This is a genomic window from Niallia sp. FSL R7-0271 (assembly GCF_038005785.1).
Classification (GTDB): Bacteria; Bacillota; Bacilli; order Bacillales; family Cytobacillaceae; genus Niallia.
On record NZ_JBBOTZ010000002.1, the window covers coordinates 807,402 to 1,038,087 of the forward strand.

At 37.3% G+C, this 230,686-nt stretch carries 214 protein-coding genes, 18 pseudogenes and 3 riboswitches (2 of these 235 only partly in view); of the genes and pseudogenes, 125 read left to right on the top strand and 107 right to left on the bottom strand.

All coding sequences use genetic code 11. The annotated features are described in order from the left end of the window. On the bottom strand, positions 1-538 hold the 5' portion of the coding sequence (locus MKX82_RS24080) for a TrmB family transcriptional regulator (RefSeq protein ID WP_233315401.1). The gene continues 248 nt to the left of window position 1, outside the view; the window shows 538 of its 786 coding nt (coding positions 1-538); the start codon lies at positions 536-538; its stop codon lies off the left edge, out of view. Positions 539-650: 112 nt separating this feature from the next. Here MKX82_RS24080 and MKX82_RS24085 point away from each other — a divergent pair, with 112 nt between their 5' ends. The 3 genes and pseudogenes from MKX82_RS24085 to MKX82_RS24100 all read left to right on the top strand — a co-directional run bounded on the left by MKX82_RS24085 (position 651) and on the right by MKX82_RS24100 (position 6,536). Next, entirely contained in the window at positions 651-1,418 is a 768-nt protein-coding gene (locus tag MKX82_RS24085; RefSeq protein WP_233315653.1) for a TSUP family transporter, read from the top strand. Positions 1,419-1,610: 192 nt separating this feature from the next. Continuing rightward, positions 1,611-5,507 (top strand): annotated as a pseudogene (locus MKX82_RS30465) (NTTRR-F1 domain); the annotation flags it as partial. A gap of 744 nt (positions 5,508-6,251) precedes the next feature. Next, entirely contained in the window at positions 6,252-6,536 is a 285-nt protein-coding gene (locus MKX82_RS24100; RefSeq protein WP_341081672.1) for a hypothetical protein, read from the top strand. 188 nt (positions 6,537-6,724) lie between these two features. Here MKX82_RS24100 and MKX82_RS24105 read toward each other — a convergent pair whose 3' ends face one another. Beyond that, complete coding sequence (locus MKX82_RS24105; protein WP_341080692.1) at positions 6,725-7,921, bottom strand: MFS transporter; 1,197 nt, start codon at positions 7,919-7,921, stop codon at positions 6,725-6,727. A gap of 55 nt (positions 7,922-7,976) precedes the next feature. Continuing rightward, a riboswitch (purine riboswitch) is annotated at positions 7,977-8,076 on the bottom strand. 147 nt (positions 8,077-8,223) lie between these two features. On the opposite strand from MKX82_RS24105, the gene MKX82_RS24110 reads away from it, so the two are divergent. From MKX82_RS24110 to MKX82_RS24155, 10 genes are all read left to right on the top strand, one after another. Then, positions 8,224-8,721: a CBO0543 family protein gene (locus tag MKX82_RS24110; protein WP_341080693.1), complete on the top strand. Its 498-nt coding sequence runs from the start codon at positions 8,224-8,226 to the stop codon at positions 8,719-8,721. Then, complete coding sequence (locus MKX82_RS24115; RefSeq protein ID WP_341080694.1) at positions 8,711-9,175, top strand: CBO0543 family protein; 465 nt, start codon at positions 8,711-8,713, stop codon at positions 9,173-9,175. Before MKX82_RS24110 ends, MKX82_RS24115 begins: the two co-directional genes overlap by 11 nt. Before the next feature lie 241 nt (positions 9,176-9,416). Then, positions 9,417-10,733: a hemolysin family protein gene (locus MKX82_RS24120; protein ID WP_233315398.1), complete on the top strand. Its 1,317-nt coding sequence runs from the start codon at positions 9,417-9,419 to the stop codon at positions 10,731-10,733. 147 nt (positions 10,734-10,880) lie between these two features. Beyond that, positions 10,881-12,083 (top strand): diguanylate cyclase domain-containing protein, encoded by a 1,203-nt coding sequence (locus MKX82_RS24125; RefSeq protein WP_341080696.1) that lies wholly within the window; start codon positions 10,881-10,883, stop codon positions 12,081-12,083. An 81-nt stretch (positions 12,084-12,164) separates the two neighbouring features. Further along, positions 12,165-12,578 carry a GNAT family N-acetyltransferase gene (locus MKX82_RS24130; RefSeq protein ID WP_341080698.1) on the top strand — a complete coding sequence of 138 codons (414 nt, stop codon included), beginning with the start codon at positions 12,165-12,167 and terminating at the stop codon, positions 12,576-12,578. Between the two features lie 318 nt (positions 12,579-12,896). Next, entirely contained in the window at positions 12,897-14,216 is a 1,320-nt protein-coding gene (locus MKX82_RS24135; protein WP_341080700.1) for a GHKL domain-containing protein, read from the top strand. Between the two features lie 148 nt (positions 14,217-14,364). Further along, a complete protein-coding gene (locus MKX82_RS24140) occupies positions 14,365-14,577 on the top strand; it encodes a helix-turn-helix transcriptional regulator (RefSeq protein ID WP_233315394.1) in 213 nt (70 codons plus the stop codon). A 2-nt stretch (positions 14,578-14,579) separates the two neighbouring features. Continuing rightward, on the top strand, positions 14,580-14,990 hold the full coding sequence (locus MKX82_RS24145; protein WP_341080702.1) for a hypothetical protein: 411 nt from the start codon (positions 14,580-14,582) through the stop codon (positions 14,988-14,990). 24 nt (positions 14,991-15,014) lie between these two features. Continuing rightward, the gene (locus MKX82_RS24150; protein ID WP_233315392.1) at positions 15,015-15,401 is read left to right on the top strand and encodes a hypothetical protein; all 387 of its coding nucleotides are present in this window, start codon (positions 15,015-15,017) and stop codon (positions 15,399-15,401) included. Positions 15,402-15,564: 163 nt separating this feature from the next. Then, positions 15,565-16,026, top strand: coding sequence for a hypothetical protein (locus MKX82_RS24155; RefSeq protein ID WP_341080706.1), 462 nt, complete (start codon positions 15,565-15,567; stop codon positions 16,024-16,026). Between the two features lie 44 nt (positions 16,027-16,070). Here MKX82_RS24155 and MKX82_RS24160 read toward each other — a convergent pair whose 3' ends face one another. Beyond that, a complete protein-coding gene (locus MKX82_RS24160) occupies positions 16,071-16,583 on the bottom strand; it encodes a DUF3231 family protein (protein ID WP_341080708.1) in 513 nt (170 codons plus the stop codon). Positions 16,584-16,844: 261 nt separating this feature from the next. Between MKX82_RS24160 and MKX82_RS24165 the strand changes: the two genes are divergently transcribed. The 5 genes from MKX82_RS24165 to MKX82_RS24185 all read left to right on the top strand — a co-directional run bounded on the left by MKX82_RS24165 (position 16,845) and on the right by MKX82_RS24185 (position 22,153). Next, on the top strand, positions 16,845-18,089 hold the full coding sequence (locus tag MKX82_RS24165; protein WP_341080711.1) for an ATP-binding protein: 1,245 nt from the start codon (positions 16,845-16,847) through the stop codon (positions 18,087-18,089). Between the two features lie 223 nt (positions 18,090-18,312). Beyond that, on the top strand, positions 18,313-19,626 hold the full coding sequence (gene celB, locus MKX82_RS24170) for a PTS cellobiose transporter subunit IIC (RefSeq protein ID WP_233315388.1): 1,314 nt from the start codon (positions 18,313-18,315) through the stop codon (positions 19,624-19,626). A 141-nt stretch (positions 19,627-19,767) separates the two neighbouring features. Beyond that, positions 19,768-20,316, top strand: coding sequence for a hypothetical protein (locus MKX82_RS24175; RefSeq protein WP_341080715.1), 549 nt, complete (start codon positions 19,768-19,770; stop codon positions 20,314-20,316). A gap of 126 nt (positions 20,317-20,442) precedes the next feature. Continuing rightward, positions 20,443-21,807 carry a cytochrome P450 gene (locus tag MKX82_RS24180; RefSeq protein ID WP_341080718.1) on the top strand — a complete coding sequence of 455 codons (1,365 nt, stop codon included), beginning with the start codon at positions 20,443-20,445 and terminating at the stop codon, positions 21,805-21,807. A 127-nt stretch (positions 21,808-21,934) separates the two neighbouring features. After that, positions 21,935-22,153 (top strand): RNA chaperone Hfq, encoded by a 219-nt coding sequence (locus tag MKX82_RS24185; protein ID WP_233315385.1) that lies wholly within the window; start codon positions 21,935-21,937, stop codon positions 22,151-22,153. A 48-nt stretch (positions 22,154-22,201) separates the two neighbouring features. Here MKX82_RS24185 and MKX82_RS24190 read toward each other — a convergent pair whose 3' ends face one another. Beyond that, a complete protein-coding gene (locus MKX82_RS24190) occupies positions 22,202-23,200 on the bottom strand; it encodes a DUF3231 family protein (RefSeq protein ID WP_341080720.1) in 999 nt (332 codons plus the stop codon). A 326-nt stretch (positions 23,201-23,526) separates the two neighbouring features. Here MKX82_RS24190 and MKX82_RS24195 point away from each other — a divergent pair, with 326 nt between their 5' ends. The 19 genes from MKX82_RS24195 to MKX82_RS24285 all read left to right on the top strand — a co-directional run bounded on the left by MKX82_RS24195 (position 23,527) and on the right by MKX82_RS24285 (position 42,922). After that, positions 23,527-24,381, top strand: coding sequence for a YitT family protein (locus MKX82_RS24195; RefSeq protein WP_341080723.1), 855 nt, complete (start codon positions 23,527-23,529; stop codon positions 24,379-24,381). A gap of 242 nt (positions 24,382-24,623) precedes the next feature. Continuing rightward, a complete protein-coding gene (locus MKX82_RS24200; RefSeq protein ID WP_341080724.1) occupies positions 24,624-24,983 on the top strand; it encodes an ArsR/SmtB family transcription factor in 360 nt (119 codons plus the stop codon). Between the two features lie 14 nt (positions 24,984-24,997). Then, positions 24,998-26,296 (top strand): arsenic transporter, encoded by a 1,299-nt coding sequence (locus tag MKX82_RS24205; RefSeq protein ID WP_341080727.1) that lies wholly within the window; start codon positions 24,998-25,000, stop codon positions 26,294-26,296. A 27-nt stretch (positions 26,297-26,323) separates the two neighbouring features. Continuing rightward, entirely contained in the window at positions 26,324-27,970 is a 1,647-nt protein-coding gene (locus MKX82_RS24210) for an FAD-dependent oxidoreductase (RefSeq protein ID WP_341080729.1), read from the top strand. Between the two features lie 103 nt (positions 27,971-28,073). Continuing rightward, on the top strand, positions 28,074-28,496 hold the full coding sequence (locus MKX82_RS24215) for an OsmC family protein (RefSeq protein ID WP_233315379.1): 423 nt from the start codon (positions 28,074-28,076) through the stop codon (positions 28,494-28,496). A 540-nt stretch (positions 28,497-29,036) separates the two neighbouring features. Beyond that, entirely contained in the window at positions 29,037-29,240 is a 204-nt protein-coding gene (locus tag MKX82_RS24220; protein ID WP_233315378.1) for a DUF3953 domain-containing protein, read from the top strand. A 371-nt stretch (positions 29,241-29,611) separates the two neighbouring features. After that, positions 29,612-29,878: a hypothetical protein gene (locus MKX82_RS24225; protein ID WP_341080730.1), complete on the top strand. Its 267-nt coding sequence runs from the start codon at positions 29,612-29,614 to the stop codon at positions 29,876-29,878. A 570-nt stretch (positions 29,879-30,448) separates the two neighbouring features. Next, on the top strand, positions 30,449-31,990 hold the full coding sequence (locus tag MKX82_RS24230; RefSeq protein ID WP_341080731.1) for an MFS transporter: 1,542 nt from the start codon (positions 30,449-30,451) through the stop codon (positions 31,988-31,990). Positions 31,991-32,163: 173 nt separating this feature from the next. Next, positions 32,164-32,607 carry a cell wall hydrolase gene (locus MKX82_RS24235; RefSeq protein ID WP_233315375.1) on the top strand — a complete coding sequence of 148 codons (444 nt, stop codon included), beginning with the start codon at positions 32,164-32,166 and terminating at the stop codon, positions 32,605-32,607. Between the two features lie 140 nt (positions 32,608-32,747). Further along, positions 32,748-33,992, top strand: coding sequence for a HAMP domain-containing sensor histidine kinase (locus MKX82_RS24240; protein ID WP_341080732.1), 1,245 nt, complete (start codon positions 32,748-32,750; stop codon positions 33,990-33,992). Positions 33,993-34,240: 248 nt separating this feature from the next. Continuing rightward, a complete protein-coding gene (locus MKX82_RS24245) occupies positions 34,241-35,263 on the top strand; it encodes a LacI family DNA-binding transcriptional regulator (RefSeq protein WP_341080736.1) in 1,023 nt (340 codons plus the stop codon). A gap of 19 nt (positions 35,264-35,282) precedes the next feature. After that, positions 35,283-37,481, top strand: a complete 2,199-nt coding sequence (locus MKX82_RS24250; protein WP_233315372.1) for an alpha-galactosidase — start codon at positions 35,283-35,285, stop codon at positions 37,479-37,481. A 1-nt stretch (position 37,482) separates the two neighbouring features. Continuing rightward, positions 37,483-37,770 (top strand): hypothetical protein, encoded by a 288-nt coding sequence (locus tag MKX82_RS24255; RefSeq protein ID WP_341080738.1) that lies wholly within the window; start codon positions 37,483-37,485, stop codon positions 37,768-37,770. Between the two features lie 53 nt (positions 37,771-37,823). After that, positions 37,824-40,010, top strand: coding sequence for a bifunctional diguanylate cyclase/phosphodiesterase (locus tag MKX82_RS24260; RefSeq protein ID WP_341080740.1), 2,187 nt, complete (start codon positions 37,824-37,826; stop codon positions 40,008-40,010). Between the two features lie 179 nt (positions 40,011-40,189). Continuing rightward, the gene (gene rpmG, locus MKX82_RS24265; protein WP_084347913.1) at positions 40,190-40,339 is read left to right on the top strand and encodes a 50S ribosomal protein L33; all 150 of its coding nucleotides are present in this window, start codon (positions 40,190-40,192) and stop codon (positions 40,337-40,339) included. Between the two features lie 69 nt (positions 40,340-40,408). Further along, a complete protein-coding gene (rpsN, locus tag MKX82_RS24270; protein WP_341080747.1) occupies positions 40,409-40,678 on the top strand; it encodes a 30S ribosomal protein S14 in 270 nt (89 codons plus the stop codon). Between the two features lie 67 nt (positions 40,679-40,745). Next, entirely contained in the window at positions 40,746-41,105 is a 360-nt protein-coding gene (locus MKX82_RS24275; protein WP_341080749.1) for a hypothetical protein, read from the top strand. Between the two features lie 61 nt (positions 41,106-41,166). Next, entirely contained in the window at positions 41,167-42,357 is a 1,191-nt protein-coding gene (locus MKX82_RS24280; RefSeq protein WP_341080750.1) for a GTP-binding protein, read from the top strand. 118 nt (positions 42,358-42,475) lie between these two features. Further along, positions 42,476-42,922: a GNAT family N-acetyltransferase gene (locus tag MKX82_RS24285; protein ID WP_341080752.1), complete on the top strand. Its 447-nt coding sequence runs from the start codon at positions 42,476-42,478 to the stop codon at positions 42,920-42,922. Positions 42,923-42,966: 44 nt separating this feature from the next. Here MKX82_RS24285 and atzF read toward each other — a convergent pair whose 3' ends face one another. The 5 genes from atzF to MKX82_RS24310 all read right to left on the bottom strand — a co-directional run bounded on the left by atzF (position 42,967) and on the right by MKX82_RS24310 (position 51,327). Further along, positions 42,967-44,721, bottom strand: a complete 1,755-nt coding sequence (atzF, locus tag MKX82_RS24290) for an allophanate hydrolase (RefSeq protein WP_341080753.1) — start codon at positions 44,719-44,721, stop codon at positions 42,967-42,969. Further along, on the bottom strand, positions 44,681-48,334 hold the full coding sequence (gene uca, locus MKX82_RS24295) for an urea carboxylase (protein WP_341080755.1): 3,654 nt from the start codon (positions 48,332-48,334) through the stop codon (positions 44,681-44,683). The genes atzF and uca overlap by 41 nt, the downstream gene beginning before the upstream one ends. Positions 48,335-48,351: 17 nt before the next feature. Continuing rightward, the gene (locus MKX82_RS24300) at positions 48,352-49,002 is read right to left on the bottom strand and encodes an urea amidolyase associated protein UAAP2 (RefSeq protein WP_341080757.1); all 651 of its coding nucleotides are present in this window, start codon (positions 49,000-49,002) and stop codon (positions 48,352-48,354) included. Then, positions 49,002-49,730 carry an urea amidolyase associated protein UAAP1 gene (locus tag MKX82_RS24305; RefSeq protein ID WP_341080759.1) on the bottom strand — a complete coding sequence of 243 codons (729 nt, stop codon included), beginning with the start codon at positions 49,728-49,730 and terminating at the stop codon, positions 49,002-49,004. The genes MKX82_RS24300 and MKX82_RS24305 overlap by 1 nt, the downstream gene beginning before the upstream one ends. 47 nt (positions 49,731-49,777) lie before the next feature. Further along, positions 49,778-49,884, bottom strand: a riboswitch (guanidine-I (ykkC/yxkD leader). A 72-nt stretch (positions 49,885-49,956) separates the two neighbouring features. Beyond that, positions 49,957-51,327, bottom strand: a complete 1,371-nt coding sequence (locus MKX82_RS24310) for an APC family permease (protein ID WP_341080761.1) — start codon at positions 51,325-51,327, stop codon at positions 49,957-49,959. Positions 51,328-51,397: 70 nt separating this feature from the next. Beyond that, a riboswitch (guanidine-I (ykkC/yxkD leader) is annotated at positions 51,398-51,503 on the bottom strand. Between the two features lie 380 nt (positions 51,504-51,883). On the opposite strand from MKX82_RS24310, the gene MKX82_RS24315 reads away from it, so the two are divergent. The 5 genes from MKX82_RS24315 (at position 51,884) to MKX82_RS24335 (ending at position 56,809) form a co-directional block, all read left to right on the top strand. Next, a complete protein-coding gene (locus MKX82_RS24315; RefSeq protein ID WP_282581470.1) occupies positions 51,884-53,824 on the top strand; it encodes an LTA synthase family protein in 1,941 nt (646 codons plus the stop codon). 82 nt (positions 53,825-53,906) lie between these two features. After that, on the top strand, positions 53,907-54,725 hold the full coding sequence (locus tag MKX82_RS24320; RefSeq protein WP_251645947.1) for a MerR family transcriptional regulator: 819 nt from the start codon (positions 53,907-53,909) through the stop codon (positions 54,723-54,725). Positions 54,726-54,812: 87 nt separating this feature from the next. Then, a complete protein-coding gene (locus MKX82_RS24325; RefSeq protein WP_341080763.1) occupies positions 54,813-55,496 on the top strand; it encodes a DUF554 domain-containing protein in 684 nt (227 codons plus the stop codon). A 131-nt stretch (positions 55,497-55,627) separates the two neighbouring features. After that, complete coding sequence (locus tag MKX82_RS24330; protein WP_341080765.1) at positions 55,628-56,209, top strand: CBO0543 family protein; 582 nt, start codon at positions 55,628-55,630, stop codon at positions 56,207-56,209. 36 nt (positions 56,210-56,245) lie between these two features. Beyond that, a complete protein-coding gene (locus MKX82_RS24335; protein ID WP_341080766.1) occupies positions 56,246-56,809 on the top strand; it encodes a CBO0543 family protein in 564 nt (187 codons plus the stop codon). A gap of 31 nt (positions 56,810-56,840) precedes the next feature. Here MKX82_RS24335 and MKX82_RS24340 read toward each other — a convergent pair whose 3' ends face one another. Then, positions 56,841-58,118, bottom strand: coding sequence for an MFS transporter (locus tag MKX82_RS24340; protein WP_341080768.1), 1,278 nt, complete (start codon positions 58,116-58,118; stop codon positions 56,841-56,843). Between the two features lie 282 nt (positions 58,119-58,400). Here MKX82_RS24340 and MKX82_RS24345 point away from each other — a divergent pair, with 282 nt between their 5' ends. The 7 genes and pseudogenes from MKX82_RS24345 (at position 58,401) to MKX82_RS24375 (ending at position 61,481) form a co-directional block, all read left to right on the top strand. Then, entirely contained in the window at positions 58,401-58,769 is a 369-nt protein-coding gene (locus MKX82_RS24345) for a hypothetical protein (RefSeq protein WP_341080770.1), read from the top strand. Between the two features lie 100 nt (positions 58,770-58,869). Then, complete coding sequence (locus MKX82_RS24350) at positions 58,870-59,034, top strand: hypothetical protein (protein ID WP_341080772.1); 165 nt, start codon at positions 58,870-58,872, stop codon at positions 59,032-59,034. 130 nt (positions 59,035-59,164) lie between these two features. Then, a complete protein-coding gene (locus MKX82_RS30470; RefSeq protein WP_445738853.1) occupies positions 59,165-59,383 on the top strand; it encodes a hypothetical protein in 219 nt (72 codons plus the stop codon). Positions 59,384-59,626: 243 nt separating this feature from the next. Then, positions 59,627-60,169 carry a GNAT family N-acetyltransferase gene (locus MKX82_RS24360; RefSeq protein ID WP_341080774.1) on the top strand — a complete coding sequence of 181 codons (543 nt, stop codon included), beginning with the start codon at positions 59,627-59,629 and terminating at the stop codon, positions 60,167-60,169. A 41-nt stretch (positions 60,170-60,210) separates the two neighbouring features. Next, positions 60,211-60,623 (top strand): annotated as a pseudogene (locus MKX82_RS24365) (SMI1/KNR4 family protein). A 180-nt stretch (positions 60,624-60,803) separates the two neighbouring features. After that, positions 60,804-61,118, top strand: a complete 315-nt coding sequence (locus tag MKX82_RS24370) for a hypothetical protein (protein ID WP_341080775.1) — start codon at positions 60,804-60,806, stop codon at positions 61,116-61,118. A 30-nt stretch (positions 61,119-61,148) separates the two neighbouring features. Then, positions 61,149-61,481, top strand: coding sequence for a hypothetical protein (locus MKX82_RS24375; RefSeq protein WP_341080776.1), 333 nt, complete (start codon positions 61,149-61,151; stop codon positions 61,479-61,481). Here the strand turns inward: MKX82_RS24375 and MKX82_RS24380 are convergent. The 4 genes from MKX82_RS24380 to MKX82_RS24395 all read right to left on the bottom strand — a co-directional run bounded on the left by MKX82_RS24380 (position 61,478) and on the right by MKX82_RS24395 (position 63,559). Beyond that, complete coding sequence (locus MKX82_RS24380; protein WP_341080778.1) at positions 61,478-61,609, bottom strand: hypothetical protein; 132 nt, start codon at positions 61,607-61,609, stop codon at positions 61,478-61,480. The genes MKX82_RS24375 and MKX82_RS24380 overlap by 4 nt on opposite strands. A gap of 168 nt (positions 61,610-61,777) precedes the next feature. Next, complete coding sequence (locus MKX82_RS24385; protein ID WP_341080780.1) at positions 61,778-62,263, bottom strand: hypothetical protein; 486 nt, start codon at positions 62,261-62,263, stop codon at positions 61,778-61,780. Positions 62,264-62,816: 553 nt separating this feature from the next. Next, complete coding sequence (locus tag MKX82_RS24390; RefSeq protein ID WP_233315341.1) at positions 62,817-63,212, bottom strand: sporulation protein; 396 nt, start codon at positions 63,210-63,212, stop codon at positions 62,817-62,819. Positions 63,213-63,433: 221 nt separating this feature from the next. Beyond that, the gene (locus MKX82_RS24395; protein WP_233315340.1) at positions 63,434-63,559 is read right to left on the bottom strand and encodes an FbpB family small basic protein; all 126 of its coding nucleotides are present in this window, start codon (positions 63,557-63,559) and stop codon (positions 63,434-63,436) included. Positions 63,560-64,692: 1,133 nt separating this feature from the next. On the opposite strand from MKX82_RS24395, the gene nrdI reads away from it, so the two are divergent. The 4 genes and pseudogenes from nrdI (at position 64,693) to nrdF (ending at position 68,744) form a co-directional block, all read left to right on the top strand. Next, on the top strand, positions 64,693-65,094 hold the full coding sequence (gene nrdI, locus MKX82_RS24400) for a class Ib ribonucleoside-diphosphate reductase assembly flavoprotein NrdI (protein ID WP_233315339.1): 402 nt from the start codon (positions 64,693-64,695) through the stop codon (positions 65,092-65,094). Next, positions 65,054-66,187 (top strand): annotated as a pseudogene (locus MKX82_RS24405) (ribonucleotide reductase N-terminal alpha domain-containing protein); the annotation flags it as partial. The gene nrdI and the pseudogene MKX82_RS24405, both read left to right, overlap by 41 nt. Before the next feature lie 551 nt (positions 66,188-66,738). After that, positions 66,739-67,698, top strand: a pseudogene (locus tag MKX82_RS24410) (ribonucleotide-diphosphate reductase subunit alpha); the annotation flags it as partial. Between the two features lie 59 nt (positions 67,699-67,757). Then, on the top strand, positions 67,758-68,744 hold the full coding sequence (gene nrdF, locus MKX82_RS24415; protein ID WP_233315338.1) for a class 1b ribonucleoside-diphosphate reductase subunit beta: 987 nt from the start codon (positions 67,758-67,760) through the stop codon (positions 68,742-68,744). Between the two features lie 35 nt (positions 68,745-68,779). Here nrdF and MKX82_RS24420 read toward each other — a convergent pair whose 3' ends face one another. Then, a complete protein-coding gene (locus MKX82_RS24420) occupies positions 68,780-69,802 on the bottom strand; it encodes a LacI family DNA-binding transcriptional regulator (RefSeq protein ID WP_341080782.1) in 1,023 nt (340 codons plus the stop codon). A 294-nt stretch (positions 69,803-70,096) separates the two neighbouring features. On the opposite strand from MKX82_RS24420, the gene MKX82_RS24425 reads away from it, so the two are divergent. From MKX82_RS24425 to MKX82_RS24450, 6 genes are all read left to right on the top strand, one after another. Beyond that, positions 70,097-71,416, top strand: a complete 1,320-nt coding sequence (locus tag MKX82_RS24425; protein WP_341080785.1) for an ABC transporter substrate-binding protein — start codon at positions 70,097-70,099, stop codon at positions 71,414-71,416. Continuing rightward, a complete protein-coding gene (locus tag MKX82_RS24430; protein WP_233315335.1) occupies positions 71,416-72,294 on the top strand; it encodes a carbohydrate ABC transporter permease in 879 nt (292 codons plus the stop codon). Before MKX82_RS24425 ends, MKX82_RS24430 begins: the two co-directional genes overlap by 1 nt. Continuing rightward, positions 72,281-73,111, top strand: a complete 831-nt coding sequence (locus MKX82_RS24435; RefSeq protein ID WP_233315334.1) for a carbohydrate ABC transporter permease — start codon at positions 72,281-72,283, stop codon at positions 73,109-73,111. The genes MKX82_RS24430 and MKX82_RS24435 overlap by 14 nt, the downstream gene beginning before the upstream one ends. Positions 73,112-73,141: 30 nt before the next feature. Then, positions 73,142-74,086: a DUF1861 family protein gene (locus tag MKX82_RS24440; RefSeq protein ID WP_341080787.1), complete on the top strand. Its 945-nt coding sequence runs from the start codon at positions 73,142-73,144 to the stop codon at positions 74,084-74,086. Continuing rightward, positions 74,083-75,141: a BtaManbiosPhlase gene (locus MKX82_RS24445; RefSeq protein ID WP_341080790.1), complete on the top strand. Its 1,059-nt coding sequence runs from the start codon at positions 74,083-74,085 to the stop codon at positions 75,139-75,141. The genes MKX82_RS24440 and MKX82_RS24445 overlap by 4 nt, the downstream gene beginning before the upstream one ends. 134 nt (positions 75,142-75,275) lie before the next feature. Continuing rightward, positions 75,276-75,806 (top strand): dihydrofolate reductase family protein, encoded by a 531-nt coding sequence (locus tag MKX82_RS24450; protein WP_233315331.1) that lies wholly within the window; start codon positions 75,276-75,278, stop codon positions 75,804-75,806. Between the two features lie 39 nt (positions 75,807-75,845). Here MKX82_RS24450 and MKX82_RS24455 read toward each other — a convergent pair whose 3' ends face one another. After that, positions 75,846-76,394: a flavodoxin family protein gene (locus MKX82_RS24455; RefSeq protein ID WP_341080792.1), complete on the bottom strand. Its 549-nt coding sequence runs from the start codon at positions 76,392-76,394 to the stop codon at positions 75,846-75,848. A gap of 203 nt (positions 76,395-76,597) precedes the next feature. Here MKX82_RS24455 and MKX82_RS24460 point away from each other — a divergent pair, with 203 nt between their 5' ends. From MKX82_RS24460 to MKX82_RS24480, 5 genes are all read left to right on the top strand, one after another. Beyond that, positions 76,598-77,260: a serine/threonine protein kinase gene (locus MKX82_RS24460; protein WP_233315329.1), complete on the top strand. Its 663-nt coding sequence runs from the start codon at positions 76,598-76,600 to the stop codon at positions 77,258-77,260. Between the two features lie 241 nt (positions 77,261-77,501). After that, entirely contained in the window at positions 77,502-78,416 is a 915-nt protein-coding gene (locus MKX82_RS24465) for an iron-hydroxamate ABC transporter substrate-binding protein (protein ID WP_237942651.1), read from the top strand. A 100-nt stretch (positions 78,417-78,516) separates the two neighbouring features. Further along, the gene (locus tag MKX82_RS24470; protein WP_341080795.1) at positions 78,517-79,431 is read left to right on the top strand and encodes a tetratricopeptide repeat protein; all 915 of its coding nucleotides are present in this window, start codon (positions 78,517-78,519) and stop codon (positions 79,429-79,431) included. An 88-nt stretch (positions 79,432-79,519) separates the two neighbouring features. Further along, the gene (locus tag MKX82_RS24475; protein WP_233315326.1) at positions 79,520-80,050 is read left to right on the top strand and encodes an SMI1/KNR4 family protein; all 531 of its coding nucleotides are present in this window, start codon (positions 79,520-79,522) and stop codon (positions 80,048-80,050) included. 546 nt (positions 80,051-80,596) lie between these two features. Next, a complete protein-coding gene (locus tag MKX82_RS24480) occupies positions 80,597-81,514 on the top strand; it encodes a hypothetical protein (protein WP_341080798.1) in 918 nt (305 codons plus the stop codon). Positions 81,515-81,607: 93 nt separating this feature from the next. On the opposite strand, the gene MKX82_RS24485 is transcribed toward MKX82_RS24480, so the two are convergent. Continuing rightward, positions 81,608-82,090, bottom strand: coding sequence for a PH domain-containing protein (locus MKX82_RS24485; RefSeq protein WP_233315324.1), 483 nt, complete (start codon positions 82,088-82,090; stop codon positions 81,608-81,610). Between the two features lie 247 nt (positions 82,091-82,337). Between MKX82_RS24485 and MKX82_RS24490 the strand changes: the two genes are divergently transcribed. Further along, positions 82,338-83,075 (top strand): kanamycin nucleotidyltransferase C-terminal domain-containing protein, encoded by a 738-nt coding sequence (locus MKX82_RS24490; RefSeq protein WP_341080804.1) that lies wholly within the window; start codon positions 82,338-82,340, stop codon positions 83,073-83,075. On the opposite strand, the gene MKX82_RS24495 is transcribed toward MKX82_RS24490, so the two are convergent. Further along, positions 83,070-83,336, bottom strand: a complete 267-nt coding sequence (locus MKX82_RS24495) for a hypothetical protein (protein ID WP_341080807.1) — start codon at positions 83,334-83,336, stop codon at positions 83,070-83,072. The two genes, MKX82_RS24490 and MKX82_RS24495, sit on opposite strands and share 6 nt — an antisense overlap. A 278-nt stretch (positions 83,337-83,614) precedes the next feature. Here MKX82_RS24495 and MKX82_RS24500 point away from each other — a divergent pair, with 278 nt between their 5' ends. The 3 genes from MKX82_RS24500 to MKX82_RS24510 all read left to right on the top strand — a co-directional run bounded on the left by MKX82_RS24500 (position 83,615) and on the right by MKX82_RS24510 (position 86,628). After that, entirely contained in the window at positions 83,615-84,451 is an 837-nt protein-coding gene (locus MKX82_RS24500; RefSeq protein ID WP_341080810.1) for a methyl-accepting chemotaxis protein, read from the top strand. An 11-nt stretch (positions 84,452-84,462) separates the two neighbouring features. Continuing rightward, positions 84,463-85,290, top strand: a complete 828-nt coding sequence (locus tag MKX82_RS24505) for a methyl-accepting chemotaxis protein (RefSeq protein WP_341080812.1) — start codon at positions 84,463-84,465, stop codon at positions 85,288-85,290. Between the two features lie 321 nt (positions 85,291-85,611). Further along, entirely contained in the window at positions 85,612-86,628 is a 1,017-nt protein-coding gene (locus MKX82_RS24510) for a 2,3-butanediol dehydrogenase (RefSeq protein ID WP_233315320.1), read from the top strand. Between the two features lie 205 nt (positions 86,629-86,833). Here the strand turns inward: MKX82_RS24510 and MKX82_RS24515 are convergent, their stop codons facing one another. Further along, the gene (locus tag MKX82_RS24515) at positions 86,834-87,190 is read right to left on the bottom strand and encodes a hypothetical protein (protein ID WP_233315319.1); all 357 of its coding nucleotides are present in this window, start codon (positions 87,188-87,190) and stop codon (positions 86,834-86,836) included. 401 nt (positions 87,191-87,591) lie between these two features. Here MKX82_RS24515 and MKX82_RS24520 point away from each other — a divergent pair, with 401 nt between their 5' ends. The 8 genes from MKX82_RS24520 to MKX82_RS24555 all read left to right on the top strand — a co-directional run bounded on the left by MKX82_RS24520 (position 87,592) and on the right by MKX82_RS24555 (position 96,742). After that, on the top strand, positions 87,592-89,028 hold the full coding sequence (locus MKX82_RS24520; RefSeq protein WP_233315318.1) for an aryl-sulfate sulfotransferase: 1,437 nt from the start codon (positions 87,592-87,594) through the stop codon (positions 89,026-89,028). A gap of 27 nt (positions 89,029-89,055) precedes the next feature. After that, complete coding sequence (locus MKX82_RS24525) at positions 89,056-90,057, top strand: ABC transporter substrate-binding protein (protein ID WP_237942671.1); 1,002 nt, start codon at positions 89,056-89,058, stop codon at positions 90,055-90,057. 74 nt (positions 90,058-90,131) lie between these two features. Then, positions 90,132-90,902: an ABC transporter ATP-binding protein gene (locus tag MKX82_RS24530; RefSeq protein ID WP_445738854.1), complete on the top strand. Its 771-nt coding sequence runs from the start codon at positions 90,132-90,134 to the stop codon at positions 90,900-90,902. 12 nt (positions 90,903-90,914) lie between these two features. Then, on the top strand, positions 90,915-91,733 hold the full coding sequence (locus tag MKX82_RS24535) for an ABC transporter permease (protein ID WP_233315316.1): 819 nt from the start codon (positions 90,915-90,917) through the stop codon (positions 91,731-91,733). A 110-nt stretch (positions 91,734-91,843) separates the two neighbouring features. Then, positions 91,844-93,577 (top strand): DUF6044 family protein, encoded by a 1,734-nt coding sequence (locus tag MKX82_RS24540; protein ID WP_341080822.1) that lies wholly within the window; start codon positions 91,844-91,846, stop codon positions 93,575-93,577. A 207-nt stretch (positions 93,578-93,784) separates the two neighbouring features. Further along, complete coding sequence (locus MKX82_RS24545) at positions 93,785-94,843, top strand: PrsW family glutamic-type intramembrane protease (RefSeq protein WP_233315314.1); 1,059 nt, start codon at positions 93,785-93,787, stop codon at positions 94,841-94,843. Between the two features lie 198 nt (positions 94,844-95,041). Then, positions 95,042-95,803, top strand: coding sequence for an alpha/beta fold hydrolase (locus tag MKX82_RS24550; RefSeq protein WP_251645910.1), 762 nt, complete (start codon positions 95,042-95,044; stop codon positions 95,801-95,803). Between the two features lie 102 nt (positions 95,804-95,905). Next, positions 95,906-96,742, top strand: coding sequence for a Cof-type HAD-IIB family hydrolase (locus MKX82_RS24555; RefSeq protein WP_233315312.1), 837 nt, complete (start codon positions 95,906-95,908; stop codon positions 96,740-96,742). A gap of 33 nt (positions 96,743-96,775) precedes the next feature. On the opposite strand, the gene MKX82_RS24560 is transcribed toward MKX82_RS24555, so the two are convergent. Next, positions 96,776-97,246 (bottom strand): hypothetical protein, encoded by a 471-nt coding sequence (locus tag MKX82_RS24560; RefSeq protein ID WP_233315311.1) that lies wholly within the window; start codon positions 97,244-97,246, stop codon positions 96,776-96,778. Positions 97,247-97,371: 125 nt separating this feature from the next. Here MKX82_RS24560 and MKX82_RS24565 point away from each other — a divergent pair, with 125 nt between their 5' ends. From MKX82_RS24565 to MKX82_RS24590, 6 genes are all read left to right on the top strand, one after another. Then, entirely contained in the window at positions 97,372-98,262 is an 891-nt protein-coding gene (locus tag MKX82_RS24565; RefSeq protein WP_233315310.1) for a helix-turn-helix transcriptional regulator, read from the top strand. Between the two features lie 35 nt (positions 98,263-98,297). Continuing rightward, complete coding sequence (locus MKX82_RS24570; RefSeq protein ID WP_341080826.1) at positions 98,298-98,777, top strand: hypothetical protein; 480 nt, start codon at positions 98,298-98,300, stop codon at positions 98,775-98,777. A 141-nt stretch (positions 98,778-98,918) separates the two neighbouring features. Then, positions 98,919-99,398: a DUF2628 domain-containing protein gene (locus MKX82_RS24575; protein WP_341080828.1), complete on the top strand. Its 480-nt coding sequence runs from the start codon at positions 98,919-98,921 to the stop codon at positions 99,396-99,398. 200 nt (positions 99,399-99,598) lie between these two features. Further along, on the top strand, positions 99,599-101,770 hold the full coding sequence (locus MKX82_RS24580; RefSeq protein ID WP_341080829.1) for a phosphatase PAP2 family protein: 2,172 nt from the start codon (positions 99,599-99,601) through the stop codon (positions 101,768-101,770). 78 nt (positions 101,771-101,848) lie between these two features. Next, positions 101,849-102,598: a class B sortase gene (gene srtB, locus MKX82_RS24585; RefSeq protein WP_341080830.1), complete on the top strand. Its 750-nt coding sequence runs from the start codon at positions 101,849-101,851 to the stop codon at positions 102,596-102,598. Between the two features lie 23 nt (positions 102,599-102,621). Next, complete coding sequence (locus MKX82_RS24590) at positions 102,622-103,491, top strand: hypothetical protein (RefSeq protein ID WP_445738855.1); 870 nt, start codon at positions 102,622-102,624, stop codon at positions 103,489-103,491. A gap of 48 nt (positions 103,492-103,539) precedes the next feature. Here the strand turns inward: MKX82_RS24590 and MKX82_RS24595 are convergent, their stop codons facing one another. Continuing rightward, the gene (locus tag MKX82_RS24595) at positions 103,540-104,367 is read right to left on the bottom strand and encodes a GNAT family N-acetyltransferase (RefSeq protein WP_341080831.1); all 828 of its coding nucleotides are present in this window, start codon (positions 104,365-104,367) and stop codon (positions 103,540-103,542) included. A 139-nt stretch (positions 104,368-104,506) separates the two neighbouring features. On the opposite strand from MKX82_RS24595, the gene MKX82_RS24600 reads away from it, so the two are divergent. The 4 genes from MKX82_RS24600 to MKX82_RS24615 all read left to right on the top strand — a co-directional run bounded on the left by MKX82_RS24600 (position 104,507) and on the right by MKX82_RS24615 (position 108,243). After that, positions 104,507-105,067 (top strand): GNAT family N-acetyltransferase, encoded by a 561-nt coding sequence (locus MKX82_RS24600; RefSeq protein ID WP_341080832.1) that lies wholly within the window; start codon positions 104,507-104,509, stop codon positions 105,065-105,067. A 166-nt stretch (positions 105,068-105,233) separates the two neighbouring features. Beyond that, on the top strand, positions 105,234-107,339 hold the full coding sequence (locus MKX82_RS24605) for a methyl-accepting chemotaxis protein (RefSeq protein WP_341080833.1): 2,106 nt from the start codon (positions 105,234-105,236) through the stop codon (positions 107,337-107,339). Positions 107,340-107,454: 115 nt separating this feature from the next. Next, a complete protein-coding gene (locus MKX82_RS24610; RefSeq protein WP_233315302.1) occupies positions 107,455-107,718 on the top strand; it encodes a hypothetical protein in 264 nt (87 codons plus the stop codon). A gap of 111 nt (positions 107,719-107,829) precedes the next feature. Then, complete coding sequence (locus MKX82_RS24615) at positions 107,830-108,243, top strand: VOC family protein (RefSeq protein ID WP_233315301.1); 414 nt, start codon at positions 107,830-107,832, stop codon at positions 108,241-108,243. Between the two features lie 45 nt (positions 108,244-108,288). On the opposite strand, the gene MKX82_RS24620 is transcribed toward MKX82_RS24615, so the two are convergent. Further along, positions 108,289-108,828: a helix-turn-helix domain-containing protein gene (locus tag MKX82_RS24620; RefSeq protein WP_341080834.1), complete on the bottom strand. Its 540-nt coding sequence runs from the start codon at positions 108,826-108,828 to the stop codon at positions 108,289-108,291. A 166-nt stretch (positions 108,829-108,994) separates the two neighbouring features. Here MKX82_RS24620 and MKX82_RS24625 point away from each other — a divergent pair, with 166 nt between their 5' ends. The 3 genes from MKX82_RS24625 to MKX82_RS24635 are packed head-to-tail and all read left to right on the top strand — an operon-like array spanning position 108,995 to position 110,924. Continuing rightward, positions 108,995-109,234, top strand: a complete 240-nt coding sequence (locus tag MKX82_RS24625; protein WP_251645884.1) for a PLD nuclease N-terminal domain-containing protein — start codon at positions 108,995-108,997, stop codon at positions 109,232-109,234. Continuing rightward, on the top strand, positions 109,231-110,130 hold the full coding sequence (locus MKX82_RS24630; protein WP_341080838.1) for an ABC transporter ATP-binding protein: 900 nt from the start codon (positions 109,231-109,233) through the stop codon (positions 110,128-110,130). Before MKX82_RS24625 ends, MKX82_RS24630 begins: the two co-directional genes overlap by 4 nt. Before the next feature lie 2 nt (positions 110,131-110,132). Next, positions 110,133-110,924, top strand: coding sequence for an ABC transporter permease (locus MKX82_RS24635; protein WP_341081633.1), 792 nt, complete (start codon positions 110,133-110,135; stop codon positions 110,922-110,924). Positions 110,925-111,044: 120 nt separating this feature from the next. On the opposite strand, the gene MKX82_RS24640 is transcribed toward MKX82_RS24635, so the two are convergent. Then, the gene (locus tag MKX82_RS24640) at positions 111,045-112,238 is read right to left on the bottom strand and encodes a hypothetical protein (protein WP_233315297.1); all 1,194 of its coding nucleotides are present in this window, start codon (positions 112,236-112,238) and stop codon (positions 111,045-111,047) included. Between the two features lie 356 nt (positions 112,239-112,594). Here MKX82_RS24640 and MKX82_RS24645 point away from each other — a divergent pair, with 356 nt between their 5' ends. Continuing rightward, positions 112,595-113,080, top strand: coding sequence for an Lrp/AsnC family transcriptional regulator (locus MKX82_RS24645; RefSeq protein WP_396953803.1), 486 nt, complete (start codon positions 112,595-112,597; stop codon positions 113,078-113,080). A 126-nt stretch (positions 113,081-113,206) separates the two neighbouring features. Here MKX82_RS24645 and MKX82_RS24650 read toward each other — a convergent pair whose 3' ends face one another. After that, entirely contained in the window at positions 113,207-114,706 is a 1,500-nt protein-coding gene (locus MKX82_RS24650) for a nitrate/nitrite transporter (RefSeq protein WP_237942695.1), read from the bottom strand. 480 nt (positions 114,707-115,186) lie between these two features. On the opposite strand from MKX82_RS24650, the gene MKX82_RS24655 reads away from it, so the two are divergent. The 12 genes from MKX82_RS24655 to MKX82_RS24710 are packed head-to-tail and all read left to right on the top strand — an operon-like array spanning position 115,187 to position 127,697. Further along, positions 115,187-118,849, top strand: coding sequence for a nitrate reductase subunit alpha (locus MKX82_RS24655; protein ID WP_341080841.1), 3,663 nt, complete (start codon positions 115,187-115,189; stop codon positions 118,847-118,849). Continuing rightward, on the top strand, positions 118,839-120,401 hold the full coding sequence (narH, locus tag MKX82_RS24660; protein ID WP_237942699.1) for a nitrate reductase subunit beta: 1,563 nt from the start codon (positions 118,839-118,841) through the stop codon (positions 120,399-120,401). The genes MKX82_RS24655 and narH overlap by 11 nt, the downstream gene beginning before the upstream one ends. Further along, complete coding sequence (gene narJ, locus MKX82_RS24665) at positions 120,394-120,972, top strand: nitrate reductase molybdenum cofactor assembly chaperone (protein WP_251645876.1); 579 nt, start codon at positions 120,394-120,396, stop codon at positions 120,970-120,972. The genes narH and narJ overlap by 8 nt, the downstream gene beginning before the upstream one ends. Continuing rightward, positions 120,969-121,658: a respiratory nitrate reductase subunit gamma gene (narI, locus tag MKX82_RS24670; RefSeq protein ID WP_233315292.1), complete on the top strand. Its 690-nt coding sequence runs from the start codon at positions 120,969-120,971 to the stop codon at positions 121,656-121,658. The genes narJ and narI overlap by 4 nt, the downstream gene beginning before the upstream one ends. Positions 121,659-121,693: 35 nt before the next feature. Beyond that, on the top strand, positions 121,694-122,146 hold the full coding sequence (locus MKX82_RS24675; protein ID WP_233315291.1) for a GAF domain-containing protein: 453 nt from the start codon (positions 121,694-121,696) through the stop codon (positions 122,144-122,146). Positions 122,147-122,150: 4 nt separating this feature from the next. After that, positions 122,151-123,209 carry a sensor histidine kinase gene (locus tag MKX82_RS24680; RefSeq protein WP_233315290.1) on the top strand — a complete coding sequence of 353 codons (1,059 nt, stop codon included), beginning with the start codon at positions 122,151-122,153 and terminating at the stop codon, positions 123,207-123,209. Next, the gene (locus tag MKX82_RS24685) at positions 123,205-123,855 is read left to right on the top strand and encodes a response regulator (RefSeq protein WP_233315647.1); all 651 of its coding nucleotides are present in this window, start codon (positions 123,205-123,207) and stop codon (positions 123,853-123,855) included. Before MKX82_RS24680 ends, MKX82_RS24685 begins: the two co-directional genes overlap by 5 nt. Positions 123,856-123,900: 45 nt before the next feature. After that, complete coding sequence (locus tag MKX82_RS24690) at positions 123,901-125,163, top strand: molybdopterin molybdotransferase MoeA (protein WP_341080844.1); 1,263 nt, start codon at positions 123,901-123,903, stop codon at positions 125,161-125,163. Beyond that, the gene (gene mobB / locus MKX82_RS24695; RefSeq protein ID WP_251645862.1) at positions 125,160-125,642 is read left to right on the top strand and encodes a molybdopterin-guanine dinucleotide biosynthesis protein B; all 483 of its coding nucleotides are present in this window, start codon (positions 125,160-125,162) and stop codon (positions 125,640-125,642) included. The genes MKX82_RS24690 and mobB overlap by 4 nt, the downstream gene beginning before the upstream one ends. 30 nt (positions 125,643-125,672) lie before the next feature. Then, a complete protein-coding gene (locus tag MKX82_RS24700; RefSeq protein ID WP_233315287.1) occupies positions 125,673-126,362 on the top strand; it encodes a Crp/Fnr family transcriptional regulator in 690 nt (229 codons plus the stop codon). Between the two features lie 28 nt (positions 126,363-126,390). Then, entirely contained in the window at positions 126,391-127,107 is a 717-nt protein-coding gene (locus MKX82_RS24705) for a YwiC-like family protein (protein WP_237942711.1), read from the top strand. A gap of 17 nt (positions 127,108-127,124) precedes the next feature. Beyond that, the gene (locus MKX82_RS24710) at positions 127,125-127,697 is read left to right on the top strand and encodes a molybdenum cofactor guanylyltransferase (RefSeq protein ID WP_341080847.1); all 573 of its coding nucleotides are present in this window, start codon (positions 127,125-127,127) and stop codon (positions 127,695-127,697) included. A 42-nt stretch (positions 127,698-127,739) separates the two neighbouring features. Here MKX82_RS24710 and ric read toward each other — a convergent pair whose 3' ends face one another. Then, entirely contained in the window at positions 127,740-128,447 is a 708-nt protein-coding gene (ric, locus tag MKX82_RS24715; RefSeq protein WP_233315646.1) for an iron-sulfur cluster repair di-iron protein, read from the bottom strand. 117 nt (positions 128,448-128,564) lie between these two features. Here ric and moaA point away from each other — a divergent pair, with 117 nt between their 5' ends. Then, entirely contained in the window at positions 128,565-129,578 is a 1,014-nt protein-coding gene (gene moaA / locus MKX82_RS24720) for a GTP 3',8-cyclase MoaA (protein ID WP_341080848.1), read from the top strand. A 1,271-nt stretch (positions 129,579-130,849) separates the two neighbouring features. On the opposite strand, the gene MKX82_RS24725 is transcribed toward moaA, so the two are convergent. From MKX82_RS24725 to MKX82_RS24760, 8 genes are all read right to left on the bottom strand, one after another. Beyond that, positions 130,850-131,038 (bottom strand): hypothetical protein, encoded by a 189-nt coding sequence (locus tag MKX82_RS24725; protein WP_341080849.1) that lies wholly within the window; start codon positions 131,036-131,038, stop codon positions 130,850-130,852. 107 nt (positions 131,039-131,145) lie between these two features. Continuing rightward, entirely contained in the window at positions 131,146-131,703 is a 558-nt protein-coding gene (locus tag MKX82_RS24730; RefSeq protein WP_341080850.1) for a hypothetical protein, read from the bottom strand. A gap of 135 nt (positions 131,704-131,838) precedes the next feature. Then, the gene (locus MKX82_RS24735) at positions 131,839-133,878 is read right to left on the bottom strand and encodes a LuxR C-terminal-related transcriptional regulator (RefSeq protein ID WP_341080851.1); all 2,040 of its coding nucleotides are present in this window, start codon (positions 133,876-133,878) and stop codon (positions 131,839-131,841) included. 26 nt (positions 133,879-133,904) lie between these two features. After that, positions 133,905-135,242 carry a SpoIIE family protein phosphatase gene (locus MKX82_RS24740; RefSeq protein WP_341080853.1) on the bottom strand — a complete coding sequence of 446 codons (1,338 nt, stop codon included), beginning with the start codon at positions 135,240-135,242 and terminating at the stop codon, positions 133,905-133,907. A 24-nt stretch (positions 135,243-135,266) separates the two neighbouring features. Next, positions 135,267-135,611 (bottom strand): STAS domain-containing protein, encoded by a 345-nt coding sequence (locus MKX82_RS24745; RefSeq protein WP_233315279.1) that lies wholly within the window; start codon positions 135,609-135,611, stop codon positions 135,267-135,269. A gap of 31 nt (positions 135,612-135,642) precedes the next feature. Next, a complete protein-coding gene (locus MKX82_RS24750) occupies positions 135,643-136,050 on the bottom strand; it encodes an ATP-binding protein (protein WP_233315278.1) in 408 nt (135 codons plus the stop codon). Between the two features lie 208 nt (positions 136,051-136,258). Beyond that, on the bottom strand, positions 136,259-136,549 hold the full coding sequence (locus MKX82_RS24755; RefSeq protein WP_233315277.1) for a hypothetical protein: 291 nt from the start codon (positions 136,547-136,549) through the stop codon (positions 136,259-136,261). A gap of 198 nt (positions 136,550-136,747) precedes the next feature. After that, entirely contained in the window at positions 136,748-138,064 is a 1,317-nt protein-coding gene (locus MKX82_RS24760) for a PTS sugar transporter subunit IIC (protein ID WP_341080856.1), read from the bottom strand. Positions 138,065-138,486: 422 nt separating this feature from the next. Here MKX82_RS24760 and MKX82_RS24765 point away from each other — a divergent pair, with 422 nt between their 5' ends. Beyond that, complete coding sequence (locus MKX82_RS24765; protein WP_233315275.1) at positions 138,487-139,506, top strand: Gfo/Idh/MocA family oxidoreductase; 1,020 nt, start codon at positions 138,487-138,489, stop codon at positions 139,504-139,506. Next, the gene (locus tag MKX82_RS24770) at positions 139,503-140,486 is read left to right on the top strand and encodes a Gfo/Idh/MocA family protein (RefSeq protein ID WP_341080857.1); all 984 of its coding nucleotides are present in this window, start codon (positions 139,503-139,505) and stop codon (positions 140,484-140,486) included. Before MKX82_RS24765 ends, MKX82_RS24770 begins: the two co-directional genes overlap by 4 nt. Positions 140,487-140,510: 24 nt before the next feature. Here the strand turns inward: MKX82_RS24770 and MKX82_RS24775 are convergent, their stop codons facing one another. Further along, entirely contained in the window at positions 140,511-141,305 is a 795-nt protein-coding gene (locus MKX82_RS24775) for a MurR/RpiR family transcriptional regulator (RefSeq protein ID WP_341080858.1), read from the bottom strand. Positions 141,306-141,348: 43 nt separating this feature from the next. Beyond that, complete coding sequence (locus MKX82_RS24780) at positions 141,349-142,212, bottom strand: MurR/RpiR family transcriptional regulator (RefSeq protein ID WP_341080859.1); 864 nt, start codon at positions 142,210-142,212, stop codon at positions 141,349-141,351. A gap of 169 nt (positions 142,213-142,381) precedes the next feature. On the opposite strand from MKX82_RS24780, the gene MKX82_RS24785 reads away from it, so the two are divergent. Beyond that, complete coding sequence (locus MKX82_RS24785; protein ID WP_233315271.1) at positions 142,382-143,398, top strand: Gfo/Idh/MocA family oxidoreductase; 1,017 nt, start codon at positions 142,382-142,384, stop codon at positions 143,396-143,398. 50 nt (positions 143,399-143,448) lie between these two features. Here the strand turns inward: MKX82_RS24785 and MKX82_RS24790 are convergent, their stop codons facing one another. After that, positions 143,449-144,282 (bottom strand): Cof-type HAD-IIB family hydrolase, encoded by an 834-nt coding sequence (locus MKX82_RS24790; RefSeq protein ID WP_341080860.1) that lies wholly within the window; start codon positions 144,280-144,282, stop codon positions 143,449-143,451. A 360-nt stretch (positions 144,283-144,642) separates the two neighbouring features. On the opposite strand from MKX82_RS24790, the gene xerS reads away from it, so the two are divergent. Both xerS and MKX82_RS24800 read left to right on the top strand, forming a co-directional pair. Beyond that, positions 144,643-145,761, top strand: coding sequence for a tyrosine recombinase XerS (xerS, locus tag MKX82_RS24795; protein WP_233315269.1), 1,119 nt, complete (start codon positions 144,643-144,645; stop codon positions 145,759-145,761). Positions 145,762-145,871: 110 nt separating this feature from the next. Continuing rightward, positions 145,872-146,144 (top strand): hypothetical protein, encoded by a 273-nt coding sequence (locus MKX82_RS24800; protein WP_233315268.1) that lies wholly within the window; start codon positions 145,872-145,874, stop codon positions 146,142-146,144. Positions 146,145-146,191: 47 nt separating this feature from the next. On the opposite strand, the gene MKX82_RS24805 is transcribed toward MKX82_RS24800, so the two are convergent. Both MKX82_RS24805 and MKX82_RS24810 read right to left on the bottom strand, forming a co-directional pair. Beyond that, positions 146,192-147,472 carry a glycosyl hydrolase family 18 protein gene (locus MKX82_RS24805; RefSeq protein WP_341080862.1) on the bottom strand — a complete coding sequence of 427 codons (1,281 nt, stop codon included), beginning with the start codon at positions 147,470-147,472 and terminating at the stop codon, positions 146,192-146,194. Positions 147,473-147,553: 81 nt separating this feature from the next. Next, the gene (locus tag MKX82_RS24810) at positions 147,554-148,264 is read right to left on the bottom strand and encodes a GntR family transcriptional regulator (RefSeq protein ID WP_237942733.1); all 711 of its coding nucleotides are present in this window, start codon (positions 148,262-148,264) and stop codon (positions 147,554-147,556) included. A gap of 158 nt (positions 148,265-148,422) precedes the next feature. Here MKX82_RS24810 and MKX82_RS24815 point away from each other — a divergent pair, with 158 nt between their 5' ends. Next, on the top strand, positions 148,423-150,321 hold the full coding sequence (locus MKX82_RS24815; protein WP_341080863.1) for a beta-glucoside-specific PTS transporter subunit IIABC: 1,899 nt from the start codon (positions 148,423-148,425) through the stop codon (positions 150,319-150,321). A gap of 14 nt (positions 150,322-150,335) precedes the next feature. Continuing rightward, positions 150,336-151,775, top strand: coding sequence for a 6-phospho-beta-glucosidase BglA (gene bglA / locus MKX82_RS24820; protein WP_341080864.1), 1,440 nt, complete (start codon positions 150,336-150,338; stop codon positions 151,773-151,775). 202 nt (positions 151,776-151,977) lie between these two features. Here the strand turns inward: bglA and phoU are convergent, their stop codons facing one another. From phoU to MKX82_RS24850, 6 genes are all read right to left on the bottom strand, one after another. After that, complete coding sequence (gene phoU, locus MKX82_RS24825) at positions 151,978-152,637, bottom strand: phosphate signaling complex protein PhoU (RefSeq protein WP_233315264.1); 660 nt, start codon at positions 152,635-152,637, stop codon at positions 151,978-151,980. Positions 152,638-152,650: 13 nt separating this feature from the next. Then, the gene (gene pstB, locus MKX82_RS24830; protein ID WP_341080865.1) at positions 152,651-153,424 is read right to left on the bottom strand and encodes a phosphate ABC transporter ATP-binding protein PstB; all 774 of its coding nucleotides are present in this window, start codon (positions 153,422-153,424) and stop codon (positions 152,651-152,653) included. A 12-nt stretch (positions 153,425-153,436) separates the two neighbouring features. After that, positions 153,437-154,195, bottom strand: coding sequence for a phosphate ABC transporter ATP-binding protein PstB (pstB, locus tag MKX82_RS24835; protein WP_233315262.1), 759 nt, complete (start codon positions 154,193-154,195; stop codon positions 153,437-153,439). Between the two features lie 16 nt (positions 154,196-154,211). Continuing rightward, a complete protein-coding gene (gene pstA / locus MKX82_RS24840) occupies positions 154,212-155,099 on the bottom strand; it encodes a phosphate ABC transporter permease PstA (protein ID WP_341080866.1) in 888 nt (295 codons plus the stop codon). Continuing rightward, a complete protein-coding gene (pstC, locus tag MKX82_RS24845) occupies positions 155,099-156,022 on the bottom strand; it encodes a phosphate ABC transporter permease subunit PstC (RefSeq protein ID WP_233315260.1) in 924 nt (307 codons plus the stop codon). Before pstC ends, pstA begins: the two co-directional genes overlap by 1 nt. A gap of 68 nt (positions 156,023-156,090) precedes the next feature. Beyond that, positions 156,091-156,981: a phosphate ABC transporter substrate-binding protein gene (locus MKX82_RS24850; protein WP_233315259.1), complete on the bottom strand. Its 891-nt coding sequence runs from the start codon at positions 156,979-156,981 to the stop codon at positions 156,091-156,093. Positions 156,982-157,371: 390 nt separating this feature from the next. Here MKX82_RS24850 and MKX82_RS24855 point away from each other — a divergent pair, with 390 nt between their 5' ends. Next, a complete protein-coding gene (locus MKX82_RS24855) occupies positions 157,372-158,322 on the top strand; it encodes a site-specific integrase (RefSeq protein WP_341080867.1) in 951 nt (316 codons plus the stop codon). Positions 158,323-158,411: 89 nt separating this feature from the next. Here the strand turns inward: MKX82_RS24855 and MKX82_RS24860 are convergent. From MKX82_RS24860 to MKX82_RS24915, 12 genes and pseudogenes are all read right to left on the bottom strand, one after another. Then, positions 158,412-159,333, bottom strand: a pseudogene (locus tag MKX82_RS24860) (family 1 glycosylhydrolase). Positions 159,334-160,020: 687 nt separating this feature from the next. After that, positions 160,021-161,145, bottom strand: coding sequence for an o-succinylbenzoate synthase (menC, locus tag MKX82_RS24865; RefSeq protein WP_233315257.1), 1,125 nt, complete (start codon positions 161,143-161,145; stop codon positions 160,021-160,023). A gap of 13 nt (positions 161,146-161,158) precedes the next feature. Then, positions 161,159-161,785 carry a GntR family transcriptional regulator gene (locus MKX82_RS24870; RefSeq protein WP_341080869.1) on the bottom strand — a complete coding sequence of 209 codons (627 nt, stop codon included), beginning with the start codon at positions 161,783-161,785 and terminating at the stop codon, positions 161,159-161,161. Further along, the gene (locus tag MKX82_RS24875; protein WP_341080870.1) at positions 161,775-163,019 is read right to left on the bottom strand and encodes an MFS transporter; all 1,245 of its coding nucleotides are present in this window, start codon (positions 163,017-163,019) and stop codon (positions 161,775-161,777) included. The genes MKX82_RS24870 and MKX82_RS24875 overlap by 11 nt, the downstream gene beginning before the upstream one ends. Beyond that, positions 162,991-164,385 (bottom strand): M20/M25/M40 family metallo-hydrolase, encoded by a 1,395-nt coding sequence (locus tag MKX82_RS24880; RefSeq protein WP_341080871.1) that lies wholly within the window; start codon positions 164,383-164,385, stop codon positions 162,991-162,993. Before MKX82_RS24880 ends, MKX82_RS24875 begins: the two co-directional genes overlap by 29 nt. 459 nt (positions 164,386-164,844) lie before the next feature. Further along, positions 164,845-165,096 carry a ribonuclease toxin immunity protein CdiI gene (gene cdiI, locus MKX82_RS24885; protein ID WP_233315253.1) on the bottom strand — a complete coding sequence of 84 codons (252 nt, stop codon included), beginning with the start codon at positions 165,094-165,096 and terminating at the stop codon, positions 164,845-164,847. A gap of 111 nt (positions 165,097-165,207) precedes the next feature. Continuing rightward, on the bottom strand, positions 165,208-165,822 hold the full coding sequence (locus MKX82_RS24890) for a malonate decarboxylase holo-ACP synthase (protein WP_341080873.1): 615 nt from the start codon (positions 165,820-165,822) through the stop codon (positions 165,208-165,210). Then, entirely contained in the window at positions 165,816-167,489 is a 1,674-nt protein-coding gene (gene mdcD / locus MKX82_RS24895; RefSeq protein ID WP_341080875.1) for a biotin-independent malonate decarboxylase subunit beta, read from the bottom strand. Before mdcD ends, MKX82_RS24890 begins: the two co-directional genes overlap by 7 nt. After that, on the bottom strand, positions 167,479-167,778 hold the full coding sequence (locus MKX82_RS24900; protein ID WP_341080877.1) for a malonate decarboxylase subunit delta: 300 nt from the start codon (positions 167,776-167,778) through the stop codon (positions 167,479-167,481). Before MKX82_RS24900 ends, mdcD begins: the two co-directional genes overlap by 11 nt. Positions 167,779-167,796: 18 nt before the next feature. Beyond that, entirely contained in the window at positions 167,797-168,621 is an 825-nt protein-coding gene (locus MKX82_RS24905; protein WP_341080879.1) for a triphosphoribosyl-dephospho-CoA synthase, read from the bottom strand. Between the two features lies 1 nt (position 168,622). Then, positions 168,623-170,257, bottom strand: coding sequence for a malonate decarboxylase subunit alpha (mdcA, locus tag MKX82_RS24910; protein WP_445738856.1), 1,635 nt, complete (start codon positions 170,255-170,257; stop codon positions 168,623-168,625). Continuing rightward, positions 170,254-171,165, bottom strand: a complete 912-nt coding sequence (locus MKX82_RS24915) for an ACP S-malonyltransferase (RefSeq protein ID WP_233315247.1) — start codon at positions 171,163-171,165, stop codon at positions 170,254-170,256. Before MKX82_RS24915 ends, mdcA begins: the two co-directional genes overlap by 4 nt. Positions 171,166-171,289: 124 nt before the next feature. Here MKX82_RS24915 and MKX82_RS24920 point away from each other — a divergent pair, with 124 nt between their 5' ends. Both MKX82_RS24920 and MKX82_RS24925 read left to right on the top strand, forming a co-directional pair. Then, positions 171,290-172,165 carry a LysR family transcriptional regulator gene (locus MKX82_RS24920; protein ID WP_341080883.1) on the top strand — a complete coding sequence of 292 codons (876 nt, stop codon included), beginning with the start codon at positions 171,290-171,292 and terminating at the stop codon, positions 172,163-172,165. Between the two features lie 184 nt (positions 172,166-172,349). After that, positions 172,350-173,834: an aldehyde dehydrogenase family protein gene (locus MKX82_RS24925; RefSeq protein ID WP_233315245.1), complete on the top strand. Its 1,485-nt coding sequence runs from the start codon at positions 172,350-172,352 to the stop codon at positions 173,832-173,834. A 460-nt stretch (positions 173,835-174,294) separates the two neighbouring features. Here the strand turns inward: MKX82_RS24925 and MKX82_RS24930 are convergent, their stop codons facing one another. The 8 genes from MKX82_RS24930 to MKX82_RS24965 form a co-directional block, all read right to left on the bottom strand. Beyond that, positions 174,295-175,515, bottom strand: a complete 1,221-nt coding sequence (locus tag MKX82_RS24930; protein ID WP_341080887.1) for an ABC transporter permease — start codon at positions 175,513-175,515, stop codon at positions 174,295-174,297. Next, positions 175,490-176,158: an ABC transporter ATP-binding protein gene (locus MKX82_RS24935; protein WP_341080889.1), complete on the bottom strand. Its 669-nt coding sequence runs from the start codon at positions 176,156-176,158 to the stop codon at positions 175,490-175,492. Before MKX82_RS24935 ends, MKX82_RS24930 begins: the two co-directional genes overlap by 26 nt. Beyond that, positions 176,155-177,291, bottom strand: coding sequence for an efflux RND transporter periplasmic adaptor subunit (locus tag MKX82_RS24940; protein ID WP_341080891.1), 1,137 nt, complete (start codon positions 177,289-177,291; stop codon positions 176,155-176,157). The genes MKX82_RS24935 and MKX82_RS24940 overlap by 4 nt, the downstream gene beginning before the upstream one ends. Positions 177,292-177,475: 184 nt before the next feature. Then, positions 177,476-177,688, bottom strand: a complete 213-nt coding sequence (locus tag MKX82_RS24945; RefSeq protein WP_341080893.1) for an uberolysin/carnocyclin family circular bacteriocin — start codon at positions 177,686-177,688, stop codon at positions 177,476-177,478. 118 nt (positions 177,689-177,806) lie between these two features. Continuing rightward, positions 177,807-178,019: a hypothetical protein gene (locus MKX82_RS24950; RefSeq protein ID WP_341080894.1), complete on the bottom strand. Its 213-nt coding sequence runs from the start codon at positions 178,017-178,019 to the stop codon at positions 177,807-177,809. A gap of 589 nt (positions 178,020-178,608) precedes the next feature. After that, positions 178,609-180,180 (bottom strand): hypothetical protein, encoded by a 1,572-nt coding sequence (locus MKX82_RS24955; RefSeq protein ID WP_341080895.1) that lies wholly within the window; start codon positions 180,178-180,180, stop codon positions 178,609-178,611. A 2-nt stretch (positions 180,181-180,182) separates the two neighbouring features. Beyond that, positions 180,183-180,890 carry an ABC transporter ATP-binding protein gene (locus tag MKX82_RS24960; RefSeq protein ID WP_341080896.1) on the bottom strand — a complete coding sequence of 236 codons (708 nt, stop codon included), beginning with the start codon at positions 180,888-180,890 and terminating at the stop codon, positions 180,183-180,185. 8 nt (positions 180,891-180,898) lie between these two features. Beyond that, on the bottom strand, positions 180,899-181,438 hold the full coding sequence (locus MKX82_RS24965) for a stage II sporulation protein M (RefSeq protein ID WP_341080897.1): 540 nt from the start codon (positions 181,436-181,438) through the stop codon (positions 180,899-180,901). 450 nt (positions 181,439-181,888) lie between these two features. On the opposite strand from MKX82_RS24965, the pseudogene MKX82_RS24970 reads away from it, so the two are divergent. The 3 pseudogenes from MKX82_RS24970 to MKX82_RS24980 all read left to right on the top strand — a co-directional run. Continuing rightward, a pseudogene (locus tag MKX82_RS24970) lies at positions 181,889-182,092 on the top strand (helix-turn-helix domain-containing protein); the annotation flags it as partial. Positions 182,093-182,228: 136 nt separating this feature from the next. Then, positions 182,229-182,387 (top strand): annotated as a pseudogene (locus MKX82_RS24975) (IS3-like element ISBce13 family transposase); the annotation flags it as partial. Positions 182,388-182,443: 56 nt separating this feature from the next. Beyond that, positions 182,444-182,608, top strand: a pseudogene (locus MKX82_RS24980) (SDR family oxidoreductase); the annotation flags it as partial. Between the two features lie 368 nt (positions 182,609-182,976). Here the strand turns inward: MKX82_RS24980 and MKX82_RS24985 are convergent. The 4 genes from MKX82_RS24985 to bla form a co-directional block, all read right to left on the bottom strand. Continuing rightward, the gene (locus MKX82_RS24985; RefSeq protein ID WP_341080898.1) at positions 182,977-183,507 is read right to left on the bottom strand and encodes an Imm6 family immunity protein; all 531 of its coding nucleotides are present in this window, start codon (positions 183,505-183,507) and stop codon (positions 182,977-182,979) included. Positions 183,508-183,753: 246 nt separating this feature from the next. Next, positions 183,754-184,440 (bottom strand): hypothetical protein, encoded by a 687-nt coding sequence (locus MKX82_RS24990; RefSeq protein ID WP_341080900.1) that lies wholly within the window; start codon positions 184,438-184,440, stop codon positions 183,754-183,756. A 507-nt stretch (positions 184,441-184,947) separates the two neighbouring features. After that, the gene (locus MKX82_RS24995) at positions 184,948-185,325 is read right to left on the bottom strand and encodes a hypothetical protein (protein ID WP_341080902.1); all 378 of its coding nucleotides are present in this window, start codon (positions 185,323-185,325) and stop codon (positions 184,948-184,950) included. Between the two features lie 93 nt (positions 185,326-185,418). Next, a complete protein-coding gene (bla, locus tag MKX82_RS25000; protein ID WP_341080904.1) occupies positions 185,419-186,393 on the bottom strand; it encodes a class A beta-lactamase in 975 nt (324 codons plus the stop codon). 424 nt (positions 186,394-186,817) lie between these two features. On the opposite strand from bla, the gene MKX82_RS25005 reads away from it, so the two are divergent. Continuing rightward, positions 186,818-187,180 carry a hypothetical protein gene (locus MKX82_RS25005; protein ID WP_341080905.1) on the top strand — a complete coding sequence of 121 codons (363 nt, stop codon included), beginning with the start codon at positions 186,818-186,820 and terminating at the stop codon, positions 187,178-187,180. Between the two features lie 719 nt (positions 187,181-187,899). Beyond that, entirely contained in the window at positions 187,900-188,196 is a 297-nt protein-coding gene (locus MKX82_RS25010; protein ID WP_341080908.1) for a hypothetical protein, read from the top strand. A gap of 800 nt (positions 188,197-188,996) precedes the next feature. Here MKX82_RS25010 and MKX82_RS30475 read toward each other — a convergent pair. The 8 genes and pseudogenes from MKX82_RS30475 to MKX82_RS25045 all read right to left on the bottom strand — a co-directional run. After that, a pseudogene (locus tag MKX82_RS30475) lies at positions 188,997-189,119 on the bottom strand (bacteriocin immunity protein); the annotation flags it as partial. A 34-nt stretch (positions 189,120-189,153) separates the two neighbouring features. After that, a pseudogene (locus tag MKX82_RS25015) lies at positions 189,154-189,548 on the bottom strand (transposase); the annotation flags it as partial. Between the two features lie 408 nt (positions 189,549-189,956). After that, positions 189,957-190,656 (bottom strand): annotated as a pseudogene (locus tag MKX82_RS25020) (endonuclease V). Beyond that, entirely contained in the window at positions 190,649-191,101 is a 453-nt protein-coding gene (locus tag MKX82_RS25025; RefSeq protein WP_341081636.1) for a toxin-antitoxin system YwqK family antitoxin, read from the bottom strand. The pseudogene MKX82_RS25020 and the gene MKX82_RS25025 overlap by 8 nt, the downstream one beginning before the upstream one ends. Positions 191,102-191,430: 329 nt before the next feature. Then, positions 191,431-191,787: an Imm3 family immunity protein gene (locus MKX82_RS25030; protein WP_341080910.1), complete on the bottom strand. Its 357-nt coding sequence runs from the start codon at positions 191,785-191,787 to the stop codon at positions 191,431-191,433. Positions 191,788-191,814: 27 nt separating this feature from the next. Beyond that, positions 191,815-192,246 (bottom strand): deaminase domain-containing protein, encoded by a 432-nt coding sequence (locus tag MKX82_RS25035; RefSeq protein WP_341080912.1) that lies wholly within the window; start codon positions 192,244-192,246, stop codon positions 191,815-191,817. Between the two features lie 119 nt (positions 192,247-192,365). Beyond that, positions 192,366-193,604, bottom strand: a complete 1,239-nt coding sequence (locus MKX82_RS25040; RefSeq protein WP_341080914.1) for an IS110 family transposase — start codon at positions 193,602-193,604, stop codon at positions 192,366-192,368. Positions 193,605-193,752: 148 nt separating this feature from the next. Then, positions 193,753-194,535 carry a recombinase family protein gene (locus MKX82_RS25045; protein WP_341080915.1) on the bottom strand — a complete coding sequence of 261 codons (783 nt, stop codon included), beginning with the start codon at positions 194,533-194,535 and terminating at the stop codon, positions 193,753-193,755. A gap of 205 nt (positions 194,536-194,740) precedes the next feature. On the opposite strand from MKX82_RS25045, the gene MKX82_RS25050 reads away from it, so the two are divergent. Continuing rightward, complete coding sequence (locus MKX82_RS25050) at positions 194,741-194,956, top strand: helix-turn-helix domain-containing protein (protein ID WP_341080917.1); 216 nt, start codon at positions 194,741-194,743, stop codon at positions 194,954-194,956. Here the strand turns inward: MKX82_RS25050 and MKX82_RS25055 are convergent. The 17 genes and pseudogenes from MKX82_RS25055 to MKX82_RS25135 form a co-directional block, all read right to left on the bottom strand. Next, positions 194,953-195,774 (bottom strand): replication initiation protein, encoded by an 822-nt coding sequence (locus MKX82_RS25055; RefSeq protein WP_341080920.1) that lies wholly within the window; start codon positions 195,772-195,774, stop codon positions 194,953-194,955. The two genes, MKX82_RS25050 and MKX82_RS25055, sit on opposite strands and share 4 nt — an antisense overlap. A 788-nt stretch (positions 195,775-196,562) precedes the next feature. Further along, positions 196,563-197,174, bottom strand: a complete 612-nt coding sequence (locus tag MKX82_RS25060; RefSeq protein WP_341080923.1) for a pentapeptide repeat-containing protein — start codon at positions 197,172-197,174, stop codon at positions 196,563-196,565. A gap of 11 nt (positions 197,175-197,185) precedes the next feature. Beyond that, on the bottom strand, positions 197,186-197,566 hold the full coding sequence (locus MKX82_RS25065) for a hypothetical protein (RefSeq protein WP_341080924.1): 381 nt from the start codon (positions 197,564-197,566) through the stop codon (positions 197,186-197,188). Positions 197,567-197,668: 102 nt separating this feature from the next. After that, a pseudogene (locus MKX82_RS25070) lies at positions 197,669-198,448 on the bottom strand (transposase); the annotation flags it as partial. Between the two features lie 257 nt (positions 198,449-198,705). Continuing rightward, positions 198,706-199,482 (bottom strand): recombinase family protein, encoded by a 777-nt coding sequence (locus tag MKX82_RS25075; RefSeq protein WP_341080926.1) that lies wholly within the window; start codon positions 199,480-199,482, stop codon positions 198,706-198,708. Between the two features lie 27 nt (positions 199,483-199,509). After that, positions 199,510-199,899 (bottom strand): hypothetical protein, encoded by a 390-nt coding sequence (locus MKX82_RS25080; protein WP_341080927.1) that lies wholly within the window; start codon positions 199,897-199,899, stop codon positions 199,510-199,512. A gap of 17 nt (positions 199,900-199,916) precedes the next feature. Beyond that, the gene (locus MKX82_RS25085) at positions 199,917-200,114 is read right to left on the bottom strand and encodes a hypothetical protein (protein ID WP_341080929.1); all 198 of its coding nucleotides are present in this window, start codon (positions 200,112-200,114) and stop codon (positions 199,917-199,919) included. Positions 200,115-200,315: 201 nt separating this feature from the next. Beyond that, entirely contained in the window at positions 200,316-201,551 is a 1,236-nt protein-coding gene (locus MKX82_RS25090; protein ID WP_341080931.1) for an IS110 family transposase, read from the bottom strand. Between the two features lie 154 nt (positions 201,552-201,705). Then, the gene (locus tag MKX82_RS25095) at positions 201,706-202,482 is read right to left on the bottom strand and encodes a recombinase family protein (RefSeq protein ID WP_341080934.1); all 777 of its coding nucleotides are present in this window, start codon (positions 202,480-202,482) and stop codon (positions 201,706-201,708) included. Between the two features lie 475 nt (positions 202,483-202,957). Then, complete coding sequence (locus MKX82_RS25100) at positions 202,958-203,209, bottom strand: hypothetical protein (protein WP_000268085.1); 252 nt, start codon at positions 203,207-203,209, stop codon at positions 202,958-202,960. 6 nt (positions 203,210-203,215) lie between these two features. Then, positions 203,216-203,557, bottom strand: coding sequence for a hypothetical protein (locus MKX82_RS25105; RefSeq protein WP_341080936.1), 342 nt, complete (start codon positions 203,555-203,557; stop codon positions 203,216-203,218). A 130-nt stretch (positions 203,558-203,687) separates the two neighbouring features. Next, positions 203,688-203,844 (bottom strand): annotated as a pseudogene (locus tag MKX82_RS25110) (IS110 family transposase); the annotation flags it as partial. A 107-nt stretch (positions 203,845-203,951) separates the two neighbouring features. Next, positions 203,952-204,308 carry an Imm3 family immunity protein gene (locus tag MKX82_RS25115; RefSeq protein WP_172293856.1) on the bottom strand — a complete coding sequence of 119 codons (357 nt, stop codon included), beginning with the start codon at positions 204,306-204,308 and terminating at the stop codon, positions 203,952-203,954. Positions 204,309-204,334: 26 nt separating this feature from the next. Further along, positions 204,335-204,841 (bottom strand): annotated as a pseudogene (locus MKX82_RS25120) (deaminase domain-containing protein); the annotation flags it as partial. A 909-nt stretch (positions 204,842-205,750) separates the two neighbouring features. After that, a pseudogene (locus MKX82_RS25125) lies at positions 205,751-206,674 on the bottom strand (ribonuclease YeeF family protein); the annotation flags it as partial. 264 nt (positions 206,675-206,938) lie between these two features. Next, the gene (locus MKX82_RS25130; RefSeq protein WP_317012001.1) at positions 206,939-207,214 is read right to left on the bottom strand and encodes a hypothetical protein; all 276 of its coding nucleotides are present in this window, start codon (positions 207,212-207,214) and stop codon (positions 206,939-206,941) included. A 411-nt stretch (positions 207,215-207,625) separates the two neighbouring features. Then, on the bottom strand, positions 207,626-207,802 hold the full coding sequence (locus MKX82_RS25135; protein WP_341080942.1) for a hypothetical protein: 177 nt from the start codon (positions 207,800-207,802) through the stop codon (positions 207,626-207,628). Between the two features lie 1,462 nt (positions 207,803-209,264). On the opposite strand from MKX82_RS25135, the gene MKX82_RS25140 reads away from it, so the two are divergent. Next, entirely contained in the window at positions 209,265-209,432 is a 168-nt protein-coding gene (locus tag MKX82_RS25140; protein WP_341080944.1) for a hypothetical protein, read from the top strand. A 533-nt stretch (positions 209,433-209,965) separates the two neighbouring features. After that, the gene (locus MKX82_RS25145; protein WP_341080945.1) at positions 209,966-210,232 is read left to right on the top strand and encodes a hypothetical protein; all 267 of its coding nucleotides are present in this window, start codon (positions 209,966-209,968) and stop codon (positions 210,230-210,232) included. Positions 210,233-210,344: 112 nt separating this feature from the next. On the opposite strand, the gene cdiI (MKX82_RS25150) is transcribed toward MKX82_RS25145, so the two are convergent. After that, positions 210,345-210,749 carry a ribonuclease toxin immunity protein CdiI gene (gene cdiI / locus MKX82_RS25150; protein ID WP_341080948.1) on the bottom strand — a complete coding sequence of 135 codons (405 nt, stop codon included), beginning with the start codon at positions 210,747-210,749 and terminating at the stop codon, positions 210,345-210,347. A gap of 139 nt (positions 210,750-210,888) precedes the next feature. On the opposite strand from cdiI (MKX82_RS25150), the pseudogene MKX82_RS25155 reads away from it, so the two are divergent. The 3 genes and pseudogenes from MKX82_RS25155 to MKX82_RS25165 all read left to right on the top strand — a co-directional run. Next, a pseudogene (locus MKX82_RS25155) lies at positions 210,889-211,295 on the top strand (SAR2788 family putative toxin); the annotation flags it as partial. Between the two features lie 16 nt (positions 211,296-211,311). Then, positions 211,312-211,614 carry a hypothetical protein gene (locus MKX82_RS25160; RefSeq protein WP_341080949.1) on the top strand — a complete coding sequence of 101 codons (303 nt, stop codon included), beginning with the start codon at positions 211,312-211,314 and terminating at the stop codon, positions 211,612-211,614. A gap of 123 nt (positions 211,615-211,737) precedes the next feature. Beyond that, the gene (locus tag MKX82_RS25165) at positions 211,738-211,995 is read left to right on the top strand and encodes a DUF378 domain-containing protein (RefSeq protein WP_341080950.1); all 258 of its coding nucleotides are present in this window, start codon (positions 211,738-211,740) and stop codon (positions 211,993-211,995) included. A gap of 289 nt (positions 211,996-212,284) precedes the next feature. On the opposite strand, the gene MKX82_RS25170 is transcribed toward MKX82_RS25165, so the two are convergent. The 13 genes and pseudogenes from MKX82_RS25170 to MKX82_RS25240 form a co-directional block, all read right to left on the bottom strand. Beyond that, positions 212,285-212,950 (bottom strand): hypothetical protein, encoded by a 666-nt coding sequence (locus MKX82_RS25170; protein ID WP_341080951.1) that lies wholly within the window; start codon positions 212,948-212,950, stop codon positions 212,285-212,287. A 269-nt stretch (positions 212,951-213,219) separates the two neighbouring features. Further along, positions 213,220-213,828, bottom strand: a complete 609-nt coding sequence (locus MKX82_RS25175) for a DUF1672 family protein (RefSeq protein ID WP_341080953.1) — start codon at positions 213,826-213,828, stop codon at positions 213,220-213,222. 143 nt (positions 213,829-213,971) lie between these two features. Beyond that, complete coding sequence (locus MKX82_RS25180; protein ID WP_341080955.1) at positions 213,972-215,891, bottom strand: BglG family transcription antiterminator; 1,920 nt, start codon at positions 215,889-215,891, stop codon at positions 213,972-213,974. A 151-nt stretch (positions 215,892-216,042) separates the two neighbouring features. Beyond that, positions 216,043-218,676 carry a mannosylglycerate hydrolase gene (gene mngB, locus MKX82_RS25185; protein WP_341080957.1) on the bottom strand — a complete coding sequence of 878 codons (2,634 nt, stop codon included), beginning with the start codon at positions 218,674-218,676 and terminating at the stop codon, positions 216,043-216,045. 138 nt (positions 218,677-218,814) lie between these two features. Further along, on the bottom strand, positions 218,815-219,930 hold the full coding sequence (locus MKX82_RS25190) for a PTS fructose transporter subunit IIC (protein ID WP_341080959.1): 1,116 nt from the start codon (positions 219,928-219,930) through the stop codon (positions 218,815-218,817). An 18-nt stretch (positions 219,931-219,948) separates the two neighbouring features. Beyond that, positions 219,949-220,272 carry a PTS fructose transporter subunit IIB gene (locus tag MKX82_RS25195; protein WP_341080963.1) on the bottom strand — a complete coding sequence of 108 codons (324 nt, stop codon included), beginning with the start codon at positions 220,270-220,272 and terminating at the stop codon, positions 219,949-219,951. A gap of 2 nt (positions 220,273-220,274) precedes the next feature. Next, entirely contained in the window at positions 220,275-220,730 is a 456-nt protein-coding gene (locus MKX82_RS25200) for a PTS sugar transporter subunit IIA (RefSeq protein WP_341080965.1), read from the bottom strand. Positions 220,731-221,193: 463 nt separating this feature from the next. Further along, positions 221,194-221,757, bottom strand: coding sequence for a hypothetical protein (locus tag MKX82_RS25205; RefSeq protein ID WP_341080967.1), 564 nt, complete (start codon positions 221,755-221,757; stop codon positions 221,194-221,196). A 564-nt stretch (positions 221,758-222,321) separates the two neighbouring features. Next, a complete protein-coding gene (locus tag MKX82_RS25210) occupies positions 222,322-223,215 on the bottom strand; it encodes a hypothetical protein (RefSeq protein ID WP_341080969.1) in 894 nt (297 codons plus the stop codon). Between the two features lie 248 nt (positions 223,216-223,463). After that, positions 223,464-224,172: pseudogene (locus MKX82_RS25215) on the bottom strand (ATP-binding protein). Next, positions 224,165-225,677 (bottom strand): annotated as a pseudogene (gene istA, locus MKX82_RS30480) (IS21 family transposase). The pseudogenes MKX82_RS25215 and istA overlap by 8 nt, the downstream one beginning before the upstream one ends. Before the next feature lie 889 nt (positions 225,678-226,566). Continuing rightward, positions 226,567-227,928, bottom strand: a complete 1,362-nt coding sequence (locus MKX82_RS25235; RefSeq protein WP_341080979.1) for a hypothetical protein — start codon at positions 227,926-227,928, stop codon at positions 226,567-226,569. Beyond that, a complete protein-coding gene (locus MKX82_RS25240) occupies positions 227,918-229,171 on the bottom strand; it encodes a hypothetical protein (protein WP_341080980.1) in 1,254 nt (417 codons plus the stop codon). The genes MKX82_RS25235 and MKX82_RS25240 overlap by 11 nt, the downstream gene beginning before the upstream one ends. An 820-nt stretch (positions 229,172-229,991) precedes the next feature. Here MKX82_RS25240 and MKX82_RS25245 point away from each other — a divergent pair. Next, positions 229,992-230,686 (top strand): IS3 family transposase gene (locus MKX82_RS25245; RefSeq protein ID WP_341080982.1). Its coding sequence is split into 2 segments (ribosomal slippage): positions 229,992-230,634 and positions 230,634-230,686, totalling 1,575 coding nucleotides (it continues 879 nt past the right edge of the window); the frame shifts between segments, so codons are not numbered across the junction.

A 230,686-nucleotide genomic window follows, 5' to 3' on the forward strand; every position in this document is an offset into this window, starting at 1 on the left:
TAACACGATGTGTTTCTATGTTTTTAAGCGGTTTGTTAACATGTATGGTTATCCCTTTTACTGCCACTCTTTTAGCAGCAGCAGCAAGATAACCCTCCAATGCTGAATACATATCATCCCACATGGAAATAACGATACGATTTTCTGCTTTATTAATTAATGTCTGACAATAGCTAATGATTGTTTGATAATCCTTTAAAGTAATAACCCGATTGTCGACTTCCTTCGCAGACGTTTCAAGTTCTTTTAATGAATCATTAATTACTTCATAAGTTGATTGCCATTCTGACTTAGCTTTTTGCAGAAAAATCTCAACAGGAAGCGGTGAATAGCGAGCAGCCTCATTAATTTCTTCCTTTAAGACAATCCCTTTTTCCACGAGCGTAGTTAAAACATCATAAATTCTTGCCCTTGGAATACCTGATTCTTTGCTAACTTGATAGGCAGTTACAGGGCCTGATTTTACTAAAGATACATAAGCTTTAGCTTCATATTCATTAAAACCAAGTTTTTTGAGCTGCTGTACAATATCGCTCACTTTTCCACGTCCTCCAATTATACATTTTCTATAGTTTAAACGATACAATAACTGTTTACATTTATCAAATATTTAGTTACTATTTGAATAGTGACTAATAGAGGAGCTGTCGATATTGTTTGATTTAGACCCAACGGTATTAATAATTTTGATTGTGTTTGGTTTTTTGGCTGCATTCATTGATTCAGTTGTCGGCGGAGGAGGCTTGATTGCATTACCAGCCCTTTTATTTACAGGAATGAATCCAGCAGCAGCAGTAGCTACTAATAAACTAGCGTCAACAATGGGCTCCTTAACGAGTACATTGATGTTTTATCGCTCCGGCAAGCTTGATTTAAAATCAGTGTATAAATTATTTCCGCTCACCTTTATTGGTTCGATGTTAGGAGCTTGGTGTGTACACTTAATGGATCCGCAAATGCTTAAACCCTTAATGCTGATAATGCTTGCAGCAGTAGCAGTTTATACAATTTTCAAAAAGGATTGGGGCAGCGTTTCTACCCCGAAAAAATTATCATTTCGCCATTATACTATTTTTCTAGCAGCTATTTTTGCAATTGGATTCTACGATGGGTTTTTAGGCCCTGGTACAGGTTCTTTTCTGATCTTTGCTTTTCTGTTGATAGGTTTTGATTTTCTAAAGGCAGCAGGTAATGCAAAGTTTCTGAATTTTGGCAGTAATATTGCTGGCTTGCTAATGTTTATGTTTTTAGGACAAGTGAATTATACATATGGAATAATTATGGGGTTAGCACAGCTTGCAGGAGCTGTCTGCGGCTCAAAATATGCCATAAAAAAAGGCAGCAGTTTTGTTCGCGCGCTGTTTATTACAGTAACCTGTTTATTGTTGGTGAAAAATATCTATGATTATATTAAATAACATTTTGTAGACAATATTAGCTGCCGTTTGGCGGCTTTTTTTTGTGGATTTAAAAATTAAAAAATAGGAGCTTAGTAGTTTATATGATAAAAAAAGCAAGAAACATCATCAGAGTAAGGATAACAGCTTATCCATCATTTTTTCCATTTCATAGTATATACGGATAAGTATTTACTTTGGAAGGAGAGAAAAATGAGTTTACTGAATTTAATTACGAACGGTGGATTCGAAACTGGAAACCTGAATGGCTGGGTTACTGGATCTAATTCGACTACTACCAATGTTAACTCTCATTCAGGCACTTATGCAGCTTTGTTGCAGCAAGGAACAATTCCTTCTTATATTGGTCAGTTCGTGCCTGCAGCTACTGGTGACAATTTAGAGCTTATTCTTTCACTTGCGCGCCCCAATAGTCTTCAAGCGCCTGCTGTATTAATTCAAGTCTTCTTTTTTGGACAAAATTTACAGTTGTTAGGAACAGGTGCTTCAAATTTTATACCTCCAAACAGGCTTCCAAATGCTCAAATTAGCACATGGAAGGAAATATATTTAACTACCGGAACAGCCCCGGCAGGAACAACACAGGCATATTTGCTTATAAACGTAATACCTTTAGAAGGCGCTTCTGATGTTTTAGTTGATGATGTAGCATTGTTATCTGCTACTGGAATAATTGGTCCGGCGGGGCCTACTGGTCCAACGGGAGCGACAGGCCCAGCAGGAGCAACGGGTCCGACCGGAGCAACGGGACCAACAGGAGCGACAGGCCTAGCAGGAGTAGCCGGTCCAACTGGAGCAACGGGTCCAGCAGGAGTAGCCGGTCCAACGGGAGCAGTAGGTCCAACGGGAGCCACGGGCCCAGCGGGAGTAGCCGGTCCGACAGGAGAAGCGGGACCAACCGGGGCAACAGGCCCAGCGGGAGTAGCGGGTCCAACAGGAGCAACAGGTCCAGCAGGAGAAGCGGGACCAACAGGAGCCACGGGTCCAGCGGGAGTAGCCGGTCCGACAGGAGCCACGGGTCCAGCGGGAGTAGCGGGCCCAACAGGAGCAACGGGCCCAGCGGGAGCAGTAGGCCCAGCAGGTGCAACAGGTCCAGCAGGAGCAGTAGGCCCAACGGGAGCCACGGGCCCAGCAGGAGCAGTAGGCCCAACAGGTGCAACAGGTCCAGCAGGAGCAGTAGGCCCAACAGGAGCCACGGGCCCAGCAGGAGCAGTAGGCCCAACAGGTGCAACAGGTCCAGCGGGAATAGCCGGTCCAACGGGAGCAGTAGGCCCAACAGGTGCGACAGGTCCAGCAGGAGTAGCCGGTCCAACGGGAGCAGTAGGCCCAACAGGTGCGACAGGTCCAGCGGGAGTAGCGGGTCCAACAGGTGCAACAGGTCCAGCAGGAGAAGCGGGTCCGACCGGAGCCACGGGCCCAGCAGGAGCAGTAGGTCCAACAGGAGCAACAGGTCCAGCGGGAATAGCCGGTCCCAGGAGCAACAGGTCCAGCGGGAATAGCCGGTCCAACAGGAGCAACAGGTCCAGCGGGAATAGCGGGTCCAACAGGAGCGACCGGTCCCGACAGGAGCACGGGAGCAGGAGCAGTAGGCCCAACAGGAGCCAGGTCCAGCAGGAGAAGCGGTCCGACAGGAGCCACGGGCCAGCAGGAGCAGTAGGTCCAACAGGAGCCACGGGCCCAGCGGGAGCAGTAGGCCCAACAGGTGCAACCGGCCCAGCGGGAATAGCGGGCCCAACTGGAGCAAGGTCCAGGAGCCACGGGTCCAGCAGGAGCCACGGGTCCAACAGGAGCAGGGCCCAGCAGGAGCGGGCCCAACAGGAGCAGCAGGAGCAGCAGCGGGAGTAGCAACGGGAGCAACCGGCCCAGCGGGAATAGCGGGCCCAACTGGTGCAACAGGCCCAGCAGGAGCAGTAGGCCCAACGGGAGCCACGGGTCCAGCAGGAGAAGCGGGCCCAACAGGAGCAGGACAGGTCCAGCCACGGGAGGAGAAGCGGGCCCAACAGGAGCAACAGGTCCAGAGCCGGTCCGACAGGAGCCACGGGTCCAGCGGGAGTAGCGGGCCCAACAGGAGCCACGGGCGGGAGCCCCAACCGGGGCAACCGGTCCAGCAGGAGAAGCGGGTCCAACAGGAGCAGTAGGTCCAACAGGTCCAGCGGGAATAGCCGGTCCGACAGGAGCGACCGGTCCAGCGGGAGAAGCCGGTCCGACAGGAGCAACGGGACCAACCGGGGCAACGGGCCCAGCGGGAGTAGCGGGCCCAACTGGTGCAACAGGCCCAGCAGGAGCAGTAGGCCCAACGGGAGCAACGGGCCCAGCGGGAATAGCGGGCCCAACTGGAGCAACCGGCCCAGCAGGAGCAGTAGGCCCAACGGGAGCCACGGGTCCAGCAGGAGCAGTAGGTCCAACGGGAGCCACGGGCCCAGCGGGAATAGCGGGTCCAACGGGAGCAACCGGCCCAGCGGGAATAGCGGGCCCAACTGGTGCAACAGGCCCAGCAGGAGCAGTAGGTCCAACAGGAGCCACGGGCCCAGCGGGAATAGCGGGTCCAACGGGAGCAACCGGCCCAGCGGGAATAGCGGGCCCAACGGGAGCAACCGGCCCAGCAGGAGCAGTAGGCCCAACGGGAGCCACGGGTCCAGCAGGAGAAGCGGGTCCAACGGGAGCAACCGGCCCAGCGGGAGTAGCCGGTCCAACAGGAGCCACGGGTCCAGCAGGAGAAGCGGGTCCAACGGGAGCAACAGGCCCAGCGGGAGTAGCGGGTCCAACGGGAGCAACAGGTCCAGCGGGAGTAGCGGGCCCAACCGGTGCAACCGGCCCAGCGGGAATAGCTGGTCCAACGGGAGCAGTAGGCCCAACAGGAGCGACAGGTCCAGCGGGAGTAGCGGGTCCAACAGGTGCAACAGGTCCAGCAGGAGAAGCGGGCCCAACCGGAGCAACGGGCCCAGCAGGAGCAGTAGGTCCAACAGGAGCAACAGGTCCAGCGGGAATAGCCGGTCCGACAGGAGCAACAGGTCCAGCGGGAATAGCCGGTCCGACAGGAGCGACAGGTCCAGCGGGAGAAGCGGGTCCAACGGGAGCCACGGGTCCAGCAGGAGAAGCGGGCCCAACCGGTGCGACAGGTCCAGCGGGAGTAGTGGGCCCAACAGGTGCAACAGGCCCAGCAGGAGCAGTAGGCCCAACTGGTGCGACAGGCCCAGCGGGAGAAGCGGGCCCAACTGGTGCGACAGGCCCAGCAGGAGCAGTAGGTCCAACAGGCCAACAGGTAGGTCCAACAGGAGCAACAGGTCCAGCGGGAGCAGTAGGCCCAACAGGAGCGACAGGTCCAGCGGGAGAAGCGGGTCCAACAGGTGCAACAGGTCCAGCAGGAGAAGCGGGTCCGAGGAGCAACGGGCCCAGCAGGAGCAGTAGGTCCAACAGGAGCAACAGGTCCAGCGGGAATAGCCGGTCCGACAGGAGCGACAGGTCCAGCGGGAGAAGCGGGTCCGACAGGAGCCACGGGCTCAGCAGGAGCAGTAGGCCCAACAGGAGCCACGGGCCCAGCAGGAGCAGTAGGCCCAACAGGAGCGACAGGCCCAGCGGGAGCAGTAGGCCCAACAGGAGCGACAGGTCCAGCGGGAGTGGCCGGTCCGACAGGAGCCACGGGTCCAGCGGGAGAAGCGGGCCCAACCGGGGCAACAGGCCCAGCAGGAGCAGTAGGCCCAACCGGGGCAACAGGACCAGCGGGAATAGCCGGTCCAACGGGAGCAGTAGGCCCAACAGGTGCGACAGGTCCAGCAGGAGTAGCCGGTCCAACAGGAGCAACAGGTCCAGCAGGAGAAGCGGGTCCAACCGGAGCCACGGGCCCAGCAGGAGCAGTAGGTCCAACAGGAGCAACAGGTCCAGCGGGAATAGCCGGTCCGACAGGAGCAACAGGTCCAGCGGGAATAGCCGGTCCGACAGGAGCGACCGGTCCAGCGGGAGAAGCGGGTCCGACCGGAGCCACGGGCTCAGCAGGAGCAGTAGGCCCAACAGGAGCCACGGGCCCAGCAGGAGCAGGGCCCAACAGGTGCGACAGGCCCAGCAGGAGCAGTAGGTCCAACAGGAGCAACAGGTCCAGCGGGAGTAGCGGGCCCAACAGGTGCGACAGGCCCAGCGGGAATAGCGGGCCCAACAGGTGCGACAGGCCCAGCAGGAGCAGTAGGTCCAACAGGAGCAACCGGCCCAGCGGGAGTAGCGGGCCCAACAGGTGCGACAGGCCCAGCGGGAATAGCGGGCCCAACCGGTGCAACCGGCCCAGCAGGAGCAGTAGGTCCAACAGGAGCCACGGGCCCAGCGGGAGTAGCGGGTCCAACGGGAGCAACCGGCCCAGCGGGAATAGCGGGCCCAACCGGTGCAACCGGCCCAGCAGGAGCAGTAGGCCCAACAGGTGCGACAGGCCCAGCGGGAGTAGCGGGCCCAACAGGTGCGACAGGCCCAGCAGGAGCAGTAGGTCCAACAGGAGCCACGGGCCCAGCGGGAGTAGCGGGTCCAACAGGTGCGACAGGCCCAGCAGGAGCAGTAGGTCCAACGGGAGCCACGGGTCCAGCAGGAGTAGCGGGTCCAACGGGAGCGACAGGCCCAGCAGGAGTAGCGGGCCCAACAGGAGCCACGGGCCCAGCGGGAGTAGCGGGTCCAACGGGAGCAACCGGTCCAACTGGCCCAGCAGGTACAGCCGGTTTCCCATCTATAGCCGCTCTCACTTTTGATCAGCCAACTACAACGGCAGCAATTCCATTAGGTACAGAAACGACTGTAAATACAGTAACTATTGCGGTCACAGGTAATAATGAAATAAAGATTGATACTTCACAGCAATTGGCCTTTGTTATTGGCTTGAATTTATCTTACAGCATAAGTTTCAATATTATTATTCGCAGGAATGGTACAGCGATTGCGCAACAGACTGTTACAAGAGCGGGAAGTGCTGGTATTCTTGGAGCTATTGAAAGGTTTAATGATTCGTTCAGCTATGTCGATACTCCTCCTGTTACATCTGGGAATATTGTTTATACAGTGAGCATACAAACAACAACAGCAACAGCAGTAACAACCGTAACTTCTGAAGTAAGATGGCTAAATGTTACTCGCTTCATTCAATAGGATTTTTATTGAGGAATGGGTTTTCCCATTCCTCATCCTTTTTATAATAAATGGTTTATTACATAAGTGCAGATGTCTCAGCAAGTTTGATGTGTATACAATAAGAAAAAATCTTAGAAAAGTTCTAAAAATAATAAAAAACAAGTAAAACACATCTCAAGAATAGTGTCTTACTTGTATTTCTAGAACTAATTAATATTTTCTTCTTGTACGGATGAAATTACAATTGCCTTCGATCTATTTACTGTTTTTCGAGTTAGTGAGAAGATTGCACATAATAAGGCAATGATGACAATGACACCGCCAAACCAGGCTGTTTTGGAAACAGTTCCGGTTTGTGTTAGCACAATTCCGCCGAAGGCAGAGCCTAAGGAAATCCCTATTTGTAATGCTGAATTATTAAAGCTTTGCTGGATGTCAGATGTGGCTGGGTCTGTTTGAATCAAGTAGCTTTGCTGTGGCGGTGCGAGACTCCAGCTTAATGCTGCCCAAACCATCATGATTGGGATAAATACGATAAGTGAGAAAGTTGTAAATGGCAATAAGAAAAGTACTACAGCAAATGCGCTGATAACTACGATAATACTTTTCTGTGCTCCAATAGAGTCTGATAATATTCCACCAAATGCACCGCCGCTAACTGCAGCAAGTCCGAATAATAAATAACAAAGACTAATCCAATTAGAATTTAGGTGAAGCTCTGTTTCTAAAAATGGTGTGAAATATGCATAAATCGTATAATGACCTGCGAGCATAAACATAGTAGCAAGATGGGCACTGCCGATTTTTGTACTAGCAACAGCCCGCAATTGTTGAGAAAGTGGGATGGTGCTTTCTCCCGGAACTTTTTCTAGAAAAACGGAAATAAGTACAAAGGAACCGATTGATAAAACCGCTATTCCTAAGAATATAATCCGCCAGCCAAATGAATTGGAAATGAGTATTCCAAGCGGCACACCCATCACAAGTGATGAACTAATCCCCATGTAAATAAGTCCTAAAGCCTTTGCACGATGTTCAGGAGCGACTACCTTAGCAGCAAGTGTTAAGGATAATACTACAATTAATGCCGTGCTCATTGATGTCAGGATTCGGGCAATCATCATAAAGGTAAAGGTATGACTGAAATATGTCAGGATATTTCCGAGAAAGAAAATAAATAAAGACACTAGATATAATTTTTTTCGTTCTATTTTACTGGTTAACACGAGTAAAACAGGACCAGATACTGCATAGACAAGTGCAAAAACAGAAATGAGCTGTCCTGCCGTGCTTAAGGAAATATTAAAATCGTCAGCTATTGTCGGCAGTATTCCGCCTAGAATAAGTTCTACAAGTCCAACAGCGACTGTAGATATTGCGAGTATAAAAACCTTTAAATTCATATTAGAGAAAACATCCTTTCTAATTAAATAAAATAAAAAAATCCTGATTACAAAAAATGATTAAATCATTTTCTGTAATCAGGATTTTATGGTTCCTGGTAGAGACCCTTAAGCCATATTCTTAAGGTTATACAGGGTGTTGATATGAAGTTAAATGAGCACTTGTGTAAGTGTACTAGTTCCTAGCTGTTTTTTCAAGTAGTAATTTTTGTATGAGTAAAATTGGCGATAAAAATTTATATTTAAGTTGATAAATACATAATCTCATCAAACTAAGTTAAAAATATTCTTGGTGATCTTAATTGAATTTTGAAAGATGGTTTCTAATCGGCTTTATTATAATTTGTATTTTTGCATTATGGCGATTTATCCCTAAACATAAGTGGAGAGATGCGTGGGTTTTGTTTTTATTCTTACAGGTTATTACTTGGCCGGCAGGCTTATTTACAGTGGAGTTAGGGTGGATTGAGTATCCGACACAGTTATTACCGAATACAAACTCCTATAATAAGTCTAGCTTTTCGTTTGAATTTTTCTTTTTTCCAGTCGTAGCTATCTTTTTTAGCCTATATTTTCCGCGAAGTAAACATTGGCTAATCATTATATTGTATTATGTTGGAATTTCAGTTTTTTTTACCACAATTGAGGTGCTTTTAGAGAAATTTACAGCATTAGTGAAATATATAAAATGGAACTGGTATTGGACATTTATTACCGTGAATATCGCTCTTTTTTTAAATGATAGTGCTTATAAATGGTTTAAAAAAGGTCTAAAACAGGTGCAAATGAATGAAAAATGAACTCATCTTAATCGTCTCGTGGGTAATTTCCATAGGGTTATTACTGCTGTTAATTCCGAAGAAATATCTTAGAGTATCTATCATAGCATTTTTGTTTTCTTCCACAATCGCATGGGCTTATGAGTATATACAGGTACTGTTTGGACTATTGGAATTTCCATACAGAGAGTTTGCAAAGGCGACTAAACTAAGTTTTTCTTTGCATTACGCAGTATATCCTACATTTTTTGTTTTTTTTATTGTTTATTATCCGACAGATAAAAGCACATTAAGAAAATTTTTTCATACCTTTCTATTCAATTTGCTTTTAGCAACCTATACTTTTTTATTAAATAAATATAGTTCGCTCATTGAATTTAAGCATTGGAACTTTTTCTTAAGTGTAGGCATTAACTTTTTTATGTTATATATCGTAAGAAGATTTGTATTTTGGTTTAATAAGGGATTACTCTAAAAAGTTTTTTCCTTGCTTATCCTTTTTTGAATACATTAACGAGAATGAGTTTTAGGACCAGCCAACTTGAGAGTTCTTTTGTAGGAACATACAATAAAGTCCGCTTTTTGCTCATATAACAAACCGAGGACTTAAAAATACCTTATTACACGCAAATTATATGTCATTACACGAGATAATTTTGATAAAACGGGTATTAACAAATAAATAAAATATTTTACTAAAGGTTGGTGACAGTCTATTGGAGAGCATATGGGTTTCCATTCTTATTTTATTCATATTAATTATTGCAAATGGAATATTTGCGATGACGGAGATAGCGATTGTTACTTCTAAACAGAACAGACTCGAAAGAATAAAAGAAAGTGGCGATTTACGGGCAGCGTATGCCTTGAAATTAGCGGAAGATCCGAATCAGCTGCTGTCAACTATTCAGATTGGTATAACGTTAATCGGGGTTGTAACTGGTGCCTTTGGAGGAGCAACGATTGCCAGTCAACTAGCTGTTTACGTCGAGAAAATAGAAGTGCTGTCAAGATTCAGTTATGAAATAAGTTTTATCATCGTTGTTGGTTTATCTACCTATTTATCATTAATTATTGGAGAATTGGTGCCGAAAAGGATAGGGATGGGAAATCCAGAGAAGGTTGCTTGTCTCATCGCTAAACCCATGTATTATTTTTCAAAAATAGGCAAGCCGATTATTTGGTTTTTAAGTAAATCGACAGAACTAGTGTTACGCCTCTTAAGAATTAAACCTGCTGCTGAACCAGATGTTACGGAAGAAGAAATCACTCAATTAATTGAACAAGGTGTATACAGCGGAGTGGTTCAAGCGATTGAACAAGATCTTGTAGAACAAATCTTTTACTTAGGAGACAAGCGCCTTGGAGATATCTTAACACCACGTACACAATTAGTGTGGATTGATTTAGAAGATTCATTTTCAGAAAGTATTCGTGTGATGGAACAGAGTCCTTTTTCTAAGTTTCCAGTTGGAAAAGGGAGTCTGGATGACTTTAAGGGGATAATTCATACAAAAGATGTTTTTTCCAAAATGGTTGCAAACCAAGATTTCCAGTTAGCTGATTGTATAGAAAATACATTAGTGCTGCCAGAAGCAATGAAAGTGTATCAAGCTCTTGAAAGCTTGAAAAATGCTGGTCAACATGAAGCGATTGTTATTGATGAATACGGAGGAATAGAAGGTTTTGTCACACTTCATGATATTGTGGAGAATATAGTTGGAGATATGCCGGAGAGAGAAGATGAAGCGGAGCCTCATATCATTGAACGAACAGAAACTTCCTGGTTGGCAGATGGGCTCGTTTCCATCGATACTTTTCTAGAGTATTTCGGGTTAGAGAAAACAGCAACAGATATAGAGAATAAACGGTATAACACACTTGGCGGATTGATCACCAATAGCTTAGGAAATATACCGAGAGTGAAGGATACAATTCAAATCGAGGATTTAGTGTTGGAAGTAGTCGATATGGATCAATTTAGAGTGGATAAAGTATTGATTTCAAAACAAGAAAAAACAGAGGATATATAAAGAGTGAAGATGACTGTTCGCAGTCATCTTTTTTATCATCAAAAACTAGAAATTTCCTTTGCTTTCATTTGTAAGCAGGAAATATAATGAAAGGATAAGATTTAATATTTTTCAATAGTCCAGATGTCGTTAAAGGTGGATAGTTAAATGGAACTGCAAAATAAAATATTAGAGCAACATGGTGTCTTTCAACGTTTTTTTGACTATCATCCAGACGGAATCATTCTTATGGATATGAACGGTCAAATGGTAGACGCAAATGCTGCTGTTATAAATATATTTGGTTATACAAAAGAAGAGCTGTTAAAAAGTCCTTTAAAGCAGCTAATGAATGGCACTGCTGACAATTCTCGGCAAAGATTAGCTATTCCGCATAAACAGGGGCAGCTTTTATATGTAAATTTGACAGTTATACCCCTTATGAGTGAAGGAAAAGAAGTTGGCAAGATGCTTACATTCGAAGATATTACCCAATACTTGAAACAGAACAGGGGGTTATTAAATATACAAGAAATGTTCACACTCATTTCTGAAAAATCCCAAAATATTATATCTTCCTTCTCAAGCGACGGAATGTTTACATACATTTCACCAACTGTGACGGCACTGCTCGGTTATACACCAGAGGAGGTTATTGGACAACCACAGATTAACTTTAATCATCCTGATGATTATGCCAGGCTGCTTGATACTCAGAATACTTACCATATTGATAAGGATACAGTACGATTTACGGGACGAGTTCTGCATAAGAATGGTGAATATCGCTGGTATGAAACAACAGTTGAAGTTATCCGTGATGAGTCTGGGAATATCCTGCAAAAGATTGGCGTCGGTCGAGATGTGACGGAACGCAAAGAGGCTGAGGAACTAATTTCCCACCTTGCGTATCACGATTCTGTCACAGAACTGCCAAACCGACGATTATTCAAACAAAAAGTCCAAGAGCTGCTTGATGATAGTAAGCAGCAAGTTCATGGGCTGATGTTGATTGATTTGGACGAGTTCAAGTTCGTTAATGATAATTTTGGCCATGAAATAGGTGATCAGCTTCTAATTGAAGTAGCGAACCGACTTTCCGCTGCCATTGGAAATAAGGGATTGGTTGCTCGCTGGGGCGGGGATGAATTTACAGTTATTTGCGTCAATATCGAAAACAAGGCTAATCTCCAATTGCTCATGGAAAACATTAAAAGAGCAATTTCAGCACCACTTATTATTGAGGGCAAACAGCTAAAGATTGGTGCAAGCATCGGTTTATCAATCTCTATAGTGGATGGTGACTCTGTTGAATTACTGATTAAAAAAGCAGATGCGGAGATGTACCGCGCCAAAAATCAACTTAAATGAACAGAATAAGAAACGAGGTTTAGAGGCTGTCACCATATTCTTGCATGACAGCCTTTAAATATATTTGGAGGGAGAGATATTATGGAAACTATCATTTCGGCCATACATAAAGAAAAGGCATGGGAGCTTAGGCATAAGGTGATGTGGCCTGAAAAGCATTTTGACTTTATTAAGTTAGCTGATGATGATACAGGAATCCACTATGGGCTTTTTAAAGGAAACGACCTAGTTTCGGTTATTTCTCTGTTTGTTTCAGATGAGGAAGCTCAATTTCGCAAATTTGCCACACTTTCAGAAGAACAAGGCAAGGGATATGGCAGTGCATTATTGCAATATGTACTAATGGAAGCAGAAAAGCTTGGCATAAAGAAAATTTGGTGTAATGCGAGAAAGAATAAAGCGGCTTTTTATCAGAAATTTGGTTTGCATGAAACAGGCGAAAGCTTTAAAAAAGAAGACAAAGAGTATGTGATTATGGAAAGAGAAATTGGCTAAGCATTATTTGCATTTTGTTCGCTAGAAGGGCTGGCATTTGGGAGATAATTCTTGTTGGCATATTGCTGGTGTTACTTGAAAAACTAAGCACTTAATAAAAAAACAGCCTAATCCCCCACATTCTCGCCTTTCCCAATACTAACCTCTAAAATGGTTTTAAAACCCAATTGGTTATTAATTCCTAGTTATTAAGCTCTGAATAAAATAAATCTAGCTTCCTAGTACGAAAGGTTTAAGATTGTATGGTAAACTAGGTAAATATAGTGATATCATATCGTTTTGAGTTAATTTCGACAAAGTACTAAAGAGGATGCAACAATGAAAAATAAAAAATTAAAATCTATCTTTCTTTTATCCATTCTTATAGTAGTAATGTTTATGATTGTTAATATCTTTTCTTCCTACTTTAATATAAAAAAAACAGCGGTAAACTCCGTTGTGAATCAAAATATAGAGGCTGCCAAATCAATTGCTGCCTCAATGGATACAGAAACCTATAAGTTATTTCTAAGAAATCCAGTGAAAAACGAATATTATTATGAAGTGAAGGGTTATTTAGAGGATGCCAGGGAAAAAAACGGTGCACTTCATGTGTACACACTATTAGTTAATAATCCTAATGTATCAAGAGCAATGATTGTCGCCATGTCAGATGAGGAAAAGGAGGAATTTCCAATCGGGGGCATTTGTACTGTTCCAGAAGAACAAGTTAGAATGGCCTACTTTGGGAAAATTTTTTCCACAAACATTATTTCAGATCCGATTTATGGTGATTATTTAACGGTTGGTGTGCCGATTAAGGATAAGTCTGATGAAATTATCGGCTATCTTGGTATTGATATAAGTGCAGACATTGTTAATAATATTAGTGATAAAGCATTAAGAAGCAGTATTTCAAGCTTCGTGTTTAATGGTCTATTTGTTATCCTGATGGTTGCCGCTTTTTTTGTTCTGCAAAATTGGTATTCACGAGAATTAAAAAAGGAAATAGGCGATACAGAGGATACCTATCAAACTGAACTGCAATCATTAGTGTCATCTGTTCAATCCTTACGCCATGATTATTCCAATCATATTCAGGTCGTTCATGGTTTACTTAGACTTGGCCAAACAGATAAGGCACTTGAATACTTATCCATTCTTGCTAAAGAAATTCATATGATTAAATCTATTGCATTAGATGTTAATAACCCAGGACTTTCGGTTCTGTTGCAAACGAAAAAGCTGGCTGCCCAAAATCATCAAATACATATTGAGTTTGAGGTAGTCCAGGATTCATATTCTACTTTAACGACAACAGATTTAATTAAGATATTATCCAATTTAATAGACAATGCGATTGATGCTACAACAGAATTGCCAGAGCAGAAAAGAAAAATGAAGATTGTGTGTAAAGTCGATGCTAAACACTATATTTTTGAAGTAGCTAACACTGGAAATCCTATTCGGGATAAGGATAAAGACCTTATTTTCAAAAGCGGCTACTCAACAAAAAAAGAACAGCACGGAAAACTGCGAGGACAAGGTCTGTTTATTGTAAAGGAAACTGTAAGCAGGTACGGTGGAGAAATAGCTATTACCTCTGATAATAATCAGACAATCGCAAGAGTCACTATTCCGATAAATAAGGGTAACTAAAATAAAGTTTTTTAGGAAAAACGTCAGATTTTCATCTGGCGTTTTTTTACTTTTCTCCACTTAAGTGTAAAGATGTCTTTACATATCCTAGTTGGTTTGCATATAATAAGTGTAAAGATATCTTTACTTCCAGTGTGGAGGCATGTATATGAAAGTGGTAAACCATATTCGCGAAATTCGTTTGAAAAAAGGGATAACTCAAGTTAAATTAGCGGAGGATTTGCAAATTACTCGACAAACTGTCAATGCAATTGAAAAGAATAAGTACAATCCCAGCCTTGAGTTAGCTTTAAAGTTAATGGAGTATTTTGATGTTCCAATTGAAGAGTTATTTTATTTGGAGAAGACGAAAGGAGAGTAGTTATGAAAAAAAAAAAGCTGCTGATAATTGCTTTAGTCTTTATGGTTTGTTGTAATCTAACAGGCGGATTGTTAGGAGTATATTTAATTAGAGGTGAAACAGGCGGATTTGACTATGACTTAGCTGGTGCTGTCGTAGTTGGTACAGCTATAGGTCTGTTGTTTTATTTCATTCCTGCTAAGTTATCTAAAAAGAGAAATGGTAATGTTCCAGAGGTTGATGAACGCAGTATTATGCTTTTAAAGCGTTATTTTATGATAACACTTTATGTTATCTTATTAGGAAGCGGCGCCGCATTAATAGTTGTCTACTCTATGGGTATTCATTTAATTGAAACAGGGCTGCTGATCGTCTGTTTAGGAGTAATCTATATTGTCATTATTCTTGGCGCCTTTGTTATAAAAAGACTATAAATTTTATTAGAAAGAGGTAAGTCTGTGATTTTAAAACTTAATGAAGAAACGATAGAAGAAATCAACGAAACACTAAGAAGAACTAATTTTGCCAAAATCGATTTTAAAAATAAAACATACTTTCTTGCAAAAGAAAAGGTTAGAATTCCAAAAGGCTCAAAACCAATGGAGGTATTTGCATATCTTAAAGAAAAAGATGAACTCGTAACGGAGTTTGCTAAGAAGCATGCCGAGGAAACCGAAAGCCGCTTTGTTACGATCGGTCGAAGTGTGAATTTACGAGAAATGGCTGTGCAGGGCTTTATGGTATACACTTACTTTTTTCCAGAGCAAGAAGAAGATATCCAGTTTTCAGAAACGGTGATTGATGCAGCCAACAGTCATTTTTGGGTTGTTTCACTGGCTCCATGATTTTAAAAAATAGTATATACTGACAAGACCTTTCTGCTATCGAGTAGAAGGGTCTTTTTTAGTTTTAAGTCAAAACTAAGAATAATTAGAGTAACAGTATAGAATAAATAAAATGCCATAAAATAACATGGTGGATTAGAAATTGGCATAAAGGGGAAATAACATGATTACAAGAAGGCATTTACTATTTAATTTATCCATTATTATTTTCCCGTGGCTCACTTTGCTGTTTATCGGGAAGAAAAGCTTTAAACGCTACTCTGTTTCAGGTTTTTTTATTGTCGTGTTTGAAATCATTAATCATATTTATGGACATAGACGGAATTGGTGGAAAACATACGATGGCCATAAATCCTTCTTAAAGGATGAACTTCCTTTTAGTGTTGGTCCATATATGCCCCTTTCTATGTGGATTTTAAAATATTCGTATGGAAACTTTAAAAAGTATGTGTTGCTTAATCTCCTTTCAGATGGACTGTTTGCCTTTTTGTTAATTGATATTTTAAAAAAATATCGGATTATTAGTTTAAATGGCTTAAATCATATTCAGTTTTTTATATATTTAAATTACAAAGCGTACTTATTATACGGTGTGCAGTATTTATATGAGCAGACGAGACGATAAAAAAACAAACCTGTCCAACTAAAGCAAGTGGACAGGTTTGTTTTTTAACAATCACCTTGTTTATTTACATGCAGCGGCGGAGGTACAAGCCAGCCTTTGTCTTTGTTTAAACGAAGTACTTTTGCAGCAAGGGCGGTCTTTTGAGTATGAAATTGCTCATACATCATCCCAACATCTTCTCTAATGGCTTTGGCCATTATTTGGCTCATTAAAACAAGCCCTGCAGCTAAATCAAGAGATAATGCACTAGCAACAGCAGGGTCAGGAAGTCTGGCACCTACGGGGATATCTTCTAAGCAAGCCTCTGGCGGTTCTGGCATGCTTGGAGGTAAGCCAATTCCATTTTCTTTCAAGATTTTTTCTAATTGTTCTTTTTGCTTTTTGCATAAATTGATTGCTTCATCCAGCAGCTCTTTCAAGTCATCGTCACCTGTATGGTTTTTCATGATCTGATAACTGCCAATCATACCATTAGCTCCAAATACTGATGACCAAATATCGTAAACTTCACCATAATGCAGTGGTTCATCTTTCGGATTGCCGCTTAAAATACCCATAAAATCCTCCTAATTTAGTTAAACTATTTACTTAATTAGATTAACCACATTTTTTTTTATTATTTGTCGGAATGTAGATAAAAGTGAGGTTGTTTTCTGCCGAAACAATAGAAAGGAGATAATACTCTTTATGTGATATGAAAATCATGTCGAACAATATTTTTTTCGGCAAAAACCGACAAAATATGATAAATATAGAGTATAATTATGTCAAATTTAGCATTTTTACAAAACTGCTCCTAACTTGGAAAGGTAGCCAATATGAGTATATTAAAAGATTTTTTACTACAAATGACGCTAATGGTGTTGCCCATATTTATTTATTTCACAATTATCACTGAACGAGTAAAGAGTGATAGAAATAAGACGATACTAATGACCGTATTATGGGGAATTTCAATTTTGTTATGCATGTCCTTTCCGCTGAATTTTGGTGAAAACAGATTGGATATCAGAATTATTCCTTTAGTATTTGGGGCGTTGTATGGAGGATTTTGGCCAGGCATTTTACTATCTGGTCTAGTTATTGTCTACCGTCTTAATTTTGGGATCAGTGCAGGTTTTTACAATACAGTATTAGTTCTGCTCTTAACGATGCCGGTTATTTTCTTTTTCCAAAGATTATTTATTCGTTCATCAAAAGATAAGAGGGTTATGATCGCAGTAGGTCTTTCCTCATATTATTGTCTTGTTGGCCTCACTTTTTTAGGAGTAATCCGTGGATTTTCTTTGGATACATTGAAAGTACAGATTATTCATCTATTATTTGTTGTATGTGTAACGTGGTTTTTTACGATGTTAAATGAAACAATCAGAGAGATACAACAGCTGCGCCTTGAGTTGCAAAATGCGGAAAAATTACGAGTAATAAGTGAACTTACAAGTGTCTTTGCACATGAAATTAGAAATCCTATGCAAGTTACCCGAGGTTTTCTGCAGCTTCTAGATGATCCCGAATTCCCAGAAACTAAAAAGCAGTATATTAAGATTTCAATAGAAGAATTAGACAGAGCAAACGACATCATCAATGATTTCCTATCATTAGGTAAGCCTGCCATAAATAATAATGGAAAAATTAATGCCGCACACCAGTTGGAACGGGTAATTAATATTCTTGAAAACTATGCTTTAAACAATAATGTCCGTATAAAAACAGATATGACGGACGAATGCTGGATATTTGCCAACTCCCAAAAATTGAATCAATCATTAATCAATATTTTAAAAAATGCAGTTGAAGCTATGCCGCACGGTGGAACGGTCTGGATCACTTGTTCAAAAACAGCTGACGGTCAAATTAAGATCAGTGTCAAAGACGAAGGGATAGGCATGACGAAAAAACAAATAGACAGTCTAGGATCGCCGTTTTACTCCTTAAAGGAAAAAGGAACAGGATTGGGAATGATGGTAAGCTTTCAAATCATTCATTCCTTTCATGGTAAAATTATGGTGAACAGTGAAAGAAGCAAAGGGACAGAATTTATTATTTTATTGCCGGCAATCTAGTATTTGAAAGGCAGCTGCTGTAAAAAGCAGCTGTTTTATTAATAAGCGGGTATAATGATTAGTTGCTTAGTTGCTAGTTGATTTGATAGAGACATTACTAAGTTGATAAATTCTATCGGATAAAGCAGGTAAATATAAAAAATAATTTTAAAAATATCACATAATCTAGAATCTGCACATATAATAATGTAACCGTTTTCATTATGTGTGAGGAGGTATTTATGTGAGTAAGCTTAATACGTTTTTAGAAGAAAAAGTAATGCCTGTCGCTGCGAAAGTAGCTGAGCAAAGACATTTACAAGCATTAAGAGATGGTATTATCCTTTCTATGCCCCTTATTATTATCGGTTCTGTATTTTTGATATTAGCAAATCTGCCTTTTCAAGGGTATTTAGATTATATGGCGGAGCATCCGAAGCTTAAAGCAAGCATTCTTTACCCGTATCGAGGATCATTTGAAATCATGGCATTAGTTGCAACCTTTGGTATTGCCTATCGGCTGGCCGAATCGTATAAGGTCGATCCGCTCGCTTCTGGAGCCATTTCGCTAGCTGCCTACTTTGTAGGAACACCTTTTGTTTCCTATGTAATTGGGAAAACGCCAGAAGGGGTTGATGTGGTTGAAACAGCCTATCAAACCGCCCTTTTCACAAGTAAAGGATTGTTTGTTGGAATGATTATAGCAGTATTATGTACAGAGATTTATCGGAAAATATTGCAGAAAAACATCGTAATCACATTGCCAGACGGAGTTCCTCCTGCTGTTGCGAAGTCGTTTACCGCTTTAATTCCTGGATTTTTTGCGATTTCTGTAGTGTGGATTTTACGACTAATCGTTGAAAATGTAGGGGATTTTGGCAGCTTGCATAATATCGTGACAGTATTACTGCAAGAGCCATTAACACAAATAGGAACAAGTTTGTTAGGAACAATCTTTATTTTCTTCCTTATTACTTTGCTGTGGACAACAGGATTGCATGGCGCAAGCATAGTTGGTGCTGTAATGACACCAGTTTGGCTGACGTTAACAAACGAAAATGCCATCTCCTTTGGAGCAGGTGAACCTGTAGAGCATATTGTGACAGATCAATTTAATGACATCATTTTTATCGGCGGTTCTGGAACAACCTTAGGATTAGTGCTGGCCATGTTATTTTTTTCAAAAAGCCAGCAAATGAAACAGCTTGGACGGTTAAGTATAGGCCCAGGTATCTTTAATATTAATGAACCAATTATTTTCGGTATGCCAATTGTACTAAACCCTTTAATGATGGCACCATTCGTGTTGACACCAATTCTGTCTGTTATAGTCGCCTATGTTTCTATGGATATAGGACTTGTTGCCAAGCCAATCGGTATTGTGCCGCCATGGACGATGCCGCCAATTATTCAAGGCTATTTAATTACTGGCAGTATCTCAGGAGCAATCCTTCAATTAGTCATTATTCTGCTTTCCTTTATCATTTACTTCCCATTTTTTAGAATATGGGATAAACAGAAAGCCGAGGAAGAAAATTCGGTATCTGGGAAAGAGTAAGTTATTTGTACGTGTCCATTTATGGGCGCGTATTTTTTATGGAAGTATTACATTATTCTGACTAATTAAGAGCAGGTGAAGGAAATTTCTTACATACTATAGAATTAAATAATGAACCTACTCTTTTAAAGGAGAAACAAAATGAGTCAAAATCATATAGAGAAAGAAACAGATAGAAGGTTTGCTGCTCAAAAATGGGTGTTATACTTGTTGTTATCATTTATTTATATAGGCTTTATTTGCTCGCAAGTTGAAAACATCCAAGCTCTTTTCATTCATAATGATGCACTTCTCGAAATGCTGAAAATACCTATAATTATGGCAGTATATGTAGTGCCAATTCTATTCATCCTCTATCTTTATTTGTTCATTAGGACTTTGCTGAGGAGAGGGAGGCGTTATAAAAGAATCAGTTTTAAAGCAATATTCATCATTGCGTCTCTCTCTATCATTATCTATATTACGGCATATCAATCCACTGAAATGGTTACTTTTGGGGCGTATACAATCAAAGAAAAGTTTGAAGAATATAGAAGATACTATGTTAAAATAGAAAATAAAAAGCTGAATGTATCCTTTAATGAATTTCAATTGGTAGAAGAGAATAAAACATACATTATACAATATGCCTGGAATCAACGAACTCCAGAAAAGGGACGCTTACAAACAATCGAACAGACAAATGATTGAATGAGTCTGTGCCGGTATTGTAATTATTATGTCCTCTTTTTTACTGTCCTCCACTTAAGTACAATCCTGCTTTAACATTGCACCATACTATAAAAGAAGTATGGAAATTTAAAGGGGGAAAAATAGTTGAGTAACGAGATTGCCATATTTAAAACACCAAAAGGGCCAAAAGGTAAGCTGTTGACAGGCAATTTGGCTGAATTCCGAGCAGATCCGCCTGCATTCCTTGAAAGAATGGCGACTGAATATGGTGATGTTGCAAAGTTTCGTTTAGGTCCTTTGAAGAATGTCTTCTTAGTATCAAATCCGGATATGATTAAGCAAATCCTGGTGACAAAGCAGAAAAACTTTGTTAAATCTGATGATTTTAAAGCATTAAAACCAATCTTCGGTGAAGGACTGCTCACGAGTGATAAAGATTTCCATATGCGGCAAAGGAGGCTGATCCAACCAGCATTCAAAAAATCTCATATCATGGATTATGGACAAGATATGATAGATATAACGAATGATTATTTATCGACATGGAAAGACAAGGAAGAACGAATTATCACGAATGATATGATGAACATAACGCTTGGAATTATTTGTAAAACAATGTTCAACATGGACTTTAAAGAAGGCTACAAGGTCATCGGAAAACCGCTTGAAACTGCTTTAATATTAGCAGTTAAACGGATGAGAAGCCTTAAAAAAATGCCGTTATGGGTTCCGACAAAGCTTAATCGTGATACGAAGAAGGCGATAAGGGAACTCGATTCTGTCGTTTTGGAGATAATCCAGAAACGCAGAAAGGACCCAGTTAAGCATGAGGATATGATTGGTATTTTAATGGATGCCAGAGATGATGTCGATGGCATCGGGATGACAGACAAGCAGGTGCGAGATGAGGTAATGACTATTTTTATTGCAGGACACGAAACGACTGCCAACGCACTATCCTGGACATTGTATTTATTATCTCAGCATCCGGAGGCTGAAGAGAAGTTATTTAGTGAAATAGAAAGTGTACTAGGAAAAAAACCACCAGCTCCTTCTGATTTTATGAAATTAACCTACACACAAAACCTCATTTGGGAGTCATTGCGTTTGTATCCACCATCCTTTGTAACAAGCCGGAAAGTGGATAAGGATGTTGAGATTGGAGAATATCGCTTTAAAAAAGGGGATATGATTCTTGTCAGTCAGTATGCGATGCATAGAAAGGCAGAATACTTCCAAGATCCGGAGTCGTTCATACCAGAAAGATTTGAAAATAATTTTATTAAGACAATTCCCAAATATGCATTCTTTCCGTTTGGCGGAGGACCAAGAGTATGCATTGGCAATCACTTTGCGATAATGGAGGCAGCGCTTGTCCTTGTTTCTGTAGCTCAACGGTTCAAATTTAAATTAGCGCCAAATCATCATCCAATTAAAACATTTCCATCCATTACACTTAGGCCAAGAAGCGGACTGCGAATGATTCTGCAGAAAAGAAATCCTTCCTAAAAATCTGCTCCAGCATGTATTCTTAAGACGGATAGATGCTGGATTTCTTTAATCCAGCTAAAAAATCCTCAAAAGTAGTGACTAATTGTAGTAAAGTATAAATATAAGACAAAGAAGGAGGGCTAACATGGCAGTTATTGATTTACAAAACAGCATCATCCGTAACATCATCGAAACAGAGATGATCGTAACCGTATTTATGGGGAAAAAAGGTGTTCCAATCAGATGTAAGATTAAAGGGAATGATACATACACATTATTATTAGAAGTAGATGGTAAGCAGCAGTTAGTCTTTAAAAGCGCTGTCAGCACAATATCTGCCGGGAAACAACTAATAAAATTTTAAAAGAAATGCCCCTAATAACATCAAGCGTTATTAGGGGCATATTCAACTTTATTGAGTCAGCTGATTTCTATCCTCCATTTGAGGAGGCTCCTCCATCCAGCCGTTTTTTATCAAAATTTTTCCACCTTCTTGAGCAAATGTAAAAATATCTTTTGCAAGTAATGACATTTTCGCTGGCAGATCATTCCGCAAACTGAAGGCACCGCCGATTGCGTTTGTGCCAAGCCCAAAGGAAGTCAATAAACTGGTATTATACATCATTAATTTGTCAGAAAAGGGTGCGATTTGGGAAGAAGTTGCTTTACCAGCATGTGTTGCAGGTGGTTCAATATAGCTTTGCCGCAAAAATTCGCCTAAATCGACTTCGATTTTTTTCGATAGTTTCATGCCCTTAACAAGGTATTGCTGCACATCTTTATTCTCCGCAACTTGAGCGAAGCCAATCATTAGTTGCATTCCAACCAAATTGGTTTCAATAGCATGATGAATAAGGGAAACCTCAATTGTATTTAACGATCTCTTTTCTCCAAACAATCCGAACTTTCGATAATGATTTTCCAGTACAAAATGCACCTCTTTTGGCATCGAAACAAAAGCTGGACGAACAAGCACGCCTTTTTCAAGGAGGAATTGGGTCACCTCATTATTGAGGGCTTGTGACTCAGCTGTCCAACTAATGAAAAGGTCATTAATGTCGCTGCGATAGGAAATGCCGCAGAACAGGGAGAATAAACTCATTTCCACTTTCGTCATCATATGTAAATACATAATATCATAGAGGAAATCAAACAGCTTAGGAACTCCTTTATTTATATCATTTGCTGTAAATCCGACAGGGATAGCTGCACCTTCGTGCTTGAAAATTTCTGTAATGATATCAATTGCTTTACCAGCACTCTCATAATGGGTTTGTAATAGCTGTTTTGCTTCACTATCTGCATGTTCTAAAAAATGCTCGAGCATTCTGAGGATCATCGTCTTTTCTTGATAAGTCATCCACAAATTTGCCAATTCAGATGAAGTGATAGGAACGTCCCTCGAAGTCATGTCGCTACCTCCCTAACTTTTATACCTTATGTTATCCAGTAAAAGTTATTTTAATAAATTTTTTTAGCGAAAGGGGCAAGTGCCTGTACAAGAATGGACAAGATGAATAGGATAGTATCAGGATAATTCATCACATATCTCTATGTATGACAAACCTAAACTCCTTTAATAAACGAGGTGTGCATGAACTGCACATCTCCTTTTTTGCTTTGATAAATAAAAGCAGGAAAGCAAAGCTGTGTAAATACATGAAAGCGTTAATCCACTTTATTGCGCTAAAGTGAAATTGTGTTTATAATGCTTTTGTAAGAAAGGGAGGAAATAATATGAAGCAAATAAAATATTACCTTTTATTAATAATAGGGACTTTTATCATTTCTTTATCATTTACGTTATTGCAAGGGCCAAATCATATTGCATCAGGAGGGCTAACAGGTGCAGCTCTAGTACTAAGCTCTATCTTGCATATGCCGTCAACGATGCTGTTATGGGTAGCGACCATCCTCTTGTTGCTTGTGTGCTCTTATTTTTTAGGGAAGAATTCTTTCTTGAAATCCGTTATTGGATCACTGTTAATACCGTTATTCGTATTGCTTACAAGCGGCATGCCGGTGTTAACTAACGATCCGCTCTTGGCTGCAATATTCGGAGGATTGGGAGTAGGAATAGGGCTTGGAATAGTGTTTCGGGCAGGCGGTAATACAGGCGGGTTTACGTTGATTGCCCAGTTATTGTATAAGTACAAATCAGTTAAGCATAGTACAACTATTGTATGTTTAGATGCTCTTGTCATGGTTGCAGGCGGTTTAGTGTTTTCAGCAGAGAATGCATTATACGCTCTTGTAGGGGCGTTTGTAACACGCAAAACAATGGATGTTGTTCAAGGGAAACACAAGCGACCGAAGATTGCTTATATCATAACAGCTAAAGATTATGAACAAAATATAAGCGATGCTGTCTTACATAAACTTGACAGAGGCATGACAAAACTGACAGGTGCTGGAGGATATACGAATACAGAAAGAATCATCTTGATGATTGTTCTTGATACAGCAAAGGTAAATCAATTAAGAACATTGGTTCAAAGCATTGACCATAGTGCTTTTATTATTATGAGTGATGCAACTGAAGTATTTGGAGAAGGGTTTGTGCCGCCTAGTCTTAGTTTAGGGAAGGGATGAGTATCCCGCAGGGCATCAGAAGGTTTTCTGAAAAAACATTCATAAACTGCCAGTCAAAAGATAATAGTTGCTGGCAGTTTTTTATTTCGGCATTAATAGTTCTATAAATTAATGTAATGTTTTAATTATTAAGCCTGACAATAGGGTAAAACTAAATGTCATTGACACATATGATAATGTAATTTAGGATATAAGCATATGCTTATATCCTGTTTTGCAGATAGAATGGAGGTTGATTGAAAATGACGAATAAGGGTACTTCTTTTAATAAGGCAGCTATAGAGGAAACGGCACTAGTCTTAAAACTGTTAGGGGATAAAACAAGATTGTCCATGATAAGCATGCTGTCAAGTCAGGATTGCTGTGTTTGTGAATTTGTTGATATTTTTAATATGTCCCAATCAGCAATTAGTCAGCATTTAAGAAAGCTTAAGGATATTGGGCTAGTAAAAGAGCAAAGAAAGGGACAATGGGTCGTTTATTCTTTAAATAGGACTAGTAACTGCTATCCGTTAATAAGCGACTTATTAGAGCATGTTCCAAGTCAGCAGGCTAAATTGGACTGGCTGGAAGAAAGTGGACTTAGAATTACTTGTATATAGTGGAGGTTAACATTTTGCTGCAAATATTTTTAGCTATTATTATCTTTTTAGTAACACTTACATTTGTTATATGGCAGCCTAAAAATCTGTCAATTGGCTGGTCTGCATGTGGAGGGGCTGTCTTAGCCTTGCTTGCAGGCGTAGTCGACTTCCATGATGTTGTCGATGTGACTGGGATTGTGTGGAATGCAACTCTTGCATTTATTGCCATTATTATTATTTCGCTCATTCTAGACGAAATTGGTTTTTTTGAATGGGCAGCCTTACATATGGCCCGGTTTGCGGGAGGAAACGGCCTGAAGATGTTTATTTATGTTTCCATACTTGGTGCAATTGTTGCCGCATTGTTTGCCAATGATGGAGCCGCCCTTATTTTAACGCCGATCGTGTTAGCGATGGTGAGGGCGTTAAAGCTGGAAGAGAACATGGTTTTTCCCTTTATTATGGCAAGTGGATTTATTGCAGATACTACTTCCTTGCCGTTAGTCGTAAGCAATTTAGTGAACATTGTTTCGGCTGACTTCTTTCACATTGGGTTTGCAGAGTATGCCTCAAGGATGATTATTCCAAATATCTTCTCCTTACTTGCAAGCATTATCGTTCTATATTTATATTTTCGCAAAAGCATTCCAAAAACATATGATAGGAGCCAGCTTAAAGCTCCGAAAGAGGCTTTGAAAGATAAAGAAATGTTTCGTCTGTCTTGGGGTATACTGGCAGTATTGCTGATAGGCTATTTTGGAAGTGAATATCTTTCTATCCCGGTTTCGTTCATTGCAATTGCAATCGCAGCAATCTTCCTATTATTCGCGAGACGAAGCCCGGCTGTTTCGATTAAACAAGTGGTCAAAGGAGCGCCGTGGGCGATCGTATTCTTCTCAATCGGTATGTATGTAGTCATTTACGGGCTGAGAAATGTAGGGTTGACAGACTTGCTTTCAAGTGTTATTCAGGCTGCTGCAGACCAAGGTTTATTTGTCGCAACAATCAGTATGGGCTTTATTGCAGCCATTCTCTCATCTATTATGAATAATATGCCTACTGTGCTTATTGATGCGTTGGCAATTGCGGATACAAATGCAGCTGGAGTAATTAAAGAAGGACTTATATATGCAAATGTTATTGGCTCTGATTTAGGACCAAAAATAACACCAATCGGTTCATTAGCTACTTTATTATGGCTGCATGTACTATCCCAAAAAAATGTGAAGATTTCTTGGGGAGCATATTTTAAAACAGGTATTATTTTAACTGTGCCAACCTTGCTGGTTACACTTATCGGCCTATACTTATGGCTAACTATTATTTTATAAAGAAAGTTTAAAACAGGAGGGTATATCATGAAAATAATCATAATAGGCTCTGTAGCAGCAGGTACTTCTGTTGCGGCAAAGGCAAGAAGAAATGATGAAGATGCTGTCATCACCCTTTATAATGCAGACTATGATATCTCTTATTCAGCGTGCGGAATTCCTTATTTTCTTGGAGGAGAGATAGAGGAGATAGAAACATTAACGCCAAGAAATGCTGCTTGGTTTAAAAAGCGATACAACGTGGATATCTTTACTCGTCATGAAGTTATCTCAGTCAATGCTGAACAAAAACAAGTGGAGATTAAGAATCTTGATTCAAGTGAAGTAAAAACAGATGACTACGATATATTAGTATTCGCAACCGGTGCTTCACCAATAACACCGCCTATTCAAGGTGTAAACGAGGAGCATGTCTTTCAAGTGAGGACAATCCAAAATACGGCTGCTATACATCAATATATGCAAGCAAACCAGCCGAAAAAAGCTACAATTATTGGCGGAGGATACATTGGATTAGAAATGGCAGAACAGCTTAAACTGAAAGGCTTAGATGTAACAATTGTACAACGAGGCAATCACATCATGAGCCACTTGGATAAGGATATGGCTGCAAGAGTCGAAGACTATCTTAAAAATAAGGAAGTTAGCCTTTTATTAAATGAGGAAGTAACAGCAATAAACAAGCAGGAAGTAATAACAAGGTCTGGTACAAAGATAGAAACAGACTTAGTCTTACTCGCAACAGGTGTGCGTCCAAACACTCTATTGGCTGAAAGCATAGGTGTGAAGCTTGGGTCTTCAGGGGCAATCGCGGTTAATTCAAAAATGCAGACAAACTTACCGGATGTATATGCCGTTGGCGATGTGGCAGAAAGTTATTCTGTTCTTACAGGGAAACAATTATATCGTCCATTAGGGAGCACTGCCAACAAGATGGGGAGAATAGCCGGAGATGTTATCACAGGAGGAAACTTAGAACACCGTGGCATATTAGGCACTGGCATATTGAGAGTGTTTGACCTCGCTGTCGGTCAGACTGGAATGAATGAACGAGAGGCGCTCGAAGAAGGCTATACAATTGAAGTGCTACATAATATTAAACCAGCAAGAGCAGAGTATCTTGGCGGCAAGGAATTAGTGATTAAAGCCATTGCAGACAGAGAAACTGGCAGAGTTCTAGGTGTTCAGATTATCGGAGAAGAAGGTGTAGATAAAAGACTTGATGTTTTTGTTACGGCGATGACTTTTAAAGCAAAAGCAGAGGACTTGTTTCATCTTGACCTTGCATATGCCCCTCCATTCAGTACAACGAAGGACCCTGTTATGTACACAGGAATGGCGTTACAAAATGCGATCGAAAAGAAGAATAAATTGATGACACCTCATCAGTTAACGGAAAGAGTTTCAGCAGGAGAGACTATCCAAATCATCGATACAAGAGCAGAAAAGCAATTCAATGTATCGAGGGTAGACAAGGCAATTAATATTCCGCTTGGAAGTTTACGAGAAAAGTGCAAGGACTTAGATCCAAGCTTGCCTACTGTAACATATTGTAACAGTGGAGTTACTGGAAATGCAGCACAAAATATTCTTCGCAATATAGGATTTACGGATCTATATAATCTGTCTGGCGGAAATAAAAACTATCAAAGCTTTATAACAAGGAAGCAATAATGATTGCTTCCTTGTTATAAGAAAATCACATCATCACGGTATGAACATAACCTTTAGGGAATACTTATAAGAAAGTCAAAATAATAGTAAGGGTTGTGAATGCATGAAAGTAACAACTACATGGAATGGACAGATGGCGTTTACAGGTAAAACGCCTTCTGGGCATGAGATTATCATGGATGCAGCAGAAAAATCCGGCGGCAATAATACAGGCGCAAGACCGACTGAATTACTGCTGCAGGCTACCGCAGGCTGTACAGGCATTGATATTGTTTCTATTTTGACAAAAATGCGCTTGAAGATTGTTTCATTCGAAATGGAAGTAGAAGGCTTGCGGGCAGAGGAATATCCTCAGCGCTTTACAGGTATACATATCCATTATTCACTTCAAGGAGAATTGCCTGAAGATAAAGTTGTGCGTGCGATTAAACTGTCAAAGGATAAATACTGCTCTGTATCTAACTCACTGAATGCAGAAATCGCTGTTAGTTACACGCTGAATGGAGCGGAGAGAAAACAGCTTTAAGGAAAAATTTAGTTAAATCTGTTGTTAGCCATCTTATCTTGATTTTTTAATCAGAAAAGGAAGGTTATTTACTATTAAACCGCATTGATTAAGTTGAAAACTTAGATCTGATGCGGTTTTTTTATTTATTAAAAAATGGGGGTTTTAAAAATGAAAAAAATGATTTGCCAAAATGTAAAAGGCACATAAGATTACTTACCAAAAAAGGAACGATTAAGAAGGGATATTAGAAGGACATTGGAGGATGTTTTTATTAGGGAATAATTATAAAATTAAGGATATGCGCACTAGTGAAGAAAGAGCGGTACGTTCCAATTTAATTAAAAAAGAGTAGGCACTGTAATAGGTTATTTTGCTATAAGGTAAATTAATATTAGGATTTTTAAAAAAATACAATTAATTCCATGTTATAATTACAAACATAACTTTCGTATGAATGTAGTGAGTTATAGAAAAGTTAGAGGAACTTCCACCTGTCCTACGTGGAGGTTTTTCTTGTTTAAGAGTAATTAACTTATATTTAAGAAAGAGGCAAATTTGATGGGGAAAATGGGACTAATTCTTTCAGCCATATCTTTGATTATGGTGTTTTTTCACTATAATATTGCATTTCTAATTTTTAGCACAGCAATGATAGCGTTTGGGATTGATAATATCAACTTAAAGAATAAAGCAATGGGATGGATCTATATTCTGGCTGGTATTTTCTTTATCATTGGCATTAGTCTGAAGGGGATATTATAAATGAGCAGCTACCATTTCGAGTACTCGAAAAGTGGCTGTTTTTTTATGAATTTTTACTATTTTCAAAAAATGGATGTTGTCATGGGGGAATGTTATCTCTGTTAAGGACAAGCAATAATTTACTGTATTGTATAAAAGAATTCATTAGTGACAGGAGAGAGTACCATGAAATTTACTTTGGAAGTAATGTTGTTTGAAAAGCATAAGAATCATAAAAACAAAAAGCATACTCGTCCTCATCCTCCAAAAGCGGACAAGTGTGAAATGATGGACAAGCAACCTGCCAGTTTGAAGAAGATCATGCAGTTGTCCAGCAACTTGAGGATGAATTGTGTGCACCTCCTGTAAATCATGTAAAAGGAGATGATACAATGGCATTGATGAAAGAACTGCCTGAAGAAGAAGCAATGAAACTTCACGCTGTTTACCTTCCAATTGTAAAGCTAGGACGTTTTGCTGGAGTTGCAGTCGGAACTACTGTAACTGTTTATACAGACAACCATGCAACCACTGCTATTACAGGAATCTTCCAAGGAAGCATTAAAGACGCTAAAGAAGCAATTGCGTTAATTTTGGCTTCCGGTACACTATACCGTATTCCAGTTAAAGAAGCTAAGTTTGTTTCAGTAGGAGCTTAAATTAATTAACCTGCTGTTTAAATAGATTACAACATTTCTCCAAACTGATTTTGGGACTCTCCTCTTTAATGTGTTCTTCTTATACTCCTCTCACATTAACCCTCGCACGATCCTTCTCTTGCAGGAAAAGGTTTGCTTTTTATAAGCGCACCTTTTCCGTAGCTTTTATCGACAATTTACATACCATAAAAAGCCGGTTTTTACTGCATTTTATTATTTCGTTGCAAGTGAGACAAAACAGTAAAATGATGATACACCGAAAAAATAATAATAGCGATACTGAAACAGGAAGATAAGATGGTACTTACCATTAAGCCTTTAGAAATATTTTTATAAAGCACATTACTCACCCTTACATATTTTTAGTTAGTATGTTTCTTCTTTATAATTCTATTCCTATATAAGAATTGTCTTCAAATAGAGTTACAACCTTATAATGCTGCTTTATTAAACTTTTGTTTAGTTAGCAAGTTACCTGGGAATAAGTAACTACAAATAAAAAAGCGTACGCATACAAGACCGGTCAATCTTCTACACATACATTTTTTCTAGCAGGGGGAAGGAGCTTATATGAAAAACACAACGAAGAAAATTACGATTCCACGAAGTATCGGCTACGGATTAACGGATATTATGGGAGGCGGGGCTTTTACCATTATATCTGCGTGGCTGTTATACTACTATACAACATTTGTCGGTTTAACTCCTGTTGAAGGGGCCTCGATTATTGCTATTGCCCGCATTGTTGATGCGATTGTTTCTTTAGCAATTGGAAGCATTACCGATAACCTTTATAAATATAAAATAGGCAGAAAATTTGGAAGACGACGCTTCTTTCTTTTAATTGGCTCTCCTTTAATGTTTACATATATTTTGCTTTGGATAACGGGGATGAATTACTGGTATTATTTATTAAGCTATTTATTGTTTGAAATTGTGATGGCTTTAGTACTGATTCCGTGGGAAACACTGCCATCAGAGATGACAAAAGACTTTAATGACCGTACAAAATTATCTACTGCAAGAATGTTTTTATCAGGGTTAGGTGTATTTCTGGCCACTTTTATACCGGGACGACTAATTTCCTTCTTCGGAGAAGATAATGGGTATGCCTATTTCATTAATGCAGTATTTTTCGCTATTATTTTTGCAATCTGTATTTTTATATCTTATAAAGTAACATGGGAAAAAACGCTAACTCCAGAAGAGGAAAAAGAATGGATTGCTAGCAGAGAAACTACTAATAGAAAAGGTGCCAAGGAATTATTGGCAGCATTTGTTGAAACTATTAAGGTTTATTTCTCTACTTTAAAAATTAAAAGCTTCCGCAAGCATTTAATGATTTATTTATTCTCCTATACAGCGAAGGATGTTTTTAATGCAGTATTTGTGTATTTCTGTGTTTTTGCATTAAGTATTTCCTCTTCTCTGGCAGGGGACATGCTGTCACTGAGTATTATTGGAGTTCCTATTACTATTTTAGCTGGATATCTGATGATTAAGTTCGGTCCAAACAGCTTATATAAAGTGTCATATCTTACGATGATTGTTTGTTTAGCTGCGTTTTATGCTGTGTATTTAATGAAACCTGAATCCATGATTATGTATGTGTTTATTATTTCAGCATTGTACCAAGTTGGTAGAGCGATATTAGACTTTACGCCTTGGAATGTCTTTCCGTTCATACCTGATATAGATGAAATTGTCACAAGACAGCGTCGTGAAGGGGTATTTGCTGCTGTGATGACATTTACTCGTAAAAGCACGGTTGCCCTTGCTACATTTTTTGTCGGAATTGTATTGCAATTTGGCGGTTTTACTGCAGGTCAATCAACACAATCTCCTCAAGCAGTGCACACGATTGTTTACACATTAGTTTTTGGTTCAGCCTTGCTTTTAATCGCAGCATTAGTGGTTGTGTTCACTTTTAAATTGAACAAGAAGACGCATAAGATTCTTGTTGATGAAATCGAAAGATTAAAAAATAACGGTTCAAAGAAAGAGGTTGATCCAGAAACACGAGAAGTCGTGGAAGCATTAACAGGATACAAATATGACGATATATGGGAAGACGATGAGAAGGAAGTTCCAATAAAATCAGCCTGCAGCTGAGTCTGCCTTTCAGTTAAAAAAAAACTGCCTTTGGATTGGACAATCTGGGCAGTTCTTTTTTGATTTGATAATTGATGCACCTAATAACATCAATTAGCGAAAACAAATCGCTATGGTTTAAACAATGACATCATTAGGCGGTTTTTTTCATACTATATTTTGGGGGTGAGAAAATGCCGCGTGTAAATTACAAAAGTTCAGATGTTGATTTAATGGCAAGAATGATGAGAGCAGAAGCAGAAGGTGAAGGCCAGCAAGGTATGCTGTATGTTGGCAATGTTATTGTCAATCGTCTGAAAGCGAACTGTTCTGATTTTGAAGGATTAAGAACGATACCTCAAGTCATTTATCAAGTGCAAGGTAATAACTATTCCTTTGAAGCGGTTCAAAAGGGAAATGTTTTTTATCAAAGAGCGAGAACAGCCGAAAAAAAATTGGCTAAAATGAACTTAGATTATTGGAGAGATCACCCAGGTAAGTTTGCTCTTTGGTATTTCAATCCATATGCTCCATGCCCTCCGACATGGTACGGTCAGCCTCAATCTGGTCAATATAAAAATCATTGTTATTATGAACCTAAAGCAGGGACTTGTGAAAGTGTCTATACTGGTGGCTGAATTTTGAAGGGAGTTTCCTATAACAGGAGATTCCCTTTGTGTATTGCATTCATAATCTCACTATCTATTTTGTTAGTATATGTATATAATGATGATGTAAAAACATGAGAAATGTTAAGCTTACAATTTAGGAGAAAACAATGCAATTTCAATATGACCAGCTGCTGCTACAAATGCTGATTGTTCAAATACCTATTATTCTTTATTTAGTAATATCAAATGACCGCGGTGATAAAGCTGGAGAGAACGTGCTGTGGGGTATCTTATGTGCCATTACGATGGGGCTTTCTGTCAGTTTTTCCATTATTCTTGATGGCATCCGCCTTGATTCGCGCATGGTGCCGTGGTACTTAGCATTTATATATGGCGGTAATTATGCCGGAATTCTAGTAACCGTCTGTTTCTTTATTGTTCGATTGTTATATGGAGGAATCGGTATGGTACCTTCCTTTATTGGAATGCTTATTTCGGTGGTATTTATTTTTTGGACTAAAAATAAGTTTCATACATTAATAGTGAAAAAGAAGATTTATTTATCCGTTTTATTCGTTTCTTTTTCATCTGCCATGCTGCCAATCATTGCATTGTTATTTGGGAAAGACCTAACGACAATGACCACATTATTGAATTATAGTCTTTTTGTTCTTGTAAACGGCCTTCTTGCCTGGTTCTCTATCTATTTGATTGAGTCACACCGGGAAAAAATGCTGTTAAGAAAAGAAATCCAAAGAAATGAAAAAATGCAAGTTGTCGGGGAGCTTGCTGCAAGTGTTGCTCATGAGATAAGAAACCCGATGACAAGTATTAAAGGTTTTTTGCAGCTTCTTACGAAAGCAGACAATTTATCAGCTCCGCAAAAGGAATATTTAAACATAAGTTTAGAAGAATTGAACAGAGCCAATGAAATTATTTCTGATTATTTATCGTTAGGAAAAAGCCAAAGCAGAAAGAAACATAGTGTCCTTGATTTGGAGCTAGAAGCAAAAAAATCAATAAGCTCTCTTTCTTCTTATGCGATGCTGTTTAATGTGGATGTTGCTTTTGAGATTCAAGGGCGAGCAGTCATTATGGGCAATTCAGCGCAGATTCAACAAATGTTTGTGAATCTCATCAAAAATGCTATAGAAGCAGCGGCTAAAAACGTTCAAGTATCCATTCGGCAAAACGAAAAGGAAGTCCATATCCTTATCTGTGATGACGGAGAAGGGATGTCTGCAGACCAGCTGGATAAGCTTGGATTACCCTTTTACTCGACAAAAGAAAAAGGGACAGGCTTAGGCTTGATGGTCACTTTGCAAATCATTAAGGAATTAGGCGGAAAGTGGCGTGTAACCAGCGACAAAAAAAGGGGAACTATGTTCCATATTACTTTTAGTGAAATATAAAAGAGAGGCATTCCTTTTGTGAAGGAATGCTTTTTTTATGATGTTTTATAGTGGATTTACAATTATATTTAGTAAACATAACTATAAATTTACTAATAAATAATAAAATATTGGCTGGTTTTATCGATTATTTACTCGGAAAATAGCTAGAATGCTAAATTTTTCAGAAAATTATTGTATGTAAGCGTATTCTGTGTTATATTTTCGCTAAAGACTTTAGTTAAATTTACTAAAAAGGGGGTGAAAGCATGGCAACAATCAAAGATATTGCAGAAAAAGCCAATGTATCCACGGCGACAGTTTCCAGAATACTTAATAAAGACGAGACCCTCTCTGTAACAGAAGCAACAAGAAAACGGGTGTTACAAGTGGTTGATGAGCTTGATTACAAGCCATCCAGAAAGAAGCAAACGAAGGAAATAAAAGCAGTAAGTACCTATCAAATAGGCATTATCATTCTGAATGACGAAACAATCGATCCTTATTTTCAGTCAATTCGCCTTGGTATAGAAGGTATATGCCATGAGTATTCAATGAATCTTGCTTCCACTATGATTATAGGCAAAAACCAGATTACAGGAAGCAGTCTCGACTCCTTAGATGGCTTAATTGTTATAGGCGATGTCGATATTGCTGACCTGAAGACAATCTATCCTGAAGCGAAGCATATAGTTGCTGTTGATCAGATTCCTAAAAATGCAAATGTGGATGTTGTTATTTCCGATTTCGTTCGTGCTACAAACATGGTTTTAGACCATCTTCTAACACTCGGACATACTGATATTGCCTATATAGGAGGCGAGGGCAGGGTATTTAAAGTCAGTAATCTTGAAACAACGGACAAGATAGATGTGCGCAGAAAAGCCTTTGAAAATTTTCTAAAAGAGAAGGAATTAAATAAAGCAAGCAGGATATTGGAAGGAGATTGGGGGCCAACAGGCGGGTACGCTCTTACACAAAAGCTGCTTAACTTAACTCCGAGACCAACAGCCATTGTTGTTGCCAGTGATCCGATGGCATTAGGTGTGCTCAGCTGCTTGCATGAACAAGGCATAAAGGTTCCCGACGAAATTTCTGTTATCAGTTTTGATGATATTGAAGCAGCAGCATTTATGAATCCAAGACTCTCTACAGTAAAGATTCATGGGGAGGAAATGGGGAAAACAGCTGTTAAGCTTCTGCATGATCAATTGAACGGGAGAATAATACCATTGCAAGTGACATTACCTGTTGAATTGATTTTGCGCGAAAGTGTAAAAGGTTTGAACTAATATAGGGGAGTGAGAGTTGATGGGTATTTTGTTTGATTCGAACAGGAAAATTTTTCATCTGCAAGCACGTAACACAAGTTATGTCATGGAAATTGCCAGAGACGGCTATTTGCTGCATCTTTATTGGGGAAGAAAGGTAAAGGAATACCGCCATTCTAATTTTCTGCAGCTCATGGATCGCGGTTTTTCTGGGAACCCGTATCAGCATAAAGAGGATCGAACCTTTTCACTAGATACATTGCCGCTAGAGTACCCACAGTACGGCAATTCAGATTTTCGAAAGCCCAGCTATCAAATTCAGCTCGAAAACGGTTCAACTATAACTGACTTGCGGTATCAATCACATTTAATCTATAAAGGAAAGAAGCCTTTAGAAGGATTGCCGGCTACCTTTGTTGAGAAGGAAGAGGAAGCAGAAACACTCGAAATTACGATGGTCGATGAGCTTATTGGATTACAGGTGGTATTGAGCTACAGTGTATTTGAACACTTCAATGTGATTACAAGATCTGTAAAAATCATTAATGACGGCGAGCAGTCCTTAAAGCTGTTAAATGTGCAGAGTCTATGTGTAGACTTCCGCGAAGCCGATTTCGATTTTCTGCACTTACATGGTGCTCATGTTAGGGAGAGACATATTGAAAGACAGCCGCTTCGCCATGGTATCCAATCCATTGAAAGCAGCAGAGGCTCCAGCAGTCATCAGCATAATCCGTTTATAGCGCTGCTTAGAAAAGAAACAACAGAGGATAAAGGAGAGGTTTATGGCTTTAACTTTGTATATAGCGGTAATTTTCTGGCACAAGCAGAAGTGGATCAATTTAGCTGTACACGAGTAACAATGGGGATTAATCCTTTTGATTTCAGCTGGAAGTTAGAACCTGGTGAAGCTTTTCAGGCACCAGAGGCGGTTATGGTGTATTCGTCAGAGGGACTTGGGAGCATGTCAAGAACGTTTCATGACCTGTATCAAACCCATTTAATTAGAGGAGAATATCGAGATAAAGAACGTCCAATTCTTGTGAATAACTGGGAAGCAACTTATTTTGACTTTACTGCTGAGCGTATTTTGGAAATTGCAGAAGCAGGAAAAGAGCTTGGAATCGAATTATTTGTTCTCGATGATGGCTGGTTTGGCAAAAGAGATAATGACAAAACATCACTTGGAGACTGGTTTGTCAATAATCGTAAACTTCCAAATGGCTTAAATAAGCTGGCATCAGATGTTGAAGCGAAAGGGATGAAATTCGGTCTATGGTTTGAACCAGAGATGGTATCCGTTGACAGTGATTTATACCGTGAGCATCCAGATTGGTGCCTCCATGTTCCGGGACGGCAAAGCTCCGAAAGCAGAAACCAATTGGTCTTGGATTTATCGAGAGAAGATGTATGTAAAGAAATTACGAAGCGAGTTAGTGATATTTTAGGAAATATGCCTATTTCCTATGTGAAATGGGATATGAACCGTAACATGACAGAGATTGGTTCTGCACTTCTTCCACCTGACAGGCAAAGAGAAACAGCCCATCGGTATATGCTCGGCTTATATAAAATACTTGAAGAAATAACAGCTTCTTTTCCACATGTACTTTTCGAAAGCTGCTCAGGTGGCGGCGGAAGATTCGATCCAGGGATGCTCCATTATATGCCGCAGACTTGGACGAGTGATAATACGGATGCAGTATCCAGACTAAAGATTCAATACGGAACAAGCTTAGTATATCCTGTTTCTTCAATTGGAGCACATGTTTCAGCGGTCCCTAATCATCAGGTGCAGCGGACTACATCTATAAGTATGCGCGGCGATGTGGCAATGTCAGGCAACTTAGGCTATGAATTGGATTTAACAAGGCTGTCAGAAGAAGATAAAATCGCCGTTAAAAATCAGGTTTCCTATTATAAAGAAATCCGAAGCCTCATTCAGTTTGGTGAGTTTTACCGCTTGAAAAGCCCCTTTGAAGGAAATGAAACAGCATGGCTTTTTACTAATAAGGAAAAAACGGAAGTAATCGTCTATTACTTTAAAGTGCTCGCAGAACCAGCCGCTTCAGCTTCTGTTTTGAAGCTGAGAGGGATTGATGTAAATAAAGAGTATCAAGTAAACGGCACAGACACAGTTTACGGTGGAGATGAACTTGCTTTTGCCGGATTAAGTATTCCTATTGAAATGATACAAGGCGATTTTCAAAGCTTTTGCTGGCATTTGAAAGCTTTATAGAGTGTTAGAATATGAAATTAAGAGGCTGCCTGACGGGCAGCTTCTTTCGTTTGTTAAAGACAAATCAAATGCAGTGGCGGTAAGGAAAAATAACAAAGAAATCACTTTAAAATTAGGGAGAGGCGGACAATTATTTGGCATCTCTGTACATTCTTCTTATAACATTGTCAATAACGCTAGTATCCTTGCCAGGGAGTCGCCGAAAAAAGATTGTTCTTTTGTTCAGAATGAAAGATTTATACAACAATTGTTTATCCATGTTAAAAAATTTATAAATATACCGATATAATATGGAGTATAACTTACTATTTATGATTGTTAGTAAAGAAGGAAGAGAACTAGATGGATAATCCTTTACGAAATGATTCGATATTCGATATGTATAAGTCTTTGTTTAATAATAATAGTGATCCATGTTTTGCGATAAGCATTAATGGTGACTTTTTGCATATTAATAAAGCGGCAGAAAGCTTGACTGGATATACCAGTGCTGAGTTTTCATCATTATCATACGCCGAATTAATTGATGAGTCTCAGTTAGAAAATACCCTTAACCGTATCGAAAAATTGCTTCATGGTCATGCTGAGAATGCTGAGTTAACGATCAAAAACAAACAGGGAGAGAGAATTGAATTATCTATAGTGGCCCTTCCAATCTTTAAAGATGAGAGGACAATAGGGATTGTTGGTGTGGCGAAGGATGTCACTAGTAAAAATTATATTGCATCACTTGTAAAAGAACAAAATAAAATTTTAAAAATGATTGTTAGCGGAACAAAATATACGCTGATCCTTGATGAAATTGTCTCGATTGTTGAAAATTTTGCAAAAGATTGCCTTTGCTCTGTGATGATTGCCGATCAGGAAGCGAAAAAGCTCTATACAGCTTCCTCTCCTAATCTGCCAGATGAGTTTATTGACTTTATTAACGGTATTCCGATTGCACCAAATACAGGATCATGCGGAACTGCTGCCTATAAAAAAATGCAGGTAGTTGTTGAAGATATTTCAAATGATTGTTTATGGGCAGACTATCGGGATATCGCATTAAAGCATGGACTGCAAGCATGCTGGTCTACTCCAGTTTTTGACAGCAATAACGATGTAATTGGTTGTTTTGCTATTTATCACCGTATACCGACGGCTCCAAGTGCGAATGTAAAAAAGCTGATAGAGGAGGCTACCTATCTAACGAGTCTCGTTATTCAAAGAGGTTTAGCTGAAGAAAAAATCCATCGCCTTGCATACCACGATGATCTGACTGGACTGCCTAACAGGCGGGTTTTTGCTGATAATTTAAAAGTGGCAATCACTAACTTTCAACCTACTTGCAGCATTCGGCATTTAGCATTGCTGTTTATGGATTTAGATCGCTTTAAAGTTATTAATGATACACTTGGTCACCATATTGGGGATGAACTTTTACAAGAGTTTGCAGATCGATTAAAGCATTGTGTTGGAACGAATGGGGTAGTTTCCAGACAGGGGGGCGATGAATTTATTCTCCTGCTTGAAAATGTTACTGAAGAAGAAGTAAGAAGTAAAGCAAATAAGGTAATTGATATCCTTTCTTCGCCTTTCCTAATCGGCGGGCATGAAATATTTATTACTCCAAGTATTGGTATATCGATGCACCCAAAAGATGGTGATGATGATGTGACACTTATCCGTAACGCAGACATTGCCATGTATGAAGCAAAGAAAAAAGGAAGAAATAATTATCAGTTTTATAATGAGAAATTCGATTTTCAATCATCAGAACTGTTGGTATTAGAAACAGAATTAAGAAAGGCAGACATTACTAAACACTTCATCTTACATTTTCAACCGATTATTGATTTGAAGACAAATGCTGTGACAAGTGCTGAAGCCTTAATAAGATGGCAGCATCCTAAATTTGGACTCATTTCCCCAGATAAATTCATCCGTATTGCCGAAGATACTGGTCTGATAATCCCGATTGGGGAATGGGTAATACGAAAAGTTTGCCAAGAAATTAAAGAAAGAATCAGAAGAGGATTTATTCCAATAAACTTTTCTGTCAATCTATCTTTACGTCAGTTTTTTGACAGCAATCTTGTTACAACGATGGCAAGTATATTAGAAGAGGAAGGAATTGAACCTTCTTATATAACACTGGAAATCACCGAGAGTATGACTATGGATGTTGAAAAAGCTAGTCAAATTCTTTATCAATTGAAGGAGCTTGGCGTGGAAATTTCCATAGACGATTTTGGGACTGGTTACAGTTCTCTGCAATATTTGCAAAAGTTTCCAATCGACTACTTAAAAATTGATAAATCCTTTATCCAAAACATCGTAGTGAATAAAGATGATTATAATATTGCTTCAACCATCATTGTCATGGCCCATAATCTTGGGCTGAAGGTCATTGCAGAAGGGGTAGAAACAGAAGAACAAGTTGAAATTTTAAAAGGTTTTAAATGCGAAAAAGCACAAGGCTACTTTTACAGCAAGCCTCTGCCTCTTGATGAGCTTTGTTTATTGGAGGAAGAGAAAAACGAATAAAGGAAAAATCAGGTGGCAGTGTCCAGCTGATTTTTTTTATGAAAAATCCTTAGAAAACAAAAAAATAATAAAATAACTTGCAAAATCCTTTTTCCTTCATTAAAATAAATGTTTATAACGGATTTGTAAATCGTAATCATTATGATTTACATTTATCCTAATAACTAGGAGGAATAATTATGAGAGTAAAAATTACATTAGCTTGTACAGAAACAGGGGACAGAAATTATATCACGACTAAAAATAAACGCAACAATCCTGACCGTATTGAATTAATGAAGTATTGCCCTCGTTTAAAAAGGCGTACTTTGCATAGAGAAACAAAGTAAGGGCTATCGAGGAATTTAAGTTTCTAATTTAAATCGTAATGATTACGTTTTAAGAGGAGGAAAAAACTAATGGCAAAAAAGTCTAAAGTAGTAAAAGAGAAAAAACGCCAATTAATGGTAGAAAAGTACGCAGCTATTAGAAAGGAATTAAAAGAGAAGGGAGATTATGAAGCACTACGAAAGCTACCGCGGGATTCTTCACCAACACGACTTAAGAACCGATGTGAAGTCACAGGCAGACCAAGAGGCTATTTGAGAAAATTTAACATGTCTCGTATTGCTTTTAGGGAGTATGCACATAAAGGGCAAATTCCAGGAGTAAAAAAAGCCAGTTGGTAAATGTTAAGCGCCGCCAAAGAGAAGATTTGGCGGCTAAGTATAATAAAAAGAAAGGAGGGAAGTGGGCATGCATACTCTTAATCCTGTCTTAGTCCAGTTTTTATATCGCAGTGCAATTGAAAGCTTGCCAGATAAATACAAAGAGATTTACCGCTTCATAGAAAGCAGGGAGGACGAACTCGAGATGGAGGCGGTCAATGAGAGCCACTTTAGACAGCTGTTTCATGAAAAGTCTCCATTTCAAGCGGCGGTAAGTCATTTTTCTCTCGACTTTCAAACAATTAAAAACATAATGACTGAAGCACAAGCAGAAATTGACAACAAGATAGTAGAGAGACTAAAGCAAATAAAATGGGTAGATATGAGTATGGATTCTAATACCAATGACACAGAAAGAAAGAACTGGACATATGTTTTTGTCAGCTAATTACAAAAACACAACAGTAAATCGTATGTGATACATATGAAGATAAATAGGGGGATGCGGTATGAGTAAAATACCAGTCACAGTATTAAGCGGCTATTTAGGTGCAGGTAAAACAACCTTGCTGAATCATGTTTTAAATAACCGGGAAGGCATGAAGATTGCTGTCATCGTTAATGATATGAGTGAAGTAAATATTGATAGTGAAATAGTTCAAACAAAGGGCGGTTTTTCAAGAACAGAAGAGAAATTGGTTGAATTGTCCAATGGGTGCATTTGCTGTACATTACGGGAAGACTTATTAATCGAGGTAGAGAAATTAGCTAATCAAGGGGATATTGACTACATCATCATTGAATCATCAGGAATTAGTGAGCCCATTCCTGTAGCCCAAACCTTCTCCTATATCGATGACGAGTTAGGGATTGACCTGACAAGATTTTGCAGGCTGGATACAATGGTAACCGTTGTGGATGCAAACCGATTTTGGCATGACTATGAATCTGGTGATTCTTTGCTTGACCGCAAGGAAGCAGTCGGTGAAAATGATGAACGGAATATTGCTGATTTGCTTATTGATCAAATTGAATTTAGCAATATCCTTTTATTGAATAAATGTGACTTAGTAACAGAAGAGGCAGCCGCAAATCTAGAGAATGTCTTGAGAACTTTACAGCCTGAAGCAAAAATTATCCGCACGGAAAACAGTTTGATAGACATAAAGGAAATTATGAATACGAACAGATTTGATTTTGAAAAAGCTAGTGAATCAGCAGGCTGGCTTAAAGAGTTACAAGCAGGACCTGCAGCACATACGCCAGAGACAGAGGAATATGGCGTAAGTTCTTTTGTTTATTACCGTAAGAGACCTTTTCATTCAGAACGATTCCATACATGGTGCGGCTCCATGCCTATGCAGATTGTCCGCGCAAAAGGAATTGCCTGGTGTGCTTCTCGCAATGATTTAGCATTATTGCTTTCACAAGCAGGACCATCTGTTAAGATTGAACCAATTTCTTATTGGGTTGCTTCTCTTCCTGAAAACAGACAAGCAGAGATTATTCAAAGTAACCCTCAGTTAATGGAGAATTGGGATAAGGAACACGGCGACCGACATACGAAACTAGTGTTTATTGGAATGGATTTAGATATTGATGTCATCACGAAGGAATTAGATGAGTGTTTGTTGACAGAAGCTGAATACAACAGTGAATGGAACAAGCTGGAGGATCCCTATAATTGGGTGCTTTCATAATTAAGCTGCTTTAAGCAGCTTTTTTTACGTTCTCAAAGAGGAGATGCTACCATTAGGTTCCGTATGGGAAATGAGTTATATTATAAATATAAATATCTTAGAATAGGAAGTGTTTACATTGAATTTCCGTAAAGCAACAAGACAGGATATTAAAGCAATGATGCATTTACGAAAAGCCCAATTAGTGGACGAAGGGTTAGAGGCAGATATAGATATTGACGAGGAACTGTATCATTTTTTTGAAAAACAGTTAAGTGATGGGTCCTTAATTCAATATTTAGTAGAGGATGATGAGGAGGTTGTTGCATGTGGAGCTTTCATCATTTATCCATTTCCGCCAAGCTTTACGAACCGAAGTGGAAAAAGAGCGTATATATCCAATATGTATACTAATAAAGACTACCGAGGCAAAGGGATTGCTACAAAGCTATTAAAATTACTCGTTGAGGAAGCGAAGGAAGCAGGCATAAAAAAATTATGGCTTGGGGCTTCAGAGATGGGCAGACCAGTTTATAAAAAATTTGGGTTTATCGAAACAGATGAGTATATGGAATTAAACATTTAGGAGCTAAAGAAAAATGGCGGAGGGTATATACCCTCCGCCATTTTTCACTTTATGCTGCTTGCAACAAAATTTCGCCAGCCGCCAAAACTGGTTATGTCTAAACCAGTTTCCATTGCATTCGCTTCACATAGAAAGCCTTTAACTGCAGAGCCGTTTTCTAGCTCAATTGTTCCAAAGCAAAGTGGTGACGGAATCAGCGAGACAAATGAACCTAACTGGCTAATAGGCATTTCCCACAGCTCAACTTCGATGGCACTGCCTTTATCAGCACGAATAAGTCCTGGTTTATTTGGATTGGTCGTTAATTCTACCATTCGGTACTGTGCTGATGTTTTAGCTGGACCAATATAAACAGCTTGATGTTCTAGCATTTGCTTCTCTAATGAAAATCCTCTCATATGAAGTCCGCACACAGCCACCATTTCAGTGCTCCTTACTGTTGAAACAGAAATATTATTTAAATACAAATCAGAAAAGCCGATCAATAAATGTTCAGCGTAAGGGCCGGTAAATAGGGTGATACCAAATGGCAATGTTTCATCTGGAGCAACAGATGGGATGTTGATAGCAGATAAATCCAGTAAATTACAATGATTCGTAAAAGCCCCCATTTGGCTGTTTGTATGAATAGGATCTTTTCGCACATCCTCTCTGGACCAAGTACCACCGGCTGTTGGCATAATTAATACAGCATCCTGCAGGTTGAGATGGGCTTTCCGTTTATGAGCCTGCAGTGTATGCATAGCTTGAAAAACCGATGCTGCATTGTAGTCTTCTTTAGCACCTGTTCGCAAGACCGTTTCTGTTACAGCTAGTGCTGTATTTTCATGGGTTTCAATAAAACTTCCTAAATCAGACCATCTTTCGGCAACCCATGGCCCATCATATAAAACAGACGCTGCTTCCGATAAATAGCTGACATCTAATTTTTCGAGCGGTATATCCAATTTGTGCAGCTTCTCTAATGTATTCTGCCAGGCAATTTTATACTCGGCAGCAAACGGTCCGTAAAATTCTGGTGTTTGTTCAGGAATGAAGATTTTTTTCGGAAGAGCTGTCTTTTTACGCTCTACTTCTTTTGACCAAGAATCTTCTTCTTCAAAGCCTCGAACCACTTCATCAACAAGTATTGTATCAGAAATATTATGTGAAAATACTGTAACACAGTCAATGCTGGCACATGCCGGCACTACACCCTTAACTGGCCAGGCTCCGAGGCTTGGTTTGTATCCGATTAATCCGTTTAGTGCGGCAGGGACGCGGCCGGAGCCGGCTGTATCTGTGCCTAGGGAAAAAGCAGCCTGCCCTCTGGCAACAGATACAGCAGACCCAGAGCTGGAACCGCCGCTGATTAACTCTGGTCTTAATGCGTTTTTCGTTTCCCCAAAAGGGCTTCTAGTACCAACAAGGCCAGTAGCAAACTGGTCTAAATTTGTTTTTCCTACTGGAATGGCACCTGCATCAATCAAACGCTGTACAATAACAGCACTTCTGTCTGGTGTATAAGCAAACTCCGCGCATCCTGCCGTCGTTGGCACCCCTGCTAGATCTATATTATCTTTTATCGCAAACGGAATTCCCCATAGAGGAGCGTGTGAGCGCTCCATCTTGGATAGATTTTCTAAAAAGGGTCTAATAAAGCTCCAGGAAGGGGGAGTTATCCATATATTCATATCTTTATCAGCTTCTGCTCTCTCTAAGATATGCTCGATAACATTCTCAGGAGTTAGTTTCCCTGACTCATAGTTTGCTTGTAATTCATGAATGGATAATTTCATTGGATACGGAATTGTTTGCATTATTATCACCGCTTTCTGCTTTTTTAATAGAAATAATCAGCTGGCCTGCATGGACTTCTTCACCAGGTACAACATGTACAGCCTCAATTGCTCCATCAAATGGGGCAAGCTGAGGAAACTCCATTTTCATGCTTTCCTCAATTATTAGCGGATCTCCTTTTTTGACAACATCACCAGCAGACACGAGAACCTTCCAAACACTGCCTGGCATCGAACTGCGGACTGCTTCAGCACCTTCTGGAAGTGTTTCTTCCGTCTGCGGTGTTTGCTCTGTTTCAGAAACATATTCAGCAAGACCAAGCTCCTGCCATCTTTCCCGCTCCTGATGGAAGGCAGTCTGCTGTGTGCTTCTGAATTCATTGGTGCTTTTTTTGATGGATTCAAGGAAAGCTAAGTAATCTCCAAGTTTAAAGGTTGTTTCTGTTATCTCAATCTCAAAACGGCCGCGCGGGAAGTCTTCGCGCATTTCCAGCAATTCATCTGCAGTGACTGGATAAAACGATATTTGGTCAAAGAAGCGAAGCAGCCAAGGCTTGCCTTGCCGGAAGCTTTCTGTTTCTCGTTGCTTATTCCAAACTTGAACAGTACGGCCGACAAACTGGTAGCCGCCAGGACCTTCCATCCCGTAGACACACATATACGCTCCGCCGATGCCGACTGCATTTTCCGGTGTCCAAGTTCGCGCAGGATTGTATTTTGTCGTAACTAAACGGTGCCTTGGGTCTAGTGGTGTTGCTACTGGCGCACCGAGATAGACATCCCCAAGTCCTAGTACAAGATAATTTGCGTCAAATACAATCCTTTTTACATCATCTATATTGTCTAATCCGTTAACGCGTCGAATAAATTCAAGATTGCTAGGACACCAAGGCGCATCTGGTCTCACATTCTTCTGATAGCGGTCAATCGCAAGCTGTGTTGCTGGATCATCCCAAGAGAGGGGAAGACGGACAATGCGTGATGGCACTTCTATTTCTTCCAATGGCGGCAATGTTTCGTTAATGGCCGCGATTTTTTTACTTAGTTCGATTACAGACATTTGAGCTGGATTAATATGGACTTGCAAGGAACGAATTCCTGGCGTTAAATCAACAACAGGGAGGCTTGTATCAGCTTGTATTGCCTCCATTAAAGCATGCACTTGAAAGCGGAGAAGCAAGTCAAGTTCCATCTCGCCATATTCTATGAGCACATGCTTATCACCAGCTGCTCTGATTACCAGTGGAAATCTTTCTTTTGACTGCTCAAGCAGGATAGGATAGTCAGGTGTCAGCTCGTTTGTCTGTTTGTTCAGCTCTGGCAGTAATAAATTTTCCTCCATACAGATATTTTCAAGGTATTGTTCCTGTGCATGGCGTAGAGCTTCGGCTTCTTCCAATGTAATCAGCTTAAAGCGGATGCGGTCGCCTGGATGAAGCTGGCCAATCTTCCAAAATTCAGCTGAAGCGGTTGTAACAGGACAGATGAATCCTCCAAGACTAGGACCATCCGGACCGAGCAAGATTGGCATATCTCCAGTTAAATCAAGGGTTCCGACTGCATAAGCATTATCATGGATATTTGATGGATGCAAACCTGCTTCTCCGCCATCTGTTCGTGCCCAGAGGGGAGAAGGGCCGATTAAGCGCACACCTGTACGAGAACTGTTAAAGTGTACCTCCCAGCTTACGTCTGTTAACTGCTGCAAATATTCTGGCAGTAAAAATTCTGTTGTGCAGTGGGGACCAGGAATAACACCAATCGTCCACTCTTTTTTAAAATGAGGCTGACTGTTACAAGCAAGAGTGTTCACTTTTGGGGCAGAAGTGACCTTAACAGATAATACGTCACCAGTCCGCAAAGCTCTGCCTCCATGCCCTCCGAATCCGCCGAGTGTGAAAGTTGCTGCACTGCCAAGGTTTAGAGGCATATCCAAGCCGCCTGCAACGAGTAAGTAAGTGCGCATGCCTGTTTCTGCTTCACTAAACCGTAACACTTGATTCCGTTTCGCATGAATAACTGTATACATCGGGATAATATTATCATCAAGGACGGCGTGCATATCAGCTCCAGTTATACAAAATGCGATATCACCACGGAAACGGTACGTTCCGCCGCGAAGTGTTAATTCCAGACCTGCTGACGATTCTGCGTTTCCTAACAGCTTGTTGCCAATGCGGAAGGATAGAGGATCCATCGGCCCACATGGTGGAACGCCAACATCCCAATGGCCGATTCTGCCTGGCCAGTCTTGCACTGTTGTTTGAATCCCGCCGTCCAGCACCTCAACTGCCTGTTCAGCAGGGGAGAATCCGTCCAGCATCCGTGTATGAACGAGACCGCTCTTGCAGCTGTCCTCCACTAACAAGGAGCGAATATAGGAAATATTCGTTGTCACACCATAAAAGCGAGTGTCTCCAAGAGCTTTGTGCAGTTTTCCTAGCGCTTCTTCCCGTGTATTTCCATGGACGATGATCTTTGCCAACATAGGATCGTATAGGGAGGTGATTTGAATGCCATCTCGCACCCATGTTTCAATTCGGGCATCTTCTGGTAACCGAACATGATCAAGTTGACCACCGCTTGGACGGAAGTCGTTCAGGCAATCTTCTGCATATATGCGGGCCTGTATGCTGTGCCCAACAGGTTGTTTATACAATTCATCAAGTCCACGCAAGTCGCCTGCAGATTCCCGAATCATCCATTCCACTAAATCAATGCTAAGAACTTCTTCGGTAACACCATGTTCAACTTGCAGACGGGTATTTACTTCAAGAAAATAGAATTGCTGGCTGTTCGGATCATACAGAAACTCAACCGTTCCAGCACTTCGATAACCAACTTCTTCTGCAAGGCGTTTAGCTGCTTGGTGCATCTGCGCGCGGATAGTCGCAGAAAGAAGGGGAGCGGGGCTTTCCTCGACAACTTTTTGGTTGCGGCGCTGAATGGAACAGTCACGTTCACCTAGTGCTGTTACTTCGCCATATTCATTGCCGAAAATCTGCACCTCCACATGCCGGGCTTGTTGGATATATTTTTCCAGAAATACACCGCCGTTATTGAAGTTCGACTTTGCCAATCGGCTTACTGATTCAAATGCCTGCTGCAGGGCGGACTCGTCTTCACACACTCGCATCCCGATTCCGCCGCCGCCAGCAGTGCTTTTTAGCATCACTGGATAGCCAATGCTGGCGGCCGAGGTAAGCGCTGTTGGCAGATCGGTAATTAGCGCTGTGCCAGGCAGCATCGGAACATTAGCTTTTTTAGCAATTTCCCGCGCAGAGTGCTTTAAGCCAAATAGCTCTATTTGTTCAGGTGTTGGTCCGATAAAGGAGATGCCATTTTCAAAGCACGTTCTTGCAAAATCAGCATTTTCACTTAAAAATCCGTAGCCTGGATGAATTGCTTGAGCTCCTGTATCTTTGGCAATCTTAAGGAGCAACTCAGCGTTCAAGTAAGAGTCTTTTGCCGCCCCTTCACCAATCAAAACCGCTTCATCTGCTAGATCAACGTGCAGGCTGTCTTGGTCTGCTTTTGTGTATACGGCAACAGAAGCAATTCCTAATTTTTTAAGAGTGCGCTCAATCCGAACTGCTATAGCACCTCTGTTTGCTATCAATACTTTTGAATACATTGCTGTCACTCCTTTTGTCATTTGTCCCAAACTAGCACCTGAATAGGTGTTGGATTATAAGCATTGCATGGATTATTTAGTTGAGGGCAGTTGCTGATTAAGACAAGCACCCGGCAGATTGCCTGCATTTCTACATAATAGCCTTGTGCCGAAACACCATCAGCAAATGTTAATCCGCCGTCAGGTGTTACCGGAACATTCATAAAAAAGTTCACATTTGGTGCCAAGTCCCGTTTAGAGAGGCGCAGTTCATTCTTTGAGAGCTGAAGCATGAATGTATCTCGGCAATTGTGCATCGGTAAAGTCTCATGGGCATAACGAACGGTATTGCTTTGGGCAGAACAGGCGCCTCCGAGCGTATCATGATTTCCGCAAGTATCTGCTATTATTTTAACAAGCTCTTTGCCGGATTCAGCTAACAGCACGGAACCAGCAGATAAGTAGATATTGCTTTGATTTGTGATTGTATTGACAGCACTATAATGGTCTGTCGGATTGTCGGCATCATAAAAAAGTGTGTCTGCAGCCTGGTTTCCTTCCAAATCAACAATGCGAAGGACTTGCCCAGGTTCAAGTGTATATGTCCAGCCGTCACCTGCTTCGATTGTTTTATTAAAAAAAGCATTTTCTTGCTTGCGGTTGCTTTCAATCCGGCTTAATATGGCCATTATTTAATTCCTCCTTCAAGTAAGGCTGCATAATCCCATGTATTTTCAAAGGCACGCTTGTTTTCTGGACAAAAATTCAAACATAAATCATCATCGGAAAGTTTGCCTGCATCTGTTATCTCTATCTTTATAGGTACAGAGGGATAGTTTATTGTTTGGTTTAAAGCGTTTGGTGTATTGGATACAATAAGCAGAACGTCTTGCTCCGTTCTTAATGTGATATAATCCCCTTTTTTAGCATGTGCTGGCACGAAATGCATGTTTCCATCCTCTGTGCAGTAAACCTTAGAAAATAAGTTGACTGCCGGAACAAGATCACGGACGGACAGTCCATTACGAAAAAGCTCGACGGCGAAATTTTCCTCTCCGCTTCGGTACCATTCATTTCGATTATCTTGATAAGTGGTTTTTCCGTAGCGTTCATCAACAATACGTCGCGTTATATAGCCGGAAATAGTATCATGCCAGCCAAGTGAATCATCTGTAATACTTGTAAGTACACGGCCGTTATCACTCATCAGCACATGGCCCTTTGTTAAATGAGAAGTGTGCTGTGCTTTTAACGTGTCCGGCATATTGTACCGTTCTGCAGTATCGGATGCTGAGTACAAAAGCAGAGACATATTAGCGCCATCTTCCAGTGCAGTAAACTTGATTGATTTTCCTCGTTTGATTGTGCCGGACCATTTACCTCCGCCAGGAACATACTTCATAACGTTTAGCTTCATAATTAACCTCCTTGAAATGAAAAAAGGACAAAAGCACATAGGAGATAATCTCCCAGGCTTTTGTCCTTCCGTGTATACAGCACTTGCTGTACGCTCTCTCTCGGACCAGTCTTTAAAGCGAATCACTTTAAACGGAACCCTAGACAGCTTTTTGTTTCCAACTCTTAAGTGGAAACCTTTATTAAGATCTTGAGTAAAAGTATAACAATTCTGAAAATAAAAACTATTATTTTGTCAGATTATCTAACACGGTTTTTTCTGTTTGGTTTATTTCTGCTGCTTGCTTAACTTTTGCGGAGAGCCACATGGTTCGTATACCTAAGTAAATAAAGCCAACAACCAGCCAAATAACGCCGTAAAGTAGTGTCTGTTTGTTAAGCAGTGTCAAAAGCCAGCAAATAAAGCCAGCTCCAATCAGCGGGAACACAAGATATAGAAGTGTGCACTTGAAGGAACGTTGTTTCTGTTTAATAAAGTAATGAGCAATAACAGACAGATTGACAAATGTGAACGCCGTTAATGCACCGAAGCTGACAAAGGTTACTGCTGTATCAAGATTAAAAAAGACAGCAGCAAAAGAAATAATCCCGACAAAGATAATATTTGCAGCAGGCGTTCTGTATTTCGGATGCAAGGAAGTAAACAGCTTTTCTGGAAGAATCGATTCTCGTCCTAAAGCGTACAGAAAACGGCTGACGCTTGTTACAGAAGAAACACCTTGGGTGAAGGTCGCAATAATTAATACCATAATAAATATCGAGCTTAACAAGTTTCCGCCAACAAGCTGTACAAGGGAATATGCTGCATTATCTGGATTGGCAAAAGTGAAGTCAGGAAAAGCGACTTGTGTCAAATAGGAGATAGCAATATACATAACCGCTGCTATCAGGACAATTAAAAAGATGGCTTTAGATACTGTTTTATCAGCATCAATCGTTTCCTCTGACATGGTGGTGACAGCATCAAATCCAAGAAAACAAAAGCAGATTAGAGAAGCTCCTGTAAATACAGCACTTAATGAACCTTCGTTTCCAAAGAAGGGAGATAGTGAAAAGAGGGAAGCTGCCTGTGTGTCACCTGCAAGAATATCTTTCACAATCAAGCCGCAAAACAAAGCAATAAAGGCGATTTGAATTAGGACAGATAAACTGCTGATGCGAGCAGCAGACTTAATGCCAACGACATTAACAACAACCAGCACTATATTCATGATAATTATCCACACAAACACCGGGACAGCAGGAAATTCAGTATGCATAAAAATCCCGAAAGTTAAGATTGCAATGATTGGAGAGAATACATAGTCCAGCAATAGTGCCCAGCCGACGAGGAAACCAGCCTTCGGGTGGATAGATTTTTTTGTATACGCATAAGCAGAACCGGAAATCGGATATGCCTTAACCATCCGGCTGTAGCTGAACGCAGTAAAGAAGATCGCTACAAATGCAATAATATAGGCAGCAGCCATCATGCCGCCGGCGGCTTCAAAAGCTACGCCATAAACAGTGAAAAAAATCATTGGTGTCATCCATGCAAGCCCCATAAATACAACTTGGGGTAATTTTAACGATTTCTCAAGTGTCGGTTTGTTCGTCATCCTTTTTTCTCCTCTTTTCTAATTGAAATTCAGGAAAAAAATAAAAGCCCGGGAGAATTTTTTTGCAAAATTCTCCCGGGCTTTTATCCCTCCGTGTATACAGTATTTTCATAAAATACTGTACGCCGTCTCTCGGTCCAGACGTTTTTTAAACCGGAACCCTAGACAGCATTTTTGTTCTCCGTTATGATGAGAACCGTTATTTTGTTTGATAGTACTGAGTATCTATGAGAAAGAAAAGACCGTCAATTAACTTGTTAGATTATATAACACATTATTTTTTCTGGGAGAAGATTCCATCGCAAGTGAAACTTTTTTCTATGTTTTATCGTATAATAAGTAGATGATTTAAATAGAGATAGTATAATCAGTTCTATATCCTGGTGTCTTACCAATTATTTCCCAAGTAATAATTCCTTGTAAAACACAAATTAAAATTGCCATTATTCTACAATACGCAAAAATATTTAAATTTGTGGTGAAAAAATGGTACACTTGTATTATTAAATTTTTGTAAATGATGTAAAGAGATGATTGATAGAGGTTGGTGTTTGAAATAAAAAAATTAAACTTAAACAAAGACACAAATAAACAATATATCCTATTCTTTTTTGCGGCTGTATTTTTTCTATGGATTAAAACGTATATTGTGCAATTGACACAATTTGATTTAGGTGTAGGAAACTCACTTCAGCAATTTCTGCTGTTTCTTAATCCCTTAGGGTCTTCGCTGCTGTTTCTTGGCTTAGCCCTGACATTCAAAAACAAAAGAAAATACTATGCGCTGTTAATTATTGATTTTGTGTTATCTTTTCTATTGTATGCGAATGTTTTGTACTACCGTTTTTTCAATGACTTTATTACATTGCCGACATTAACGCAAACGCAAAACTTTGGTGATGTTAGCGGCAGTATTTATGCATTGTTAAAGCCGTATGACTTCTTGTTTTTTGCAGATACATTACTGCTTCTTGCACTGCTTGTATTTAAAGTTGTGAAAATGGACAGTAAGGCAGTTGGATTCAAGCAAGGGATAGGTATTATCGGTTTAGCTTTAGGGATTTCTGGAACGAATCTCGCGTTAGCAGAAATCGACCGCCCAGAGCTTCTGACAAGGGGATTTGACAGGAATTATATTGTGAAATACTTGGGAATGTATAACTACACAATCTATGATGCAGTGCAAAGCACGAAAGCATCTGCGCAACGGGTGCTTGCAGATACAGATGATATGGCTGAGGTTGTTAACTATACAGCATCCAATTATGCTGAGCCTAATCCTGAATACTTCGGTAAAGGAAAAGGGATGAATGTCATTTACGTTCATATGGAATCAATTCAAAATTTCCTTATCAACTATGAAGTGAACGGGGAAGAAGCTACTCCATTCCTTAATTCATTGGTAGAAGACGAAAATACATTGTATTTTGATAACTTCTTCCACCAAACAGCTCAAGGGAAAACAGCTGATGCCGAGTTTATGATTGAGAATTCTCTGTATGGCCTTCCTCAAGGCTCTGCTTTCACGACTAAAGGGTTAAACACCTATCAGGCAGCACCTGGAATTCTAGGCCAGCTTGGCTATACTTCTGCCGTATTTCATGGGAATACGGGAAGTTTTTGGAACAGGGATGAAATATATAAATCCTTTGGTTACAACCAATTTTACGATTCAAGCGCTTATGATATGAATCCTGATCAGCTTGCTGATTATGGCCTTATGGACAAGCCGTTTTTTGAACAGTCGCTGCCATACTTGAGTTCTATGTCACAGCCTTTCTATACGAAATTTATTACCGTGACGAACCATTATCCTTTCGCGATGAATCAAGAAGAAGCAACGATAGAGCCAAATAATACAGGCAACAAAATTGTTGATAACTACTTCCAGACAGCTCGTTATGCAGATGAAGCAATGGAACAATTCTTTGCAGACCTGAAAAAGAATGGTCTATATGATAATTCAATTATTATCATGTACGGAGACCATTACGGTATTTCCGAAAACCATAATAAAGCAATGGAACAAGTAATCGGAAAAGAAGTGAATTCCTTTGAAAGTGCCGGACTTCAGCGAACTCCGCTGTTCATACGTGTTCCTGGCATGGAAGGCGGGACAATGCATCAATATGCAGGACAAATTGACCTGCTTCCGACATTGCTTCATTTATTAGGTGAGGATACGAAGGATAATATCCATTTTGGAACAGACATCCTGTCAGAGGAACACGATGAATTAATACCATTCCGTAATGGAGAATTTGTCAGTCCGGAATTTACATTAAAGGATGGCAAGTATTATAATTCAAAAACAGGTGAACTGATTGAAGAGGAAGAACAGCTTGAAAAAGCTGCTGAGTATCAGGCAAGTGTCGAAGAAACACTAAGACTTTCCGATAAAGTGGTCAATGGTGACCTATTGCGATTCTACACGCCGAAGAACTTTACTCCAGTTGACCGTACACAATATAATTACAGCTTAACAACTGAGGAATAAACGAAGAACTGCCCCCTTTACCGAAAAGATTTATTAGGAAAAGGGAGGCAGTTTTTTTAAAATAACAGAGGTGTTTAATGAAATGAAAGAATACTTCACAATCGGAGAAGTCTCAAAGCTATTTCAAGTTAAGATTGCGACACTCCGATATTATGATGAAATTGGCTTATTAGCTCCAGCATTTATTGACGAAAAAACGAATTACCGCTATTATTCCACACAGCAGTTCGAACGGCTGAACTCGATTAAGTACTTGCGGGCACTCGATTTACCTATAAGCAGAATTATTGAATTTTTCAACTATCGGGATATTGATACTCTTATTGATATGCTGAAAGAGCAGCAGGAAGAAGTAAGAAAGAAACGAAAAGAATTAGAACTGATGGAAAAAAAGATTAGCCGCCGTTTAACGCAAATAGATGATGCTGTACACACACCTCTTGATGTTATTTGTGAAGTGACTCTTCCTGAAATGCGTTTAGCATACTTACGAAAGCAATATGTATTAGGAGAGGATCTGGAGTATCCTATCACAGAATTAAGGAACAGCTTTGGTATAAATGGAGGGGTTTTTTTAGGGAAGATCGGCCTATCCATCTCGATAGATAATTTAGCCGCTGGTGAACTTACTACGTATTCAAGTGTGTTTATGGTGTTAGAAGAAGGGGATGAGACTGATTCGGCTTATGCTGCGATACCTGCAAGGGAGTATCTAAGAGTTCGCTTTCAAGGTACCCATATGGAAGCAGCGTATTACTATGATAAGTTACTTTCTTATATAATAGAGCACGATTATCAGCTGATAGATGATTCCATTGAAATAACTTTAATCGATTATGGAATAACCAATGACTTTGATAAGCATGTAACAGAAATATTGCTGCCATTTGCAAGAAAATAATTTCATAGAATTACTTGACCCTCTAGTTACTGGAGGGTTTAATTTTATTTTAGGGTATGAAAAGTATTTTATTAAAGGGGTAAAGATATGTTTGGAACATTATTCAATGTCGGTATGATTATAGCTGGCAGCATTATTGGCAGTATTTTTAAAAAGGGCATCAAGCATGATTACCATGAGATTTTAATGCAGGCAATGGGATTAGTGGCGATGGGTTTGGGCATCAATGCAATTGTCCAGCATTTGCCTGCAAGCAAATATCCGGTCCTTTTTATCGTGAGTTTGGCAGTGGGGGGATTGCTTGGTCAAAAGCTTGATTTAGAAACAAGATTTAATGGATTAGTAAGTAAATTCTCCAAAGAAAATTTAGCGGAAGGCTTATCGACTGCAATTCTGTTATTCTGTATTGGATCTTTGTCTATCCTAGGTCCAGTAGAGGCTGCTCTTAAAGGAGACTATACGTACTTACTGGCTAACGGTATGCTAGATGGAATTACTTCCATTGTGTTAGCTTCGACATTTGGCATCGGAATTGCCATTGCCGCAATAGTCTTGTTCGCATGGCAAGGCTCGATTTACTTAATTGCTTTATTGATGGAAAATTCCTTAAGTACCGATCTTTTAAATGAAGTCACCATAGTTGGCGGGATTTTAATTTTGGCATCAGGTTTAGGTATCCTTGGCATAAAAAAATGCAAAACGCTTAATCTCCTGCCAGCATTAATCGTGCCGCCAATCGTATTTTTATTTATGCATTTACTGAATATATAAACTGCCGTTTGGCAGTTTTTTTTTATGAAAATTGATATTACGCTATGGAATAGCCTGCCTTATACTGAAGCATAATAACAACATACAATCACTCCTAGTGGCATGAAAATAGCAAAGGAGGAGAACTGAAAATGTCTGTATTTCCGACAGAGCAAGCTAAAAAATACGAAGAATTAAAAGCTGCCCAAGAGAAAGTATTTGATCTTTGGAATCAGTATTGGTGGGACTATTCGGGCTTTGATACTTGGCAATTTTGGTTAAATATAGTAATGATTGTCCTACCGCTAATCTTTCTTTATTTATTTATTGACCGCAAGAGACTGTTTTTACTGCTTTTTTTTGGATTCAATATACATATATGGAGTGCTTATTTGGATGGTATGGCAACAAGGGCCAATTATATTGGCTATCCCTATAAAGCAATTCCAATGTTTCCGATTCATTTCGGTATGGATACCTCCTTAGTTCCCGTCTTATTCATACTCATGTACCAATATACCATTGAAAAAAAGGCGAATTTTTATCTCCATTCGTTAATATTAATTTTTCTGATTACATTTATATTGAAACCAATACTAGCAGCAGGGAACTTGTTTATCTTAACGAAGGGTACTAATTATTTCCATATTTTTTTAGGGTATGTTATTATCGTTCTATTTTCGAAAGGAATTACTAATTTCTTTTTAAAAATGACCGAACAAAAAGCAAGCTGAAAACCATAATTAATTGTTAGTATGAAGGTGATGTGAATGGAGTATCAAGAGGCACTAAGTCTCGTCGATGAGGCGAATAAGCAAATTACGGAAGCAAATAAACTAATAGTTGATGCTATCCTCCATGGCTTCTTATGGTCATGGCAATGGTGGGTTGCTGTAGGTATGATTATTGTTCCTTGGACGGTTTGGATATTTATTCGTGATAAAAAAAGCGCAGGCAGGTTATTGGCTGCTGGTCTATTAATTATGGTTTTATCAGAAATATTAGATACAATTGGTGTTATGTTTGGTTTGTGGACATATCCAGTTAAGGTTTTTCCAGTGGCAACGATTAATTTCTCTTTTCGGCTTTCTGTTTTGCCAGTTGTTGTAATGCTATTAATGCAATACAAGCCAAAGATAAATCCGTTTATTAAGGCAATAGGGTTTGGTGCCTTTGGTGCTTATATAGGTTTGCCTCTGCTAAGTGCCATTGATTTATACAAAAAAGTGAATTGGGCGTTTACCTATTCATTTTTTATTCTGACTGTTTTTTATTTATTAAGCCACTTTTTTATTAATAAAAGCAACTTTAATAACCCTAAACAAGAGCAGTAAAAAGGGGAGTCTAATTGGACTCCCCTTTTGTTTAAGAAGCAGGTAAAACCTTTTTCACATCTGATTGTTTCTCTTCCTTAGCTAACAGAATGCCAACGAGACCGAACAATGAGAAGATAACAGGCACGATAAAGCCGTAATGATAGCCTAGGCTGACGGAATCTTTCGGAAAGAAATCTAAAACATGCCCAAAAATAATCGGCAGCAATACAGCACTTAAAAAGCCGCCCATATTAGCAAAGCCCGTTACAACACCGACTTCTTCCATACGAAAAGACTTGCGGACAATGGCAAATGTCAATGCACTCGCACCATTTCCAAAACCTAAAACAAATAGCATTAATAACACCATCAAAAATGGCGGGTTTGTATTTAGGCTGAATAATCCGACCCAGCCGATAATGACAATTAAATGAACCATCGTGTACGTCTTTTTAATTTGGCCAGTCTTACTGGAAATCCACCCGAGTAATGGTCCGCCAATCATAGTACCAACAAGGGCATACATAACGAGCTGACTTGCACTTGAGCGTGTTAGCTCAAAAACATTCATTCCGTATGGAACTGCCCATGACCCGATAAACCCAACATATGTCCCGACTACACCGAAGTGGCAAAGAAAGGTTGCCCAAGCCTGACGCGTTGTGACGACGCGGCGGAGAATTTTCCAAACACTCTCTCTTTTAACAGGTGTACTCGGTTTTGGCTGTGACTCTGGTTTAAATAACTTCCTCGACTTTGAGATTAATACTATATAAAGCAGAGATGAAACTACAATCAATATGATGCTGACACTTAAAAATGGAACTCGCCAGCCCGCATGGGATATCCACATAGAAAAAGGCAGAGTCGCCGATAAGGAACCAATTCCGCCGATTAGTGCTACCATTCCCATCAATTTAACAAACTCATTGCCTTTGAACCATTCGTTCATAATTAAGACTACATTAACGAAAATTGCTGCATCTCCGACTCCGACGATAAAGCGCGATACAATCAAAATATATTCATTAGGAGCAATGCTGTAGCAAAGACTGCCTATTCCAGTAAGCAATGTTCCAATAATAAGAAACCGGTTTGGACCAAAACGGTCTGATAATAACCCGACAGGAATCTGCAGTCCTGCATACGCTAAAAATTGTATACTGCTGATCATTCCAACGGTTGATGCTGAAATCTGAAAATCATTCATTAACTGCTCCGTAATAAGTCCTGGAGCTGTTCTTTGACTTACGATTAAGAAATAGGCAAACAAGACGGCGCTGAATACGATCCATCTATAACCACTTTCTTTTTTGTCTAAGTCCAAATCTGATGCGCCTCCTCTTTTCAATACCGTACAAATATGGCGTGCAGAATTTTAAATCCTAACCGCTTCTTACATTGTAGTATTAAAGAATAGGAAGAACAACTACAAATTATTGTATATTTCCATTTTACGGCAATTATCCAGTGCTGTCTCATCTCTCTTTATAGCTGAAAAGTGTTTCTGTGAGTATAGTTGCAAAATTTAGAAGCGCAAAAATAGTTCTTTTATACGTGCGTTTAGATGGAATACCATCCGATATAAAGATAGGAAGGGGTAATGTACATGTATATAGAGCAATTAATTCAAACAATAAATGAGAAGGTAGAAGAGCTTGACCTAGTGACAGCAAGAAAATTAATGGAAGAGAACATAGAATACTTAAAGAAAAATGAAAGGAAATTGAAGAAAAACGGAAGAGAGCTGCTAAAGTTCATTACTGATTCCATCCAATCAGGCTATGAACATCCAACAAGGCAGGAGCTTGCAATTTATCATTCCATCAACACCTATGCCTCTAAGTTTGATGTGAGAGGATTAAAAATGATTGTGAAAGGCAATGAACAAACATTGCTGAAAAAATCAGCACGAAATTATTTAAATTCTGATGCGAAAGTTTTGTTAGAAGGCTTAGGTGCTATAAGCAAAGAGTAGGGGAGATCTTAGTGATCTTCTTTTTTTAGGATGGAAGAAAGCAGATTTTCTTACTAGATGTAAGTATGATAGGCTTGTGAGTAGATAAGGAGGAGCGCTTTTGAGATGTGGAGCGAAATGCTTTTTAGTGGAGCTTGAGATAAACGGCGAAAAACAGGTGAAGCCAATCAATGCGCGCACACCTGTAGATGCAAGAAAAACAATCCGCCTTGAATATGGTGCAGAAGCAAATATCTTATCTGTTCGGGCAGATAAGAGGAAATAGCTTTAAGGTTGTGGAAGTTTAAGGAAGCGGCTGATATCCTTTTGAAAAACACTCCCTTCTATCCATCAATCTGGCTTAGAGTGCCGCCTTTAAAGTTTTTTATGATAACTAACTTCTACAGGAGGCAAACATGGAGCAGGTTCAGCTATTTTTAGACTTAATAAAAGCAGGAAATCACGCATTTAATGGCTGGGATTTCTTGTATTTATCAGAAACAGGACGAACAGCGAGTGCTATGCTTTCCTGGTCATATGGAAGCTTGGCGCTGCAACAAATAAGTAAATGTGAACGCAATAGCACTTTAGAATCCCATTGCTTTAGCTGTGGGAGTGTCAATATCTTCAAGTAATCCCTTGGCAAGTACCAAACTTTAACATTGGCCAATTGGAAGATGAATTATATCATATTCATCAACAAATCGAGGAAATAGGCTACTTTGAAGTTAAGCAGCACAGATTTATTCTTAAGGCGAAAGCCATTTAATAGGAAAATATAGAACAAGGTAGAGAGCTTCCTTGTTCTTTTTTATGACCTTCTCCCTAACTTTCAGTATTATGGTAAAATACAAAAAAAGGCAATGGGGGGAGCTTTCATGTTCATACATAAAATAAATGAAGATTTAGCACTAAAATTAATACAGCCACATGATGCACAGCGTGTGTTTGCGTTAACAGAGCTTTCGAGGGAGAACTTAAGAACATGGCTGCCTTGGCTAGACACAACAACAAAGCTGCAGGATACACAGCAATTTATCCAATTTTGCTTAAAAGGATTTTCTGAGAATACATGTTTAACAACAGTAATTCTTTTTAAAGGCGAAATTGTTGGAGTTGTTGGGTTTAATAGTATAAACTGGGCGAATAAAACAGCCTATATTGGCTATTGGCTCGGGACGGGCTATGAGGGCAATGGAATAATGACAAATGCTGTGCACGCATTAACTGATTATGCCTTTTTAGAGCTGCAGCTCGATAAAGTAGAAATAAGGGCTGCGTCAGGGAATAAGAAAAGTAGAAGTATTGCGGAACGTCTTCATTTCACAAGAGAAGGCTGTATCAGGCAGGCAGAGTGGTTGTATGATCATTATGTGGATCATATCGTTTATGGAATGTTGGCAGAGGAATGGGACAGCTGAGATTCAGAGAGCGATATCGTTTATAAAGGAGAGAGAAGCAGATGGAAACAGTCCGTAAGTTGATTTTAACTAGAAAGCCTGGTGTAGACGAGATAGATATTAAGGCAGCAGAAGAAAAACTCAAGCAGTGTTTCCAGAACAATTTGTGCAGCTGTACCATTTAGTAAATAACCCTGAAATTGGAGAATGGATACTATTTCCGATTAAAGACCGCAAAAATGTGAAGAAAACATGGGATGATATTGTCAGACAAAATACTGAAGTTCGTTATATTGGAATGGCAGACGAATGGATTGTTATTGGCGAAAATGGTACAGGAGATAAATTATGCTTAAAAAAAGTTAATGGATTGATGAGAGAACAAATCTTTCTCTGGTACCATGAAAGCGGAGAAGCTGAAGAGCATGCTCCGAGCTTAAAACAATTTATTATTTCCATGACGGAAGAGGAATAATTGCAAGAAAAGTGATCGCTTTTTAACAGGCTGATCATTTTTTTATTTTCACAAAACAGTTTTGTTGACATTTATTCAATGAGGACATAAGTCAATTTTTTACATAGTAAACGTTTGTACATAACCAGCGGAAAAAAGTGACATATATTAGTATGAACTATGTCAGAAAGGAGCATTTTAATGGGTATATTGGGTTTTTCTGTTAGGGGAGAAGCACGTAAAATATCTAAGTATTTGTTGAAATCACTGCACGGAGTAATCAATAATTGGGATTCGGAGGACAAGCATTATCATCAGTATCCTTCTTATAACAATTATCAAAACTATTCCACTTACTCTAATGATCCTTCCGATCCACATCACCATTCACAAAAAAATCATCACCGCCACTCAGATTGTGATTGTGACTGTGACAATCATCATTCAGATTGTGACTGCGATAAGCATCATTACTCTGATTGCAACTGTGGCCTCCATCATCACAAGCAACGATGATTTCACAAGAGAAAAGCGGATTGCCCGGAAATGCTGTTGCAGCTGTCTTTGCCGCTGCTCTTGTTCAGGGTCTTGTGGATCACGCGGATTGCCAAGGGTATCATTAATTTCCTCAAATTCAAACCTGTAAGGCGTTTAATTCCCGAAGCGGTAGCGAACTGCTCGGCGAGTTGTAACGCGGTGTCGGAATGGTTGGTGGACAAATATTGGAGAACCAAAGCGATTGTTTGGAACACTTTCTGGTATTCGTTCCGGGCAGTAAAAGCCGCCTTGAGGACAAATACCCTGATTATGGTGACAAGGACAATCGCAATTTTTTTCTGTCATTATTTTTTAAACACTTCCTTTTTTACTCATATCTAAATGGAGAGAAATACCGGATTTAGCGGTGCCAAATAAGGACTAGGCATATCTACACGCATGATTCCCCACACACCGAGTTCAATATCCCAGTCAATAAGACCAGATCGGTACAGATAGTCTCCTGACAAGTTCTAAAAGCCACCTGCTCCGTATTTTAAAGCAAAATCATCTGCATGGCCGACAGATATCTGTCCTTCAAAGGAAGTGATTCGTGAGTTTACTTCATCATTATCGAGCCACTTGTGGCCATCATAAGGGCTCTATCAGCAGGGAAGGTAAACCTTATAACAACGGGGTCACCTGCATAGGTCAAAAATAGCGGTGTTGCTGGATCCCGGTGAACAAGGGAGAGTGAACACTTTTAATATATCCAGATTCTGTGCTAAGAGGTGTTTAAATCTTTCCGCTCTGTAGTTATAAGCACGCGATCCTTGATCTTCAAAATCTTCTAATTCAATGTCTTCAATATCGAGTAGTAATGGTTCAGGATCGATAATAAGATTGCCATCTTTATCAACAAGACGGATACCGTCATGCATTACTACTGCAAATTCCATATATTCACCAAAAGGATTGGAGATGATATTCTGATCACCGGTTTTCACTATTTCTCTTGTACACGGATCAAGATAACTGGAACCTCTGAATTCTGTTATCAGCATTCTGAAAGCCCTATGGTGGCGGTGATTGCGGATATCGGCCATATCCCAGAGATTCGCTAATCCAAACGGCTGATTTAGATACCAGCGATAGGGCGGCTCGTTTCGGTAGTTAATGCCCATAACGCCAGGGTCATCTGATAAACCAGTAAAAAAGCCTGATGCGGACTGGACCGCCGTTATACGTCTTAAGAAGCGATCACCATGAACTGAAGGTATAGGCAGGACGGAGGTGGGTTTAAAGGCGGATTATTTGCATCAAGCAGTAAAGAAAAATCATTATCAAACAAATGAAACTCTCGGAAGTCAGGACTTAGCCGTTTCACGATTATTGCTTGCGTTCCTGATTCTATTTCTTCTCCAGTGTAGGGTCAAGGAAGCGGGAGAATCTAGATTCTATATTAATACACCATGCTGCTGATGTTCATTGGCATATAAGTGGTCAGGCCAAATGGTTGCTTTTAATTTAACATCTGCAAACCATTGATAGGTGAACGTTTCTTCAGGCAAGTTGCCTTAGTTATAATTCCAGCCAATGTGCTCCTTCTGAACAAAGCGGTCTAAACTTTACGAAGTGGACATGCTTGCCAGCTTCATACGTACGATAGACAAAATACAAATTGGCGTGATTGTAAAAAAGATGTGCCAATATGGCACATCTTTAAATGTTTCCTTTTTATTTCCTATTATCGACTATCACTAATTCATCATGGTCCTTTCTTGACATATTTTCTGCGAAAACAAGATTAGTATGCAGTCTGTAAGAAAAGGAAGTAGCAGTTGGCTCAAGCTTGTCTGTAATAAGATAAGAAAATGGCAGTTCGATTTTTTCTTCACTGCCTATAACTCGGGACATCAAAATGGTCGTAACTTCTTCAACCGTTTCGGTTTTGCCATCCTCGAATTCCTTTACTAAGGTGCATTCTAATCGTTTAATTTTACAGCTTTTACGTCCCCCTTGAATATGGAATTGGCCTGTGACAACCTCTCCTGGAGCAGCTGATTGCTGTGATAGAGAAAGGTCAACAGTAGGGGCACCTGATTTTAGTAAATTAGTCAATAAAGTAAACAAACTATAATCCTCCAGTCCTATAATTTTATAGGATATTGTTTGATTTTTTGAAATGACATGAACAGTTGTAATGTCATAAGACGCGGTTTCGCTATGTCTTTAATGTTAATATAATAACAAAATATAAAATGATTGTCTTTGCGTTTCACTATCCAATTATACGTGTTCTTCTTAAATAATATAATAGAATTTTGCTGTCTTTTTTTAACTGATTGCTGGTCTTATTGTTTGATAATCTTTTCATCAACCCGCTTTTCAATCTTTTCCATTAAGCTTCTATCCTTTAGAAGTTCTTCTTTATTCTTTTTAATCAGTTCAAACATATTCATTTTAACTTGTTTTTTCATTGTTCTCATCCTTTTTTCATTTTATTTTGGACATATTAAACAAAAAAATCCTTTACCGCTGACGGTAAAGGATTTTTGAAAAATAAAAGACCTTTACACGTTCACATGTAAAGGTCTTGCTAACAGCTTGTCAGCTGCCAACAAAGCCGAGAGTGCATGCACTCTGTAATGACGACTTTGCTGTAAAAGCTACTCCCCTTTAGGGATATTCGAAATGTATATATCTATCATATAAGAGAGAAGTAAATTCGTCAAATATAATTCTTTAAATTTAGAAAATAACATTTTCTTTCCTATATATATAGGGAATTAAAGTTTCCTTTTAAAGTCATAAGGTTACCGGAAACTTAATTTTTTAAAGAGGCGGATAATAATTATGTATTCGAAATGATGTGGTTATTTAAATGTACATGCTTAAGGATGAAGGGGGATGTGAATGTAGATAATTAATCTTCCAATCTACCTGTGAGTAAAAAGATTAATGGAAGATGGAAAATTCTTTTATCTTTTTTAACATTGTAAAAATGTATCGGCAAATACACCGGTAATTTTTATTTGTACATATATTGCGGTTAGTTCCTTTGAAAGTTGCTAAAATTAATTCAAGATTAATGGAATGAAAGTGATCATGAAAAAAGCTTATTGGAAAGTGATACACTTGGCAGTTCCAAAAGTTAATTATTGTTTTCGGACAATTTGTAAGGGTGCTATAATCAAATAGAATTATTTTTATGGATAAAATGCGAACTGGAGAAATCCTTCAGCACATCTTTAAAAAGTAAAAAAAGTAGGAAGGTTTTATATAGTTGCTGTGTGGGAAGTAAGATAAATAGAATATATTTTCGTATAAAAAAAGTCTAATGAGGACTACTCTCATCAGACTTTTTGCATTTTTTTTAGGTTCAAATAAACTAAAAAATCGATAAAAGTTGAGTAATATTGTTGACAAAAAAATTCAAAGAGACTCTATTGACTCTAGTACCAAAAAAGGGTTGAATAGTGTTTAGACACAACATATTGAGATATATTTATAAAAAACATCTGTATTTAGTAGCCCTTGTATGTTTTTAGGGTATAGGATAGAATATTGCTTTTGCCCCTATTCTATCAAAATTCTTAAGGAGGGAATAATTTTGTTTATCGTGTTTGACAGTAAAACCGGGAATGTGCGCCGCTTTGTGCAAAAACTAGAGCTTCCAGAGCACAATTTAATAGAACTAAAGGCTGGACTAAAAGTCTATGAACCTTTTATACTATTAACTTATACAACTGGAATGGGGCAGGTTCCTCAAACAACTTTAGACTTCCTTAAGGCAAATCACACCAATCTCTATGCAGTCGTATCGAGTGGTAATAAAAATTGGGGGCAAAACTTTGCTTTAAGTGCAAATAAGATATCAAATATGTACGGGGTACCGATTCTCCATAAGTTTGAGATGAGCGGCATGCCCGAGGATGTGGAGATAGTTAGGGAAAGGGTGCAAAATATTAGCTATGAGACACATAGAATTAAACAACGAAGTGACACAGCTTAACGAAAAAGGTTTCTTCCGTCTGGAAAAAGACAAAGAGGCAGTGGCTGAATTCCTTATATCGGAAATCGAGCCGAAATTGATTCGTTTTGAATCTGTGGCACAAAAATTTACTTATATGGTGGAAAAAGATTTCTATTATCCGCAAGTGCTGGAACAATACAGCATATCTGACATTGAAGACATAACAAATGACGTTTACAACTATGAATTTAAATTCCAGTCTTACATGGCTATTTCAAAATTCTATAAAGATTATGCCTTGAAGACAGATGACAAGAAGAACTACTTAGAAACATACGAAGACCGCATTATCATCGTCGCCCTGTTTTTAGGACAAGGAGATGCTGAAAAAGCGAAGAAAACAGCAATCGCGATGATTGAGCAGCGCTACCAGCCGGCAACGCCGACATTCCTGAATGCAGGCAGAAGCCGTCGCGGAGAAATGGTTTCCTGCTTCTTATTGGAAATGGACGATTCATTAAACTCCATCTTCCATAATATCAATACATCCGGACAGCTTTCGAAAATAGGCGGCGGAGTAGCCCTTAACCTTTCGAAGCTGCGTGCCCGCAATGAACAAATTAAAGGCATCGATAATGCAGCATCAGGCGTTGTTCCTGTTATGAAGCTGTTAGAAGATACATTCTCCTACGCTAACCAGCTTGGCCAGCGTAAAGGAGCAGGAGCTGCATACTTAAACATCTTCCATTGGGATGTTGTTGAATTTTTGGATACAAAAAAAATAAATGCCGACGAGAAGTCCCGTATTCAAACACTTTCCATCGGATTAATCGTAGAAAACAAGTTCTTCCAATTAGCAAAGGAAAACAAAGACTTTTATGTTTTCGCACCGTTCAGTGTGTTTAAGGAATACGGTGTACATTTAGATGATATGCGCATGGATGAAATGTATGACGAGTTAGTGGCAAATCCAAATGTGAAAAAACGTGTTGCAATGACGGCGCGTGAAATGATCACAAAGATTGCCCAAATTCAGCTGGAATCAGGCTATCCATACTTTATGAACAAATCCAATGCAAACAAAGCGCATGCGCTTAAAGACATTGGCCAGATTAAAATGAGCAATCTGTGTTAACTTTCTAGCACCTTCAGTCAGTAATGGCTGTCGAATAACTCTGTTAAACGGGGGAAGTCCTATTTGTGTGAGAGCAATAGCGATAACCTGCCGTGCTAAATCTTATCTTATTATGATAATGCTTTACTCCCTTTAAAAGTTTATGTTTAACATGATAGATGAAAAGGAGAAACGCAATGAATCAGAAAGTGCCTTATGGGTTTGTCTATGAGACCGTTAATAAACTTAATGGTATGAAATACATTGGTAAAATAAAATATCCACAAATTTCCTGCTTATAAGAGACTTTCTGAAAGAATAAGATAAGTAAATGCCTAACGACTATCGAAAGCATAGCTGAATGAAAGACTTCAGTGAAGAAGCGAGTAGAGTAGAGCCAAGTGGTAGGTTGCTTATGCGGAATGGCATAAGCTGTAAAATCCTTTAAATCGAAAAGCAGAGCACCCCAACAGGTCGAGCTGAGGGTGATGATATAGTCTCCTCTATAGGGTATGACCTATAGCAGTTAGAAAACGGACTGAGTGTAACGAGCTCTGTTGAAGATGAGGACAGAAATCTTCCAACTTCAGGAAACTTCCGAAATTACCGATTACGGCCAAGAAGATATTATCCGCCGTGATATTAACTGTAATCTAGGTTCCCTTAACATTCCTAATGTGATGCAGCCTGGTGATGTGTTCAGAGATTCTGTTCATGTTGGCATTGAAGCTTTAACAACCGTTTCAGACATTTCAGATGTGCAAAACGCACCGTCTGTTAAAAAAGCAAATGAAGAGCTGCATGCGATAGGGCTAGGTGCCATGAACCTGCACGGTTACCTGTCTAAGAACCGCATCAGCTATGAATCAGATGAAGCAAAAGACTTCACTGCAACATTCTTCATGATGATGAATTACTATTCAATCGAAAAGAGTATGCTGATTGCAAAAGAACGTAACGAAACATTCAAGGACTTTGATAAGTCTGAGTATGCGAAAGGCACTTACTTCGAAAAATACAAAGAAGTAAGCTATGCGCCAAAAACAGATAAAGTGAAGCAATTGTTTAATGGCATCTATATTCCTACTTGTGAAGACTGGGCAGAACTAGCTGCTTTAGTTAAAGAACACGGTATGTATAATGCTTATCGTTTAGCTGTTGCCCCAACACAATCCATTGGCTATATTCAAAACGCTACAGCATCTGTAATGCCTGTTGTTAACCAAATTGAGTCCCGCACATATGCGAACTCTACAACATATTATCCAATGCCTTATATGGATGAAACGAATTTCTGGTTCTACAAATCAGCATTCGATATGAATCAATTTAAGATTATGGACTTGATTGCTGCAGCACAAGAGCATGTCGATCAAGGTATTTCGACCATTCTTTATGTAAACTCAGACGTTTCTACAAAAGAATTGGCGCGCTATTATATCTATGCGAACGAAATTGGCTTGAAATCACTTTACTACACACGCACACGCAACTTGGCGATTGACGAATGTATCGCATGTGCAGTTTAAGATAATACACGGGGAGCCTAAGTCTCCCCTTTATTTTTTGTAACACTGGGGGAAAGAAAATGACTAAGTATGCTGTTAACTGGAATCAGCATGAAGATGATTACACACAGATGTTTTATACACAAAATACGAGACAGTTTTGGCTGCCGGAAGAAATCAGTCTTTCATCTGATAAAAATACTTGGGGTGAATTGTCAGCTACAGAGCAAGACACATACATGAAAGTGCTTGGCGGTTTGACACTTCTTGATACAGAGCAGGGCGGTGAAGGTATGCCGTTGATCAGCATGCACGTAAGCGGCTTGCAGCGTAAAGGTGTGCTTTCCTTTATGGGAATGATGGAGCAAATCCATGCAAAATCCTACTCAACCATTTTTACAACGCTTGCTACAGAGGAAGAGATAGACCAAGTATTTGACTGGGTGCACAATCATCCTCAATTGCAAAAAAAGGGCAAGCTTATCTCGGAATATTACCAAAAGCTCTTTAAGCCAGAAGTAAGCAAGTATGACTTGTATATGGCGACAGTTGCTTCTGTCTACTTGGAATCATTCCTATTTTATTCTGGATTCTTTTATCCATTATTCTTGGCAGGGCAAGGCAAGCTGACAGCTTCTGGAGAAATAATAAACTTAATAATTCGTGACGAAAGTATACACGGAGTTTACGTTGGTCTAATAGCGCAAGAGCTGTACGGTCAGCTTACAATCGAAGAGCAGGAACGAGCTGCAAAAGAAAGACTTGATCTAATGGAAACTCTTTACCAAAATGAGTTAGGATATACGCAGGACTTATACGAAAAGATTGGTCTTGTAGATGAAGTAAATAAATTCATTCGCTACAATGCTAACAAAGCTTGTATGAACCTTGGATATGAAGCAGTATTTGAGTCAGAGGCAATCAACCCGATCGTGGAGAACGGGATGAAAACAGATACGAAAAACCATGACTTCTTCTCTGTTAAAGGAAATGGTTATGTAAAGGCTACAAAAGTGGAGCCGTTGTCAGATGATGATTTTGTGTTTGACTGGAAAACGAACGAATAACGATACAACCAGCTTCTAATTGGAAGCTGGTTTTTTTAATTGGGGGCAGGTCCAGTGGACTCTCGGACAAGCAAAGTGGTGGGCAAAAGTATTTCTTGATTAGCTGCATCTTTATTGCTGATTCTCCACATTAACTGTTCTACCGCTCTTTTGCCGAAAAGTTCAAGGTCGATATCCATTGTTGTGATTTTCGGTGTAGCAAGTTTCGATAATTGACCATTGTCAAAATTCGATACGGAAATCTGTTCAGGAATTTTGTAGCCTGCATGCACGAGATACGAGCTGACGAGAAAGCCTAAGCCATCATTAACACAAAACCAGGCAGTTGGCTGTTTAGGCAGCTGGTGCATCGCTTTTCTAACACCATCCTCATCTTCTTCTATGTCGGAAAGAAGCAATGCTTCATTATGCTTCATTCCATAATGGTTTAATGCCAAATGATATCCTTCCAATCTTTCATAATAGCTCGGCGAAATCGAAATATTGCCGATGAAACCAATTTCTCTGTGCCCTAATTGAACGAGATGCTCTACCGCCAGAAATGCTCCAAACCGATTATTTGTTAATACTGCATCTGCTTTAATGTGTGGGTGATGATGATCAACTAACACAGCAGGGATGCCTGTTGAAATAATTTTTTGAATATACTCTGTATTCAAGTGGGAAAGAATTAATACTCCGTCAACCGAACCATTGAGAATAAAGGCAGGTAATTCAAGGGATTGTATGGCTGCTTGGTTTATCGATTGAATCATTAAGCTGTTGTTTTGACTTGCTATCTCCTTTTCAATACTTAAGTAAATTTCACCGAAAAAGCTTTTAAGAGAAAAGGCATAATCAGATGCAATAAGCGCAATTTTAACATTTTTGCTGTCTGTGTTATATTGGTAGTTTTTACGCGCAGGCAAATATTCATAGCCTAACTCGCGGGCTGTTGCTTCCACTAAACTTCTCGTTTTTTCACTTACACCGGCTTTGCCTGTTAACGCTTGGGAAACAGAATTTTTCGAAATGTTTAACTGGTCTGCGATATCTTGCATCGTAATTTTTTTTGTCATGAAATCATTCCTTCAACTAATTGAAAACAATATTATTCATTATACTAACATACATGACAAAATAATGTCATGCAACAAAGTCTTTATCTTTAATATTAGTGTGAATTAACTACAATTCATACTTGGTGTTTAGTCCGAAAATCGCGTTGAATAATATAAAAGACAATGTGATAATTCTAATTGTAACGTTACAATAATTTCGTATAAAAGAATTGTAATTCCCTTTTGTAATTGTAATGATAATCCACGTGTTGATGTACTGGTAAAGTAATTAATCTTAAACGGGGTGATAACATGAAGAAAAAATCTAAAAAAGTGATTTCTCTGCTTATGGCAGCAACCGCTGCTGTTTCGATTCTTTCAGGATGCAGCGGGGAAGGTAAAAAGAATGCAGATAAAAACGGGGAGACAACGATAGAATTTTGGGCAGCACCGAATATTACTCAACAAGCTTATTGGAAGGAAATGGCCAAGGAATTTGAAAAGGACAATCCAAAGATTAAGATAAATGTTAGCGCTATCAAAGAAAGTCCTTCATCTGAAGCGAGCATTCAATCCGCAATAGCGGGTAAAAGCGCTCCGACGATGTCAGAAAATATTAACCGCGGATTTGCAGCACAGCTTGCTGAAAGTAAAGCGCTCGTGCCTCTTAATGAATTAGACGGCTGGGAAGACATTATAACCAATCGGAACATGAACGAAACAGTGGAGCCGTGGAAATTTTCCGATGGAAATCAGTATGTACTGCCAATCTACTCCAACCCAATGCTTTTTGGGTGGAGGCTGGATATTTTAAAAGATCTTGGCATTAATGAGGCTCCTAAAACATACAGCGAAATGCTTGATGCTGCCAAGAAGCTTAAACAAAAGTATCCTGAAAAATTCGTGTGGGCCAAGCCGGACTTAGCAGACCCTACAGCGTGGAAAAGATGGTTTGATTTCTTCATGCTATATAATGCCGCATCAGCAGGTAATAACTTCATTGAAGGAAACAAGCTAGTTGCAGATGATAATGCGGGAATAAAGGTGTTGGATTTCATGGATGATCTGCGAAAAGAAGATGCCTATTTGTTAAAAACAGTTACTGATCCCTTTGAAACAGGAGTCGGAATTTTCACTGACATTGGTCCGTGGACACTGACATATTGGGAGGAAAAGTTTCCAAAAATGGTATACGGAGAAACGTTTACACTTGCACCTCCGCCTGTTCCAGATGAAATGAGCACAGAAAATGTTAAAACATTTGCAGATACGAAAGGATTAGTTATTTATGCTTCAGCAACAGAGAAACAAAAACAAGCGGCTATGAAATTCATGAGTTGGGTATATTCCAATCCTGAGCATGATTTAAAGTGGCTTGAACAAACCAATCTGCCGCCTGCCCGGGACGACTTAGCTGAAAATGAAGCATTCACAGCCTTCTTCAGCGAAAACCCGGCACTGCAGCCGTATGCAGATGCTGTCCCAAATGGAATTCCATCTATCGATAATCCAAAATATAACGAGCTGCAAACCTTTATTGGCCAACATGCTGTGAATCCTGTTGTAAAAGGAAAAATAACGCCTAAAAACGGCTGGAATGACATGAAAAAGGCAATAGAGGGAGGGCTTTAATGTTGAGGAAAAGCAATGGGTTGGGCTGGCTGTTTGCCAGTCCATACCTCCTCTATGCCGTCCTGTTTTTTGCCATTCCATTAGTATGGTCGTTTTATTTATCTACAACAGATTGGAACTTAATTTCTCCAGAATATAATGGGAAGGGCATTGCCAACTACATAGAAGTGTTTCGGTCTCCCGGTGTCCAAGCAGCATTCCTTGTTACCTTTAAATTTATGGTTGTTTTCGTTCCGTTAGTTATTATTTCATCTATGATTGTTGCAGCAATTGTCCATGGTCTTCCGAAATTCAAAGGTATATTCCTGATTGGTTTTTTCCTGCCATATTTAGCATCTGGTGTGGTGTCATCCTTTATTGTCAAAGGATTGCTGTCATACAATAGTCCGCTTAACACTGTTTTAAGAGGAAAGTTTGGAATCGATATCGATTGGCTTGGTTCGCCTCTAGCAGCATTATGTGTCGTCGCAGTAATAATCGCTTGGAAGTTTACTGGGTATTATGCATTGATATTAACCTCTGGGTTTGAAAGCATCAATGCAGAAATATATGAAGCAGCAGAAATCGATGGTGCTTCTAGCTGGCAAAGGTTCTTTAAGATCACACTGCCATTATTATATCCGGCAATTTACACAGTCATGATTTTGTCTATCGGTGTTACCTTTGGAATTTTCACAGAGGTATATCAATTGACAGGAGGCGGGCCAGATTACGCAACCAACACATGGCAAATGGAAATCTTCACACAAGCGTTTAAGAATTTACAGGCTGGTTATGCATCTGCGGTGGCAATCGTCGCTTCTGTGATTACGTTTTTATCCATCTTTATTATTAGAAAACTATTAGAACTGTGGGGAAAGCGCAATGGTTGGGTCTAAAAGGAAAGGATTGCTGCTTCGCTATATTGTCGCAAGTATTCTATTATGCATAATGGTTTTTCCTTATCTGTATATGGTAATGAGTTCATTTGCGGTCTGGGATCAAGTCGATAAGAGCTTGGTGCCGACACAGTTTACACTTCGCTCTTACGAATGGCTGTTCGGAGGAGGAGATGTAGCTGTACCAAGACCATGGATAAGAGCGTTCTTCAATAGTGTTATTGTTTCAGCAGGGTCTACTGTCCTCATGATGGTCACCGGAGCTGTTGTAGCCTATGCATTAGCAAAAATGAACTTTAAAGGCCGGGAAACTGTCCACAATATCATCTTGTTTCAAATGTTTTTTCCGGCGATTATTTTGTTAGTTCCGTCCTTTTTAATCATCCAAAATGCAGGGCTGTATGACACTTACTGGGCGATGATTATTCCAAAAGCAATGAGTTTATGGGCGGTGTTTATGTATACGAACTTTTTTCGTGCTATCCCAGACACTTTTATAGAAGCAGCGAAACTGGACGGCGCAGGTCATCTGCAAATTTTGAGGAGGGTTGTGCTGCCGATGTCAAAATCAATTACCACGGTCGTTTTTCTGTTCTTGTTTATGGAGAGATGGTCAGAGTTACTATGGGATATGCTTGTCATTAAGAGTGAGAATATGCTGACATTGAACGTGCTTTTATCGCAAATGTTCGGACCATATGGCGGTTATCCAGGACCGATGTATGCAGCCTCCGTTTTATTAACACTGCCAATTATCATTCTCTTCCTTTTCTTTACGAAAAAATTTCAGGAAGGAATGCAATTTACTTTAAAGTAAACAGTGCACTTAAAAGAAGGGAATTTATCTATGGAAAAACCAGTAAAAGCATTAGAGAAAATCTTACGGGAGTTTCAACAGCAGCCTCAGCCCACCAATCCACAAAAACTTACTATAACTGGGCTGAAAGGAAAAGATGTATACAATATAACCGCACCTTTTGAAGAAGGCGGAAAGATGATGATTGCAGGGAGAGTTGAATTACGGGAGAGTGAAAAATCGTCCGTCCATTTCTTTACAGAAGAAAATGGAAAATGGACACTTCTGCAGGATGCACCAGTATTTGCTTTGCAAGATCCTTTTATGACAAAAATTGGTGGCGAGTTAATTTTTGGAGGGGTAGAAACCTTTCCCCATCCTAAGAATAAAGATTTATTAGGCTGGCGGACGATCCTAATGAAAGGAGACAAGATTGCTACTTTAAAAGAGTTTGTAGCTGGTCCAGATGGTATGAAAGATTTGCGAGTAGTTGAATTAAGTGATGGTTCAATCGGGATGTTTACCCGTCCACAAGGAAAAAAAGGAGGCAGAGGAAAGATCGGTTTTAAGCGTCTGCTAACCTTAGCTGATATAACCATTCAAGAGATAGAAAATACACCATTACTGGAGCAATTTACTGACGAAGAATGGGGAGGAGTTAATGAAGCTCAACTCCTGTCCAACGGAATTATTGGTGTGTTAGGTCATATTGCTAAATTTGATGAACGTGGACACCGCCACTATTATCCGATGGTATTCATGCTTAATCCGAAAACGGGTGCTTCGTCAGAAATGAAAATCATAGCTGAACGGGCGAACTTTCAGAAGGGACCGTCTAAAAGATCAGATTTAAAGGATGTCGTTTTTAGTGGCGGCATAATACGTAATAGTGATGGAACTGCCTATTTGTATGCAGGAACTAGTGATGCAGAAGCACAGAAAATTACGATTCCAGATCCATTTCTACCATATGAAACGAAGGAGCTGAACATATGAATATTTATCGCTACGAACAAAATCCATTGCTTACACCAGAAGATATAACACCGTTTCACGAAGGATTTGAAGTTATCGGGGCTTTTAATGCGGGAATTACGGAGTATAAGAAGGAAGTAATCATGCTTGTTCGGATTGCAGAAAGACCGTTTAGCAATAGAGATAATACAGTGAAATCACCTATATTTAATCCAAACACGAAACAGCTCGATATTATGGAATTTCAACAGGACGACCCTAATTACGATTTTTCCGATCCTCGTGTGATCAGAAGAGCAAATCATAGTAAGTGGTCTTACTTAACCTCTCTTTCTTATTTGCGAATCGCCCGCAGTAAAGACGGCCGTCACTTTACAGTGGATGAACAGCCGTTTATTTATCCAGCCAATGAACTGGAGACCTTTGGCATTGAAGACCCTCGAATTACTAAAATAAAAGATACGTACTATATTTACTATAGTGCAACATCTCCTAAAGGTGTAGGCGTTGTCATGGTTTCAACAAAAGATTTTGTTCAAGTCGAAAATCATGGAATGATTTTGGCTCCAGAAAATAAAGATGTAGCGATCTTTCCAGAAAAAATAAATGGAAAGTATTATGCTTTGCATCGCCCTGTTCCAAATAGTAATGGCTCTCCAGATATTTGGATTGCAGAATCTGAAAATCTGCTGCAATGGGGGAATCACCGTCATTTAATTGGCACGAGAGCAGGAAAATGGGATTCTGGCAGAATCGGAGGAGGAGCAGTGCCGTTTCGAACAAAAAAAGGCTGGTTAGAATTGTATCATGGTGCATCACAGGATCAGCGTTACTGTATGGGGGCGGTCTTATTAGATTTACAAAACCCAGCGAAAGTTATTGCACGATCGGAGAATCCTATAGTTGAACCGGAAGCACAGTATGAAAAAGAAGGATTTTTCGGTGGAGTTGTGTTTTCTTGCGGGGTGCTGACAGAAGGGGACATCATTAAATTGTATTATGGGGCAGCAGACACATCCATGGCTTGTGCTGAACTAAGTTTGGAGGAAGTTCTTGATTCCTTAACCTACTTGTAATACCAAAAGGTGAAACAGGCTTGGCAGCTGTTAAAATACCCTCTTTAAAAATGTTACAGCACTATCCTAAAAAATAAGATTATAGTATATAATAAACAAGAACATACATTCTTGTTTGTGAAGGATGATGCCCAATGAACGAAAGAAAGCTTGTATTATATATTGCTCAAAGCTTAGATGGATATATTGCGACAAAGGATGATTCACTAGACTGGTTATTCCAAGTAGAGGGAGAAGGGGATAACGGCTACTCCGAGTTCTATGAAACAGTTGATACTATTCTGATCGGTAATCGTACATATGAGTGGATTATGGATTATGAAAAAGGTGATTTTCCGTATAAAGGAAAGGATTGCTATGTCTTCTCTCGAACCCCTAAAGAGAATACAGAATATGTTCAATTTATACAAGAGGATATTTTGCTCTTTGTGAACAAATTAAAAAAAGAAGCAGGCAAAAATATTTGGATGGTTGGCGGAGGTAATCTGCTTCAGGCTTTTTTGGAAAACAATTTGGTCGATGAACTGATTGTGACAATTGCCCCAACTGTTATCGGAGACGGCATTCCGTTATTTAAAGCTGGTAATTATAAGCTGAACCTTCAGCTGAAAGGTACACGAAGCTTTGGACAATTTGTTGAACTACAATATGAAGTAAAGAAATGAATAGAAAAAAGTCTGCAGCAACTGATGCAGACTTTTTCGTTATTCTCTCGCTAATAATTGCTTATTGAGCTCAGTTGCAGCATAAAGTGCGTTTTTGTCTGTTAAAATATCGCCAGGTTTGTTGCCAGCACCAAGAATATAGCCGGCAAAATTAACAGCGACGAAATCGAAAATATATTGAAATTGCTGAATCATCGGCAGACCTTTAATGGTAGGTGAATCGCCACCAACAGCGATGACGTATGCTTTTTTGGAAGCCATTTTCCCTTTAAAATCAGGGTAGTTAGCATCTCTTAGCATTTGGGACCAGCGATCAATAAAGTTCTTCATGATTCCTGTCATGCTGTACCAATAAATAGGTGTAGCGAATAGAATAGTATCATGTGGGAGGATACGGTTTATGACTGTATAGTAATCGTCCTTGCTATCCTGAAAGCCAATTTCGTCGTGTTGCATATCCATTATGGGTTCAATATGAAAATCTCCTAAATAAATTTTTTCGACCTTGACCCCTTTAATTACTAAGTCTGTCAGCAATTCTGTATTTCCATTCGGGCGGTTTCCCCCATATATAACGGCAACTGTCATAATAAATTCTCCCTTCTCTCCATTACTATCTCTATTTTATGAGGACAGAGATAGTAAGGAAAGCTGAATATTTTGATTGAATTAATCAATACTTTCGATAGAAATAGCTACTCTATTATTATTTTTCAGTTTGTAAAAATTTCTCTGTTCAAGTTAAGGGAACACTAAGGAAAAGATGATAAAATAGCAAGTAGCGGAGGGGAATGATGAAGAAGAATTTTATTCATTTAATAGAAACAGAGCTTTTAAAGAAAGTAGTGTTAAAAAGAGAAAAAGTGCATAATCCAGTCGTGGTAAAACGCATACCACTTGGATGGAAGTGTGTTGGAGTAGGCAATTATGCAGCTGTCTTTATGCATGATACAGAGCCAGATCTCGTCGTTAAAGTCAATGTAGTAGAACAAGAAAATCTAAAAAAGGAAGCAGATATATACAGAAAACTTGGCATTCATCCGAGCTACTCTCATCTAGTGTATGAAGGAGATAACTATTTAGTTTTAAAAAGACTAAAAGGAATCACGCTTTATAATGCCTTTGCTAAAGGAATTAGGATACCGGAAACTGTCATCGAAGATATTAATGAAGCCCTCGAATATGCGAGAAGATGTGGTCTGAATCCATATGATATCCACGGAAAAAACGTGATGATGAAGGATGGCAGAGGATATGTTGTCGACGTCTCGGATTTTTATAAAGAAGGCAAAGATGAAAAATGGGAAGATTTAGTGAAGGCATATTATAAACTATATAAAAAAACTATTTATAAGTACCCAGTAAAAATTCCTTTTAAAGCACTGGATGTTGTCAGGCATACTTATCGGTTTTACAAAAAAATCAGACGCAGGCTCCATTGGCAAAGCCAATAAAAGCCGTTCATTTTATTTTATATCTCTTAAAGGCTGGCCAATTTGACCGGCCTTTTTTAGTTGTCACAAAATTTTTAATTTGAAGGCTCAAAATCTATTGACAGAAATTAGATACGAGATTATGATTAACCCAAGAATGATTATCATTCTCATTATCATCCATTCAGGAGGGAAATAAACAGGTAAACTAGTAATACAGAAATATATACATACTATTTTATTTTAAAAGGGGTAGCAAACATTGAGCAAAAAACTTATACCATTCATTCTTCTTCTTGTATTAATTATTAGTGCTTGCGGCAATAAGACAACAGGAACATCTGGCGAAGAAACAAAAAAAGAGGAAGATTCCACAATCACATATGAATCAGAAAATGGCCCAATCGAAGTTCCAGCAGATCCACAAAGAGTTGTTGCTTTAACAAATGCAGGTTATGTTTTAAAACTTGGCGTTAATCTTGTAGGTGTAGATTCATGGTCGATGACGAATCCACGTTATGCAGACGAATTGAAGGATGTGGAAGTGGTTTCCGAAGAGAATATCGAAAAAATTGCTGAGCTGCAACCAGACTTAATTATCGCAGCAAGCACAACTAAAAACATTGATAAGCTTGGAAAAATCGCTCCGACTGTAACATATACTTATAACAAAGTGGACTACTTAACGCAGCATTTAGAAATCGGCAAGCTCTTGAATAAAGAGAAAGAAGCACAAGCATGGATTGATGATTTCAAAGCTCGTGCAAAAGCTGCCGGCGAGGAAATTAAAGCGAAAATCGGCGAAGATGCTACTGTTACCGTATTGGAAAGCTATGATAAAAGCATGTATATCCTTGGTGACAGCTGGGGCCGAGGAACAGAAATTCTTTATCAAGCAATGGGCTTAAAAATGCCTGAAAAAGTAAAAGAAATGACGGAAAAAGAAGGCTACTACACGCTGTCTTCTGAAGTCCTTCCAGAATATGTTGGTGATTATCTTGTAATAAGCAAATATAATGACCAAGATAACTCTTACCAGGAAACAGATGTATACAAAAATATTCCTGCAGTAAAAAACAACCATGTATTAGAAGCTAATGCATATGAGTTTATCTTTAATGATCCAATTTCTTTAGATTACCAATTAGATTTCTTTAAAGAAAACTTCTTGAAATAAGATGTAGAGAGTGCACTTTAACGAAAAGTGCACTCTTTTTTTAAATGGAGAGAATGTTATAATACTAGACAACAAGCATAACGGCAGAAAGGATTTTTTAATGAGTCAAAACACAAAGGCGATAAAGTTTTATGAAAACAATGAATTAGATAAAGCATGGGAGATTTTTAAGCAAGAGATAAGGAATAATAGAGGCGTGCAATCTTTAAATAACTTCGCTTGGATGCTATATAGAGAAGAAGAGAATACCCAAGCTGCAATTCCACTTCTAAAAGAAGTGATTGCTAGTACTCCAAGTTCCCATTTTCCATACAATCTATTAGGTGAAATATACATAACAATAGCAGATTGGGATTCCGCCATTCCCATTTTAATAAAGGCGATTGAATTAGAGCCAACTTTAGAAGCTTACAATAATCTTGGTGTAGCGTATTATCATAAAGACGAAAAAAGCAAAGCGTTGCAATGTTTTTTTCATGCCTCAAAACCTTCTGAATACACAATGTATAGTTACGTGAAATGCCTTGCTGATTTAGAGAGATATGAAGAGGCGGAGAGCATACTAGATACCTTCTCCGATAAGGAGGGAGATTTTGTCGGTGCAGTAGACTTGGCAGATTTATATGCAGAAATAAATGCCCATCATAAGGCAAACTTTTGGTTTGAAAAAGGATGGGCAAGTTATTGGAAAGAGCCCAATTGGGTCAGCCGCTACACCTATTGTCTTGTTCAAACAGGTGAGAGGGAGAAGGCAAGAAGAGTATTGGATAACTTGATAAAGGATAAGCAAATCGAGCTCCAAGAAAGTTATGAAGAAGTATGCGATGAAACCTGGACAGAGGAAGACAAAAAAGAAGATATGGAAGAAATCCAAATGCACATTAAGCTATATGAACAAATGCTCGAGCAGGCAATAAACGGCATCAAAGAGCCAATGGAATATGCGCCGCAAGTCGAAAAAGCATGCTATTTATTCGGTTGCGAGCGTCATGGACATACAGAATATAATGACTAGAACTGTTATTGGGTAATCAATGAAAGAATTTAATTTTATATGACAATACACAAGGAATAGACATAGATTAAATAATGGAGGAATAGAAATGAGCTATTTTAAGGGAGTAGACTTAGACCGTTTTTGGGATGACAGCGAGTATGCTAAAGAGGAATATATTTCTGATTCACCTACAGAAGAGGATATTTCTAAACTTGAAAGAGACTTAGGATATAAACTGCCTGCGTCTTATATTTGGCTAATGAAAAAACATAATGGCGGAATTCCAGTAAAAGATTGTTACCCTACTACAGTACCGACAAGTTGGTCTGAAAATCACATTGCAATAAGTGGGATATATGGTATAGGATACAGCAAAAGCAATTCTTTAGGTGGTGATTATAGCACTGAATTTTGGATGGAGGAATGGGGATATCCTAATATCGGCATAGCTATTTGTGATTGTCCATCAGCTGGACATGATATGGTTTTTCTTGATTATCGAGAATGCGGCCCAGAAGGCGAACCGTGTGTCGTACATATCGATCAAGAAGATGATTACAAAATCACTTGGTTGGCTAAAGACTTTGAAAGTTTTATTCAAGGTCTTACCACTGACGATGTGTTTGAAGACGAATAAATTAATATGCTGAGAGGGATTAAAAGGACTATTAGATGTTAATCTGTAGTCGTTTTATCTAGTTGAAGGGTAGTATTAAATTTCTCATAGTGAGCTGGAAAGAAGATATTTCCGTTTGGAAGCTAGATAAACAAATTAAATTTTACGCAGTCAAATCATTTAGAAATGGAAATTTTAGATATTGTATTTAGGGAAATTTTTTTAAAAATATAAAAAATGATATACAGGATGTTGAAAATATAAAAAAGTAAATTTTTTTGTGAGTAGAAGAAAAGTGTACATACGACGAAAGAGATTTTCTTTGGAGATCTTTTTCTTATTTGATTAAGGAGAATATATACTCAATCAGTAATTACGAAATGCTATAATAATCCCGTTAATTTTATAGAAGGCGGAAACATAAATAAGGAAAATTGGATTCAACTATCCGAAGCTGAACATTGCATAAAAGGAGCTTTATACATATGAAACCTTATTAGCTCATTACCGTATATATTCCAATGGTACAATTGTTAGAGAAATAAATAAGGAGGTATCTTGCATTACATGGCAAAACAATTTAAAAAAGTTAAATTGGAACTACTTGTCAAAGAATATTTTAGTCAAAACGTATATCCTATTGTTAGTAATAAAGCTGCAGAATTTATGATTATAAGAGACGGTAATCTTGAATTCTATCAGGCAAAAAAGAAATCTCGTGGGTACACAGAAGTAATTGATAGCATTAATATTATTAAAAAATATCCTCTTTCGGAACTAAGCCATGTAACCATTGATTATTTTGTATTGTCTACAAAATATGTTTTTTCGAATAACTTACAAATAAGCGTATATGCGCCCGCAGAGAAAAAGGATAAATTTCAACTACAAAACGAATTGGTTGATATAGGGATAACTGCAAAAGTTTTAGAAAGAAAATGGTACAATAAAATTTTAGGTTTTCGCTCTAAAAAAATATGGAAGATGGCCATTGCTAGTATTTTTTATTTTATTTTCATCTATGTAAATATTGTAGGGTTTTTAGCATTCTTAGAAAATGAAAAACATATTCGACAGGAACAAGCAATAGAACAAGAGAATCGAGAAAAACAAAGGGAAGAAAGAGCAAGAGAAAAAGAAGAAAGAAAAAAAGAACAACAAGAATTAGAAGAGAATAAAGGAAAAGCAATAATTGATTTTAAAAATAACGGAATTGAAAAGTTAATTGAAGAGTATAATGTGGTCCAAAGTATAGAAGTTAAAGAAAATAGTATAGAGACTATCTTTTTTGATGTATATGTCGATGAAGAATCATGGTCTGAATTAACGAATAGTAAAAAGTTAAGTCTTGCAGCATCCTTAGAAACATACATAGAAAAAGAAGTAGATCCATATTCCATTAGTATGGATGTTTATAGTCATACCAATGAGGACAAATTAGCACAAAGAACATTCTTCCGGAATAGATGGGAGATTATAAGGTAGATATAAGTACGTTCAAAACCTTTAGCAATTTTAACGCTGCTAAAGGTTTCACGTATCCATATGAATTAAGATAGTAATAATCAATAATAGAGATTATTGATTTATAAGTTTTGTTTTTATAAGCTCAAATTCTGCAGCAGATAAATGACCATCTTCTTTTAATTTTACAAGTTTCAATAATTCATCTGCTATAAAATAATTCGTTTTTCCCTCTGATATTAATTCTTTATCATTATTATATTCTTCAATTTTGTCAGCAATTAAACTTCTTGATTTACTAAGGTTCTCCCTAGAACCACTTTTTATTTCCATAACTTGTTGGGAGTTTTTAACATATATACTTAGAATCGAACCTGAAAAATTGTTTTTTAATTCTACTGAACCAATCTTTTCATAATCTATTTCTTCTATGGATTCGCCTGTCCAAATACCATCCGTACCAAATATCAGTCGTGTATCAGTATGTGCCAATGCCCCCAGGACATCATCATTTATACATTCGTAGACATGATAAATTTCTTCATCATCTTTTAGTAAGCTTTCAATATACATAATATGCTTGCTTTTTTTCGCCAATTTACTATCCCTCCTTAATTTAAATTATATCAAATGTCTTAAGAGTAGCCCAATTAGTATACAAGTATAGAGGATTCTGTTTAAAATTTATTCAAACAGTTTCTCAAAAAAACAATCTTGCCAGTTTAACGGAAGAAGAAATAAATGTAATTAACAGGAAAATCAAATGTTTTGTTGAACCCCTTTTAAAATAAATGGAGAATATGGCATATATGCCCGTAATATGTGAATGGGAGTTGTAAAATAGATGACTTGGCAGCCTAAAAAGTTCTCTACTGAGGAAAGATTTGAAATTGCTAATAAAATACTTATAGAGTTAATAAAGCAATACAAGCAAAACCTTCTCTCTGTTGCGTTAGAGGGTTCCACAGCAAAGGGATTGGACGGTCCTGAATCCGACTTAGAATTAAGAGTAGTAATAAAGGAGCGAGAAAGTAGTTTGGAAGCATTTTTCTATAAAGGTATGTTTGTTGGAATAAATTTTAGGTCCCCAGAAAAAATGATATCAAAAGCAAAAAATATTGAATTAGAGTGGTCAGTAAAAAGTGATGTTCTTTATACATGTAAAGTTTTATATGATCTAACTAATTTCTATGTAGAATTAAGAGAAACCGTAAAAGAAGCAGAAGAACTAATAGACTTAAACAGCCTATTTAAAGATGCGATTACAGATATGTATGAACATGTTTATAAGTTGTTTTTATTAAGTGAAACAGTTACAATAATTGCTCAAGAAGCAAGACTAGTGGCTTATTGGGCAGTAATGTCGGTTGGATTAAAAAATAAACACACATTTTTATCAAGTCGGATTATTTACAAAGAATGTTTCGAGTTGGATTCTTTAACTGAAGCGTTTGAACAGAGGATACGTGGCTTAGTATCTTTAAAGACTGATGTCCAAAATTTAAAAAAGAATGTAGGAGAATTATGGGTCGCAACTCTTAATTGGGCTGGAATCTCGAAAAAAGATTTATCCTTTTTATAACAGATGTGATTTTGTGAGTAAATCCCATTGGGTTCCCTTTAGCGCAGGATTTGGAACAATGGTACTTCTATATATTGTCGGATCTATTACTGAAATAGATATTCTTATTCTTAAAGTTTCACTCTCATATACCGAAATCTCTATTTTACCAATTATTGCTGGATTACTGATTGGGTTAATAACTAAACAAACAATAAGATGTAAATCTAATGTTAAAAATATATAGCCACTTAAACTACAATCAATTTTTTTATTTTCCACATTTATATAATATTAAACAAGACTGCAGCTCATACTTGCAGTTTTTTTATTTTCTATTATAGGAAACGTTTACTCATTAACAGCTACCATACCCAGTACTAATTATGCTATTGGCAAAAGCCAAAAGTTATCTATCATACATTTTTACTATCTCCTTCACTAAAAAAGTCTGATTTTCTACAAAATATAACAAAATCAGACTTTTTTTTAGTGAATTGCTTCACATTTAGTACTTATTGCCGATATAAAGGAAAAATACATATGGAGGAGCTTGTTTTATGAATTCTACTATTCAGGCAGTAGTCAATATTGCCCCGATTATAAAAGATACGCTAGGACCAACAGCCGCAATGGGTGTGCTGGATACGGAGAAGTTTGTTTACTTTTCGCCGTCAACGCTCTTGAATTTGGATGTTGAAGCAGGAAAAACAAGACTGGATGAGCATGAAGTTTATCTGCGCGCACTTAGAGGCGAACAAATTATTTCTAAAACAGAAGATGCAAACATTTTCGGTGTGCCTGTAGTGACTTCTATTACGCCAATTAGGGATATAGATACAAATGAAATTGTTGGCTTGTTATCTTTATCGCGAACATTGGAGCATCAAGATAAGCTAGATAAAGAGCTTAGCAGAATCAATGAAGTAATTGATGCGTTGCAAGGCAAGGTGCAGTATGTTGCCGCACAGGCAGAAGAGCTTTCCGCAACCAGCAGCGATATTAACGACCAAGCAAAAAGTGCAAGCCAAAACTCTCGCCAAATCGGCGAAGTAGTTCAGTTAATTGAACAAATATCTACACAGACAAATCTTCTTGGATTAAATGCAGCTATTGAAGCAGCTCGTTCTGGCGATGCTGGCAGAGGCTTCGGTGTTGTGGCAGATGAGATTAGAAAACTATCTAACAATACGAAGGAAGCAGTGAAGACAATTGGTAAATCCTTAACGGAAATCCGTGCCAGCATTGAGAATCTGACACTCAGCATTAATGAGGTCTCCACTTCATCAGATGAGCAATCTGTTATCATGGTTGAATTCATGGATGAAATTCAGGCTTTGGATGCAAAAAGCAAACAGATAATTGAAAAAATGAAAATAGTAACTAACCAGGAATAGGAGATGGAAATATGCATTTAACACTACAAGCGTTGGTTAAACTAGCACCTGAAATCAAAAAAAACCTTGGTGAAAATTGTGCTGTTGTCGTTACCGACACAGAGAATTTCATCTTTTCCTCCCAGTCAAAAGATTTGGATTATAGTGTTAAAGTCGGTGACTTTGCATTTACGGAAGATAACGATATCCTGCGTCAAGCACTTAACGGAGAAAAAATAAAAATACATATTCCTAAAGATCGCTATGGTGTTGGTATGCACTATTCCGCTAATCCTATTCGTGATGAAAACGGTGAGATTGTCGGTGTATTCCAAATCACCAAAACATTGAAAGACGAAGAACTATTAGATGAAGATTTGGATGAATTACGCTCGATCGTCAGCAGTCTGCAGGGAAAAGTACAACAAGTTGCCGCTCAAGCGGAGGAACTTTCCGCAACCAGCACAGATATAAATGGTCAAGCAGCTCATGCAAATGAGAACTCTCAGGAGATTAGTAAGGTTGTTAAATTAATTGAAGATATTTCATCACAGACAAACTTGCTTGGCTTGAATGCTGCCATTGAAGCAGCCCGTTCTGGCGATGCTGGGAGAGGCTTCGGTGTTGTGGCAGATGAAATACGCAAGCTTTCCATTGGAACAAAGGATGCAGTAGGTACGATTGGTAAATCTCTTCAAGAAATACGAACAAACATGGAGAATTTGACAGTGAGTATTGGTGAAGTATCCACTGCATCAGCAGAGCAATCTCGTGTCATGGTTGAGTTTATGGAAGATATCCAAAATCTAAATGAACAAAGCAATGATATCGGACAATACATCAAAAATATTACATCTTGAACAGAATCATAGAAACAAAGCGACATTTCACTTGTTAATTACGAGTTAGTATGCGACCTAGTTGGTCGCATACTAGGCATTGCTTATGCACTATTTTATCCAACATAACTTGCTAAATGATATTCTGCGTACAGTTTTAAGCAGAACGATAGAAAAGTATTTTAATACGCAAAAGCAGGATAATTGTGTTTTAGTAACTAAGTTACATATAATTAGTTAGAATAGTTTTAATTCGAGATTGTAATCAGTGGATAAGATGAACCATCAGCAATGAATGTCATTAATATAGCAGCTGGTTACAGAAAATTGGGGGATAATGTTATGAAGTCTTTAGTATATTACGGTTCAAAAGATGTAAAAATTGAAGAAGTCACTGAACCGGTAGTTACAGAAGGAACTGTAAAAGTTAAAGTTAAATTCGCTGGTATATGTGGGACAGATTTACACGAATATCTACATAAAACATTTGTAACAGAAAATAAAATGATTTTAGGCCATGAATTTACAGGAGAAATTGTGGAAGTCGGCAATAATGTAACTAAATTTAAAGCTGGCGACAGAGTTGCGATTGAACCGATTTGGGGATGTGGTGAGTGTCAAACATGTAAAACTGGAAATTATAATATTTGCCCTAATATGAAATCATATGGCATTCACGAAAATGGCGGTTTCGCTGAATATGTTGTCGTGAAAGAAGCAAATGTATTTTTATTGCCTGATACACTCAAGTTTGAATTTGCCGCTTTAGTAGAGCCTCTTGCCGTTGTATTGCAGGCAATTCGAAAAAGTAAGTTCAAAATTGGCGATAGCGTCGCACTTTTTGGAGCAGGACCAATCGGGCTGCTGTTATCCGAGAGCTTGAGAGCAGCAGGAGCAAGTAAGATTTTTGTGGCAGAAGTTAGTGAAGAACGCAGAAAACTAGCATTGAAAATGGGTGCGGATGTAGTAATAAATCCGCTGGAAGAGGATGCTGTTCAAGTTATTCAAAACCATACCAATGGGGGAGTAGATGTTTCCTTTGACGTTGCTGGAGTAGAAGCTACATTCAACCAATCACTTGATTGCATCAAACCAAATGGTGAGTTTATGATTGTAAGTGTGTTTGCAAATCCTGTTAAGTATCACCCTACAACACAAGTAGTCAGTGAGAAAAAAATCAATTCTTCTCTCGGTTATAATAACATCTTTGCCCAAGCGATTGATTTGTTATCAAAGGGATCATTGAATGTTGAGCCAGTCATCACAAGTATCATAGCATTAGATAACATTGTGGAAGACGGGTTTGAAAAACTAATTAATGATAAAAATGAATGCAAAATTTTAGTTCGTCCGAACTAATTAAAAAGAAGCGGCAGAGCCTATCTGCCGCTTCTTTACTATTATGTTATTTCATTGCCTTTTTCGCCATGTGGGAGTTGTTAAACTAAACTGTCAGTATAATACATTCCATAAGTAAGGTTAAAACCTAGAGTTGCAGTAATGAAAACATATCTTTTCATTACAGAACGAGAATGCTGCCATTCTCGTTCTGTAATGCGGATTTTTAGCTGTCTTGATCTTGGTCATTGTCCTGCTCGTTATCTTGGTCTTGATCAGCATCCGCATTAGCACGGGAGCGTGATTGGACACGAGCTTTGGAATCGGAATGAACATCAATGTTCAAGTCGATTTTAGCATTACCAGAATCGTTGACTTTAGCGACGTTCGTGTTTTTATCAAGGTTTTTGACAGTATTATCGTTATCTACTTCTGTGTCTACTCTTAAGTCGTTATCTACATCAAAGTCTACATTTGCATCAGAACGGCTGTCGCTGTCGCCTGAACGTGAATTAGAGTTGTTGCTTTGGTTTGAATTCCCACCATTATTGCTTCTTCCGAAGAACCACGGTCTTCTACTCATTATAAATCCCTCCTTGTCCTTATTCATTACATAGTTTATTCAGCAAAGATAAAATGAGCTGGTTAGTTACATTAGGACAGGCATGGATTTTTCAATAATTCAGCAGCTGTAACAAAGCTGGTTGAATACCTAGTAATTTTATCTGAATAGTTAAAAAATCGTTGACACTTCCTTTTAAGTCCTGTTATGATAATTCTCAAGAAACAAACAAATAGATAAAGAATCGACTAGATCACTAGAGATTCAATGAAATGCTGCATTTGCATTTTGTTGAGTCTCTTTTTTTATTATTGTTTATCAGTCGATAAGGAAGTAGGGGGTATGAAAAAAAGAGAGATTAGACATTTTTGTGCATTAATCCGATTAAACCAATTTGAAAAATAGAAAAGGAGAGAGTAAATATGGGACATCCTACAATTTATCCGACAGGAGCAACAATCTATTCACCTACTAAAGCTTGGAGCGGCTACACTATTTTTCAAGCACCAGATCTTGGGGCATTATTGATTGATATGAATGGCAGAGAGGTCCACTTGTGGAAAGGCTTGAGAGGCTTTCCGAATAAAATTTTCCCTGGTGGCTATGTATTAGGACACACCTTTAACAGAGACCCGCAGCATGGTTTTCAGGATGAAGGAGATTTGGCGCAAGTAGATTTTGACGGCAATATTGTCTGGAAGTTTGATAAACATGAGTTTATTACGGATCCAGGCTATGAGGGGAGATGGATTGCTAGAGCACATCATGACTATCAGCGTGAAGGCAGTTCTGTTGGATATTACGCGCCAGGGCAGGAGCCGAAAGTTGATGAAGGCAATACGTTAATTCTAGCTCACCGTAATGTAGTCAACTCGAATATTTCGAAGTTTGAGCTGTTAGATGATGTCATTCTAGAAGTGGATTGGAACGGCAATATTGTTTGGGAATGGTCATTCAGCGATCATTTTGATGAATTGCAATTTGATGAGGAAGCAAAGAAAACCATCTATGAACAGCCAAACCGCCGATTCTTCGGAAATGAGTCTGGTGACTGGCTTCATATAAATTCAATCTCTGCAGTAGGTCCAAACCGTCATTATGACAATGGAGATGAAAGATTCCACCCAGACAATATCATTTGGGATGCAAGGGAAGCAAATATCATTGGCATAACGGATAAACGTTCTGGTAAGATTGTCTGGCAAATCGGACCAGATTATTCTACTGAGGAGCTAAAGGAGATTGGCTGGATTATCGGACAGCACCATGCTCATATTATTCCGCAAGGGCTGCCTGGTGAAGGAAATCTGCTTGTGTTTGATAACGGCGGCTGGGGAGGATATGGCGCTCCGAATCCTGGTTCTCCAGACGGTACGAAAAACGCTTTGCGCGATCATTCCCGCGTATTGGAAATAGATCCGATCACGTTAAAAATAGTTTGGCAATATACAGGTCAAGAAGCAAACTATCAAGCTCCTACAGATTCCTATCGGTTCTACAGTCCATATATTAGTTCAGCTCAGCGGTTAGAAAATGGCAACACATTAATAACAGAGGGCTCCAACGGCCGTATATTTGAAGTAACAGCAGACCATGAAATTGTTTGGGAATATATTTCGCCATTCAAAAATGCTCGTAATTCCAATATGGTATACAGAGCATACAGAGTTCCTTACGGCTGGGTTCCACAGCTTGAGAAACCAGAAGAAATAGAAATACAGCCATTGGAGATTGAAACATTTCGAGTGCCAAATGCGGCGCCAAGCGGAATTAATTCCGCAGTTGAAGTAAAAGGAGCAGCATCAATTGGAGAAGGAGCACTTTGCGTTGCACGGTTTGATGAACAAGAGATAAAATAACTAGTTTTAAAAGGGGGGAATTTCTTCATGAAGCAAAAATATAAACTAGCAGCTTTCAGCCTGATCTTATCTGTTTTTTTAGCAGGCTGCTCAAGCTCCACTTCAGGAAGTGAAGGCAAGGACGCTATAAAGATAGGAATTGATACAGCGGCAGGCGGTTCCTTGCAAATTAGGGCGGCAAATGCAGAAGGGTTTTTTACAGACCTGGATATCGACCCGAAAATCTCTAACTTTGCATATGGTATTGATACTATCAATGCATTACTGACAGAACAGACTGACACAGGGTTAGCAGCAGATTATGTACTTCTAAATTCCTTAAATAGAGGAGATTTAGTTGTTATTTCTTCTTTAAGTCATAGCACAGAAGCAACTATTAAAGAATCTGAGTTTGTGGCTGTAAAGGGAATAGATACGCCTGCTGATTTAAAAGGGAAACGCATCGGTGTCGCAAAAGGAACAGTATCGGAATATCATTGGGCTAATTATCTAGCAACAATTGGCGTAAGTGAAAAGGATATCGAATACGTGCCATTCAGCACACCTGATGAAGCAATCGTGGGCGTGAAAAAAGGAGATATTGATGCCGTTTTATCAAGCGGAGCAGTATTAGAGAAATTAAAAGCGATTGACGGCGTACATACCATCGATAATTTGAGCTCAGCCAATATTTCCACAAGCAGTTATCTTGTTGCCAATAAAGAATTTGTTGAAAACAACGAAGAAGCTGTCGTAAATCTCTTGAAAGCCATTAAAGAAGGGATTGCTTATGTGAAAGAAAATCCTGATGGGACAGCAGAAATTGCCTATAAGGAACTGAAAGTGAAAAAAGAGGATACCTTACGCGACCTAGAAAATATCAATTACACGATTGGTTTTACAGAAGAGGATATTAAGCACTTAAGTGATATGAAACAATGGCTCCTAGACAGGGGACTATTAAAAAAAGACTATAATATCGAAGATAAGCTGGCGTTAGATGCGCTGCAGAAGGCATTACCTGAAGAAGTAACCTATAAAAGCAAGTAAATAAAGGGGAGGTGGATTCTGTTTCAACTTGTGAATCCACCATCATCCTTGTAAGAAAGAAGGGAGTAGATAAAATGACAATGGTTCAAACAGATGCTCCTAATATTGTTTTAAAGGGGTTATCAAAAACATTTTCTGAAACTCAAGAACAAGGAAGCTATGTATTAGAAAATGTTGATTTAACGATAAACCGCGGAGAATTTTATATTTTACTAGGTCCAAGCGGCTGCGGAAAATCAACTTTATTAAATATTCTTGCTGGATTTATTGAGAAGTCAAGCGGTGAGTTGACGATTCAAAGCCAATCAGCACCTCAGGAAGAAAATCGAGGCTTTGTATTTCAATCAGCTGATTCAGCCCTTTTTCCATGGCTCACGGTAGAAGAAAATGTGGAATTTGGTTTGAAAATGAAGAAGGTCCCTGCTGCAGAAAGAAAAGAAATTGCCAATTATTATATTAAACTGGCTGGGTTAGCAGGGCATAATCAAAAGTTTCCTAAGGAAATATCCGGCGGAATGAAACAGCGTGTGCAGTTGGCACGTGTTTTAGCAAATGATCCGCAAATACTCTTGATGGATGAACCATTTGGCGCCTTAGATGCAATGACAAGAAGAACGATGCAAAAGGAGCTTATTAGAATATGGACAGAAACAAATAAAACAGTGATATTTGTTACCCATGATATTCAGGAGGCTCTAATGCTAGGGCAGCGGATTGGAATAATGTCAGTTGGACCTTCTTCTAAAATAATTCAATCCTATCAAATCGACATGTCATATCCACGAGAAATAACTAGTCCTGATTTTAATGAGTATTATAAAGTAGTTCAGTCGCATTTTGACTAGGGAGGATTAAGAATGAAAACGACCATTCAGCAGGAAATAAATATAAAGCCAACAGTGAAGAAACTGCCTGTAAAAGCCTACTGGAGAAAGATTTTAAAAACAGGGATAATCACCTGGATAGGGCTGCTGCTCATCTGGACAATTGCTGCATATTTCTCTGATCCGCAATTTTTACCAAGTCCGCTTGCTACATTGCGCGGCGCTATCGAACTTGGTAGTGATGGGTCCTTATTCATTTATATGGCATACAGTTTAGTCCGGGTCCTGATAGGCTGGCTTCTCGGAAATATTGTTGCGATTCCACTGGGATTATTTATCGGCAGCAATAAAACCGTTCGTGCTCTCGTTGAACCAGTGATAAATTTTGTCCGTTTTATCCCGCCACTTGCATTTATTACTTTATTTATGCTTTGGTTTGGGATTGGCGAGCAATCCAAAATATTCTTAATTATGTATGCTACATTTTTTGTTGTCACGATTAATACACTGACTGGAGTGCTTTCCATCTCTGAGGATAAAATACGTTCTGCCAAAAGCATGGGAGCAAGTGATCTGCAAGTATTGCGATATGTTGTCATTCCAGCAGCCATTCCCTTTATCTTTACAGGGGCAAAGCTTGCGATGGGTTCGTCCTTCATGGCAATCATTGGCGCCGAAATGGTTGCAGCCAATGAAGGGATAGGCTTTATGATCTGGAATGCACGATTATATTTTCAAACAGATTGGATTTTTGTTGGTCTAGTGGTCTTAGGATTGATGGGCTTTTCAATGGACCGGATATTTGCTTGGGCAGGCAGGAAGTTTTTGAAGAGATATAATATTGTTTCTTAAAGTATTTGTGACCTTACAATCTGTAAGGTCTTTTTGTATTTTTGTAAATTTTTATGAAACAAACAGGAGAACAAAGTCGTTATCTATAAGTAGGTTATAATTATCCTTTTATGGATAAAAATAACATTAGCGATTATTTTGAGGTGATACACTTGTTCTTTTCAAATCTCAAGCATGAGCAAAAATTAGTTGCAGGAGCTTTTATTTTACTAGCTCTGTATTTATCTCCCTTAATTGTGCTTGGGGAAAACGCCCATATTCGGGTCCATGATAATCTCGATTCAAATCTGGCATGGTATAAAGTGCTCGCAAATAGCGGTGAGCTCATCGGCACTTTGGATGCTGTTACACCGCAAATCATCAATGGGCTTCCACGTAATGCTTTCGGTTCGGAATTTACGCTGATTGTTTGGCTTTATAAATTCTTTCCAACAATGGTTGCTTATACACTTAGCCAAGCAATAACAAGGGTTGTTGCCTTTATCGGCATGTACTTGCTTTTAAAAAAGCATATTATTAAAAATCCTGAGTTTAGTTTTATTACAGTTGGGGCAGCTGTGGCCTTTGCGTTAACACCGTTTTGGCCGTCGGGCATGCTGAGTACATTAGGAATGCCGCTCGTACTATGGGCATTGTTAAATATCCGCAATGGGGAGCGGTCATGGAAAAACTATCTCACATTAACATTAGTGCCATTTTATGCGAGTATTGTTCTTGGCTTTTTCTTCTTTTTAGCAGCAATCGGTTTATTTTGGCTGTATGAGGCCATTAGGAAAAAAACTTTGAATATTCCCTTCCTGCTTGGGATTGCTTATATAAGCTTTGTGTTTTTAATCGTTGAATACCGGCTTGTATACTCCTTTTTATTCGAGCAGGAACAGACAAGCAGGGACGAGTACTTCCATGCAAGACTTACGTTTGCTCATTCGCTGAAACTGACCGTAAAAAACTTTGTCTTCGGACATAACCATGTCATGACCGTTCATGGGCTGTTTGTTTTGGCAGCCATCATTCTTTCTCTCCTCCTTATTGTTAAAAACAAAGAGTGGCGCAGTCAACGGCTGTTTATATGGCTGTTTGCTCTCAACTTTATTCTTTCAGCATGGTATGCTTTCTGGTTTTATCGAGGCTGGTTGCCATTAACAGAGAGATTTCAGTTTTTAGATACCTTTAATTTTGCCCGGTTTCATTTTTTACGGCCTTTAGTCATTTACGTAAGCTTTGCTCTCGGTTTGAAAATCCTAATAGAGAGCTCGCCGAAATGGAAAGGGACAGTTAAATTTCTGCTAATCGGTCAGATTTTGCTGTTGTTTGCTTTTAATGATGAAATTATTTATCATGATAAGCCGACTGTTAAAGAGTTTTATGCGGAAGATGTATTCGCAGATATTGAAGCACATATTGGTTTACCTAAAGAGGATTATCGTGTCGCAAGCATTGGGCTGCATCCGGCTGTCTCCCAATATAACGGATTTTACACTATTGATACATATAATAATTTTTATTCGCTAGCCTATAAGCATAGTTTTCGGAAAATCATGGAGCATGAGCTGGCAAAAAACAAAACAATTCGGACTTATTTTGATGAATGGGGCGGGCGCTGCTATATATTCACAGCTGAGCTGGGCAAACATTATATGTTTGAAAAAACATCTACTAAAAAAATTAAGAACTTAGAATTAAATATGGAGCATTTTGCAGAAATGGGCGGACGCTATATTTTCTCTGCTGTGCCCATTGAGAATGCTGCTGAAAATCACCTGCAGCTTGACGGTCAATTTACATCGAACAATACAGTATGGAAAATATATTTGTACAAGGTAACAGATATAGAAGGGGTATAAATAGAAAAAGAGCCTTCCCAAATGAATGGGAAGGCTTCAAAAGGTAATGAAATATATTTTCGGTAAATCATGATTAGTTTTATAATACCCATGTACAAATAAAATAAACATTAAATATCTTACTAAATACTCCTTTTCAAATAATTCTGCCTGCTTTGGTAAATACTTTTTGGTAGTGAATCCAATAAGTATGAGGGGGGAAGGTATTTGAAGTGTCCACAATGTGTGTATACGAATCCAGATGGTGTGAAGTTCTGCATTAACTGTGGTGAAAAATTCATCAAGGACAATACGATGGGTGATGACAATAGCTTTTTTTACGAATTTGCCCATTATGTAGACATGGTACCGAAAAGAGAACGCTCTGTTAATCCTAAATTCCATAATATCTTTTCCCGCGTTTTTCATGATCATAGTGAATTGGAAGCAGAACGGCTGTTTATTGTGGGAACGGCACTGACAACACCAAAGATTACGGAAGTGACAGATACATGGCCTAAACCGTGGCTGTTTGCAAGGGTATTTATAATCGCTCTTCTTACATTCGCAGGTTTTTACATAGGTGTCAGCTATTTTAAAAATGCTAACTTTATCCCCGGATTGATTTTAACAGGGTCTTTTGCTGTTCCATTCACGACATTGATTTTCTTTTGGGAGATGAATGCTCCCCAAAATATTGCCTTTTATAGAATTATGTACATTGTTTTGTTAGGCGGAATTCTTTCGATGCTTGTTGCATTATTATTTTTTGATATATTGCGGAATACGTCTAATGCAATAACAACTGGAATTGTCGAAGAACTTGCCAAAACGATCACAGTTATTTCATTTGTCCGTTACCGAAAATACCGGTTTATTCTTAATGGACTGCTTATTGGTGCTGCTGTCGGTGTTGGATTTGCAGCATTTGAAACAGCAGGATATGCGTTAAGAGCTTTGCTTTCCGGCGGAGGATCGCATTTGTACTATACGATTTTATGGAGAGGGATTCTTGCTCCAGGCGGACATGTTGCTTGGTCTGCACTGGCAGGAGCTGCCTTTTGCAGGGTGCAGGGAGACGAGCCATTTAAACTGAGCATGCTCATGCGCTTCCGGTTTTTACGAGTATTTATCTTAGTTGTGCTATTGCATGCTTTTTGGGATTTTGACGCTCCTTGGATGTTTCCTTATGGACAGCTCTCCCTGATGGCAGCATCATGGGTCGCAGTATTTTTGTTAATACGTGCAGGCTTAAAAGAGATAGGAACAATGAAATTAAAGATCTAAGAAGCAGCGCGCTGCTTCTTATTTTTATTAAGCAAATAATTTTACGCACTCACATATATTAATAAATTATTAAACAAAGCAATTAGGAATTATTAAAAATTCATTTTACGGAACTTTGTTTATTCTGTTTCGTATAGTTACTATACAACTTACAATTCTAATCCTTTTACAAAACGATAAGGGTGAGGTGTTTTTGGCTTGCAGACAAAAAAAGAAAAGGTACCGACTTCAAAAGGAATAATAGAATATTCTATTTCTGGAAAAGGAGAGCCGAATATTATTTTAATGAACGGCGGCTCCGGCCCGATTGAAGGCTGGATGAAGATCATCAAGGAAATCTCTAAAATGTCTGCTGTCTTTGCTTATAACCGTCTAGGTGTGGGCGACAGTGAAAAACCGAAAGAAAATCAAGATGGAATTACAATAATTGAAACACTCAGGGAAGCTTTAGCGGTCCTCAACATAAAGCCGCCATACTTGCTTGTAGGACATTCCCTCGGCGGTTTATATGCCAATTTATATGCACGGCTCTATCCTGATGAAGTTTACGGAGTTGTCTTTCTAGAGGCCAGCCATCCGAATGATATGCTGCTGGATGAACATTATGGAAAGATTGTTAAATCAGTTAATAAAATGCTGTCAAGGTTTGATACTTTGTCAGCACATAAAAAGTTCGATGAAGTTCATTTTGTAAAAAAGACAATACAGCAGATTAACGAGCATCCCTCATTTCCTGAAATCCCGTTATATGTCATAACAGGGGGAAAGGCAAACAGACTTATCCCAAAGGAAGCACTAAAAAGAAGACAAGAAAATCAACTGGAATTGTTGACATTAGCGAAAACCAGCAAACAAATAATAGCCAAAAACAGCGGTCATTTTCCGCAATTGACAGACCACAAGATTGTGATAGCTACCATTTTGGAAGCTGTACAGAATTATAAGGACAAACTGGAATAAATATTACATTGTGCTGATTAGCCATTTTTGCTACTATTATTTCATAGCTAATGATTTTGAAAATTAAAAGCGATTTCAATAGAATAATAGGCAGGTGCACACATGCAAAAAATCATATTTATGGATATTGACGGAACATTGGTTAATGATCATGGCATCATTCCAGATTCAGCAAAACAGGCAGTCAGGCAAGCAAGGGAAAACGGCCATTTAGTGTTTATTTGTACGGGCCGGTCTAAAGCAGAACTGTTTCCGGAAATACTAGAAGTCGGCTTCGACGGCATTATTGGCGCAGCCGGCGGATATATTGAAATAGACGAAGAAGTATTGCTGCATGAAAGAGTTAGTACAGAGGATGTAGAGCATCTTGTAGCCTATTTCGATGAGCATGGAATTGATTATTATTTAGAGTCAAATGGCGGCTTATTTGCCAGTAAAAACTGCAAAGCTCATATACGGAAGATTATTGATAACTTCTTAATGGAAAATCCACATGCAAGAGAAGAAGTGGAGAAAGGATTGCAGCCATTTCATGACTGCCTGATAGAAGGAGAAAATCCAATTAGAGATGATATAAATAAAATATCATTTTTAGGTTCGGATGTGCCTATATCAGAGATCAGCAGAGAATTTGAAGCTAAGTTTACGGTCATTTCAAGTACAGTCCCAATCTTTGGTGAAAACAGCGGGGAATTATCGGTTCCTGGCATTCATAAAGCTACGGCAATTGAGATACTCATAAATCATTTGAAGATTGACAAACAAAACACATTTGCATATGGCGATGGCCTAAATGATTTAGAAATGCTTGAATACGTTCAATACGGTATCGCAATGGGTAATGCTAAAGAACCAGTGAAACTTGCAGCCGATGATATAACAGATACTCATGATGAACATGGTATTTATAACAGTTTTAAGAAATACGGATTGCTATAAAGAGAACTAAGGAGCAAAGCATTGCTTTGCTCCTTAGTTCTTTTTAAAATGATTAGACAGGCTTCCGTAAAGTAGCTGAGATCCATACAACAAAAAGGTTTTTATTAAGAAAACAACAGATAATTGAAATTTAGTTAATCTGACTAAGGTTACATAACCAACTTTTTTGAACAAATCCATCCCTATATATGTAAACAGGGAATCTATTATAAGATTCACTAAAAAATAAAGCTTAAACTTTCCAAATGTGTATTTTAAAATCCAGATGGAGCCAATGAAAAATGGTCCAAATATTAAAGGTAACTCTGCTAATACATTTGGTCTTACATTATAAGGAAACCACCACCATTTTCTTTTTTCAGCAAATCTCCCTTCAAGTACAAGGTATGTACTCATCGTAAGCGCTGCTAATGCATATTTCTTAAAAATGTTTTTTCCCATTAGCGGGAGGGACATCCATGGTAAAACGGCCATTAAAACAACAATCCATCTGTTTTTCTTCATAGTATCAATCCTTAACATAATGTCTTCTTAATTTTAGCTGTTTTCTTTTTCTTATTCAGAAAAAAGCAATAAATGTCAAAAAAACGGCTGGTGATTTTGCTATTCTATCTATAGGGAGGTAAGAGATGTACAGTCAAATGATACGGCAATCAGTCGAGTTTATTGAAACGAACATCCATGAACCACTATCTTTAAGTATTCTTGCTAAAGAAGCAGGATTTTCAAAATATCACTTTCATCGCATTTTTCAAAAGGAAATTGGCGTCTCCGCTTCTGAATATATTCGATACCGGAGGCTTGCCAACGCTGCCCATATGCTTCTTTACACAGATGAAAAAATAATTGATATTGCCTTTTACTATCACTTTGAGTCACAAGAATCCTTTACACGCTCCTTTAAAAAATATTATCAAATACCGCCAGGACAATATCGGAAACTCATGAGCAAGCTTACACTACAAAGGGAGGAAATAACCATGAAAGATAGTCAATTATTAAAAGGCTGGAATTTAAGCGGATCAAACCCTTTTCATTATGAAATGGCGATCGACAGGAAAAATGTTCACAAAGGCAAAGCATCAGGCTGTTTGAAAGCAATTCAGCCTTCTGCCTCACAAGATTTTGCAACCATGATGCAGCAGTTTAAAGCAGATAAATATCTTAACAAAAGATTAAAGCTGACTGGTTTTATTAAAACGAAGGATGTTGATATATCCTGTGGTCTATGGATGCGAATCGATGATAGGCTTGGCGATGTTTTACAGTTTGATAATATGAGCAATCGACCGATTACTGGCGACACGGAATGGAATCACTACTCCATCGTACTAGATATTCCAAAAAACAGTGCAGTAATTGCCTTTGGTGTTTTACTTTCAGGGAATGGCAGTGTTTGGGTAGATGGAATTAGATTTGAAGAGGTAGATGAACATACTCCTACTACAAACATGGATTTTACAGAAGAACTGTTAGATGAGCCTGTAAACTTATCCTTTGAGGAATGGATCGAACACTAATGATAAAATGATGTAAGGAGAGAGGGTGTACACATATGAACAAAGAAGATAAGTTAAGTGCTGAGAAACTGCTGAAATATTTATTTATTGGCGCAACAGTAGAAGGGATTAGCTTTTACGGTCCAAAGCTCCTTCTCACAGAAAGTGAAACGAATTCGAAACGATTGGGTGATGGCCAGATTTATATTACAATTGAAAGCGAGTTTGCCATCCTCCAATCTAAGGCTGACACACTTCCTGTCTTTGATGACTTGCCAAAACGAAACGCCAAAGATGCATGTAAAATCCTTTGTGAACTTAGCTTGATGAAAATAGCAGATGTTTCCTTACATGATGAAATTCCTCATTTGCTGCTGACATTTGAGACTGGAGAGGTTTTGTTCATATGTGGTCATGATAATATGTATGAGTCTTGGCAAGCAGGTTTTTTTGGAGACAGTGATGGTGAGTATTGGGAAATTGTTGCATGCCCTGGTGATGAACTGGCGATATGGGGCCCTGACGATATAGGATAAATAATGGAAGCCGTACAGGCTTCTTTTTTATTTTATTTTGTTATACTTGAAAAGCGCTTCAATAGGAAATTTATATTATAATAGGGTAGAAAGACTAGTAAATATTTTGATTATACATAAGAGAAGAAAGAGGGGAAATCTTTGGCATTTCTGGCAGAATTAGACGCAACTACGAAAGAAGATTTGCAATCATTCGTTGGAGCGAAATATGAAAGCAGTTATAAAAAAAGATGGTATGGCATGTCTGACCGCCGTTCCAAATTATCGTGGAATTGGGCATGCTTCTTTTTTGGTCCATTTTGGATGTCCTATCGCAAAATGTATAGGCTTTCATACGGTTATTTGGCAGCTTATTTTATTTTAGAGCTTATTGTTAATATAATTGGTGACGAGCTATCGGCAATTGGACTCGTTGATATGATTATTTGGTTAGGATTAACGGTTTTTGTTAACTATTTTTACTTAGAAAAAGCAAAAAAAGCAGTAGCATCCCAAAAAAACGTAAGCACAGAGAAACGCAAAAAGGAATTGTCCCAACTAGGAGGGACAAGCGTTGCCGCAGTATTCGTGTATGTGCTGGCTACCATAATTTTAGGGTCAGTAGTTCAAATTCTGATTTAATGATAGAAGCTTGCAGCTGCAGGCTTCTATTTTTATTTTCACAAATGAACGTATACAGACAGGTTTCATCTTTCGCCAAAAAAATACAAAAATATACAACATTTTAAAAAAACTATACGTTTATTAGCGATAAATTCACACTGTATTTACAATCTATCATTAAACTAACGATGAAAGTAAAAATACAGAGAGAGAAGTGAATGAATTTGTCGAATAAAGGCGTAAAAAAGGATAATAAGAAAAATCAAAAGTCGAAAATACCGATTCTATTATTAACAACACTATTAACTACACAAGGTGCCTATTCCGCTTCTGCAGCAACTGATCATTCTGCAATTGAACCAAAACCGGGAGCTTACGGATACTATGTAGACGTATATGGCAGTAATGAAAGTTCAAACATGACCCCTGAGACAAACTCCTCTATTGGTGTCCTCTCGAAGTTTTTAGACATTTGGCAGCCGGGAGATTCATGGGATAACGGAACAGTGTTAAATGAGAGTGTACATAAACATAATATCGATACTTCTATCTCCATTACAAAAAACCGCACAGAAGCGGAAGCAAAAGATGCTTACTTAAGTGATCGCCGCAATCAAAACTATAGTGTGATCACAGGTCTTGGGCCTTATGCAGATAATTTTAAAGCAGGGTCTAACGCTGGAACAACGATTCCAGATGAAATTCCTCAAGATGCGACAAGTGTGAAATATGAAGACGGCGGAAACAGCAACGGCAATTGGGCAGATACTGATTCCAGTCTTGGAAGTATGGTAAACCTGATTAATACAATCCGCTGGACAGGAGCTTCTACCTCTTCAGCAAAAGCTTACTATAGCTATAAACGCCCGTTCCGTTGGAGTGAAGATGTAAGCATAATGCCGACACTTGTTCCCGTTAAAAAGGACGACCCATCTAGTGATGGCGGTTTTCCAAGCGGACATACAAATGCAGCATATTTAGCATCATACGGACTTGCTTATGCAGTGCCAGAACGCTTTGAAGAAATGATGACAAGAGCATCAGAGCTTGGCAACAGCCGAATCGTAGCTGGAATGCATTCACCACTGGATGTAATCGGCGGCCGAGTGATGTCAACAGCTGTCGCAGCTGCAGCACTGAATGATCCTGCGAACAAAAGTGTAAAAGACGCAGCATACAAACAAGCACATGAAGTGCTACTAACACAAGAAGGCACTTCATATGATGCTTACAGTGATTACGAAACAAATAAACAAAACTATACAAAGCGTCTTACTTACGGATTCCAACAAATTGGCGACACAACAAAACCAATGGTAGTGCCAAAGGGTGCTGAAGTATTGCTTGAAACTCGCTTCCCATATTTAGATGACATGCAACGCCGCTGGGTGCTGTATACAACAGGCTTGCCATCTGGTTACCCTGTTTTAGACGACAGTGAAGGCTGGGGCCGTTTGAATCTTTTTGCAGCAGCAGGAGGATATGATGCATTTGAAACAGATGTTAATGTAACGATGGACAGCTCTCTTGGCGGCTTCAATGCTGCTGACAGCTGGAAAAATGATATCTCTGGAACAGGCAGTCTAACGAAGGATGGAACAGGAGCCTTAACATTAACAGGCAACAATACATATACCGGTGGAACAGTATTGGAAGAAGGTTCCCTTATCGCAAACTCAAGCACAGCTTTTGGTGCTGGTGAAGTTGTTAATAACGGCGGTACAATGAATGAAAATATAACTGGCAGTATCACAATCGGAGAAGGCTTTACCCAAACAGATAGTGGTACACTTGAATTAAACATTGGCAGCAAGGAAGAAGTTTTGAAAATTGACGGAGAAGCAGCGTTTGGCGGTACATTGAAGCTAAACTTTACTGATGGCTATGTACCTGCAGCAGATGCAGATATTATCAGCTACAGCACTTTAGCGAGTGACAGCAAATTTGCTTCTGTAGAAATAACAGGACTTCCTGAAAACTATCAAATCGTTTATGGGGAAAATGCACTTCAAGTTTCAGCTGAAAAAGAAGAACCAGAAGAAGACAACACTCCTGAAGTTCCTTCTAATCCAGATGAAACAGTTGATAACGACGAAGAAAATAACAGTAATAACCCAGCACCAGTAGATTCAGACAATAATAACGAAGAAAATACAGAGGATAACAATGATAATATAAATAAGGAGGACAAGGAAGAAGCAGCACCTGTTACTGGCAGCAGCAACGAAAATGTGAACAATTCGGGCAAAACAGCAGACACAAATTCTGTGAAAAACCCGCAAACAGGGGATAATACGAATATTTTCCTATATGTAGGCACATTATTAGCATCAGCAGTAGCAGCTTCCATTGTATTCTGGAAGCGAAAAATGAAACGAGCAAACCAATAAATAATTACAACACTGCTCCCCTAAAGAATTAGCTTTATGGGAGCATCTTTCATTTAAAGCAGTAAAGGTGGAGTGAATTTGACGATCATTGAGCAAAAAAAATCCAATTGGCTGCAGCAAATCGTGCTTATTCTTTCAATCGGTGTCTTTCTTTTTAGCCTATTTAAGATTGGTCATATTGTGTACGGCTATGTGAAAAATGATAAGATAATGGCAGAAATTCAAGAAGTGTATCACAAAGACGCAAGCACGACAAGTAATGCAGCAGATCCACTTGAAAGCATGACAGAAATCAATGAAGATATTATCGGGTGGATAACGATAGATGATACAAAAATAGATTATCCGATTTTACAAAGCACGGATAATGAATACTATTTGAATCGGAATTATAAAAAAGAAGAGTCAAAAGCAGGAAGTATTTTTATGGATTATCGAAACAAGCAAGGCGCAGACAATCTTCATACCATCATCTATGGTCATGAAATGAAAAATGGGTCAATGTTTGGCGAGTTAGAGAAATTTTTAGATGAAGACTTTTTTTCCAAGCACCATACCTTCCAGTATAAAACGAAGGCCGGAAACTACGAAGTCGAAATTTTCTCTGTTTATGCAACAACCACCGAATTCGACTATTTAAAAACAGAGTTTTCTACAGATGAACAATACAAGGATTTCCTGCAAACTATTTCAGCAAAATCTGCGTTTCCAACAAACGTAGAATTAAATGAACAAGACCAGATTATCACATTATCAACATGCAGCAATCTGTCAGACCCGAATGAAGGCAGATTTGTTGTTCATGGGAAAATAACAGAGATACAATAGCTTTTTAAAAACAGGGAAATAAGGTGATGAAAATAGAGGAAATTCGATTAGATATGTGTAGCACATACCCTATTAGCACGAAATGGTTTAATGGGCAAATAACAAGAGATGGTGCTTTGCTGCTAATAGAAACACATCATCAGGAGGAAATAGATTTTTCCCTTTCTAATCAAGATTGTACGATAACATTAATAAAAGACGGAAACGTAAGAAAAATAGAATTAAAAAATATACCGATTTCTCCGACAGATGCAGATATTTTTTCGGACGGCTCCCTTTTACTTGTCCAAGGCAGATGCAGCACAGACGGAGCAAAAATGGAACCAAACGCCCAAATATATAATCTGGAAGGACAATTAATGGATACATTCCTTCTTGGTGACGGTATTAGTCAAGTGCAGATAGACGAAACTGATACCATTTGGGTAAGTTATTTTGATGAAGGTATCTTTGGAGCAATTGACGATCTCGAGCCAATGGGCGCAGACGGACTTGCCGCCTATTCAAAAAGCGGACAGAAATTATGGGGAGCAAAAGAATATGAAATGGCAGATTGCTATGCCATGAATATCGTGAGCTCTAAAGAAGTTAACTTTTACTACTATGATCAATATAAGCTCGTTCAGCTCAAAGACTTTATGGAAACGGCATGCTATGTAGTAGAGGGGGATGACACATTTCAGCAATTCCTATTTGACCAACAAGACTTGCTTGTAGAAATTGATTGTGATACGTTGATGCGCTATAACATTAGCAATCAAACGATTATTCCGGCTGGTAACGTAACTTTTGTTGATGACAAGGGTAAACGTATCAGCGGACATGTTTTAATGCGTGGTAAACTGCTTTATGTTTTTTGCAAAGATAGGTTATATAAGAAGGAGTTTTTATAAAGAGAGGTCCTTTAAGAAAAGGCTCAACTATCACGTTGAGCCTTTTAACTAGTTTTGATATTTATAATAATCCTGAGAGTGGTAGCTTCTAAAACCACATGATTGATAGAGTTTAAGCGCATGGGCGTTTTTCGCTTCTACTTCGAGAAAGATGGGTAAACCTTTTTGACTTTCCATCTTTATTATCCTTGATAAAGCCTTTCTGCCGATACCTTTGCCTTGAAGCTCAGGAAATATCGCTAACCCATAAATCCAAGCTTCTCCGTTTGATTCCGCTACCCTCATTTTTCCTGCTGTTGTTCCATTTACTTCAATGATATAGTGCTGCTCTGTGTTACTTTCCTTCAAATGGTTATTATATTCACGGGCTTCTTTTTCTTCCAATCCGAATGCCAGAATATCAAGCTGTACCTCTGCTTCCAAATCTGCTGGAGAATCAGATGGCCTCAGAACTACTCCGTCATCTAATGATAACTCCGTATTTTGCCACATCATTTGGTATTCTGACATAAAAAAGGAACAAGATTGGTTTCTTAAGAAATCTTTGGCTGATTGAGATTCTGAAGGAGCATTTAATAAGATGGTATGAACATTGCGGCGTTTTAAGTCTTTCATACACTCTGTTAATAGTGTAGAAAATATCCCCTTCCGTCGATAACTCGGATGAACCATGCCGCAAATTTCAACTTTATTACCAAAACCATAACTGCCAAGAAATCCGACCAGCTTGTCTTTTTCGTAATGAAAATAGTCTTCCTTTGTGTTACCAGATCTGTTCTCAAGCATATCAAAATTTAGCTTGAGCTGACATGTATCAATACTTTCGCAAATTTCTTGGAGAGCCTTAATAGCCTTTAACTCTTCATTAGTTAACATATTTCTAACACCTTTCACCTGAAAGTTGCCCTAATTTTCAGGAATTTATTTACATATATATTATCATAAAGAGTAAATCAAGGATGCTATATTTGTTTTCGTGTAAAATAATAAAAAAGGCTAGTAAGGAGATTACTTTATGAAAATAAAAACAACGTCCACATGGGATCAGGAGCTTTGGGAGGATGCCGGGCCACTTTATGCAGAGGCATTTGGTGAAAAGGGAGCAAAGCCAGTTAAAATCATTCAAAATATGCTCACCAAAGGGATTGCCGAGCTTTATATCGGTTATAACGAATCGAAGGCAATTGCCATGGCGCTCGTTGGTAAGCTTAATCAAGAGCAGATCATGATTATTGATTATTTGGCCGTATCAGAAAAAGAACGTAATCAAGGGATTGGCAGACAATTTGTTGAGTATTTAAAGCAAAAGGCTGGGGCAGATGGAATTAAGACCTTCATTATTGAGGCGGAGTCAGCGGAAACAGCAGATAATCGAAAAAGAATAGAATTTTGGCAATCATGCGGCTTTCTTACTACTGATTATATTCACACGTACATTTGGGTACCGGAAAAATACAAGGCACTGTATATACCTCTTGCTGGCATGCAACAGATAACTGGAGAAGAATTATTTACATATATTAATAAATTTCACAGATTGTCTTTTCTTGAAAAGAAAAATGATGGGGCTGATTAAATTCAGTCCTATTTTTTATTCCTATATAGGAATCTGTTCTTATTTTTCGCTGTTTTCATCGAGTATCCTTCTGTGAAACCGATATATACTTTGTTCATCTTTAATAAGCTTACTGGAGAGAATTACTCCCTTATTAAAGATTATCTATATTATAGGGGGGATACTTTTGAAGATTTTTTTACCAATCATCGCGCTGATGAACCGACTTAAATATATACAAAAATTTGCTGTAATCGGCGGGATTTTAGGGATACCAATTTTAATTATGAGCTTTATGCTGTTAAGCACAACGAATAAGGAAATCGACACTATTCAAAAAAGACAAGTAGGTACGGAGTATAATACTCTGTTGAAGGATTTCCTGCAGGATGTTCAGCAGCACCGCGCTATTTCCGTAAGTGTCATTAGCGGCGATTCTTCAGACAAGCCTAAGCTAGAAGAAAAGCAAGCGGAAATTCAAGAAGACATTGCAAACATGGATGCATTTGTAAAAGGAACAGGCAGTTCTATCCAAGTGTCAGATCAATGGGCAAAAATGAAACAACAGTGGAATACACTTCAATCAGATGTTGAGAGCCTGAACTTACAGGAAGCAACAAGCATGCATATTGATTATTTAGGCAATATTTTAGATTTTATGGTCGAGGTTGGGGACCAATCAGAATTATTCTTAGCGAAAGCACCAGAAAATTACTACATTATTAACGATGTAACAACTACATTGCCTAATTTGACAGAACATCTTGGGCAAATCCGAGCTGTTGGGATGAGTATTGCCGCAGAACAAAAAATCACCGATGACCAAAAAATTCAATTAGTTTCCTTATATGCCTCTGTTCAGAATTCACTTGAACTGCTTGAGCACGGGAAAGCTATCATTTTTACTAATAAGCCATCTCTAGAAAACAGTCTAGGCGAGGCAAGTCAAAGTACATTAGAAGAAACAAATAAATTCTTAGAGTTTGTGCAAAAAGAATTTAGTACTAATACTTCTATTACTGTTAATACGGATGAGTTTTATAATATGGCAACAGCAACAATCGACACTAGCTTTAAACTGTATGAGCTGGAAACAAAAGCATTGAACAGCATAATGACCCAGCAGGCTAAAGACTTGAAGCTTACTAAAGCGGCCATTATTGCAGTAGTTGTGCTGATATTTATTTTGACCATTTATATTTTTGTAGGATTCTATCTGTCTATCAGCAGCACAGTCCAAAAATTAAAAGCAGTAACTATACATGTTGCAGATGGGGACCTAGAAACAGAGCTCGATTTACAGACGAAAGATGAAATGAAGGATGTTGAGACTGCCTTTAATGACATGATCCAAAATCTGCGCTCCCTTATTCATCATATTAAAAGCAGTGCCGAGCATCTCGCTTCTTCTAGTGCCGAGCTGAGTGCAAGTGCAGAACAAACAAGCAGAGCATCTGAACAAATAACGCTTACTGTACAAGATGTTGCTGCTGGAACGGAAAAGCAGGTAGAAAGTGTTAATGACAGTTCAACAGTAGTGAACGAAGTATCTGCAGGAATACAACAAGTAGCAGCAAATGCACAAAGTGTAACAGTAACAGCAGCAAACGCCTCGACTAATGCAGCAGACGGAGAACAGGCGATACAAGTAGCCGTAAACCAAATGAATTCTATTAATCATTCTGTTAATGACGCAGCATTAGTAGTTAAAGAGTTAGGCGCTAGAAGCTTGCAGATTGGCGAAATCGTTGATGTTATTACCAATATTGCTGGCCAGACTAACCTGCTTGCCCTTAATGCAGCAATAGAGGCAGCGAGAGCAGGACAGCATGGCCAAGGATTTGCTGTTGTAGCTGATGAAGTGCGCAAGCTTGCAGAGCAGTCTGCCTCTTCCGCACAGCAAATTGGCCAGCTGATTACTTCTATCCAGAAAGAAACAGAAAAAGCAGTCCAAACGATGAATGCAGCAACAGCAGAAGTAACAGACGGAATCACCGCTATTTCTACTGCAGGCAACTCTTTTGCTGAAATTAAAGGGTCAGTTAGTGAGGTAGCCGAACAAATTGGCCAAGTATCTGCAGCAGCACAGCAAATGCTAGTAGGAGCAGAACAAGTAGTTGGCTCTATTGAGGTAATCTCCGAAATTGCCCAAGTATCTTCTGAAGGCACACAAAATATTTCATCCATTACCGAGGAACAATTAGCTTCCATGGAAGAAATTGAGGCATCAAGCATCACTCTATCTCGTTTAGCAGAAGAGCTGCAAGAAACGGTAAGTAAATTTAAAGTATAAAGAAAGCACAAAACGGCTGTTATCTGCAGCCGTTTTATTATTTACGGGAGCACCAAATCGAATCATAAGACATCCACACAGTATTTGCGTATAATATGAAGCGGAGGTGCTACACATGACAGACAATGCAATACCAATAAGATTTGCTGTACTTCTAGGATTATTAGAGGGGCGCGAACCAATGCCAAAAGATGTTGGTATCGTTTCTCCTGAAGAGTTTAATGCAGAAGTAGAAAGAATGGAAAACGAAGGTATTATAGCAAACGTAAAATACGCAAGAGGCGCACATGGCGAAGTGCTCGTTGTATTCTTAAAGGAAGCAGTAGTGACGCCCCGCGGCAATGCATACATAGATGAATTAATGAGACGTTATTCCTAAAGACAATCGATTAATTCCGATTGTCTTTTTTAATAGCTTGGATGCAAAGAACATAATAGATTCGTGTATAATGAATCAAAGCATACCTATTAAGTAACAGGAGGACTTCTTTTGAATTATATTTTAGATCATGTCGGAATTGCTGTACGAAGCATAGACGATGCATTGCCTTTTTACCTGGATGTATTAAACGGAAGCCTGGAGGACCGTTACACAAGTGACGCCAAAGGAGTGGAGGTGCATGTCGCAGTAGTCAAAACCGCAGACAAAGTCATTGAATTACTAGAACCGACAACAAAGGAATCGCCAATGGCACGTTTTATAAAGCAGCGAGGCAAAGGGGTGCATCACCTTGCATATCGTGTCGATAACCTAGATGATGCCATCCAAGAAGCACGCCAAAAAGGCATCCGTTTTCTGGAGGATACACGGAGAGTAAACTTACGAGGAAGACGGCTAATCTATCTGAACCCAGCTTCGACGAATGGAACATTAATTGAGCTGTGTGATTATTTAGATAGTTAATTTGGATAGAGGCGTTAGTGCCTCTATCCTTTTTGATTGCCAGTATTAAGATTCTGGTATGATTGTAATAGCTACAGTGCGAGTAGGTTCACTATTATCGTTTTTTAATGAGGTGTTATAGTATTTAACCATTAATTCATTGAGTTCTTGTTGAAATCCATGAAAGGTCTGTGTATCAAGCTTCATTTCTACAAAAGAAAAGGTCGGATCCTCCGCATTGCCATTTTCCTCTGATTTTGTTAAATAGCTCTGATATTGATTTAGGAGGAAGAGCTGATAGTAAGAAAAATAAGTTATCTTGTCATCCTTAGAAGTTTCTTTCCATTCACTTGGACTTAATTTTGCTTCCTCTCCGTTTAATGCATAATATTTTTCTACGACAGATCGGACTTTTTTTTCCTTCACAATTCGAATAATTCCTGCATCCAGCAATACTTGAATATGCCGGTACAGCGTTGCCTGAGGCACGTCTTTAATCATTTTCACCATCTCTAACGGTGTTAATCCATTTTCACCACTTCTCATTAAAGCCTGTGAAATTTTGATTCTTACTGGGTGTATTAATGCATCCGCTTTATTTACCATAACCTGCTCCAATCTGTACGTGATATATTCACCATTTTGATAATGTTATCATTATAAAGAATAATAATAAAAACGACAATAAAAATGGAAAAATAGTGCAATATTTAAAAACTTATGTTATCGTTATCAATAATGATAATAAAAATATATAAGGAGGAGTAAGATTTTGAATCTTCATTATGGATTAAATGATATAAAGGATTTTGATTTTTTCTCGATTTTGCCTATTGTATTGCCGTTCGTTTTTATAAACTTTATCCTAATTGCTATTGCCTTAATCGATTTATATCGTAACCGAGAAAACCGGCAACATTTATTAATTTGGACACTACTCATTATATTTATTAACCTATTCGGTCCAATCCTTTATTTTGTATTAAGTAGAAAGGAGACTAACAGAGTATGAAATTAGAAATTAAAAATATAACAAAGAATTTTAATAACAAAACAGCTGTCCATAACTTTTCTATGGAAGTGCAAGCTGGGGAATGTGTGGGTTTAATCGGGCCAAACGGAGCTGGTAAATCAACCTTAATTAAAATCATTTCAGATATTATTCATCCAAGTTCGGGAGCAGTATTTCTTAATGGAAAGAAAATTACGGATATGAAAAAGGAAATCGGTTATTTGCCTCAATATCCAAATTTCTTTCCATGGATGACAGCATTTGAAACACTGATGTTTATGGGAGAGCTGTCAGGAATGAAAAAAGAGGCGTTAAAAAAGGAGATACCGCTCCTTTTAACTAAAGTTGGCTTAAAGGAAGACAGCAACGCTCGGGTTAGAACATTTTCCGGCGGCATGAAACAAAGATTGGGAATTGCCCAATCTTTGCTGCATAAACCTTCTCTTATTGTGATGGATGAACCTGTATCCTCATTAGATCCCATTGGCAGAAGAGAGGTAATCAATATCATTCAAGCTATCAAAAAAGACACCACCATTCTTTTGTCGACACATATCTTAAATGATGCAGAAGATATCTGTGAAAGATTTGTGATTATTAAGGATGGCCAAAAGATTGAAGATACTAAAAAAGAAGCCTTATTGAATAAGCACAGCCGCAATAGCATCTTAATGGAAATAACTTCTGCAAGTCTCAGCTGGCTGGAGATTGTGAAAGGTTTGGATTATGTTAAAGGTGCAGAGGCAGTCGGTACTACTGTGAAAATCGAAGTGGATAATATTCTCGTCAATAAAAATATGCTATTAGCAAGTGCATTAGAAAATAATGTAGATATTTTAAAATTTGAAATAGATAACGATACACTAGAAGAAATATTCCTTAAGCTGGTGGTGTAATGATGAATAATGTTGCGATATTATCAAAAAAAGAATTTGTTCAAATGATTCGTGATTTCAAAATAGTTTGGTTCCCGCTTGTGTTTATCCTTTTAGGAATGATGCAACCGGTCCTCAGCTACTACTTGCCTGCTCTATTAAAAGCCATGGGAGGAGATCAAGGAATAACGATTGACCCGAGCTTTTTTGAACAGCTAAAAGGGGGAGAGGTGCTAGCGACTACACTTGAGTCACAGTTTGATCAATTAGGGCTATTAATTATCGTCATTTCCTTAATGGGTGCCGTGCAATCTGACAAAGCAAATGGCATGTTAGCCTTTATTTTGACAAGACCAGTCAGTGTGTCTCAATACATTGGCGCAAAGGTCCTCTCTAATTATTGGTTTGTTGCAGCGTGTGTCGCAATAGGATACCTCGCCTCATATGCATATGTGAACCTTTTATTTTCCAATGTCAGCTTTGCTGATATGTTATTAGCACTGCTGTTTTATTTAGTATGGGTATTATTCATTATTTCCTTTACGACCATGTTTAGCACGTTATTTAACAATCAAGGTATTATTTCATTACTGTCTATTGTTCTTTTATTATTATGCAGATCTCTCGTTGGCATTAATTCTTTTGTAGATCTAATTAACCCAGCAATGATGAGTGCACATGCTGTTGAAATCCTTATGACAGGAATCATCCATTCTAAATTAACAGCAAACTTACTCATTACCTTGATTTTATGTTTTGCAGCAATACTGATATCGAAAGATTGGATTGCAAAGAAGAAATACGACAATTCTTAATTTTTACAGGAGTAAAAACTAAAATAAGAACAGTATCGATGAAAAAAACACTTATCAAAAATCCTCCTTTACTAAAAGAGATTATGATAAGTGTTTTTCATTCTATTATTCTAATATTCTTTACAATGTTTTAACTAAAATACTAGCAATGATAACAGATGCGACCGTTACTGTTGTAAATCCTCCGATCAGCATCGGCGGTGATAATTCATTTAACAGTCGTTTTTCCTCTTCTTCATTTCGTCCAACACTGCGGCTTACTTCCTGGCATAAAATATAATCAGCAGGGAAGCCAAACATCGCCGTCAATGCAAGCGACATCCCTTTATAAGGGTGCCATTTTACTAGTTTTGATACAATGAACCCACCTGCAAGAATGCCTATTTCACCGATAATGATTATGGTTAGAACCTGTGGAATAAAATGCAGGAACTCTGTAAGACTTACTTTACTCATGGAAGCAATAACAATAAATATTGTACCTAATACAGCGATACTAGATGCTTTTGCTTTATCCATGATGTTTTCATTGTAGAAGTTTACTTTCGTGCCTATAACACCGATGAATAAACACCAGATGGTTCCGCTTATCCCCGTAAGTTCTCCAAGTACTGTTCCAAGCGATGCTCCTACGAACAACTTAAACAATAAAATATTGGCCGTGTTAAATTCATATTTCTTTCTTACCTTAGGTTTGCTGACTGCTTCTGCACCATGATGCAAAGGAACCTCTGCGGCTGCAGCAATATAAGAACTTGAATCCGTTTGATCCCATTTAGCACGCAGAATTAATGCGTATTTACGAAGAAACATTGATGCCACTGGTAATCCAAATAACTTATGTATGGCGAGTACTAGCGCCGGTATTGCGACTAAATATTCATATCCAGCTGCATTTAATGCATCAGAGGTAACAATAAAAGCAACAATTCCACCTACTAACGGTCCTGTACCAGCTACAGCAGTCTCATAACCAAAGAGCATTGTAATTACAGGAAGTACAAATACTAACGCAACTAACGCTCCACCTAAGGCGATCAATACAGCCCGATACTGTTTACCCATTAAGGTAAGCGGGATTAGTGTTCCTAAGTGAACAACGAGAGGACCTGTCAGTAACGTACCCATTGTGCTAAAAGAAGATGTATCTACGATGTCTTCAGGGAATATCCCTGTCCAAATTAAAATAAGAAAGCCCATTATGGCAATAAGCAGCATTGGCACGCGTGCTCGTGTTAAGATGGAAACAATTTCGCCAATCGCTATTAATGCAAGCACTAACATGGCTGCATATACTGGTTCGTTAATAGTCATATAAATCCTCCTAAAGTTCATGTCATGGTGAGTAATAATACAAAATTAAAAATTTTCAGAAATAAAAAGTTAAAAAAATCCATCTCCTTTCCGTAAAAGCCGATCTTAAAATATTAAATTCTGACTTTTCATATGATAGTGAATAGTTTGTATACAAATTAATATTTTTATTTATATCATATATCGTTACGAAATGTAATAGTTCTTTTGCAAAATATTTATTATTTAATGAAATATGTTTTGTTTTATTACTATATGAAAACTCTGTTCTTTTTTATTTACTATTAAATTTCTATATGGTTAAATACACTCAATAACGTTTTTCGAAAATAATAGAAACAAAAGGAAAGAGAGGTATGATAAATTTGTCTTCCAATTATAGCGTTCCAAATTTAGTGCTCGATGAAATAGATAAAACCATCTTATCTATGCTGCATGAGAACAGCCGCATTTCTTACACAGATATCGCAAAAGAAGTTGATTTATCAAGGGTTGCTGTGCAAATGCGTATTAACAACCTAACAGAGAAAGGCGTAATCGAAAAATTTACAACGGTGATTAATCCAACTAAAATCGGTATTCATGTATCTGCGTTTTTTAATGTAGAGGTAGAGCCCCAGCATTTAGAAGAAGTAGCAGCAAAGCTTGCTGAAGAACATTCTGTTACTAGCTTGTATCATATGACAGGACCTAGTAAATTACATATGCATGGTATCTTTGGTGATAATCAAGAAATGGAAAAGTTTTTGACCGAAAAACTTTATCCGCTAAAAGGAGTAGTTAGTGTCGATTGCCAAATTCTGATTAAAAGATACAAAAGCAGAATGGGAATGAAACTGTAAAAAGGGGAATGATATCCCCTTTAAATTCACTAAATAAAAAGAGGATTTCGTTATATTTATATAATTTAATCGACATACACAAAAAAAAGGATATCCTCCTAATCAGGACACCCTTTTACTAGTTTGCTAGCTTTTAACTGCTAAATCATTTAACATACCAACATATTTTTTAACTTCGCCAGATTTGCTTTTAATGGCGCTTATCGTCATCCATTGCTGGTACAGTTCACCGTTTTTACGCTTATTGCAAATTTCCCCTTCCCAGTAGCCTTTTTGTTTAATCATATTCCACATATGCTGATAAAAAACGTCATCATGTTTTCCTGACTGCAGGATATTTGGATTTTTGCCGATTACCTCGTCTTTTGAGTAACCAGTTAATGTGGAGAATGATAGATTAATATCCTCGATAATTCCATGAGGATTAGTAATTAAAATAGCTTCCTTCGTTTCATTAATGATTTGTTTTTCAATGAAAAGATTATCCTTATAAAATAGCCATACTACAATAACAAAGCTGACTAAGGCAAATTCTGAAATAGCCATAAATCCAATTGAATAGTGACCAGTTGCATTAAGAACAAACGACAGAACAAGCGGCGGGAAGAAGCCGCCTAAACCACCCATTGCCGACACAATTCCGTTTACGATGCCAGCTTGTTTCGAAAAATAAAGCGGCACTAGCTTGAATATCGTTCCATTTCCTATCCCAGCAGATAACGCGATTGTCAATACACCAACAGAATAGAGACCAATGGACGGGGAGAATGAAAGGAGCACGCCTGAAAATGCCAGCCCAAGAAATACAATCATTAATATTTTGTATGGATTAAATCTATCTGCTAACCACCCGCCAGTTGGACGCATCAAAGTTGCTAAAACAATGAAGCCTGCTGTCCGTAACCCTGCGTCAACACTGTCTAATCCAAAATGGGTTGTCAAAAAGTTTGGTAAATAAACAGTAAAGGCAACAAAAGCACCGAAAGTAATGAAATAAAATAAACTAATAAACCATAGCGTAGAGTTTTTATATACGCCTTTCACTTGTTCTATTAATGAAACCGTTACTTTTCGTTCTTTGCGGTCACCGAAGAAGATATTTAATGCGGCAAATACAAGCAAAAGTATTAAATATAACTGAACCGTTTGCGTCCAGCCAATTGATTTTGCCACCACTGGTGCCGCAAATGTACTGATTGCCGTACCTGCATTTCCTAAGCCGTAAATACCATTTACAAATCCATGATTTTCTTTTGGATAGTATTTAGGAATCGAGGTAACCCCAACTGAAAATACAGCTCCGCCTATACCAATAAATAATCCTCCTATAATTAAATCAGCCATTGAATCCGCTTTACTTATTAAGAAGACAGGAAGCATCAGCAGAATAAAACTAATGATATGAATGATCCTTGCACCAAACCGGTTGGTGAAATATCCGATTGGTATCCGCAATAATGATCCTAAAATAACAGGGACAGCTGTCACTAATGCCGTCTGGCCGTCTGTCAGCGGAATATCCTCTTTTATGAGTGGAATGAGTGAGGATATAAGAACCCATACCATAAATCCTGCAATTAAACTTGATGTTTGGAGAAATAATTGTACGCTTCTAAGTGTACCCATTGTAAACATCCTTTCTAAAATTGTTCTTAATCATGCAAGTGTGAATTGATGAACAAAAATTCTTAATAGGAGGCCTTAAATCAGCGCTGGTACTCGCTACAATCCATAGGGTACATGATTGCCAATGAGCCTGCAATAGCGAAAATGGCATATAAAGTTTGTGAAATAATAAATAACTTACTGGGCTTTTTTTCTGAATAAACATTGTAGCATCAAGCTTTATAGCTTGATGTTTTTTGTTTTCTATCCAGGGATATTGTGAAAAAACAACATTTTATCAGCATAGTGAGCGGAAAAATCAGGGGATTCCCTTAATCAATTTCCGGCTGCCAAAAAGCGTAAATTTGAACATTCTGCGACAATTGACTGTTTTCACCTCTTGAAAAGCCAATATAGGGAATTTCCCTAATAGTTAGTTCGAAAGAAAGGTCGATACAATGGAATAGTAGATCGAGTCGGTTTTAAACAGGAGGGCTCATAATGGCTAAACGGACAAAGAAATTAAACTTTTTTAAGAAAACAGAAAAATTTAATGGTAACTGGTCTGTTTTACAAGAAACAGACCGCGAATGGGAAAATATTTACCGGGGGAGATGGGCGCATGACAAAGAAGTGCGGACAACTCACGGTGTTAACTGCACAGGTTCATGCAGCTGGAAGGTCTTCGTTAAGAGCGGCATTATTACATGGGAAAATCAAGCAACAGATTATCCAAGCTGCGGACCTGATATGCCGGAGTTTGAACCAAGGGGCTGTCCGCGGGGAGCAAGCTTTTCTTGGTATGAGTACAGCCCGCTGCGCATTAAATTTCCATATATGCGAGGACGGCTTTGGAAAATGTGGCAAGAAGCATTACAACATTATCAAGACCCAGTCAAAGCATGGGGAAGTATAGTCGAGGATAAAGAAAAAGCAGACTCTTATAAGAAGCTTAGAGGAAAGGGCGGCATGATTCGCGTTACATTTGAAGAAGCGTATCAAATGATCTCCGCTATGCTTATTTATACGATAAAAAAATATGGACCTGACCGAATTGCCGGGTTTTCCCCTATTCCTGCGATGTCCATGATCAGCTATGCTGCAGGCAGCCGTTTTTTAAGCTTGATCGGAGGAGAGCTACTAAGCTTCTATGATTGGTATGCAGACTTACCGCCTGCTTCTCCGCAAATATGGGGGGAACAAACAGATGTACCAGAATCTAGTGATTGGTATAACGCCGGTTATATCATGATGTGGGGCTCGAATGTTCCATTAACACGAACACCAGATGCGCATTTTATGGCAGAGGTGCGCTATAAAGGTGCTAAAGTTGTTTCTGTGGCGCCTGATTATGCAGAAAGTGTGAAATTCGCAGACAACTGGCTAGCACCTCACCCAGGAACAGATGCAGCCTTGGCACAAGCGATGACACATGTAATTCTGAAGGAATTTTATATAAACCGGAAAGAAGAAGCATTCATTAACTATGCAAAAAAATATACAGATTTACCATTTTTGTTAAAGCTGGAGCCAACTAGTGACGGCAAGTTTAAAGCAGGCCGATTTCTTCGAGCAGAAGAGCTGAAAAACGATGACAACATGGTTAATGGCGCATGGAAACCAGTTCTTTTAGATGAAGATTCCAATCGCATTGTAGTGCCAAATGGAACGATTGGCCAGCGTTGGAATGATAACGAAAAATGGAATTTAAAGCTGGAAACAGAAAGAGGAGAAGCGATTTCGCCCTTATTATCTACTTTTTCACAAGAGAATGCAGAAAAAGTAAAGATACAATTTCCGTTATTTGAATCAAGTGGAAATAAAGTTTTTGACCGGCCAATTTCCGCTATTCCGATTTTATTAGCAGACGGTTCCACCGAGTTTGCTGCAACTGTTTATGATGTCATGCTTGCCCAATATGGTGTTTCAGAAGATCCGGCGGTCCTAATTGAAGATGATATTTACACGCCAGCCTGGCAGGAGCCGATTACTGGAGTTAAAGCAAGCATCGTCGAGCAAATAGCAAAAGAATTTGCCCAAAACTCGATTGACACACAAGGTCGCTCGATGATCATCATGGGGGCAGGAATCAATCATTGGTACAACAGTGATACGATTTACCGAGCCATTTTGAACTTAGTTATTTTAACAGCATCTGAGGGAGTTAACGGAGGTGGCTGGGCTCATTATGTTGGTCAGGAGAAATGCCGTCCGTATGAAGGCTGGGGAACGATAGCCTTTGCTAAGGACTGGCAGGCACCGCCTCGTCAGCAAAATGGAACATCCTTCTTCTATTTTACATCTGATCAGTGGCGATATGAGGAAGAAGAGCTAGGCAACAAACTATATGCTTCTCCGCTTGTGAAGGATATAACATATAAACATCCAGCTGATTATAATGTGCTTGCTGCCAGATTAGGCTGGTTGCCTTCTTACCCGCAGTTTAATAAAAACTCATTAAACTTTGCGAAAAACAATAAAAATCCGGAAGACATAATTCCTAATTTGGTAAAGGAATTAAAGTCAGGAGAAACATCCTTTGCTATTGAAGACCCTGATAATCCAGTGAACTTTCCACGTGGTTTATTTGTTTGGCGCTCCAATTTAATGTCCAGCTCCAGTAAGGGGCAGGAATATTTTATGAAGCATCTGCTTGGCACGACTGAAAATGTGTTAGCTTCTCCAAGTCATAGCTTTAAACCAGAGGAAGTGAAATGGCATGAGGAGGAACAAACAGGCAAAGTTGATTTATTAGTTACATTGGATTTCCGTATGACTGCAACTCCGATGTACTCCGATATTATTCTGCCAGCAGCAACCTGGTATGAAAAGGAAGACTTAAGCAGTACAGATATGCATCCATTCGTTCATCCCTTTAATAAAGCAGTTGATCCTGTCTGGGAGTCTAAATCAGACTGGAACATATTTAAGGGACTTGCGAAATCTTTTACAGAAATGGCTCAGTCCCAGTTTGATGCTCCTGAGATTGATGTAGTGTCCGTTCCGCTCAACCATGATGCACCTTCGGAAATAGCCCAGCCATATGGATTAGTGAAGGATTGGAAAAAAGGCGAAATCGATGCAATCCCTGGCAAGACCATGCCAAACTTTACACTGGTAGAACGTGATTATCGGCAAATTTATGACAAGTTTATCACATTAGGACCAAAAGTTGGTACGTACCCAACAGGGGCCCATGGTGTTAATTACAAAACAACTGAACAATATGAGGAATTAAAACAATCGTTAGGCACTTATGATGATGATACAATCAAAAACGGTTTGCCAATCATTGCCGATGAAAAAAAAGTCGCCAACAGTATATTAGCACTATCAAGTGCAACTAACGGAGAGTTAGCTGTTAGAGCGTGGGAAACGATGGAAGAGAAAACAGGCATGCCGTTAAAGGATATTGCAATAAAACGGCAAGGTGAAAAAATGACGTTCGAAAGTGTGACCGTCCAGCCAAGAGAGGTTATTCCAACACCAATTTTCACCGGTTCTAATAATGATGGCAAACGATACTCACCTTTTACAACAAATATCGAAAGGCTTGTGCCTTTTCGAACATTGACAGGACGTCAGCATTTTTATCTCGATCATGAATTGTTCTTTGAATATGGCGAGAACTTACCAGTCTATAAACCGACATTGCCGCAAATTATTTTTGATGAACAGGATAATATGCCGGCAGCTGAAGCTAACTTAATTCTTCGATACATGACACCACATGGTAAATGGAATATCCACAGTATGTATCAGGATAATCAGCATATGCTTACTCTCTTCCGCGGTGGTCCTACTGTCTGGATAAGTGATATAGATGCAAAGAACGCTGAAATTAAAGATAATGATTGGCTTGAAGTATTTAATCGCAATGGTGTAACAGTTGCCAGAGCGGTCGTTAGTCACCGCATGCCGCGGGGGTCTATGTTTATGTATCATGCTCAGGACCGCCACATTAATATGCCTGGTTCAAAGCTTACAGGAAATCGCCCGGGAAGTCACAATGGACCAACAAGAATACATGTAAAACCAACACAAATGGTAGGCGGATATGCACAGCTTAGCTACGGGTTTAACTATTATGGTCCGATTGGCAATCAACGTGACTTGTATGTTGTTGTTCGGAAGCTGAAGGAGGTCGACTGGCTTGAAGATTAAAGCACAAATCGCAATGGTATTAAATTTAGATAAATGCATCGGCTGTCATACATGCAGTGTTACATGTAAAAATACATGGACAAATCGGCCAGGTGCGGAATATATGTGGTTCAACAATGTTGAAACAAAACCAGGGATAGGCTACCCAAAGCGCTGGGAAGACCAGGAGCATTATAAGGGTGGCTGGGAGTTGAATAAAAAAGGAAAGCTGCAGCTTAAGTCCGGCTCGAAAATCAATAAAGTAGCAACAGGGAAAATATTTTACAATCCAGATATGCCGAAGCTTGATGATTATTATGAACCGTGGACTTATTCATATGATAACCTTTTCTCGCCGAAGGAACGTGCACAGCAGCCTGTTGCACGTCCCCAATCATTAATAAGCGGCAAGGAAATGGAAATTGAGTGGGGACCGAACTGGGAAGATGATTTAGCAGGGGCTCCTGAAACAGCACCGCTTGACCCGAACATCCAAAAAATCGAAGAAGAAATCAAATTGAACTTTGACCATGCTTTTATGACGTATCTGCCAAGATTATGTGAGCATTGCTTAAACCCAGCTTGCGTTGCTTCCTGTCCAAGCGGAGCTATGTATAAACGGGACGAAGATGGGATTGTGCTAGTCAATCAAGAAGAATGCCGCAGCTGGCGCTTCTGTATGTCAGGCTGTCCCTATAAAAAAGTGTATTTTAACTGGAAAACAAGCAAAGCAGAAAAATGTACGTTTTGTTTTCCAAGAATTGAAAATGGACTTCCGACCGTATGCTCTGAAACATGCACAGGACGTATTCGCTATCTAGGCGTTCTTTTATATGATGCAGATCGTGTGGAAGAAGCGGCATCTGTCAGCAATGAAACAGATTTATATAAAGCACAGCTGGAGCTGTTTTTAGACCCAAATGATCCAGAGATAATCAGTCAGGCCAGAAAAGATGGGGTAGCAGAGTCCTTTATTGAAGCAGCACAACATTCACCAATCTATAAAATGGCGATTGAATATAAAATTGCCTTCCCATTGCATCCAGAGTATCGGACATTGCCAATGGTTTGGTATGTGCCGCCCCTTTCCCCGATAATGAGCTATTTCGAAGGCAAGGATTCCATTCAAAATCCGGATATGATTTTCCCGGCTATTGAAGAAATGCGCATTCCTGTCAGTTATATTGCCAGCATGCTGACTGCAGGTGACACGGATGTAATAACACTTGCTTTGCAGAAGATGGCTATGATGCGTCAATATATGCGGGCTGTTTCTGCTAATAAAGAATTTGATACCTCCCGATTAGAACGTGTCGGGTTAACGGAAAAAACGACGAAGGAAATGTATCGTTTACTTGCCATAGCAAAATATGAAGATCGTTTTGTTATTCCAACTTCACATAAAGAAGCATACTTAGATCCCTATACAGAACAAGGCACCTCAGGTTTTAGTGCATGCAATGGCTGCTCGTTGTCTGGGGGCGGTATGGGAGCAAACAACAACCCACCAGTCGACACAACAAATCAAAGCTTATATGAAAAGAATTTTTATGGAGGGATATGGCGTGATTAATCAACGTGAATTTGAAAAATACAGACCCATACTCCAAGAATTTAGTTTGATGCTGCTTTATCCCCAAGAAAGACGGCTAAAGCAGCAGGATTTTCCTTTAATAGAGTTATATAGTGAAAGCAATAAACAAATATCGGAAAATATGAATCGTTTTTTTGACTATATAAGCGAATTAACTCTGCTCCAGCAGCAGGAGTATTATGTGCAAACATTCGACTTCAGTAAAAAAACACCACTTCACATGACTTATGTAAAATATGAAGATGCCAAAGAAAGAGGGCAAATACTTGTCCAATTAAAATTGATGTACGCCATGTGCGGGTTAGAATTGGACTCAAAAGAGCTATCCGATTACTTACCTTTAATGCTAGAGTTTTTAGCAAATGGAGAATGGATACACAATAATCGTCTTCAGAAATGGCAGCTAATATTCGCGATAGTGGAGGATGGTACGTATTTTCTCCAGGAAGAGTTGAAACAAAAAGACAATCCGTATCAGTATGTGATTCAAGCTGTTCGACTTTCTTTAAAAGCATGTATGGAGTCAGAGATGGAGGCGAATATACAATGAGTGGTGTAAACCAGCTCTTCTGGACAGTTATTCCCTATATATTCTTGATGATCTTTGTGTTAGGGATGATCTTTCGCTATCGCTATGATCAATTTTCATGGACAGCTAAGTCCAGTGAATTACTAGAAAAGAAAAAATTAATGATTGGGAGCAGTCTATTTCATATCGGAATTATCTTCGTGTTTTTTGGCCATGTGGGAGGCTTGCTTGTTCCGATTGAAGTAACAGAAGCTTTTGGTATCAGTAACCATCTGTATCATACGATTGCCGTATGGGTCGGCGGCATTTTCGGCTTCATGGCATATGTGGGAATCATTCTGTTAACATGGCGAAGATTATCAGATGTACGTGTCCGCTCCATTAGTACTTTCTCAGATATATCTATTAATATCATTTTAATCATCGTTATGTCTTTAGGTATTTTCAGCACATTTTTTGGCACGAGCAGTCAGCCGGATTTTAACTATCGTGAATCAATCTCGATTTGGTTTAGACAGTTATTTATTCTTCAGCCGGATGGCAGCCTGATGAGCGGAGTTCCGCTGCTGTTTAAATTACATATCATTTCTGCTTTTGCCCTGCTTGCTCTGTTTCCTTTCAGCAGATTAGTACATGCATTTAGCTTGCCAATAGGATATATTAAAAGACGATATATAATCTATCAAAAAAATGTGGTGCGTAAGTAATTTAAATATGATGCTAGAAAAGGGAATGAAATCAATTGACGCTTAGTGTAGAACAGAAAATAATCGACTTATTAATTGAAATAAGACTTCAGCTGGAAGTAGATTTTGTCGGTTTGGCCATGGCAGCTGAGAATGAAGATGGCGATGTAGTGATCAAGTGGAAATATGTTTCAAACAATCGCAATAACCGCTATCAAAAAATTGTCCTGCAAGTAGGGAAAGGAATTGCTGGCATCGTTTGGAAAACTGCTCGCCCTTATGTGATAGAAGATGCAAAAAAAGATATACAGGAAACGAAAGACTTCCCATTAACTATTACAGAGCAGCTAGTCAGTATGGCAGCAATTCCTCTATTACACGGACAGGAAGTTCAAGCTGTTTTATTAGGCGGCTTTAGAAAAAAGAAAAAATTGAATCAAACCTTTATCAATGAATTGATTTCTATTTGCACAGAAATAAACCCATTATTAGATGAGTTAAGGGGATGAATAAATGGGAACTGCCATTTCTAAACAGAAATTGATTGAAGCAATGTTTAATAAAATGAATGATGCAGTCTTTTTTTTGCATGAAAATGAAGTTCTGTTTATGAATCCAAAAGCCATAGAGCTTATTAATAAATTTGAAGTGAATGTAGCCAATATGTCATCGATATGCCATCTTTGCAACGGCATGACAAATGAAACAGGTTATCAAACCTGCTCAAATTGTTTTATTGAAGGAGAAAAAAATCTAGAGTCTTTTCAGTTATTTTTATCAAAAAAGAACGATCAGCATGCAGATGATACACCGTTTAGCGGCAGCTACTTTCCTCTTGAGGAAGTCGATGACGTAAATGTGCTTATCTTACGAAATTTAACAAACCAACAAGAAACAGAAAAGCTTCAATTCCAAAAATCTTTAACAGAATATGTTATCCATGCATCAGAAGAAGAAAGAAAGCGGCTTTCACGAGAGTTGCATGATGGCTTGGCACAGGAAATCTACAGTGCCCTCATACAATTACAATCTATGAGATATACAAATGATTACGAAAAAGTGAAAGAAACAGCTAGCAGTATCGAAACAATTATCGTAAAATCTCTAAACTCGATAAAATCGATGGCCATCGATTTACGTCCGGCAGCTTTAGATGATATGGGACTTTATGCAGCGTTAAAGTCCTATTGTAAACGATTTGAAGAAACATTCGGCATGGAGGTTGAGCTTTACAGCAATATTCAAACAGAACGTTATACAGGCAAGATTGAAACAATGGTATACAGGGTATGTACGGAAGCGCTTATTAATGCCGCTAAATATGCTGACACAGATGAGGTTGTCGTCTACTTACTGGCTGGCAAAAAACAGCTGCGTGTTGAAGTAATGGATGAAGGCTTAGGCTTCGATTTGCATAATATCCATGTAAAGGGAACAGGTCTTGGTCTGCGAAATATGGAGGAAAGAATCTCTCTGCTTGGAGGAAAATTTTCCATTGAAACATCCATTGGAATCGGGACCAAGGTTTTAGCTGTCATCCCACTAGAACAGGAGGAGCATGAAGATGATTAATGTATTAATTGCTGATGATCATGCCATCGTCAGAAGCGGTCTTTCCTTCTTAATTGACGCACAAGAGGATATGAAAGTAGTTGGGACTGCAGCTGATGGCTTTGAAGTTACTTATTTAGTAGAAAGACTTCAGCCAGATGTTGTTCTAATGGATTTAAGTATGCCTCCTGGAGAAAACGGACTTTCGGCAACAAAGAAAATCAAAAAGGCTTTTCCTCCTATTCAAGTCTTAATACTAACGATGCATGATGATGAAGAATATTTATATCACGCTTTTAAATCAGGTGCAACAGGCTATATTTTAAAAAATGCTAAAGATGATGAGCTGCTTCATGCTATTCGTGCAGTAATGAAAGGGGAAAGATATATTCACTCTAAAGTCTCGACTAAAATGGTTCGTGAACATATTGAGAGTCCAGAGCAAGATCCTGAAATCGTGGATTCCTATTATTTATTATCAAACCGTGAGCAGGAAGTGCTTCCGTTAGTTGCACTAGGATATGGAAATAAAGAAATTGCAGACAAATTATTTATTTCCGTGAAAACAGTGGAAGCACATAAAGCAAATATGATGAGTAAGTTAGGCCTTACGACAAGGCCTGAGCTTGTCCAATATGCAATAAAAAAGAATTTAATAGATTTATAAGGTTTGCCTAGTAGTTACATTACTAACACTAAGGAGAGAAGTTAAATGAACTTATCTCGAAAACCAGTCCAAATAAACGAAGTGATCGAGAGAATTTGGGAGCATCATAATCCAGGCATGACAGAAATCGTTGCTATAGAAGACAATACAGACCGTTTTTTAGGAGAGGATATTATCGCAAAAACGGATGTACCGGCATTCGATAAATCACCATATGATGGGTTTGCGCTGCGTGCAGAGGATACTGCTTGGGCATCATCAGAGAATAGGATAGAATTCGAGGTCATTGATAAAATCGGGGCAGGCTCAGTATCACATAAAAGAATTGGTGGCCACCAAGCAGTTCGAATCATGACAGGAGCACCAATTCCTTCCGGCTGCGATACGGTCATCATGTTGGAGCTAGTGAAGGAGATAGAAAGAGACGGAAAGAATTTTATCCAAATTACTCGAAAGCTAAAAAAGGGAGACAATATATCCTTTCGTGGAGAAGATATTAAGTCTGGAACACTGCTAGTAAGGAAAGGAACAAAAATAAATCCTGGAATTCAATCCTTATTAGCAACATTTGGTTACAAGAAATTAGCCGTTATGCGTAAACCGAAAATCGGGGTTCTTGCTACAGGTGATGAACTATTGAATGTAGAGGAACCATTAGTTCCCGGGAAGATACGTAACAGCAACAGCTATATGATTGTAGAACAAATTAAACGAAGCGGTGCAAAAGCAATCCATTATGGAAAGATACCAGACACCTTTACAGCGACATATGACGCCTTACACAAGGCAATTGCTGAAGTAGATATGATGATTACAATAGGTGGAGTTTCAGTTGGAGACTATGACTATATGCCAAAAGTATATGAAGCGCTTGGAGCAGACATTCTTTGCAATAAAATAGCGATGAGGCCAGGAAGTGTTACAACAATTGCAAGCTTAGATGGAAAGCTATTGTATGGGTTATCTGGGAATCCTTCAGCTTGTTATGTCGGTTTTGAACTGTTTGCACGCCCCATCATTCGGCATAGCTTGGGCAGCAATAAACCTTTTTTGAAAAAAGTAAAAGCGATTTTAGACGTTGATTTTCCTAAGGCTAATCCGTTTACACGCTTTGTGCGCAGCAAGCTTTTTACTGGCGGAACACAGTTATTCGTAGCGCCAATTGGTATGGATAAGTCCAATATTATCTTTTCACTTGCCTATGCAAACTGCCTGATGGTCCTTCCTGGAGGAACGAGAGGTTATAAAAAAGGCATGGAAGTTGAAGTGCTCTTATTAGAAGATCACGAAGGAAGTGACCTATTTTGATACTTCAATACGTAGGCTTTCAAAACAGCGGCAAAACAACGGCAATGGAGTGGACGATTCAGCAATTAACAGAGAAAGGCTATAATGTCATCGCAGTCAAGCATCATGGACACGGCGGCATCCCTGACAATATTGTGAAAGATTCCACAAAGTATAGCGATGCAGGTGCTGTTGCAAGTATAGTAGAGGGTGAGGGAGTTCTCCATTTAGAGATAACTAATCAAAAGTGGGATATCGAAAAAATCCATATGCTGCTGTCTTGTTTAAATTATGATCTTTTATTAATAGAAGGATATAAACAGGAGCAATTTCCTAAAGTCGTTTTCACACGGTCAGAACGTGATCTCGATCAGTTGCAGTTTCTCTCAAATATTCATTCCATCATCCCATTCTGTGATCAATTAGCAGATAAGAAGGCATACATAAACAAATTGGTTGCTTGGATTGAACAGGAATTACCGAAGAGGAAGCTAGTTTAACGAGTTATTCACTGTAGAGGAGTAATATAGATGTCAGACGTAATATTTAACTATTTAAGAAGTGTAACGCTTTTTAAAGAGCTTTCAGATGACGAGCTTCTTCCTATTGCAGACATTTCCTATATGAAGCTATATAAAACGAAATCATTTATTTATATGCAAGGTGACCCGCTTGATAGAGTATTTTTTCTATACGCAGGTAAACTTAAAATCCATCGCACAGATGTAACGGGAAAGGAACAAATCGTAGCAGTGCCACAAGTCGGCGAAATGTTTCCTCATGTTGGATTATTTCGGAAAGGGAGCTTTCCAGCACATGCAGAAGTACTTAAAAATGCTCAAGTAGTTGTCACACCAATCACTGAATTTGAACAAATCCTAATAAAACATCCTGAATTATGTATGAAAATGTTTACGTTTCTCGCTGAAAAAATCATTGACTTGCAAGACCGATTGGTCGAACAAATCCTGCACAGTTCCTACGATCAAATAGTGATGTTGTTAATACGTTTATGTAAGTCAAATGGAGTACCTTTTACTAAAGATTTATATCTCATTACTACACACTTTACTAATCGAGAGCTTGCTAACATGATTGGATCATCAAGAGAAACAATAAACCGCACACTTAATCAATTACGAAAAAAGCAGTTAGTCAGTACTACTACGGAAGGTAATTTATTAATACATTTAGAAAAATTAACAGCTGAACTTAACTAATCAAGCAAGTGAAATGGGAGGATTTCATATGGTTTTGCCAAGAGAACACGGAACTTGGATGATGTTTTTTCTTCCATATCTGCTCGGAATGATATTGTCTGGACCTAATTGGCTTCATCTTGTTCTTTTAATCGGTTGGTTTTTTATTTTTTTGACATCTACACCACTATTGAATATCATCCGTAAGCCAAAATTAAAGAAAGATATGCTTCCATGGGTACTAAAGTATAGTACAGCTGCTATCCTATTTACCGTTCCAATTATATGGATGCAGCCAATTCTCTTATGGGGCATATTCTTATTATTACCACTGCTCTTTGTTAGTAGATATTTCATTAAAAAAAAGCAAGAGAGGAGCTTATGGAATAATTTAAGCGGCATTCTTATTTTTTCTCTCGGGGGAACAGCTGCTTATATAGTTGGGCAAGGAAGCTTAACGAAAGAGGCAATCCTATTGTTATGTATTACCACGCTCTATTTTATGAGCAGTGCCTTTTACGTGAAATCATTAATCAGGGAGCGAAAAAATCCCGCTTTTAAAAGAAAGTCTCATATTTTCCACCTATTATTACTACTATTTCCTTTGTTAATAGCCTTACCGTGGATGACGATAGCGTACTTGCCAAGTGTGTGCAAAGATTTTTTTACTACAAGAAAGAGGCCAATAAAACCGCTAAGAATTGGCATTATAGAGATCATTAATGGAATTGTGTTTTTTTTAGTAAGCTTATTTTTTCTTAAGTAACGAAATGGAGAGGGCATATGCATCAATATATAGGTACTATATTAGCCGGCGGACAGTCTAGCAGATTTGGTGAACACAAAGCCTTTGCGAGGAGAAAGAATAAATTTTTCTATCAATATTCTATAGAAGCACTCCAAGCTATTACCTCCAAAATCTATTTAGTTTCACATCCTGCCATTACAGATAGATTTATTGCTAAGGAAGTAACCATCATTCAAGACACGCCCAGTTTTCAAGGGTATGGACCCCTTGCTGGAATATATAGCGTCATGGAAAGAGAGCAAGCTGAATGGTATTTCGTTTTGCCAATTGACAGCCCGTTTATTACGCATCAGAGTATGGAAGTATTATTAGCTCATCTAGAAGACGAATACGAAGCAATCGTTCCAATTGTAAACGAAAAACCTCAGCCTCTAATTTCTATATACAACTTTAAAATCAAAAAAAAGCTCTTTTCTGCATTAAAAATCCAAGATTTATCGATGAATAGCTTGTTGACACAGCTTCATGTGAAATTTGTTGAGGAGTTTAACGAAGATAGTTTTATTAATATTAACGAACAAAGGGACTATATCAAGTTTATTACATGAAAAAAAGAACATGAACAAAATCTGTCATGCTCTTTCTAACAATTAAGCTAGTTTAATTGCTCGTTTAAACAATACGTTATTTTCTAAATGGATATGTTGAAACATATCTGCTTCAAGGGCACAAAGACGATGATAAACAAGACGATAGGTGCCGCATGCATTGCTTGGAGGTGTGAAGTCATTTGTAATGTCACGCAGTTCCTTCAAAATGTCTCCAGCGTTTTGATGCTCGCTCTCAAGCTCTGCAACAATAGCAGTTAATTTTTGATAATTTTCGTCAGTTGGCTGTTGTTCATATTCCAAGATTAGCTTAAAGTCTTCATTTTCTTCTTTGTGAATATGGTTCTCTAATTCTGCTTTCAGTTCAAAAAACAGCTTGTGTATTCTTACTAAATGAGGATTATTTTCACCGTGAACACGCCTAACTTTTGTTACATATGGACTTAACAGTGGTAATTCTTCTCGTAAAAAACGGTGATGCTTACTGACAATATGGTCTATTAATTCACTAGAAGAAGCTTTTTTCCAGTCTATCGCTGCTTCATTTAATAAATTTGTTTGTTCGTAAAGTGTAGATAAGTTTGTTAACACTTCATCTATTGATAAATTTCTTTCAGTAACTGCTTCAATCAGCGGGCGATTACCGCCACAGCAAAAATCAATACGGTATGTTTTAAAGAGATCACTGGCCTTTGGAAACTCGGTAACAATCTCACTAATAATAGAATGCTCGTTAAATGGTTGATTCATCATATAGCCTCCAGTACTTTGATTAGTTGTTGCTCTAATTAAGAATAACAAGTATCCCGCTTTAAACTTGTGATATACATCACATTTAATGAAAAATAATAGAAAAGAGATGACAGTATGAAGAGTAACCTGTTAGATAAATTACAGCGTCCATTAAGAGATTTACGTATATCGGTTACAGACCGCTGCAATTTCCGCTGTGTATATTGCATGCCAGAAGAATTATTTAAGTCTGGGTATACATTTATGCCGTCAGAACAGATGCTGTCATTTGATGAGATTGTAAGAACAGCTAAGCTATTTGTCAGGCTAGGTGTAAAAAAGATTCGCCTAACCGGAGGAGAGCCACTGCTTAGAAAGGACTTACCAGCCTTAATTAAGGATCTTCATAATATCGAGGAACTAGAAGATATTGGATTAACTACAAACGGTTCTTTGCTAAAGAAATTTGCAAAGGATTTATATATAGCAGGATTAAGGAGAATCACAGTAAGTCTAGATTCATTGGATGCAGAGCGGTTTTCGATGATAAATGGGCACAGATGTAAATTAACAACCGTAATGGACGGCATACATGCTGCCTTAAACGTAGGAATGATTGTTAAAATCAATATGGTTGTTAAAAAGGGACAAAATGAGGAAGACATCATTCCAATGGCCAAATTTTGCAAACAACATAAGCTTATTCTAAGATTTATTGAATATATGGATGTAGGTAATTCAAATGGATGGCAATTGGAAGAGGTTGTTACTAAACAGCAGATACTAAACAAACTAAATGAGCAGATGCCAGTTAAACAAATCAAAGAAAATTATACTGGTGAAGTAGCAACACGTTATCAATATTTGAACAGTAGCCAAGAAATAGGAATTATTTCTTCCGTAACAGACACATTTTGCGCAACATGTTCACGAATAAGGTTATCAGCAGATGGAAAATTATATACCTGTTTATTTGCATCAACAGGCCATGACTTACGCAGCTTAATACGCAGTGAACAAAATGACGACATTATTATCAATAAAATATCGCAAATTTGGAACGGTCGACATGATCGTTACTCAGAAGAGCGAAGTAATCTATCTATAAAACAAAAAAAGAAAATCGAAATGTCTTCAATTGGCGGGTAATGCAGACGATCACTTAAAGTGATTGTCTTTTTTCTTGGATGAAGAGATACAATAGAACTATTCGTATAAGACCTGTTTTACGAAATGTATTTTTTAAGAAACTGTGCAAATAAGGCAAGTATAGGTGAATGGTATGCTATTGTGTGTTATAGGAGTGAAAATGCGATATATCGGATAAATTTTGTGTTTTAGTTTGAATTGCAATTATATTTACAGGTTAAATAGTTACATAATAGTTAACGTGATTTGAATTTGTTAACAAACAATTAATTAATAAGCGGAGAATTAATTTTAATTAAATAATCCTCAAATTACATCGAATAAATACAAACTAAAGTTAAATGAATGAAAAATCTGTCGCAACTATGTGTGCAGTTGAATTCTGTGCGCAATTAAATGTTGGTGCAGAATTTACTGCATCAAATAACCTTAATAAAATTTACTGTTTTTATTAATTATAATGCTAAGGGGGCACAGGAAAAGAAATATACAACTATTCGTATAATACTAATTTTACGAATAGTATTATTAGGAATTGTTTATGAATTCAAATGTACCATGATGTTAAGGTTAATTAGTGTATTTAATTGGCGGTTGCGTTGCTTACACATACTGCATAGCAGCCGTTAAATTGCAGTGATTAAACTATGATAACAATTTAATATTTGTCGATATCTGTAAAATATTCAAGTTAAACTATATATAAATAAGTTTAGTTAAATAGTTAAATTTAACGACTGTAAAAGAAAAATTCAAGCTAAAAGTCTGTAAAAACGTCAAAATGCTAAGATTTTTGGAGATATCATCAAACTCTGTATAGATAAAGTGTAGTTCGAATTGCTACCAGTAGATCTTGCAGGTACATAATAATAGAATCTAATGGCAAGAAAACTGTATTTATTAATAAACAAGGTACTATTTCAGCTCTTGGCAAACAACTCCCCTTCCCTTTTCTTCATTTACTTTACGCTTAGCAGACATAACTAATAGATTTATATATTGCAAGGATGCAGATTCCGTTATTGATAGGTATAAGCACCATTAAATTTTTTATACTTTTGGTTATTTATATTATTTACCATAAATTAATTATGTAAACTAGTATTCGTAAAAATTGTATTATACGAACAATTGTTCTTATTTGTTTAATTAAGATAGAAAAGTCCATTGAGTTACATTTTTTTAGTCTTCATACCTTTATTTATCTGCAATAAAATAAGCATGGTTTCCTATACTGTATCCAGGCCCATGCTTTAAATCATTCTATTTCTTTAGTCATTAAGTACATTCTTTTCCTGTTGTAATTTTTCGACGTCCCTAATAACTAATCCTGTCTTCTCTGCTATTACTACTGGTGCAAGCACATCTAATAAAGACTTAGCTAATTCAATAATTTCTTCTTTTTTTACCTTTGTAACAGCATCTTTAACAGCCGCCCAACTTTCGTCATTTTTAACCACTCCCTTACTTTGATGGCGTAATTATTATCAATGAATTTATCTGTTAAGGTAAGAATTCCTGCAATTACCTGTAGTTGTATATGTTCATCCTTTATACATTTCGCTAGCTATACTGTTTCATGTGTTAATTCGTTACGACCCTTTGCGCTGTTTATTAATGGCACAAAACTTAATTTATACAGCTCCTCAAGGTTTAATTCAACATTATCACGTATTTTTCCCTTTATATTCTCCATGATAGCATCACCGTTATACTCTGATAACAATACAGGATTGGAGGAAATTCGAAAGGATCCAGCGTCTAAACTATCTAAAACCTTTGTTACATCACTTGTGTACACAACTACTAAGTGAATCTTTTTTATGTTATTTTTCCTTTGAAAGTATCGTTGTAAAATACGATGTCCATACCTCATGTACTTCAAATGATTTTCCTTGAATCTGTTATTGCTCTCGTATTCTAACATTAAAATTGAGCCGTCTTCCAGCTGGAAAACAGTATCTGATCTTTTTTCATCTGCAGTAAATCGGAATTCATTTGGCAATAGCGTCTTTATTTTCGGTATCTGATGAAGACCAAAAAAATCAAGCGTTACATCTGTGTATAGCTCGCTTGTAAATTTAAAGAAAACGTCGTTGTTATTAAATGAGATTCCTTTCGACATTTTGTTACTCTCCCTAGTTACCCTTTTATACAGGAGTACATTAGAAGTTTTCTATCAAATGCCAAAACGTTCAATAATTCATCACAACTAAAGAGATATTGCCTGGCAGTGTGTAGCTATATACCTCAAATTCACTTATTGTTCATACTTTATCCGATAAATTTTCGCCATTGCTTGTACTCTATCTGCCACATCGAGTTTTCGAAAGATATTTGTTAGGTGGTTTTTGACAGTATGGGCGCTAATGAACAGTAAATCGGCAACTTCTTGATTATTTAAACCTTCAAGAATTAAATGAAGAACTTCCTTTTCTCTGCTTGTTAATGAAAGATTATCTATTACGCTTTTCACATCTTTCAAATCCTCAATTTCCGTGATTCCGATTGTAGCATGATCCGCTTCTAATTCCTTGCTGCTACTTGCCTTCTGGGCGATGATATATTCACGGAATTGAACGGCTAATGGACTATTTATGTCTTTAAAGGGAATTGTGATTCCTTTAAGATAAGAAAAAGCTAATACTAATAGCTGCGCCTCTTCAGTCAGAATGCTTCTTTGCTCTTCTCCGTTTAGTATATGATGATATTCTCTAAGTATCTTCAGCCGTTCTGCACTTATTTTATCGTGAAGAAAGTCTAGACGGAATGGGATTACCTTACATGTCTCTAACAGTTCCTCAACAGCAGAATCCTGCCAGCTTTGTTTGCTCATAAACCCTTTCAGTAGTTCCGTCGCTTTACAAGTAAGATGAAATTCCTCTGGTTTTAGTTCCTTTAAGCTTTCGAAAAGTATTTCAGTAGGCTCTTGTTTTACCTCTAAGTCAATAATTCTTTTTGAACCAAAGCTTACAGCTAAAACCTCGGTTAATAACTTAAGCTCTGCCTCTAGCCTCTTATCTCCTAAATGCCCCTCTTCCTCGAAGTGAATGGTAAACAGACCTAAAACTTGCTCATTTAAAGTGATTGCCTTATGAATTAAGCCTTTTTTAGAAGCGTTTACTTCAACTCGGTGACCGTTAGAAAAGAGTTGTTCAGCAACTTTATGATGCTCTTGTTCAGCAGCTTGTGAAGCCTTGCCTCTTTTGTACAATTTTCCACTTCTCGCTGTAAAGATAGTTAAACAATTTTTGCTCCATTTATGACAAACGTCCATAACGCTGTACAAAACACTGATTGGATCATTTGTATGCAATAGTATGTCAGCTAAATTCAAAAAGGCTGCATGAACATCTCTTTGTTTGTCAACAAGCTTCAATTGCTGGATTAAAAATTCTGTTTGAGCGGCTGCTTGTGCAAGTGCTTGTAAATGCTCTGTTAGTTCTTTGCTTACAGGCTTATTAGTCAAGGAGCCTCCAAACATAATTCCTACTGTTTCTTTAGCCTGTTGGATAGGGAAACCAAAAACATGCTGAGGGTATATGTCAAACTGATGAAAGAATCCTGCTTTTGGTGATTCTTTTATAGACTCAAAATGAAAGATCTTTTTGGTAGCAGCAGCATGTCCTAATAAACCTTCTCCGATAAAGAAGCTTTTTCCCTCCAACTTTTTTGCATCCCCGTTTACATGTTGGATGGTATAAATAGCATTTTCTTCTCTTTTGGCAATACCGATAAAGTCAACAAAGCCCTCTTTTACTGCGTAATCTAAAATATTACTTATAGAGAAATCCTCCATATAAGCGAGCTGCTTTTTATAAAGTGTCAACAGCTGATTTTTCCACGTCATCTCTTGTCGTAAGCTTTTTACAAACATTAAGCTATAATGTAGATCGTTTATCTTTACTAAGGCGCTTTCTTTCTCCTTTACGGTAAGAATAGGAATGTCTTTGTTTAACGCGGTAGACACTATATTGCTTCCGCATACATCTTCCACAAAAGGACCGGTAATAATTAAATACGAGTCTTCTCTATATTGGAAAAAGGGTGACAGGATGTATTTATAACATCCAATTTTCTCATCTGTTGGTGTTATTACTACTGGTTTTTTTATTTGGTAAGCTATATTTAGTACGTCGAGAAGCTCTGTAGAATATTCTTTAAAGAGCAGCATGATGTCTGTATTTCGAATTACATACCCTCCCTTGCTGTTAACAAGGTGGATTGGCAATCGAATGGTGCTTTCATATGTTTCTATCAGTGCTGTTACTATGTCATTGTTTAAAGTATTTACATTCAATTTTAATCATCCTATATTATAATGTTTTATATATGTCGGAACTTGCTGATTGCCATCTTAACAAACGAAATATCATCTTGTTTACTTATTTCCCCATCATGAAGCAATATCTCCAATAGCCCTTTTGTATCTAGTTGTGAATTAGCGAGTACAGATTCCTTCAATTTATTAACAGCATGGTACATCGCTGTACCGTCAATATTTTCTAATAGTCCATCTGTAAATAGAAGTAACTGCGAAGGATCTTTTAAAGGTACTGTTTCAGCGGTTGGCTTGATTTCTTCAAGTATTCCTAAAGGAACACAATTGGATTTAAGAAGCTCTGCATGATCAGACTGTACCAATAGCCCTGGAGGATGGCCGGCATTAATATATGTTAAGTTCATTTCTTTCGTATCTGCAACTGCATATAGTGCAGTGAAAAACTGTAAGGAGCTGGTATGATCATTAAACAATTTATGCATATGAGCGTTTAGTGTCTCTATGACAAGAACAGGTTCTTTTACCCTGACAATCAATCCTTCTAACAGTGCCCGTATACTCATGGAAACAAGGGCAGCTGAAACACCATGTCCCATTACATCCATAATTAACACTCCGTATTGATGCTCATTAATCCTATACCAGACATACATATCTCCTCCGATATTATGTGCTGGAATATACTGCCCTTCTATCTGAACCTCCTCCGTAATTAGCGGCTTGCAGAGTACACTTTGCTGCAGAATGGTCGCGAGTTCAAGATCTTTGTTCATTTCCTCTTCTAGTTTTTTCTTTTCTGTTATATCCTTTGCGATAACACAGACACCATCTATTCTTCCTTGCATAATTAACGGAATGCTTTTATATTCTATATAAACTGGGTTTTCATGCTTATCTCGTATGATGTCTGTACTGTCCACCATTTTCCCTTCTAGTACATCCTCGAAATTTTCAAGTGATTTGGAGGTTTCTTTATGAAAAAGCAGATCTTTGAAATGAGACCCAATCAACTTATCTCCTAGCACGTCAGTTACTCGTTCGTTAACTTCTGTTATTGTGCCTTCGTTATTGACGATAATTGCCAGATAGAGATTATTATTAAATAAGGTAAAATGCCTAAGTGTTACTTTTTCTAAGTCGAATATAAGCTCTTTTTTTCGTATTGTTTCTTTCCTTTCTTTCCAAAACAGACAAACGATAAATAAACCTAATGGAAGATGCAAGAAGAAACTTAATGTTTGATATTCTTCAAAACGATGAATATCCATGCCTGTTTTCAGCTTGTAAGAAAGTTTAAGGAAGATAAACAGCTCCATTACTACGTATGCAGCCAGTAGGACACCTGTCCATTTACTTCCCGATAATCTATTTATCTGCTTCATTACACTTCCCTTTCCTTCTAAGCATTAAAGCGTCTTCTTTTGTTCAAAATATTGTTCAGCCTGTTCCAATGTAGGAAATAGCTCCATAAAAGTGTTGAATTTAACGATTTCGAATATCTCATCCAATGGTGGCGTAATTCCTGAAACAACAAGCTCCTTTCCATTTTTTCTTGCTTTCATAGCTCCATCAGCGATTACACCGAGTCCTGAGCTGTTCAAATAGGAAACATGATTTAAATCAAGTATTAAAGAGGCAGTCGATTCATGCAGAAACTTCCCCATCATTAGTCGGAAGTGTTCGCTGTTCTTAATCGTAATATCTTCGTTCATTTCAAGGATGTGAATATGAGCTTTTTTTATGACTTTCATTTCTGCCACACTTTCTTTAAATTTTAGTAAACTACTCTATCCTAAAGATAAGAGTCAGTTTTTTGCCTTCTTCTGTGTAAATAAGCTTATCAGCAAGCTTCTGCATGATGGCTATTCCCCGGCCGCGCATACATGTTTGATGCTCTTTAAAAAACACATCTGGATTGCCAATCATCCCAATCTTCTGTTCATAATTAAAACCGTTTCCATTATGCAACACATCAACATAAAGTTTTTTGTCGCTTATCTTTATGGAAAAAGTAATGCTTCCGTCTTTAACTGTTTGGATTCCATGTTCGAAGGCATTATTGACTGCTTCCAATAAAGCATACAAAATCTTCACATGGTTTCCATATGCTATTTTCTGGAGATATTCCTCGATAGCAGGAAGCTTTTCCTCAAGCTCCTCATATCGGGATATTGTATAGGCTAATGTCATGTTTACACCTCAAACGATAATCCACCTGCTCATTATTTGTTAGGATATGCATATAAAGAATAATTAACCTCTTCTTGATTCATACTTTTAAAATCAATTTTTCGGCTAAAAAATAGGAAAAGGCATGAGACCGATACTGCCGATTCCATGCCATAGATATACAATTTTTATCTAATAGTATTAAGGGATAACTACAAATAAATGGTGGTTAATGAATCCCTTTAGAAACTAATCCGATTGCTAACGTTTGAAATAACGATCTAACCGGCATATTTCGTTTTTTGATTGTTCTGAGCATATCAACTAATTGCCTGATTTCATCCTTAGATTGAACATCTATGATCAAATCACATAAATAGTCGCTTTCCATAATAGTCATTCCAGTTGCAGTAGGTACTTTAAAAGCTTTTTCTTTTCGTAAGTTATTTTTCAGATAATTTTTATCCATATCATATAAAGTTATTAAAACTGGTTTTTTGTCTACTGTCATTTCAATCATAAATGTTAACCCTCCTTGATGAATCCAGACTAAGTTGTTTTTACTCTTCTGTATAATAGATTTATCATACCTATTATCTAGGTAAAGATATATAGGAATCCGTTCCTGAGGAAGAGGGTCCTATGTAGTAAGACCTCCTAATCCAATCGTAAAAAACATGAGAAAGGACCTAGAAATAGGTCCTTCCCAATGTTCGAATTAAAGAGATAAAGTCGAATCATTATTTGCTGTTTTTTCGTTTTCTACGCTTTCCTTTTGTTTCTCAGCTTTTTCATAGGCTTTCCAGAAAGGATAATATACGATTATGCCGATAGCAAAGTTGATAATAACTAAAAGCACTCCCTTCCAGTCACCGCCTGTGGCAACATAGCCTGATATAAACGGCGGAGTAGCCCATGGCAGTTCAACAAAGACTCTATTTATAAGATGTAGGGAAAATGCCCCGTAAGTTACTATAGCTGCGATGGTCCCTGATAGGATAAAAGGGATAAGGAAAAAAGGATTTAACACAATTGGCAAGCCGAAAACAATTGGTTCAATAATTGTAAATACAGCTGCAGGTGTTACAATGCCTGCCAACGTTCTAGCTTGTTTTAATTTAGAGCGCCACATCCAGAACAAAATTCCCCACGCAGCAGCAGGCCAGATTGTGATTCGTTCGACCACTGTCGTCCACACATGAGGCAAATCCTTTAAGTTAACTCCATTCGCTAAAGCCTCTGCATTTTCCGCTACCCATTGCAGTTTTAATGGTTCAAAAATTGGTCCTATCATATTATCTCCATGCATGCCAACAGACCAAAGCAAAAGTCCGATAAACACTTTTGGTACATACACGAAAATACTATCTGTGCCGCTGAATACTGGCCCTAACACGGAGTTCAGAAACACTGTGATATCAAAGTTCAGTATAGAACGGACTATCCATAAAACCGTTAAGATGACCAAAAACGGTATGAGCGCAACGAACGCATTCGTCACATTTGGCGGTACCCCATCTGGCATTCGGATGGTAATTTTCTTTTCCAAAAAAAATCGGTAAATTCTAATACTGATTAAACTGCTGATAATTGCTGCAAATAATCCTCCTGCAGCAAAATTCGTCACATCCATCCCATTTGTTAAATCATTTATATTAATCAAAAAGAATGCCGCTACACTTAATAAGGCAGCATTAGTGGAATCAATATTAAAGTGTTTGGCATAATTCATGCCAATCGCAACAGCAGCATATAACGAGAGAAAATTCATGGTTATATGGAAAAACACTAGCAGCTTTGGAGCTAGACTAGATAATGCTGGGATAAGGGCCCCTTCACTGAAAGTACCTGGTAAACCGAGCATAGCTAGTAATAAAAACAAGCTTCCAATAATCACAATAGGAACAATTGCGACTAAACCATCCTTTACAGCGGCAACAACGGGGATACCGCCAAACTTTGCCATTGGTCCGGCTAATCGATTTACAACAATATTAGAGATTCTTTCTAAAAATGATGTCTTAGGTTTAATCATTTTAACCTCTCCCCTTTTATTCAGTTACACTACCTGCATGTTGGTTATTTGTCGACAACAACCTTGTAAGCGCTATCTTTCTTAATCGGATTATAGGATACTGCTCAATTATTTGTCTAGAGAGGTTTTTGTTATTTCTGCTGCTGATAAATGGTTATCCTCTTCTAAGCGTAAAAAAAGGGTTTATTATTTCCCAATTCTCAGCAAGCATCTTCATTACATAAATAGCATGAATTAGCGGTTCTTTGGCTTTTAATCTTTTTACTTTTTGCCTCATATATATTTTGGGAAATGAAATCAGATTTCAAGTTTCGTATGGTCTCAACTGCATTTAGAAAGATATCACCATAATGACAACGATAGGTTTTTAATAGTCATTTCGATGCTATGATTATTTTAAGAAATTGCAAAGGAGAGTTCATATGTTAAACATAGCGTTTGTAGGTTTTGGTAATGCCGTCGTAAATTATCACTTACCATATTTAGAAAGAAAAGATCAGATTAACGTGAAAAGTATCTTTAGAAGAGAAGAAGATCGTATTGGAGATACAGAACGAGAAGCCTGGTATCCTGATATCCGCTTCACAACAAGCTTCGAAGAGGTATTAAATGATGATGAAATAGAATTAATCGTTATTTGTACTCATGTTGACAGTCATGTTGCCTATGCAAAGCAAGCGTTAGAGCACAATAAGCATGTCCTTGTGGAAAAGCCATTTGCGCCAACTGTGGAAGAGGCAGAGGAAATTTTCGACTTGGCTAAGTCTAAAGGACTGATTGCGATGGCCAATCAAAACAGACGATTTGATGGTGATTTTCTTACATTGAAAAAAGTAATCGACAGTGGTGTGCTTGGTCGACTTATTGAAATACAGTCCCATTATGACTACTTTAATCCGCAGCATATCCAAAAGGGTTTTGGCTTATTGCACGGATTAGCGGTTCATACGATTGACCAGTTGTATTCCTTATTCGGTAAGCCAGAAGCAATTCATTATGATGTTAGAAGTATAAATCATCCAGGAGAATCAGATGATTATGTCGATATCGACTTCCATTACGGCCTGTTAAAGACTACGGTAAAATGCAGCTTAGCTGTAAAGATTAATCATCCGAAGTTTATTGTCCATGGCGACAAAGGCAGCTTTATAAAATACAGCAGCGGTCATCAGCAAAAAAATCCAGACGGTGTGACAAAAGCATCGTTTGAAGTGGAACCAGCAAGTAATTGGGGAGAGCTTTCCTATATTGATGAAAATGGGATAGAGCATAATGAATCGGTTAAGTCTGAAATAACCGATTATGGTATTCTTTACGAAAAATTATATGCAAGTATAAAAACTGGTGCAGAAAAGCCAGTGAAAGATGAAGAAGTTTTAGCCGTTTTAAAAATATTAAATGATGGTGTGGAAGCAGCGAAGAAATCGGGGTGTTCTCAATGAAAATAGCTACAATAGGTACAGGGTTTATTGTTGAGGCCTTATTACAAGGCTTAGAGAAAATAGCAAGTGCAGAGTGTGTGGCAATTTACTCCCGTAAAGAGGAAACTGCACAGCCGCTTGCAGCAAAATATGAAGTAAATAAAATCTATACCGACTTAGATGCTTTATTTGCCGATGACTCTGTTGAAATCGTTTATATTGCATCACCAAACAGTCTCCATTTTGACCAGGCTTATCGTGCGCTGGAGCATGGGAAACATGTGATTTGTGAAAAACCGTTTACCTCTACCCTTCAAGAAACAGATACATTGATCTCGTTAGCAAAACAAAATAACTTAATGTTATTTGAAGCAATTACAACCATCCATTTGCCAAACTATCAAATTATAAAAGAAAATATCAATAAAATTGGGCAAATAAAGCTTGTCCAATGCAACTATAGTCAATATTCCAGCAAATATAATGCATTGCTTGCCGGCGAGATACCAAACGTCTTTAATCCGCAGTTCTCTGGCGGCTCTCTCGTTGATATTAATATCTATAACTTGCATTTTGTGATGGGTCTCTTTGGTACCCCAGAGAAACTGAGCTATACCGCCAATAAACATTCAAATGGTATCGATACATCTGGCGTCCTGTTATTAACTTATCCAGACTTTATTGCCGTGTGTGCCGGTGCAAAGGATACTCGCAGCGAGAACTTTGTGATGATTCAAGGAGAAAAAGGCTATATTCATGTTGAAAACGGAGCAAATGGCTGCAGACGGGTAATTCTTCACAATGACGAAGCTAAGACAGAATTTAATGAGCAAACATCTATGAACAATTTATACTATGAACTGCTCAAGTTTAATGACATCTATAAAACGAAGGATTATAACCGCTGCTATAGCTTGCTTGATTATAGTCGTTCTGTTATGGAAAAAGTGGTAGAAGCGCGCATGGACGCTAATATTATTTTCGCGGCAGATAATATTTAACAAAAAAGAAAGCTGAAATTTTTTTCAGCTCTCTTTTTCTTGTTGAAGTAATAAGGAATTCATGTACAATACATCAAAAATATAAACAGATGACATCATGTTGTAGATTTTAGATAACTCAAGTTGCTTATCAGAAGAATATGTCATGATTACCTCGTCACATAATTTTGCTAATGCAGAATCGCGGCTCCTGGTAATACCGATTACCTTCATATGATTGTTCTGAAGCCTTTTTGCAATATCAATCATTGCTTTGTTTCTTCCTGTATGGGAAATGACAAAAGAAATAGTAGATGACGTATTTTTGAGATTAGTTAAATAATGCTGATTGGCACTGTTATAGGCAACTGCCATCATGCCGACTTCATTCCATTTGGCGCAAGCTTGCTGGGCGATATAATAATTGATATCAACACCATAAACATCGATCCGTTCAGCGGTTCTTAACCACTCGATTATATGTTCTAAACTGGCATGGTTAAACATTCTTCTCGTTTCGGTAAATGCTCGTTCATAAAACCCTGGAACTAAATCTATCCCGTATATGCTGCTTTTGGTTTCAGAGAAATCAGTGTGTTTTTTTTCTGCTTTCCCGTCTTGCTTATATTCAAGTGCCAATTTCAGCTGAAAGTCAGGATATCCTTTTAAACCTAGTTTTTTACATAAACGAACAATTGTCGAGGAACTGGAGAAAGTTAATTTAGCCAGTTCATTAGCTGTTGCGTTAAATACAACTGTCGGATTTTCCAGTATATAGTTTACGATATACTGCTCCTGTGACGTTAAATTATAGCTGTATTTCATCTTTTTAATTAGCATTTCATACTTCCCCTTCTCTTACTGCCGAACATTGGCACATCCTCTAAAAAGGTTTCTCTTCGTATTGCTGTAACACTTCTGCTCTCCATAATTGTCTTTGGCGATTTTCCTGGTATTCCATTTGATAAAGAGTGGAAAATAACACATTTAATATGTATTCAAATGCTGCTTGAGAAGAATAGGTGGAAATTTTCTCTGTTTCCTTCGTTTCTAATCTTGATACGGTAATAATTACATCTGCCAGTTTTCCGAGCTCACTGTCAGGATATGATGTCAGCAACAAAATAGGAATGCCTCTCTCTTTTATCAATCTTGCTGCAACTAAGTCATTCATAGCTTTTGCATCATAGCTGATGAAAAAGGCGCAGTCATCTCTTAATAAATTCGCAGCGTTTAATGCCCATTCTTCTCGCTCTTTAGCAAGAATAGCATATTTATTAATCTTCCAAAGTTTATTTTGAAAGCTTTCGGCACGAATTTGAGAATCACCAGCCGCAAACAGGAAAATACGTTTGGCATTATATAAATGTTTAGTCATTTCCATAAGCTGTGCTTCATTTAAGAGCTGATACGTTTCTTTAATTGCTTGCTGTGTTAAATGCATCATATCTTCACTTATTTTCATCAGCGGGGAATGGTCCTCAAAAGGGATATTTGGATTAATGTCTTTTTGCGGTCCATCAAGTTGTTCGATTGATTTCAACAGCTGAATCTTAAACTCCTTGAAGCCCCTAAATCCCATTTTTTGAGCAAAACGAATAATAGAAGCATTAGAAGTGAAGGTTCGTTTCGCTAATTCCTGAATCGAGATATTTTCCATCGAGCTTGTATTTGCGAGTATATATTCTGCAATAGTTTGCTCTGTTGTTGTGAATTTTGTATATGCTGCAATCTGTTTTATTAACAAGCCGCTCCATTCTCCTTTAATTCTGAACTATTTTTCCAATATATTTAAAGTATGAACAAAAAAATCGGAACTATTTTACCTAAATAAGCGTTTTCAAAGATGATTATAGCATTCTTCCCCTCGCACCCATATAATTAAAGCTATCAAGAGCTAATTAGGAGTGAGAAGCATGTTAACAATCGGTTATATTGGAAATGGTAAAAGTACAAATCGTTATCATCTGCCTTTTGTACTACAGCGTGAAAACATTAAGGTAAAGACTATTTACCGCAGGAATCCTGACCGTGATAGTTGGGAAGCACATCCTTCTATTCATTATACTACTAATCTTACTGAAATCATGAACGATGCAGAAATTCAGTTGATAGTCGTTAATACAGCAGTAGAATCGCATTTCGAATATGCAAAAATGGCACTCGAGCATAATAAGCATGTGCTAGTGGAAAAACCGTTTATGCTGACAAAGGAAGAAGCAGAAGAAATATTTGCTCTTGCTAAGGAGAAAGGTTTGATTGCCCAGTGTTATCAAAACCGCCGCTATGATTCCGACTTCTTAACAGCAAAAAAAGTTTTGGAAAGCGGTAAATTAGGCGATTTGCTTGAAGTAGAAATGCATTATGATTATTTTAGACCGGAAACTCCAGAATCTACTCATACGTTTACTTACTATCATAGTTATTTATACGGCCATGGCACCCATACGATTGATCAGGTAATTTCTTATTTTGGTAAGCCTGACCATATCCATTATGATGTCAGACAGCTTCTTGGTACTGGCCGAATGAACGATTATTTTGATTTAGATTTTTATTATGACAAGCTGAAGGTTTCCGTCAAATCTAGCTTCTTTCGTTTGGTACAGCGTCCTAGTTTTGTGCTTTATGGTAAAAAAGGTGTTTTTGTCAAACAAACAGAGGATCGACAAGAGGAACATTTAAAGCTGTTTTATATGCCACACCATGCTGATTTCGGAATCGATTTACCTCAGCATTACGGCACCTTGACATATATGGATGAACAGGGAGTTTATCACGAAGAAAAGGTTGTTTCCGAAGTTGGAGATTATGGCCGCGTCTATGATGATATTTATAACGCTATCATCAATGGAGCAGACAAACAAATTAAAGATGAGCAAACACTTTTGGCGATGGAAATACTTGAACAAGGAATTAAGCAATGTAAGTAAGATGTTTAACTTAAAGAAACCTTCACAGTCAATGAAGGTTTCTTTTTTACTTATATTAACCCATATTTCTTAAAGCTGTTATATATACCATCCTCGTCATGTCTGTCGGTAATATCGTTAGCTGCCCGTTTCACTTCTTCTTTAGCATTGCCCATTGCTACACCGTATTGAACAAATTCAAGCATCTCGATGTCGTTTGAACCATCACCATATGCGTATGTATGCTCTTTTTCTAGGCCGAGATGCTCGATTACCTTTTCAATGGCCGACGCCTTATGGATTCCAAAGATTGACACCTCTCCACTGTTAGTTCCGAAGAAAGGCACGGTGCTAGGAATGACAGTAAAAACAGACGGAAATTGTTCCATAATACGCTCAATCGGAACAGCAGAACCTAAAAACCCAATTTTATTAATATCATCTCTCACTAAGTCTTCCGCTTCACTGATACTGTTATAAAATGACTGCATCGACTTCCGTAATTCTGCTTGTGCTGTTTGTGTTTCAAAAACAGTATCAATCAGTGCACGGATGCTGTCTTTACAGCTTTTACTCGCAAATAGGCCTTCATTTGTTTCTAAGAAGAACTCAATTTCATGCTGATTAAAATAGTCCACCACCAATTGCAGATTATTCTTTTTTATAACTTCATGAAACAGCACTTCTCCGTTTAGCTCAATATAACCGCCTGCCGCACCAACAATGCCGTCAAAGCCAATCTCTAATACTTCCGGAAACAATATCGATTTAGAACGTCCCGTACAAAGAAAAACGAATTGCCCATTGCTTCTCGCCTTTCTAACAGCAAGCTTAGCTGAATCTGGTATAATGCCATTGTCATCTACAAGTGTTCCGTCAATATCCAAAAAAATAATTTTTTGCATAAACACACCTACTCTATTGTTTAATTATGCCATTCTTTCCTCTATACGTAATATAAACAGAAATATTTATTATTCTTTGCTATACTTATTATATAGTAAATACATATGGTTCTTAAATCACTTTCAAAAATATTCCCCGGGGTTCTCCAAAAAAAAAGTATTATTTATAGACACTTCCGATAGACGAACTAATGTTCTGTTTGATAAAATAAACATATATACCAAATTAGGAGTCTTTTATCATTCCGTTTTAATAAAGTAAACCGATAAATTCGGTAAGAGCTGATGCCTATAAAATTGGTGGATGTACAGAAATAAAAATTCAGGCAATAGATCTTATTCCTGATATGAGGTGTGATCATGGCAATAACAAAACAACATGAAATGTATGAAAAACGGCTTGAGGAATTGCTGAAGGAAATGCCTTATTATGTCGTTGAATATGTAGACGATAAATTGGATATTCGCTCGCCTCTTACTCTGTTTAATTATGTGAGGGATTATAAAGAATTTTTCTCCTGGCTGCTTGCAGAAGGTATTGTTTCCTGCGAGTGCATGAAGGAAATTCCAGTGGAAGCATTAGGCGCTCTGCCTCTTTCTGATGTGCAGAACTACTTCAAATATGCAGCAAGGAAAAAGTACAAACTAACGGAAAAAGATGATGTGACAAAAAAAATCAGTCCGAAAACTGTTAATCGGCAAAAGTCAGCCCTCCGCTCTCTTTTCAACTACCTGTCATTAGAAGCAGAGGTTGATGGTGGTGAACCTTATTTTCACCGTAATGTGATGAAAAAAATTCCGATAAAAAAAGTCTCAGAAACATTTAATGAAAGAGCGCGAAAAATAACGGAAAAAATCTTTATTAACGATAATGATGTCGAGTTCCTACATTATATCGAGCATCATTATGAGGAAACATTAACACCTGCAGAGCTGCGATATTATAAGCGGGATAAAGAGAGGAATTTTGCGATACTGTCCCTATTCCTTGGCAGCGGTATTCGTGTAAATGAATTAACCTCCCTTCGCTTAAAGGATGTTGATTTAGCAGCAAGCGAAATCAGTGTCATTCGCAAAGGAGGCAAAAAGGACACGGTGTCTGTTACTCCCTCCTCTCTCCAGGATGTTATTAAATACTTGGAAGTGAGAGCGACTAAGTATAAGGCAGGCAGCGGCGAAAACGAGTATTTGTTCATTAAACTGTATAAAGGGAATCCCGAACCATTAACAAACAGAGCAGTTGAGGACATTGTATATAAATATACGAAGTCCTTTGATAAGCGGATGTCACCCCATAAATTGCGACATACATATGCAACCAATTTAGCAGAGCATACCGGCGGTGATATCCCCTTAATCATGAACCAATTAGGCCATACCCAATCAGATATTTCCCTGCTTTATATCAACACATCGAGGGAAAAAGCAAAAATGGCTGCAGAATTAATGGATAAACGGCGCCAAAATAAGGACGAATAACCAGGCACTTCTGACTACCAGGAGTGCTTTTTCTCCTTCTGTTTCTATAGGATAAGCTTCTTTCTTTTCGCACAAAATACCTTTGATTAATTTTAAGGAGTGTGCCGTTTATGAGGGAAATACTAGAGCAAGTAAAAGAAAATCTGGAAAGAACCTTTGACCAACCTGGAGCAAATGACTTAACAGCAAGTATTGAACTATTAGAAACAGCAAAAGATCTTTACGGTGATAAAGGAACACTGCTGCAAGATATGATTCGTGCATTGGCACAAGCGAATCATGCAAAAAATGAATTAAATATTTCAGGCGACATTTCTTCATCTGCTGCGTTTGGAGAAGCATATAATGCTGTTAGCCATGCGTTATCATCTTATGAAAGATAAATCAATTAAAAAAACCTCGGTTTGTTTGCCGGGGTTTTTCTAATTGTTTAAAGGCTGTTAGCTCCTTTGATGATGGTTACTTCTCTTTGTAGATAAGCCCAGTTTTGCGGTGCCGGCAAGCTGATTTGCCAAAAGGTTGTTCCAGCTAGCTTGTTTACGTCGATTATTTTGTATTTTTCTAGATAACTCCTGATATCTTCAAACCAGACGATATGCTGATTATTTCCTGACCAGTATTCAAACCACGGAGATTTTGCCGCATTATCGTATTGAATGTCTGTAAGTAAGGATATTGCTGTATTTTGGGCGGCAAGGACAGATACCCCTTGTGTCGCATTTGTAGCGACTACTTTGTCATATCCATATAGCGCCATTGCAATCATCAGCTTCTCGGAACTAACCAATGTTAAAGCATAGGCAACAACCTGTTCGACAAAGGCAATAGGCGAAACAGGTTCAGGCGGACCGCCAGGGTAGCCGTAATCAATGGTCATCAATGCCATTAAATCCGCACTCTTGGCTATAGCTGCATAATCATATGCTCCAACAATCCGGTTTGCTGGAAGATCTGCCGATTTGGCGTGGACATTCACATTCAATAACAAACTTCCTAACTGTTGTTTTAATGCTTGTAAAAATAAATTAAAATCATTGCGGCGAGCTGGTGGAATAAACTCAAAATCAATACTTACGCCTCCAAAGCCGCGAGTATTTGTTAGATTAACAATGCTCGATACTAAGTTTTGCCGGTATACGGCGTTCTCCAAAACAGCACCCGCAAGTTCTGGGCTAAAACCGCTGCTTGTAAAATTGCGGATCATTAATAAGGGAATGCTGTTAAGCTGCCGGCATCGATTGATAAGTGCACTATCATCTGTTTGTGCAAAGCAATAGCCTTCCGTTGTGAAGGAATAGTTGACAATAGCAATATACGTTAGCTGTGCAGCAAGGGAATTTATAGTGGCAAGATTTGCTATTGTATTGGATGGAACAATAAAACCAAGTGTGCTTATTGTCAGTTTGGTCGGAGAGGGTATATTAATTATTTGCCCAATTTGCAAAGGATTTAAAGAAACGCCTTCATTCGCAGCCGTGATAGCTGGAATGGTTGTATTAAATTGTTGTGCGATTTCCCATAAGTTATCACCGTTAATTGTTTTATAGGCACGAACAGGTAAAGCATTATCTGTGATGTACAGGGCAAGTCCTGGCACAATACTTGAGGAAGTTAAACCGTTAGTAGTAATAATCGTATTTTCCGCCACATTATAACGAGCAGAAATAGACCATAGATTTTCCCCGCTCTTTACGACATGAACAGTCATCATAACACCCCCTTTTAATCCATTTATATGGGAGATGTTCAAGATTATACAGGTTTTATCATATGGTCATGTATGTTTATGAACTCACAGTATATGACTGTTTCCTTGGAGGAAGAACTGTGATTGCTCGTAATTATACGTTACCTTTGAAAAATCAAAGGGCTGGCCGTTTGTTAAATGAAAAATGGTCTCAGCAGAAAGCTTCGGATCTCCACTCACTAGTCCTAGATAACCTGCTTCCGCCTCATCCAGTTTCCCAACTTGAAGATACATATCTGAGAAACCAACCTTAAGTCCTAATCCCTCTGTTATATAATGAAAAATCGATTCAGTAACAATTTCTTTATTCAAGTAGGAAATGATGCCTTTATGATAGTAGGATTCTTCCAAACATAAAGTTTGCCCATTAATATACCTTACCCTTTTTACATAGTAAACATCTTCCGTCTCCTTTAAGTTTAAGCTTTGTGCAGCTTCAGCTGTCGGTTTTCTTACATCGAATTCAATTACTTGTGACGTTATTTGAAAACCCTCTAAATCCTTTTTAAACCCTTGATTCGAAAGTAAGCTTATATAGCCTTTGCGGTGGTGTCTTCTTACAAAAATACCGCTGCCTCTTACTTGAAAGATAATGCCCTTTTTCTCGAGCATATCAAGAGACTTGGTTATTGTGCTTTTACTGACCTCAAACTGATTCATTAATGCTTCGATGACAGGAAGTTTGTCCCCTTGCTGGAGGGAATGGTCCTCAATATATCTTTCAATTTCTGCTGCGATTTGCTGGTACTTTAACATATACATTCCTCTTTAATTATTTATAGAAGGATTATAGCATAAATCAGCAAAAATCTCATTTATCATTATGATGGTACAAAATAATTTGTTGGTACTTGATAAATTATACCGATACAATTATAATGTAAGCGTATAAAGGATTGAAGGAGGGGTACAAATTGGCAGGAAATGTTAGAGATTATCCGAAGTTAGCTAAAGATATTTTGAGCGCTGTCGGTGGTGAGGACAACATAGTCAGTGCAACAAGATGTGCGACAAGATTGCGTTTAGTATTAAAGCGCTCTAACCCGCAAGCGAAAGAAGAAATTTCTGCAATGCCGGGAGTTGTAACGGTTGTAGAAAACGGCGGACAATTTCAAGTTGTAATTGGTCAGCATGTCGGAGAGGTTTATGAGCATTTTTCTAATCTGATTAATTTAGATGCAGTACATACGGAAAATGAAAATAAAGGAACCATCCTCAACCGTATCATCGCCACGATGTCTGCAGTGTTTGCGCCATTTGTTTATATCTTGGCAGCAGCTGGTATTTTGCAAGGTTTATTGATTATCATAAACTTATTGTTTGATAGTTTCGCAGAAACTGGCACCTATCAAGTATTGAGCTTTATTTCTTGGGCTCCATTCACTTTTTTGCCGATTTTTATCGCAATTACTGCGTCCAAGCATTTTAAAACAAATACTTATATTGCAGTGGCCTGTTGTGCTGCATTAGTGAGCCCGACTTGGGCAGAAATGGCTGCACAAATTTCTGAAGGTTCAAATATTAACTTTATTGGAATCGCTTTAACAGAAACAACTTATACTTCATCCGTATTACCTCCGCTCTTCTTAGTGTGGATCTTGTCTTATTTGGAACGTTTCTTAAATAAGTACATCAATGAAGTAATCAAGCCATTATTTGTTCCCTTTTTCAGTTTAGTTATTATGGTACCGTTAACCATCACACTTATTGGCCCGCTAACAACAATGGGCGCAAACGGCATTGCTAACGGCTATAATTTCTTGGCAGAAAATGCACCAATTGTTGCTGGTGCTATCATCGGCTCTTTATGGCAAGTTATCGTCATCTTTGGTGTTCACTGGGGAGTTACCCCGATGGTATTGGCCAACTTTGATTTATACGGCCGTGATTCCTTCCAAGCCTATCAAACGATTGCTGTTATCGCACAGGTTGGAGCAGTTTTAGGGGTAATCTTAAAGGCCAAAAGCCAAGAAACAAGAAAAGTCAGTGTGTCTGCAGGCGTAACTGGTATTTTCGGAATTACCGAGCCTGCGATTTATGGGGTTAACTTACGATTCAAAAAGCCATTCATCTTCGGATGTATCGGCGGCGGTATTGGGGCGATTACAGCAAGCTTTTTTAACCCATACTACTTTGCATATGCAGGCTTGCCTGGTCCGTTAACAATCGTAAACGGCATCAATGAAGACTATCCAATGTCCGTTTGGGGAATATTGATCGGGGCAGCAATTGCCATCATCCTTCCAGTTGTGCTTGTGCAAATTTTCGGTTATGGAGAAACAAATGACAGCAGCAAAACAGCAAGTCTAGAAAATACTAACACATCAAGCGCTCCGGAAATTGCAGCAACAACGATCACAGAGCTTACTGTTAACTCTCCAATGAGCGGCAAGGTTGTTCCTCTCTCTCAAGTGCCTGATGAAGTATTTAGTTCAGGTGCCATGGGGCAAGGAATTGCCATTGAACCAACAGAAAATAAAGTGATTGCACCATTTGAAGGCACTGTTGTGATGATTGCCCCAACAAAACACGCAATAGGCCTAAGATCAGAAACTGGTGTTGAATTGCTTATTCACATTGGTTTGGATACTGTTACACTCGATGGCAGCCCATTCACCGTCAAGGTTAAAGATGGCGAAAAATTCAATAAAGGTGATTTATTAATTGAATTTGATAAAGACTATATTGAGAGTAAAGGATTAAAGACAATCACACCTGTCATTGTTACTAACACATTCGCTTACGAAGAAGTTATCATCGAGAAAGTGGAAAATTGTACTTTTAATCAAACATTATTTACAGTAATTAAATGAGGAGGAATACAAACATGAGTAAATTACCAAAAGATTTCCTATGGGGCGGCGCACTTGCTGCTCACCAATTTGAAGGTGGCTGGAATGCAGGCGGAAAAGGTCCAAGTGTCGTCGATGTTTTGACAGCTGGTGAACATGGTGTTGCCAGAAAAATCACGGATACGATTGAGGAAAATGAGTTTTATCCTAACCATGAAGCAATCGATTTTTATCATCATTACAAAGAAGATATCGCATTGTTTGCTGAAATGGGCTTAAAATGCCTAAGAACTTCTATCGGCTGGAGCAGAATTTTCCCGAAAGGTGATGAAGCTACACCGAATGAAGAAGGCTTGCAATTCTATGATAATGTATTTGACGAATTGTTAAGCAATGGCATTGAGCCTGTTATCACTCTTTCTCACTTTGAAATGCCATTGCATTTAGCAAGAGAATACGGCGGTTTCCGCAATCGTAAAGTCGTCGATTATTTTGTGAAGTTCGCAGAGGTTGTTTTCAACCGTTATAAAGATAAAGTGAAATACTGGATGACATTCAATGAAATTAATAACCAAATGGATGTAGACAACCCATTATTCTTATGGACAAATTCTGGTGTTACGATTAAAGATGGCGAAAATCCAAAAGAAGTTATGTACCAAACAGGTCATCATGAATTGATTGCTAGTGCATTAGCTGTTTCTGCCGGCAAGAAAATCAATCCAGAATTCCAAATTGGGGCAATGGTATCACATGTTCCTATTTACCCGTTCTCTTCTAATCCAGAAGACATCATGCTTGCAGAAGAAGAAATGAGACAGCGCTACTTCTTCCCTGATGTGCATGTACGCGGCGTTTATCCAAAATACGCATTAAAAGAATTTGAACGAGAAGGCTATAATATCAAATTCGAAGAAGGCGATGACGAGATATTACGCAATGGTACGGTTGATTATTTAGGCTTCAGCTACTATATGTCAACGACTGTAAAAAGCGATGTAGTAAATGACAACACTGGCAACATCGTTAACGGCGCATTACGAAATGGTGTAGAAAATCCTTATATTAAGTCAAGTGACTGGGGCTGGGCAATTGATCCGACAGGATTGCGCTATACATTAAACCGCTTCTATGATCGCTATCAAATTCCGTTGTTTATTGTAGAGAACGGCTTTGGCGCTATCGACACAATCAGTGAGGATGGCTCTATCCATGACCCAGAAAGAATTCAATACTTGAAATCTCATATTGAAGCATTAGAAAAAGCAGTTGAATACGACGGCGTTGATCTTATCGGATACACACCTTGGGGTATCATTGATATCGTTTCCTTCACTACAGGAGAAATGAAGAAACGCTACGGAATGATTTATGTTGACCGTGATAATGAAGGCAACGGCAGCATGAAACGCTATAAAAAAGAATCCTTTAACTGGTATAAAAAAGTTATTGAAACAAACGGCGAAGTTCTTTAATGACAGAAAAAAACCTTATCCTTTTAACAGGATAAGGTTTTTTCTATTACAGCCATTTATTTTAAGTTTTAACAAAATCCGGACATACTTTTGACATATTTATGCTCTACAATATGATTAAGTTGCCGCATCCCCCACCTCACACACTAACAATGCTGCGGTAATCAAAAACAGGAGCGGATTCTATCCTGCTCCTGTTTTTTTATGCATTTAAATCATAGCGCTTTCCAGTAACTAAATAAATAACATGCTCCGCAATATTGGTTGAATGGTCTGCTACTCTTTCAATGTATCTGCACACAAAGGCAAGCTGTGTTATCTGGTTTGTATTATCAGGATTTTGCTTGAGATAGCCCATTAACTCTTTAACAAGCATGCCATACATTTCATCCACTTTATCGTCCTCTTGTGCACATTGTCTTGCTAGAGCAACATCCTCCTGCAAAAAGGACTGTAAGGAATCGCTAAGCATTTTCAATGCCATATCCATCATCTTTGGGATATCGACTATTTCCTTAATCAGTTTTTCGTTGCCGATATGCAATGTTGATTTTGCGATATTCACTGCATTATCTGCAATGCGCTCCACTTCAGAAGATATTTTCAAAGCAACAATAATTTTGCGCAAGTCTCTTGCAACAGGTGCTTCCATCGCAATTAAAGATATGGCTTTATCATTAATATCATTTTCTAAATCATCAATTGCTGTGTCTCGGTCAATAATTTGTTTCGCTTGTTCCAAATCTTGCTTAATAAGTACTTGGATGCTGTCCTGGATGGAAACCTCCGAAAGGCGGGCCATTTCCATCAGCATATCCTTTAATTGATTCAAGTTACTATCGAAGTTTGATCTTATATTCATGAGCTCACTCCCATTATCCAAATCTTCCTGAGATATAGCCTTCTGTCCGTTCATCGGAAGGATTCGAGAATATCTTCTGCGTATTATCCAGCTCAATAAGCTGACCCATTAAAAAGAAGGCGGTTTTATCTGATACCCTTGAAGCCTGCTGCATATTATGGGTAACAATGACAATTGTGTATTTTTCCTTTAATTTTAAAATTAATTCCTCAATCTTTAAGGTTGAAATCGGGTCTAATGCAGACGTCGGTTCATCCATCAACAGTACATCTGGCTTTGTTGCAAGCGCTCTTGCGATACATAACCGTTGCTGCTGTCCTCCTGACAAGCCAAGAGCTGGACCGTTCAAACGATCCTTCACCTCATCCCATAAAGCAACATCCTTCAGGGAGTTTTCCACAATGTTATTGAGTTCTTCTTTCTTCTTGATGCCGTGTATTCTAGGTCCATAAGCAACATTGTCAAAGATCGATTGAGGAAATGGATTACCCTTTTGGAATACCATTCCTACCTTCTTTCGTAATTCAACAAGATCCAGTCTGTCACTTAAAATATTTTGTTTGTCAAAGTTGATCTCTCCTGCCATCCTTACATTCGGCACATATTTGATCATTAAGTTCAATGTTTTGATGAACGTCGACTTCCCGCAGCCGGAAGGACCGATGATCGCGGTAACCTCCTTTTCATTAATAGGAAAGTTGATTTCCTTTAATGCATGATGGTCACCATACCATAAATTGAGATCGACACAATCGAAAATCGCCTTCGTACTAATATCTGTAGACAATTCTTTTCCTCCTTATCCGAACCGGCCGGAAATATATTCTTCCGTCTTCTGATTAGAAGGCGCCGTGAATATCGTTTCCGTCACATCGTATTCAATTAAATCACCAGAGAAAAAGAAGGCGGTTTTATCCGAAATACGTGATGCCTGTGACATATTATGGGTCACAATGATAATGGTATAATCCTTCTTCAGCTCTAATATTAATTCTTCTACCTTCGCATTAGAAATCGGATCTAGTGCAGAGGACGGTTCATCAAGGAGCATCACAGTTGGTTTCATGGCTATGGTTCTCGCAATACAAAGCCGCTGCTGCTGACCACCAGATAAAGATAAAGCTGATTTATGAAGCCTGTCCTTTACTTCCTCCCATAGGGCGGCTTTCGTTAAGCTTTCTTCTACAATGCGATCAAGCTCTGCTTTCTTCCTTACTCCATTATATTTCAAAGCGTGCGTAATATTATCATAAATTGATTTCGGAAATGGATTAGGCTTTTGAAAAACCATCCCGATTTCCTTTCGTAATGCAACGACATTTATATCGTCTGATAATAAATTAATGTCCTCGTACAGTATCTCTCCTTGTGCCCTCGCACCTGGAATAAGATCATTCATTCTGTTAACTGTCCGTAAAAACGTTGATTTTCCACAGCCGGAAGGACCAATTAGCGCTGTGATGGAATTCTTTTCAATCTGCATAGAAATCCCGTTAACTGCCCGCTTATCTCCATAAAAAAATTCGAGATTTTTTACATCTAAAATAGGTGTGCTCATTTTTTTCACCAGCCTTCTATTTCGTTGCCGTGATTTTTTTATGAATAAGTGTTCCAATCAGTCTTGCTAATAAGTTGAAAATTAAGACTGCCAAAATTAAAACCGCAGATGCGCCATTAGAAACTTGTTCAATGTCTGGAATTAAGCCTTGTGTATTAACAGACCAAATGTGGACAGCCAGTGTCTCGGCAGGCCGGAAGATATTCAGCGGTGATCTGTCAGAAAACGGATTCCAATCAAGATAATTTAACCTTGGTGTGGAAAGTCCTGCTGTAAACAGCAAGGCGGCAGCTTCGCCAAAGACACGCCCTGATGCAAGAATCGCACCAGTCAGAATCGAAGGAAACGCACTAGGCAGAATAACTGTTTTAATCGTATGCCAATGGGTAATACCAAGAGCAAGACTTCCTTCCTTCAGTTCTCTTGGAACAGTTCGAATAGCATCTTCACTTACCCTGACTAGAACAGGAAGATTAAAAACGGTAAGCGCCAAAGCTCCCCCTAATATTGTGTATCCCCAGCCAGTCAAGTTCACAAACATTAATAAACCAAACATTCCAATAACAATGGATGGGAGAGATGATAATACTTCAATACAAGAGCGAATTATATCTGTTACTTTTCCAGGTCGGGCGTATTCTGCCATAAATATTCCGCCGCCAATTCCAAGAGGAAGAGAAATTATCATGGTAATTACAAGAATATATAAAGAATTAAAAAGCTGGTCCCTAACCCCGCCGCCAGCACGAACATTACTAGAAGGCGATGTTAGAAAATCAAGGGAAACATAACGTAAACCATTAAATAAAATATAAGCAAACAATCCAACTAATATACATACTATGATGGTGGCAATAGCAACTAATACAACTGTTGCAACACGGTCTGCTGTTTTACTGTTCATTACATTTTCCTCCTTGATGACACATAACGAATGAGGATAATAAAGATAAATGACATAATTAACAAAATCAGTCCCATCGACCAAAGTGTATTATTTTCCACACTGCCGTATGTTGTATGGCCCATATTCAACGTAATAATCGTTGTTAATGTTGCAGCTGCATCAAGAAAGCTAGATGGCAAATCCTTTACATTTCCAATTACCATTTGCACAGCTAATGCTTCACCAAATGCACGTGCCATCCCTAAAATCACTGCTGTAAGCAAAGTTGGCAGTGCTGCTGGAATAAGAACCTTCCATATTGTCTGCCACCGAGTAGCTCCGAGTGCAAATGAACCTTCCCGTAAATTATTAGGTAAAGAACTCATTGCATCTGTAGCAATACTTGTAATTGTAGGCAATATCATAATGGAGAGTACAATTGTTCCCGCAAGTAAACTAAAACCGAGACCACCGATATTATCTCTAATAAACGGCACTAATACGGATAATCCAATAAATCCATACACAACAGATGGAATCCCAACAAGCAGTTCAATGACAGGCTGAATTATCTTTTTCCCCCAAGAAGGAGCAATTTCTGTCATGAAAATAGCAGCTCCTATACCGAGTGGCGCTGCGACAAGTGCAGACAGAAAAGTGACCGCAAAGGAGCCAAAAATAAATGGAAATGCCCCGAATTTTGGATTGGCTTTATTCGTTGGATTCCAATCAGTGCTTGTCAAAAACTCGAGCGGGCTAATTCCGTTTTTAATAAATGATTGCAGTCCTTTTACTCCAAGGAAAATCGTAATAGAAATCGTCACAGCAATCATAATGATTGCACATAATGTCACGAGAATTTTCCCGCGGAACTCATTGCCTACTCCTGTTTTTGCTGATTTCAATAATCTGTCTTTTGCAGGAATCGTTTTTTCTCTCATGCTAAAAAACCTCCCCTTATGGCTTAACAGGGTAAATGCATATAAAAGCATCTACCCCGTTCAATTTTTTAAAGATCCTTCAGATTACCCTCAGCATCTCTTTCTACCTTCATTTCTGTTACAGGTAAATATCCTTGCTCTTTCAGCAATGTGCTTTGAATGTCTTCTGACATCACATAATCAAGAAATGATTTTGTTAAGCCTTTTGGTTCCCCTTTCGTGTAGGAATGCTGATAGGCCCAGATTGGGAATGTTCCATTTTGCACATTTTCTTCTTTTGCCTCAACTCCATCAACAGACAGTGCTGTTATAGAATCATCTGTAAAATAGGAGAAAGCAAGATAACCTACTGCACCTTCTGTTTCCGTTAAGATTTTCTTCACTGTATTAGACGAGTCCTCTGTTATCCCTTCTGCAGGTGTTGCATCATCGAGACCAAATTTATTAAAGACTGCACGAGTTCCAGAAGAATCAGGACGATTCACGAGGACGATTTTTTGGTCTTTACCGCCAACATCCTTCCAGTTTGTAATTTTACCTGTGAAAACCTTAATTAAATCCTCTTTCGAAATATCTGTAATTCCTACATTCGGATTAACGGCAGCGGTGATACCGACAACTGCTACTTTATGATCCACTAGCTCATCAGCCTTAATGCCTTCTTTTTCTTCTGCATACACATCAGAGTTACCAATATCAACAGAACCTTCAGATACTTGAGATAATCCCGTACCAGAGCCACCTGCGTTTACTTGGACATCTGCATTTGGATTTTCAGCCATGAACTCTTCTGCCGCTGCAGCAATTAACGGCTGCATAGCAGAGGAACCAGAAACAACTAAGGAACCAGAATTTTCGTCACCGTTATCTGCATTTTCATTACCGCCACCGCATCCTGCAGCGATGACCATTAATGCAAAAATCATTAATACATAACCAAACCTTTTAAAGCTCTTCATTAATAGCCCTCCAAAATAAAATATTTAAATATTTTCACTACCGGCATGATTGCTTCTAGTAGAAAGGAATATTTTTTCTAACTTAGTATGTGTTACAAGATAATTAGTTATTAATGCGAGGATTAAAAATATCGCATACAATCGCAGTCATTTTATACCAAATATTAGGAATGCAGAGATTCGCTCTCTGACGAAATTAACTTTCCTTTAATGGATAACCATTCACCTAATTTCCTTGTAGAGCTCCTCAGAAACATTCTGTTTTATGGAAAAAACAATGGCTAAATAAGAAATTTTTACTTAAAAATGGCTTAAATACTTCTCATTTAAGCTGACTTCCGATAATATATAGTTATCGGAAGTCAAGAAAAGCAGTTAGGAGAGGAACAAATGCTCGTTCCAGATCATAAAAATACCCCTGCATTTACAAAGCAGCAAATGGACAAAATAAACTATTATATCTCCCACTCGAAAAGCAATAATACGAAAAAAAGCTATTATGCAGATTGGAAGCATTTCACCGATTGGTGTGCCTTACATAATGTCTCCCCCCTCCCTGCCGAAGTGGAAACAATTTGCTTCTATTTAACAGAGCTGGCGGAATCACATAAATTCTCGACATTAAGAAGACGAATTGCATCTATCAGTGAAGCACATAAAATGAGCATGCATGTCAGTCCCACGAAAAGCTTAGAAGTGATTGCATTGATGGATGGGATACGAAGAGAAAAAGGATCACGGCAAAGACCGAAGAAAGCATTGATGCTCCAAAACCTGCCTGATTTAATAAGTGAGATAGATACTGCCACCTTAGCAGGAGTCCGCGACAAAGCAATTATCTTATTAGGCTTTGCCCTTGCCAGCAGAAGGTCAGAGTTAGTGGCGATTAATGTCGATGATTTGGAATTTCATGATTTCGGCATGGACGTTAGTGTCCGTGACATGAAAACAAGAAATGATGATTTAATTAAAGGGGTTGTGTTTTCCAATAATGAATATTGCCCTGTCAAAGCAACAGAGGCTTGGATCGAAACAGCAAAGCTTTTCAACGGCGCGTTGTTCCGCTCCATTGATCGCCATGGCAATATAAATGGAAGACTTAGTGATAAGTCAATTTCCTTAATCATTAAAAAGTATGTCGCCTTAGCCGGTATGGACCCAAGACAGTTTGGCGGACACAGCTTGCGAAGCGGCTTATCGACAAGTGCGGCGATGATGGGAATGACCGATATTGCGATCATGAAACAGACTGGCCATAAGACGAGAGAAATGGTCGATCGGTATGTACAGGCAGGGCAAAGATATCGTAATAATGCGAGTAGTGTGCTGCGAAATTTGTGAGGGTATATATAATGGAAGAAACTCGGATCTTTCCGGCGGATTTTTCATAAAAAAAGAGAAATTGAGTGGGCTCAATTTCTCTTTTAGTGTTACAATTCTGCACCGTTCGTCTTTATAACCCTCTTATACCAATAAAAGGAGTCCTTTTTAATTCTGTCATAAGAACCGTTTCCTAAATCATCTGCATCAACATAGATAAGCCGTAACGTTTTGACATTTGTGAGGTAGACGCACTTACGATATCAATACAGCCCCATGATGTATAGCCCAGCATTTCGACTCCTTCCTTGCAGGCGAGGTTCATTTGCTCAAAATGCTTTCGACAAATAGAAGGTGCAATGCTTGATAGATTGCTGCCTCTGCGTCTTTTTTACTCGCATACTTTTCTTCTACCACACCAACTGTTGTAAATGGATGTCTAAAAACACTGTCAATTTCATTAAAGGTTAGCCAATACTTAACATACTCTCCAAAGTGTTTAAAGCATACCTTCGAATAGGTAACAAACATATCTACTACCTCACGGGAAACCCAGCCATCATAATGATTAACTAGATAGAGTGTCATCTCGTAATGAGACAGGGTAACAAGTGGTTCAATATTTCTTCTGCGCATTTCTTTAAAAAGACGTACATAGTAATCAATAGGCGCTTGAATCGGCTCTTCTTCTGTACCTGTTGGAAAAAGCCTCGTCCAAGCAATAGGTACTCGCAAACATTTCATGCCCATTTCTTCCATTAATGCTAAATCCTCTTCATAGCGATGATAAAAGTCAATGCCGTGTCTTTTCGGATAATAAACAGGACCATCTGTTTGCATGGCCTCTTCTATTTGTTCTGGACTAACATGCCACTGACTGACATAATCGCTATTATCTATATTCGTCTTATACATTGCCACATCTGCCACAGACATTGCCTTACCGTCCTTATCCCAAGCACCTTCTGCTTGGTTTGCTGCAATCGCTCCACCCCATAAAAATCCCTTTGGAAAATAGCTTTTCTCTGTCATTTAAATCTCCACCTTTTCATCTGCTGTTGGAAGCTCAATACTAGCACCAGCTGATATACTTCCCACACCAAACAGATATTCAGACACATGCAGTGCTGTATCAGATTATTATGGATATATTGGTTAGTAGATTTCGATATTATCGTAAGTTGGAAAATGAACAATAAATAAGTCTTATCTGTAATAAAAGAAGAACCAATTAACTGTGTACCAGCTAATTGGTTCTTTAAGATATTCGGAATGAAAATCTTTCATCCTTCAACTGTGTATTTATATCATGTATAGGATGTACAAAGGCTGTGTCAAAGTGATGAGGAATAGGAGTAAAATATGTATAGAAAGCAGCCCCTCTCTTCTCTTCAAAAAGAGCGGCTACTTAATGAAAGGAAGCGAACCAAGTGGATTTGCCATACAAAAGGCGAATTGTATTTTTTGAACAGCATGTCCTCCATGCAATTCCCTAACATCATATGTAGACAACCTGGTTTGGTGCACAATATTAAATCAAAATTTCAGGAGACTTTTTTCTTGTGCTGATAAGTGTCAAATTAACTGGATAAGAACATGATAACGCTCACATTCTGTCTTTTTATTTTCAAAACGCTTGCCAAAAAACCAAATGACCTTAGCTTGAGCTAAGGTCATTGTTCTACATTGGTGATAACAGTTCAGTTTGAACTTTTTTTATTAGACAGCTACACTCTCATTCACAACCACTTTCTTTTCAACAGTAAACTGATCTAGTGCGTAATCATCAATATCATAACCAAGTCCTGCTTGTTGTGGGACATCTACATAGGTGCCGTTTAATTCAATCGCTGGGTTAATGATATCTTGGTTGTAATAACGAGATGATGCTGCGATGTCATTCGGCAGTGTGAAGCCTGATAATGTTGCCGCAGCGATGTTATGGGCACGTGCGATACCTGAATCTACCATGCCGCCGCACCATACTGGAATACCGTGGGACTCACAAAGTGCTTGGATTTTTTTCGCTTCTGTCAACCCGCCAACACGGCCTACTTTAATGTTGATGATACCGCAGCTTCCTAGTTCGATAGCTTTTCGTGCATCTTCAACTGTGTTGATGCTTTCATCAAGACAGATTTTTGTATTGATTTGTGCTTGTAGTGTTGCATGGTCCACGATATCGTCATGATCAAGCGGCTGTTCGATCATGATTAAATCGAGTTTATCTAGCTCTTTGAATACCTCGATATCATCTAGTGTGTAAGCAGAGTTAGCGTCTGCCATCAGCATAATGTCGCTGAATTCTTCTCGAACAGCTTTCATAATTTCAACATCTTTGCCTGGTTTGATTTTAATTTTAACTCGTCTGTAGCCTTCATCTAAATAGCCTTGCACTACTTTAACCATCGTAGCAGCATCCTTTTGAATACCGATGCTGACCCCTGTTTCTACTTGTGATTTTGTTCCGCCAAGGAGCTGGTAAACTGGTTTGTTTTCGATTTTTGCATACAGATCCCAAAGCGCACAGTTAATAGATGATTTTGCTAAGTTATTTTTACGGATATGTTCAAAGATAGTGCTTGTTTCGTCAGGATGGGCAATATCTCCTTCTTTTAGCAATAATGGAATTAAGCAATCTTGTAATGCTGCCCAACAGCCATTTACAAACTCTTCGTTGTATAAAGGGAATTCAAATGCTGAGCATTCTCCATAACCAATTTTCCCTTCGCCATGAATCTCAACAATGATGCATTTTTTTGCAGTCATTGCAGCAAAGCTTGTTTCGAATGGTGCTTTTAACGGGATGTCTACTTTTCTTAACACAATTTTATCAATTTTCATGGTCATACACTCCTTAAGATTGTTTTTTTAAATAGTCTTTTAAGTTTGTTAATACGCGATTATTGTGCGTCAACAAGATGTCTTGCAGCTCGTCAAACTTGCCTTGTTGTATCAAATCAAGCATCTTTTCATGCTCCGAAATGGAGAGATTGATGCGATTTTCAAATGTAAAGTTAAGATTTTGGAACATTAACAACGGATATTTCAGCTTCAAGTAGAATTCTTGGAGAACATCACTATTGCTTAAACAAATCATATGATAGTGAAAGTTAAAGTTCATTAACGTATAGTCCACTTGATTTTTGACATTTTTCATTTGCTTTAATTCTTCTTGTAAAGAGTTGAATGAATAATCAGAAATATCAACTTGGTTTAAGCGGCGTATCGCCATTTGTTCGAGATTGTTTCTGATTTCAAAAATATCGTAAACATCTTGCGTCGAGAATTCTTTGACAAAGCTGCCTTTCCGCGGCTTTTTAACAGCAATTCCTTCCTGCTCGAGCCGGTATAATGCTTCTCTTACAGGCGAACGGCTGACAGAGAATTTTTCCGCATAATCACTTTCTCGAATACGGCTTCCTTGGGGCAATTCACCATTAATGATTTGATTGACCATATAATTAAAAATCTCATTGGGCAATTGTTGGGTTTGCAGTAACATCCTCTTCTTCCTTTCTTTTAGGTACAGCACGTAATGTTAATGAAACGATAAAGGAGAGGGCAACAGCAGCTATCAAGAACATAAACGCCGCATTGTATGAACCATTAAATAAATCTATTAAGAATCCAATTGCAAGCGGTGCAACAAAACCAGCAATCTGTCCGCCGAAATTAACAATTCCAGAAGCGGAACCAAACTTATCGGGTAAGATGAAGCTTGCAAGTAAAGCAAAGATAGAGCCAAAAGCAATGGATTTAAAGAAATACACTAGTATTTGAAAGATGATAACAGATGTTAATGTTTTAGAAGAATACATTCCATAAATAAGAACAGCTGTTAAAACAGACACAATACTAAGCAAGTACTTTTCTTTTTGCTGGAAGAACTTCATCATAAGCCATCCGCTCATTGCTGCCCCTAGACCTGCAGCAATAAATGGGAGCGGTACGAGAATCGAGATTGCCTTTAAGTCAACACCGCGAACATTAAGCAAGTAAGTTGGCATCCAAGAATCTAGCCCTTTGTTGACGATACTGACACCGAAACAAATGATTACTAACTGCCAGATGATGGTGCTTTTTAATAGCTCTTTATAGCTTATTGAATTTTTAGCTTTAGCTTGCGTTGCGGCAGTAGTTTGCTTCATTGGGCGAAGCCAGAAGTAGTAAAAGACTGCAAATACGATACCGACAACTCCAATAATATAAAACGTGCTTCTCCAGCCGACAGCTAAGATTAATGGTGCAATAATCAGCGGTGCGATGGCACTTCCAACATAATTGGAAGACAGCATACCAGTTACTGCTTTTGGTCGCTGCGACTGTGGAAATACTTCAGACACTGCCTTCAAACTAGCTGTTGGATAAGCACCTTCACCAATACCGAAAAGGATACGAATAAACAATAAGGAAACTAATGACCAGGCCATACCTGTCATCGCAGTGAAGAGCGACCATAACAGGATTGCGATAAGTGCAACGATATTCGAACCAAACTTATCGGCTAACCAGCCGCCTGGAATTTGCATTAACGCATAGCTGAAGAAGAAAACACTGACAACTAAACCGAGCTGGGTTGCATCAAGGTTGAATTCTGCTCCAATATACGTTAAAGCAAGTGAAATAGCGGCCCTGTCGATATAACAAATACAATAGCCTATGTACACAAGTGTAAATACAAAATATTTAGATCGAGTTCCCTTTAACGTACTCATTCGCCTTCACTCCGCCTTCTATTATTTTAGAAATCTCCGAGATTATATGATAAGTAGATTTAATGCCACTTTCAAAATTAACAAGCTTCAAGTTTTCATTCGGCGCATGATTCGCTTGATCGAAGTTAGCGTAAGGCACAATAAGAACAGGAACATTTAAAATATCTGTCCACACATAGTTTGGCAACGTTCCCGGCATAACTGGTTCTAAAATAGGTTTAATGCCAAAGCCTTGTTCAAGTGCTGCTAAAACAGGTTTCACAAAAATGGAATCAATATTTGTATTGGACGGAGGAGTGGATACCATTTTTAAAACAGAAACACCTTCAAGCGGTTCAATCATTTTTTCGATATTTTGATAAATTTCATCAGGATTTTGCTTCCCGACGAGACGCATGTCTAACTTCAGCAAAGCTTTTGACGGTATAACCGTTTTTGCGCCTGCATCTACATAACCACTATGGATACCGGAAATGTTTAAGGTTGGTTCATACATTAATTTCGTGAAGTATTCTTCTTGGGAGAGAGTCAGGTTTGGTAATCCGATCTTAGCTGCTAATGTTTCACTATCATAAGGAATGCGGTTTAAAATTGCTTTTTCTTGTTCATTCGGTGCTTGTACGCCTTTATAGAAATCTTTAATTGCCACCTCGCCGTCATCGCCCTGCATCTGTGACAATAATTCAACTAACTTCCACGCCGGATTTTTAATGATATTGCCTGTGTTGCCGGAATGATTATCCTGGCTCGCAGATACAGCTTCAAGCTCCACATATAACATGCCGCGAACACCAAGACGAAGCACAGGTGCGCCGCTTTCATGACAAGAGCCGTCGATTGAAATGGCAAGATCAGATTGTAAGATTCCATCTTTATGCTCTTCCACAAATGCTGCAAGGTTAGCACTGCCTTGCTCTTCTTCCCCTTCAAACACAAATTTCACATGAAAAGGAAGCTGTTTATGTATTTCTAAATAAGCCTTAATCCCAAGTAATTGCGCCATTAGCTGACCTTTATTATCACCAACACCACGGCCATACAAGCGGCCATCTCTAATACTTGGTTCAAATGGAGGGCTGACCCATGCATCAATTGGGTCTGGTGCCATCACATCATAATGACCATACAATAAGACCGTAAAATCCTGCTCCCCTTTAATTTCACCAAACACGATCGGGTGTCCAGCCGTTTGAATGACCTGTGTCTTTGCTTGCAGACTTTCTAGCAGCTCAGACACTTTCAGAACCGTCTCCTGCATCCCTTCACCGCTAGAGCTAATACTTTTTTGTTTAACTAATGCGATAAGCTCATCTATATTCTTCGTTCTGTTAGAATCAACAAATTCTTGAATATTGGTAGTTGCCACACGAAAACCTCCTTCTTCATTGTCGATTGTCGACAATTTCTAATCAATAAGTTACTACCTAGGGAAGGAGAAGTCAATATATTTTCAGAAAATTATTTATATTAGATTTATTTATTATCAATGCTATTTTGAGATAAGGCTGGGAGGTTATTATTTTAAAATAGAAACTAAGTTTGCATGATTTTACAGAAAATGGAGAGATAAACAGTTTGTCCCACTTTTACCTAGTACAGAGTTTCTATAGTCTTACTTTATTGCTAATTCTTATTAATTTTTTGTCATTTTGGATGCGTAAAAATTACTGCATATATGAGAAATAACTATAATTAAAGGACTCGTAGGGCTATACCTACTTAGTCTATCCTTCAATATTAAATTTCCCTTTGATTTTCAGAAGATATTCCTTTACCTTTTCTCTATTCTTTAGGCGTTTTTGTAAATACTCTTCACAGTCTTCTTTTAGATATCGATAAAACGTTTGGTATCTTGGTCGACAGCAGGATAATCAATGAAATAAATAATACCTTCTTCACCGAAGTAATCTTCTTCCCATTCTTCGTAATAACTCGCAAAAACATATCGCGCGTATTCGTCTCCATATCCCCATTCTTTGGAATACTGTTCTAATATAGTTAAGAATTCCCCATTTCCCATATGTCCATAATAAAATTTAATTAGCTGTCTTTGTTCTGCTTCTGATAATTCTTTCATATCTGTATCACCTAATTCTTTAACAATAGACGGGAAAAAGTTCTTAATAATACCTGTTCTTCAACTACTTCCCCTCTTTTTCTATGATAAATTTTCATTTGAATCCCTCTATTACCAAGGGTTAGAAACCAATTCTGGTTCCTTTTGGGTACGTAAAATTATTTTGTCTGTTCGTTTGTTTATCCATTCTCGCAGTAAAAATGCGCCATTGTTTGTTTCTATTTGGATATCTGTGCGAATTGGTAAGCTATCTAATTTCTCTAGTACCTCTTCTGCCTCGGAGATATCAATTGGATTCGGTGCATGCACTACAATATCAAGATCGCTTGTGGCTTTTAATGCTGGGTATCCAGTTGCTATTTCGAAGCCTGCGCTCCCTGTTGGACCCCATTGCCAGTTGGCCATAATTTCCGCCACTTTATTGATACTTCTTAAAACAGGCAGTTCTCGTCTTTGTATATCAAGTGAATACCAGCTTTTTTGTTCTGCTAGCATGTATGGGGTAATAATCTCTTCTATTCCGTTGCGATGTAATAACGCTGCTTGCCGCTGATTACGTTGCTCCCCTCGGATACCTACAGGAATATAATCACTAGTTTGTTCCGCTCGGCGCACGACAACGAATGGGGCACGCCTTAACGAGGCAGTGACCCATTCGTTGTCTTCCTTCCATTGCAGCTGTGATAAATCAGAGACTTTTATTAAGTCATGTGGTTGAATTACCATTGCTGTCTCAACATTTCACGGACTTTAATCGTTGCAGCACGGCCGCCGTTTCTTGCTTCATCTGTTTGTAAACGGAAGCTTAAATCAGTCGCTGCATTCTTTGTGCTATTAATTGCTTCTGTTAAAGTTTGCTCTATTATTTCCATATCTTTTTCCGTTGGAGAATCTGCATCAATATTGGCAAGTAATTTATACAGCGGTCCTAATGATTGATAACTGCGAACATCATATGCCATTGAGGGCACGGATTTCGTTGCTTCTTCCAGCTGTTCAATTGTGCGTTTTGTTATTCTTGCTGCTGAAGCTTTTGACATTGCTTGAATGTTGATTTTGTCATTGTCAAATGCAATTAACCGGTTAGACTGTAAGCCATGAGCTAAAAACCCGCCAGAGATAGCATTGCCGACAATTAATCCAATAACAGGATGGCCCTTTTGCCGTGCTGTTGCATAAGCATCTGCGCTTGCTGCCAATGCTAGGCTGATACCAATCAGCTCTTCCTTATAGCCATACGCCTGACTTGGTACATCAATAATAGCGATAATAGGGCGTTTTGTTTCCTTGTCTGCATCTTGATGGATGACATCGCGTACTATTTGCGCAGCAGTCCAGCCCTCAAGCAGACCTACTTCCCCATTCCGAGCTCTAGGAAAATGATTATTAGCATCCGGTACAATTGCTATATAACGAGCAAGTTGGTCATTCTTAGTTACATCAGCAGCTAGAATGGATGGTGTTGCACTAGTCGGATGTGTGATACCTGTTAATGCAGAAAACCATTTATAGCCTCTTGATTGTGACATAGCACTAACACCTGCTGTTGCCATTGGCACAGACTGCTTCACTGCCTTATGCTGGTTGTAATACTCAGCATATCGTTTTGGATTACATTCTATTGCAGTATCCAATTCTTTTAATAAAGAAAGATGAAAGTCGACTTGTTCTGTTTTGGCCGATTTTTTTCCCGCTGAAAACGCCGTTTTAATAGCAGCGACAATCGACTCAACATCGTCCTCCACTACTTCCTCCAGCAATCCTGTTCTCTCCCGCTGACTAGCACCAATCGTATTCCAAATCAATGCTTTATCACTTGAATCAAATTCCATGACACCAGCTTCTTGTTCGATTACCTCGGGACCATTCAGACCTAACCGTGCTTTATTTGTTGCAAGCAATGTTGTACATAGTTCGGCGACAATGGACATGCCTCCGAAAGCGCCGACTCTCCCTGGAATTAGTCCAACAACAGGAACGTATTGACGTAAGGCTACAATCTGATTGCAGATTTCGGAAATGGACAATAATCCGTAATTCGCTTCCTGCAGACGGACGCCGCCTGTATCAAATAAGATAATTGGATAAACAGGGTTGCCTTGTTTATTCTCTTCAAGGGCCAATTCCAGTGCGCCAGCAATCTTCGCACCGCTCACTTCACCAATGCCGCCGCCTTGAAACGCACCTTCTAACGAAATAACGACAACATCCTTTTGATTAATTTGCCCACGAGCAACGATAACGCCATCATCACTTTGCGGAACAATTCCTTGTGGCTCTAAATGGGGTGACTGCATTTTATCGAGCGGTCCCAGCAGCTCGCGGAATGTACCTTTGTCCACTAATGCTAGTGCCCGCTCACGGCCATTTAATTCTACTAAACTATTCCGCAAAGCCGATCACCTCCAATGCTTGTGTAAGCCTTAACTGCACAACGCCTGGTGTTGCACCGAAATCATGGATTGTTATATTTGCGGTAATAGGGTAGCGATTGAAAAAACGTTCCAATACATTGCCCCATACTTCACCAAATCCATCACTGCCGGTGAGCACGCTGACTTCTGTTTTTGTTCCCTCTGCCGGCTCTAGAATGATTTCCAAATCTCCTGAACCGACAACACCTATATGTGCTGCAGTTTGAATCGGTTTAGAAGTTTCAAAGTGAAACTGTAGTTTTTCCATAGATGAACACCTCCGTAATTAACTGACTAAAAATAGTGTTGCTGCTAATAAATCAGCGCTGCCTCCCGGCGATAGGCGCTTTGTTTTACAGTAATCAGATAAGCATTGGAAAATCTCTCTTCCCTTAGTGGTTGCGAACCCATCCCAAAGTAAAAATTCTCCTGCCATCGTTTTTATTGCAACTAAATCCGCCCAATCTCCACGGTGTAATATACATGTATCATCGACGGTTGCCATTAAAGCCAGCAATGCTTCTATTTGTGCTTCCTCTTCTGGCTTTTCTGCTGCACGAGCTTTAAGTAAGGCAAGTAAAGATGCATCACGGATATGAGGGAAACCGAATTGTGCTTCTTCTTGTGCCCCCATAACTGCATACTTCTTTTTTACAGCCTGTCCATGGGTTTGATTATTTGGTGTGAACCTGTCTTTAAAGGAAGCAATTTTTCCTGCCGTTTCTAATATCTTAATAGGGTTCTTTTCCTCTGGAAGAGAAGCCTTTGCACTAACCAATAACCCCAATGCCCAAATCGCACCTTTATGTGTATTGATGCCATTAGTAGCAGAAAGCATCGCCTGCTCCCCTTGTCTTCCTATGGCTGCTATTTTCTCACGAAGCTTTTGATTCACAGGATGAAGATAAGAAACGAAAGCAATCTCTCTAAATGTTCCTTCTAATGCTTTTGCTGATTTCAGCATGAGTTCAAGGGACATATCAGCATGGGAGCCGTTATTGTTTGCATCTACTAATCCTGGCTTTGGGGTGAGCATTGCTTCATCGATTAACGCTTTTACTGCTTTTGAAGCTAATTCCTCTACAAGTGCTGCAGATTTAACTGCCAGCATATTAAGACCAGCTCCGGAATTTTGCAGGCGGCACGTAAAGACCTTCTGACCACTCTACTAAATCACTAACAGACCTTGCAGCAAGAAGAGAGCGTTTTGCTTGCTGTCTGGCAATGCCAAGATCCTCTGGATAGGCGACAATGCCTTGGTCTCTCAGGCTCCTAACATCTTTTTCTTTGCTATCCATCCCTAATGGCGTTACACCTGCGATTGCGGCAAGGGCTTTTTTCCGTTCTTCTAAGCTGTCAGACTTATAAAGATACGCGATGCCTTCTTCTGTAATAACATGAGTAACATCATCGCCATAAATCATCGTTGGTGTAACCTGAAGTCCTGATTGTGTTTTTACTTGAATAGCATCTAAAGAATCAACAAACACTGGCTTTTTATTAGCACCGAATGTTTCGACCATTTGCACGACAAGCTTACGGCCTTTTGCCAGCTCATGCGGTTTTTCAATCATTTCAAGCCATGCTGGTGTTGCATGGCGGCGTCCGCGCGGATCATGGCCCATATTCGGTGCTCCTCCAAACCCGGCTAAGCGTCCTGCTGTTACTGTTGATGAATTAGCTTGTGCGTCCATTTGCAGTGTTGAACCGATAAACATATCAACCGCAAATTGTCCTGCAACTTGGCATAATGCACGGTTAGAGCGCATCGAACCATCTTGGCCGACGAAAAAGATATCAGGTCGAGCTGCAATATAGTTCTCCATGCCGACTTCACTGCCAAAGCTGTGGACACTTTCGACCCAGCCGCTTTCAATTGCCGGTATTAATGTTGGATGAGGATTTAACGCCCAATGTCTAGCAATTTTCCCTTTTAAACCGAGCTGTTCCCCGTATGTTGGCAGCAAAAGCTCGATGGCAGCTGTATTAAAGCCAATCCCATGATTTAAGGACTGGACATTATGTTTTCCATATACCCCTTTAATGGCCATCATGCCCATCAGCACTTGTAATTCGGTAATGTTTTGCGGATCTCGTGTGAAAAGCGCTTCAATGACATATGGCTTATCAGCTTTTACTACCACATCAACCCATGACCCTGGTATATCAACACGAGGCAATTCATCCACAATGTCATTAACCTGCACAATAACAATGCCATCTTTAAAGGCAGCTGCTTCTACAATCGTTGGTGTCTCTTCTGTATTATTGCCTGTATACAAGTTTCCGTCCTTATCTGCTTTATCTGCCGCAACTAAAACAACATCCGGGATTAAATCAATAAACAGACGTCCAAATAACTCTAAATAGGTATGTATATCGCCAAGCTTTAACGTTCCATCTTCAATCATTTGTGCAACACGCAAGCTTTGCGAACCAGAGTAGGAAAAATCGATTTTTGAAGCGATTCCGTATTCAAATATATCTAAATGTTCAGGCATTGAGATGCTCGACATGATCATATGCAGCTCATTTACCTTGGCAGGGTCTACTTCTAACAGTTTTTTAGACAGGAATGACGCCTGCTTTTGATTATCTCCTTCTAACACTACTCTTGAGCCTGGTTCAATCAGTAATTCCATCAGCTCTACAATCCGAGAGGTGTCTACAAATTTTCCGTCCAGCAAGCGGCTTGCTTTATCTAATTTCGCTCGTTTTTTATCACGCTTTTGCGTCCATTTATTCACTCTGCTTGCTCCTTCCATTTATTAATTAAATAACATGTTGCTTCCAGACCGACTTCATCGACAGCGATTTGCCGTGTTGTTCCATGTGCTTGCTTAACAAGATTCGTTAATACATTACCAGGCGGCATTTCAACAAAAGTATCCGCACCAGACTCAACACATATCTCAGCCATGTCATGCCAGCGCACAGGATAGGCTACATTTAAAGCCAAGTCTTCTGCGATTTTATCTTTTTGTCTTATAACTCTTCCAGTGTGATTTGCCAAATAAGGAATTTTCGGATTATTTAAAGTAAATGTACCTACTAACTCCAGCAGTTCTCGTGAAACATCAGCCATTAATGGACAGTGCGATGGGATTGCTACTTTAAGCACTGTTGTTTTTCTGGCACCAAGATCTTGCGCATGTTTGAATGCTGTATGTATTCCTTTCAGAGTTCCAGAAACGGCAATCTGCAGTTCTGAGTTAAGATTGGAAAGAAACACAGGTGATGCTTGCGTATGTGAAAGTTCAACTGCCTTTTTCACTTCACGCTCCGTAAGTCCGCTGATTACACCCATTCCATAACCTTCTGGATATGCTTCCTCCGTTCGTTTTGCCCGCTGATATACTAGTTTAATAGCATCGTCAAAAGTCAATACACCAGCAATAACCGCTGCCGCAAATGCACCAATCGAATGTCCAGCCACAAACTGCGGAGTAATCCCTTTTTCCATTAACTCTCTCGCAGCCGCTACTCCTTTCACAAATAGAGCTAACTGCACCCAAAAAGTCGACTGAAAAGCCTCCTCATCATCACGCAAAGTAATTCCGATACTCTCTTTCACCTTATTCACATAGTCTGGCACATCACTCAGCATTCCAGGAACTTGTGCTCCTTGCCCTGGAAAGGTAAAGACAATATTCATGCTTTTCGCTCCTAAAAGTTTATACAATTCTTTACAATCTTTATTTTAATGTGTTTCAATTAAAAATAAAAATATATTTTCGGCCACTATTAATAACCAAATGGTTATAAGGAGATTATTACATATGGATTTACTGCAGTTAAGATATTTCCAAGTAACAGCAAAGCATGAAAATATCACCCATGCTGCCAATGAACTATTAATATCACAGCCTGCCCTCAGTAAAATGATTCGCAAGCTTGAAACAGAACTAGATATGCAGCTGTTTGATCGAAAAGGAAAAAATATCTTTCTCAATACAGCTGGCGAAAAGTTTTTAAAGTGGGTAAATCTATCACTCTACGCCCTTGAACAAGGTGTTTCAGAAATGAAAGACATTAAAAATGGGCAAATGGATACGATTACCCTTTATGTAACAGTTGGTTCGATGCTGCTGCCGAAGCTACTTCAGCAGTTTCGAACTAAGTTTCCAAAAACACGCTTTAATCTAACACAGCATACGAATAAAAGTATTACCTATAATTTTGCGATTACATCTGAGCCATTAGAAGGCAATGAGCATATCGTCTTGCTGGAAGAAGAAATATTACTGGGTGTTCCTATCTCCCATCCGCTAAGCCATTTAGACTCTGTTTCTTTAAAGGACTTAGAAAAAGAAAAGTTTATCAGCTTAACGAGTGGAAAACCATTGCGGCACACAACCAATAAATTTTTTGAACAAGTCCATTACGAACCAGATATTATTTTCGAAAGTGATGATCCAGCTACAGTTAGAGGACTAATTCAAGAAGGATTAGGCATCTCCTTCATCCCTTCAATCCTGTGGAAAAATGTCAGGCAGGATCCCCTTAAACTGCTGCATATAAGGGAACCTGAATGTAAACGGACGATTTATTTATGTTTTCCAAGCGGGCATTCGTTTACCAATGTGGAGAAGTCACTATTCGATTTTCTCGTTGGTTTTTTTGAAGAACAGATTGATGAATCACAAGGTCATTGAAGCTTTTAACCTTCAATGACTTTTATTATGTTGAAATATGTAGATATTTATCTGTTAACTTACAAGGAAATGCTTGTTTTTGTCAAATATTATCAGAATTTTTATATAAATAAGTGTTGTTTCCTTATTTTCACGGTGTTAACATTACTTTTGTAAGCGATTCCAAAAAATAAGGAGGAGTTAGATGACTCAATTATCTGGAGTGCTAAAAGAAAAGGTGGAAAGATTCCTAAACGGCCAGAAAAAACTATTTATTAACGGTGAATTTGTTGAAAGCACCTCACAAAAAACCTTCGATACATACAACCCGGCAACTGGAGAGGTTTTAGCAACTGTTTTCGAAGCAGGCCCAGAAGACATCGACCGTGCCGTCAAAGCAGCCCGCAAAGCATTCGATGAAGGCCCATGGTCCAAAATCAGTGCATCAGAGAGAAGCCGCCTCATGTACAAACTCGCAGATTTAATGGAAGAAAACAGCGCCGAGCTAGCCCAGCTCGAAACATTAGATAACGGCAAACCAATCCGCGAAACAACCAATGCCGATATCCCGCTGGCAGTCGAGCATATGCGCTACTACGCAGGCTGGTCCACAAAAATCGTCGGCCAGACAATCCCAGTCAGCGGACCATTCCTAAACTACACACGCCATGAAGCAGTCGGAGTCGTCGGGCAAATCATTCCATGGAACTTCCCGCTCCTAATGGCCATGTGGAAGCTCGGCGCCGCACTCGCAACAGGCTGTACCGTCGTCCTAAAACCAGCTGAACAAACACCACTTTCAGCCCTTTACCTCGCAGAATTAATCCAACAAGCCGGCTTCCCAGAAGGAGTCGTCAACATCGTCCCAGGCTTCGGCGAAACAGCAGGCCAGCCGCTAGTAGATCATCCATTAGTAGATAAAATTGCCTTTACCGGTTCGACTGAAGTCGGAAAACTGATTATGGCAAATGCCTCTAAAACATTAAAACGTGTTACATTGGAGCTAGGCGGTAAATCACCGAATATCATCTTGCCTGATGCTGATTTATCGAAGGCAATTCCTGGTGCCCTAAACGGGGTTATGTTTAACCAAGGCCAAGTTTGCTGTGCAGGTTCCCGCGTGTTTATCCAAAAGAAACACTTCGATAATGTGGTTGCTGATATGGCATCCCACGCTAAAAATATTCAACAAGGTGCTGGTATTCATGCAGATACAGAAATCGGCCCGCTAGTTTCTGTTGAGCAGCAGAATCGCGTACTTGGTTATATTGAAAAAGGGTTAAATGAAGGTGCACAGCTAGTTGTTGGTGGTACTAAGCCACAGGAACAGGGTTACTTCGTTTCCCCTACAATATTTGCTGATGTGCGAGATGAAATGACGATTGCGAAGGAAGAGATCTTTGGTCCGGTTATTTCAGCGATGCCATATGATGATTTGGATGAGTTGATTAACCGTGCTAATAGCAGTGAGTATGGCTTAGCAGCAGGTGTGTGGACGCAGAATGTTGGAAAAGCACATTATATTGCGAGCAAGCTCCGTGCAGGGACTGTTTGGGTGAATTGTTATAATACGTTTGATGCTGCTTCTCCGTTTGGAGGGTATAAGCAATCTGGTATTGGGCGTGAGATGGGGTCCTATGCGCTTGAGAATTATACGGAGGTTAAGAGTGTTTGGGTTTCTTTGGATTAGTTAATTTTTATTTTGATAAATAGAAGGTTCTAATATGAATTGCACCCCAATTGGTTAGAAACACTGCTAACAATTGGAGGTGCTTTATTTCGGTTATTAGTTTTATCCGTAATTATTTTATTTACTCAAATAAAAGCAAGTTCTTTTATACCTATGCTTTACAATAATCAAATAAAGTATAAATTTTATTATTAATAGGCATATGTTCATTAAATTATGGAGCACCCTAAGTCTGCGTATTGAATTAACTGTAATCTACCATTCCCTCCCAATTGTATATTATTTCTATAAATATTGTCTTTCAGTATGACTCTTTATAGCATAAAAAAATCCCATGAATAGATTCTAAATTTTCTATGCAGAAAAATATTAGGTTGATATAATGATTACTTTTTTAAAGACAAACCTGCAGAATTATTTAATTAGAAATAAGAATTACTATATTCTTTGTTTACTGCACTTACTCATACCTCAGTGACTCAATAGGATTAAGTTTCGATGCTTTATTTGCAGGTAAAATACCAAAAACAATGCCTATTCCCATTGAAAATAGCAATGCTAATAAAATAATTTCTACTGAAAGTACAGTAGGCCAGCCAGCAAGAACTGATATAAGTGTTGATATACTTACTCCAATAATTATCCCTATAAATCCACCAATAGAGGTTAATGTAACAGCTTCCGCAAGAAATTGAAAAAGTATTTGTTTTCTAGTCGCACCCAATGCTTTTCTAATGCCTATCTCTTTTGTTCTTTCGGTAACAGATACTAAGATTATGTTCATTACTCCTATTCCACCAACAAAAAGTGCAATTCCAGCAATACTACCAATAATTATAGTCATTATTCTGGTAATCTGACCAATTCCATGTGAAAGTTGCTGACTGTTTAAGACAGAGTAGGTATTTTTAGTGTTATGGTTTTTATTTAATATTACTGATGCTTTATCACCAGCAATTTCAATTTTATCAGGGTCAATGACTTGTAAAGTAACTTCATTATAATTGTACTCTCCAAATATATATCTCCAAGTATTCCATGGCAGATAAATTTCCATTCCATCAACCGAAAACATACCTGTTTCTTCTTCAAGTATGCCTATTATTTTTAAAGGCTGCTGACCAACCCTAATAATCTTTCCTATTGATGGTTCGCCATTAAACAATTTATCATGTATGCTTTTACTTATAATAACAGTTCTATTTCCTCCAATATAATCCGCATCCGAAAACAAATAACCCATTTGGGCAGTTTGTTTGTTTAAATCAAAATAGGTATAGTTAATTCCCATAACATTAGCATCTATGGCTTTATCTTGGTAACTAACATTAAAAAATTTAGAACTTGAAGCTACAACTTTTTTAACCTCTGATATAGTACTTAGAGATTTTATATCTTGTTGTGTGAAAGGGGAAATTTCTAATATATTTGTGTTGCCCAATATTTCTTCTTCCGAAGGTTCGTAATATATTTTCAATGTATTTCCAGGACCTATTATTTGGGATTTTAACATCTCTTCTCCGCCACGGCCAATTGCTACTACTATAATAACAGCAGCTACTCCTATAATAATTCCTAACATTGTAAGTGTTGATCTCATCTTATGTGCTACAATTGACGAAAAAGCCATTGTTATGTTTTCTAATATAGCCTTATTAACCATCTTTAATAATATCTCCATCTTTAACAAAGATTTTACGCTTAGAGAATGCAGCTATTTCTTTATTATGAGTTACAAGAATAATTGTAGTACCCTCTCTATTTAACAGATTAAAATATTCGATTATTGATAAACTTGTGCTACTATCGAGTGATCCTGTTGGCTCGTCAGCTAGAATTAAATCAGGATTGTTTACAATTGCACGAGCAATTGCTACTCTTTGCTTCTGACCTCCTGATAATGAATTAGGCATATAATTTAAGAAATTTTTTAAATTCATTTTTTCCAATGCGCTAAAAGTACGCTTATCGCGTTCCTTTTTTTTTATCCCTGCATAAATCATTGGTAATTCAACATTCCTCTTTACACTTAACCTTGGAAGTAAATTAAATTGTTGATACACAAAACCAATTGAGCGGTTCCTAATTCTTGCTAATTGTTGATCCTGATAACTAGTTATATCTTTTCCCTGAAAAAGATATTTTCCGTCAGAAGGTTGATCTAAACATCCAATTATATTCATTATTGTAGATTTCCCAGAACCTGATGGACCCATAATTGATATATATTCTCCTGCTTCTACATTCAAATTAATTTTGTTAAGTACACATATAGAATTATTATTTACGGGATAGCTTTTTTTTACAGATTGAAGCTGGATCATTTAGCTGTCACTTCCATTCCTTCTTTAAGCTTTTCTGGTGGATTTATTATTATTTTATCTTTATTGTTGATCCCTTTTAATATTTCTACTTTTGTTTCAGTTGAAGTTCCAATTTCTACACTTTTACTAACAGCTTTACCATTTTTGACGCAATAAACTATATTTTCATCACCCCTTTGCAACAGGGCTTCAATTGGCAGAGTGTAAGCTAAGTGTTTCTCCGTTTCTATTTCCGTAATCACTTGAAATCCCGGTTTTATCTTCTTAGGTGTCTTAATTGAAACATGAATGGGATATTGTACCTTAGTATAAGAATCAGATTGATTACTAAATTCAGTATTATCTGGAAGGGCAGATACATACTCAACGGTTCCAAACCACTTTTCATTCGGAAGTATATCTGTTTTGATTACAGCTTTCTGTCCTTCTTTTACTGATAAAGCATCATACTCAGAAATATATCCATAAACCATTAATCGACTTGTATCACCAATATAAATAAATGGTTCATTATTTAGGGAATTAGAAGATGGTTCATTAATTTCCATAATTACACCACTTGTCTTACTTTTAACTACTAGTTCCTTTTCTTGCTCAAGATGTATTTCTTGCTGCAGCAGTGCTTGTTTTAAATCAATATTTGCTAATTGTCTATTATATAATACCTCTTCTTTTTCAGATTTTATTTGCTCTAACTCCACTTTATTTTCTGTCTCTTTCGCTAGGTTTTTCTCCCTTTCGGCCAATTTTATTTCTTCATTTTCTAGACTATTTATTTTTAAATACTCTGACTTAATTATCAACTGTTGTTTTCTAATATCCATTTTTAATTGTTCATTTTTATAATTAAATAAGATTGTATCTTTGTTTACTTTATCTCCAATATTGACATTTATTTGTTCTATAGCTCCTTTTTCAGGAATATAATAGATAAACTCTTCATTGAGCATCCTAATGGTCCCCGGAATTATTACTGTTGAAATAATTTCTTCTTCGGTTAATGTAACTAGATCTAAAGTTAATGGAGTTTTCAATAACTTTATAATCCTTTGTCCCGCAATTAATCCTATTATTATGAAAATCGCAATAACCAAGACAATTAATAAGGATTTTTTCAAATTATTAACACCCAATTTCTATCAACAAATTTATACTGTTTTTATTTCTGTAAAACTACTACTAGCATTAAAAAATATGAAATAAAATTAAAAATTTATTAAGTTCAAAGGTAGGGAATAAAGTGTATTATTAATTAGACAATAGGTTACAGGAATGATTTAGAATCATTCCTGCTTTTAAATTATTTCGTTGCTAAATTTACCAAGCAATTGCTGCTGCTTTTCCTATCCATTTTAGTGTTAAATAGGCACCTGCTAAAACAGCTGCAGACCAGGCTAGCCATGCTAGCCCCGCTATTGCTAAACCACGGGCTATGGCAGTTGCACTTCTACCAGCTGTAAATATTATATTCAATACTTTAGTAGCTGTTAGTGAAGATACACCCAATGTCGATGTTAATTTTGCTATCATTGTCTTCATCTCCTTTCAAATTTTTATAATTAGGAACCTGCCTATACTGAAAAAATCTTATTTTTCAGTTAATTAATACACCAATAAACTATTACTCTTTCATTTAACTCCATCTTATTTACCAAGCTATTGCTGCTGCTTTTCCTATCCATTTTATTGTTAAATAGGCACCTGCTAAAACAGCTGCAGACCAGGCTAGCCACGCCAATCCTGCAATCGCTAACCCCCGCGCTATGGCAGTCGCACTTCTACCGGCTGCAAATATTATATTTAATACTTTACTGGCTGTAATTGCTGAAACACCAAGTGTTGATGTTAACTTCGCTAACATATTTTTTCACCTCCTTTCAAATTCAAATCTTAAGAATGATAGTTTGAACTATTATAAATAAAAGGATTAAAGGAATAAGGGAAAAGAAAATGGTTTTTAATCTAATGTTTCTTAATTTTAGAGAAATAAACCAAAAAACTATAAATAAAAACAGATGGATACTAGGAAAAAGAAGTTTAAAGAAACTATTATTAATCATTTCATTAATACCTATGAATCCAAAATAAAGAGTAACAAGTAAGATGTTTAATAACAGAAATAGATTTACAATACTTTTAATAACATTATAGTCAAAGGTTATTTTCCATATTGATAAATACCACTTTATTAGTCTAGAAAAAATAAAGATGTTCAGTAAAAGTGTCGGGAAACTAAATATTATTGAAATAAATACTATAATTATTAAAATAGACTTAACAATTCTTTGTGTGTCGTGATCAATTGGATAAGTTATTTCTTGATAAGAACCAACTACTGCAACAATGTAAAAAACAATTAATATTAGTAAATTAAGAATTATAATACATCTATAAACCCATTTATCCATTAAAATTTTTTCATATATATTATTTTCCAAACTCATTCCCCATTAATCTATTGTATTTTTTTTGATTTTGTAATTGATAAATATCTCACAAGTTATTAGAATAAGAAACAGTAAAATGATTAATACGTATTCTAATAAAACTACTGGGATTTCAATCATTTCTTCAATTAGTAATTCAAAACTTACAAACATTTTTATTTGCAGTACTACCAGGCAAAATGTAGTAAACAGTTTATATCTGACTGTTTGATTTAACCGCTTTATGTTACCCCTTAAAACTAGAAGTGAATATATATTTATTAAAACTAAAGTAAATAAAACATTATTTATTCCTCCTATGAATGTTGACAACTCATTTGAAAAACATAAAGTCAGAAAAAAAATTAATATATTTGGTATACTCACTAAAAGATATATGAATATTTTTGTGAATTGAAATATATTTTCATATGAATACTTACTAATACTTACTTTATTATAAAATTCCCTATTTAATATAAATTTGTCTATACTTAAGTTTATTAAAAGAAAAACTGTCATCCCTATTGAATACAAGGTAGAGTATAAGTATAAAAAGCTTTCAAAATTCTTATAAAAAATCATATATAACAATAAAGCAACAATAAATGAAAAACTATAAACTATATAATCAATATAAGTTTTCCAAAAAACTTTTTGACGTATTATCTGCATGAAAATAAACTTATTCCTATTTAAATATCTTATTTTTAAAAGACCATCTATAAATTTATTATTTTTCATTAAATTAGTGTCTTCTTTAGAGAGTGCATTCTTTTCTAAAACTATTTTTGCCATAATAAAGTCTTTTTCAGGTTTGTATCTAGTATTTACTGTAAATATAATAAGTAAAATAATACTGTACAATGTGATTACAAGAATGGCATTATACGAATCTTGAAATGGCACCAAGAATAATAGGGGTAAATATTTGATCATTTCACCTAGTTTTTCAAAAGATATTACAAACTTAAAGTTACCAGTTAAAACAAATCCGCTAACACTGTGGATGATTTCACCTGAAAGAATTAAAACCAAAAAGAGTAATAATGTTGAAAATATAAACTTTCCAATTGTTATTTTATTAGATGTTTGAATAGATTTTATAGTCAAAAATAGTCTGAAATACTGAATGTTCATCAATAAAAATAATGATAAAAGTATCAAAAGTTCTCCAATCACAAAATCCTTTATAGATATTTCTGAATATTTTAAAATTATTGGTGTAATTAGTATATAAAAGATATTACCTATATAGATTGGAGAATAGTGATATATGTTCAACCAAATATAAAGTCTTTTTGCACTTATCTTTTTTATATAAAAAAAAGGGAAAACTTTATTATTAATAGTATAATCAAATAGATCATTATAACTTTTTAATATGGAACCAAAAAAAATATTAATCCATAAAAAAGAAATAATTAGTGAATTTGCCATATTAAATGAAATGAGCTTAAAAAGACATAGAAGAAATACTATTGAAGAAAGAAGGATTTGAACAAGATATTTTAATAGCAGATCAACTTTTTGTATATCTGTTGAATATTCGTACCTAATCTTTTGTGTTATAAAAAGTTTAAACAGCATAGACATAATCAAAACTCCTTATTAATACTCCACATTTCTACTAATCCACTTAACTCATTATTTATACCGCTTGTTTTTATTTTTCCATTTTCCATTAATAACCACTTGTCAAATGTTGAAAAAGCAAATTTAATGTCATGAGTAGCTATTACAATAGTCTTTTTTCTTTTTTTAAATTCTTTAATTGTACTTTCTAATAGATCAAGTGCTAAATAATCTAAGCCTGTTGTCGGCTCATCTAAAAAAATTAAGTCTGGATTAACTAATTCCATCATACAAAGGATAAGCCTTTGCTTCATTCCTTTTGAATAGTCCTTAACCAGTTTATTTTTATGGTCAAATATGTGAAATTTTTTTAAATTCTTCACTATTTCTTCGTTACTTACTTTATTCTTATACAGTTCACAATTAAATTGAATATTTTCAATTCCAGTTAAATACTCAAATACTTCCGACTCAGATGAAACATAATAAGCACTTAACCCCTTTATAGTATTTTTCCCGAACTTCTGGATTTTGTTACATAGAATTATTTCACCCGCATTTATAATACTCAATCCAAGTAAACATTCTATTAAAGTAGTTTTACCACTCCCATTTTCACCTAAAATGCCAAATACCTCGCCTGTTTTTACAGTAAATTGAATATCAGATAATATTTTAAATCCCTTTGTTTCGGATTCTTTCGAAAGTTGGTTAACTATAATACTATACAATGTTTGTTTCACCCCCGGTTATAAACTAAATATTCAATCAGACTACTTAATATAAGTAAAAATAGACCGAACACTAAATTAGAATAACTGCCAATAATTAATTTCTTAATCCGAATTTTATTCCCTATAGATTTTTCTTTATTAAATCCCTTCCAATATAAAAAAAATATATATTGACCTACACTAGCTGCAGTTAACAAGGAACAAATTTCCAAAAACCCATATGGCAGTATTTTTATTAAGAGGCTATATAAATTATTATCTCCAATATATACACCCATTGATATTCCATGGTACAGGCCATTAATTAGCAATAATAAACTACCGCCAATCCCAAATATTAAATTGCCAAAGAGCAAAAGCAGGAATACTGAAGAATTATTTAATAATAGTTCCGTATAGCTTGGTTGATTATCAGAATAACTCTCTGTAATATTTAAAGTGCAGGAACCGTATATACAAATTATTAAAACAAAAAAGTATATTATAGCGTTTATAATAATAAAATATTTTAGTTTATTTATATTTTGTAATAATTGGTCTAACATTAGAAATCTTTCACCTCATCCCTGCTAGGTTATTAAATTTTATTTTCATAAGATTGATAATCGGAACATTACAAACAATCATTATTGTGATTTATTTCACAATAATTCGTAGAAAAAAGTAATTATTCATAAACATTCCCCAGCCTGCCCACTAACCAAATTGTGAAATTTCGAAAGAAAAACTGTAACACTTAGCAATTATGTTTTAATGCTTTCATTACAATTACATAATATTACAATACTAACAATAAATTCAATGTGCTTTTTTATTCACTTCAGTTATTTGAATTAAAATACCTATTGGACTTGTGTTGATATATTAAAACACAAAGTTCCTCCATTACATAATGGAGTTTGTACAATTTTATGGACACAACTTAGTTAAGACCTTACAATGTAATTCATGGAAAGATGTGTCCTCCGTATGGAACGTAGAAACACAAAAAATATAAACCAGATTTCAAAAAAACAGTAGTATGTTTATATCATTCCGGTACCTCCGTGAAAGAATTAAGCAACGCGGATGGCGTTTCTGAAGTGACTAATTATAAATGGATAAAGGAATTATTCCTATTGAGAATGGGAGAAGAATCCCTCCTTCATAAAGAACTGGCTTCCATTCAAAAGGAACTTTCGGTTAAAACAAGAGATTGAAATCTAAAAATGATTTGGCCATAATCGCGGAAAATCATGCAGGGCTTATTGATTTTTTGGTGAAACATAAACAACAATTTCCAGTTCAGATGATGTGTAATGTCCTTGCTGTTCCAAGAAGTACCTAATATTTCGAGATATCACCTACATTCACACGGTAATAGACGGATGGTGTTACCTGGCTTCCGTAATGGATTTAGATTCCAAAAAAAATTTAGGTTATTCGTTTTCACGTTCCATGACAACAGACATAGTAATGACTGCTTTAAGAAACGCTTACTCTACCCAAAAGCCATGATTAATCCTCTTCGTTTAAAGGAACTATCAGATGTGAGCCTAAATCTGTGTGTAGAAAACGCAAAAGGTGGAATTCCACATAAACGTTTAGGAACACCAGAAGAAGTTGCGGAACTAGTAACTTTCCTACTAACTTCTAAAGCTCAATATATTAATGGTGAAGTGGTACGGATTGATGGTGGGTTTACTAATACTAAAAGTGATATTTTGACTTTTTAACCATATTCATATCGAACTTCCCAACAAATAAAGACTTAGAAAAGACATTAAAGCTATGTGACCTCTATATTGTATAGGGGTCTTAGTTGACTTTTGCCTTTCTACATATTTTTTAATCCCATTAACTCCTCTGATCGCCATTTTTTTTAATTGATAATTTAACATTGGCTGTTAAAAACAAATGAGAAGACACAATTAACAGGTGCATATCCAATTTCACGGTTTTAGTTCAAGTATATAATTCAAGAATCGTCTATAGGCCTACTTGTAGCTAGTTATTTATAGTTATTCATTAACAACACTCCCTTGCTACTTTCTTTTGTTGTCATCTTAAAGGAAAATTAGGATAATGTGAAAGAATATAATCTTCAGTTGTGTAAGTGTTCAGTATCCTCAATAACCTCAAGCTGAGCACGATTACGGATTAATACTGGTATTTGATTCTCATTTATTAGTTCTAAGATTGTCATTAGTCTTTCCGCAATAAACCTATTAACTTGTGTTATCTGATAAAAACCCTCTAAAAAGTGTTCTACCAGGCTCTCATCAACGTTTTCAATAGGAGCAGGTAAATATTCTTGATCTCCAATTTTGAATGCAATCCAATTTGTATAAGAAACAGCATCTACAATGCAGCCGAATGCCAGTTCCTTTAACTCTTCTGTTTCATCTTGCATCAGCATAAACAGACCAGTTTCCTCTGCTCCATCGTCTAACAAATTGTAAATTTCGTCAGCTGAATGTTCATTGTTTTGGAGCCACTCCCAGCAGATTTTCAAAGTATTATTTACAGCCTCAAAATTTGGAGAGGTTGATAATATATCAACGACTGTCTCACTTAACCCCAATAAAAAAAGAACTTGTTTATCCTGATTCAATCTTTTAAACTTTTTTAACATTTTACCCCCCATTTACTCAACGGACTTACCATTTTTCAGTCCGAATTCTTGCTAACCTGACATAAGCACACCGTCTTTTAGCTGTGTTAGCACAATGATTCTTAAGTTCGGATACTTGTGATGGTATTTCGCTACTTTTAATATAATAAAACAAATAAGCCCAACTTTTTCGTCGGGCTTTATTTTCCTTTCCACTAGAAAATTAATATTATTCATCTATATCAAAGAACTTATGAAGAGTTTTTTTTATTTGCTATATGGCTTCTGAAGATTAATTAATTTTATAATATTCTCACCCTCTGCAGGTTCGATATAAATCTTTTTAGTGTTGTTGAGTATCTCTTCTGTATCTTCTTGAAGTGTTTTTTCATCTACATCGGGTGGAGGTGCTTCCCAACGCATTGGTGCGTTATAAACATTTATTGTGCCATCGCCGTTCCCTTTATAAGTTATGGATCCGTCGATTAGACGAGACCCTGATAATTGTATAACGCCTTCTGGGTAGGTGGCGCTGTTATCGATATTGGGATTGATGGGTTCTCCAACAGGTATATGTCGAATATTTAATTCATCTATATCCTGATTTGCTCCAAGTTGCAACCAAACGCGTGCATATTCGATTTGTTCACTGGAATACGGAGCTAGCGGATCTTTGTTTTCTTTATCACTTGTGTTTGAGTCGTTACTTTCATTTGATTTGTCCTCAGAACCAGAATTGGCTGGTTCTTTCGAGATGGTGTTAGTTGATTCGTTCGTGTCTGTTTTTTCACCCTCGCTGGTATGAGTGTTTTTGTCTTTCTCCGAGGATTCTTCCGTTTGCTTCGGTGCAGAATTACCTGATGTATTACTGGTTTCTTCGCTTGCCTTACCAAAGCATCCTCCCAACAGTATTAAAACGCCAAGTAAACCAATTAACCTAGAAAACATCTTCATTTGATAAGTCATTCCTTTCGACCGAAATACCAATTGATGTAAATTAACCAAAATATATACAATTGATTATATCACAATAATCGTTTTAGCTGATTAACCTTCTTTGACAATTTGTATACATTGCAGATATATTGGTTGAAATTAAATTAACATGATGATTCGGGTCAAAAAGAATTTAAAAACACTGTCCCTTTCAATTATGTTTTATAGAATAATGCTTCTTAAAATTTGAAGCAGCTTTATCAAGCCGCTTTTTTTTCATAAAAAAATATAAGTAAAACTTATTCTTCTTCCATTAGATATTCCTTAATACTAACTGCATAACGACTATTTGGGAGGTAGGAAATTTCTAGAGTCTTTCCTGATAAGTTTTCTTGGTAATAATTTTTTGATATATTGAAGCTGTACACGTCTAAGGTGAGATTATTAAATTCTAATTCCATTAGAATTTCAGTTCCATAGTCAGCGTCATCAAACTCCGCTCCAATTGGGGTTGCTACAACAGTTTCAAACTGTCTGTTTTTTAAAAACTGTTTTATCTTTATAAAGATTAATGGAAGTTTCTATAAATGAATAGCTCGTTATCATCATTAACACGGTAATAAGTAAACAAATGATCTTTGCAAACCAATTTCCTGCCCCAATAATCAAGGCTATAAAAATAATACCAAAGCAGAGACAAAGGCTTGCAGCACTAAAGGAACCAAGCATTTCCGAAAAAATGAAATTTTCATCGCTTAGCTCGGATATCCCCCATAGAATTAACGTTATAATGAAGAATAACAATCCAGTAAACGCGAATAGGCCAGCAATAATTTCCCTTCTATCCTTACCTAGCCAAGTTCCGCGTGTTAACCTCTTTTTCTTTTTTAGCTTCTTAGTCATGTTACCCCCCTTAAAAATCAAATTCGAACTAAAAAGGAACAGGAGTCGCGAAAAAAGTTCAGTCTCCTTATAATTGAAAGAAGAGAATTTTTCTTATTCCTCTTGCCATTGCTGGCGCCAATCTTCATCTTTGGCATTAATTTTATTTTTATTTTTTAGGGCCTTAATCACTTCTTTTGTTGCCTCAGCAATAAGTTCGTCGTTATAATCAGCATCTTTTTTATCGCGACTCGAAAGTACAGCAAGAACAATAGGATCTCCTTTTGTTGGCCAAATAATCGCAATGTCATTTCGTGTACCATATGATCCTGCTCCAGTCTTATCAGCCACAACCCAACCTTTCGGCACTCCAGCACGAATTAACTTATCTCCTGTAGTATTTCTCTTCATCCAATCTAGTAAAAGTTCACGTTTCGCTGTTGGAAGTGTATCTCCCAATGTAAAAGCCTGAAGACTAGTCGCAAGTGCTCTTGGTGTACTAGTATCATGAGTCTCACCAGGATTAACTTCATTTAAATCTGGCTCAAATCGCTCAGGATTGGTAACATTATCTCCGATATTCTCCAATGCTTTTTTAAATCCAAGTGGTCCCCCCAGTTGTTTGAGGATGAGATTTCCAGCAGTATTGTCACTGTATCGAAGAGAAGCATCAGAAAGCTCCTCAAGAGTCATTCCCGTCTCAACATGCTTTTCTGTAATAGGATTATAATTAACAAGATCCTCACGTGTATAGAAAATTCTTTGATTAAGATCTTCTATTGATTTTTGTTGTAAAAGTGCTCCTACAGCTAAAGCCTTATGAGTAGATGTATATGCAAAACGCTCATCTGGATGATAGCTTACTGTTTGGTTGGTACCAGTATCCAACGCAAAAACACCAAGTTTAGCATCAAATTTTTCTTCAAGCTTCGCAAACTTATGATTAGTGACAGTTTCTTGTTTTTTGTGTTTAGTTAATTCAGCTTGAACGATATTGTTTGAATAACCAAGCATTGCACAAGAAAGAAATAGTAAAATCACAATTTTTCTAAGTGTGGAAGTGTTAAGTATGTTGCTTAATGATTTCATAAAAATTCAACCTCTTTCCTAAAAATTTATTATATTTTTTCTAAATAGCAGCTGAATCATTTAACTTATTTCATAAATGTAGACCTCCTAATTATGTTATTAAGCTCCTATGTACGAATTGAACATACAAGCAGTTTTGCTGATTACACGCTAAATACCACAATTGTAGTATTTCATATATAATCCAGTTAAGTCAATATTTTTTGTTATATAACTTTCCCAGTTTATAACAGCAACGATAACGTTTAGTTTAATTATTGTCTCTGTACATTTAAGCCTGTTAGCCAGTCTAAAGGTTTCTAATTGACTAACCAAATTCCTACTAACGATTTATTAATTATAAATTTCTTTATTGGTAAATAGCGAGAATATTCCATACAAATTCTGTCAATCATTGAAATAACATGAATTACGGAGGAATTGTATGAATGCTATTTATTTTATAAATGAACGGATATCCTTAGGGGGGTTATCGAAAGAAGATAGTGTATGCCTACAAAAACAGAACTTGTTAAAATACATCCAAACAAACAAGCTGAATATTGTTAAACCAAATATATATCAGATTAATGAGTATTACACCATCCAACACGCCCTTTTATACGATTTGGAAAAATTCGAAATAGAAAAAATAGATTACCTGCTATATTACTCCGAAGAAGTGATGCAAGACTTTATTTACATCTATCCAGACTATTGGTCTTTATTAAAAAGCCACTTTAATGTTGTGATTTCTTTAAAGAGGTTAGATACTTTTGAGGACAACTCCAATTCATTAATTAGTTAACGGATGAAGGAGTAAGTATTTTCGTATTTTGATTCCTTTATAATCAAACCTTTAATAATTTAACTGAGATGAATATAGTACTTTTTATATAAATAGAGTAAAATCTTGAGGTACTTAACACGCTATATAAAAACGAGTTTTGAACCGATTCATACGAACGAACGCTTGAAGAAGGGTTTTTGCTTAGAAACCCCATGTAATATTACTATTTTCTATCTGAACAATGAAGGGTCAACAGAAGAACGCTCCTAGTATACCCTTTTTATTAAGACTAGATAGTGATTTTATTTCGTTTTCTTTCTTAAATATCTTATGAGCCAAAATACTATAGATAAAATCAATATAACAATCGAGGTCGAAGCTATTAAAAAAAACATAAAAAATGAAATTATTAGGCCTAAGCAAATTTAAATAGAAAGAAATTCCTCTTTTACTCTTTGTATTATCACTTTGTTCTACTTATTACGCAGAAACTGTTCGAAGGTAACTTCCCCCTTCTGATTATTTATATTTGTGTTCTTTCCATCAATGAAAGCCTTGGATAACCTCCCCGGCAAAGAAACATCAAATACTGTCTTCTTTTCCTTCTTCGCGTTTATTTTTATAGCAGTTATAAAAAGCTGTCTTGTTAAAGGAATAAGATAGATTTCTAGATTTAGGCATAATAAGGGATACTAAGGGAATATTAAACTAATAAAATATTTTACGAGGTGATTATATTGGTAGAAAGAATTAATCTAACAGCAGAACAAGAAGGACTTAAACAACGTTTGCAAGAAAGCTTTAACCTAGTTAGAGAGGGTAATAGTGCAGGAGGTTATGGAGAAGCATATAATGAAGCGTTCAACGAAATGAGCGAACTTGGTTTTCAACTAGCTACATCATTAACTCCACCACCAGTATTTACGCAGGAGATACTAAATGGAGCAGACGAATTAACACCAGCAGACAGAGCATTTTATAACGACCAGCATGTTGTTGAACATTTACTAAATTATTTAGAGGGTGATAAGTAAACAATCCACCTGCCAAATGAAACTTTTGAGTTCGGGGTACACACGAATAGGCATGATGATATGACCGTCTTACACGTAATAAAGAAGGATGGGAATTATCCACAAATTTACATGCTGGACAAGCTGACATTAAAGCAGGACCAAATTTATACCCAGTGCTACAGCATGGCAGTGTAAGCTATCCATACGACCTAAGCGGATATTTGGATAGAATATGGCAAATGCATCTAATGGAGCAAGCAGAGATGAAATTCAGGAACAACTTAATGCTATTGCTAGATGGATTGCTGAAACAGAAAGAAGCAAGCCATCTACACTTTAAATAATAAAGAATACCCACCATATAACAGGTGGGTATTCTTTATTATTTATTCTCGTTGTTTTCTGCTGCTTTCTTAGCATCATGTCTCTTACGCAAACGTTTCGCTTAAGCAGGGGTTGTCCGAAAAATCCAATGCTTCGGGCTCAGGAATATCATCATATTCCTCACCAGTTGCTGGATTTCTACCAATACGTCCAGAACGGTTAAAAAGATAAAACTCTCCTTTACCATACCATGCAACTTAACAGTCTGTCCGTTCACCAATGCACGGCATATACATTCCCGCATACCATTAAACGCAGCTTTTATCATATCCTTTTAAATCCCTATTATCTTTGCTGCAAGGATCTCAATGTCATCCTGTTTTAAGAATAACACCTTTATTTTTATTATCTCTTCCCCTTCTTTTATTAATTACTCTTTCAATCTTTCTAATTCTATTTTATGTTCTATTCCTCTTCATTTTCTCAATGACTCTTTACTTGTTTTCTTGTTCTTTGTAGACTATAGCAATGTCTACAATTTGTTCTGGTGTTAATTCTTCATCACTCCAGAAAATCAAATCACTAGGTGCTGGGTGTGGTACATTTTTGGAAATCAGAATTTCTCTGTCGATTCAACATTAATACTTGTTATTTTGTTTTGCCTTCTTTATGTTTCCGTTGATAGTAAGCATGGAACACTGGGTTTCTCGGCTATTTACTTCCTTTAGCCACTTGTACTTGCTGTACAGCGAGGTTATAAAATAAAGCGTGCTACGCCCGATTTCCCTTTTGCTTTTATGTTCCTTGCCTTTCCCACCAGAGCCAAAGTAAACAGGAGCAATACCCGCAAATCGTGCTAATTTGTTGGCATTTGGAAAACGTCTTATATCTCCTATCTCAGCTATTAATGCTGATTCCGTCACAAGTTCTATTCCCGGCAACGTCTCTAATTAATAATCTAGTAGATTTTCTAACCGTTTTGATTCTCTTTCGATGTATTTCATTTCCTTCTTTAACTCAATATCCCGTACAATACTTCTTACTATATTGTTTTATATTCGCCCCCTATAAATCCAATAATTCTTGAGGTTTCTTTAACAAAATTATCTTTAATTAACTTTGTACGCTGTGCGTTAGTTAACCGTTTTGCTCCCTTATATAACTTTAATTGCTTAGTACTAGAAGAACTCCTATCTTTAGTCAGCATTAATGGCCTAGGTTTTAGTTTTTCCGTGTCCTATGTTGTACTAATAAAAAGCACTTGTTGCCTATCATAGACAGTCAAGTGCTTTAAACTCATATGTTTTTAAGTAGTATTAAATTTGTAAGTTTTTTAGTAACAGTTCGACAGCCTTTATATGTTGTGACAAATACTAGGTTAAAACTTACGAGTTTATATAAATGTATTATTACCTACTTATAGTTATTGCTTAATAAGTATAGAATATACTATTTTATTCTCCTATTAACTTCTTCCTCATTTTATGTGTTTCTAAATCTGCTAATCTAACAGGAATAGGTAAACGACTCTCATTATTAATACAGTTCATAACAACTTCAGTACTTGTATCTAAATCAATCCAGTTCCCACAAGAAACAAAAATTGGTTTAACATTTTTTGTCGTTCTTAAAGTTCGACCATAGACTTCATTATTTATTACAATATCGGTGTAAGAGCCTATTAGATTCTCTGGCATAATAAAATCTACATCTTGAATTTTAAGATAACTTTTTGCTACACCAATGGTTGGCTTATTTAGAAGAAAGGAAGCATGAGTAGCAATACCCATGTGACGATAATGTAAATATCCATTGCCATCAAATATATATATATCTGGTTGCTTCGTTAGCTTTTTAACTGCCTCTATTATTAAAGGTAACTCTCTAAATACAAGGAAACCTGGAATATAAGGGATTGGTATTTCTCCGTAACTGTATACTTTTTCGACAATTTCCTTTGTACCATAATCAATGATTACAATACAACATGTACCATACTTAGTTTTATTTACATCCCAATAAGCCAAATCTACCCCTGCGATAAATTGAATTTCTTGTATTTGAAAATTTATTTTCTAATTTAATTCTAGGTAATAATTCATCTTGGATTTTTGAAAACTTTTGTATTAATTTCTTTTCATCAAAATTATTCATTATCATCACAATCAGATAATCGGGTAATTAGTTCTAACTCCTCTTTTGTTGGAGCAACTTTTTGCCTGATTATATTCCCTTGTTTATCCCATTCAGTATACTTTAAACAAACGCCAAACTTAAACGCTCCTTCATATTTGAGTTCTTCGCTTTCATACCAAATTTTTCTGATGCCTCTTGTTTGTCCTTTTATCATGTAATCTGTAGATTTAACTTTCCCATTATGGTGAAATTTAACATAGTTACCTTCTTTAAAACCATTCTTATAATAACAGTAATACGCTAGATTCCCATTGTCATATAACTCATAAGCTAACCCAGTAAAAGGGTTTCCATCCTCATCTTCTGGTTTATCTAGCACTTCATCACTGTAAGAGGTAAACCATAGTTCCTCATCAAAATCTATACCATGTTCTAATACATATTCTTTACTTAATACATCCATCTTATTTTCCAACCTTTTTCACCTCTGAACTAAATTGAAATCCTTCAGTAATAAAATTTCAATGTGGACATGTGTTCATAATGTTCATCCGTTAAAACGTACTTTACGATGACTTCAAAACATTACACAAACCTTTATTTATTCCTCTACTATCGTCATACTCTGTTCACACCCATTACAATCTATAAAAATTTAATACTAATACTAAGTACACTTATAAAATTATAATGTGCCTACTCATTTCTATCCTAAAACGCAAAAAGCTCTTGTAGTCTTTAATTGACAATCAAGTGCTTTATGTTCATATGTTTTTTCTAAAACACTAACCTTTATTCTGCTGAAGGATTATAATCAACCTCTACATTTTTTAGTCCTTCTATTACTTTATTTATTCTTCTCGATAAGTCTTTTATTTCTTCTAATGTTAATTCATCTTCTGCTTCTTGTGGATTAAACATGCTTAATCTTCTTGTTATACCTTCAATGCGCCGAACAAAAACTTTCTCATGGCAGATTGCAATTTCTCCAATAGCAGTATCAACAATAACATCTTCTATCTTACCTAAGTTATCAAATTCATCCGCTAGTTTTGCTATAGCATACCTATATCCCCTGTTTTCCTCCAACAACTCTTCATATGTCTCCTGAATCGCATCAAATAATTCATTATACTCCCAGTCTTTCATCAGTCTTCCCCTCCAAAAAAATTAAGTTTAAGGAATAATTCTATTACCATTGTTGTGTATGACTTCTAATTCAATATTTTTATATTTAGCAGCAAACTCTGCTATGACTTTACTGCAACTGTCGCAAGTATCCAATTCTGTAAATAACTTAATTTTCCCAGTAGCTTGTTTATTCTCTCCAAGCCTAGAAGCAATATCATTTAGTATTTTATACTCCGTATCTGTATTCCTTAAATAACTCTCTCCCTCTTTACCAACTGCATCTGTAGCTTTAAACATAGGATTTTCAGGTCGTAAAGAAATATCTGGCACCTTATGCTCAAGATTTCCTTTGAGTTCATTTATACTACTTTGAGCATAAAATTCAGATTTACTTATCCCGCTGACATCCACTTCTGCAACAGCAAAATTACCAGATTTCTTATACCTACTTGTTAAATTCCCTCTTAGTTCTTTCACTCTATCAATTATATGTGCTTCTGTTTCTGAATCTATTTGTCTCGTTGGATACACTTTACCCGTACCCTATGTTGTAATCTTAAAATCCACTAATAAAAAACAATCTATCTTCAACCTTATTAAACTACTACTTTTTCCTCTTTTATTATCGGTAATTCATAGGCTGTTTTGTGCTTCATCATTCCGTATATAATGTTTACAAGCCGTCTCATGATACAAACCAATGCTTGTCCTTTTGTTTTACCTTCTTTTAGTTTCCGTTGATAGTATGCATGGAATACTGGATTCCTTGGCAGCTTACTTCCTTTTGCCACTTGTACTTGCTGTACGGCGAGGTTATAAAATAACGCATGCAACGCACGATTTCCCTGTTTGCTTTTATGTTCCTTACCTTTCCCACCAGAACCAAAGTAAACTGGCGCAATGGCCGCAAATCGTGCTAATTTGTTGGCATTTGGAAAACGGCGTACGTCACCTATTTCTGCGATTAAAGCCGAAGCCGTAACGAGATCTATGCCTGGCATCGTGTCTAATTGAAAGTCTAGTAAACTCATTAACCCTTTTAATTCTCGTTCCACATAGCGCATTTCCTGCTTCTTAAATGAAATGTCTCGGACCATGCTTTTTACTAGAAAGTCTCGTGTTTCTTGGTGTTCTCTTATTGTGTTTCCATCCTCTTTCACCAACTTTAAAATTTCACTCGCTTTTTTCACCGAACATGTATTGCTACTGGCTTCTAATAAAAATATGGTCAATTGCTTTACACTTACCGCTTCTAAACACGGTGGAGACGGGTATCGTTCCCAAAATGCCAATGCTGTTTTTCCATCTACTTCTGAAAAAAACTTTTTATAGCTTGGATAGTGGTGACTTAATTGAATATGCAGTTGGTTCTTTAAAGCACCTTGTGCCTTTACTAATGCATTTCTTCTAATGACCAGCTGTTGTATCGACCAATATAAATCATGTGGTTTAGCGTCTGGTAACTGCTCTAGTTTGTTCACCAAAATTCTGGCTACACATTCTGCATCCCAGCTATCACTTTTTTGTGTGGTCATGTGACTTTTGCGTTCGGCATATGAAAGAGCTGGGTTCACTTCTTTTACAATTTGTTCATGGTCTGCTAAATATTTAGCTAACGCTCTCCCATAACCCCCAACATCTTCTAAACCAAAAATGGGTGTCAAACCATCCTCCATATGTTTATAAATATCCAATAAAAAAGTTGAAAAAGCAGAAGGTTTATTTTCAAACTTTATTTCGTCTAGTTTTTCTTGCCAACAATTAATAATAACCGCCACATGGTGTTGCTTATGTAAATCTACTCCCACATAAAAATGCTTCTGTCTTTCGTGCATTAACTTATCCTCCTATTCAATGGAATGAAAATGCCGGCAACCTTAGTTCGAGCGTTCACCAACTGGTGCGCATTGGTACGAAAGCCTATCCATTTTCACCGTTATATGAAGATATATAAGTAAATGAGCACCTTTTTTAAGTAGCCCTTCAAATTATTGCAGGGTGTTGCCCATTTGCTTGTATTTGTCCATATGTATAAATCCCCCGATAAAAGCTCTCACGGTCTAAAATGCGCTTCACTTGTACTTTTGTAAATCGTTTTCCTTTCTCTGTTTGATAGCCTTCCATGTTAAGCTGTTCTGCCAATTTAGATAGTGACCAATGTTTAAAAAAATGTCTTAATTCAAATAGCCTCCGTACAACGATCGCTTTCTCTGTATCCACTTCTAATACTTTTCGTCCTTTCTGTACTGTATAACCAAACATGACACCACCACCTGCATAGCCACCTTGTTCAGCTTTTTTCTTTCTGCCCCTACTTAGTTTCAATGCAATCTCTAATCGTTGATATTGGTCTAATAGCTCCAACATCCCATTCACTAAAAAATCATTTGGTTCATGTGTGTATATGCTGTAATTTGGCTGCTCTATCGCTTTCACATCTGCGTTATATTTTTTCAACTCTCGTTGTATCAATACTTTTGCCATATCAGAGCGCCACAAACGAGAGGTATTCAGTACAATTACTTGGCTAACTTGATGGTATTCTATATCTGCTAATAACTCTTGCAATCCTTCTCGCTCAATTGTTAATCCATCTTCATCAACTGTCGCTCCGCTGAGTCCTCTATCTTCATATATGTGGAGCAATTGTAGCTTACTTTCGTCACAATACCTCTCAATTTCTTCTACTTGATACGCTAAGCTATAATCTTCACGTACTTGCCCTTCTGTTGAAACTCGTACATAACCAACTGCTTTTTCTTTCATAATGTCCCTCCCGTTACAGCAATTAAAGTCCCTGTAACGCTTACCCGTTTTTTGCGGATAACTTGTGTGTAACGTCTATCCGTTACAACATACTGTACGACCTTACCCAAATTTTGCACAACCCTTTATTTTACAGTCGTTTTTTCTCTAGTAGGGTCGTACACTATACATAACCGTTACAATCTAACAAAGAGGTGTTTTTATTATGTCTTCTACTATTCGTTTACGTCTCAATGAAATTTTAATTGAAAAACAAATGAGCCGTCGGCAACTTGCCAGACAAGCCGCTTTACGTCCGAATACGGTAAATGACCTATGTACTCGCCCTGTACAATGTGTGCATACACGTATTCTCTCTATCTTATGCGATACATTAGAAGTTTCTATTCAAGACCTCCTTGTATTAGAGCCAATTGACTAAGCAACCCCAAGTACCATCGAACATGGCTCATCTATCAGTTGTTTCCATACTGCTCCTGCTAACTCGTCGAAATCCACTCGATACTGTTTCGCAAGGGGCTCTTTTATTGCTCTACGTATATACTGCGTGTACATGTCTTTTCCATCTCGTAAATTAATGACTCGTTCTACTTCTTTCTTCTCCAACGCTTGCCAATCCATTATCACCGCCGCAAAGTATTGTTTATTCTGTTTTGGCGAATGTCTCTCTATATCTTGAAGCTCTATTTTTTCATCTGGTTTATAGACGACTTCAATCCTACTCAAATCGTTTTCCAAATAAATACCTTTATTTCTAAATAGCTCTAGTCTCTTATCATAAATTCGACAATATCCATTCTGTTTTCTTTGATAACCTTCACCAAAATAACGTGTAGTTTCACAATGACTCATTTTCCTCCGCACATCTATTGGTATAACGACCACATTTTCTAGTTTCGTTGGTATATCGTACGCTACATCACAGCTCACAAATTCTACTTGGCTTGCCCGCTTCCCTATCATCTCTAGTATTTCTCTGAAATGTGAGTAATGCTCTGGCCTTGTTTCAATCCTTAGGGTATGTAAGTGACCTTCTGTTTCTCTAAAGTTTTTAAAATATAGATGAATGTATACATCGTCACTTTTCCGCATGTGCAGTTCATAGCTATATGTTCCACTATAAATCTTCATTTTCACTTTATATTTCTGCACTCCCACCATATAAACACGTAAAAATGCTGAATGTGGTACATCCTTATAATCTATAACAAATTTATCTATTGAAACTTCTATTTCCATCGCATTTTCTTCCCCTTGTATAAAATTTTAATACTTAGTACACTAATTAAATAATCGTAATCCGTATTTAAACATGCAAAAAAAGCACTTGTCGCCTGTTATAGACAATCAAGTGCTTTAAGTTTTAGATTTTCTAAGTTTATTAATATTTGCAAGTTTTATAAGTTATTTTAGTATTGACAGTTTGACATCTTTTTTACTACATGGCAAGTGTAACGTTTAAACCCTTTAGCTTGTTTAATCTCGTGTGTTTGTTGCTTACGACATCCATAAAGTGGTCCTTGTAAGTAAAATGTCATCTCGCCTATTCTCGCTCTTATTGCTTAATTGTTAAAATAGCACTCCTTGATGGTCTAGCCTTCATGAGTTATTAATTCAAATTCAACGATATCTTTAACTGTACACAATTAAAAAACTATTTATATCCTTGTTTATCGCCACGAGCTTTGTTATTATCGTTTATTTAGTCACTATTTCATACAACACTATCTCCTGCATGTAAAATGTCATCTCACCTAATTCTCACACTTTTCTTCCTAGACCACTGTTTACAGAACACTCCTTGATGGTCCAGCCTTCATGAGCTCTCAATTCTCAAACAATTATTGTTCATTAGGTCCATTCCTATCGCTTGTGATTTTTTGCCATGTTTTATTTTCTCCTTTGATTTCTTTATATGAAAAAAAAGTTTATTCCTAACTCATAGCCAAGTTGGAATAAACCTTTTGAAAGTTTATGAAGCGTAGTTGTGAATAGAATTTGCTTATCGCTTAGTGTATTCTTAAATTCTACTCAATGTTCAAACTTTTATTTTGTAACCATTTCCTAGCTTCTTCACCCATTAAAATTATTGGTTTTTCTGCAGTTCCTATATTGATACTTTTTATAAAAGCCTCTTCTATTCCACGAATGCCAGTTAATATAGCTCCGTTTAGCAATACATTTTCAAACGTTGCTAACCGTATATCGGCATTTAATAAAACTGCATTACGAAAATCCGCCTCATCAAAAAGACCAGCTACTAAATTAGCGTCTGATAAATCTGCTTTAGCAAACACGGTTTCAATACATTCACTATCAGCAAGTCTAGCAGCTTTAATATTGGCATTTGTGAAGTCTACATACGAGACATTAGATTTTCCAAAATCTGCTCCTTCTAAATTTGCAGATATAAAAGTTGATGAACATAGTAAAGATGACGAGATATCCTTGTTATTTAAATCCATGCCATCAAAGATACAATCTGTTATATACGCTTGGTCTAGTGGATACGGGGACAAATCCACATTTCGCAAATCAATCTCATCTATACCTAGTTTTTCTCCTTGTTCACCAATAGTTTCAATCCAAAGACGGTGCGACTCTAATTGAACGATAATTTCTCTGATATCAGTATTCATACTAACCTCCCTTATGGATACCAAATAATCCTATTTGATACTCTAGCTTTCTCTATTGCCTCTTTTAATTGTTCAACATGTTCAGGAATCATGTCCCTTACATCCACAATTACATTATAATTTTTTTCAAGTTCTTTATTAATACCTTTCATCCCGTTACTTACTGTAAATGCCCCTTTCTTAGGTGATGTATGACCATTCGGATAAGAGACGAAGCTTTTAACGTCCCATTTAGTATTATTTGTTGTATCAATAAATTCTGCCCCACCATTGCCTTGTGGATCACGTATAATCTTCCCTAACTTACCTTGTTGCTCCAAATCGAGCCCTATCTCTCTTTCTTTCAAACCCTGATCCCTAATTTTACCACCATGCGATGGATCTCCTGCCAAATCATCTAATTCTTTCTGTTTTCTTCCTCCAGTATATTTACCCGTACCCTATGTTGTAATCTTAAAAGCTAAAAGTAAAAAATCAGCCTTTTATAACCTTTATTAAACTACTTCTTTCTCTTTTATTATCGGCAATTCATAGGCAGTTCTGTGCTTCATCATGCCATAGATAATGTTTACAAGCCTTCTCATAATGCAGACCAATGCTTGTCCTTTTGTTTTGCCTTCTTTCAGTTTTCGTTGGTAGTAAGCATAGAACACTGCGTTCCTTGGCAGTTTAATTCCTTTTGCTACTTGCACTTGCTGTACAGCTAGGTTGTAAAATAACGCATGCAGCGCCCGATTTCCCTGTTTGCTTTTTTGTTCCTTGCCTTTCCCACCAGAACCAAAATAAACAGGCGCTATCCCTGCAAATCGTGCGAATTTATTGGCATTAGGAAAACGTCTTACATCCCCAATCTCAGCAATTAAAGCGGAATCTGTCACAAGGTCAATTCCTGGCATAGAGTCTAGTTGAAAGTCTAATAAACTCATTAACTCTTTTAATTCTCTTTCCACCTTGCCTATTTCCTGCTTTCCAAACAAAATGTGGCACACAATGCTTTCTACCAAAAAGTTTCGAGTTTCCTGATGTTCTTTTGTTGTGTTCCCATCTTCTATTACTAGCTTCAATATTTCATTTGCTTTTTTCACCGAACAAGTATTATGGCTCACTTCTAATAAAAAGGTGGTCAATTGTTTTATACTCACACCTTCTAAACAAGACGGTGAAAGATAGCGTTCCCAAAAAGCCAATGCTGTTTTTCCATCCACTTCTGAGAAAAACTTCTTATAGCTTGGATAATGGTGGTTCAATTGAATATGTAGTTGGTTCTTTAAAGCACCAACTTCTCCTGCCAACAATAAATAATCACTGCCACATGTTGTTGTTTATGCAAGTCTACTCCAACATACAAGTGTTTCTGTTTTTCATGCATGGTTCATCCTCTTATTCAGTATTCAGTTATCAATTATTGAATGAAAATGCCAGGAACCTTAGTTCGAGCATTCACCTATCGTGCGCATTGGTACGAAAGCCTATCCATTTTCAACTTTACATAGGATATATAAGAAAATGAGTCCCTTTTTTAAGTAACCTTTTAAATTATTGCTTCATGTTTTCCATTTGCTTGTATTTGTCCGTATGGATAGATCCCTTGATAAAAACTTTCTCGGTCTAATATTCGCTTCACTTGTACTTTCGTAAATGCTTTCCCTTGGGTTGTTTGATAGCCTTCTTCATTCAATGCTTCTGCCAAACTAGAAAGTGACCATTTCTTATATTTTTGTTTAAGTTGAAATAATCTTTTTACTACTTCTGCATGCCCGTTATGTATTTTTTGTTCTTTTTCACCCTTTTGTTTGGTATAGCCAAATGTCGCTCTTCCTCCTTCATATCTGCCTTCCTTTGCTTTCTTGTTTCTGCCTTTCGTTAGTTTTAGGGCTATTTCAAGTCGTTGGTATTGGTCTAATAACTCCATTAAGCCATTCACTAAAAAGTCGTTTGGATCTTTCTTATGAATACTGTAAAATGGCTGTTCAATGCTTTTAATATCACAGCCATATTTCTTTAGCTCTCGTTGTATCAATACCTTTACAATGTCTGACCGCCATAATCGGCTTGTGTTCAGCACCACCATATAATCAATTTGGACAGACGAAAGGTGAGCCAACATTTCCTGTAAGCCCACCCTGTCTATTTCTAATGCTTCTTCATTCAGTTTTGCGCCACTTATTCCTTCATCTCTAAAAATATGTATCAAGTTTAAGCCTTGTTCCTTACAATATGCTTTAATTTCATCTTCTTGGTATTTCAAGCTATATCCATCTCTTGCCTGCCCTTGTGTTGAAACTCGCATATACCCGATAACGTTCAATTTCTCACCCTCCCGTTACATAAATTTTTAATCAATAGTTGTTCTTATAAATTCTATACTTATTCTGTCAACTTTTATTTCAATATATTTATCCATCAATTCAGGATAATCAGAGAAATACTTGTCTTCGTCAGTAAAAATTAATCCTGCTTCAATTGTATCCTCATGTAACAAACCCCTTATATAATACTCATAACCCAAACCAATACGTTCTATTTCTTTCTTCTCTCCCTGGATTTCACGAATTATTAATTCATTTAAGATAGTAAACCCTATTGATACAGGATAACTTTTTCCTACTTCAATTTTATAAGGACAAATAAAAGCAAATCCTGTAAATTCAATACCCTCGATCTCAATTGTCACTTCTTCCTCAATTTGTGGGTCTAGCCTTTTAACAAGAGCCGTATATACCATATATAAATCCTCACTTCCTACTCTGCTGGATTAATCACTGGAATATTTTCACCATTAATGGTCTTCCAAATCTTTTTGCCACTCTGAGTATGGTAGGTCGTAATATCTCCATTATTATTAGTACCTACAAATTCAAACTTGGCTTTACCATTTTTGTTATTCCCCATAAACTTGACATGTCCTGTCCTTATTTCATCTTTATATTCATACTTCACCTTTATGCCATTATTAATAACCTCTTTTGCACCTTCAAGATACTCGTCGGCATTTTTATATAATCCGTCAAATTCCTTCCCATGCTTATCAAAATGTCCTTCTAGTTTAGCACGATCTCAAAATCTGAAGGGTTTTTACTGGTACCCTATGTTGTAATCTTAAAAGCTAAAAATAAAAAAATTAGCCATTTTACCACCCTATTAAACTACTTCTTTCTCGTGCACTATCGGCAATTTATAGGCTGTTTTATGCTTCATCATGCCAAAAACAATGTTCACAAGCCTTCTCATGATACAAACCAATGCTTGCCCCTTTGTTTTGCCTTCCTTAAGCTTTCGTAGGTAGTAAGCATGAAACACAGGATTCCTCGGCAGTTTACTTCCTTTTGCTACTTGCACTTGTTGTACTGCTAGGTTGTAAAATAAAGCATGTAACGCCCGATTTCCCTGTTTGCTTTTTTGTTCCTTACCTTTCCCACCAGACCCAAAGTAAACTGGCGCAATACCCGCAAATCGTGCTAATTTGTTGGCATTTGGAAAGCGTCTTACGTCACCTATCTCTGCAATTAATGCCGAAGCTGTCACAAGGTCAATTCCTGGCATGGAGTTTAGTTGAAAGTCTAGTAAACTCATTAACTGTTTTAATTCGCCTTCCACATAGTTCATTTCCTTCTTTTTAAACGTAATGTCTCGAACGATGCTTCTTACTAGAAAGTCGCGTGTTTCTTGATGTTCTTTTGCAGTGCGTCCATCTTCTTTTACTAGCTTTAATATGTCATTAGCCTTTTTCACGGAACATGTATTGTTACTGGCTTCTAATAAAAAAGTGGTCAATTCTTGTAAGGTTATACTCTCTAAACAAGATGGTGACGGATATCGTTTCCAAAATGCCAATGCCGTTTTTCCATCTACTTCTGAGAAAAACTTCTTATAGCTTGGATAATGGTGGCTCAATTGAATGTGCAGTTGGTTTTTTAAAGCACCTTGAGCTTTCACCAATGCATTTCTTCTAGTGACCAATTGTTGTATCGACCAAAATAAATCATGTGGTTTAGCGTCAGGCAATTGGCTAAGTTGTCTTACCAATATTCTAGCCACACATTCCGCATCCCAGCTATCACTTTTTTGTACGGTCACATGGCTTTTTCGTTCAGCGTACGAAAGTGCTGGGTTAACCTCTTTTACAACTTGTCCATGGTCCGTTAGATATTGTGCCAGTGCTCGACCGTAACCGCCCACATCTTCTAATCCAAATACAGGTGTCAACCCTTCTTCTGTCAGTTTATCAATATCTAGTAAAAATGTTGAGAAAGCGGACGGTTTATTTTCAAACTTTATTTCATCTAGTTTTTCCTGCCAACAATTAATAATCACTGCCACATGGTGCTGTTTATGCAAGTCTACACCCACATAAATATGTTTCTGCTTTTCATGCATCGTTCATCCTCCTATTCAGTTGTTTATTGAATGAAAATGCCGGCAACCTTAGTTCGAGCGTTCACCTATCGGTGCGCATTGGTACGAAAGCCTATCCATTTTCAACCTTACAGAAGAACTTATAAGAAAATGAGTCCCTTTTTTAAGTAATCTTTTAAATTATTGCTTCATGTTTGCCATTTGCTTGTATTTGTCCATATGTACAAATCCCTTGATAAAAACTTTCTCGGTCTAATATTCGCTTCACTTGTACTTTCGTAAATGCTTTCCCATGCGTTGTTTGATACCCTTCTTCATTCAATGCTTCTGCCAACCTAGACAGTGACCATTTCCTATGTAGCTGTTTAAGCTCAAACAACCGTATTACTACTTCTGCATGACCTTTATGTATCTTGAGTTCTTTTTCACCCTTTTGTTTCGTATAACCAAATGTTGCTCTTCCTCCTGCATATCCGCCTTCCATTGCTTTCTTGTTTCTCCCTTTTGTTAGTTTTAGCGCTATTTCAAGACGTTGATATTGGTCTAATAACTCCATTAAGCCATTGACCAAAAAGTCATTGGGGTCTTTCTTATGAATGCTGTAAAATGGTTGTTCAATGCTTTTAATATCACAGCCATATTTCTTCAACTCTCGTTGTATCAGCACCTTCACAATATCTGACCGCCATAATCGACTTGTGTTTAGCACCACCACAAACTGTATTTGGACAGACGAAAGGTGAGCCAACATCTCCTGTAAGCCCACCCTATCTATTTCGAATGCTTCTTCATTTAGTTTTGCGCCACTAATTCCTTCATCTCTAAAAATATGTATCAAGTTTAAGCCTTGTTCCTTACAATATGCTTTAATTTCCTCTTCTTGATATTTCAAGCTATATCCATCTCTTGCCTGCCCTTGAGTTGAGACTCGTATATACCCAACAACGTTCAACTTTTCACCCTCCCGTTACATAAATTGTAATTTTCGTAACGCTTTTTAACGAATAGCGAGTATTATACGACCTTCTCTTGTAAAAATACAACCCAAAACTTTAAGCCAAGGTAGCACAAGCAAACACTTTCACGTTATCCATTGTTTATCGCCACGAGCTTTGTCAATCTCGTTAGTTTTTTACCCACTCCATATAATAAACTACCCCTGCCTTGTAAAATGTCATCTCGCCTATTTATCGTACTTGTCACTTTATCCGAGTATTAAAACCAAACTCCATGATGGTACTACCATCATGAGCTCTCGATTCTCAAGCAAAACATTTTCTTATTGTCTCACTCAATTATCAACTGTTTTAATATAAATTAAAGTAAAAAACCTTGAGAGGCATTTAGCCAATCAAGGTCCTTATATTGTGCTATATCTCTTAAATACCTATATCTAATAAAAAATTTATAAAATCATAAGCAGGCAATTAAGATTCAATAGTTGTTCGATCAACAAAATTTTGATTTTCTTTAATAATCATTCTTGAAAGTCGTCTTCCTGCTCTCTTAAAGAAGAATTCATCAGCGAACTCTTGTGAATCAATTTGCGATAGTTGGTTGATAACTCCATTTATTTTATCATATTCAATTCGTCCCATTAAATCTTCATTCGGTCCATATTGATAAACCACCCTCTCTTCATCCTCAAATTCCTTCAACATTAAAACAAAAACTGCCATGAATCTTCACTCCTCATAGTTTTTCTCCCAATTCCATGGTCTTCCAGATTCTATAGTTTTGTCATGAGCTGTTCTATAATTAGTCTGGAATATACCCTCAAATTTTGACTCAAAAATTTCGTGATGTAATAATTGTATATCAGAATCTACTTGTTTCCCATCCATCAATCTTTGCCATGCTTGAGCTAGTTCGTAGTCCGGATCAAATCTCCCAACTCCATAATCCTTTATATGAGAGTTATTAAAAACATGATCTTTAATCCTTTGTATTCTAGCAACAGAAAAGCCTGTATTTTTAGCAATTGCATTCACATCTTCTGTTCCTAGATTTCTAAATTTTTCATACATTTCTTCTGCAATAGCTTCTTCCTTAAAGAACTGCTCTGGGGATATATTTCTTCCACCAGTTTCAGCATATTGTATAGAATTACCCGTACCCTATGTTGTAATCTTAAATGCTAGGCAACCATTTATACCCCTATGAAACGCTTTCTTGATTGTTTATTACGGGCAGTTCATAAGCAGTTTTATGTTTCATTATGCCTTTTCATAATACATACCAATGCTTGCCCCATTGTTTTGCCTTCTTTGAGTTTACGTTGGTAGTAAGCATGGAAAACGGGGTTCCGTGGCAGTTATTTTTGTTATCCAAGACAATGACTCCTTACAAAAAAGCACTTGTTGCCTAAAAAGACAATCAAGTGCTCCTTATAGTTATCTAATGTTGAGAATCTAATATAACTTACTCGGCAGATGGGTTATAATCTATCTCAACTTTACTAAGACCCACTAATACTTTTTCTATCCTATTAGTTAAATCTGCTATTTCCTCTTTTGTCAGTTCATTTGAAGCATCTATATCTTTAAACTTGCTTAATCTCCTTGTTATACCTTCAATAAGCCCAATAAAAACTTTATCATGTCCAATTGCAATCTCACCAATAGCAGTATCAACAATAACATCTTCTATCTTACCTAAGTTATCAAACTCATCTGATAGTTTTGCTATAGCATACTTATATCCCCTATCTTCATCTAACAACTCTTCATATGTCTCCTGAATTGCTTCAAATAATTCATTATACTCCCAATCTTTCATAATTACTTTCCTCCAAAGAATTTAGTTTAAGGAATAATTCTATTACCATTGTTGTGTACGACTTCTAATTCAATATTTTTATATTTAGCTGCAAACTCTGCTATAACTTTATTACAACTGTCGCAAGTATCCAATTCTGTAAATAACTTAATTCTACCACTAGCTTGTGTATTATCCCCAAGCCTAGAAGCTATATCATTTAGTATTTTATACTCAGTATCTGTATTCCTTAAATAATTAAATCCATTTTTACCAACTGCTTCTGTAGCCTTAAACATTGGATTTTCAGGTTGTAAAGAAATATCAGGCACCTTATGCTCAAGACTTCCCTTAAGTTCATTTATGCTACTTTGAGCATAAAATTCCGATTTGCTTATCCCACTGACATCCACTTCGGCAACAGCAAAATTACCAGATTTCTTATATTTACTCGATAAATTTCCTCTTAGTTCCTTCACTCTATCAATTATATGCGCTTCTGTTACTGAATCTATTTGTCTAGTTGGATATACTTTACCCGTACCCTTAGTAACTTCAGTATTAGCCTTATTTCCCTTTACCTTCTCTTTTATTTTCCTCAAATCACCCTTAGAAACCTTAATCGACCTACTAGAAATCCTTCCACCTCTAAAACCATAAACACTCCCAATTAAACTGCTAAAGATAATCGAATTAGATTCTAGCTTCGATAACTCTTCTCCAGTCCAGAGATTGTATCCGTCTTTTGCTGCTTGGATTTGTTCGAGGTAAATATCTGAGTCAGGCTCGTTGTCTAACTTGATTTCTCCCTTTTTTATAGCCTCATTATATGCTAGGCTTGCTTTGGCTGCATCTTGATCTGTGCGACCGTTTTTACTAAGGACCCATGTATTGCCTACGAGCTTTTTCTCATATTGGCTGAAGTCATACTTCATTTCTGTTTTACCAGCGTTTTTTATAGGTGTGCTTTCTTTGCTGGTACTTTTAACAAAATGATTGGAAACTTTCTTTAAGTTATTGTCTACATCGTCTGTTTTAAACATAGCCAAACTTGGACCAAGTGGAGAAAGTTGGCTGTTAGATTGATAAATATTTGTCAGGAAACCTTTATATGTTAATTGGCTTTTGCTTAATCCAGTTTGCACTAGCTGGTATGTTTTATGGACTGGTAGTTCACTAATTCGAACGGCTTCTTTTATCACGCCAGGGGCATATGGGACAAATGGTATTGCTCCAATCATGCTTTGGGTAATACTTGCTTGGCGCTGTTCATCTGTGAGTTTGTTGCCGAACATGTCTTTTCCTGTTATATATTCCGATAGTCCATTTGCTGAAATAAGGCCAAATATGCCCATTTCTGTTTGTTCTAGTTTAGTAAAGGTGCGGACATTTTTATAAGCGTCAAGCGCATGATCGGCTGTATGAATCGCTTTTGTTGCTGAATAAATGCCTTTGCCGCCTTTAAGGGCTCTTCCTGCCCAGCCTACAATTGGAATGAAGCCTGCGGCTGCCATTGCGCCAGCGGCTACTCGTTGTCCTGCCGTCAACTTTGCACCTGTAACGGGATCAACTCCGTCTTTAGCTCGTATGTAGTCATAATAACCGGTTAACTCGCCGGCGAAGGTTTTCGTGCCCTCCCATAGGTCTTCATACCATGGGCGGTTTGCTATTTCCCTTGCTTCTTTCTCTTCCTTTTTATAGGAGAGGTAGCTGTTAGTTTGTGTCTTTGCTTCTACCATGGACTGATAGGCATCACTCGATTGATAGGCTTCTGCATCAAAATGGATGGGTGAAATACTGCTGCCTTGTCTTGTTGCTTCCATTAAAGATTGGAAAAGAGCTTGAACATAGTGCTCTTCTCCTTCTGAAGAAAGGTATTCATCTTTTAACTCTTGATCGACTTCCCCAACTGCATCGATCGTTTTGGTCCGTTTTTCGTTTGCATCCATCATCAGATCGTCAAACCGGGAACGGGAAAAAGGCGTTAAAGACACTAGATCATCAATGTCCCTAAAAATTTGCTCTAACGCTTTTCGTTGCTCACTAATCATTTCGTCTGCTTGACGTTCTTTATATGCAAGCTCCTCTTCTAAAAAAGATGTTTCCACACGAGAATGGCCGCCTAAGTCTTTATCTTCTAGCCTTGCGCTAACGCCTTCAAAGAAGGCAATCTGTCTGTCAATCAGCCGTTGCCATGCTTCTACCACTTCCAGCTGGCCCTGATAAAATCCTTTAATTGCTTCGGCACCTTTTCCTTCAAAGTCATCTAAATGAACAATTTCCTGGAAGGCTTTGTGCAGCTGTGCAAACTGTGTGCGCAGCTCTTTATAGTGCTTAGCCCTTCCTTTCATTGTATCACGTAAACTAGATGCATCTAAAACTTTCATTTTTTCGCCTCTCTTTTACACGGATAATAGGCCCTTTAGTTAATAAACGGCCAGGATATTCCATATCCTTTTATTGTAAAAAAGATGCAGGCGAGTTTAAATAGGAAATTGGTTGGAAATTATCAACTAACCTAAGCTAAAGAATCTATGGTTCTACCTCAGCTAGACAACCTTTGTGTATGCTTAAAATAATTATTAGCAGTCTTAATTTGCAAAAGTACTAATATAATGAAAAGCCATTCCGTTTGGCTAAGGTCTATGTTTTTAAGCTCGATTAGTAATGCCATCTTGCTTATAATGTTCATCATTACCTGTTTGTACAGTAAAGACAAAACTGCTAGGTGTGTTTTCTGGAACTGACACCCTATAATTTTCATTAAACGTATAGTTTACTAGAGGATAGACGGAATATGCCATTGAAGCTTCATAATCATTAGAGGCTATGAATTTAGTAGAGGCATCGTCAAGTGATTCTGCCTTTATAACCGAATGGAAAAAGTCTGAAAACGTGTCATGTTTAATCACTAAGAAGTTCTTCATCAAGTTTTTCTCCCTAATAATCTAGTTTTATCTATTATTCTCCCTATATAATCATCGTCAAAAACATTTCAATTTACAGTTATTCTATATGTAACAACGATTTACCTGCCAAAATTTAAGGAACAAGCACCGTTTTTATAATTTTACGGTGCTCAACCAATTATAATTAAGCGTCTAAGATATACCGGACCAAATCGAGTACCTTTTGCGTGTTACCATCCGTTTCGCACGTCACGATGGAATCTGGCTTCCTACTTGTTTTATAATGTCATAAATAACAGCTGCTTTTGTCTATGCGCTAGAATGGACAATATGATAGTTTGGGTTCTGGAATAAAGATTGAATAAAAAGCAGGAACGATTCTTTAAAGATATTCTTATACTGACTGCTAAACTGGGCATATTCTGCTTGTCATATTCGTTCCTGCTCTTGAGCAAATCTTGCTCTTTCCTCTAATTCTCGTTTTTGCTGAGCAGCCTGTTCTTGTGTTTTTTGGTCACGGCCAATTTTGCTTGTTGTTCTTGTTATGCGAGCCAGCTCTCTTTGAAGCTCCTGCTTCGCAATTTCTGCCTGACGTTCTTGCTCCAAACGACGAGCTTCACCTTCTTGTCGTGTTTTTTCTCGAGGAATCTCTATTAGTACATTCTGAAAGTTAGATGTCTCGGTAACAGCTGGCGTGATGTTTATTTCTGCTATGGCCGTCTTTAATTGTCTGTGTTTAGGTCACTGGTATTAATTGGACTTTGGGCGCTAATTTCAACACATGTTGTGTTGTTCATTTCGTAAAACCCCCTATTTATTTTGGGTTCTCTTATCAGGCAAAATAAAAAAACGCTGATAAATCAACGTTTTTCATACCAATCTTGTTTTTCAGCTACGGGATAGCTAATGGCAGATCGACTTGTTAGATCAATTTCTACATGCCTCCTCATTTTTGAACAAACATACCGGATATTACCCCTTAATTACTATCGAGGTAATAAAAGCTACAAGAAAAGTTAAAATTAACACTAAATTAAAGTCCAAATTAAAAAAAGTAGTGATAACTAGAAAGAATATTACTATTATTGCTAAACAGATTAGACTTAGCAAAAGACCTTTTTTTATGGGATTTATAAACAGATAGTTAGAGAAATAAACCATACCAAACATAAGAATAAGCAGTAATGGTATAGTTATCGGAGTAAACACATCAGGTATAAAAAGAATTATTAATATTGGTAAATATGTTAAAACTTTTTCTAATATTATATTGCCTCTGATTATATTTATAATTTTCATTTAATTTTCTCCTATTATGAATGGTTTTAGAGACTTAAATTTTTCCTGTCCCATTCAACCCATTTCTTTATTCTACTAATAATATTTTTATCGGTGAAATATATTATTTCTCGCCTATTTTTTCCTGTTTTGTTTCTATGTTTATTAAATTGTTCCTATTTGGTTCTCCATGTAACTTTTTGCGGAACTTTTTTCATCTTCAATACTAATTTTATTTTTTAATAAAAAAATGAATGAGTAAATTTAGAAATAATATTTCAGTTTTGTTCCTGGTTATTGTGAATTGTTCCTGCTTTGTACCTTCTTTTTTACATATTTAGGCCGATTGTGGATATATTATGGTTTTATAAGAATTGTCACTTTGATCTTTTTATTTATATCTAAATATCATTTTACTTATATATATTACGCATATAAAGATTTGCATAATAATGCAGGAACAAAGAGACATATCTCAAATGAACGTATTTTTTATGTGACTAAGTGTGTCATTTCCATTGGATAGTTTTACTAATGAGAGCCTCACGTTTATGTCTTCCTCACATATGGATAGATTTTTAGATATTTCATTATGTTTATTAATATTTAGAACCTCTATAGGGCTAATGAGGACAAGTAATATTTAGAAAAAGTATAAATACAAGATTTTTATTAAGGATATAATAAATTTAAATATCTTAAAACGTTATTCTTTTAGGTATGACTGTGAACCGTATGCATGAAATGAATAAGGAGAGGATTAATCATTAATTACAATGACAACAAGCATATGATCTGTGATGAATGCAAGCAAGAGTTTCGCTATAAAAGTAGCTATTATGATAAAGATAAGCGCTCAGAAGTGAAGCAGTATAAATGTGGTTGCCCTACTATCCAGCTTGAAACGGTAAAATATTTCAGCAGAGATGAGTTAGCACCATGGGAACGGGTCAACTGAAATTTATTAGGAGTATCAAGTTTTGAGTTTTGTCTATAGATAAACAACGAGAAAGATTGATTAAAGAACATAAAAAACTTCATATATTCCCTGTATCTGATTATACGGAATTAACGATGAAAAAATTGCTCGCTCCATCAAGATGATAAAGTAGCAGAGAAGACAAGATGTACTTTATCGGAAAAATGCTTTTAAAGTAGGAGAAAACAGTTCCATTCTTATGCTGGGATTGTGAAAGGAAATTTGAGGGGACTCTTCAGGATACGAAAATCGTTGAGACGGCTCCGAGAACGCTTGAAGGTAGGTTTGCTGTTATTTGTGAAGACTACCAAAAAAAAGAAGTTTGATGAATATTGATTTAAATGAAGTGAAACGACAATAATAATATGAATACCCTTTAAAAGTCGGTTTTACATATTTTTTTAAAATAAGGAAATTATAAAGTTATCTTCTAAAGAAAGTAACAAATAAACTCCAGTGTGGAGCGAGTTCTGTGATCTGAATTTCATTCGTTTAACAAAAGGATTGGTATTATGTTAGAAAAACAGCAATTAACATTATTAACTATCTCTGAATTGGATAAAAACTATCTTAGGAATAACTTGTTAAAAGAGAAGCCTTTTAAAGTACCTACTAAAAATGGCCTCACCGTGGTAAAAAGCGAAGAATTGTATGAACTTATTTTAGAAACCCAGTCAAAGGAAGAAATACGAGAGCTTGTGTTAATGATTAAGATAGCTAAAAAAAGACAGATGACAATTCGGCACATATTTCAAACAATTGCATTCGGTTTGATTTAAAAGAAAAAACATTATAACATTTGGTCTGTATGAAATAAAAAGATGGCTCCTTTATGTAGAGGGAGCATCTATTATTTGCAATAGGATTTTATAAACCATTAGATGCTTTTCTTTACTTATCCACTATAATATTAAATTTTTCTCTTATTTCCCCTACTAACTCTTCTACACGACTACGGTCATTAGGATACTTCTCCAAATACAGCTCGCAATCTTCTACTAGATACTTATAAAATGTTTCGTAATCTAAAACAAATTGTACATCTTCGTCCACTGCAGGTTCGTCGAAATAATAGCAGACTCCTTCTTCTCCGAAATAATCTTCTTCCCATTCTTCCCAGTTACTTGCAAATACAAAGCGGGCATATTCATCTCCATAACCCATTTCCTTTGGGATGTTCTCTAATATATACATAAATGCTTCATCTCCCATTAAATAGTAGAAGATGTGAATTAATTCTTTTTGTCTTTCTAAATCTCCCATATCAACAACACCCTTTACCCAAAATCTCGACAAGTGTTTACGCTTCGACTCATAGCAATATTTAATTAGTTTCTAAAAAAACTTGAAAGGGTTCTCCTCCAAGTTACTTTTCTACTTTAATATTAAATATTCCTCTTATTTTCTCTAATAACTTTTCTACACGTATCCTTAAGTAGTTATTGCAATTTCAGTAGCTCATTATGGTATTAATTACGCAATCAAGAAGTATGGAAGAAGTGCAGTAACTAAGGCTACTAATAAGTACGGTCAAAAGGCTACAGCTAAAACATTAAAAAATCTAAAGTTTGCTTCTGAAAGACTTTAATCAGAACACTGGGATAAACATAAAAAAGAATTTCGAGGCTATACAAAGTCAAAGTATTTAACACGTGCTCAATCACTAGGAGGTACAACAGCAAAACATATCTTGACAAAAAAGAGATCTAATGGTGATATGTTAAAATATAATAAGATACAAATGAATTACTTATTCTTACTAAAGATGATGTTATAAAAACCCTATTCAAACCTAAATATCCAAATAAAAATAGAGGATATGAGTACTTTAAAAACCAATAACTAGAGGTGATTTAAAATGAAATTTTGTCCTGTTTGCGGATATGACAATCATGTATATCCACCTTATGATGAGGATAACAATCCATCCTATGATATATGCTCCTGTTGCGGTTTTCAATTCGGAGTTGATGATGATGTCGAAATGGAAGATGGTGTATTTATGGAAAAGAAAGATACACATACTCAATTCCGTAATAATTGGATTGATAATGGAGCAATTGTGTTCTCCGAAAGCTACCCAAAGAAATTTCAAAAAGAAGGCAAAGTTGCCGGAGAATATCTATTTAAACAATTAGAAAACATAAATGTAAAACAATAGTTTTTATTGGAAAAGAAGTCATATAATTTGGCTTCTTTTTCTTATTATTACACTATGTTCATCTAATATCTGTTTCATACACCTACTTAAAGAGGTGTATATACAGTAGAAATACAATATATCATGAGAAGTTCCTATTTATGTCTTTGTCTAATACTACAAAAAATCACCCTAATTCTAAGTATCAATGGTGTCATCAACTGGGAATTAATCGGCTTCTTCCAATATGATCTTGTCGCTGCAATATTTGGTAGTGAGCATGCAGGAATGTCCAGAATTATCTTTATTCTTGTAGGAATTTCAGGTCTTATTAGTATTAATATCTTAAATAATAGTAGAACTAGTTTAGAAGCTGGTCGTAGTTACACAACAAATCACTAATTATACTCATGAGCTGGTCCATTTGAAAACAAACTAAAAAGACATCCAATTGGATGCCTGATATTTTCTCGGTTATATAATTATTAGCGACCTTCTAACGCCTCTTCATTTAAATATCCTCTGAGAAGAAAGAGGTTACTATAAAAATGATTCTACAGTTCAAATGAGTGTTGGGCAGAAATACAGAGAATATCTACAAGTGTTTGCCGATAATTAATCGTAATCAACTTGCAAAAGGAGAAAACTGCAAAAAAGAGCAGGTAACAACATCTGCTCTTTTGTAAATCCACTATTCAAATGAATATTCTACGTCTTGTTGCGGGGTTATATCTTCATACGTGTCTCCATCCATGGATGGAGCAAAGACAAACTTAATTTTTGAGATGTCTTCTGCATCTTCTAGTTTTAAAATAAAACCATCGTCAAACTCTTTTGTTACTTTACCTGCGAACGGAGCCAAGCTATCAGATTCTGTGTAGATTATGTCATTTTGTAATCTATCAACTTGTTGTCCTTTATCTGTAACCACATGCTTCAAGCCGTCCCAAGCAATGTTCTTATCTTCTTTATTTTCTACATCATAGCGAACTTGCACATAGACATATTCATCTTCAATCTCATCTGCAGCTCGCGAATCAACCTTTAGTATATCTATGTGGTGTTGCGTAACATTCGTCATTTTAAATAGTCTCATATCTTTGATTGTTACTGCTAATGGTGAAACATCAATAGTTTTATTTATTTCCTTCATTTTTAACAACTCAAGCATGCCATCTTTCGTTTCTGCCTTTTGACCAACTTTTGTAATCTCTGATCGTGCAGCTTCTGTAGATGTCATATTTTGCTCATCAGCCTTTTTTTCAACTTCTGCAGAAGATATTTCTGCGTCGTTTCCACAAGCAGCAAGAATTAAGCCAGTTGCCAATGCTAGTGATGCTACTAATTTCTTTTTCACTTAAAGTTCCCCCAATGTATGTAATTCGTGTATATTATATCAAAGAAAGAATAGTAATTGGGGCTTATTTCCTCTTTTGGTACTTTAATACTAATGTCATGATGTGTAAATAATCCTACAACATCATCTTAGAACGAAACTATTAGATTGTTCATCATTACTTTCAAGGAATGTTTAGCTGCTAATGAGAATAGAGACTTTTACAGCAGCATGTACGTATCGACTACTAAAAAACGAAGGTAAAGTATTGACGATAGGAATAATGGATTCTAGTTTTCGGGGTTTTTCTCAGAGTAAAATCCTTTAGAGTTAAAAGACAAAACCATTAATTCTATTGGTCTAACAGTTAATTTTTGCTTTATCATTGCAAGCGACTCCAGGTAGCTATCAAGCTTATTGAACTCTTCTCTAAAGATTATGTGATATAATCCGCCCTTAATGGCATTTTCCACCTGGAATTCGTCTGCCCAAATTTTATCTGTCAACACTTGCTTTCCTTGTTCATCAATTGGTACGACAGCATATGTATAGAAATGTACATTTCCTTTGGATTCTACAAAAATCGTTGCCCCATCACGGTTACCGACTACATTATGAACATAAACATCCGTTTTGTAGTTTTCCTTAAAAAACTTTATAGCTGCTTCTTCGATCTGAGTCCGGTTTTTTTCAGCAAGTTTATCGGTTTCTTTTCCATATGGAAGAGCATAACCTTCACCTGAGTAATCCTGAACGCTCACCAACCTGTCACTAGAAAGTGCAGCTTGTGATTCCTTAGCTTCTTCATTTTCATTATTAATATTTGTACTATTCATACTTGAACATCCTCCAAGTATTATTGATAACCCAATACTGCCGAGCAATGTTTTCTTGACCATAGTTAGTATATCCTCCCTAAAGGACTGTGCCACATCTATTATTGTAGAGGATAAAATTATATATTTACAATTGATAGGTGAAAAATTACCCTTTTCACGCAGAAATAGGAGAAAAGTTTGAAAGATATATATATTAGCTCTACTTACGAATAAATCATTCTAGCTTTCAAGATAAATTCATTAAAATTTCTAGCAGTACTAAGTTCAGTCGCTTGTTTCTCTCGAATAATATCGACAAGAAAATCATAAATGCCCATTGCTTCTTCGTAATCTTCTTTACTAATGGCCAAGAGAAAGATCAACTGGGATTTCTGTCCGTTTCCCCAATCAATAGGTTCTTCTGTTAAAGCTATACCAATCTTTGTACGCTTAGAAAGAAGATTTAAAGGATGTGGTACTGCCACTCCTTCGCCAATTACTGTTGATCCCATTTCCTCCCTTTTTAAAATAGCAGCTAAAAATTCCTCTTCATTATCAATTACTTTTTCTAATGCCATAGCAGAAGTCAGTGCTTTGATTGCCTCGTCTTTATGTTTAAAAGTCTTCTTTATAAATAACTTAGGTGAAAAATAATTAAGTAAAAGATCTGTCGTATGACTTAGCTCTTTAGTAATTTTTTTATCCAAATCAATAATCTGCCTCCTTGATGGCAAGCTTTCTATTTTGAAAATCGGTTTATTTTTTTCCTCTATATCAATGGTCGTAATTACAACGTCTTCTTCCACATAAGGTAATGTACTGTACCTCTGTACAGAAATTGTTTTTGTTATAAATAAATCTGGAATCGTTTGTTTAATGGTTGTTTCAATAACCCTCGCAGTTCCTATCCCAGACCCACAAACGATTAAGCAGGAATTATGCCGTTCGTATTTAACCTGATAGTTCCTCTCCAAGGAAGCACCTATATGCAAAGATAAATAGGCAATCTCTCCATGGTTCACTTCATAACTCAACTCATTTTTGATTGATTTCACTGCATATAACGTTATTTCATATGCAAGCGGAAAATATTTTTTGATATGTTCTTCCATTGGATTTCTTACTCTAATATTATTTTTCACGCGAAATAACATCGAGTTAATATGGCTCTGTAAATCACTTCTTAACTGCTCATCATCGTTGAGGTCATAGAAATAGTTTTCATTAATTTTATCTAAAAATAATTGGATGTAGTCATTAACTAGATTATTTATATTCTGATTTTGATCCACAGCTGTAATCATTTTACTTCTCACTTGAATAAAAAGGTAATCTTGCTCTGATTGAGGAATATCTATTAAAAAAACTTCCGATAATAATTTAATCAAATTATCCATTAATTCAGTGTATTGTCCCCACTTATCACGCCCATACTCAAGCTCTAGTACAAATTGATTCTGTATTCGATCCGCCATTATAACTAGGTGAAAGATAAAGTTTTTTAAGTTTTCATCACTAAAATACAGATGGAAAGAACTAAATAATGGTGGCAACTGTTTATGTAGCGCTTCCAAAAAATGTTGTTGATTCTTCCATCCAAAATAACTCTCTATTTGAGAGAACTCAAAGGATTCATCAATAAGTGATAATAATGCACAACGTTTATTACGCTCTGAACCCTCAATCAATATTCCTTTCCCAACCTTAGAGTGTAATGAGAGATTGAAGCTATTAAGAAGGTTTCTTATTTCTTTAATCTCTAGGCTTAAAGTAGTTCTTCCAACATACATTTTTTCAGCTAATTCTTCCAAAGTCATAAATTGATGCGCGTTAAGGAGAATGATAATACATTGTTTTATTCTCCCTTCTTTTGTATTGATATCGAAATAAATGGGGGAAGTTAAATTACTGTTTTTAAATTGGCGGAAATTCTGCTGGTCCAATACATCAATGTAAAATCCTTTCCCACGCATATTTTTGATAATAAACCCATGATTCTTACCAACTTCATTCATCCCCTTAATCTCCTTACGAACAGTTCGGTCAGAAATGGATAATACTTCACCAATTTTTTCGCCATTCAACTTACAAAGATTTTCTTCTAAAAGGGTAAAGATTTTATTTTTCCGGTTATCAGCAAACATGTTAAGCTTCTCCTTTCCTAGAAGGATTGGTTGACGCAGCAAAGAAACAAATTAGCACCACTTTTTATCATTCAAATTGTAACGTATCAAAGTGTACTAAAAAGTCTATATATAAAACTTCCACCCACTTTAAGAAGCAGGTGGAATTCTTCTATAATTCGATAGAGATGGTACAGAATTTATAAGGCTGTAATTCTTCTGTTACCTCTGCTTTCATTGTTTCATCTAACATCACAAAGCCTCCTTTATCAACTAGTTCTTTTTCGATCGTTGATACTTTATCTATATAAGGATTAAAGAGACGGACAATTAGATTATTACTTTCTTCTGCTTTCTTAATCGTGCTAATAACAGAAGTCATCTTTTCAAACGTAAACAGGCTGTAAGATAAATGATTGGTTTTTTCTTCATCACGATAAGCATAAATCATTCTTCCATTTAGAAAGTCAGAGAATTGGTAATACGGAATGGGCGATAAATATTCCTTTGCCATTCTTGCGATATCGGCTTCATCAAAGGATTGGTTATTGTTCATATAATAAGCAAAGGTTGCCTTTAATTTTCCAAGTAACTGGGCATCTGGAGTCTCAACAATGGTTTCTCCAGATGCTCGCCCTGGTCGATAGAGTAGATCCGTTTTCCCCATATGACTAAAGGTTCTAAATAAAGTTAATTGAATAGTGTCATATGAGTTTCCAACAATCTCATATTCTCGCACGCCTTCTGTGAAAATTGCAGCGACACGATTCTGTTCATGTAAGGAAACAAAACTTTGCATTGGTTCGATCGAAATTGGAGCCTCTTCCCACTTCTCCTCTTCCCAAACCTCCATTTCTGGTAAATAAACCGGCCTAGTAACCGTTCCAAACAACTGATCGGAAGTAGAGAATTTACTTATTATTTCTGTATTAAATTGAACACAAACTCGATGACTTAGTACTTGATTGTCCATATCTATTTCAAAACGAATCAATTCTTCATTTTTCCGAAGACCAACCTTTGCGGTGATGATAAAGTCCTGGTTGGCAATCCCTTTTGCCCTATCCTCGAGATTGTAAGGCACTTGCATGTTTAGCTTTATTTCAAGATGTTCTTCTACCTCAGAGGTAAAATAGTTTACACTGATTAATTCAGAATCTGTTGAATAGCTGACCAAATCCTCTCTAGGAGGAGAGTAATTATAGGAGTCCCCATCATCTCCATTTTCAACGAAAATCATTTGGTTTTTATATTCTTTTCCAGATGCTTTGTCTAATATAGTTAGTGTATTATTTGCAGCAGCGGATATCTCATAAAATTCATTCTCAATCACAGCTTTAGTAGATTCTTTAAAGTTATTTGATTCGCCGTCATTCAGCTCCAAATAGTAGCTATCATAGCCAAGACCATTTAGATTCGTCACATGTATTAAAATTTCAGCTAAAAAGACCTTTTCTGGAATATAGATCTCTTTGCTTGGATTCAATCGAATCGTTTGTTTTAATACATAATCAGTTAATTCCACTTTATTTAGAATAGCAAATGGCATGGTATTTCCGTGATAATCTTTAATAACAAAGTTCTCTTCTGGAATATACAGCCCCACCTTTACGACTCCGGACCGTTGATAAGGAAGCGGATTAAATAGAGTAAAGTTTAACTGATGTTGATACGGTATTCTTTCCGTCACTAACCGCATATGTATGTCCAAAAGGTTTTCCGCTTTTTCTTTCGCTAACTTATAACGAAACTTTACATCCTGATTAGTTGTATCACTATTACAGCCGCCAATACTATCATGAGCTGCATTTTCAAACATCAGCTTCCAGATTTCTTCAAGTTCTCTATGCGGATACAAATTCCCTAAAGAAAAACTAATGGAAAGTACTGGTTCTAGAACATTTACTAAGAAGTTTTCAATCTCATTGTTTGCTTGTTTTAAATCTGCTCTTGTCGAGAATATCGACTTGTGCAGCCTACTATGTTTTCCCTCCGTTAGTTCCCCTTTAATCACAGGAAGGTTTTTCACCTCTTGTTCCAGTACATCAAAGAATTTCTCTGGTGATTGGAGAATATATTCTCGGCTAGGATCCAATTCATTAAATTTTTCAATAAGTTCAGGAAGATTCGTCCTAATAGGTGCCTGATCAAATCCATTAGGAAAATACACATTACTTGTTGAGGCTTTTTCTTCTAGTTTACCTACAAAATCCTCTATATACGGGATTATATCCGCCTCTTCTTCCGGGATATTGCCACCATGGTAATATCCAAAAGGTATTTGCTCAGCCAGCATTTGGCTTCCGTCATCACCTTCCCAAATAAACTCTGTTTGTTTTAAGCGGTTGTCAGCCACACCACGCCAAAATAAAAAACGATTAATACCAAAGTTTTTGTATATTTGTGGCATATTTCCACCTTGACCGAATGCGTCAGGTACATAACCAATTTCAAAAGAGTGTCCCAATTGTTTTGCATATTTAGTACCATAGAGAAGATTTCTTGCGACAGATTCCTGTGAAATGACTAATTGGTCGGTTTGAGTATACCAAGGGCCCGTTAAAAGCCGCTTTTCAGCAACTAATTTTTCAAGTCTTTCTCTATCCTCTGGTTGATATTTTAAATAGTCTTCAATAAGGGATGTCTGAGCATCCATCAAGTAATATTTGAAATCCTTATTGGTTTCCAATGTATCAAGAACCTCTCGAAGATGCTTTACTAAATAGACAGTTGATCTAGACGATGTAAAGTACCATTCTCTATCCCAGTGAGTATGTGGAACTACATGGACTTTTGTTTTTTTCATTAGTACAAAACTCCTTATCTATAATTAGTGGACACTTCATATTTTTATCTAATAGATTCCTGCCTTGATAGATTTTAGACAGGAATCCACCTAAGAAATAGTAATATTTATTCCTGGATTAATTGCTGCTATGATATTTTAGTCAAAACTAATATCAAGCTCATCCAATTCTTCTTTTTGCTTATCAGCTTGTTTGTTTTCCAGTTCCTTGTCATCTCGGAAATTAACTAACAGATTAGATCCAATCCCAATAATAAATGCACCAACTAAAATACCAGCTAAATATGCCCAGCTGCTACCTACAGTGAAGAAGCCATATACTCCACCAACTGGCGGCATAATTTCATGAGCACCAAGAAGCACAGCAGTGGCTGCTCCCGCAGCACCTGCCACAACGTTCAAAGGTATCAGTTTTAATGGACTTTTTAATGTAAAGGGAATTGCTCCCTCTGTAATACCAATTATCCCCATCACTAATGATCCTTTACCTGACTCTAAAAGCTCTGGAGAGAAGTTTTTCCTTTTAAGTAATGTAGCAATTCCATAACCTAATGGCGGTATACAAATTGCAATATTTACTATAATCGCAGGCAGGTATATGCCACTCATCAGCAGTGCATTACCTGCCATCCATGCTGCCTTGTTTACTGGTCCTCCCATGTCAAAAGCAATCATGGCACCAAGCACCAATGCTAAAACAACATTATTAACATTACTTTGCGTCATTTCCGTAATCCAGTTTAATAAAGATGTATTAATCCAGCCTAACGGTCCACCTAAGACCAATGCCATTAAAATTCCGATCGCTCCCACAGTAATTAGTGGGAGGATAATTAATGGTACTGCACTTGCGAGTGAACCACTAATAACAACCCGCTTTTTCACCCAATTTGTAAGCCACCCGGCAAAGAAACCAGCCACAACAGCACCAATAAAACCAGCATTTGTTGAGCTTGCTAAGGCGCCACCGACAAGACCTGCTGCCAGCGCCGGCCTACCTGCAATGGAAAAAGCTATATAAGCTCCTAACACCAAGTTCAATAACCCGATTGCTGTCCAGCCGACTTGTTCAAATAAGTATATATAATGCAGGAAACCACTTGTTTCAGCAAATTTACTTAAATCTGTATAACCCGCTGCAAAGCTTATTATTTTCGCAAGTGCTACAACTAACGAACCAGCGATAATAACCGGAAGAACATAAGAAATACCTGTCATTAAATGGGTTTTAAATGCATTGGCTTGTGATTTCATCTTCTTTCCTCCATAGCATTAGGATTGCTTTCTTTTTTCTATAGCCTGAACAATTTTTTCAATTACAGCTTCACCATGGGAAACGGCCTGACCCAATTTCACCCGTACAACCGGCTTCCCCTTAAATCGTTCCTCCCCTTCAATCGCCTTATCTGCCGCTATAATAACTGCATCCGCCTCACTTATATCTGCCTCTGTTAAATCGTTTATAAAGCCCATAGCTCCTTGCTGTTCCATTTTTACCGAATGCCCTAACTTAGCTCCTGCCTTTTCTAATGCTTTAGCCGCCATAGGTGTGTGAGCTAACCCCGCAATACAAGCTGTTACTCCTACAAACTTCATCTTTACGCAACCTCCATTTCTACACTCTTAAATAAATTCAAAATATCCTCTTTAGTCTCCACTTTAAAAAGACGTTCCTGAAATTGCTCCTCCATTAGATTCCCAGCAAGTGCTGACAGAATTTTTATATGCTTTGTACCTGCCTCCATTGCCGGAACCAAAATAGCAAAAATAAATTTCACCTTAAAATAATCAGGAGAGTTCCAATCCATTTTTTCTTTCGTTTTAATAAAAAATAGAGCCGCTTTCTTAACAGTCACACTTTTAGCATGCGGAATAGCAATTCCCTCCTGAAAAGCAGTAGGATACTGATCTTCCCTGCTAATAAAATCCTTCAACAGAATTTCTTGATCTTCAATTATCCCTAATCGCTGTGCCTGGAGAGAAATAAACTCTAATACTGCATCTCGATTACTTAATTCTAAATCTAAAAATATTTGATTATCATTTAAAAGCAACCCTAACCCTCCTTTTGTTATCGCTTACAAATTGATTATAAGGTAATTGTGTGGAATTATTAATGCGGAATTTGGCCAGTGGAGTTGGAATAAATTGTACTAAGTGTTTTTGGGTTTGACTTTTTGTTTTATGAGGTGATTTGATAGGTTGGATTTTTCAGGATTTCTCTATAATCTATTTGATAACTTGCCAAGTACAAAAAAAGAGCATTTCCTTTGTTGAAGGAAAGGCTCTTCATTATATAGCTATGAAATTAATATTTTCATTTTTAAATTAAGACAGGAATGCCGCATAAAACATCTTTTACGGCAGCGAGCCTTTTTAAGTCCGAATACCAGTTAACACAGTTTATCTAATAAGAGAATTAAGTGTTAAAATATAATTTTTATTCGCATATAATTCACATTATATGCGATTAGGGTTAAGCCCTAATATTTATTTACTACGTTTTTTGTAGTTTAACTATAAAATTTCTCCCTGCTCTGTATTTTCCCTCTTCTTTTGTATAATTGCTTCCTCTAATATTACTGAATAATTATATGTATTATAAATTGGTCTTCTCAATCCTTTATTTATCAGTAGTATCATTAAATAAATTATTACAAAAAATATTAATAAAAACATAGTATATATATTAAAAAAGACAGTAGGGTTTAATATATCTATAAAAATAGATTTCAATTCTTCTTTTGTAATTTTTTGATTATATATTTTCATGTAATTTTCAACATAGAAATTTATGCTATTAGCACCAATAGTTATAAATGCAATAAGACTTGTTGCTAATATAGGAAGTAATGCTATTAATAAATTTATAGGATTATTATTAAGGTAGCTAGTATCTTTACTAACTGACAATTGTCCATCGATCCTCCGCTTCATCTTTTTTAATTGAACTAGAGAGTGGTCATTACTTATGTCTTCAACTAATATATCAATATCCTGCATGCAATATCCTCGGATATTGCCATACCTTTTCTTCAAATATTTTGATACCGACTTCATTTGATTATAATCTCTACTCATTTTATCACCCTAATTATTTATCGGTTAATATTCCTAGAAATTTAGATTCTTTTTATAAAAACAAACTTCACCTAACTTTCAACACTAAATTACAAATATGATTTTTTTCTTATACTTCTTTTAAATTTATTCTCACTTACTTATTAAAAAACTATTAAAATTTGACCAAGAAATATTTTCTAGTATTAATAGGGATAATAGTAATCGTGGTTATAAATACACATCGGTATTTTTTTAAAAGGGTGATACATGTGATGCATAGTATGTCTAGAGTGGGACGTTGCATAACGTGGCTTTTTAGGGTACAGTCAAATGTGAAAGTATTATTTGATTAATTATGATACATATAAAGATCTTGAAAAATCCATTTAAGAGTATATTTCGTTCTATTATACAGAACGATACCAAGAAAGATTAAACGGCTTTAGCCCCTTAGACTTCAAGGCTCAAGCCGCATACATCACTTATTATTTTACTGTCCAAAGGGCAATTTATAATACGCATCAAGGGTGTTTTTCCCTTATCTCAATTATCTGGGTCTCTCCATTTTTACTTGTAAGATTTTTACTTTGTAAACTCATTAACCTCTCTTGTTAATTTGCTTTGGCAAAGCCGAATTGCATCGTTTACTTTAACCCTTGTTTCTTCTTTACTATTTTCAAGCAATACTAGGAAATTTGTAGTATCACTTTGTTCGATTTTATCACAGAATAAATCAATAACACTATTTTGATAAATTCGAAATTCATCTAACCCACTATCCAGGTCAACTAGGAAACTTTCCGCTTTTATTTTTGCAGAACAAGCAATGATTTCACTATGTTTCATAGTTTCTTTTTGTTGTATTTCATCAAGCTCCTTAAGACTTATGTTTAACGCCTCATTAACTAAAATTAAATCATTATACTTTATCCTTTTCCTTCTAATTATTTTCCTCTTTACATTAAAGGACTTATTGCTCAAAGCATGCTTTGGCATTTGACTATTAAAGATTTCTGCATATTTATTATTTGTTTTTGCCCTCTTATAATCTTTTTTTATTGATTTTATTTCTTTCTTAATTTCGTTCCATCTAAAAAGTATGCTGTATCTTTCCATATTTAAGCTGTTTAATATTATTATAGTTTGTATTATGTTCTCAATTTTATTTATCCGCAAATTAGCCATAGTTAATTGTCTTTGTCTTAGGTCACTTTCTTTAAGCGTATCTCTATTAAGTTTAATTTGCGCATCAAGAGTTTCTTTATGTAACTGCCTTTGAATTGATACCTGTAGCATGGTTAAAACAAATACAGTAATAGCACCAATAATAGCACCTAAATATCCACCCCAGAAGCCTAACCAGCCGTTTGCATCACCTAATGCTTTAGAAAAAATCTCGGAGTTCATCGCTATTGCTAATAGTAATGGTAAAATAATTGCAATACAGGCCATTATAGTTATAATTTTTTTGTTCATATATTTATACCTCCATAGTTTATTATGAAAAAATATAGAGGATTAAACAATTATAAAAAATCAACAAATTTCGACAGAAGTTAATTTCAATTCCTTTTATTTTATCAATGAGAACAAAATTATTTGAACAAAGTTTGTTTGGAGATCGTATACATTAAGTACCCATCTGATTATCAAATTGTTGTAACCGTCAACCCCTTTCACTTTTAATCTTTAAAAATCCTTTGTTGATTCTTCAGTCGATGACTTTAATTATTCATATGAATAACCACGACACGATGCAATAATCGATCCAATATTCCGGTCATCATTCCTTGATTTCCGACAATCTCTGTCCACTCTTCAGGGCTTCAATTAGATGTCAAAATTAAAGAACTTTGCTCGTATAGTTGGTGGACTAATTGAAAAAAAGGTAGCTTCTCGTTGATGCATTGCCATATACATGATGTCATCAATTATGACCAGATCAGAAGCGCGCAAGCGCTTCAACTGGATCTTAGATTTGTTTACGTACTCCTCTGTCTTAAGTAACTGAATCAACTCACCCATTGTTATGAAATATACTTGAAATCCCTTATACATTGCTTCAAAACCAAGTCCCAGGGTAAGTAGCGTCTTGGCCGCTCCTGGCGGTCCAAGTAGTATGAGATTATAGTTTTGTTCAAGCCACTCATATTCACGTAACTGCTTTAATTGCCTTTCAGTAATTGCGCCTTGTTCCTCGACTCGGAACATATGAATTGGTCTATGGTAAGGGAATCGTGCCCAGTTCAATCGCTTTTCAATACTTTTCTCTTCTCGTTTTTTAAGTTGAAACGTGGTTAATTCTTCCAATAACGCAAGATAGGTCCAAGATTTCTGTTCCGCCTTGAGAAGGAGATCAGTGAGACCAACTGCAGTTTCCACCATCCTTAACAGTCGAAAAGATTGCTGGATTTCCATGACACTTTTACTCACCATATTTTCCTCCCGTCAATTGGAGGTATTGATCCATTCCTCTAGTCTGAACCTCTATATCTACTGGGATTTTGTCGCTCTCCTCTATGATTCTATGTTGCTGATCAAGTGATGTTTGCTTAAGAAATCCCACGACATCACGAAAGCTATTGGCGCTGTACAGGCCTTCATTTATACACTTCTCAAGCGCTAAGTGGACCCATTCCTTGTTTTCTTGAGCCACTTTTTTAATTAGTGTGAATTGGTCTCATCGATAACGTCCATAGTCTTAGTCTTTGCTGACTTTATCTATGTAGTTTGTCGCTTTATCATGGGCAAGAAAGGCGATTAGTTCTTGTCTTAATAAGGCGAGCGACTTGGACCGCTCACGAGAATGGTTCTTATTCTTGACTAGTCTCCCTTTATCTTGAGAGATAGAATGCTCCGCAATAATTTCTCCTGTGGAAGGGTCACAAATCTTCTGTACATAGTCGGCGATGTGTATATGGACTATTGCTTGTCTAGTATATGTACCCACAGGTACAGAATATCGATTCGATTTGAAGTGCACTGTATTGTCCTTACGGACATTCCTTGTTATAATTTCAGTATAGTTGCTTTCATAAGAAAGCGGGTTAGAGATCTTTCGCAAGTGTTGCTTTTCCAGGAGAAACACTTCGTAAGGTCTCTTTTTAGTTGTATTATGCACCTTGAAGTTTCCGGTTCTTTCAAGCCATTTTAGGCTACGATAGTTCCAATCTTCCAGTGTAGAATACACTCGGTTCTTGGCAAAGTTGTTCTTTATGTATTTTATGACAATTCTCGACTTTTCCTTTAGATTCAGGGTCTGCCTTTCTACATAGATACACTCGAAACTTTCTTTGCTGAATATATTTTTGGAATCCTTTAGTCAAGATTAGATCTCCTGCATTCTCACTTACCGCAATCAAATTGCCTGATCATATACAACTTCTTCAGGGACACCACCATAATATTGAAAAGCTAGTTCATGACAGCGCATGGTGTCCTCGGTGGTGAAGGGTCTGTTGAGCCACCACATATATTTATGTCGGGAATGTGCTAGTACGAACGCAATGAAATAGAGGCGTACTTCCTTACCATACATATCCTTTTGAACGGATTGTCCCCAATCAACCTGCAGCTGTTTTCCTAGTGGTAATTCATCGACAGACTCATATTCACGTGATTCTTCTTTCTTTTCGATTTGATACAGTTCTCTTACTTCATTTACATAGCGTCGCACTGTACTTTCTCCGACTTTAATATTTGGAAACCTTTCCTGTAGCCAATCAAAAATCTGAGCTCCACTGAGGGAGGGATATTCCTTCAGCCAATTGACAATCCAATCCCGATAGGGATCCAATATCTTTTTTCGTTCACCAATATCAAATTCATTTACAGCTTCTTCGAAAGTCATCCAAATATTTATACACAGTAGTTCGGGAAATCTTTAATCTTTTAGCAATTTGAGAAACTCTTAATCTTTGTTTAGTTAATTGGTGAATCTCTAATTATATCATTAACTTTTCCTCCATTTTGCTCCTCCTACAAACTGATAAACCCAGTTTACAGGAATGAATTTATTAGGCGAAAAGTGTTCATTGGAAGTGAGCAAAAACTGTTCACTTTATTTTAGCGGTTACATGCATTTCGGATGAAAAACAAATCCATTTAGATCGATGGAGATTAGTTTGTAAAGGATTATTCGCTTCCTCGACAAATTTGTTAAAATATTGTACAAACCTGCAATATTACCTGTAGCCGCATCTAACTTGTTAGAAACTTCGATTTTGAAGTCATAGTTATAGATCCCAATCCATGATACAAGAAAGGGTTGCAGCCTTTACTATATTTGAGTCATTCCTTGTACTTCTTGATGGGTTAAACCGACACAAAAAATACTATCCAACGTTTCATTGTAAAAACGTTGGATAGTATTCATGAAACCTAGGTGGACTTGAAACAATTCCATGAATTCCTGATATAGTCATTAATACCTTCCATACCCTTTTACAAGAATTCATCAACAAATTTTATTCATCAAAAACTCATTATTACTTAATTTACAAGCATAAATATTAAAAAACTGTCCCTCTTGTCAGTTTACCTCCTTAATGAGTAATACTACTTAGAAGTTCATTGCGTTTGTTACAAATTGTCTATATTAAGAAGGATAAATAATTATTATCTATAGCTTATAATGATTGCTCAAAGTAATTATTAAATTTACTTGAAAAATAATTATTATATTTTCACCAAGATAGAATCAAAAAAAATAAAGTTCTTAAAAATGACTAACCGTAGTTGTAAATCAAAATTTTAGTTGTTAATTTTTTTAAAACCAGGCTTATGCTTTAAAAAATCCATACACCAATGAATTAGGACACACTAAGTTTAATCTTCAAATAGTTTCAAGTTAGGATATAAATAAGAAATATTTACATTTTTGTTTATAATTAGGTGGAAGGTTACTTCTTCAAGTACAGTAAGTAAAAAGTCTTCTAGTAAATACTGAATACCAGGATAATCAAACAGATTCCCATATGTAATATGGAATTCTGTTTCCTTGTTATGAACAATTGAGTTTCTCATTTTATAAATTAAATTCGCCAGAAAATTATCCATATTTCCTCTGTTTACATTTGCGCATTTATTTCCAACTCCAATTTTCTCTAAACCAGCATCAATGAAAGCGCATTTAGATTGATTACTAGCAAAATTAACCCATGCATCATGAATGAATCTTTTAAAATCTATACCTGTTTTATATTCCTCTCTAAAAATAGTTTTAATAAATTTTTCTAATGCATCCATTTCATTATTTGCAACTTTATTATATAAGTTTTTAAAATCTCTGATGGAAAACATATCACTATTCCCATTTACAATAGCACTAATCGGTAATTTGTACATGAAATTTTCAATAACCTGATAAATCTTTAAATATTTGTCTAAGATAATTTTTTGATGATTATATTCACTTAAGATATAAATTACATCAGAAAATTGATGGTAACCATTCATAATATTCCAAGAAATATTAGAAGTAATTGAAGGTTGCTTTCTATAATCATATGGTGTATGGACTTCCCCGCCAGCTGCTACTTTGTTTAATTGTATAAATGACTTAAGCTGATTAATTTTAGTAGCATACCTATTAGAAACAAAGCAATATTTATTGCTTGAAGGTGGTGATTGTGTAAAATCAATAGATTCTAAAAGATGAAATAAGGTGTTTGACGCTACTTCGTTTAATGACTCTCTAAACTCAATTACATCTTCCAAAGAAATTAGAATGATAGTATCATCAGCGTCTTGATTTGTAAACACAAACCTACTTACTCCAATTTCAATTGGTACTAAAACAAAATTACTATCAGTAACAATCAGCTCGTGAACTTGAGTTGAATCCATTTCAGTAATTTTTCTACATAGAGAAAAAACAATTGGATAATAATGTTTTATTTCATTTAAAAAATCAGGGTATTTATCTTGTAATTCCTTAAAAATGGTTTCTAGTAGATCAAAATCGCTAAAGATCTCTGTAGAAGTTTCTGCCTGTTCTATATCTTCGGATATCTCCACTAAGTTTGCGATAATGGAGTCAAACGTTTCCTTATTATCAATTCCATCAAGCCCACTGCTATAATTATTTACCTTATCATCATTTATGATCTCATCTAATAATTTATTAATATTTTTATAAAAGACTTCCATTGCACTTTTCTCTGTATCTAACCTGGGGTTAGTCTGCATCTTTATCACCCCTAAAGCAAGTATACCAGTCTATTGGTTCTGCAAAGTTAGAATTTGCAAGTTTAAATATCCCTTTAAATATTGCATTTTTAGTAACGTTTCCCACGTTTACCCTACTCAAATCTAGATTGGCCCTTAACTCATTATAATCACGTATTTTTAAGATATCATCTTGAGATGCACGTAAATTATTCATGAATTCAAGGAATACATTTTCAGGTGTATAATAATCATTTTCAGCTTTAAGTGAAACATACTTGCCTAATGCACCAAACAACCCTACTGATACAGTTTCTCTCGATATCCATTGAAGACCCTCTTCTTCTCCATAAATAGATACTAAATACTCATCAAGTTCAAATAAAAAGGTCGTAAGTCCTTCTAAAAAGCTATAATTAAGATAATTCTTATAATTATTGGTACTGTCCTCCTGCATCTCACTTATAAGACCTGTATTTGTGGTTATGGGTGCGCCATTAATAAAGGACAAAGCAGATGAAATAAGGTGTGGAAAATAGATCTCACCTATACTTCTTTTCTTACTTGATAAGCTAGCTTTTGCCCTTATAAGTTCAATATCTTTTCCAGTATTTTGTTTAATCTCATTAATATGGGGAATAATGTTTAAAAATAACAATTCTAATTGATGTTTCAAAGAAACAGGTTTGTGACCTGCATTTAAAATTAGCATCTTTTCGACTTCTTCTTCAGGAGATAAATTATTCCATATTTCAAACCACTGTGGCACATTAAAACAATTCTTTAGATCCTCTAATCCAGCTTCTTTATAAAATCTGATTAATTTTTCTAAAATAGATGTAGTTGATCCGAAATTACGTAAACCTTTACCATATCTTCTAGATAGTTGGTATTTAGATAGTTCAGGAAAATCAATTACCTTATCAGTTAGAACATACTTTTCTAAAAACATAACCGTGTCCCAAATAACCTTTAGCCTATATGTACGTTGTAAACCATCTAATATTTTGTACTCATCCACATCTAATTGTTTTCCCTTTAACGAATATGAACTGACTACTAATGTTATTGGAGGAATATGTCTTTTTTGAAGAACTGTATCAACTAGATTATCTAAGTATACATTAGACACAATTCCTCTTTGAATGTTATAGTCCATAAAGTCCTCGGTTAAGCTCATTATATAGTCCAATAATGTCGCAGAACAAAGATAGCACGTGTTATCTTGCTCATTTTTACTTGTTAAAATCTCAAAGCCAAGCATAAAGAACCTCCTTTTCGACTAATTACAATCCAAATCTTATCATAACAATCTAAAAAAAAGTAGAAAAAAACACCAACACCAAAAGCAGTATTTTTACTATCATTAATAAAAATTTAATCCTCTGATTTAGTAAACCTCTAGAATACTACGAAACAAAAGGTTATAGAAATATTTAATAATTTATTTAAAAGTAATTTTATAGGGTATCGGATGAACATACAATACGTTTTATACATATCCAGTGTAAAGAGTATTTTCATCTTCCTCCCTTAAAACCTTCTCAGATGTCAGATGTAATATTACCATTAGCTAAATAGCTTTAACAGGTTTATTTATGAAGTGTTGATAGGACTCTATATAAACGGAATACCAATAATAATTTTGTCGGATTATTTCATACAAATTAAAAATAATACTGAATCCTATCGTAGATAGGATTTAACTCTTAGATTTATAGTAGTTTTTAGAACCAGGTGTTTGACTCTAATTGTTCTAAAGAAGTATATAATAACCTATTCAAATAAAAACTCTGTAATTATTTTAAAAGATAGAAATGAAGTATTTAGTTAATGATTTATTCCCCTCTCATAAACGTTAATTTATGCCTGCCTTTCTAGTTCTTTGGGCTTTTTATGTAACTCCCATTCCCTTTTAAAGGGCATAATCCAAACTTCCAACTCCTTAACTGTTTCTTCCTTGAAAAGTTACTTAAAAAAACTAGGAAGAACTAAAGTGTACCCTATAGAGTAGACTGATATGCTCCCTCATAAGTAGACAGATGAAAAAATAAAAATCTGTTTACCTATGGTGGAGATTTTTTATGAAAAGAAACCACTTTTCTAAAGAAGAAAAATTTGAGATTCTAAATTTTTATAACAATAGTTACTTAACTCTTAATGAAGTTGCCGAACTATATAAAGTTGATCCTAGAACAATTAAAGATTGGCAAAATAATTATCGCTTTTTTGGAGAACATGGTCTTGAAAGGTTAACAAATCACAATAGCTATACGAAAGAAGTAAAATTAGCAGCTGTTCAAGACTATATTTCAGGAGAGCATTCATTAAGAGAGACTGTTAGAAAATATAGACTTTCCGGAACATCGGTTTTGCGGAATTGGATTAAAAAGTATACTAGTCATAGTGAATTAAAAGATTCGGGTAAAGGAATGAGCCAAACTATGACAAAGAGAAAAAAGACTACTGTAGAAGAACGTATTATTATTGTACAAGCTTGTATTGCCAACGCTAAAAACTACCAGGCTATAGCTGAAAAATATACAGTTTCTTACCAACAAGTATATCAATGGGTAAAGAAATACGAAGAGCATGGTGAACTAGGATTACAGGATCGCCGTGGCCGTACCAAGGCAGAAGAAGAGTTAAGTGAGGAAGCTAAACTACGTTTAGAAATCCAACGGATTGAACGTGAAAATGAAAGGTTACGTGCTGAAAATCTGTTCTTAAAAAAGTTAGAGGAAATCGAAAGGAGGCATCGTTAAGTAAAGAGCGTATT

Bases quoted from the DNA above. Each gene is read 5' to 3' on its own strand.
- MKX82_RS24570 (WP_341080826.1), top strand. From the start codon at position 98,298: ATGAACAAAGAAGATAAGTTAAGTGCTGAGAAACTGCTGAAATATTTA.
- MKX82_RS24650 (WP_237942695.1), bottom strand. From the start codon at position 114,706: ATGGGTACACTTAGAAGCGTACAATTATTTCTCCAAACATCAAGTTTA.
- MKX82_RS25145 (WP_341080945.1), top strand. From the start codon at position 209,966: ATGTTAGAAAAACAGCAATTAACATTATTAACTATCTCTGAATTGGAT.
- MKX82_RS24145 (WP_341080702.1), top strand. From the start codon at position 14,580: ATGAAAAAAAAAAAGCTGCTGATAATTGCTTTAGTCTTTATGGTTTGT.
- MKX82_RS25105 (WP_341080936.1), bottom strand. From the start codon at position 203,557: ATGTATGAAAAATTTAGAAATCTAGGAACAGAAGATGTGAATGCAATT.
- MKX82_RS24560 (WP_233315311.1), bottom strand. From the start codon at position 97,246: ATGAAGAAAAACAGATGGATTGTTGTTTTAATGGCCGTTTTACCATGG.
- MKX82_RS24460 (WP_233315329.1), top strand. From the start codon at position 76,598: ATGATGAAGAAGAATTTTATTCATTTAATAGAAACAGAGCTTTTAAAG.
- MKX82_RS24105 (WP_341080692.1), bottom strand. From the start codon at position 7,921: ATGAATTTAAAGGTTTTTATACTCGCAATATCTACAGTCGCTGTTGGA.
- MKX82_RS24260 (WP_341080740.1), top strand. From the start codon at position 37,824: ATGGATAATCCTTTACGAAATGATTCGATATTCGATATGTATAAGTCT.
- MKX82_RS24750 (WP_233315278.1), bottom strand. From the start codon at position 136,050: ATGACATTAGCCTATACAATATCCCGATATGAGGAGCTTGAGGAAAAG.
- MKX82_RS24160 (WP_341080708.1), bottom strand. From the start codon at position 16,583: ATGGGTATTTTAAGCGGCAATCCGAAAGATGAACCACTGCATTATGGT.
- MKX82_RS24555 (WP_233315312.1), top strand. From the start codon at position 95,906: ATGCAAAAAATCATATTTATGGATATTGACGGAACATTGGTTAATGAT.
- MKX82_RS24475 (WP_233315326.1), top strand. From the start codon at position 79,520: ATGAGCTATTTTAAGGGAGTAGACTTAGACCGTTTTTGGGATGACAGC.
- MKX82_RS24130 (WP_341080698.1), top strand. From the start codon at position 12,165: ATGGAAACTATCATTTCGGCCATACATAAAGAAAAGGCATGGGAGCTT.
- moaA (WP_341080848.1), top strand. From the start codon at position 128,565: ATGAAGAGTAACCTGTTAGATAAATTACAGCGTCCATTAAGAGATTTA.
- MKX82_RS24905 (WP_341080879.1), bottom strand. From the start codon at position 168,621: ATGCTGGCAGTTAAATCTGCAGCACTTGTAGAGGAATTAGCTTCAAAA.
- MKX82_RS25030 (WP_341080910.1), bottom strand. From the start codon at position 191,787: ATGAAAGACTGGGAGTATAATGAATTATTTGATGCGATTCAGGAGACA.
- MKX82_RS24640 (WP_233315297.1), bottom strand. From the start codon at position 112,238: ATGACTATTAACGAACCAGTATATGCAGCCATGTTAGTGCTTGCATTA.
- MKX82_RS24785 (WP_233315271.1), top strand. From the start codon at position 142,382: ATGTTAACAATCGGTTATATTGGAAATGGTAAAAGTACAAATCGTTAT.
- MKX82_RS24730 (WP_341080850.1), bottom strand. From the start codon at position 131,703: ATGTCGAAAGGAATCTCATTTAATAACAACGACGTTTTCTTTAAATTT.
- narI (WP_233315292.1), top strand. From the start codon at position 120,969: ATGAGTGGTGTAAACCAGCTCTTCTGGACAGTTATTCCCTATATATTC.
- MKX82_RS24965 (WP_341080897.1), bottom strand. From the start codon at position 181,438: ATGTTAGACCAATTATTACAAAATATAAATAAACTAAAATATTTTATT.
- menC (WP_233315257.1), bottom strand. From the start codon at position 161,145: ATGAAAATTGATAAAATTGTGTTAAGAAAAGTAGACATCCCGTTAAAA.
- MKX82_RS24430 (WP_233315335.1), top strand. From the start codon at position 71,416: ATGTTGAGGAAAAGCAATGGGTTGGGCTGGCTGTTTGCCAGTCCATAC.
- MKX82_RS24440 (WP_341080787.1), top strand. From the start codon at position 73,142: ATGGAAAAACCAGTAAAAGCATTAGAGAAAATCTTACGGGAGTTTCAA.
- MKX82_RS25115 (WP_172293856.1), bottom strand. From the start codon at position 204,308: ATGAAAGATTGGGAGTATAATGAATTATTTGAAGCAATTCAGGAGACA.
- MKX82_RS24395 (WP_233315340.1), bottom strand. From the start codon at position 63,559: ATGAAAAAACAAGTTAAAATGAATATGTTTGAACTGATTAAAAAGAAT.
- MKX82_RS25055 (WP_341080920.1), bottom strand. From the start codon at position 195,774: ATGGAAATAGAAGTTTCAATAGATAAATTTGTTATAGATTATAAGGAT.
- MKX82_RS24250 (WP_233315372.1), top strand. From the start codon at position 35,283: ATGGGTATTTTGTTTGATTCGAACAGGAAAATTTTTCATCTGCAAGCA.
- pstB (WP_233315262.1), bottom strand. From the start codon at position 154,195: ATGAGCACACCTATTTTAGATGTAAAAAATCTCGAATTTTTTTATGGA.
- MKX82_RS24610 (WP_233315302.1), top strand. From the start codon at position 107,455: ATGACAGACAATGCAATACCAATAAGATTTGCTGTACTTCTAGGATTA.
- MKX82_RS24235 (WP_233315375.1), top strand. From the start codon at position 32,164: ATGCCGCGTGTAAATTACAAAAGTTCAGATGTTGATTTAATGGCAAGA.
- MKX82_RS24360 (WP_341080774.1), top strand. From the start codon at position 59,627: ATGTTCATACATAAAATAAATGAAGATTTAGCACTAAAATTAATACAG.
- MKX82_RS24540 (WP_341080822.1), top strand. From the start codon at position 91,844: ATGGATAAAAATAACATTAGCGATTATTTTGAGGTGATACACTTGTTC.
- MKX82_RS24645 (WP_396953803.1), top strand. From the start codon at position 112,595: ATGATAAATTTGTCTTCCAATTATAGCGTTCCAAATTTAGTGCTCGAT.
- MKX82_RS24165 (WP_341080711.1), top strand. From the start codon at position 16,845: ATGAGTATATTAAAAGATTTTTTACTACAAATGACGCTAATGGTGTTG.
- MKX82_RS24230 (WP_341080731.1), top strand. From the start codon at position 30,449: ATGAAAAACACAACGAAGAAAATTACGATTCCACGAAGTATCGGCTAC.
- uca (WP_341080755.1), bottom strand. From the start codon at position 48,334: ATGTATTCAAAAGTATTGATAGCAAACAGAGGTGCTATAGCAGTTCGG.
- MKX82_RS24800 (WP_233315268.1), top strand. From the start codon at position 145,872: ATGAGGGAAATACTAGAGCAAGTAAAAGAAAATCTGGAAAGAACCTTT.
- MKX82_RS24115 (WP_341080694.1), top strand. From the start codon at position 8,711: ATGAAAAATGAACTCATCTTAATCGTCTCGTGGGTAATTTCCATAGGG.
- MKX82_RS24990 (WP_341080900.1), bottom strand. From the start codon at position 184,440: ATGAAGATGTTTTCTAGGTTAATTGGTTTACTTGGCGTTTTAATACTG.
- MKX82_RS24175 (WP_341080715.1), top strand. From the start codon at position 19,768: ATGAGTCAAAATCATATAGAGAAAGAAACAGATAGAAGGTTTGCTGCT.
- MKX82_RS24775 (WP_341080858.1), bottom strand. From the start codon at position 141,305: ATGCTAATTAAAAAGATGAAATACAGCTATAATTTAACGTCACAGGAG.
- MKX82_RS24505 (WP_341080812.1), top strand. From the start codon at position 84,463: ATGCATTTAACACTACAAGCGTTGGTTAAACTAGCACCTGAAATCAAA.
- atzF (WP_341080753.1), bottom strand. From the start codon at position 44,721: ATGCAAACAATTCCGTATCCAATGAAATTATCCATTCATGAATTACAA.
- MKX82_RS25060 (WP_341080923.1), bottom strand. From the start codon at position 197,174: ATGAATACTGATATCAGAGAAATTATCGTTCAATTAGAGTCGCACCGT.
- MKX82_RS24900 (WP_341080877.1), bottom strand. From the start codon at position 167,778: ATGGAAAAACTACAGTTTCACTTTGAAACTTCTAAACCGATTCAAACT.
- MKX82_RS25100 (WP_000268085.1), bottom strand. From the start codon at position 203,209: ATGGCAGTTTTTGTTTTAATGTTGAAGGAATTTGAGGATGAAGAGAGG.
- MKX82_RS24500 (WP_341080810.1), top strand. From the start codon at position 83,615: ATGAATTCTACTATTCAGGCAGTAGTCAATATTGCCCCGATTATAAAA.
- MKX82_RS25140 (WP_341080944.1), top strand. From the start codon at position 209,265: ATGATCTGTGATGAATGCAAGCAAGAGTTTCGCTATAAAAGTAGCTAT.
- MKX82_RS24470 (WP_341080795.1), top strand. From the start codon at position 78,517: ATGAGTCAAAACACAAAGGCGATAAAGTTTTATGAAAACAATGAATTA.
- MKX82_RS24225 (WP_341080730.1), top strand. From the start codon at position 29,612: ATGGCATTGATGAAAGAACTGCCTGAAGAAGAAGCAATGAAACTTCAC.
- MKX82_RS24335 (WP_341080766.1), top strand. From the start codon at position 56,246: ATGGAGTATCAAGAGGCACTAAGTCTCGTCGATGAGGCGAATAAGCAA.
- MKX82_RS25080 (WP_341080927.1), bottom strand. From the start codon at position 199,899: ATGGTATATACGGCTCTTGTTAAAAGGCTAGACCCACAAATTGAGGAA.
- MKX82_RS24420 (WP_341080782.1), bottom strand. From the start codon at position 69,802: ATGACAAAAAAAATTACGATGCAAGATATCGCAGACCAGTTAAACATT.
- MKX82_RS24280 (WP_341080750.1), top strand. From the start codon at position 41,167: ATGAGTAAAATACCAGTCACAGTATTAAGCGGCTATTTAGGTGCAGGT.
- phoU (WP_233315264.1), bottom strand. From the start codon at position 152,637: ATGAATATAAGATCAAACTTCGATAGTAACTTGAATCAATTAAAGGAT.
- MKX82_RS25195 (WP_341080963.1), bottom strand. From the start codon at position 220,272: ATGAAGTTTGTAGGAGTAACAGCTTGTATTGCGGGGTTAGCTCACACA.
- MKX82_RS24510 (WP_233315320.1), top strand. From the start codon at position 85,612: ATGAAGTCTTTAGTATATTACGGTTCAAAAGATGTAAAAATTGAAGAA.
- MKX82_RS25175 (WP_341080953.1), bottom strand. From the start codon at position 213,828: ATGGTCAAGAAAACATTGCTCGGCAGTATTGGGTTATCAATAATACTT.
- MKX82_RS24200 (WP_341080724.1), top strand. From the start codon at position 24,624: ATGACGAATAAGGGTACTTCTTTTAATAAGGCAGCTATAGAGGAAACG.
- MKX82_RS24155 (WP_341080706.1), top strand. From the start codon at position 15,565: ATGATTACAAGAAGGCATTTACTATTTAATTTATCCATTATTATTTTC.
- MKX82_RS24305 (WP_341080759.1), bottom strand. From the start codon at position 49,730: ATGAAGCTAAACGTTATGAAGTATGTTCCTGGCGGAGGTAAATGGTCC.
- MKX82_RS25050 (WP_341080917.1), top strand. From the start codon at position 194,741: ATGTCTTCTACTATTCGTTTACGTCTCAATGAAATTTTAATTGAAAAA.
- MKX82_RS24925 (WP_233315245.1), top strand. From the start codon at position 172,350: ATGACTCAATTATCTGGAGTGCTAAAAGAAAAGGTGGAAAGATTCCTA.
- MKX82_RS24680 (WP_233315290.1), top strand. From the start codon at position 122,151: ATGGGAACTGCCATTTCTAAACAGAAATTGATTGAAGCAATGTTTAAT.
- MKX82_RS24745 (WP_233315279.1), bottom strand. From the start codon at position 135,611: ATGAAAGTCATAAAAAAAGCTCATATTCACATCCTTGAAATGAACGAA.
- MKX82_RS25165 (WP_341080950.1), top strand. From the start codon at position 211,738: ATGAGAAGTTCCTATTTATGTCTTTGTCTAATACTACAAAAAATCACC.
- MKX82_RS24915 (WP_233315247.1), bottom strand. From the start codon at position 171,165: ATGAATATTGTCTTTACCTTTCCAGGGCAAGGAGCACAAGTTCCTGGA.
- MKX82_RS24805 (WP_341080862.1), bottom strand. From the start codon at position 147,472: ATGATGACTGTTCATGTCGTAAAGAGCGGGGAAAATCTATGGTCTATT.
- MKX82_RS24515 (WP_233315319.1), bottom strand. From the start codon at position 87,190: ATGAGTAGAAGACCGTGGTTCTTCGGAAGAAGCAATAATGGTGGGAAT.
- MKX82_RS24480 (WP_341080798.1), top strand. From the start codon at position 80,597: ATGGCAAAACAATTTAAAAAAGTTAAATTGGAACTACTTGTCAAAGAA.
- MKX82_RS24535 (WP_233315316.1), top strand. From the start codon at position 90,915: ATGAAAACGACCATTCAGCAGGAAATAAATATAAAGCCAACAGTGAAG.
- mngB (WP_341080957.1), bottom strand. From the start codon at position 218,676: ATGAAAAAAACAAAAGTCCATGTAGTTCCACATACTCACTGGGATAGA.
- MKX82_RS25040 (WP_341080914.1), bottom strand. From the start codon at position 193,604: ATGCACGAAAGACAGAAGCATTTTTATGTGGGAGTAGATTTACATAAG.
- MKX82_RS24710 (WP_341080847.1), top strand. From the start codon at position 127,125: ATGCATCAATATATAGGTACTATATTAGCCGGCGGACAGTCTAGCAGA.
- MKX82_RS24190 (WP_341080720.1), bottom strand. From the start codon at position 23,200: ATGACTTCGAGGGACGTTCCTATCACTTCATCTGAATTGGCAAATTTG.
- MKX82_RS24530 (WP_445738854.1), top strand. From the start codon at position 90,132: ATGACAATGGTTCAAACAGATGCTCCTAATATTGTTTTAAAGGGGTTA.
- MKX82_RS24425 (WP_341080785.1), top strand. From the start codon at position 70,097: ATGAAGAAAAAATCTAAAAAAGTGATTTCTCTGCTTATGGCAGCAACC.
- MKX82_RS24630 (WP_341080838.1), top strand. From the start codon at position 109,231: ATGAAATTAGAAATTAAAAATATAACAAAGAATTTTAATAACAAAACA.
- MKX82_RS24520 (WP_233315318.1), top strand. From the start codon at position 87,592: ATGGGACATCCTACAATTTATCCGACAGGAGCAACAATCTATTCACCT.
- MKX82_RS24455 (WP_341080792.1), bottom strand. From the start codon at position 76,394: ATGACAGTTGCCGTTATATATGGGGGAAACCGCCCGAATGGAAATACA.
- MKX82_RS24770 (WP_341080857.1), top strand. From the start codon at position 139,503: ATGAAAATAGCTACAATAGGTACAGGGTTTATTGTTGAGGCCTTATTA.
- MKX82_RS24950 (WP_341080894.1), bottom strand. From the start codon at position 178,019: ATGTTAGCGAAGTTAACATCAACACTTGGTGTTTCAGCAATTACAGCC.
- MKX82_RS24445 (WP_341080790.1), top strand. From the start codon at position 74,083: ATGAATATTTATCGCTACGAACAAAATCCATTGCTTACACCAGAAGAT.
- MKX82_RS24245 (WP_341080736.1), top strand. From the start codon at position 34,241: ATGGCAACAATCAAAGATATTGCAGAAAAAGCCAATGTATCCACGGCG.
- MKX82_RS24935 (WP_341080889.1), bottom strand. From the start codon at position 176,158: ATGATCCAGCTTCAATCTGTAAAAAAAAGCTATCCCGTAAATAATAAT.
- MKX82_RS24705 (WP_237942711.1), top strand. From the start codon at position 126,391: ATGGTTTTGCCAAGAGAACACGGAACTTGGATGATGTTTTTTCTTCCA.
- MKX82_RS24135 (WP_341080700.1), top strand. From the start codon at position 12,897: ATGAAAAATAAAAAATTAAAATCTATCTTTCTTTTATCCATTCTTATA.
- cdiI (WP_233315253.1), bottom strand. From the start codon at position 165,096: ATGAAAGAATTATCAGAAGCAGAACAAAGACAGCTAATTAAATTTTAT.
- MKX82_RS24435 (WP_233315334.1), top strand. From the start codon at position 72,281: ATGGTTGGGTCTAAAAGGAAAGGATTGCTGCTTCGCTATATTGTCGCA.
- MKX82_RS24760 (WP_341080856.1), bottom strand. From the start codon at position 138,064: ATGATTAAACCTAAGACATCATTTTTAGAAAGAATCTCTAATATTGTT.
- MKX82_RS25240 (WP_341080980.1), bottom strand. From the start codon at position 229,171: ATGCTTGGCTTTGAGATTTTAACAAGTAAAAATGAGCAAGATAACACG.
- MKX82_RS24210 (WP_341080729.1), top strand. From the start codon at position 26,324: ATGAAAATAATCATAATAGGCTCTGTAGCAGCAGGTACTTCTGTTGCG.
- MKX82_RS25045 (WP_341080915.1), bottom strand. From the start codon at position 194,535: ATGAAAGAAAAAGCAGTTGGTTATGTACGAGTTTCAACAGAAGGGCAA.
- MKX82_RS24810 (WP_237942733.1), bottom strand. From the start codon at position 148,264: ATGTTAAAGTACCAGCAAATCGCAGCAGAAATTGAAAGATATATTGAG.
- MKX82_RS24995 (WP_341080902.1), bottom strand. From the start codon at position 185,325: ATGACTAAGAAGCTAAAAAAGAAAAAGAGGTTAACACGCGGAACTTGG.
- MKX82_RS30470 (WP_445738853.1), top strand. From the start codon at position 59,165: ATGGAGCAGGTTCAGCTATTTTTAGACTTAATAAAAGCAGGAAATCAC.
- MKX82_RS24765 (WP_233315275.1), top strand. From the start codon at position 138,487: ATGTTAAACATAGCGTTTGTAGGTTTTGGTAATGCCGTCGTAAATTAT.
- MKX82_RS24700 (WP_233315287.1), top strand. From the start codon at position 125,673: ATGTCAGACGTAATATTTAACTATTTAAGAAGTGTAACGCTTTTTAAA.
- MKX82_RS24370 (WP_341080775.1), top strand. From the start codon at position 60,804: ATGGGTATATTGGGTTTTTCTGTTAGGGGAGAAGCACGTAAAATATCT.
- MKX82_RS25180 (WP_341080955.1), bottom strand. From the start codon at position 215,891: ATGTTTGCTGATAACCGGAAAAATAAAATCTTTACCCTTTTAGAAGAA.
- MKX82_RS24920 (WP_341080883.1), top strand. From the start codon at position 171,290: ATGGATTTACTGCAGTTAAGATATTTCCAAGTAACAGCAAAGCATGAA.
- MKX82_RS24595 (WP_341080831.1), bottom strand. From the start codon at position 104,367: ATGTTAACTAATGAAGAGTTAAAGGCTATTAAGGCTCTCCAAGAAATT.
- pstA (WP_341080866.1), bottom strand. From the start codon at position 155,099: ATGAACAGTAAAACAGCAGACCGTGTTGCAACAGTTGTATTAGTTGCT.
- bglA (WP_341080864.1), top strand. From the start codon at position 150,336: ATGAGTAAATTACCAAAAGATTTCCTATGGGGCGGCGCACTTGCTGCT.
- MKX82_RS24955 (WP_341080895.1), bottom strand. From the start codon at position 180,180: ATGTCTATGCTGTTTAAACTTTTTATAACACAAAAGATTAGGTACGAA.
- MKX82_RS24220 (WP_233315378.1), top strand. From the start codon at position 29,037: ATGGGGAAAATGGGACTAATTCTTTCAGCCATATCTTTGATTATGGTG.
- MKX82_RS24690 (WP_341080844.1), top strand. From the start codon at position 123,901: ATGAACTTATCTCGAAAACCAGTCCAAATAAACGAAGTGATCGAGAGA.
- MKX82_RS24855 (WP_341080867.1), top strand. From the start codon at position 157,372: ATGCTCGTTCCAGATCATAAAAATACCCCTGCATTTACAAAGCAGCAA.
- MKX82_RS25090 (WP_341080931.1), bottom strand. From the start codon at position 201,551: ATGCATGAAAAGCAGAAACATATTTATGTGGGTGTAGACTTGCATAAA.
- MKX82_RS25190 (WP_341080959.1), bottom strand. From the start codon at position 219,930: ATGAAATCACAAGCCAATGCATTTAAAACCCATTTAATGACAGGTATT.
- MKX82_RS24140 (WP_233315394.1), top strand. From the start codon at position 14,365: ATGAAAGTGGTAAACCATATTCGCGAAATTCGTTTGAAAAAAGGGATA.
- nrdF (WP_233315338.1), top strand. From the start codon at position 67,758: ATGACTAAGTATGCTGTTAACTGGAATCAGCATGAAGATGATTACACA.
- MKX82_RS24930 (WP_341080887.1), bottom strand. From the start codon at position 175,515: ATGGAGATATTATTAAAGATGGTTAATAAGGCTATATTAGAAAACATA.
- MKX82_RS25205 (WP_341080967.1), bottom strand. From the start codon at position 221,757: ATGAGTAGAGATTATAATCAAATGAAGTCGGTATCAAAATATTTGAAG.
- rpmG (WP_084347913.1), top strand. From the start codon at position 40,190: ATGAGAGTAAAAATTACATTAGCTTGTACAGAAACAGGGGACAGAAAT.
- MKX82_RS24620 (WP_341080834.1), bottom strand. From the start codon at position 108,828: ATGGTAAATAAAGCGGATGCATTAATACACCCAGTAAGAATCAAAATT.
- MKX82_RS25025 (WP_341081636.1), bottom strand. From the start codon at position 191,101: ATGGATGTATTAAGTAAAGAATATGTATTAGAACATGGTATAGATTTT.
- MKX82_RS25160 (WP_341080949.1), top strand. From the start codon at position 211,312: ATGAAATTTTGTCCTGTTTGCGGATATGACAATCATGTATATCCACCT.
- MKX82_RS24890 (WP_341080873.1), bottom strand. From the start codon at position 165,822: ATGGTAATTCAACCACATGACTTAATAAAAGTCTCTGATTTATCACAG.
- MKX82_RS24945 (WP_341080893.1), bottom strand. From the start codon at position 177,688: ATGATAGCAAAATTAACATCGACATTGGGTGTATCTTCACTAACAGCT.
- MKX82_RS24310 (WP_341080761.1), bottom strand. From the start codon at position 51,327: ATGACGAACAAACCGACACTTGAGAAATCGTTAAAATTACCCCAAGTT.
- ric (WP_233315646.1), bottom strand. From the start codon at position 128,447: ATGAATCAACCATTTAACGAGCATTCTATTATTAGTGAGATTGTTACC.
- MKX82_RS24655 (WP_341080841.1), top strand. From the start codon at position 115,187: ATGGCTAAACGGACAAAGAAATTAAACTTTTTTAAGAAAACAGAAAAA.
- MKX82_RS24185 (WP_233315385.1), top strand. From the start codon at position 21,935: ATGGCAGTTATTGATTTACAAAACAGCATCATCCGTAACATCATCGAA.
- MKX82_RS24385 (WP_341080780.1), bottom strand. From the start codon at position 62,263: ATGGGCATTAACTACCGAAACGAGCCGCCCTATCGCTGGTATCTAAAT.
- MKX82_RS24320 (WP_251645947.1), top strand. From the start codon at position 53,907: ATGAAAGAATACTTCACAATCGGAGAAGTCTCAAAGCTATTTCAAGTT.
- MKX82_RS24450 (WP_233315331.1), top strand. From the start codon at position 75,276: ATGAACGAAAGAAAGCTTGTATTATATATTGCTCAAAGCTTAGATGGA.
- MKX82_RS24490 (WP_341080804.1), top strand. From the start codon at position 82,338: ATGACTTGGCAGCCTAAAAAGTTCTCTACTGAGGAAAGATTTGAAATT.
- MKX82_RS24600 (WP_341080832.1), top strand. From the start codon at position 104,507: ATGAAAATAAAAACAACGTCCACATGGGATCAGGAGCTTTGGGAGGAT.
- MKX82_RS24790 (WP_341080860.1), bottom strand. From the start codon at position 144,282: ATGCAAAAAATTATTTTTTTGGATATTGACGGAACACTTGTAGATGAC.
- MKX82_RS24375 (WP_341080776.1), top strand. From the start codon at position 61,149: ATGCTGTTGCAGCTGTCTTTGCCGCTGCTCTTGTTCAGGGTCTTGTGG.
- MKX82_RS24635 (WP_341081633.1), top strand. From the start codon at position 110,133: ATGAATAATGTTGCGATATTATCAAAAAAAGAATTTGTTCAAATGATT.
- MKX82_RS24580 (WP_341080829.1), top strand. From the start codon at position 99,599: ATGAATTTGTCGAATAAAGGCGTAAAAAAGGATAATAAGAAAAATCAA.
- MKX82_RS25005 (WP_341080905.1), top strand. From the start codon at position 186,818: ATGAATGCTATTTATTTTATAAATGAACGGATATCCTTAGGGGGGTTA.
- MKX82_RS24565 (WP_233315310.1), top strand. From the start codon at position 97,372: ATGTACAGTCAAATGATACGGCAATCAGTCGAGTTTATTGAAACGAAC.
- MKX82_RS24330 (WP_341080765.1), top strand. From the start codon at position 55,628: ATGTCTGTATTTCCGACAGAGCAAGCTAAAAAATACGAAGAATTAAAA.
- MKX82_RS24125 (WP_341080696.1), top strand. From the start codon at position 10,881: ATGGAACTGCAAAATAAAATATTAGAGCAACATGGTGTCTTTCAACGT.
- MKX82_RS24850 (WP_233315259.1), bottom strand. From the start codon at position 156,981: ATGAAGAGCTTTAAAAGGTTTGGTTATGTATTAATGATTTTTGCATTA.
- MKX82_RS25235 (WP_341080979.1), bottom strand. From the start codon at position 227,928: ATGCAGACTAACCCCAGGTTAGATACAGAGAAAAGTGCAATGGAAGTC.
- pstC (WP_233315260.1), bottom strand. From the start codon at position 156,022: ATGAGAGAAAAAACGATTCCTGCAAAAGACAGATTATTGAAATCAGCA.
- MKX82_RS24215 (WP_233315379.1), top strand. From the start codon at position 28,074: ATGAAAGTAACAACTACATGGAATGGACAGATGGCGTTTACAGGTAAA.
- xerS (WP_233315269.1), top strand. From the start codon at position 144,643: ATGGCAATAACAAAACAACATGAAATGTATGAAAAACGGCTTGAGGAA.
- MKX82_RS24195 (WP_341080723.1), top strand. From the start codon at position 23,527: ATGAAGCAAATAAAATATTACCTTTTATTAATAATAGGGACTTTTATC.
- MKX82_RS25210 (WP_341080969.1), bottom strand. From the start codon at position 223,215: ATGAACAAAAAAATTATAACTATAATGGCCTGTATTGCAATTATTTTA.
- bla (WP_341080904.1), bottom strand. From the start codon at position 186,393: ATGAAATCATTAAGCAACATACTTAACACTTCCACACTTAGAAAAATT.
- MKX82_RS24525 (WP_237942671.1), top strand. From the start codon at position 89,056: ATGAAGCAAAAATATAAACTAGCAGCTTTCAGCCTGATCTTATCTGTT.
- MKX82_RS24240 (WP_341080732.1), top strand. From the start codon at position 32,748: ATGCAATTTCAATATGACCAGCTGCTGCTACAAATGCTGATTGTTCAA.
- MKX82_RS24755 (WP_233315277.1), bottom strand. From the start codon at position 136,549: ATGATTGAAATGACAGTAGACAAAAAACCAGTTTTAATAACTTTATAT.
- MKX82_RS24740 (WP_341080853.1), bottom strand. From the start codon at position 135,242: ATGAAGCAGATAAATAGATTATCGGGAAGTAAATGGACAGGTGTCCTA.
- MKX82_RS24985 (WP_341080898.1), bottom strand. From the start codon at position 183,507: ATGTTAAAAAAGTTTAAAAGATTGAATCAGGATAAACAAGTTCTTTTT.
- MKX82_RS25130 (WP_317012001.1), bottom strand. From the start codon at position 207,214: ATGAAGAACTTCTTAGTGATTAAACATGACACGTTTTCAGACTTTTTC.
- MKX82_RS24325 (WP_341080763.1), top strand. From the start codon at position 54,813: ATGTTTGGAACATTATTCAATGTCGGTATGATTATAGCTGGCAGCATT.
- rpsN (WP_341080747.1), top strand. From the start codon at position 40,409: ATGGCAAAAAAGTCTAAAGTAGTAAAAGAGAAAAAACGCCAATTAATG.
- MKX82_RS24275 (WP_341080749.1), top strand. From the start codon at position 40,746: ATGCATACTCTTAATCCTGTCTTAGTCCAGTTTTTATATCGCAGTGCA.
- MKX82_RS24875 (WP_341080870.1), bottom strand. From the start codon at position 163,019: ATGAGTACGTTAAAGGGAACTCGATCTAAATATTTTGTATTTACACTT.
- MKX82_RS24345 (WP_341080770.1), top strand. From the start codon at position 58,401: ATGTATATAGAGCAATTAATTCAAACAATAAATGAGAAGGTAGAAGAG.
- MKX82_RS24300 (WP_341080757.1), bottom strand. From the start codon at position 49,002: ATGGCCATATTAAGCCGGATTGAAAGCAACCGCAAGCAAGAAAATGCT.